The sequence below is a fragment of the Zhongshania sp. R06B22 genome (assembly GCF_040892595.1).
Classification (GTDB): Bacteria; Pseudomonadota; Gammaproteobacteria; order Pseudomonadales; family Spongiibacteraceae; genus Spongiibacter; species Spongiibacter arctica.
On record NZ_JBFRYB010000001.1, the window covers coordinates 1,151,288 to 1,381,973 of the forward strand.

General features: G+C 50.1%; 214 protein-coding genes, 2 tRNA genes and 1 other RNA gene (2 of these 217 cut by a window edge). 124 read left to right on the top strand and 93 right to left on the bottom strand.

Features of this window, described 5'->3' with window-relative positions; genetic code table 11:
- Positions 1-187, top strand: partial view of an FAD-dependent oxidoreductase gene (locus tag AB4875_RS05195; protein ID WP_368374990.1) — the 3' portion only. It extends 1,232 nt beyond the left edge of the window; the window shows 187 of its 1,419 coding nt (coding positions 1,233-1,419); the start codon falls outside the window, past its left edge; the stop codon is at positions 185-187.
- A gap of 92 nt (positions 188-279) precedes the next feature.
- Positions 280-1,347, top strand: a complete 1,068-nt coding sequence (hemE, locus tag AB4875_RS05200) for a uroporphyrinogen decarboxylase (protein ID WP_368374991.1) — start codon at positions 280-282, stop codon at positions 1,345-1,347.
- 109 nt (positions 1,348-1,456) lie between these two features.
- On the opposite strand, the gene AB4875_RS05205 is transcribed toward hemE, so the two are convergent.
- Positions 1,457-2,011, bottom strand: a complete 555-nt coding sequence (locus AB4875_RS05205; protein WP_368374992.1) for an NAD/FAD-utilizing enzyme — start codon at positions 2,009-2,011, stop codon at positions 1,457-1,459.
- Positions 2,012-2,273: 262 nt separating this feature from the next.
- Here AB4875_RS05205 and AB4875_RS05210 point away from each other — a divergent pair, with 262 nt between their 5' ends.
- Positions 2,274-2,828 carry a DUF1415 domain-containing protein gene (locus tag AB4875_RS05210; RefSeq protein WP_368374993.1) on the top strand — a complete coding sequence of 185 codons (555 nt, stop codon included), beginning with the start codon at positions 2,274-2,276 and terminating at the stop codon, positions 2,826-2,828.
- Between the two features lie 26 nt (positions 2,829-2,854).
- On the opposite strand, the gene AB4875_RS05215 is transcribed toward AB4875_RS05210, so the two are convergent.
- On the bottom strand, positions 2,855-3,403 hold the full coding sequence (locus AB4875_RS05215) for a DUF4136 domain-containing protein (protein ID WP_368374994.1): 549 nt from the start codon (positions 3,401-3,403) through the stop codon (positions 2,855-2,857).
- 17 nt (positions 3,404-3,420) lie between these two features.
- Entirely contained in the window at positions 3,421-4,020 is a 600-nt protein-coding gene (locus AB4875_RS05220; RefSeq protein WP_368374995.1) for a DNA-3-methyladenine glycosylase I, read from the bottom strand.
- Positions 4,021-4,120: 100 nt separating this feature from the next.
- Between AB4875_RS05220 and AB4875_RS05225 the strand changes: the two genes are divergently transcribed.
- A complete protein-coding gene (locus tag AB4875_RS05225; RefSeq protein WP_368374996.1) occupies positions 4,121-4,915 on the top strand; it encodes a M48 family metallopeptidase in 795 nt (264 codons plus the stop codon).
- A gap of 69 nt (positions 4,916-4,984) precedes the next feature.
- Here AB4875_RS05225 and cysE read toward each other — a convergent pair whose 3' ends face one another.
- Entirely contained in the window at positions 4,985-5,797 is an 813-nt protein-coding gene (cysE, locus tag AB4875_RS05230) for a serine O-acetyltransferase (protein ID WP_368377047.1), read from the bottom strand.
- A 76-nt stretch (positions 5,798-5,873) separates the two neighbouring features.
- Positions 5,874-6,560 (bottom strand): tRNA (guanine(46)-N(7))-methyltransferase TrmB, encoded by a 687-nt coding sequence (trmB, locus tag AB4875_RS05235; RefSeq protein WP_368374998.1) that lies wholly within the window; start codon positions 6,558-6,560, stop codon positions 5,874-5,876.
- A 78-nt stretch (positions 6,561-6,638) separates the two neighbouring features.
- Between trmB and AB4875_RS05240 the strand changes: the two genes are divergently transcribed.
- Together AB4875_RS05240 and AB4875_RS05245 are read left to right on the top strand one after the other, a co-directional pair.
- Positions 6,639-7,361 carry an acyltransferase gene (locus AB4875_RS05240; RefSeq protein WP_368374999.1) on the top strand — a complete coding sequence of 241 codons (723 nt, stop codon included), beginning with the start codon at positions 6,639-6,641 and terminating at the stop codon, positions 7,359-7,361.
- Positions 7,362-7,482: 121 nt separating this feature from the next.
- On the top strand, positions 7,483-7,878 hold the full coding sequence (locus tag AB4875_RS05245; protein WP_368375000.1) for an MAPEG family protein: 396 nt from the start codon (positions 7,483-7,485) through the stop codon (positions 7,876-7,878).
- A gap of 75 nt (positions 7,879-7,953) precedes the next feature.
- Here the strand turns inward: AB4875_RS05245 and AB4875_RS05250 are convergent, their stop codons facing one another.
- Both AB4875_RS05250 and AB4875_RS05255 read right to left on the bottom strand, forming a co-directional pair.
- The gene (locus tag AB4875_RS05250; protein ID WP_368375001.1) at positions 7,954-8,883 is read right to left on the bottom strand and encodes a hypothetical protein; all 930 of its coding nucleotides are present in this window, start codon (positions 8,881-8,883) and stop codon (positions 7,954-7,956) included.
- A gap of 359 nt (positions 8,884-9,242) precedes the next feature.
- Positions 9,243-11,258 carry an oxidoreductase gene (locus tag AB4875_RS05255; RefSeq protein WP_368375002.1) on the bottom strand — a complete coding sequence of 672 codons (2,016 nt, stop codon included), beginning with the start codon at positions 11,256-11,258 and terminating at the stop codon, positions 9,243-9,245.
- Between the two features lie 147 nt (positions 11,259-11,405).
- Here AB4875_RS05255 and AB4875_RS05260 point away from each other — a divergent pair, with 147 nt between their 5' ends.
- From AB4875_RS05260 to AB4875_RS05275, 4 genes are all read left to right on the top strand, one after another.
- Positions 11,406-12,053, top strand: coding sequence for a TetR/AcrR family transcriptional regulator (locus tag AB4875_RS05260; RefSeq protein WP_368375003.1), 648 nt, complete (start codon positions 11,406-11,408; stop codon positions 12,051-12,053).
- A gap of 146 nt (positions 12,054-12,199) precedes the next feature.
- Positions 12,200-13,150 carry an ABC transporter ATP-binding protein gene (locus AB4875_RS05265; protein ID WP_368375004.1) on the top strand — a complete coding sequence of 317 codons (951 nt, stop codon included), beginning with the start codon at positions 12,200-12,202 and terminating at the stop codon, positions 13,148-13,150.
- Positions 13,147-13,908 carry an ABC transporter permease gene (locus AB4875_RS05270; protein ID WP_368375005.1) on the top strand — a complete coding sequence of 254 codons (762 nt, stop codon included), beginning with the start codon at positions 13,147-13,149 and terminating at the stop codon, positions 13,906-13,908. The genes AB4875_RS05265 and AB4875_RS05270 overlap by 4 nt, the downstream gene beginning before the upstream one ends.
- A 5-nt stretch (positions 13,909-13,913) precedes the next feature.
- On the top strand, positions 13,914-14,513 hold the full coding sequence (locus AB4875_RS05275; RefSeq protein ID WP_368375006.1) for an HAD family hydrolase: 600 nt from the start codon (positions 13,914-13,916) through the stop codon (positions 14,511-14,513).
- Here the strand turns inward: AB4875_RS05275 and AB4875_RS05280 are convergent.
- Entirely contained in the window at positions 14,500-15,501 is a 1,002-nt protein-coding gene (locus AB4875_RS05280) for a zinc-dependent alcohol dehydrogenase family protein (RefSeq protein ID WP_368375007.1), read from the bottom strand. The two genes, AB4875_RS05275 and AB4875_RS05280, sit on opposite strands and share 14 nt — an antisense overlap.
- 191 nt (positions 15,502-15,692) lie before the next feature.
- Between AB4875_RS05280 and AB4875_RS05285 the strand changes: the two genes are divergently transcribed.
- The 4 genes from AB4875_RS05285 (at position 15,693) to AB4875_RS05300 (ending at position 19,006) form a co-directional block, all read left to right on the top strand.
- On the top strand, positions 15,693-16,583 hold the full coding sequence (locus AB4875_RS05285) for an acyl-CoA thioesterase (RefSeq protein ID WP_368375008.1): 891 nt from the start codon (positions 15,693-15,695) through the stop codon (positions 16,581-16,583).
- Positions 16,584-16,684: 101 nt separating this feature from the next.
- Positions 16,685-17,233 carry a 1,6-anhydro-N-acetylmuramyl-L-alanine amidase AmpD gene (gene ampD, locus AB4875_RS05290; protein WP_368375009.1) on the top strand — a complete coding sequence of 183 codons (549 nt, stop codon included), beginning with the start codon at positions 16,685-16,687 and terminating at the stop codon, positions 17,231-17,233.
- A 3-nt stretch (positions 17,234-17,236) separates the two neighbouring features.
- A complete protein-coding gene (gene ampE / locus AB4875_RS05295) occupies positions 17,237-18,091 on the top strand; it encodes a regulatory signaling modulator protein AmpE (protein ID WP_368375010.1) in 855 nt (284 codons plus the stop codon).
- Between the two features lie 36 nt (positions 18,092-18,127).
- The gene (locus tag AB4875_RS05300; protein WP_368375012.1) at positions 18,128-19,006 is read left to right on the top strand and encodes an ROK family protein; all 879 of its coding nucleotides are present in this window, start codon (positions 18,128-18,130) and stop codon (positions 19,004-19,006) included.
- A 92-nt stretch (positions 19,007-19,098) separates the two neighbouring features.
- On the opposite strand, the gene AB4875_RS05305 is transcribed toward AB4875_RS05300, so the two are convergent.
- Positions 19,099-19,653, bottom strand: a complete 555-nt coding sequence (locus AB4875_RS05305) for a cob(I)yrinic acid a,c-diamide adenosyltransferase (protein ID WP_368375013.1) — start codon at positions 19,651-19,653, stop codon at positions 19,099-19,101.
- Between the two features lie 101 nt (positions 19,654-19,754).
- Between AB4875_RS05305 and cobU the strand changes: the two genes are divergently transcribed.
- Genes cobU through cobC form a run of 3 tightly spaced genes read left to right on the top strand, consistent with a single transcriptional unit; the run spans position 19,755 to position 21,953 of the window.
- Entirely contained in the window at positions 19,755-20,276 is a 522-nt protein-coding gene (gene cobU / locus AB4875_RS05310) for a bifunctional adenosylcobinamide kinase/adenosylcobinamide-phosphate guanylyltransferase (RefSeq protein WP_368375014.1), read from the top strand.
- A 3-nt stretch (positions 20,277-20,279) separates the two neighbouring features.
- On the top strand, positions 20,280-21,326 hold the full coding sequence (gene cobT, locus AB4875_RS05315) for a nicotinate-nucleotide--dimethylbenzimidazole phosphoribosyltransferase (protein ID WP_368375015.1): 1,047 nt from the start codon (positions 20,280-20,282) through the stop codon (positions 21,324-21,326).
- A 15-nt stretch (positions 21,327-21,341) separates the two neighbouring features.
- A complete protein-coding gene (cobC, locus tag AB4875_RS05320) occupies positions 21,342-21,953 on the top strand; it encodes an alpha-ribazole phosphatase (protein WP_368375016.1) in 612 nt (203 codons plus the stop codon).
- Between the two features lie 81 nt (positions 21,954-22,034).
- Here cobC and AB4875_RS05325 read toward each other — a convergent pair whose 3' ends face one another.
- Positions 22,035-22,811: an SHOCT domain-containing protein gene (locus tag AB4875_RS05325; protein WP_368375018.1), complete on the bottom strand. Its 777-nt coding sequence runs from the start codon at positions 22,809-22,811 to the stop codon at positions 22,035-22,037.
- A 392-nt stretch (positions 22,812-23,203) separates the two neighbouring features.
- Positions 23,204-23,647, bottom strand: a complete 444-nt coding sequence (locus AB4875_RS05330) for a hypothetical protein (protein ID WP_368375019.1) — start codon at positions 23,645-23,647, stop codon at positions 23,204-23,206.
- A 114-nt stretch (positions 23,648-23,761) separates the two neighbouring features.
- On the opposite strand from AB4875_RS05330, the gene AB4875_RS05335 reads away from it, so the two are divergent.
- Positions 23,762-25,396, top strand: a complete 1,635-nt coding sequence (locus AB4875_RS05335) for an alkaline phosphatase D family protein (protein ID WP_368375020.1) — start codon at positions 23,762-23,764, stop codon at positions 25,394-25,396.
- Between the two features lie 69 nt (positions 25,397-25,465).
- Complete coding sequence (locus tag AB4875_RS05340; protein ID WP_368375021.1) at positions 25,466-27,502, top strand: metallophosphoesterase; 2,037 nt, start codon at positions 25,466-25,468, stop codon at positions 27,500-27,502.
- 114 nt (positions 27,503-27,616) lie between these two features.
- On the opposite strand, the gene holA is transcribed toward AB4875_RS05340, so the two are convergent.
- The 13 genes from holA to miaB all read right to left on the bottom strand — a co-directional run bounded on the left by holA (position 27,617) and on the right by miaB (position 42,582).
- Positions 27,617-28,639 (bottom strand): DNA polymerase III subunit delta, encoded by a 1,023-nt coding sequence (holA, locus tag AB4875_RS05345; RefSeq protein ID WP_368375022.1) that lies wholly within the window; start codon positions 28,637-28,639, stop codon positions 27,617-27,619.
- Positions 28,639-29,157 (bottom strand): LPS-assembly lipoprotein LptE, encoded by a 519-nt coding sequence (locus tag AB4875_RS05350; protein ID WP_368375023.1) that lies wholly within the window; start codon positions 29,155-29,157, stop codon positions 28,639-28,641. Before AB4875_RS05350 ends, holA begins: the two co-directional genes overlap by 1 nt.
- Positions 29,147-31,606: a leucine--tRNA ligase gene (leuS, locus tag AB4875_RS05355; protein WP_368375024.1), complete on the bottom strand. Its 2,460-nt coding sequence runs from the start codon at positions 31,604-31,606 to the stop codon at positions 29,147-29,149. The genes AB4875_RS05350 and leuS overlap by 11 nt, the downstream gene beginning before the upstream one ends.
- Positions 31,607-32,034: 428 nt before the next feature.
- Positions 32,035-32,517 (bottom strand): hypothetical protein, encoded by a 483-nt coding sequence (locus AB4875_RS05360; RefSeq protein ID WP_368375025.1) that lies wholly within the window; start codon positions 32,515-32,517, stop codon positions 32,035-32,037.
- 426 nt (positions 32,518-32,943) lie between these two features.
- On the bottom strand, positions 32,944-33,126 hold the full coding sequence (locus AB4875_RS05365) for a GrpB family protein (RefSeq protein WP_368377048.1): 183 nt from the start codon (positions 33,124-33,126) through the stop codon (positions 32,944-32,946).
- 71 nt (positions 33,127-33,197) lie between these two features.
- Positions 33,198-33,875, bottom strand: coding sequence for a hypothetical protein (locus AB4875_RS05370; protein WP_368375026.1), 678 nt, complete (start codon positions 33,873-33,875; stop codon positions 33,198-33,200).
- A 98-nt stretch (positions 33,876-33,973) separates the two neighbouring features.
- Positions 33,974-35,026 carry a ParA family protein gene (locus AB4875_RS05375; RefSeq protein WP_368375027.1) on the bottom strand — a complete coding sequence of 351 codons (1,053 nt, stop codon included), beginning with the start codon at positions 35,024-35,026 and terminating at the stop codon, positions 33,974-33,976.
- Between the two features lie 446 nt (positions 35,027-35,472).
- Complete coding sequence (lnt, locus tag AB4875_RS05380; RefSeq protein ID WP_368375028.1) at positions 35,473-36,960, bottom strand: apolipoprotein N-acyltransferase; 1,488 nt, start codon at positions 36,958-36,960, stop codon at positions 35,473-35,475.
- An 83-nt stretch (positions 36,961-37,043) separates the two neighbouring features.
- Complete coding sequence (locus AB4875_RS05385; protein ID WP_438273516.1) at positions 37,044-38,690, bottom strand: FMN-binding glutamate synthase family protein; 1,647 nt, start codon at positions 38,688-38,690, stop codon at positions 37,044-37,046.
- A gap of 100 nt (positions 38,691-38,790) precedes the next feature.
- Positions 38,791-39,645, bottom strand: coding sequence for a CorC family transporter (locus AB4875_RS05390; protein WP_368375029.1), 855 nt, complete (start codon positions 39,643-39,645; stop codon positions 38,791-38,793).
- Between the two features lie 17 nt (positions 39,646-39,662).
- Positions 39,663-40,133 (bottom strand): rRNA maturation RNase YbeY, encoded by a 471-nt coding sequence (gene ybeY, locus AB4875_RS05395; RefSeq protein ID WP_368375030.1) that lies wholly within the window; start codon positions 40,131-40,133, stop codon positions 39,663-39,665.
- Positions 40,130-41,116, bottom strand: coding sequence for a PhoH family protein (locus AB4875_RS05400; protein ID WP_368375031.1), 987 nt, complete (start codon positions 41,114-41,116; stop codon positions 40,130-40,132). The genes ybeY and AB4875_RS05400 overlap by 4 nt, the downstream gene beginning before the upstream one ends.
- A 68-nt stretch (positions 41,117-41,184) precedes the next feature.
- A complete protein-coding gene (gene miaB, locus AB4875_RS05405; protein WP_368375032.1) occupies positions 41,185-42,582 on the bottom strand; it encodes a tRNA (N6-isopentenyl adenosine(37)-C2)-methylthiotransferase MiaB in 1,398 nt (465 codons plus the stop codon).
- Positions 42,583-42,756: 174 nt separating this feature from the next.
- On the opposite strand from miaB, the gene AB4875_RS05410 reads away from it, so the two are divergent.
- Positions 42,757-43,101: a DUF1820 family protein gene (locus AB4875_RS05410; RefSeq protein ID WP_368375033.1), complete on the top strand. Its 345-nt coding sequence runs from the start codon at positions 42,757-42,759 to the stop codon at positions 43,099-43,101.
- A 127-nt stretch (positions 43,102-43,228) separates the two neighbouring features.
- On the opposite strand, the gene AB4875_RS05415 is transcribed toward AB4875_RS05410, so the two are convergent.
- The 15 genes from AB4875_RS05415 to AB4875_RS05485 all read right to left on the bottom strand — a co-directional run bounded on the left by AB4875_RS05415 (position 43,229) and on the right by AB4875_RS05485 (position 58,905).
- On the bottom strand, positions 43,229-44,515 hold the full coding sequence (locus AB4875_RS05415; RefSeq protein ID WP_368375034.1) for an aspartate aminotransferase type Ic: 1,287 nt from the start codon (positions 44,513-44,515) through the stop codon (positions 43,229-43,231).
- Between the two features lie 164 nt (positions 44,516-44,679).
- Positions 44,680-46,164: a DUF1631 family protein gene (locus AB4875_RS05420; protein WP_368375035.1), complete on the bottom strand. Its 1,485-nt coding sequence runs from the start codon at positions 46,162-46,164 to the stop codon at positions 44,680-44,682.
- Between the two features lie 150 nt (positions 46,165-46,314).
- A complete protein-coding gene (gene cmoB, locus AB4875_RS05425; RefSeq protein ID WP_368375036.1) occupies positions 46,315-47,286 on the bottom strand; it encodes a tRNA 5-methoxyuridine(34)/uridine 5-oxyacetic acid(34) synthase CmoB in 972 nt (323 codons plus the stop codon).
- The gene (gene cmoA / locus AB4875_RS05430) at positions 47,283-48,005 is read right to left on the bottom strand and encodes a carboxy-S-adenosyl-L-methionine synthase CmoA (protein WP_368375037.1); all 723 of its coding nucleotides are present in this window, start codon (positions 48,003-48,005) and stop codon (positions 47,283-47,285) included. The genes cmoB and cmoA overlap by 4 nt, the downstream gene beginning before the upstream one ends.
- Positions 48,006-48,158: 153 nt before the next feature.
- Positions 48,159-49,889, bottom strand: a complete 1,731-nt coding sequence (locus tag AB4875_RS05435) for a hypothetical protein (RefSeq protein ID WP_368375038.1) — start codon at positions 49,887-49,889, stop codon at positions 48,159-48,161.
- A gap of 262 nt (positions 49,890-50,151) precedes the next feature.
- Positions 50,152-51,393 (bottom strand): DUF3047 domain-containing protein, encoded by a 1,242-nt coding sequence (locus tag AB4875_RS05440; protein WP_368375039.1) that lies wholly within the window; start codon positions 51,391-51,393, stop codon positions 50,152-50,154.
- 531 nt (positions 51,394-51,924) lie between these two features.
- Positions 51,925-52,001, bottom strand: a tRNA-Met gene (locus AB4875_RS05445).
- Between the two features lie 74 nt (positions 52,002-52,075).
- The gene (ychF, locus tag AB4875_RS05450) at positions 52,076-53,167 is read right to left on the bottom strand and encodes a redox-regulated ATPase YchF (protein WP_368375040.1); all 1,092 of its coding nucleotides are present in this window, start codon (positions 53,165-53,167) and stop codon (positions 52,076-52,078) included.
- Between the two features lie 6 nt (positions 53,168-53,173).
- Positions 53,174-53,761, bottom strand: a complete 588-nt coding sequence (gene pth, locus AB4875_RS05455; protein ID WP_368375041.1) for an aminoacyl-tRNA hydrolase — start codon at positions 53,759-53,761, stop codon at positions 53,174-53,176.
- Between the two features lie 39 nt (positions 53,762-53,800).
- Entirely contained in the window at positions 53,801-54,442 is a 642-nt protein-coding gene (locus tag AB4875_RS05460; protein WP_368375042.1) for a 50S ribosomal protein L25/general stress protein Ctc, read from the bottom strand.
- A gap of 87 nt (positions 54,443-54,529) precedes the next feature.
- Positions 54,530-55,462 carry a ribose-phosphate pyrophosphokinase gene (locus tag AB4875_RS05465; protein WP_438273529.1) on the bottom strand — a complete coding sequence of 311 codons (933 nt, stop codon included), beginning with the start codon at positions 55,460-55,462 and terminating at the stop codon, positions 54,530-54,532.
- A 151-nt stretch (positions 55,463-55,613) separates the two neighbouring features.
- Positions 55,614-55,688 (bottom strand) — tRNA-Gln (locus tag AB4875_RS05470).
- A gap of 22 nt (positions 55,689-55,710) precedes the next feature.
- Positions 55,711-56,556 (bottom strand): 4-(cytidine 5'-diphospho)-2-C-methyl-D-erythritol kinase, encoded by an 846-nt coding sequence (gene ispE / locus AB4875_RS05475; protein ID WP_368375044.1) that lies wholly within the window; start codon positions 56,554-56,556, stop codon positions 55,711-55,713.
- Positions 56,556-57,146 (bottom strand): lipoprotein insertase outer membrane protein LolB, encoded by a 591-nt coding sequence (gene lolB, locus AB4875_RS05480; protein WP_368375045.1) that lies wholly within the window; start codon positions 57,144-57,146, stop codon positions 56,556-56,558. Before lolB ends, ispE begins: the two co-directional genes overlap by 1 nt.
- Entirely contained in the window at positions 57,139-58,905 is a 1,767-nt protein-coding gene (locus tag AB4875_RS05485; protein ID WP_368375046.1) for a tetratricopeptide repeat protein, read from the bottom strand. The genes lolB and AB4875_RS05485 overlap by 8 nt, the downstream gene beginning before the upstream one ends.
- Positions 58,906-59,088: 183 nt before the next feature.
- On the opposite strand from AB4875_RS05485, the gene hemA reads away from it, so the two are divergent.
- The 6 genes from hemA to rhlB all read left to right on the top strand — a co-directional run bounded on the left by hemA (position 59,089) and on the right by rhlB (position 65,404).
- Complete coding sequence (gene hemA / locus AB4875_RS05490) at positions 59,089-60,360, top strand: glutamyl-tRNA reductase (protein WP_368375047.1); 1,272 nt, start codon at positions 59,089-59,091, stop codon at positions 60,358-60,360.
- A gap of 30 nt (positions 60,361-60,390) precedes the next feature.
- Positions 60,391-61,473 (top strand): peptide chain release factor 1, encoded by a 1,083-nt coding sequence (prfA, locus tag AB4875_RS05495; protein ID WP_368375048.1) that lies wholly within the window; start codon positions 60,391-60,393, stop codon positions 61,471-61,473.
- Positions 61,473-62,333 (top strand): peptide chain release factor N(5)-glutamine methyltransferase, encoded by an 861-nt coding sequence (prmC, locus tag AB4875_RS05500; RefSeq protein ID WP_438273517.1) that lies wholly within the window; start codon positions 61,473-61,475, stop codon positions 62,331-62,333. Before prfA ends, prmC begins: the two co-directional genes overlap by 1 nt.
- A complete protein-coding gene (locus AB4875_RS05505; RefSeq protein ID WP_368375049.1) occupies positions 62,333-63,082 on the top strand; it encodes a HesA/MoeB/ThiF family protein in 750 nt (249 codons plus the stop codon). The genes prmC and AB4875_RS05505 overlap by 1 nt, the downstream gene beginning before the upstream one ends.
- Positions 63,083-63,192: 110 nt before the next feature.
- Positions 63,193-63,975 carry an HvfX family Cu-binding RiPP maturation protein gene (locus AB4875_RS05510; RefSeq protein WP_368375050.1) on the top strand — a complete coding sequence of 261 codons (783 nt, stop codon included), beginning with the start codon at positions 63,193-63,195 and terminating at the stop codon, positions 63,973-63,975.
- A 43-nt stretch (positions 63,976-64,018) separates the two neighbouring features.
- Positions 64,019-65,404 carry an ATP-dependent RNA helicase RhlB gene (gene rhlB / locus AB4875_RS05515; RefSeq protein WP_368375051.1) on the top strand — a complete coding sequence of 462 codons (1,386 nt, stop codon included), beginning with the start codon at positions 64,019-64,021 and terminating at the stop codon, positions 65,402-65,404.
- Positions 65,405-65,422: 18 nt separating this feature from the next.
- Here rhlB and cysZ read toward each other — a convergent pair whose 3' ends face one another.
- Complete coding sequence (cysZ, locus tag AB4875_RS05520; protein WP_368375052.1) at positions 65,423-66,154, bottom strand: sulfate transporter CysZ; 732 nt, start codon at positions 66,152-66,154, stop codon at positions 65,423-65,425.
- Positions 66,155-66,377: 223 nt separating this feature from the next.
- On the opposite strand from cysZ, the gene AB4875_RS05525 reads away from it, so the two are divergent.
- Positions 66,378-66,743 (top strand): hypothetical protein, encoded by a 366-nt coding sequence (locus tag AB4875_RS05525; RefSeq protein WP_368375053.1) that lies wholly within the window; start codon positions 66,378-66,380, stop codon positions 66,741-66,743.
- A gap of 12 nt (positions 66,744-66,755) precedes the next feature.
- On the opposite strand, the gene AB4875_RS05530 is transcribed toward AB4875_RS05525, so the two are convergent.
- Positions 66,756-66,962 carry a cysteine-rich CWC family protein gene (locus tag AB4875_RS05530; protein WP_368375054.1) on the bottom strand — a complete coding sequence of 69 codons (207 nt, stop codon included), beginning with the start codon at positions 66,960-66,962 and terminating at the stop codon, positions 66,756-66,758.
- Positions 66,963-66,994: 32 nt separating this feature from the next.
- On the opposite strand from AB4875_RS05530, the gene smrA reads away from it, so the two are divergent.
- Positions 66,995-67,573: a DNA endonuclease SmrA gene (gene smrA / locus AB4875_RS05535; RefSeq protein ID WP_368375055.1), complete on the top strand. Its 579-nt coding sequence runs from the start codon at positions 66,995-66,997 to the stop codon at positions 67,571-67,573.
- A gap of 18 nt (positions 67,574-67,591) precedes the next feature.
- On the opposite strand, the gene AB4875_RS05540 is transcribed toward smrA, so the two are convergent.
- From AB4875_RS05540 to gatC, 4 genes are all read right to left on the bottom strand, one after another.
- The gene (locus AB4875_RS05540; RefSeq protein ID WP_368375056.1) at positions 67,592-67,882 is read right to left on the bottom strand and encodes a PA4642 family protein; all 291 of its coding nucleotides are present in this window, start codon (positions 67,880-67,882) and stop codon (positions 67,592-67,594) included.
- Between the two features lie 33 nt (positions 67,883-67,915).
- Positions 67,916-69,364, bottom strand: a complete 1,449-nt coding sequence (gene gatB, locus AB4875_RS05545) for an Asp-tRNA(Asn)/Glu-tRNA(Gln) amidotransferase subunit GatB (protein WP_368375057.1) — start codon at positions 69,362-69,364, stop codon at positions 67,916-67,918.
- Positions 69,365-69,375: 11 nt separating this feature from the next.
- On the bottom strand, positions 69,376-70,830 hold the full coding sequence (gene gatA / locus AB4875_RS05550) for an Asp-tRNA(Asn)/Glu-tRNA(Gln) amidotransferase subunit GatA (RefSeq protein ID WP_368375058.1): 1,455 nt from the start codon (positions 70,828-70,830) through the stop codon (positions 69,376-69,378).
- Positions 70,831-70,909: 79 nt separating this feature from the next.
- Complete coding sequence (gatC, locus tag AB4875_RS05555; RefSeq protein WP_368375059.1) at positions 70,910-71,197, bottom strand: Asp-tRNA(Asn)/Glu-tRNA(Gln) amidotransferase subunit GatC; 288 nt, start codon at positions 71,195-71,197, stop codon at positions 70,910-70,912.
- A gap of 264 nt (positions 71,198-71,461) precedes the next feature.
- On the opposite strand from gatC, the gene AB4875_RS05560 reads away from it, so the two are divergent.
- From AB4875_RS05560 to AB4875_RS05590, 7 genes are read left to right on the top strand one after another with little or no spacing between them, the layout of a single operon-like run.
- Entirely contained in the window at positions 71,462-72,499 is a 1,038-nt protein-coding gene (locus AB4875_RS05560; protein WP_368375060.1) for a rod shape-determining protein, read from the top strand.
- A 33-nt stretch (positions 72,500-72,532) separates the two neighbouring features.
- Entirely contained in the window at positions 72,533-73,366 is an 834-nt protein-coding gene (gene mreC, locus AB4875_RS05565; protein WP_368377051.1) for a rod shape-determining protein MreC, read from the top strand.
- 3 nt (positions 73,367-73,369) lie between these two features.
- Positions 73,370-73,855, top strand: coding sequence for a rod shape-determining protein MreD (gene mreD, locus AB4875_RS05570; protein WP_368375061.1), 486 nt, complete (start codon positions 73,370-73,372; stop codon positions 73,853-73,855).
- A gap of 2 nt (positions 73,856-73,857) precedes the next feature.
- The gene (locus AB4875_RS05575) at positions 73,858-74,448 is read left to right on the top strand and encodes a Maf family protein (protein ID WP_368375062.1); all 591 of its coding nucleotides are present in this window, start codon (positions 73,858-73,860) and stop codon (positions 74,446-74,448) included.
- Positions 74,441-75,904, top strand: a complete 1,464-nt coding sequence (gene rng, locus AB4875_RS05580) for a ribonuclease G (protein ID WP_368375063.1) — start codon at positions 74,441-74,443, stop codon at positions 75,902-75,904. Before AB4875_RS05575 ends, rng begins: the two co-directional genes overlap by 8 nt.
- Before the next feature lie 38 nt (positions 75,905-75,942).
- A complete protein-coding gene (locus AB4875_RS05585) occupies positions 75,943-79,782 on the top strand; it encodes a YhdP family protein (RefSeq protein WP_368375064.1) in 3,840 nt (1,279 codons plus the stop codon).
- 45 nt (positions 79,783-79,827) lie between these two features.
- Positions 79,828-80,649 (top strand): carbon-nitrogen hydrolase family protein, encoded by an 822-nt coding sequence (locus AB4875_RS05590; RefSeq protein WP_368375065.1) that lies wholly within the window; start codon positions 79,828-79,830, stop codon positions 80,647-80,649.
- 9 nt (positions 80,650-80,658) lie between these two features.
- Here AB4875_RS05590 and yjgA read toward each other — a convergent pair whose 3' ends face one another.
- From yjgA to AB4875_RS05650, 12 genes are all read right to left on the bottom strand, one after another.
- Entirely contained in the window at positions 80,659-81,168 is a 510-nt protein-coding gene (gene yjgA / locus AB4875_RS05595; protein WP_368375066.1) for a ribosome biogenesis factor YjgA, read from the bottom strand.
- A 38-nt stretch (positions 81,169-81,206) separates the two neighbouring features.
- Positions 81,207-82,565, bottom strand: coding sequence for a magnesium transporter (gene mgtE, locus AB4875_RS05600; protein WP_368375067.1), 1,359 nt, complete (start codon positions 82,563-82,565; stop codon positions 81,207-81,209).
- A gap of 119 nt (positions 82,566-82,684) precedes the next feature.
- Positions 82,685-82,954 (bottom strand): HPr family phosphocarrier protein, encoded by a 270-nt coding sequence (locus AB4875_RS05605; protein WP_368375068.1) that lies wholly within the window; start codon positions 82,952-82,954, stop codon positions 82,685-82,687.
- A gap of 14 nt (positions 82,955-82,968) precedes the next feature.
- The gene (gene rapZ / locus AB4875_RS05610; RefSeq protein WP_368375069.1) at positions 82,969-83,823 is read right to left on the bottom strand and encodes an RNase adapter RapZ; all 855 of its coding nucleotides are present in this window, start codon (positions 83,821-83,823) and stop codon (positions 82,969-82,971) included.
- 1 nt (position 83,824) lies between these two features.
- Positions 83,825-84,274, bottom strand: a complete 450-nt coding sequence (locus tag AB4875_RS05615) for a PTS sugar transporter subunit IIA (protein WP_368375070.1) — start codon at positions 84,272-84,274, stop codon at positions 83,825-83,827.
- A 38-nt stretch (positions 84,275-84,312) separates the two neighbouring features.
- On the bottom strand, positions 84,313-84,600 hold the full coding sequence (hpf, locus tag AB4875_RS05620) for a ribosome hibernation-promoting factor, HPF/YfiA family (protein WP_103683591.1): 288 nt from the start codon (positions 84,598-84,600) through the stop codon (positions 84,313-84,315).
- A 77-nt stretch (positions 84,601-84,677) separates the two neighbouring features.
- Positions 84,678-86,174 (bottom strand): RNA polymerase factor sigma-54, encoded by a 1,497-nt coding sequence (locus AB4875_RS05625; RefSeq protein ID WP_368375071.1) that lies wholly within the window; start codon positions 86,172-86,174, stop codon positions 84,678-84,680.
- 143 nt (positions 86,175-86,317) lie between these two features.
- The gene (gene lptB, locus AB4875_RS05630) at positions 86,318-87,043 is read right to left on the bottom strand and encodes an LPS export ABC transporter ATP-binding protein (protein ID WP_368375072.1); all 726 of its coding nucleotides are present in this window, start codon (positions 87,041-87,043) and stop codon (positions 86,318-86,320) included.
- Positions 87,044-87,045: 2 nt separating this feature from the next.
- A complete protein-coding gene (gene lptA / locus AB4875_RS05635) occupies positions 87,046-87,639 on the bottom strand; it encodes a lipopolysaccharide transport periplasmic protein LptA (RefSeq protein ID WP_368375073.1) in 594 nt (197 codons plus the stop codon).
- The gene (lptC, locus tag AB4875_RS05640; protein ID WP_368377052.1) at positions 87,626-88,195 is read right to left on the bottom strand and encodes an LPS export ABC transporter periplasmic protein LptC; all 570 of its coding nucleotides are present in this window, start codon (positions 88,193-88,195) and stop codon (positions 87,626-87,628) included. Before lptC ends, lptA begins: the two co-directional genes overlap by 14 nt.
- Positions 88,196-88,197: 2 nt before the next feature.
- Positions 88,198-88,719 carry a 3-deoxy-manno-octulosonate-8-phosphatase KdsC gene (kdsC, locus tag AB4875_RS05645; protein ID WP_368375074.1) on the bottom strand — a complete coding sequence of 174 codons (522 nt, stop codon included), beginning with the start codon at positions 88,717-88,719 and terminating at the stop codon, positions 88,198-88,200.
- A 14-nt stretch (positions 88,720-88,733) separates the two neighbouring features.
- The gene (locus AB4875_RS05650) at positions 88,734-89,660 is read right to left on the bottom strand and encodes a KpsF/GutQ family sugar-phosphate isomerase (protein WP_438273530.1); all 927 of its coding nucleotides are present in this window, start codon (positions 89,658-89,660) and stop codon (positions 88,734-88,736) included.
- Between the two features lie 239 nt (positions 89,661-89,899).
- Between AB4875_RS05650 and AB4875_RS05655 the strand changes: the two genes are divergently transcribed.
- The 6 genes from AB4875_RS05655 (at position 89,900) to hisC (ending at position 95,279) form a co-directional block, all read left to right on the top strand.
- Complete coding sequence (locus tag AB4875_RS05655; RefSeq protein WP_368375076.1) at positions 89,900-90,571, top strand: MlaC/ttg2D family ABC transporter substrate-binding protein; 672 nt, start codon at positions 89,900-89,902, stop codon at positions 90,569-90,571.
- A gap of 61 nt (positions 90,572-90,632) precedes the next feature.
- Positions 90,633-90,920, top strand: a complete 288-nt coding sequence (locus AB4875_RS05660) for a BolA family protein (protein ID WP_368375077.1) — start codon at positions 90,633-90,635, stop codon at positions 90,918-90,920.
- A gap of 27 nt (positions 90,921-90,947) precedes the next feature.
- Entirely contained in the window at positions 90,948-92,213 is a 1,266-nt protein-coding gene (gene murA, locus AB4875_RS05665; RefSeq protein ID WP_368375078.1) for a UDP-N-acetylglucosamine 1-carboxyvinyltransferase, read from the top strand.
- Positions 92,214-92,244: 31 nt separating this feature from the next.
- On the top strand, positions 92,245-92,910 hold the full coding sequence (hisG, locus tag AB4875_RS05670) for an ATP phosphoribosyltransferase (protein WP_368375079.1): 666 nt from the start codon (positions 92,245-92,247) through the stop codon (positions 92,908-92,910).
- The gene (gene hisD / locus AB4875_RS05675) at positions 92,903-94,222 is read left to right on the top strand and encodes a histidinol dehydrogenase (RefSeq protein ID WP_368375080.1); all 1,320 of its coding nucleotides are present in this window, start codon (positions 92,903-92,905) and stop codon (positions 94,220-94,222) included. The genes hisG and hisD overlap by 8 nt, the downstream gene beginning before the upstream one ends.
- Positions 94,215-95,279 (top strand): histidinol-phosphate transaminase, encoded by a 1,065-nt coding sequence (gene hisC, locus AB4875_RS05680; protein ID WP_368375081.1) that lies wholly within the window; start codon positions 94,215-94,217, stop codon positions 95,277-95,279. The genes hisD and hisC overlap by 8 nt, the downstream gene beginning before the upstream one ends.
- An 8-nt stretch (positions 95,280-95,287) precedes the next feature.
- On the opposite strand, the gene AB4875_RS05685 is transcribed toward hisC, so the two are convergent.
- Positions 95,288-96,331 carry a trypsin-like peptidase domain-containing protein gene (locus AB4875_RS05685; RefSeq protein WP_368375082.1) on the bottom strand — a complete coding sequence of 348 codons (1,044 nt, stop codon included), beginning with the start codon at positions 96,329-96,331 and terminating at the stop codon, positions 95,288-95,290.
- A gap of 103 nt (positions 96,332-96,434) precedes the next feature.
- Here AB4875_RS05685 and AB4875_RS05690 point away from each other — a divergent pair, with 103 nt between their 5' ends.
- Positions 96,435-97,196, top strand: a complete 762-nt coding sequence (locus AB4875_RS05690) for a Nif3-like dinuclear metal center hexameric protein (RefSeq protein ID WP_368375083.1) — start codon at positions 96,435-96,437, stop codon at positions 97,194-97,196.
- Between the two features lie 45 nt (positions 97,197-97,241).
- Here the strand turns inward: AB4875_RS05690 and AB4875_RS05695 are convergent, their stop codons facing one another.
- Positions 97,242-97,718 carry a Z-ring associated ZapG family protein gene (locus tag AB4875_RS05695; RefSeq protein ID WP_368375084.1) on the bottom strand — a complete coding sequence of 159 codons (477 nt, stop codon included), beginning with the start codon at positions 97,716-97,718 and terminating at the stop codon, positions 97,242-97,244.
- A gap of 149 nt (positions 97,719-97,867) precedes the next feature.
- Between AB4875_RS05695 and zapE the strand changes: the two genes are divergently transcribed.
- The 7 genes from zapE to AB4875_RS05730 all read left to right on the top strand — a co-directional run bounded on the left by zapE (position 97,868) and on the right by AB4875_RS05730 (position 103,991).
- Positions 97,868-98,977, top strand: coding sequence for a cell division protein ZapE (gene zapE, locus AB4875_RS05700; RefSeq protein ID WP_368375085.1), 1,110 nt, complete (start codon positions 97,868-97,870; stop codon positions 98,975-98,977).
- Positions 98,978-99,084: 107 nt separating this feature from the next.
- Positions 99,085-99,513, top strand: coding sequence for a 50S ribosomal protein L13 (gene rplM / locus AB4875_RS05705; protein ID WP_103683607.1), 429 nt, complete (start codon positions 99,085-99,087; stop codon positions 99,511-99,513).
- A gap of 12 nt (positions 99,514-99,525) precedes the next feature.
- Positions 99,526-99,918 (top strand): 30S ribosomal protein S9, encoded by a 393-nt coding sequence (gene rpsI, locus AB4875_RS05710; RefSeq protein ID WP_368375086.1) that lies wholly within the window; start codon positions 99,526-99,528, stop codon positions 99,916-99,918.
- Between the two features lie 235 nt (positions 99,919-100,153).
- Positions 100,154-100,750: a ubiquinol-cytochrome c reductase iron-sulfur subunit gene (petA, locus tag AB4875_RS05715; protein ID WP_368375087.1), complete on the top strand. Its 597-nt coding sequence runs from the start codon at positions 100,154-100,156 to the stop codon at positions 100,748-100,750.
- Positions 100,750-102,807, top strand: coding sequence for a ubiquinol-cytochrome c reductase (locus tag AB4875_RS05720; protein WP_368375088.1), 2,058 nt, complete (start codon positions 100,750-100,752; stop codon positions 102,805-102,807). The genes petA and AB4875_RS05720 overlap by 1 nt, the downstream gene beginning before the upstream one ends.
- 110 nt (positions 102,808-102,917) lie before the next feature.
- Positions 102,918-103,565 carry a stringent starvation protein SspA gene (gene sspA, locus AB4875_RS05725; RefSeq protein WP_368375089.1) on the top strand — a complete coding sequence of 216 codons (648 nt, stop codon included), beginning with the start codon at positions 102,918-102,920 and terminating at the stop codon, positions 103,563-103,565.
- A gap of 18 nt (positions 103,566-103,583) precedes the next feature.
- Positions 103,584-103,991, top strand: a complete 408-nt coding sequence (locus tag AB4875_RS05730; RefSeq protein ID WP_368375090.1) for a ClpXP protease specificity-enhancing factor — start codon at positions 103,584-103,586, stop codon at positions 103,989-103,991.
- 47 nt (positions 103,992-104,038) lie between these two features.
- Here the strand turns inward: AB4875_RS05730 and AB4875_RS05735 are convergent, their stop codons facing one another.
- Genes AB4875_RS05735 through AB4875_RS05750 form a run of 4 tightly spaced genes read right to left on the bottom strand, consistent with a single transcriptional unit; the run spans position 104,039 to position 107,490 of the window.
- The gene (locus AB4875_RS05735) at positions 104,039-104,611 is read right to left on the bottom strand and encodes a BON domain-containing protein (protein ID WP_368375091.1); all 573 of its coding nucleotides are present in this window, start codon (positions 104,609-104,611) and stop codon (positions 104,039-104,041) included.
- Positions 104,608-105,216 (bottom strand): D-sedoheptulose-7-phosphate isomerase, encoded by a 609-nt coding sequence (locus tag AB4875_RS05740; RefSeq protein WP_368375092.1) that lies wholly within the window; start codon positions 105,214-105,216, stop codon positions 104,608-104,610. Before AB4875_RS05740 ends, AB4875_RS05735 begins: the two co-directional genes overlap by 4 nt.
- The gene (locus tag AB4875_RS05745; protein WP_368375093.1) at positions 105,213-105,587 is read right to left on the bottom strand and encodes a YraN family protein; all 375 of its coding nucleotides are present in this window, start codon (positions 105,585-105,587) and stop codon (positions 105,213-105,215) included. The genes AB4875_RS05740 and AB4875_RS05745 overlap by 4 nt, the downstream gene beginning before the upstream one ends.
- Complete coding sequence (locus AB4875_RS05750; RefSeq protein ID WP_368375094.1) at positions 105,577-107,490, bottom strand: penicillin-binding protein activator; 1,914 nt, start codon at positions 107,488-107,490, stop codon at positions 105,577-105,579. The genes AB4875_RS05745 and AB4875_RS05750 overlap by 11 nt, the downstream gene beginning before the upstream one ends.
- A 53-nt stretch (positions 107,491-107,543) precedes the next feature.
- Here AB4875_RS05750 and rsmI point away from each other — a divergent pair, with 53 nt between their 5' ends.
- The 21 genes from rsmI (at position 107,544) to mutT (ending at position 131,419) form a co-directional block, all read left to right on the top strand.
- Complete coding sequence (rsmI, locus tag AB4875_RS05755) at positions 107,544-108,386, top strand: 16S rRNA (cytidine(1402)-2'-O)-methyltransferase (protein WP_368375095.1); 843 nt, start codon at positions 107,544-107,546, stop codon at positions 108,384-108,386.
- 48 nt (positions 108,387-108,434) lie between these two features.
- Positions 108,435-108,785: RNase P RNA component class A (rnpB, locus tag AB4875_RS05760), an RNA gene on the top strand.
- A 270-nt stretch (positions 108,786-109,055) separates the two neighbouring features.
- Positions 109,056-109,496, top strand: a complete 441-nt coding sequence (gene mraZ, locus AB4875_RS05765; RefSeq protein ID WP_103683616.1) for a division/cell wall cluster transcriptional repressor MraZ — start codon at positions 109,056-109,058, stop codon at positions 109,494-109,496.
- A gap of 14 nt (positions 109,497-109,510) precedes the next feature.
- Entirely contained in the window at positions 109,511-110,452 is a 942-nt protein-coding gene (rsmH, locus tag AB4875_RS05770; RefSeq protein ID WP_368375096.1) for a 16S rRNA (cytosine(1402)-N(4))-methyltransferase RsmH, read from the top strand.
- Positions 110,453-110,461: 9 nt separating this feature from the next.
- The gene (gene ftsL, locus AB4875_RS05775; protein WP_368375097.1) at positions 110,462-110,809 is read left to right on the top strand and encodes a cell division protein FtsL; all 348 of its coding nucleotides are present in this window, start codon (positions 110,462-110,464) and stop codon (positions 110,807-110,809) included.
- Positions 110,793-112,517, top strand: a complete 1,725-nt coding sequence (locus AB4875_RS05780) for a peptidoglycan D,D-transpeptidase FtsI family protein (RefSeq protein ID WP_368375098.1) — start codon at positions 110,793-110,795, stop codon at positions 112,515-112,517. Before ftsL ends, AB4875_RS05780 begins: the two co-directional genes overlap by 17 nt.
- On the top strand, positions 112,517-113,995 hold the full coding sequence (locus AB4875_RS05785; protein ID WP_368375099.1) for a UDP-N-acetylmuramoyl-L-alanyl-D-glutamate--2,6-diaminopimelate ligase: 1,479 nt from the start codon (positions 112,517-112,519) through the stop codon (positions 113,993-113,995). The genes AB4875_RS05780 and AB4875_RS05785 overlap by 1 nt, the downstream gene beginning before the upstream one ends.
- A gap of 8 nt (positions 113,996-114,003) precedes the next feature.
- Positions 114,004-115,356 (top strand): UDP-N-acetylmuramoyl-tripeptide--D-alanyl-D-alanine ligase, encoded by a 1,353-nt coding sequence (locus tag AB4875_RS05790; protein WP_368375100.1) that lies wholly within the window; start codon positions 114,004-114,006, stop codon positions 115,354-115,356.
- On the top strand, positions 115,356-116,438 hold the full coding sequence (gene mraY / locus AB4875_RS05795; RefSeq protein WP_368375101.1) for a phospho-N-acetylmuramoyl-pentapeptide-transferase: 1,083 nt from the start codon (positions 115,356-115,358) through the stop codon (positions 116,436-116,438). Before AB4875_RS05790 ends, mraY begins: the two co-directional genes overlap by 1 nt.
- Positions 116,439-116,462: 24 nt before the next feature.
- On the top strand, positions 116,463-117,818 hold the full coding sequence (murD, locus tag AB4875_RS05800; protein WP_368375102.1) for a UDP-N-acetylmuramoyl-L-alanine--D-glutamate ligase: 1,356 nt from the start codon (positions 116,463-116,465) through the stop codon (positions 117,816-117,818).
- Positions 117,815-118,954, top strand: a complete 1,140-nt coding sequence (gene ftsW / locus AB4875_RS05805) for a putative lipid II flippase FtsW (RefSeq protein ID WP_368375103.1) — start codon at positions 117,815-117,817, stop codon at positions 118,952-118,954. Before murD ends, ftsW begins: the two co-directional genes overlap by 4 nt.
- Entirely contained in the window at positions 118,944-120,029 is a 1,086-nt protein-coding gene (gene murG, locus AB4875_RS05810; protein ID WP_368375104.1) for an undecaprenyldiphospho-muramoylpentapeptide beta-N-acetylglucosaminyltransferase, read from the top strand. The genes ftsW and murG overlap by 11 nt, the downstream gene beginning before the upstream one ends.
- Entirely contained in the window at positions 120,019-121,437 is a 1,419-nt protein-coding gene (gene murC / locus AB4875_RS05815) for a UDP-N-acetylmuramate--L-alanine ligase (protein ID WP_368375105.1), read from the top strand. The genes murG and murC overlap by 11 nt, the downstream gene beginning before the upstream one ends.
- A 9-nt stretch (positions 121,438-121,446) precedes the next feature.
- Complete coding sequence (locus AB4875_RS05820; RefSeq protein ID WP_368375106.1) at positions 121,447-122,394, top strand: D-alanine--D-alanine ligase; 948 nt, start codon at positions 121,447-121,449, stop codon at positions 122,392-122,394.
- Positions 122,394-123,176, top strand: coding sequence for a cell division protein FtsQ/DivIB (locus AB4875_RS05825; protein ID WP_368375107.1), 783 nt, complete (start codon positions 122,394-122,396; stop codon positions 123,174-123,176). The genes AB4875_RS05820 and AB4875_RS05825 overlap by 1 nt, the downstream gene beginning before the upstream one ends.
- A 66-nt stretch (positions 123,177-123,242) precedes the next feature.
- Positions 123,243-124,472, top strand: a complete 1,230-nt coding sequence (ftsA, locus tag AB4875_RS05830) for a cell division protein FtsA (RefSeq protein ID WP_368375108.1) — start codon at positions 123,243-123,245, stop codon at positions 124,470-124,472.
- Between the two features lie 57 nt (positions 124,473-124,529).
- A complete protein-coding gene (gene ftsZ, locus AB4875_RS05835; protein ID WP_368375109.1) occupies positions 124,530-125,687 on the top strand; it encodes a cell division protein FtsZ in 1,158 nt (385 codons plus the stop codon).
- A gap of 110 nt (positions 125,688-125,797) precedes the next feature.
- On the top strand, positions 125,798-126,709 hold the full coding sequence (gene lpxC / locus AB4875_RS05840; protein ID WP_368375110.1) for a UDP-3-O-acyl-N-acetylglucosamine deacetylase: 912 nt from the start codon (positions 125,798-125,800) through the stop codon (positions 126,707-126,709).
- Between the two features lie 337 nt (positions 126,710-127,046).
- Positions 127,047-129,785 carry a preprotein translocase subunit SecA gene (gene secA / locus AB4875_RS05845; protein ID WP_368375111.1) on the top strand — a complete coding sequence of 913 codons (2,739 nt, stop codon included), beginning with the start codon at positions 127,047-127,049 and terminating at the stop codon, positions 129,783-129,785.
- A gap of 13 nt (positions 129,786-129,798) precedes the next feature.
- Positions 129,799-131,019, top strand: coding sequence for a bifunctional glutamate N-acetyltransferase/amino-acid acetyltransferase ArgJ (argJ, locus tag AB4875_RS05850; RefSeq protein ID WP_368375112.1), 1,221 nt, complete (start codon positions 129,799-129,801; stop codon positions 131,017-131,019).
- On the top strand, positions 131,000-131,419 hold the full coding sequence (gene mutT / locus AB4875_RS05855; protein WP_368375113.1) for an 8-oxo-dGTP diphosphatase MutT: 420 nt from the start codon (positions 131,000-131,002) through the stop codon (positions 131,417-131,419). The genes argJ and mutT overlap by 20 nt, the downstream gene beginning before the upstream one ends.
- A 755-nt stretch (positions 131,420-132,174) precedes the next feature.
- On the opposite strand, the gene AB4875_RS05860 is transcribed toward mutT, so the two are convergent.
- The 5 genes from AB4875_RS05860 to pilB all read right to left on the bottom strand — a co-directional run bounded on the left by AB4875_RS05860 (position 132,175) and on the right by pilB (position 136,920).
- The gene (locus AB4875_RS05860) at positions 132,175-132,381 is read right to left on the bottom strand and encodes a DNA gyrase inhibitor YacG (protein ID WP_368375114.1); all 207 of its coding nucleotides are present in this window, start codon (positions 132,379-132,381) and stop codon (positions 132,175-132,177) included.
- Complete coding sequence (gene coaE, locus AB4875_RS05865; RefSeq protein WP_368375115.1) at positions 132,378-132,986, bottom strand: dephospho-CoA kinase; 609 nt, start codon at positions 132,984-132,986, stop codon at positions 132,378-132,380. The genes AB4875_RS05860 and coaE overlap by 4 nt, the downstream gene beginning before the upstream one ends.
- A 40-nt stretch (positions 132,987-133,026) precedes the next feature.
- Positions 133,027-133,914 carry a prepilin peptidase gene (locus tag AB4875_RS05870; protein WP_368375116.1) on the bottom strand — a complete coding sequence of 296 codons (888 nt, stop codon included), beginning with the start codon at positions 133,912-133,914 and terminating at the stop codon, positions 133,027-133,029.
- 70 nt (positions 133,915-133,984) lie between these two features.
- Positions 133,985-135,199 (bottom strand): type II secretion system F family protein, encoded by a 1,215-nt coding sequence (locus AB4875_RS05875; RefSeq protein ID WP_368375117.1) that lies wholly within the window; start codon positions 135,197-135,199, stop codon positions 133,985-133,987.
- A gap of 2 nt (positions 135,200-135,201) precedes the next feature.
- Positions 135,202-136,920, bottom strand: a complete 1,719-nt coding sequence (pilB, locus tag AB4875_RS05880; protein WP_368375118.1) for a type IV-A pilus assembly ATPase PilB — start codon at positions 136,918-136,920, stop codon at positions 135,202-135,204.
- 313 nt (positions 136,921-137,233) lie between these two features.
- Between pilB and AB4875_RS05885 the strand changes: the two genes are divergently transcribed.
- From AB4875_RS05885 to AB4875_RS05935, 11 genes are all read left to right on the top strand, one after another.
- A complete protein-coding gene (locus AB4875_RS05885) occupies positions 137,234-137,638 on the top strand; it encodes a pilin (protein WP_368375119.1) in 405 nt (134 codons plus the stop codon).
- Between the two features lie 77 nt (positions 137,639-137,715).
- Positions 137,716-139,632 carry a hypothetical protein gene (locus AB4875_RS05890; protein ID WP_368375120.1) on the top strand — a complete coding sequence of 639 codons (1,917 nt, stop codon included), beginning with the start codon at positions 137,716-137,718 and terminating at the stop codon, positions 139,630-139,632.
- Between the two features lie 11 nt (positions 139,633-139,643).
- The gene (locus AB4875_RS05895; RefSeq protein WP_368375121.1) at positions 139,644-140,495 is read left to right on the top strand and encodes a glycosyltransferase family 2 protein; all 852 of its coding nucleotides are present in this window, start codon (positions 139,644-139,646) and stop codon (positions 140,493-140,495) included.
- A gap of 73 nt (positions 140,496-140,568) precedes the next feature.
- Positions 140,569-142,290: an ATP-binding cassette domain-containing protein gene (locus AB4875_RS05900; protein WP_368375122.1), complete on the top strand. Its 1,722-nt coding sequence runs from the start codon at positions 140,569-140,571 to the stop codon at positions 142,288-142,290.
- Entirely contained in the window at positions 142,287-143,459 is a 1,173-nt protein-coding gene (locus AB4875_RS05905) for a CDP-glycerol glycerophosphotransferase family protein (RefSeq protein ID WP_368375123.1), read from the top strand. Before AB4875_RS05900 ends, AB4875_RS05905 begins: the two co-directional genes overlap by 4 nt.
- Entirely contained in the window at positions 143,452-143,844 is a 393-nt protein-coding gene (locus tag AB4875_RS05910) for an FAD synthase family protein (RefSeq protein ID WP_368375124.1), read from the top strand. The genes AB4875_RS05905 and AB4875_RS05910 overlap by 8 nt, the downstream gene beginning before the upstream one ends.
- Before the next feature lie 248 nt (positions 143,845-144,092).
- Positions 144,093-145,490, top strand: a complete 1,398-nt coding sequence (locus AB4875_RS05915; RefSeq protein WP_368375125.1) for a glycosyltransferase — start codon at positions 144,093-144,095, stop codon at positions 145,488-145,490.
- Complete coding sequence (locus tag AB4875_RS05920) at positions 145,487-146,308, top strand: sulfotransferase family protein (protein ID WP_368375126.1); 822 nt, start codon at positions 145,487-145,489, stop codon at positions 146,306-146,308. The genes AB4875_RS05915 and AB4875_RS05920 overlap by 4 nt, the downstream gene beginning before the upstream one ends.
- Positions 146,309-146,453: 145 nt before the next feature.
- Positions 146,454-147,650, top strand: a complete 1,197-nt coding sequence (locus AB4875_RS05925) for a glycosyltransferase (protein ID WP_368375127.1) — start codon at positions 146,454-146,456, stop codon at positions 147,648-147,650.
- Positions 147,643-148,668 (top strand): polysaccharide pyruvyl transferase family protein, encoded by a 1,026-nt coding sequence (locus AB4875_RS05930; RefSeq protein ID WP_368375128.1) that lies wholly within the window; start codon positions 147,643-147,645, stop codon positions 148,666-148,668. The genes AB4875_RS05925 and AB4875_RS05930 overlap by 8 nt, the downstream gene beginning before the upstream one ends.
- A gap of 128 nt (positions 148,669-148,796) precedes the next feature.
- Positions 148,797-149,483, top strand: a complete 687-nt coding sequence (locus AB4875_RS05935; RefSeq protein ID WP_368375129.1) for a sulfotransferase family 2 domain-containing protein — start codon at positions 148,797-148,799, stop codon at positions 149,481-149,483.
- Positions 149,484-149,569: 86 nt separating this feature from the next.
- Here the strand turns inward: AB4875_RS05935 and AB4875_RS05940 are convergent, their stop codons facing one another.
- The 10 genes from AB4875_RS05940 to metG form a co-directional block, all read right to left on the bottom strand.
- The gene (locus AB4875_RS05940; RefSeq protein WP_368375130.1) at positions 149,570-150,403 is read right to left on the bottom strand and encodes a glycosyltransferase; all 834 of its coding nucleotides are present in this window, start codon (positions 150,401-150,403) and stop codon (positions 149,570-149,572) included.
- A gap of 232 nt (positions 150,404-150,635) precedes the next feature.
- Positions 150,636-151,673 carry a UDP-N-acetylglucosamine 2-epimerase gene (locus tag AB4875_RS05945; RefSeq protein ID WP_368375131.1) on the bottom strand — a complete coding sequence of 346 codons (1,038 nt, stop codon included), beginning with the start codon at positions 151,671-151,673 and terminating at the stop codon, positions 150,636-150,638.
- A gap of 124 nt (positions 151,674-151,797) precedes the next feature.
- Positions 151,798-153,102 (bottom strand): nucleotide sugar dehydrogenase, encoded by a 1,305-nt coding sequence (locus AB4875_RS05950; protein ID WP_368375132.1) that lies wholly within the window; start codon positions 153,100-153,102, stop codon positions 151,798-151,800.
- Between the two features lie 218 nt (positions 153,103-153,320).
- Positions 153,321-154,034: an electron transport complex subunit E gene (locus AB4875_RS05955; protein ID WP_368375133.1), complete on the bottom strand. Its 714-nt coding sequence runs from the start codon at positions 154,032-154,034 to the stop codon at positions 153,321-153,323.
- Complete coding sequence (gene rsxG / locus AB4875_RS05960; RefSeq protein WP_368375134.1) at positions 154,027-154,725, bottom strand: electron transport complex subunit RsxG; 699 nt, start codon at positions 154,723-154,725, stop codon at positions 154,027-154,029. Before rsxG ends, AB4875_RS05955 begins: the two co-directional genes overlap by 8 nt.
- Entirely contained in the window at positions 154,722-155,771 is a 1,050-nt protein-coding gene (gene rsxD / locus AB4875_RS05965; protein ID WP_368375136.1) for an electron transport complex subunit RsxD, read from the bottom strand. The genes rsxG and rsxD overlap by 4 nt, the downstream gene beginning before the upstream one ends.
- A 27-nt stretch (positions 155,772-155,798) precedes the next feature.
- Entirely contained in the window at positions 155,799-158,162 is a 2,364-nt protein-coding gene (rsxC, locus tag AB4875_RS05970) for an electron transport complex subunit RsxC (RefSeq protein ID WP_368375137.1), read from the bottom strand.
- Entirely contained in the window at positions 158,159-158,767 is a 609-nt protein-coding gene (rsxB, locus tag AB4875_RS05975) for an electron transport complex subunit RsxB (protein WP_368375138.1), read from the bottom strand. Before rsxB ends, rsxC begins: the two co-directional genes overlap by 4 nt.
- A gap of 9 nt (positions 158,768-158,776) precedes the next feature.
- Entirely contained in the window at positions 158,777-159,355 is a 579-nt protein-coding gene (gene rsxA, locus AB4875_RS05980; RefSeq protein WP_159267279.1) for an electron transport complex subunit RsxA, read from the bottom strand.
- 169 nt (positions 159,356-159,524) lie between these two features.
- Positions 159,525-161,555: a methionine--tRNA ligase gene (gene metG, locus AB4875_RS05985; RefSeq protein ID WP_368375139.1), complete on the bottom strand. Its 2,031-nt coding sequence runs from the start codon at positions 161,553-161,555 to the stop codon at positions 159,525-159,527.
- Positions 161,556-161,735: 180 nt separating this feature from the next.
- Between metG and apbC the strand changes: the two genes are divergently transcribed.
- Entirely contained in the window at positions 161,736-162,833 is a 1,098-nt protein-coding gene (gene apbC, locus AB4875_RS05990) for an iron-sulfur cluster carrier protein ApbC (RefSeq protein ID WP_368375140.1), read from the top strand.
- Between the two features lie 56 nt (positions 162,834-162,889).
- On the top strand, positions 162,890-163,456 hold the full coding sequence (gene dcd / locus AB4875_RS05995; RefSeq protein WP_368375141.1) for a dCTP deaminase: 567 nt from the start codon (positions 162,890-162,892) through the stop codon (positions 163,454-163,456).
- A gap of 43 nt (positions 163,457-163,499) precedes the next feature.
- Here the strand turns inward: dcd and AB4875_RS06000 are convergent, their stop codons facing one another.
- From AB4875_RS06000 to purM, 3 genes are read right to left on the bottom strand one after another with little or no spacing between them, the layout of a single operon-like run.
- Positions 163,500-164,327: a DUF3108 domain-containing protein gene (locus AB4875_RS06000; protein WP_368375142.1), complete on the bottom strand. Its 828-nt coding sequence runs from the start codon at positions 164,325-164,327 to the stop codon at positions 163,500-163,502.
- Positions 164,281-164,931, bottom strand: coding sequence for a phosphoribosylglycinamide formyltransferase (purN, locus tag AB4875_RS06005; protein ID WP_368375143.1), 651 nt, complete (start codon positions 164,929-164,931; stop codon positions 164,281-164,283). Before purN ends, AB4875_RS06000 begins: the two co-directional genes overlap by 47 nt.
- A 4-nt stretch (positions 164,932-164,935) precedes the next feature.
- The gene (gene purM / locus AB4875_RS06010; protein ID WP_368375144.1) at positions 164,936-165,985 is read right to left on the bottom strand and encodes a phosphoribosylformylglycinamidine cyclo-ligase; all 1,050 of its coding nucleotides are present in this window, start codon (positions 165,983-165,985) and stop codon (positions 164,936-164,938) included.
- A 151-nt stretch (positions 165,986-166,136) separates the two neighbouring features.
- Here purM and AB4875_RS06015 point away from each other — a divergent pair, with 151 nt between their 5' ends.
- From AB4875_RS06015 to AB4875_RS06040, 6 genes are all read left to right on the top strand, one after another.
- The gene (locus AB4875_RS06015) at positions 166,137-167,219 is read left to right on the top strand and encodes a DUF2066 domain-containing protein (protein ID WP_368375145.1); all 1,083 of its coding nucleotides are present in this window, start codon (positions 166,137-166,139) and stop codon (positions 167,217-167,219) included.
- Positions 167,216-168,304 (top strand): AI-2E family transporter, encoded by a 1,089-nt coding sequence (locus AB4875_RS06020; protein WP_368375146.1) that lies wholly within the window; start codon positions 167,216-167,218, stop codon positions 168,302-168,304. The genes AB4875_RS06015 and AB4875_RS06020 overlap by 4 nt, the downstream gene beginning before the upstream one ends.
- Positions 168,304-168,999: a DnaA regulatory inactivator Hda gene (gene hda / locus AB4875_RS06025; RefSeq protein ID WP_368375147.1), complete on the top strand. Its 696-nt coding sequence runs from the start codon at positions 168,304-168,306 to the stop codon at positions 168,997-168,999. Before AB4875_RS06020 ends, hda begins: the two co-directional genes overlap by 1 nt.
- Positions 169,000-169,257: 258 nt before the next feature.
- A complete protein-coding gene (locus tag AB4875_RS06030) occupies positions 169,258-170,361 on the top strand; it encodes an OmpA family protein (protein ID WP_368375148.1) in 1,104 nt (367 codons plus the stop codon).
- Positions 170,362-170,672: 311 nt separating this feature from the next.
- Positions 170,673-172,856 (top strand): molybdopterin oxidoreductase family protein, encoded by a 2,184-nt coding sequence (locus tag AB4875_RS06035; protein ID WP_368375149.1) that lies wholly within the window; start codon positions 170,673-170,675, stop codon positions 172,854-172,856.
- Positions 172,857-172,971: 115 nt separating this feature from the next.
- Complete coding sequence (locus AB4875_RS06040) at positions 172,972-174,819, top strand: DmsC/YnfH family molybdoenzyme membrane anchor subunit (RefSeq protein ID WP_368375150.1); 1,848 nt, start codon at positions 172,972-172,974, stop codon at positions 174,817-174,819.
- Positions 174,820-174,977: 158 nt separating this feature from the next.
- Here the strand turns inward: AB4875_RS06040 and AB4875_RS06045 are convergent, their stop codons facing one another.
- Positions 174,978-175,688 (bottom strand): DNA-3-methyladenine glycosylase I, encoded by a 711-nt coding sequence (locus tag AB4875_RS06045; protein WP_368375151.1) that lies wholly within the window; start codon positions 175,686-175,688, stop codon positions 174,978-174,980.
- 278 nt (positions 175,689-175,966) lie between these two features.
- On the opposite strand from AB4875_RS06045, the gene AB4875_RS06050 reads away from it, so the two are divergent.
- Together AB4875_RS06050 and AB4875_RS06055 are read left to right on the top strand one after the other, a co-directional pair.
- Complete coding sequence (locus AB4875_RS06050) at positions 175,967-177,679, top strand: FAD-binding protein (RefSeq protein WP_368375152.1); 1,713 nt, start codon at positions 175,967-175,969, stop codon at positions 177,677-177,679.
- A gap of 201 nt (positions 177,680-177,880) precedes the next feature.
- The gene (locus tag AB4875_RS06055) at positions 177,881-180,352 is read left to right on the top strand and encodes an esterase-like activity of phytase family protein (RefSeq protein WP_368375153.1); all 2,472 of its coding nucleotides are present in this window, start codon (positions 177,881-177,883) and stop codon (positions 180,350-180,352) included.
- 77 nt (positions 180,353-180,429) lie between these two features.
- Here AB4875_RS06055 and AB4875_RS06060 read toward each other — a convergent pair whose 3' ends face one another.
- Both AB4875_RS06060 and AB4875_RS06065 read right to left on the bottom strand, forming a co-directional pair.
- The gene (locus AB4875_RS06060; RefSeq protein ID WP_368375154.1) at positions 180,430-182,229 is read right to left on the bottom strand and encodes a CHASE domain-containing protein; all 1,800 of its coding nucleotides are present in this window, start codon (positions 182,227-182,229) and stop codon (positions 180,430-180,432) included.
- Between the two features lie 231 nt (positions 182,230-182,460).
- Positions 182,461-183,948: an FAD-dependent oxidoreductase gene (locus AB4875_RS06065; protein WP_368375155.1), complete on the bottom strand. Its 1,488-nt coding sequence runs from the start codon at positions 183,946-183,948 to the stop codon at positions 182,461-182,463.
- Between the two features lie 361 nt (positions 183,949-184,309).
- On the opposite strand from AB4875_RS06065, the gene fabV reads away from it, so the two are divergent.
- Positions 184,310-185,500, top strand: a complete 1,191-nt coding sequence (gene fabV / locus AB4875_RS06070) for an enoyl-ACP reductase FabV (protein WP_368375156.1) — start codon at positions 184,310-184,312, stop codon at positions 185,498-185,500.
- A 338-nt stretch (positions 185,501-185,838) separates the two neighbouring features.
- Entirely contained in the window at positions 185,839-187,188 is a 1,350-nt protein-coding gene (locus AB4875_RS06075) for an MATE family efflux transporter (protein WP_368375157.1), read from the top strand.
- On the opposite strand, the gene AB4875_RS06080 is transcribed toward AB4875_RS06075, so the two are convergent.
- Positions 187,124-188,470 carry a sterol desaturase family protein gene (locus AB4875_RS06080; protein ID WP_368375158.1) on the bottom strand — a complete coding sequence of 449 codons (1,347 nt, stop codon included), beginning with the start codon at positions 188,468-188,470 and terminating at the stop codon, positions 187,124-187,126. The genes AB4875_RS06075 and AB4875_RS06080 overlap by 65 nt on opposite strands.
- A gap of 95 nt (positions 188,471-188,565) precedes the next feature.
- Here AB4875_RS06080 and AB4875_RS06085 point away from each other — a divergent pair, with 95 nt between their 5' ends.
- Both AB4875_RS06085 and ald read left to right on the top strand, forming a co-directional pair.
- The gene (locus AB4875_RS06085; RefSeq protein ID WP_368375159.1) at positions 188,566-189,513 is read left to right on the top strand and encodes an MBL fold metallo-hydrolase; all 948 of its coding nucleotides are present in this window, start codon (positions 188,566-188,568) and stop codon (positions 189,511-189,513) included.
- 37 nt (positions 189,514-189,550) lie between these two features.
- Positions 189,551-190,666 (top strand): alanine dehydrogenase, encoded by a 1,116-nt coding sequence (gene ald / locus AB4875_RS06090; protein ID WP_368375160.1) that lies wholly within the window; start codon positions 189,551-189,553, stop codon positions 190,664-190,666.
- 63 nt (positions 190,667-190,729) lie between these two features.
- Here ald and AB4875_RS06095 read toward each other — a convergent pair whose 3' ends face one another.
- A complete protein-coding gene (locus AB4875_RS06095) occupies positions 190,730-193,117 on the bottom strand; it encodes an AsmA family protein (protein WP_368375161.1) in 2,388 nt (795 codons plus the stop codon).
- 238 nt (positions 193,118-193,355) lie between these two features.
- Here AB4875_RS06095 and AB4875_RS06100 point away from each other — a divergent pair, with 238 nt between their 5' ends.
- From AB4875_RS06100 to AB4875_RS06140, 9 genes are all read left to right on the top strand, one after another.
- A complete protein-coding gene (locus AB4875_RS06100) occupies positions 193,356-194,237 on the top strand; it encodes a bifunctional transcriptional activator/DNA repair enzyme AdaA (protein WP_368375162.1) in 882 nt (293 codons plus the stop codon).
- 140 nt (positions 194,238-194,377) lie between these two features.
- Complete coding sequence (locus AB4875_RS06105) at positions 194,378-195,982, top strand: FadD3 family acyl-CoA ligase (RefSeq protein WP_368375163.1); 1,605 nt, start codon at positions 194,378-194,380, stop codon at positions 195,980-195,982.
- A gap of 95 nt (positions 195,983-196,077) precedes the next feature.
- Positions 196,078-196,581 (top strand): Lrp/AsnC family transcriptional regulator, encoded by a 504-nt coding sequence (locus AB4875_RS06110; protein WP_368375164.1) that lies wholly within the window; start codon positions 196,078-196,080, stop codon positions 196,579-196,581.
- Positions 196,582-196,621: 40 nt separating this feature from the next.
- The gene (locus tag AB4875_RS06115; protein WP_368375165.1) at positions 196,622-197,092 is read left to right on the top strand and encodes an Lrp/AsnC family transcriptional regulator; all 471 of its coding nucleotides are present in this window, start codon (positions 196,622-196,624) and stop codon (positions 197,090-197,092) included.
- Between the two features lie 48 nt (positions 197,093-197,140).
- Positions 197,141-198,709: an LVIVD repeat-containing protein gene (locus tag AB4875_RS06120; RefSeq protein WP_368375166.1), complete on the top strand. Its 1,569-nt coding sequence runs from the start codon at positions 197,141-197,143 to the stop codon at positions 198,707-198,709.
- 19 nt (positions 198,710-198,728) lie between these two features.
- Positions 198,729-200,237, top strand: a complete 1,509-nt coding sequence (locus tag AB4875_RS06125) for a hypothetical protein (RefSeq protein ID WP_368375167.1) — start codon at positions 198,729-198,731, stop codon at positions 200,235-200,237.
- Positions 200,238-200,615: 378 nt separating this feature from the next.
- A complete protein-coding gene (locus AB4875_RS06130) occupies positions 200,616-201,488 on the top strand; it encodes a hypothetical protein (RefSeq protein WP_368375168.1) in 873 nt (290 codons plus the stop codon).
- 291 nt (positions 201,489-201,779) lie between these two features.
- On the top strand, positions 201,780-202,697 hold the full coding sequence (locus AB4875_RS06135) for a retron St85 family effector protein (protein WP_368375169.1): 918 nt from the start codon (positions 201,780-201,782) through the stop codon (positions 202,695-202,697).
- Complete coding sequence (locus tag AB4875_RS06140) at positions 202,687-203,628, top strand: retron St85 family RNA-directed DNA polymerase (protein WP_368375170.1); 942 nt, start codon at positions 202,687-202,689, stop codon at positions 203,626-203,628. Before AB4875_RS06135 ends, AB4875_RS06140 begins: the two co-directional genes overlap by 11 nt.
- Positions 203,629-203,938: 310 nt before the next feature.
- Here the strand turns inward: AB4875_RS06140 and AB4875_RS06145 are convergent, their stop codons facing one another.
- Positions 203,939-204,109 (bottom strand): hypothetical protein, encoded by a 171-nt coding sequence (locus tag AB4875_RS06145; protein ID WP_368375171.1) that lies wholly within the window; start codon positions 204,107-204,109, stop codon positions 203,939-203,941.
- A gap of 139 nt (positions 204,110-204,248) precedes the next feature.
- Between AB4875_RS06145 and AB4875_RS06150 the strand changes: the two genes are divergently transcribed.
- The 3 genes from AB4875_RS06150 to AB4875_RS06160 all read left to right on the top strand — a co-directional run bounded on the left by AB4875_RS06150 (position 204,249) and on the right by AB4875_RS06160 (position 205,737).
- Complete coding sequence (locus tag AB4875_RS06150; RefSeq protein WP_368375172.1) at positions 204,249-204,764, top strand: RDD family protein; 516 nt, start codon at positions 204,249-204,251, stop codon at positions 204,762-204,764.
- 94 nt (positions 204,765-204,858) lie between these two features.
- Positions 204,859-205,329 carry a hypothetical protein gene (locus AB4875_RS06155; protein ID WP_368375173.1) on the top strand — a complete coding sequence of 157 codons (471 nt, stop codon included), beginning with the start codon at positions 204,859-204,861 and terminating at the stop codon, positions 205,327-205,329.
- 156 nt (positions 205,330-205,485) lie between these two features.
- Complete coding sequence (locus AB4875_RS06160; RefSeq protein WP_438273518.1) at positions 205,486-205,737, top strand: TIGR03643 family protein; 252 nt, start codon at positions 205,486-205,488, stop codon at positions 205,735-205,737.
- 52 nt (positions 205,738-205,789) lie between these two features.
- Here the strand turns inward: AB4875_RS06160 and AB4875_RS06165 are convergent, their stop codons facing one another.
- The 3 genes from AB4875_RS06165 to AB4875_RS06175 form a co-directional block, all read right to left on the bottom strand.
- Complete coding sequence (locus tag AB4875_RS06165; RefSeq protein WP_368375174.1) at positions 205,790-205,957, bottom strand: DUF2256 domain-containing protein; 168 nt, start codon at positions 205,955-205,957, stop codon at positions 205,790-205,792.
- A gap of 183 nt (positions 205,958-206,140) precedes the next feature.
- The gene (locus AB4875_RS06170; protein WP_368375175.1) at positions 206,141-206,767 is read right to left on the bottom strand and encodes an MSMEG_1061 family FMN-dependent PPOX-type flavoprotein; all 627 of its coding nucleotides are present in this window, start codon (positions 206,765-206,767) and stop codon (positions 206,141-206,143) included.
- A gap of 164 nt (positions 206,768-206,931) precedes the next feature.
- Entirely contained in the window at positions 206,932-208,677 is a 1,746-nt protein-coding gene (locus tag AB4875_RS06175; RefSeq protein ID WP_368375176.1) for a potassium/proton antiporter, read from the bottom strand.
- A 429-nt stretch (positions 208,678-209,106) separates the two neighbouring features.
- Between AB4875_RS06175 and AB4875_RS06180 the strand changes: the two genes are divergently transcribed.
- The 13 genes from AB4875_RS06180 (at position 209,107) to AB4875_RS06240 (ending at position 222,586) form a co-directional block, all read left to right on the top strand.
- Entirely contained in the window at positions 209,107-209,982 is an 876-nt protein-coding gene (locus AB4875_RS06180; RefSeq protein ID WP_368375177.1) for a CoA transferase subunit A, read from the top strand.
- Positions 209,983-210,012: 30 nt separating this feature from the next.
- A complete protein-coding gene (locus AB4875_RS06185) occupies positions 210,013-210,816 on the top strand; it encodes a CoA-transferase subunit beta (protein ID WP_368375178.1) in 804 nt (267 codons plus the stop codon).
- 25 nt (positions 210,817-210,841) lie between these two features.
- Positions 210,842-211,915 (top strand): NAD(P)H-dependent flavin oxidoreductase, encoded by a 1,074-nt coding sequence (locus tag AB4875_RS06190; RefSeq protein ID WP_368375179.1) that lies wholly within the window; start codon positions 210,842-210,844, stop codon positions 211,913-211,915.
- A 2-nt stretch (positions 211,916-211,917) separates the two neighbouring features.
- Complete coding sequence (locus AB4875_RS06195; protein ID WP_368375180.1) at positions 211,918-212,670, top strand: enoyl-CoA hydratase family protein; 753 nt, start codon at positions 211,918-211,920, stop codon at positions 212,668-212,670.
- A gap of 17 nt (positions 212,671-212,687) precedes the next feature.
- The gene (locus AB4875_RS06200) at positions 212,688-213,860 is read left to right on the top strand and encodes an acyl-CoA dehydrogenase family protein (protein WP_368375181.1); all 1,173 of its coding nucleotides are present in this window, start codon (positions 212,688-212,690) and stop codon (positions 213,858-213,860) included.
- Positions 213,861-214,302: 442 nt separating this feature from the next.
- Entirely contained in the window at positions 214,303-215,358 is a 1,056-nt protein-coding gene (locus AB4875_RS06205) for an acyl-CoA dehydrogenase family protein (RefSeq protein ID WP_368375182.1), read from the top strand.
- A 40-nt stretch (positions 215,359-215,398) separates the two neighbouring features.
- Positions 215,399-216,547: an acetyl-CoA C-acetyltransferase gene (locus AB4875_RS06210; RefSeq protein ID WP_368375183.1), complete on the top strand. Its 1,149-nt coding sequence runs from the start codon at positions 215,399-215,401 to the stop codon at positions 216,545-216,547.
- Positions 216,548-216,584: 37 nt separating this feature from the next.
- Entirely contained in the window at positions 216,585-217,469 is an 885-nt protein-coding gene (locus AB4875_RS06215; RefSeq protein WP_368375184.1) for an SDR family oxidoreductase, read from the top strand.
- Positions 217,470-217,507: 38 nt separating this feature from the next.
- Positions 217,508-218,047, top strand: a complete 540-nt coding sequence (locus tag AB4875_RS06220; RefSeq protein WP_368375185.1) for a YfaZ family outer membrane protein — start codon at positions 217,508-217,510, stop codon at positions 218,045-218,047.
- Between the two features lie 77 nt (positions 218,048-218,124).
- Complete coding sequence (locus AB4875_RS06225) at positions 218,125-219,288, top strand: acyl-CoA dehydrogenase family protein (RefSeq protein ID WP_368375186.1); 1,164 nt, start codon at positions 218,125-218,127, stop codon at positions 219,286-219,288.
- 19 nt (positions 219,289-219,307) lie between these two features.
- Complete coding sequence (locus tag AB4875_RS06230; protein WP_368375187.1) at positions 219,308-220,507, top strand: acyl-CoA dehydrogenase family protein; 1,200 nt, start codon at positions 219,308-219,310, stop codon at positions 220,505-220,507.
- A 48-nt stretch (positions 220,508-220,555) separates the two neighbouring features.
- Entirely contained in the window at positions 220,556-221,344 is a 789-nt protein-coding gene (locus AB4875_RS06235) for an SDR family oxidoreductase (RefSeq protein WP_368375188.1), read from the top strand.
- 39 nt (positions 221,345-221,383) lie between these two features.
- Positions 221,384-222,586 carry an acetyl-CoA C-acyltransferase gene (locus tag AB4875_RS06240; RefSeq protein ID WP_368375189.1) on the top strand — a complete coding sequence of 401 codons (1,203 nt, stop codon included), beginning with the start codon at positions 221,384-221,386 and terminating at the stop codon, positions 222,584-222,586.
- A 213-nt stretch (positions 222,587-222,799) separates the two neighbouring features.
- Here the strand turns inward: AB4875_RS06240 and AB4875_RS06245 are convergent, their stop codons facing one another.
- Both AB4875_RS06245 and AB4875_RS06250 read right to left on the bottom strand, forming a co-directional pair.
- On the bottom strand, positions 222,800-223,318 hold the full coding sequence (locus AB4875_RS06245; RefSeq protein WP_368375190.1) for a M48 metallopeptidase family protein: 519 nt from the start codon (positions 223,316-223,318) through the stop codon (positions 222,800-222,802).
- Complete coding sequence (locus tag AB4875_RS06250) at positions 223,315-223,746, bottom strand: PACE efflux transporter (RefSeq protein ID WP_368375191.1); 432 nt, start codon at positions 223,744-223,746, stop codon at positions 223,315-223,317. The genes AB4875_RS06245 and AB4875_RS06250 overlap by 4 nt, the downstream gene beginning before the upstream one ends.
- 368 nt (positions 223,747-224,114) lie before the next feature.
- Between AB4875_RS06250 and AB4875_RS06255 the strand changes: the two genes are divergently transcribed.
- Positions 224,115-225,386, top strand: coding sequence for an O-acetylhomoserine aminocarboxypropyltransferase/cysteine synthase family protein (locus tag AB4875_RS06255; protein ID WP_368375192.1), 1,272 nt, complete (start codon positions 224,115-224,117; stop codon positions 225,384-225,386).
- 113 nt (positions 225,387-225,499) lie between these two features.
- On the opposite strand, the gene ybiA is transcribed toward AB4875_RS06255, so the two are convergent.
- Positions 225,500-225,970, bottom strand: coding sequence for a riboflavin biosynthesis intermediates N-glycosidase (gene ybiA, locus AB4875_RS06260; protein WP_368375193.1), 471 nt, complete (start codon positions 225,968-225,970; stop codon positions 225,500-225,502).
- A gap of 335 nt (positions 225,971-226,305) precedes the next feature.
- On the opposite strand from ybiA, the gene AB4875_RS06265 reads away from it, so the two are divergent.
- The 3 genes from AB4875_RS06265 to AB4875_RS06275 form a co-directional block, all read left to right on the top strand.
- Positions 226,306-227,640 carry a DASH family cryptochrome gene (locus tag AB4875_RS06265; protein ID WP_368375194.1) on the top strand — a complete coding sequence of 445 codons (1,335 nt, stop codon included), beginning with the start codon at positions 226,306-226,308 and terminating at the stop codon, positions 227,638-227,640.
- 51 nt (positions 227,641-227,691) lie between these two features.
- The gene (locus tag AB4875_RS06270; RefSeq protein WP_368375195.1) at positions 227,692-229,242 is read left to right on the top strand and encodes a cryptochrome/photolyase family protein; all 1,551 of its coding nucleotides are present in this window, start codon (positions 227,692-227,694) and stop codon (positions 229,240-229,242) included.
- Between the two features lie 165 nt (positions 229,243-229,407).
- On the top strand, positions 229,408-230,686 hold the 5' portion of the coding sequence (locus tag AB4875_RS06275; protein ID WP_368375196.1) for a cytochrome P450. 140 nt of this gene lie beyond the right edge of the window; only the first 1,279 of its 1,419 coding nucleotides appear in the window; the start codon lies at positions 229,408-229,410; the stop codon falls past the right edge of the window.

Sequence of the window (230,686 nt, forward strand, 5' to 3'; positions counted from 1 at the left end):
GGCGAGCGTCGACATTAACGACTGGGGCGGTATTGTGGCACCGGAAGAGCAAGATTATAAATTCCAGACTAGTAACCCCAAGGTCTTTGCCGGCGGTGATATGGTTCGCGGTTCGGACTTAGTAGTGACCGCCGTTTGGGAAGGTCGCCAGGCAGGCGAAGGCATATTGGATTACCTTAAAGTGTAATTGTTAAACACCACAATAAGAGCGGGGTGCGAGGTGTCGTATCAGGTCTTTACTGTGGTGTTTTCCTTATTTGAAAAAGCGTTGAGAGAAAAATGACTGAATTAAAAAATGATACTTTCCTTCGCGCACTTCAGCGTCAACCGGTTGAATACACCCCGGTATGGATGATGCGTCAAGCAGGGCGCTATCTTCCTGAGTACCGTGCAACCCGAGCGATCGCAGGCGACTTTATGTCGCTTTGCAAGAATCCAGAGCTCGCCTGCGAAGTCACAATGCAACCTTTGGCTCGTTATCCACTTGATGCGGCAATTTTATTTTCTGATATTTTAACCATTCCCGATGCCATGGGCCTAGGGCTGTATTTTGAAACGGGAGAAGGTCCACGTTTCAGAAAAACCGTGCGTACTATGGCCGACGTCGATGCCTTGCCGATAGTGGATGGCGAAAATGATCTAACCTACGTTTGCGACGCCGTGAGAACCATTCGACGTGAGTTAAACGGCAGTGTGCCACTTATTGGTTTTTCGGGTAGTCCGTGGACGCTGGCAACGTATATGGTTGAAGGCGGTGGCTCTAAGGACCATGGCCGGAGCAAAGCCTTAGCCTTTGATCAGCCTGAATTAATGCACGCACTGCTAGATAAATTGGCCCAGAGCGTGACGGCCTACTTGAATGACCAGATTCGTGCCGGTGCACAAGCGGTTCAGATTTTCGATACTTGGGGCGGCGCCCTAAGTCATAACGCATACCAAGAGTTTAGTTTGCGTTATATGCAGAGAATTGTTGATGGCTTAATTAAAGAGAATGATGGTCGTGTTGTGCCGGTAATCCTCTTTACTAAAAATGGTGGTCAATGGTTGGAGATGATGGCTGATACGGGTGCCAGTGCCCTAGGCTTAGATTGGACCACGGATATTGCTGCTGCTAAAGCTCGGGTTGGTGATCGTGTTGCATTGCAGGGCAATATGGATCCCTCTATGCTGCGCGCCTCTCCTGCGCGAATTCGCCAAGAAGTAGCCTCAATTCTGGCGCGATTTGGTAGCGGACCCGGACATATTTTTAATCTTGGTCACGGTATTACCCCAGAGGTGGACCCTGCTAATGCAGGCGCATTTATAGAGTGTGTGCGCGAACTATCTGCCCCGTATCATCAGGGCTAATTCAAAAGCGATGGTGTGATTAGCCATGGCGAAAACAAAAAACTCGGTGTTATTAACACCGAGTTTTTTTGTTTTAAGCGAGTTGTTTTATTATTTATACCCGTCTTGGCTATGGCATGACTTCAACAAAATTCCGCCATTTATTTTGTAGTCCGATAAACCACCCTGGTGATCCATTACCCGTACCCGAAAATTCCAACTCGGGGTAGTAAGCGGTTACGCTACTTAGAATATTGTGATCTTTTTCTTCGATATCAATAAGTAATAAATGGCGGCCAGCAGCCAATGCCTGCTCAAAGCGTTTGAAGTCATGATGAGGCTCTTGGATACCAAATAATCCACCTTCCCAGGTGAAGAATCCAAGCATCACAATAGATAGAAATACAAACGGCATCCAGCCAACGCTAGTGGTTGCGCCTGAATAATGACCTACGGCGAGTACCAAGGCTGCGGCAGCCAAGCCAATCAGCGCGCCGCGCTCCATAGCTTGTACAACGTCTTTGCGTAAAACCGCTTCTACATCGTTGAGTTTGCGTTTGTGCACGCCGGAGTCATCGCGGCTGAGAACGTGAATTTGGGGTTTAGAGATACCATTGCTGGCAAGGTCTTGTTCGACGGTGCTGAGTTTGTCTAAATTGTCCGTCAGAAAATAATAGCGTTTCATACTATGCTCCTAACTTTGTCTGGTTTTTATATAGGTTTGTTGTCGCGACAAAAGACAGGCAACTACCTTACTTACGGCTTTACATTACAGCCTCAGGTTACGGTATTAGTGTAGCAGTGTGCGTGACGGCTGCCTTGCTCTCGATGAGCCTGTATTATTGTATTTATTGCTAAGTAACACTGCTGTAATACCTGAATCCTCTAATGAATAGTTCGGAATTAGAGTGCTGAGGGCTTTTTCGCTAACAAAAATGAGCTGTGAAATGATAATTGACAATGATGTAATTGAGCGCGAAGTAAGGCGTTGGTTGACAGAGGCGGTGGTGGGCTTGGGCTTGTGTCCCTTTGCGGCTAAGCCGCTGCAGGAAATGCGGGTAGCTGTTGATGTCAGCCATGCTGGCAATGCCGAAGATCTAATCAATGACTTGCACCAGGCCTTATCCCGCTTGGAAGAAACAGGAGTTAGCAAACTGGAGACCAGCTTGCTAGTAATCCCCAATATGCTGCAGGACTTTTATGACTACAATGATTTCTTAGAGATTGCCGACGCCGTTCTGCAGGAAGGGAGTTGGGAGGGAGAGATTCAAATAGCCAGTTTTCACCCTGACTATCAGTTTGCCGGAACTGAAAAGGCTGACCCCGAAAATTTCACTAATCGTGCTCCCTACCCAATATTTCATTTGCTTCGTGAGGACAGTCTTGAGAAAGCGTTATCGTCTTACCCAGACCCTGAAAGTATCCCTGAGCGCAATATTGCCTTGATGGGTGAGATGGATCCCAATATCCTGCGGGCGCTATTTCCCTATTGTTTTAAATAAGCCGCGGTTTGGCGGCTTAGTAAAGCTCAGGCAGGTGGGAATTCACTCCAGATCGCAGTAACCGCACGTTCTATCGTGTTGGCGTTTACTTTGGGGTCGCGGTCATCTAGCTCAATGACCAGTGAGCCGCGCCACGTTAACTTCTTATCTACGGGATTTAATAAGTCGATGATGATCTGAATATTGCGATTAATTTTGTCTTTACCCAGCGGTACACCCACAGAAGTACTTATGCCAAAGTTACCCCCAAAGCTGCCAAACCCCAGTCCTAGGCGCGGACTTTTATCTATGGTTTCTGCTGCCTCAGCAATGTAGTAGCGCACCAGAAAGTCGGCATTACTCTGAGTGTCGACTAAGGTGTAGAGTCCGGCTTTCAATTGGCGTTGCAGTGATTCTTTTACATTCTCAATAATAAATGGTGATATCACCTTATCTGCGCCGCTGGTGTCTGAAATCGTGTAGCGCTCATAGCGGCTGAAGTCAGCGCGGGGATTGTAGTCAGTGACGACTTTAGTGCTACTGCAGCCAGTCAGCGCAATCAGCAAGAGGGGCGTCAGTAAAGCGAGTAATTTCATGATACTTACCTTTGTTGTCATTTCAGCCAGTGCGTTCGGAAGTCCTTAGCGAGTTTTTTGCAAGCCTGGTGGCGAGGGCAAGTGACTAAATGATCATTTGTAAAACCCAGTGCCTGTAGGTAAGCATAGCAAATAGTGCTGCCGAAAAATTTAAAGCCCCGTTTTTTAAGATCCTTGCTGATTTGATCAGACTCCCTGCTGGTGGCCGGGACCTCTGTCATGGCTTTCCAGTTGTTTTGTATCGGTGCGTCATTGAAATAAGACCACATATAGCGGGCAAAGCTCCCGTATTCTTGCTGAATTGTTAAAAAATGCTGAGCGTTGGTAATGGTGGTGGCTATTTTTAGACGGTTGCGGACGATGCTCGGATCAGCCATAAGGGTGTCAATCATCGCGTCGTCGAAGGCGGCGACGCTCTGGGGATCAAAGTTTGCGAAGGCTTTGCGGTAGCCTTCGCGTTTTTTCAAAATCGTTAGCCAGCTCAGTCCAGCTTGCGCCGACTCCAACACTAAAAATTCAAAGTGAATGCTATCGTCGTCAGAGGGTATACCCCACTCCTCGTTGTGGTATCTCATGTAATCCGGCGTGGCGGTGCACCATGGGCAAGGCTCGTTCACTATATGCGCTCTCTTATTGGAATCTGGCAGGTTACACCGTTGATCGCCACCACGGCTATGCCATAATAGCTGCAAATTGCAGATAAATGCGGGTAAGTTTATGACAATGTTAAAGCCGATATTGGCGATAGTGCTGGCGAGTTTGTTGGCCTCTTGCGCGGAATCGCCTACAGGACGTCGCCAGATGTTGCTATTCTCAGACGGCGAAATGTCGCAAATGGGTGGCACTGCATTTGACGAAATGAAAAAGAAAATGACCATCAATACCAATAGCGCAACTAATCGCTATGTAAGCTGTATCGCTGATGCTATTACCGTCTCACTACCCGCAGAGTGGCGCGGTAGCTGGGAAGTGGTGGTGTTTGAAGAGGCATCGGCCAATGCGTTCGCATTGCCCGGCAAAAAGATCGGCGTGCACACCGGTATATTTCAAGTGGCTAAAAATGCCGATCAGCTAGCCACAGTAATAGGCCATGAGGTTGGTCATGTATTGGCACATCACAGTGCTGAGCGAATGTCGGTGCAGAGTGTGGCGGGAACCGGCACTCAGCTAGTTGGCGTATTACTGGGTGAAGGTGCAGGAAAAGAGACCGTCATGGGCTTGCTTGGTTTAGGCACCCAGTTCGGCGTGGTGCTGCCCTATGGCCGCGCGCAGGAGTCGGAGGCGGATATCGTTGGTTTAGATCTCATGGCCAAGGCGGGATTTAACCCTGCCGCCAGCGTCGACTTGTGGAAAAACATGAGTGCTTTAAGCGATGGCCAGCCCCCAGAGTTTATGTCGACTCACCCTTCGCATTCTTCGCGGATTAAAGATTTACAGAGGCAAATGGTAACGGCAACACCACTTTATGAGAAGGCCAAGGCAAACGGCATTCGGCCGGCTTGTAAACGGTAGTACTGCAAATCTAGAATATAATTTCTGTGCTGCGGTCATCTTGGTTGCAGGGTATTTTGCTGGTCGCAGTTATTCGTCGCAGCAAGCGCGGTGATTCATAGACAGGGCTGGTGCCGCGCAGTCGGGTTTGCCAATGACTTTTGCCGGAACACCAGCAACCATGGTGTGTGCGGGAACATCTCTTAAAACCACACTGCCTGCCATTACCTGCGCGCCTTCCCCAATACGGATATTCCCAAGAATTTTAGCACCAGCACTGAGGAGTACGCCGTCGCCCACTTTCGGGTGGCGATCGCCTTCTTCTTTGCCGGTTCCGCCCAGGGTAACCGATTGCATGATCGACACATTGTTGCCGACCACGGCCGTTTCGCCGATGACAATCCCTGTGGCGTGATCCATTAAAATACCGCGACCGATTTTGGCTGCCGGATGAATATCAACACTGAACTCGCAAGATATCCGGTTTTGAAAAAATAGCGCTAATGAAGTTCTACCTTGGCTCCAGAGCCAGTGGGCAATGCGATAGGACTGCAGCGCGTGAAAACCTTTAAAGTACAAAAAGGGTACCGAAAGGCTAGAGCAGGCAGAATCGCGCTCGAATACCGCGCAAATATCGGCTCTTATCGCCTTGCCTATGCTGGGGTCTGCGGCAAAGGCTTTTTCAATCACTTCCCGCACTAATAAAGCTGAGGCCGCGGGGCTGTTTAAAATATGCGCTAGATGGAAGCTGAGCGCGGTTTCTAAACTGTCGTGATTCAGAATGGTCGCGTGTAGGAAGCTTGCCAGTACCGGCTCGCGCTCGACCTCGCAGGCGGTCTCCTTGCGGATGGTCTGCCAAACAGGATCCGGGTTGATAGCGGTTGTTTTTGCGGGATTGCTCATCGTTAATGCAACGTCGGTAAATGTAGCCATAGTATAACGCTGCCAGCGGGCTAGAGAATAGGGGGTAGATATAGGCTTAAATTTGCCGCTCGGGTGTGCAGTTACATTCCCATAGCGCTTGTCCGGCAAGATGGTATTTGCGTTCAAAGGCGGTGATTGTCTCTGTGGGTAGATAGGCGGTGCTGTCGGCGCTATGGCCGGCAATTTTTAGCGCCGCGGCGAATTCTTCTACATACAACTTCCAATTACTTCGCAGTGTGATTTTGCCGCCAAGCTGCAGTAGTGCTGGAAAAACCGCGGAGCCGTGTACTCGGTATTGTAGTTGAACACTTTTCGGCCAGGGGTTGGGGTAGAGTAAAAAGTGCTTATCCAGTTGCCAATTAGCATCGACGGCTAAGCGCCAAAAATCGTCTACGTCGGCTCGTACCAAGATGTAATTCGCTGGAGTCTCTGCTTGCGTGGACTGATGGCGCTGTAATCGCGCTGCAGATTTGTCTATGCCGATAATCGAAGCATTGGGGAATTGTCGCGCCAGTTCACGGCTACTTTCACCAGTGCCGCAAAAGGAGTCGAGTATGATGTTTTGCGATCGCGGTGCTAACCAATCACAGGCGGCTATGAATGCGTCAACATTATGCTGTGCATAGGGCTTTTGAAAATGATGACGCAGGTGCTTGGTCACCGTCGCTTCTAAGTTCGGGTGAATCGCGCTCTGATTACTGCTTACTTCCCTCGGCGGGGCATTGTCACTGCGTTTTTTCATGAATTGGTAATATGGTATCGATTGCCCTAGGGGGCGCTCCTTGCGACACTAGCGCATCATTAAAATAATGGGAAGCTAATGCGACAGGACAGAAGACCCTACTGGGTGAAAAAAAATTATTTGCGTTTCCGCAGTTGGTATACGCAGCAATTCTTAAAGCCTGCATGCGACTATCTTGGCGATTATCCCACTTTTATGAAGCCTTGGTATATCTCCATTTCAGGACCCAATATCGAAATCGGGCGGTGCGCGACGGTGATCGGTGAGCCCGAGAATCGCGTCAAGATTGGAGTTTGGGGCAAGGATGAAAAAAGTGGCCGCATAAAAATTGGTGACTACGTGTTGATTAGCCCTGGTACACGTATTTCTGCGGCCAATGAAATTCTGATCGGTGACGGCGTGATGATGGCGAATGGCGTCTACATTACTGACAGTGATTGGCATGAGCTTTATGATCGCAGCCGTCGGAGTGAGGCAGTCACTCCGGTGCATATCGCTAATAATGTTTGGCTAGGTGATCGCTGCACAATTTTGAAAGGCGTTACGATTGGTGAGAACAGCGTTGTGGCTGCCTGTGCAGTGGTTAGTAAAGACGTTCCTGCTAATGTAATTGTGGCGGGGAATCCAGCGGTTGTTGTCAAAGAACTTGACCCCGACAGACCGATGAAAACCCGCGCGGATTATTTTTCTAATCCAGCTCAATTAGAGACTTTTTTCGACGGAGTCGACAAAATGGTCTTAAGCAATAATGGCTTTTTAAATTGGTTGCGAACACTGATAATGCCCAACGCTAGAGATTGAAGGCTGCTAACTAAGAATTAAAGGATGTTTTATTCTTAGTTACGACATGTTTCCGTTTGTGCGGCTAGTGAATGGCGGCAAGAATAAATAAAACTAACAACTATGATGTGGGTGAGTGTTAATGAGTATTGCGTTTTGGTGTGTTTTTATCGCGGGCGTTATGCCTGGTTTGACGTCCTTGATTGCTAAGATTGGTAAAACTGAACAAGGTCACTTTGATAATAATAATCCCCGTCAGTGGTTGGGCGGTTTAGATGGCTGGCGCGCGCGATCTGTTGCCGCAATGCAAAATGGCTTCGAGGGTTTCCCGCTGTTTGCGGCAGCAGTAATTATTGCACAATTTGGTGGTGCCGCTCAGGAAAGTGTCAACCTCTTGGCTATGGGCTACATTGGTATTCGGGTCGTCTTTACCATTTGCTATTTAAAAGATTGGGCAACACTGCGCAGTTTGGTATGGTTTGCTGGAATTGGTGTGATTCTAAGTTTGCTGTGCATTACGCCAGCGGTGTCAGCTTAGTACCCTTTTGCGTCGATAACTGACGTTGTAAGTAGTGCCGGCGTGTGTGTGCCGCCGGCATTATTTTTTGGTTTTTTAGTGCTGCGGAGTGTCGAACAATTCTAGAATGGCAGGCCGACCTTCTGAACCAATTAGTACTTTTTCCCCATCTGCAGTAAAGGTTGCAGCCTCTGTCTGACGCATGCGATTTTTGGTAATTGCGAAGGCATTTTTATTAAGTGCCTCTAGCCAGCTTTCAGTTTTTTCGCGCTTAAAATAATAGGTGTTTCGTAAAGTCACAATCAGTGCCATGTCACCCTTGGGGCTAAATTCCATGGCCGTTGGTGAACCGCCACTGATACCACCTTGTCGTTGAGCAGTGTGCTTTTCAATACTGGGAATACTGCGAACTTCACCCATATAGGTCAGGGGTATAGCCTTAGCGGTTATCGCATCAAGGGAAAATCGATACAGGCGAGGGTGGCTGTCGCGTTTGGTTAATATGTATACAAGGCGCTCGGCGGCATCAACCGCAAGGGCTTCGGCATCGTGGGGGCCATCTTCATACACCAGGGAGTAGTGACGGAGGATATTGCTTTGGACTATTGCTTTGCTGACGTTCTCTGGCTCACGGACAAGATAGACATCGGTGAATGGTCGCAGCATCATATTGTCGCCGATATCACCGATGAGTAAATACGCGCCGCTGCTATCCTTGAAACTGCTCATATCCTCCCAGTCAAAGGCGCTACTGCCATTGATGATTAATTGGGTCACAGCGTTGCCCTTATCATCGAATGAGAACAGTCGTCCGCGATCACCGCTGTCATTGTGTGCCCAAAAGTGATTTTTGCGCAGGTAGCTGCTGGCAAGGCCACTCATTTCTGTCAGCAAGGTCTCTTTCGCTGCGAAGCGTTGATGATCTGCTTGCTTGAGGTCTAGTGCCGCTGCTGCGGACGTAAAATAAATCGGCAGAAACAGCATGAGTGTAAATGCGCGGAAAAGATGGCTAGATGAAAGGGGCATGCAGGTCCTTTTTAATTGGAATCCTTAAGCGGCAATTCGACGGTGAGCTTGATAGTAATGCGCTTCGATATCCTTGGAGGCTATTTTAGCGGCTTGGTTCCAGGCAAAGATGATTCGCGTAGTCTTGCTGAAAACAAGGGGTCACGGGTATTGCACGGATAGTAAGAGGTTTTGTGAGCTCAAACTAGAATCTTCGCGTTGAATCCTCAGCATAGTGACTGATTGTGAGTTTTAAGTTGCCGTGGCGCTCGCCCTTGTTGGTTGCGGACTTACATTGCGGATTGATTTTGGAGATGAACGAGAAGACGCGCTGAGCGTGCGCGGGGTGATTAATGTAAGCACCCCGCGCATTGTCGGTTTTAAATATCAGCGGCCAAACGTGTGCCCTGATCGATCGCTCGTTTAGCGTCTAATTCAGTGGCTAAATGGGCGCCACCAATTAGATGGCAGGGAGCGTTTAGCCCTTCAGTAAGCTCCGTTAGTGAATCCTGACCAGCACAAATGATAATGTTATCAACATCTAGTACCCGTTCTTCACTGCCGATGCGAATGTGGAGGCCGGCGTCATCGATTTTTACGTACTCACAGCCCGGCATCATACTAACCCCTTTCTTCTGCAGGCCGGCGCGGTGAATCCAGCCTGTGGTTTTACCTAGGTCGCGGCCAATCTTAGACGCCTTGCGCTGCAGTAAAAACACTTCACGGGGTGACGCTGAGGGTTCAGCTGTTATGCCTTCTATGCCGCCGCGGGCTTGTAAGCTCATGTCGACACCCCATTCACGCATAAAGGTAGGAATGTTGGTGCTGGCGTCACTGCTATGAGTAAGAAACTCAGCCACATCAAAACCAATCCCGCCGGCACCAATAATAGCGACTTTTTTACCCACGGGCTTGCCGTCGCGAATGACGTCGAGATAGCTCATGACTTTTGCATGACCTATGCCTTCAATAGGTGGTGTGCGTGGTTTGATACCGGTGGCCAGTACCACTTCATCGAAACCGCCATCGTTCAAGATTTTTTGACTCACAGTCACGCCGAGTTTGCTTGTCACGCCAGTGACTTCTAAACGGCGAGTAAAATAACGAATCGTTTCCTCAAACTCTTCCTTGCCGGGCACTTTTTTCGCGATATTGAACTGACCACCAATGGTGGCTGCGGCATCAAATATAGTGACATTGTGGCCGCGCTCGGCTGCAGTAGTGGCAAATGCCAAGCCTGCGGGGCCTGCGCCGACCACAGCGATATTTTTACGATGACTGGTCGCCGTGATGATGACTTCGGTTTCGTGACAGGCGCGGGGGTTAACCAAACAGCTGGTTAATTTACCGCTAAAAATATGATCCAAACAGGCTTGATTACAGCCGATGCAGGTGTTGATCTCATCGCTGCGCCCGGCGGCTGCTTTAACAATAAAGTCAGAGTCGGCAAGGAATGGACGAGCCATTGAGACCATGTCGGCATCGCCGCGAGCCAATACTTCCTCGGCAACTTCTGGAGTGTTAATGCGGTTTGAGGTAATTACCGGCACAGACAGGCCAGCGCGGAACTTTGCGGTTACCCAAGTAAAAGCGGCGCGGGGAACCTTGGTGGCGATGGTGGGAACGCGTGCTTCATGCCAGCCGATACCGGTATTTATTAAGGTGGCGCCGGCGACCTCAACGGCCTTCCCCAAGGCCATTACTTCATCGAAGCTGCTGCCACCTTCGACAAGATCCAACATGGATAGGCGGTAAATAATAATGAAGTTTTCGCCAGTGGCTTCCCGTACTCGTCTGACGATTTCTACCGGTAGACGCATGCGATTTTCATAGCTGCCACCCCATTCGTCATCGCGATGATTGGTGCGCTGGGCTAAAAACTGATTAATGAAGTAGCCCTCAGAGCCCATGATTTCGACACCGTCATAGCCGGCCTTTTGAGCTAGAACTGCGGTGCGTATAAAGTCTTGGATTTGTTCTTCTATTTGATCCGTAGAGGCTGCTTCTGGAGTATAGACGTTGATTGGCGCGCGGATGGCTGATGGCGCGATAGGGTTTTCGTTAAAGGCGTAGCGACCGGTGTGCAAGATTTGCAAACAGATTTTGCCATCTGCAGCATGGACGGCGTCGGTGACAATGCGGTGACCGACGCAGTCGTCTTCACTGCGGAGCATTTTGGTGTGCTCGTGGGTTGCCGCGCGTATATTCGGGCCGAAGCCGCCGGTCACAATTAGCGATACACCGCCGCGGGCACGTTCCGAGAAGAAGGCAGCCATGCGTTCAAAGCCATTGTCGACTTCTTCTAGGCCGGTGTGCATAGAGCCCATAATCACGCGGTTCTTCAGTACAGTGAAGCCGAGGTCCAGCGGTTTCAGCATATTTGGGTATTGGCTCATGGTATTGCGCTCCGGTGTATCGTTTGGGCCTAAGTTATTCGGCGATGGTGTGTTTTTTACTGCCGAAAGGGAAACTAGACAGTGTCAAGTTTGTCGAGATTAACGCTCAATATAGACAGTGTCAAGATTGCTTGTTAAATTGTCGCCATGATAAATACCGACAAATCTTCAGTTGAACCCTACCCATTGAGTGATAAGCCCTATCATCACGGGGATTTACGCCGCCAAATTCTTGATGAGGCGGCCCGCTTGCTGAAAGAAGAAGGGGAGGCGGGATTGTCCATGCGTAAATTGGCGCAGAATCTTGGGGTATCCCGCACCGCGCCATACCATCACTTCACCGACAAGCAGGCACTTTTGTGTGGCGTGGCGGAGGAGGGCTTTCGCCGCCTGCGAGAAGTCGTTCGGGCGCAGCCCTATATGGAAGGTGCGCAGATTAGTGAAGCGGCGGTGCGTGAATTTGTTCGACGCTATGTGCAGTTTTCCATTGATAACGCGGAATACTATGAGTTGATGTTCGGGGCGCGTCTATGGAAGTCTCAGCAGCTCACCGATTCGCTTAAGCTTGAGGCGTATGCCGCCTTTAAGATCTATCTGGAACACATACGTATTTGGCAGCAGTCCATCGGTAATACTAATATCGATGCCTTGCGTTTTGCCCAGGTTAGCTGGTCTACGCTGCATGGTATGAGTCGTTTATTGATTGATGGTATTTATCTTGATGCAACGGCCATCAATGTAATGAGTGACGCTGCTGCGAAGATGTTTTGGCAGCAGCTCTGCATGCCAGCGTAGATCGTTATATAATCTGCTCGCCTTGATTCGCCCTTACGAGGGTGCCGCACTACTGCTTGCCAAGGGTCCACACATCGCCGACACTCTTTGGCGATTTATTTTCAATTGCGGCCGCTCGCTTCGGTCGCTGTCAGTAAGGAGTGTTCGTGTCAGCCATTATCAGTGTTCAAAATTTGAACAAAATCTACGAATCTGGATTTCAAGCGCTAAACGACGTTTCTCTTGATATCCGCCGCGGTGAAATATTTGCGCTGCTCGGTCCCAATGGTGCCGGCAAAACAACCATGATTAGCATTATCTGCGGCATTGTGAACCCAAGCTCGGGCCTTGTTACCGCCGATGGTCATGACATCATTGATGATTTTCGAGCCGCGCGCAGCAAAATTGGCCTGGTGCCACAGGAACTCTGCACGGATGGTTTTGAAAGTGTGATATCCACCGTGAACTTTAGTCGCGGGCTGTTTGGTCGTCCGCCAAATAAGGCGTATATCGAGAAAATTCTGCGCCAATTATCCCTTTGGGAAAAACGCGATGCTCGCATTATGACGCTTTCGGGCGGCATGAAGCGCCGGGTGATGATCGCCAAAGCCTTGTCTCATGAGCCCGAAATTTTGTTTCTTGATGAGCCGACTGCGGGCGTCGACGTAGAGTTGCGTCGGGATATGTGGGACATGGTGCGCGACCTTCGCAAGCGCGGCGTCACCATTATCTTAACCACCCATTACATTGAAGAAGCCGAAGAGATGGCAGACCGTATCGGAGTAATCAGTCGTGGCAAGTTAATTCTTGTGGAAGAAAAAGATGCGCTGATGGAGAAACTGGGGCAAAAACAATTGCGACTGCAATTGCAAAAACCGCTGCTTGAATTGCCTGAGGAATTAAAAAGTTACCCCTTATCTCTGACCCATAATGGCTTAGAGCTGATATACCACTTTGATACTACCGGCGATCAAACTGGTATTGCAGATTTATTCCAGCGCTTAAATGAACATGGTATCGACTACAAAGATATACAGTCTAAGCAGCGTTCCTTAGAGGAAATATTTGTGAGTTTAGTCACCGAGCGAGCGACCCCTGCAACGGAGGCCGCAGAATGAATATTAACGCGATAAAAGCGATTTATAAATTTGAGTTAAATCGAACCTGGCGCACTATTATGCAAAGTATTGCGTCACCGGTAATCTCTACCTCACTGTATTTTGTGGTGTTTGGATCGGCGATCGGTTCCCGTATGGTTGAGATTGACGGGGTGAGCTACGCGGCATTTATTATCCCTGGTTTGGTTATGCTCGCACTGCTGACTGAAAGTATTTCCAATGCGTCCTTTGGTATTTATTTTCCTAAATATAACGGCACCATTTATGAAATTTTGTCGGCGCCGATTTCTGCGAAAGAAATCGTATTGGGCTATGTCGGTGCGGCTACAACGAAGTCAGTGATTGTTGGCAGCATTATTTTAATTACCGCAAATTTATTTGTCGATTATCATATTGCGCACCCTTTTTGGATGGTGACTTTCTTAGTGCTTACTGCGGCTACGTTTAGTCTATTTGGCTTTATTATTGGCATTTGGGCAGATGGTTTTGAAAAACTGCAGGTTGTACCGATGCTGATCGTGACGCCGCTTACCTTTCTGGGTGGCAGCTTCTATTCAATTAGTATGTTGCCGCCGCTGTGGCAATCTATCACCTTGGCAAATCCGGTGGTGTATTTGATAAGCGCCTTTCGCTGGAGCTTTTACGGCGTCTCGGATGTCAATGTGGGTGTCAGCGTGGCAATGATTTTATTATTTATGGGGCTATGCTTGCTCGGTATTGCATGGATATTTCGCACTGGCTACCGTCTAAAGAGTTGAGTTCGATGTTGGCAAATGTTTCCGCAGTGTTATTTGATTTGGATGGCACGCTCATTGATTCCGGCTTAGATTTTCAGCTGCTGCGCAAGAACTTGGCGTGTCCAGCAGACGTAGACATACTAAGCTATTTGGCTGATTTGCCGACGCCGCAGCAACGCGCTGAGGTAGAGCAAACCATACATGAATTTGAAATGGCGGGCGCCGCACTATCCACGTGGATGCCGGGCGCTGAAGCGTTGCTCGAGGCATTAGCTAGGGCGGGAATTAGCACTGGTATAGTGACCAGGAACACCCGCGCAGCCTTTGATGTGTGCAGCAAGCGCTTAGCAATACCGCCAATTGACGTCATCACCCGTGAAGATGCCCCTGCCAAGCCTGACCCTACCGGCTTACTGAATTTAGCCGCGAAGTTTTCGGTCTTACCTGGAAATGCCATTTACGTAGGTGATTATGTTTACGATTTACAGGCCGCCAGAGCAGCTGGGATGCGGAGCTGTCTGTATGATCCTGGTGGTGATGCTAGCTTTGCAGATTTGGCGGACATCCGTATCCGTCATTTCGATCAGTTGGCGACGCTGTTAAACGCGGCTATTAATACTCGATAACAATTTTTCCAAAATGCTGCCCTGTTTCTTGGTAGCGAAATGCTGCGCCGAGCTCTTCTAAGCCAAAACTGCGATCGATGACCGGGCGTATACCTGAGGTATTGATCGCTTTTACCATGGCATTCTGCATATCTGCACTGCCTACCGAAATCCCCGTCATCCGCAGTTGCTTGCTAAACATCTTGGGTAGCATTAACTCCGCTGTGAAGCCGCCGAGAACACCGATTAGCGATATATGGCCGCCGACGCGAGCCGCGTTGATGGAACTCGCTAGGGTAGCGTGACCGCCAATATCTAAAACATGGTCGACGCCTCCGTCCGAGAGTTTATTAATAGTCGCTCCCCATTTTGGATCGTTTTTATAGTTGATGACCTTATCTGCGCCCAGCTGGGTGAGTCGCTCAGCTTTGTGGTCTGAAGACGTTGTCGCATAGATATACGCACCTGCTGCTTTGGCGATTTGGAGCGCGAATACTGACACTCCGCCGGAGCCCTCTATCAGCACCGTATCCCCGGCTTGCAGCCGGCCTTCAACAATCAGTGCGCGCCAGGCCGTGAGTGCGGCGCAGGGCAGGGTTGCCGCTTCGGCGTAGCTATAGTTGAGAGGTATTGCGGTTAATGAATCTTGCGATACGCATGATTTCTCGACCGCACAGCCGTTAACCGTATCGCCGGTCACGGCGCGGGTTTTGGCTTTTGTGGCTTGGCCCTCTAGCCAATTTGGGAAAAAAGTCGACATCACTTTATCGCCCACCTGCCATTTGCTGACGCCTTCACCTGTGGCAATAACATCACCGGCGCCGTCAGACATTGGAATTCTGCCATCTTCAACAGCAAGGCTGCCATTGGCGACGAGATAGTCATGGTAGTTTAGTGAGCTGGCCCGCCACCGAACCAATATTTCGCCCCGCCCGGGTGTGGGTTCTAGTGCGTCAGTGACGGTGATAGTGTCCAGTGACACGGGCTTATTGATGGATACGACGCGCATTTGAGTCTCCGGTGCGGCTTGAATATTTAGCGGGCTTGCGGCGAATATGGACGCAATCATAGCAAACTTATTTCTGCGCTGTATTTGCGCCGCAACTGTCCGCTAGCTTTTTTTAGAAAGCGTGCAGCGCAGTACTGTAACTATTTCCGATAGAGCTGTTGTATCCTAGTGTTTGGGATATAGGGGTGGTTATGAGCTTAGTGGAAGACTTTGTCGCACATTTAAAACTTGAACAGATTGGCGACAATGAGTTTGTCGGCTACAGCCCTTATTCAGCGGCAAAGAGTCATGTTTATGGTGGGCAGGTTTTGGGACAGGCCTTATTCGCGGCGAGTTGGGGCCTTGATGATCGCCAATGCCATTCTTTAAGCGCCCAGTTTTTGCGAGCAGGGAGCTTGGATGGAGCGATTCATTTCAAGCTTGAAAAGCTCCGTGATGGCCGTAATTTCAGTGTGCGACGAGTGTCTGCGGTGCAGGCTGGGCGGGAGCTGCTAACACTAGATGCCTCATTTCATGTTGACGCTCAGGGGTTTGATCAGCAGCCGACCATGCCCGAGGTCTTGGGGCCGGAATCGTGTCGCTCAATGACGTCTTACAAGGATAATTTCCAAGCGCTGGGTTTGGATAGGCTTTATGATTTTTTTGTGACCCAGAGTATTTTTGAATTCCGTTGTATAGAGCTGCCCTCTTATTTAGAACTGAGCAATCGTCCGGCGGCGCAGCGGATGTGGTTAAGGGCCGAGCAAGATATACCCAATGATCAAGCCTTGCAGCGCGCAATGTTGGCGTATGTCAGCGACCATAATTTTATTCGCACAGCCTCTTTGCCTTATCGCCAGCAGATCTCTAAGCAGCCATCTCAGATGGCGACCTTGAATCATTCGATGTGGATTCATCGGCCCCTTAATCTTAGCGATTGGCATTTATACGATGTTCACAGTGCGAATTGCTTTGGCGATCGAGCCTTAGTGATCGGTCATATATTTGCCCAAACGGGTGAGCTGGTAGCGACAGTTGTGCAAGAGGGTTTGCTGCGCTTACTTGATGGCGATGAGCACGCGGCGTTTAGTGAGAATACTTAAATAATAACGACAAAGGTTTTATAGATTGATGCGGGCTAGGCCATCTTGTTATTGGCCTGCGGCGCCCAAAAGACTGATACCACTATTCAAGGTAAGGAAATATGTACCTAATAGAGCCCTCGGGCTGGCTGGCCAATGCGATTAAGCATCCGTCGCCAAACTATAATCAGCGCCCAGACTGGGCTGAGATTAGTCTGCTCGTTATTCACAATATCAGCTTGCCTGCGGGCCGATTCGGTGGACCCTATGTCCATCAGCTATTTAGCAATTGCCTAGATTGTGACGCCCATCCTAGCTTCGACGATTTACGAGGCCTTAATGTCTCTGCACATGTATTTATTGATCGAAATGGCACAATCCACCAATTTGTTTCTTTTAATGACCGCGCCTGGCATGCCGGTGTGTCGCAGTTTGACGGTCGGGATAGCTGCAACGATTTCAGTATTGGTATCGAGCTGGAAGGCGCCGATGATATTGTCTATACGCAGGCCCAATACAGAGAGTTAATAGCGGTCACCGAAAGCGTGCAGAGCTACTATCCCGCCATCACCGCAGCACGTATAGTTGGGCATTGCGATATAGCGCCGGGGCGTAAAACCGATCCGGGTTCGGCATTTGATTGGGTCTCTTATAAAAATGCATTGGGATAGATTATGGAATTTTTTGCAATTCTAATTGCTTGGGCGGCGGTGCAATTTTGGGGTAGTGGCGGCGTTATCCAGGAAGATAATTGGTTTATAAGCTACCGAGAGAAAACGACCGGCGTGGCCAATAGTAGCCTGCGATTATTATTACTGGTCGGGCTGCCAGTGTTTGGCGTGTTTATAGTGCTGTGGTGGCTGGCGCCGATATTATTTGGTCTGCCGGTGTTCTTGCTAAGTGTTGCCTTGTTGCTCTATAGCTTGGGACGCGGTGATTTTCAGATATTGCTCAAACTCTATCTTAATAGTTGGCAGCGTGCCGATTTGGAAGGTGCTTATCAGCATGGTCGCGGATTTAGTGCCGAGCTCTGTGAAACCGGCGCTGATAACGCACTGCAACTTCATTTAAGCGTTCGCAAAGCGATGTTTTACCAAGGTTTTGAGCGCTGGTTTGCGGTGGTATTTTGGTTTGTATTAGCGGGCCCTGCGGCCGCCTTGGCCTATCGTTTATTATTCCTGCTCGCCAATGACGATCAACTTAAACAGCAAGATCGCGACCGCGCTGCCGCCGTTTTGGTCTATATGGAATGGTTGCCGGTTCGGCTCTTGGTGCTTGCCTTTGCCGTCATCGGCAATTTCGACAGTTGTATCGCCTCAGTGCGAGAGAATTTTAAAAGCCAGCAGCCTTCAGCTGAGCTTTTAGATACGGTGGGAATGAAGGCGCTACCAGTCTACTTGCCTGAAGGGCAGGTAGACGGTGAGCAATTTATAAAATTGGCGGCGGAGGAATTGTCGGCAGTTCAGCATTTACTGTCTCGCAGCTTGTTAGTGTGGGTGTGTGTGGTGGCAGTGCTACAGTTGATATAATGACCGGTGTATTAATAAAATTAGAGGGAGCTTATTTTGCGGATTGGCGTTGATCTTGGCGGTACAAAAATTGAAGGCGTTTTGCTGGCGGACGGCGGTGAGCAACTTGCAAGGGAACGGGTTGCAACCCCCGGTCATAGCTATGAGGCAGTGGTAGAAGCCATTGCCGCGCTGGTCGAACGCTTGCAGGCAAAAGCCAGTGGTGCAGCGACGGTGGGGCTAGGTGGCCCAGGCGCAATATCTTCAGTAACCGGCTTAATCAAAAATAGTAATACCCTTGCCATTAGCGGTCGAGCGCTGCCCGCCGATGTGGGCGCTAGACTCGGCTGTGAAGTGCGCTTTAGTAACGACGCCAATTGCTTTGCGCTGTCTGAAGCAGTGGATGGAGCGGGCGCAGAATACCCGACCGTGTTTGGCGTTATTATCGGCACCGGCACCGGTGGGGGCGTGGTAATAGATAAAAAAGTACTGGCCGGTGTGAACAGTATTGCCGGCGAGTGGGGGCACAACTTAATGCCCGGTGCGACAGAGGCACGGCGCTGCTATTGCGGGCGGCTAGACTGTATTGAAACCTATTTATGCGGTGGAGGCTTAGCCAAGAGTTATCGGGTGGCCGGTGGTGAAGCGATTATGGCCCCAGAGATAGCCAGCCGCGCCGCGGTGGGTGAGGTCTTAGCCACAACCGTGCTGGACAATTACTGTCGGCAACTGGCGCGGGCACTGTCAGGTGTTATCAATTTGCTCGATCCCGCTGCGATTGTGCTGGGTGGCGGGGTATCGAATATCGATATTATTTATCAAAAAGTCCCGCAGTATTGGATGGAATATGTCTTTAGCGATAATTGCATGACGACCTTGGTGAAAGCAAAATACGGAGATAGCAGCGGTGTGCGGGGCGCGGCATGGCTGTGGTGAATGAGTGCGCGGCTCGATTTGATTAAGCCTGTTCTCTCAAGTCTTGTTTTCACGAGCGGCGCAGGGAAAACAAGACCGTAAAGCAGTTGGGTTTATCGTTTGTCTGCCTGCAGCCACAGCACTTCTTGGCTGCCATTGCGGCGCGCTAGCAGTCTGGCCATAACAAATAAAAAGTCTGACAATCTATTTAAATATTGCCGGCCAGTCGCATTAACCTCATCCGTTTTGTTCAGTGCAACCAGGCAGCGTTCAGCGCGCCGACATACTGATCGGGCGATATGGCACAGAGCTGCGGGTTTATTGCCGCCGGGTAGAATAAAGTTTTTCAAGGGCGGCAAGTCTTCGTTTAAGGCATCTAAACTGCTTTCTAGTTCGCCAATGCGCTCGGCGCTAATCATGGTATAGCCGGGTACGGCAAGTTCGCCACCGAGATCAAATAGATCGTGTTGAATACGCGCCAACAAGGGCATATAGGCATCATCGGAGGGGAGTTCCGCCATTAATAAGCCAAGAAAGGAATTGAGTTCGTCGACTGTGCCGATGCTTTCCATGCGATGATGGTCTTTGTCGATACGCGAGCCATCGCCGAGTCCGGTGGTACCGTCATCGCCGGTGCGAGTATAAATCTTAGATAATCTATGTCCCATATTTCCCTCTGTTGTGGCCCGTCTTGTAGAATAAGCGATTAACTATACGTCAGATCACTTCAGCGTGGCAGTATTGACAGTGATCTATAGGAGGCGTTGCAGTGCTGGAACTGTATCTTGGTGGTGCGCGGTCGGGTAAAAGCGCTTTGGCTGAGCGCCGAATTCGTGAGTCGGCAAGTCATGTGCAGCGAGTTTATATTGCCACCGCGACAGCGGGTGATGAGGAAATGACGGCGCGTATTGCCCATCATCAACGTCAGCGCAGAGATGATGGCTGGCAAACAATAGAGGCGCCAGAAGAGCTGGCAGCTGCCATTCGCAGTCATGCTGGCACAGATATCGCAATATTGGTGGACTGCTTAACGCTTTGGTTGAGCAATTGGCTAATGAAGGATGATTTGTCGCATTGGCACACTGCGCGCGATGCTTTTTACCAGGTGTTGCGCCAGGCCGATGGTCATATTGTATTGGTGAGTAACGAGGTGGGGCAGGGAATTGTGCCGCTGGGATCATTAAGTCGGCAATTTGTCGATGAATCGGGACGCTTGCATCAGGACCTCGCTGCGATGGCAGATAGGGTCGTGCTGGTTACCGCGGGTTTAGAGCAAGTTCTGAAAGGATAGAGTATGTCACATTGGTATGAGGAGTTAGCGCCAGAAGCTGACGAAGAATTTCGCGCTGCGGCGCAGGCGCGGCAGGCAAGTTTAACTAAGCCGCTTGGCTCCCTAGGTCGACTGGAAGATGTTGCCATTCAACTCTCCGCGGTCCAGCGGACACTGCAGCCCCATGTCGATAAAGCCTTGATCGCTGTTTTTGCCGGTGATCATGGTGTGACCACCGAGGATGTATCTGCCTATCCGCAGTCGGTGACCTCGGAGATGGTACGCAATTTTTCCAGCGGCGGTGCGGCGATCAGTATTTTGGCTAAGGCTATGGGCGTCGATTTTAAAGTGATTAACGTTGGCACGGTCTACGCACTGGAAGATCTGCCTAATGTGTTAGATATGCGCGTTGGTGCAGGCACCCAGAATATGTGCGTTACCGAAGCCATGACCTTGGATCAATGCGAGGAAGCCATGGCCGTCGGCCGCGATATTATTGATCAAGCCGGCGATATTGATATCTTTATTGGTGGTGAGATGGGTATCGGTAATAGCACCTCAGCGGCCGCGCTGGCGGTGGCGCATACCCGTTTGTCGGCAACGGCTATGGTGGGACGCGGCACCGGTATTAGCGACCAAATGTTGGCGAAAAAATCAGCGGTAGTGACCCGCGCTATGTCGCGGCATTTACCGCATATGAAAAATGGCATGGAAGTGATGCGTCGCATTGGCGGTTACGAAATTAGTGCCTTGGCCGGCGCCTATATTCGCGCCGCGCAGAAGGGTATAGCGGTATTGGTCGATGGCTATATATGCACAGCGGCGGCGATGTCGGCGGTGCGGATCAATCCCTCAATTCGTCCCTGGTTATTTTTCTCACACTGCTCGGCAGAACCCGGCCATGGCCGCCTGCTGAATAAAATGGAAGCTGAACCGCTGCTGCAGTTGGATATGCGATTAGGGGAGGGCAGCGGCGCGGCCTTGGCCCTGCCAATTATGCAGGCGGCCTGTCGGCTGCAAATAGAAATGGCGAGTTTTGAACAAGCCGGCGTCAGCCGCGGCGATAACTAAAGTAGGAATGCCGCTATGGCCAAGGTAATAACAACCAAAATTGACTTGTTACGTCACGGCGCTTGCGAAGGTGGCGAGATCTTTCGCGGCAGTACCGACGTTGCGCTCAGCGATCTTGGCTGGCAGCAAATGCGCGACAAGGTTGCGACTATGGGCGATGCTGGCTGGCATCATATTGTGAGTTCGCCGCTACAGCGCTGTCAGCGTTTTGCAGACATGCTGGCGGCAGAGCGCAATACACCCTTGGCAGTGCGTGACGATCTGCGAGAAATACACTTTGGCGATTGGGAAGGTTTGGCGCATGACGTTGCGCGTCAACGCTTTCCGCAGGAGTGGTCTGACTTTTGGGCGTCTCCCGCCGATGCTAGCCCGCCAAATGGCGAAGCCATGCCTGACTTTTGTCAGCGCATTACCACCGAGCTCGACGCGATTGCCCAGCAGTACCAAGGTCAATCGGTCTTATTGGTTGCCCATGGCGCCGTTATTCGAGTGATGATTTGCCATTGGCTTGGTATGCCCATGTCTTCAATGACCCGCGTGGGTGTTCCCTATGCTGGTCTTACCCGATTTAATGTCTACCACCAAGAAGGTAAAAAACCTTGGGTGCAGTTGGGCAGTCACTACTAGCGACCTGGTACAACATACAAAGTCGCTGCCGCTATAATTGCGGCAGTGACATAAAGTATTTAGCTAGGGCTCTAAGCGGTCTTAAAGGCGGCTGAGTAATTCGCGTTTTTTGGTATTAAACTCATCTTCGGTTAAGGCGCCGGCATCGCGTAATTGCGCTAATTTTTCTATCAATCCAAGGATGGTCTGAGTGTCTGTTGATGACGACGAATTTGCCCGTGGCGCATTGTTGCTGGAAGTTTGTTCCTGATATGTGGGCGCGGGTTTTTGCGGCGTTCGCGAGGCAAAATTAGTTTGTGGTGCGGGTGCAATACCGGGGCCGGAAATTAACGGCAAACTACTCACGGCTATGGTGCCAAACTGACTGCTAAAAGTGAGTGAGGTATTGCCACCCTGTTGCTGGCTGACGCCGCTAATATTGTTATTGAGCGTGTCGTATACCGACACCTGGCCATTCAACTCAATCGCTAAGCGATTGGGAAAGACCGCATAGCGGATATTGTTCTGTGAGCCACTACTAAAGGGCCTACCCAAATTTCCAGGCCACCAGTTCTGACTGCCGGGTGTGCCGGCGGGGATCACTGGGAACATTTGGTTATTGGCCAGTGCGTTAGCTAATTCACCACACAGGTTATTGACGGTATTCTTTAGTCCGTAGTTGAACATATCGCCTACCATAGTCATTCCACCGCGCATCCATTGGCCGGAACCGCCAAGCTCAGGGCAGTTAAATTGGGCCATGGAGCTGCCACCGTTGTTGACGGCAACCAGCATATGAATCACAGCATCTCGACTTAAGTTGTAGCGGCCTGACAGGTCATTGACGATATTGTTGCCGGCATCGGTTAACTGTTGCATAAGACTCTCACTGCGTTTGACGATAGAGACGTAAAGGCCCTTGGAAAAAACTGAGTAGTTGTCTGGGAGGCTAAGAAAGCGGAATAGACAAACTACAAAGTGACAGTGATATAACTGCCTGACAGTAAAACTAAGCTAGAGTGAGGCACCCTAGTGCAAGTCCGTCGTTCCTGAGCCACCCAGCTTGAGGCATGAAAAAAGCGGGGAAGCGGCTGAGGAATAGTGGCAGGTCAAAACTGAAACTCCAGTTTAACACCGTTTTATCTGAGGCCGCTGAATTTTGTGTCGGGCTTAATGACTATTTATCAACCGCCGGCCGGGCGCTAATCACGGCTATCAAAACTCATAGGCTAGCTTATTTTTACCCTAATGCGAATTGCATAAGGTCGGCTTCATTCTTGGGTGGCTGCACTTCCCGCCGCGGGGAAGACTTCCGGCGGGGACATAGCGCGGCTGCCCGCAATAAACCACTTGCCGTCACGGCGCTCAAATTTATATTCCGCGTAGTGGACTTGGCTTTCTCCTGCAGCAAATTTGCCAAAGCTACTTTTGTATTGCAGGTATGTCACGCTGTAGGGCTCTAATCTGCGCAAGCTCACTACGGTATCGAAATCTTCGGGGAAGCGCAGTCTCACGTGGGCGGTCGCTATGCCGGTTGTTTCTGTGGCCTCGATGGTTTTCACCGCAATATCTTCGACATCAAAAATAGCCGGTGTCGCCAGTGCTTCAAGATTATCGCGCAATAGGTTTTTTACCAAATAATCAGTAAACGGAATGGGCTTACTGCTACAAGCCAATAATAGAACGCAGGTGGAAAAAATAGTGAGCTTCTTCATCTGTCGAGCTTGTCTCCGTAACGACTTTGTAACAGTGCGATTTTTGAAATCTCTTTGTAACACCGCTAGGTTATCATTTTTTTACTTTTTGATGACAGCACGAGAGAGTTTTCCGTGAAGAGACGACATTTTTTACGCGCAGTGACTACGGCTTCCATCGCGGTACCAATACTGACCGCCTGTGGTGGTAGCAGTAATTCTGGTTCCAGTTCGTCACCATCGATTCCGCCGACCTCGGATATCGATGTGTCATTTGTTCACGGCGTGGCGAGTGGTGATCCCTTAGATGATCGCGTGATTCTCTGGACGCGAGTCACCCCAACACAAACGCCCTCGGGCGATATCCCGGTGTTGTGCGAGGTCTCTGAAGATCGTGAGTTTAGCAGCATTGTGCTGTCGGAAATATTCAATACCAGTGCCGAACGGGATTACACGGTTAAGTTTGATGCGGCGGGTTTATTATCAGAGACGCAGTACTGGTATCGCTTTTCAGTTGGCGATACCCAGTCGCCACTAGGGCGGGCATTAACTCTGCCGACCCCAGGGCAGTACGCAGAACGTCTGCGTTATGCGGTATGTTCATGTAGTAGCTATCCCCACGGGTATTTCTCGGTCTACCGCATGATTGCCAATCGCCCCGATCTCGATTTTGTCTTGCACCTCGGCGATTATATTTACGAATATGCTGATGGTGAATACGGCGATAATGCCCAGCGCTTACTCGATCCACCCCATGAGATTTTGGTGCTTGATGACTATCGTCGTCGCTACGCTCACTACCGCAAAGATGTCGATCTTCAAGCGGCGCATGCGCTGCATCCCTTTATTACCATTTGGGATGACCACGAATCCGCAAATGACTCTTATATGGATGGCGCAGAAAATCACAGCGAGGGTGAGGGCGAATGGCCAGCGCGTAAGGCGCAGGCTATACAGGCTTATTTTGAGTGGATGCCTATTCGGCCGCCAACGGCGAGTGAAGACAGTATATATCGCGCTTTTCGCTACGGTGACTTAGCCGATTTTATTATGCTTGATACGCGGCTTGAGGGCCGTGTTAAGCAGCTCGGAAATCCAGTTGATCCCGCCCGAGCCGATGCCCGTGATCTCTTGGGTCAAACCCAAAAAGAATGGTTTAAAAATAAATTAGGTATCGCCCAAGGGCAATGGAAATTTGTTGGTCAGCAGGTGATGTTTGCGCAACTGCAATTACTTGAAATCCAACGTCTGCTGCCGGGCGTCCCGACTAATGATTTCAGTCCGCTGGTAGCCATCAATATGGATCAGTGGGATGGCTATCCGGTAGAGCGTGAAGAAATACTCGATTTTGTCGAGGAAAATAGCATTAATAATCTGGTGGTACTCACCGGAGATATTCACACCAGCTGGGCGAATGAGCTTTATAAAAGCAGTGCGGTAGTCACAGGTGGCGTCTTTGAAGAGCCCTTGGGTGTTGAGTTTGTCGCGCCTAGTATCACCTCTCCCGGCTTTCCCGATGGCGCTGCGGAATTGGTGTCTGCGGTATTGCCGGTGGTGAATCCACATATGAAATATACCGACCTGAAGAATCACGGTTTTATACTGATGGATGTAACTCATCAGCGCGCGCAGGCAGAATTCTACTATGCCAAGAATATTGATTCCGCCGCGGAGTCGGGGGTGGAGTCGGCTAAGGTAAAAACCCTGATGGTAAATAGCGGTAGCAGTCGGCTTATTGAAGATACGCCGGTGTCATATCCTAAAGTCTGATCGTGCTTGTAGAGATTGAAATTACACCAGCCGCAGAATATCAGCACAAAAGAATCCGAGAGAAATGTAATGAGATACCTAGCCAATTTACTACTACTTAGCTTTATGGTTGCCTTGGCCGCCTGTGGTGGTTCGTCTTCTAACAGTCCTTCGCCGGCAGCGGTGGATGACGAGCTTGTTGACCAAACACCGGTAGACGAAACACCCGATGGCATCACTGAACCGGCGGTAAGAATGATCTTGCTCGGTGATAGTGGTAGCGGCAGTGCTGGCGCCTATGCGGTGGGTGAGGCGGTCGCTAAAGTCTGCGCTGTAAAATCGTGCGATATAGTGCTGGGGCTGGGTGATAATATTTATGAATCTGGGGTGAGCTCCGAGCTAGATCCCCAGTTTGAAGAAAAATTTGAACTACCTTTTGCGCCCATCGACTTGCCGTTTTATATGGTGCTGGGCAACCATGATAATAGCGGATTCTTTGGTGGCGATGGCGCGAACAATTCGAATGGTGATTTTCAGGTCGATTACCACTACCGTGATGCGCTGCATCCCGAGCAGCCACGCCAAACATCACGCTGGCATATGCCTGCACGCTACTATCGTTTAATTCAAGGTGGTGATGCGGCGGAGCCGTTGGTCGAATTTTTTGCTGTTGACTCTAATCAAATCGCCGGCGGCTTTCCCGACAGCGATGAAAATTACTCTTACAACAACTATGGTCTGGCGCAAGCCCAGTGGTTAAAGGCGGCAATGGCAAACAGCAAAGCCAAGTGGAAAATTGCCTTTGCACATCACCCCTATCTCTCCAACGGCTCCCACGGCAATGCCGGTAATTATGATGGTATACCGGGGTTTGTGGCGCCAGTATTGGCAGGCAGCCGCTATAAGGCATTTTTAGAAGAGACCGTGTGTGATAAAGCGGACTTCTTCTTTGCCGGCCACGATCATGATCTGCAATGGCTAATGCCAGTGGCGTCCTGCGGCAAAACTAGTTTTATCGTTTCTGGCGCGGCGAGTAAAACCCGCAGTTTGGAGAACCGTGATGACAATGCGGTCTATTACGAAAAAGGCGATAGCTACGGTTTTGTTTGGGTGGAGATTAAGGGCGATAAAATGGTCGCTGAAGTTTATCAAGTCAATCCAGATGATGCGGCCCTAGGTTTGGGTTCATTGACCGCACCGCAGCCTGCATTTCGACGTGAACAAAGCCAGCAAGCTGCCATTGGCTTGCCTGAATCAGATGGCTTTACCAATCCCTTAGCAGGGGAGTCGGGATTTGATGTCGGTGCTCAGGACGGTAATCTTGATCCTGTTCAAGCCCAGTTTGCGGATGGCTTCGCGACCCTTGCTGCTGCGATTCCAGAGGAAAATCTCGCAGGTGTGGTGGCGGCGGTTGGTGAGTCTGGTAATGCGCTGTTGGAAGTGGCGGACTCCCTATTAACTGGCCTGCAGGGTGCGGCAACTGAGCAGAACCCAGAATTGGCTCTAGCCGGCGGTGAGCGTGCGGCGCAAGCGCTGTTGTACGCATTGCAAAGTTTGCAGAGCGCAATACCGGCTACTGGTGATGAAGGCCTACCCGCACCGTTTGATCAGCTCAGTGCCGCGCTGGAGCAGTTTAGCGGCGAGGCGGGTAGCGAAGATGATGCGGCGAGCGCCGACTTGCGAGGTCTGACTGACCCATTGAGTAATTTGGCCGCCAACATCCAAGGTATTGTCGACAGTATCGAAGAGGAAGGCGGCAGTGTGCCGGTGGTAGGTGGCGCCTTGAGTTTGCTGTCAGAATTACTGTTTGACGTGACCCGCGTTATCGACGCAGTGGGCAATGTCAGCACTAGTGAAGTCGGTCAAGTGCTGGTGTCTACCACCGACGATTTGCTGGCTAATTTGCTGCTTAAGGTTATTCCAATAGAGCAATTTGCCCCCGCCGAGATTAGCGATGCCATTGGCCTGGGTCCTAAATTTATCAGCACCGGCTTGCTTGTAGTGGTGCGTGAAGTGACTTATGACCTCGATACCCTAGTGCTGCCACCGTTGCTGCAAGGCCTGAGTGTATTGCCCCTGTCTGCTTTAGATAGTTTATTTGAGGGCTTGGCTGGGATTGGTGGTTAAACTCATATTGTTGACGCCCTTTGCTTTGCTTGCGGGGCGTCGAATTCAAGATTCAGATTCTGAATCCATTCCAGTTTTTTGATGACGGTAAATGCTGACTGAGTTTGCTAAGGATTAAGCGAGCTCGGAGAGTTGCTGGCCGGCTAAGAGTGCGACCAAATTAGCGAATAGCACACTGCCGTTTTCCTTGCTCTGGCCTTTTTGCGCGGCATCTATGCGGGTGGCGAGCTGCAGAAGTTTGCCGAGTTGAACGCTTTTTAAGCGGCGCAGCGCATTTTTGTAGAGTGTTTTGCGTTTGTCCCATACCCGGGCGCCATCTAAAACTCGGTCTACACCGCCGCCCTGTTCCAATTGCTGCGCGCATTGGTAGAGGGTGCGAATTTCTCGGGTGATGGCACCTAACATGGCGATGTCTTCGCCGCCCTCGGCCTGCAGGCTATTTAGCATTTGCAGGGCATTGCCGGCATTGCCTGCCAGTGCGGTATCAATTAGCTTAAATACGTCATAGCGAGCGCTACTGGCGACGGCATTGGCGACAATGTCGGCGGTGATGGTTTTTTCACCGGCTAAAATTTTGAGTTTAGAAATTTCTTGGTCGGCGGCGAGTAGATTACCCTCAACTCGGTCTGCCAAGAGCTGTACTGCGTCGTTATCGGCATTCAGACCAATATTGCGCATGCGCTGCATGATCCAGTTATTCAGATGTTGGCGATCAATCGGCCAGACTTGAATAACGGCGCCAGCGCTGTCCAGCGCTTTCACCCACTTGCTGTTCATGCTGCGGCTGTCGAGCTTGCCACAGCTAACTAATAAGATGTTGCTGCCGTCGGCGCGCTGCAGATATTCCTGTAGTGCCGCCGACGTTTTTTGATCCATTTTGCTGCCGCCAAGGCGGAGTTCAATAAGCTTGCGCTCGCCGAATAATGACATCGACTGGCCGGCGTCTAGCAATTGGCCCCAGTCAAAGCTGCGATCAACATTGAGGACTTCGCGCTCGCTAATACCTTCTTTTCGGCAGTGCTGGCGAATGGTGTCGCAACATTCCTGGGTAATAAGCAGTTCGTCGCCACACACTAAGTAGGCAGTCAGTAACTGCTTGCTGAGTTGTCCGGCGAGTTGTTCTGACCTTATCCGCATTAGCGAGCGTCTTGAATTTGATGTGACCAGAATTCTACTTGCCGAGCGAGGCGAATACTCAGCTGCTCGCGCATCTCGGCGCGAACAATGGTCGATTCGGTTTCTTCACCAAGGGGGTTGTCTGGGTCGTTAACAATCAGGCGACGTTGTTGCAGAGTTTGGGGGCCGCGCAGATTAGTGCCATCGGGGTTTTGCAGTTCGATGCTGGCAGATTCAAATAGCGCGTACTCCGCGTCGCGGGCTTCGCGATCTATGGCAACACTGCGTTTGTCTTCGTCCAGCAGTTTTACAATCACAATTAATTTCGCGTTCTTGCGGTACTTGCTGATCGCGACATCGTTAATCGCAAATTGCCGTTTTAGTGACAGGCTAAGCTCCTGGCTAGGGCGGTCGCTGGCAATATAAATCGGTTGCAACATAGCGTCTATGCTGGTGTCACCGCGTAGTGCAAAACCGCAGCCTGCCAGTATCAGGCAGGCTGCGGCGATGAGCGTTTTTAGTGTCAGCTTAGTTAGCAACGATATTTACCAGTTTTTTAGGAACAAAAATTTCTTTGCGGATGGTTAAATCTGCTAGAAAACGCTGCACGTTTTCCTGCTCCCGCGCCAATTTCTTGATGCTCTCACCGTCGGCATCGGCGGCGACTTCAATGGTCGCTCGCAGTTTGCCATTCACTTGCACGGCCATTTTTATAGTATTGCGTACCAATGCGGCCTCGTCTACTTGTGGCCAAGGCGCATCAATAACCGCATCGCTGTGGCCAAGGTTGAGCCATAGTTGGTGGCTAATATGCGGCACAATCGGCGCCAGTAAAAGCACGGCGGCTTCTATGGCCTCGCGCTCTACTGCGATGCATTGCTCGCTTTGGCCTTGGAAGCGAGACACTTCATTAATTAATTCCATCACCGCCGCAATCGCGGTATTAAAGGTTAGACGGCGACCAAAATCATCGCTTACCTTGGCAATAGTCTCGTGAGTTTTACGGCGCAGGTCTTGCTGCGGTCCAGTTAAACTCTCAGGCGTAAGCGCGGGTGCATTCCCAGCTTCAAGGTGGGTCGCTGCTAATTTCCACAGCCGTTTAAGGAAGCGGTGCGAGCCTTCCACTGCGCTGTCAGACCATTCCAAACTTTGTTCTGGCGGCGCGGCAAACATGATGAACAGGCGAACCGTGTCGGCACCGTATTGCTCAATCAGGAATTGTGGGTCGACAGTATTGCCCTTGGACTTGGACATTTTGCTGCCGTCTTTCAATACCATGCCCTGGCAAAGCAGTTGTTTGAAGGGCTCGTCGGAATCCAGCAGACCTTCATCACGCATTAATTTGTGAAAAAAGCGTGCGTATAAGAGGTGAAGAATGGCGTGTTCAATGCCGCCGACATATTGGTCTACCGGCAGCCAGTAATTGGCGCGATCGGGGTCAAGCATGCCGTCTTCAAAGTCGGGGCAGGTGAAGCGCGCGTAGTACCAGCTAGACTCCATAAAGGTATCGAAGGTATCAGTTTCACGCTCTACCGCGACGCCATCGAGATCGTCCTTACACCATTCTGGGTCGGCTTTAATGGGCGATTGCACACCGTCCATCTCAACGTCTTCTGGGAGTAGGATGGGCAGCTTGTGCGCGGGGACCGCAATTTCACCACCGTTAGGTAGATTGAAAATCGGGATCGGTGCACCCCAGTAACGTTGACGAGAAACACCCCAGTCACGAAGTCGGTAGTTGGTGGTGACCTGGCCTTTGTTTTGCGCGACCAGTTCATCAGAAATCGCTGTAAATGCGTCTTCAAAATTCAAGCCGTCGAAAGCGCCAGAATTGATTAGCACGCCTTTTTCTGTAAAGGCGCCGTCATCAATATTGATGGCTTCGCCATTCTCTGGTGCGATAACTTGATTGATAGCCAGATCATATTTTTTTGCGAACTCATAATCGCGCTGATCGTGAGCGGGCACTGCCATGACGGCGCCGGTGCCGTAATCCATTAAGACGTAATTGGCGATCCACACTTGTACGGATTCGCCGGTGATGGGGTGGCGCGCAGCTAGGCCGGTGAACATGCCTTTCTTTTCCATGACGGCCATGTCCGCCTCGGCGACAGAACTATTGCGGCATTCGTCAATAAATGTGGCTAGCGCAGGATTGTTCTTGGCAATTTCAAGGCTGATAGGATGCTCTGCCGCCAGGCTCACGTAGGTAACGCCCATGAGGGTGTCGGGGCGGGTGGTATAAACCTCAAAGCTGTCCATGCCCGCGATCGGCGCGTCAAGATCAAAGCGCATTTGTACGCCTTGTGAACGGCCAATCCAGTTGCGTTGCATGGTCTTAACTTGCTCGGGCCAGCCGTCTAGCTGGTCTAGATCGTTAAGTAGTTGATCGGCGTAACTGGTGATTTTAATAAACCACTGGGGAATCTCTTTGCGCTGAACCTGGGTGTCGCAGCGCCAGCAGCAGCCATCGATGACCTGCTCGTTCGCTAATACGGTTTCGTCAACCGGACACCAGTTCACCGCGGAGGTCTTTTTGTAGACCATGCCTTTTTCGTAAAGGCGGGTGAAGAACCACTGCTCCCAGCGGTAGTAGTCTGGCTTACAGGTGGCAAACTCGCGATTCCAGTCGTAGGCAAAGCCCAGTTGTTTGAGCTGATCGCGCATATAGGCGATGTTTTCAACGGTCCATTTAGCTGGCGCAGTCTTGTTTTTTACCGCCGCGTTCTCTGCTGGCAAACCAAACGCATCCCAACCCATAGGTTGCAAGACGTTTTTACCCAGCATGCGCTGATAGCGCGATATCACATCTGCAATGCTGTAATTGCGAACATGGCCCATGTGCAGTTTGCCGCTGGGGTAGGGGAACATCGCCAGGCAATAGTATTTTTCGCGGCTGGCGTCTTCGACGGCGGCGAAACTGTTTTGATCCTGCCAAAATTGTTGGGCGCAGGTCTCGATGTCACGGGGGGCGTAATGTTGGTCCATTGGCGGTGTCAGGTCTCTGTACAGCGGGCGAATAAGTTGTGGGCCGGTATTCTAACAGCTAAGAGGTCTATGAATAAGTGTCTATTTTTGCCCTCGCGGCGGGAGCTGTGGGCGTTTGCTTAAAACTACGCTCCGCAAGGGGCGGTATTCTTTAGTATTTCGTCATACTAGGCTGGATCGGGTATCCATGTGAGCGCGGCGAATGTCTTTGGTTTTAGCGGAGTACGCCGCGGTGACAAGTCTGCGGTCTATGGATCCTCAATCGAGTTGAGGATGACAGAATAAAGTGGATCGCAAGCAAGACCACCGTCATACCCGACCCCGATCGGGTATTCATGTGAGCGAAGCGAATGCCGTTGTTTTGATGCTCGCTAATTGAAATGTTTTGGAGATTTACTGTAAGCCTTGGTTTCGCCCTCGCTGGGCGACTAACTTTCTTTTTGCTTGGCCCAAAAATAAAGTAAGCAAAGAAAAAGGGCACCCTGCATCACCGTCGATGGCAAAAAACGCCATCGATTCCCTCCGCGCTTCGCAAGCAACGGCGCGGGCAGCGTGCCCCGGAAAAAACTCGCCTCCGGCTCAAACAGTTTCCCGCTTAATCCGTTGCTTGCTGCAGTGCTCAGCGGTGCTGAAGGGACATTGGCGCGGGTTTCTATAGTTTTGGTAATAACTACATTGTTCGTGACGATGAGTATTCTTGGTGTCTTGTCATACCCGACTCCGATCGGGTATCCATGTGAGCGCAGCGAATGCCGTTGTCTCGATATCTGATCATCGGAATGTTTTTTGCGCCGACTGCAAGCCTTGGTTTCGCCCTCGCTGGGCGACTCACTTTCTTTTTGCTTGCCCAAAAAGAAAGTAAGCAAAGAAAAAAGGCACCCTACATCACCGTCGATGGCAAAAAGCGCCATCGATTCTGTCCGCGCTTCGCAAGTAACGGCGCGGGCAGCGTGCCCCGGAAAAAACTCGCCTCCGGCTCAAACAGTTTCCCGCTTAACCTGTTACTTGCTGCAGTGCTCAGCGGCGCTGAAGGGACATTGGCGTAAGCTGCAAGTTTCTTAGCAAAACTACAAATTTTTCTGATGCCAGAATAAGGCACCGCTCGCAGTCCCGCTTTTGAACTCACCGAGCATCGCAGAAATTCAATGGGATGTTTTTAGCGAGGACTGTCTGAGCCGAAGGCGAGTTCCGCAGCGTTCCCATTGGATTTTTGCGAGGAGAGGGTACCCGAAGGGTGAGTGATAGCGGGCGAATTTCTTGCTTACTTCTTTTTTCGTAAAAAGACAATTCGCTTTTTAATTGATCGCCGCTTTTTGGCGACCCGTAGGGTGAGGCACCTAGTGCCGAATAACTAAGTCGCCCAGGGAGGGCGAAAAAAGGTCAATTAATATATCAATTACTGGTTTAGCTGCAAGGCCATATATTGTCTTGCTGCCAATATGGTGAACCCATAAATTCTTTATAGGCAAACTTGAGACTAACAATTGTTTTTCAATCATAAAATAGATGGGGCCATTCATTTTCACAGTTAACAACTTCAATTCTTCACATTTACTCTGCTCTGCTTCTAGTTAGCAACTGCGCGTACTTGTTAACTTTTGTTTTCGAAATGGTTACTTAGTTCTTCGATTAAGCTGGCACATCCATTGTATTGTTTTTCAAATAGTAGAAGCGCCATAAAAAACGGGACTAGTCCGAATTCTGGCGGTGGTTGTATTTTCTCGACCCCTAAATCTAACCATATATTAGTTTGATCAACTGTCCCGAAAGAGGCGAGGGTGCCATGGTAATTGGGGTGCGCATACTCGCAGAGCAATTTATACATTGTGCCAAAATTGGAAAAATCTTTGCTTACATGTTTAATGCAGGTCAGTACATTGATAGCAGGTAATTTCGCACTTTGGTCTCGTCCACCCGAGACGGCCTTCATTAAAAAATCATCGAGCTGATCAATGTCTTTATTCTCTAGGTATTCCTCCAGCTTTTTTCGAAGCATAAAACATAAAGCACTTGTTTCTAATGCTGACCTCATCAAAATATATGCTGGCACTCTTCGATTTTGGTCATATAGCTCGATCGCAGATACAGAAATAGATGTAATTCGGTGGTACAAAAGCTCTTTTAGCGAGAGCGCTTTGAATGGGATTTTTGATTTCAGCGTCAATCCAGCCGGGTCAACACGAGTTGGCAAAGAGCTTTCAAATCGTCTCAATAACTCTTGTATATCACGTCGTATTGAGTCTTCGTTTATTTCTTTGAGTGATGGCATAGTTAATTAAACGCCTTACACTCGGCCAGACGAAGCCGTAGGTTTTGTTGTCCCAGCCGCAGCGCGGTCGGATTGCCTGGCCTTGTATGTTCCGCTGATTAAAGTTTTGATACTAAAGACTCAATTGTTTCTTTGCATTTATCACGCTGCTCTTTGGCAACCTGTATTTTTTCTCCATACACTTCGTAGGTATGCTGATCCATTTTACTGAGAGGCAAACCTTGGTTTGCGGCTACCACGCCAGCGCTATTGAAGTCCCTTAACTCGACGCTATATGCTGCCTCAAAATCACTCACATTGTTAATTTCAACACTTGAAGTTTCAAATTTGTCAGGATTATTTTTAAACTCAGTGTACATTTTTTGAATTGCTTCATTTGACAGCGCCTTAAATGCATGTGCGGCTCCCTTTTTTTGCGTGAATCTATTACCGAGCAAAAATGAAATCTTAGGTAATTCAAGGTTATGACTTTTTGCCTTAGAGGCAAATGTGTACTTACCATATACGGGATGACTTACAGATGTACCCCAAATAAGATTGAACAACCCTGTTATTGCAAAAATTGAAGAATCGTCTGCGTTTATGGGGACTAGTAATTTATCACCACCCACTATCGCTAATTGGGTGTAAATTGCAAAGCTAGGATTTGTATCAATAAAGTAGGTGCAAGGTCTTTCAGTATTAATTCTCTTTTTAGTCAATTCTCGAATTATAGAGTGAATTTTTATCCACGGATTGTCTGAGGCAGATAATGGGGTGGCCTCCGCCCGCTCAGAAAGTAGTGGTGCGATAAGCTCCAGATTACCATCCCCAGAAATCAGATATAAATTGTCGCTAACATTACCGTTTACATCACTCAATTTAGTGATGAATTTATTTACATCCGCATCCCCGTTAAGGGTTGCCTCTGTAATGTAACCAACAATGCTTTGTGGTTCATACTTCGATATCAACTCCTGGAGTTTCGCTTCACTAGGTTTGCCCCCTCCCATCAACATTGAAGATGAATTTGCCTGTGGGCACATATCCACAACAATTACATCACGATCCAAATTCTTTTCTGCATATACTGATGCCACATGAAAAGTGATAGTACTTTTCCCGACACCTCCTTTATTGTTCCACATTACATAACTTTTATTCACTTCCATTGCTTATCCTCGCTTTTGTGATAATTGGCTCAATCTAACTTGGTAACATAACAGTATCTATGGACTCGCGCCTTTTATCACTCTGCCCCCTTATCAAAGCAGAGACTTTAGTGAGCGTTAAAAAAATTAGGGGAATTCAATGAGATGGCTGCATCACTATTAATGAGCACCGGTCAAACGACGACTAATTCCCTGTATTTCTACCAGATATTCCCTGCTCCTGATCATAGCGCGATTTCAATGAGTTATGTAAGTCGTCAGGGAGATAGTGGGAATGGCGCTACTGTTCACCGCGCCGTAAGACACAGAGATAACAAAATATGAGAATGTATAAGCAGTGAATTTCTGGCGAAATTGGCGTGTTGAGACACGTATATAGCCAATTTTATTAACTGCTTAAGTTGATGATTCGAAATTCAGCGACTCATTGGCACTATTCGCCTTGATCAGGCCGGACTCGACCGGCGTCTAAATCCTGCGCATAGCACCAATCCGATACACAGAAGAATTATCGGCGTTGAGCCGTAACGCGTGAACGGTGTGGTGCCGCTGCGGGCGTGTACTAGGCCTTTTAGGTTGGTGGCGGTGAACGAGGGAATGCGAGTGCGGATATTGCCGCGATGATCGACCAGTGCGGTGATGCCGGTGCTAGTGACACGAATTAGCTCGCGGCCATTTTCCAGCGCGCGCATTTGCGCCATTTGCATATGCTGGTCCGGGCCGATTGAGTGACCGAACCAGGCGTCGTTACTGATGGTGAATAGCAGATCGGAATCGCGTGCGCTGCGGGCAACGAGGTCGGGGTAGGCTACTTCGTAGCAAATTGATGGCGCTAGCTGCCAGCCTTTCACTTGCAGGTGCCCCTGATCTGGGCCGCCACGGGAAAAGCTCGACATTGGCAGGTCAAAGAATTTAATCAGACCACGAATGTAATGGGCCAAGGGCACATACTCGCCAAAAGGAACCAAGCGTTGCTTGTGATATATGCCTTCGCCGCCGCTGATAACCATTACTGAGTTGTACATGTCGTCGTCAGATTTGGTGGGAACGCCAGTGATAAGGGCGCTGTTGTTGGCCGCTGCGCGTTCGGCAATATAATCAAAAAAAGATGTGACGTTGTGATAGAGCGCAGGGATGGCGGCTTCTGGCCAGATCACTAGATCGGAGTCTGCCCACAATTGCTCAGAGGCCAGATCGTAGAGTTCAAGTGTCGCCCAGTACTGTTCGTAGGCCCATTTTCTTTCTTGCGAGATATTGGATTGCACCGCGCCAATACGCAGCGGTGGTTTGGCGTCGGCTGTGGTCCATTCATGTTGCTGCAGAGAATAGCCCAAGCCAAATAAAGCGATGCAGCCGGCCAGAGTGGCATAGCCTTGACGTTTTATTGATGGGCTGGCGGTGATGCAGTGGGCAAGCGCTGCGCCGCTTAATGCCACCCAAAAGCTCAGTCCGTAAACACCGATGATGGGCGACCATCCGGCCATGGCGGTGTGCAGATGTCCATAACCGAGGTAGAGCCAGGGAAAGCCGGTTAATACCCAACCACGCAGCCATTCTGATAATACCCACATGGCGGCAAAGCCCAGGGTCTTGCCCGCAATACCATCGCGAATCCAACGACAGTAGCAGTAGCCGAAGAGCGCGGGTACCAAGCCCAGACCGATACAAAATACAGCGGTCATGGGGATGGCAAGTACCGCGGGGGTTTCGCCGAAATCGTGCATGGCGACATAAACCCAGGACACGCCGGTGGCAAAGCTGGCGCTGCCAAAACACCAGCTAAGCATAAAGCCCTGTTTTGCTGAGGCGGTGTTCATACTGGCGGCGAGGGTGGCCATGGCAATAATGGCTAGCCACCACAAGTCAAAGGGGGCGAGTGAAAGGGTAAGGCTAGCGCCGGCGACTGCAACAAATAGGTAGGGACTGATTTTCACAGGGCGTTGATCCGGCCATTCAAGATTTTATGGAGGCCTAGTGTATCGACGCTCCGGGCTTGGGGCTAGCGCAAAACCATGAATTAGCGCGGCCGTGCATCTTTGCTCGCGGTGATAGGTATTGCCGAATGCGTGTCAGCGCTTTCATTGTTGTGACTATCGTCAGCGGTGCTGGCAATTAGATACTGCGGTTTGGGGGTCTTTTCAGGGAAGCGATCGGTCAGTGGCTCTGGACTGCCTCTGTTGTCGATAAGATAAACATGTTCTCGGGTTAAGGCGCGGGCTTCTTTAACGCCGCAGGAGTGGGCAATAACACCGACTTCGTGCATTAAATTTAGCGCGTAGTTCTTAACTCTAGTGGCCTTATTCTCTGGTACTAAGCCGCGCTGTAATTCGGGGTCGTGGGTAGTGATGCCGGTGGGGCAGGTGTTTTTATTACATTGCAGGGCTTGGATGCAGCCTAGCGCAAACATAAAGCCCCGGGCGCTAACAATAAAATCAGCACCTACGCACAGCGCCCATGCCGCTTCGGCGGGGTTGATCATTTTACCCGAGGCAATAACTTTAATGCGTTTGCGTAAATTGTATTCGTTGAGTTTGTCTACCACCAAGGGCAGGCTGCGGCGAATAGGCAGGCCAACGTAGTCCATTAAACTTTGCGGTGCGGCGCCGGTGCCGCCATCGGCGCTGTCGATGGTGATGAAGTCCGGCGCGTATTTAAGGCCGCGTTTGTGAATGATTTCACCTAGCTCGTCCAGCCATTCAGAGAAACCGATAACCACCTTGAAGCCCACCGGCTTGCCGGTGATATCGCGAATCCTTACCACCATGTCTAAGAGTTCGTCGATATTGTGAATGTCGGGATGGCCGTTGGGGCTGATGGAGTCTTTACCGATTTCGATACCGCGAATTTTTGCGACTTCTGCTGTTACTTTACCGCCGGGCAATATCCCGCCTTTGCCGGGTTTTGCACCTTGGCTGAGTTTGATCTCGATCATTCGCACTTCGGGGTGGGCGCCGATAACTTTTAGTTTCTCGTCGCTGAGATTACCTTCGGCGTCGCGGACGCCGTATTTTGCCGTGCCGATTTGAAACACGATGTCGCAGCCGGATTCTAGGTGGTAGGGCGAGAGTCCGCCCTCGCCGGTGTTGAGCCAAATACCCGCTTCTTTTGCGCCGGCGCTCAGAGCGCGGATGGCGGGCTTGGAAATTGCACCAAAGCTCATGCCCGAAATATTAAAGATCGCTGAGCTAGTATAGGGGTGCTTGGCAAAGCCCTCGCCGATAGTGACGGCATTGGTGGGCGCGGCGTCTTGGCTTAGGGTGGGGAATAAGCAGTTCATGAACAGCACTTCATTAGCTTGGTTCAGTGACCGCGTGGAGCCAAATGCAATGGTGTTGTCGATATTTTTGGCGGCGCGGTATACCCAAGAACGCTGCGAGCGGTTAAAGGGCAGCTCTTCGCGATCCATAGCAAAAAAGTATTGGCGGAAAAATTCGCCAAGGTGTTCGAAGATATAGCGAAAGCGGCCGATAATAGGATAGTTACGGCGTATGGCGTGTTGGGTTTGGGTGATATCACTGATGTAGAGAAAAACTAAGTAGATCGCTCCTAGTCCCAGGACGACTAAAAATAGCAAGGCGCTATATTCTATAAAGGTGCTGGCGATGGTCTTGAGGGTGGTTAGGGTTTGGTCGTCGAACATACTGGCCTCTACGCGGGTAAACATAAGCGATTGCTAGAGTCATTGTAGACGCTAATATAGAGGTAAGTGCAAAAGGGGTAGGAAATTTCCGGCCCCTTTTGTATTCGGGATTCGCGACCTAGAACTATTCTTCTTCCTCGAGCTTGCGCATCCGCAATAGATGAATTTGCCGACTATCGGCGTTCACTACTTTGAATTCGTAATTTTCGAGTCGCGTGACTTCATTGCGGCTGGGAAGATGGCCAAAGGCCTTCAGCAGCAGGCCGCCGATGGTGTCGAACTCATCGTCACTAAAGCGCGCATTGAAGTGGTCGTTAAAATCATCGATTGGTGTGAGCGCCTGCACTACAAAATCGTTTTCAGCAATCTTGCGAATGGGCAGATCGTCGTCTTCGTCGTACTCGTCTTCAATCTCACCGACAATCTGTTCAAGGATGTCTTCAATGGTAATAAGGCCGGCGGCGCCGCCGTATTCATCAATAACAACCGCCATGTGGTGACGCTTTTCGCGGAAGTCCCGCAGCAGCACATTCAGGCGCTTGCTCTCTGGCACCAAGGTGGCGGGGCGTAAAATATCGCGGATGTCGATGTCGGCGCTAGTTTCAAATTTCCATAACAGCGGCAGCAAATCTTTGGATAGCAAAATGCCCAGCACGTTGTCGAGGGTGTCACCGATGACAGGGTAGCGAGAGTGACCGGTGTCGATAATCATAGGGAGGAGTTCGCTGAGCGGCTGGTCAGCTTTCAATACCACCATTTGCGGGCGAGGGACCATGATTTCTCTGGCCTGCATATCACTGATATGCATCGCGCCTTCAACAATACTTATGGCGTCGTCATCAATGACTTCATTCTGTTTGGCAACAGCAAGCAATTCAAATAGATCTTCCCGTGTTTTGGGTTCAGATGAAAAAGCATAGGCTATTTTCTCGATCCAAGATTTGTCACTTGGATCGGTGCTAGATCGATCTTCGCTCATGGTTTTGGGTGCTGTCCTCACAAAATAGGGGTATAGGGGTTGCTGATATTCAGCGTTTTTAGGAGCGCAATTTCTAGCGCTTCCATATCTTCGGCTTCGTCATCTTCAATATGGTCGTAGCCTAAAAGATGGAGTGTACCGTGAATTACCATATGCGCCCAGTGATCTAGGCAGGCTTTGTGCTGATCCGCCGCCTCACGCTCTACCACTTGCTTGCAGATGGCGAGATCGCCAAGCAGTGGGAGTTCGAGTTCTGGGGGGAGATCAGCCGGAAACGATAATACATTGGTTGGGCCGGCTTTTTGCCGATACTGCATATTTAATTCGGCGCTTTCGCTCTCATCGATGAGGCGTATGCTTAGTTCCGCCTCGTCGCGCAGCCCTTGGAGTGCAGTTGTAGCCCAAAGTCTAAAGTCTTGTTCTGTGGGCAGATTTGTCGCATTACAGGCAATTTGCAAATCCAGCTCTAGGGCTATGGCAGTATTCATCGCGGTGCTTCGTTGTCAGCTTCAAAGGCAGCATAGGCTTCAACAATGCGCTGGACTAACGGGTGGCGAACCACATCTTTGGCTGCAAAATGGGTCATGCTAATGCCGTCAATATCACCAAGTACTTTCATGACGTGAGTGAGTCCAGACGGTGTGCCGCGGGGTAAATCTATCTGGGTGGCGTCACCAGTGATTACCGCGGTAGAGCCAAAGCCGATGCGGGTTAAGAACATTTTCATTTGTTCGCGGGTGGTGTTCTGCGCTTCATCCAAAATAATATAGGAGTCGTTCAGGGTTCTACCGCGCATATAGGCCAGCGGGGCGATTTCAATAATATTGCGTTCAATTAATTTGGTGACGGTTTCTACGCCCACCATTTCATAGAGCGCGTCGTAAAGTGGGCGTAGGTAGGGGTCTATTTTCTGCGCCAAGTCACCGGGTAAAAAACCCAGTTTTTCACCCGCTTCCACCGCGGGTCTAACGAGCAAAATACGTTGAACTTGATTCGATATTAATGCCTCTACCGCGCAGGCCACCGCGAGATAGGTTTTGCCTGTGCCGGCGGGGCCAATGCCAAAGTTGATATCACAGCTTTGAATCGCCTTGACGTAGAGCTGCTGATTTTTACCACGGGGTTTGATGCTGGCTTTTTTAGTTTGAATAACCACGGGCACGTCGTCGATGGTCGTGGGGCTGCTGAGTTGTTCTATGCCTGATTCTTGTAGGTGCAGGTGTACCGTTTCAGTATTGAGGGTGCTGCCGTTTTGGCTTTCGTTATAGAGGTGTTTAATTAGCTGCACCGCGTCATCAACGGCATTGGTGTTGCCATTGATTTGGAAGGTGTTGGCGCGTGCGGCAATGCGAACGTTTAAGCGTCTCTCAATCAATTTGAGATTGGTGTCGAGATGGCCACAAAGATCAGCCAGTAGACGGCTATCATTGGGTTCGAGTGTCAGTACGCGTTGTACGTCTTGTGCAGTCAATGGTTCACCGAATGCCGCAGGCGCGGCGATAAAAGAGATATAAAAAGCATAGGCTTAGTAAGTATCACTTAGTTGCACAGCTCGCCGCGCAGTGAGTTGGTATAGGCTTCTAATATATTTACATCCACAAATTGGCCGATGACGGCCCTATCTAAGCAGGGGAAGTTCACTACTCTATTGTTTTCGGTGCGGCCCTGCAATTCACCCGGGTCTTTACGCGATACGCCAGTGACTAAAATCCGCTGCTGGCTGCCGGCCATTTGCCTGCTGATTTGCGCAGCATTTTGCAGGATATGGTGCTGCAAGGTCGCCAGTCTTTCCTTTTTCACATCTTCTGGCGTCTCATCGGGCAATTGCGCTGCCGGCGTGCCGGGTCGCGCGCTGTAGATAAAGCTAAACGAGTGATCGAAACCAATGTCTTTTATAAGCTGCATGGTGGCGTTGAAGTCTTCATCGGTTTCGCCGGGGAAGCCGATGATAAAATCTGATGACAGGCTAATATTGGGACGAATGGTCTTCAGTTTGGCTATTTTCGCGCGGTATTCATCCGCGGTATGGCCGCGTTTCATGGCTGCTAAAATGCGGTCACTGCCGTGCTGGACTGGCAGATGAAGATGATTTACTAATTCCGGCACGGTGGCATAGGCCTGAATAAGTGCCTCGCTAAATTCAACCGGGTGTGAGGTGGTGTAGCGAATGCGATCAATGCCATCGACCTGGGCAACAAAATGCACCAGTTCTGCGAAGTCGATAATATCTCCCTCGTGGTTTTCGCCCCGATAGGCATTTACATTTTGGCCTAGTAAATTTACTTCGCGTACACCTTTGGCGGCTAGCTGCGAAACTTCGGTGATAACGTCTTCAAAGGGCCGGCTGACTTCTTCGCCACGGGTATACGGCACGACGCAGAAGGTGCAGTATTTGGAGCAGCCTTCCATAATGGAGACGAAAGCACTGGGACCATCCACGCTGGGTTCAGGCAGTGAATCGAATTTCTCTATTTCTGGGAAGGTGACGTCGACAATAATCGGGCCGTCGAATTTCTTGGCGTCGAGCATATCTGGCACGCGGTGCAGTGTTTGTGGTCCAAAAATAAGATCGACATAGGGCGCGCGTTTGCCGATATCGCTACCTTCTTGGCTAGCAACACAGCCACCGACACCTATTTTGAGGTTTGGGTTTTTGTCTTTAAGTTTTTTCCAGCGGCCAAGTTGATGGAAGACCTTTTCCTGTGCTTTTTCGCGAATTGAGCAGGTGTTGAGCAAAAGCACGTCAGCCTCATTGGGGTCGTCGGTTCGCTCATAGCCATGGCTAACCCCGAGTAAATCCTGAATGCGGGAAGAATCGTACTCATTCATCTGGCAGCCGTGGGTTTTGATAAACAGCTTTTTAGGCTTGTCAGCGATGCTTGGGGTCGCCGTCACTGGCGCTTTGCTGGCGTTATTTGACGTGAGTTCTTCTGGCATAAGGCGCAAACAGGCTGCTGATAAAATGGGCAGGTATTATAGCTAAAATATCGTCTAAAACCCAGAAGTGCGGTGGATTTAGCAAATTTATGCTATCATCCGCGGCCCGGTTTTCCGGTGTATAACTATCTACATTAGTGCCCCAAAGCAGTACCCAGAGACAATGGAAAGACTATGGCCCAACTACCTATTTATAAAGTCATTTTTCACAACAACAGCAAGGTTTATGAGCTTTACGCGCGCGCAATTTACCAGAGCGACATGTACGGGTTTATAGAAATTGAAGAGTTTGTGTTTGGTGAGCAAAGCCAGATTGTGGTCAATCCAGGTGAAGAAAAATTGAAAAATGAATTTAGTGGCGTAACGCGTAGCTATATTCCTATGCATTCAATTGTTCGAATTGACGAAGTTGAAAAGGAAGGCACCGGCAAAATAGTGGATGCCGAGGGTGGTAGCAATGTGCGGCACTTTCCCAGCGTTCCGGGACGGCCGATTACCCGTACTCCCGATAGTGAATAGTGCTGATACATCGCAGTAATGTGATGTTCCGCAGATATAAAAAAGGGCGCCAATTGGCGCCCTTTTTTTCGCTCGTATTACGGAGCCTAGTGTAAACGCCCGCTGATAGACTTAAGAGATAAAGCCATTACGCCGCGCTTTGGAGGCGCTGTTTTACTGAGGCCAGCTTAACGCAGTTCACGAATACTGCCATGGCGCGGTCAATTTCATCTAGGCTGGGCACGCTGGGAGCAATACGAATATTGCTGTTGGCGGGGTCTTTGCCGTAGGGGAATGTGGCGCCAGCTGGGGTTAGCTTAACGCCGGCCTCGGCGGCTAATTTCACCACCTCTTTCGCCAGACCGGGCAGGGTGTCGAAGGACACAAAATAGCCGCCCTGGGGTTCGGTCCAGCTAGCCATACCAGACTCGCCCAAACCTTCGCGCAGATGTTTAAGCACAATATCAAAACGCGGCTTAAGCACGGCGGCGTGTTTGCTCATATGATTTTTTATGCCGTCGGCGTCTTTTAGCAGTCGAACATGGCGCAATTGGTTGATCTTGTCTGGACCAATTTGTGACATGCCGAGGTGGTGGGTAAATGCCTTTAAATTACCTTTAGACATGCCTGCGAAGGCGACGCCAGCGCCGGCATAAGTGATTTTTGAGGTAGAGCCAAACAAATATACGCTGTCTTCAGTGCTATATTTGCGGCAGCTGGCCATCAGGTTTGCTATTTCGGGAGCATCGTCGCTCAACTGATGAACGGCGTAGGCGTTGTCCCAAAAAACTCGGAAGTTGCTGCTGGCAATCTTGCCTAGTTGAGCAATGCGATCAACTACGCTATCAGAGTATACGGTGCCGGTGGGATTGCTGAAGCGTGGCACACACCAGATGCCTTTGATGGACGGGTCGTTTTTCAGTAATTCTTCGATGGCGTCCATGTCTGGGCCGTCGTCGTTTAAGGCCACGGTAATAAGCTCAATGCCGAGGTGTTCGCAAACACTGAAATGGCGGTCGTAGCCGGGCACCGGCGCGATGAACTTAGTGTTGCCACCTTCGCTAATCCAGCTGGGTGCCAGTTCGCCAAAACCTTGGTATAGGCCAAATTGTGCGGCCATATACATTAGCGTCAGGCTGCTATTGCCGCCGATTAGGGTTTCTTCTGGCGTGACGCCAAGTACTTGAGCAAATAAGCGTTTGCACTCTGGTATGCCATCTAAGCCGCCGTAGTTGCGTAAATCAGTGCCGCTTTCGTTGCTGAGGTCGCTGCCTAGAATTTCGTTGATGCTGTCTGATAGCGAGAGTTGTTCTGCACTGGGCTTGCCGCGAGTGAGGTCAAGATTCAGACCTGAGGCTTTAAACTGCTGATATTCTTGAGTCAGCGTGGTTTCCCATTCGCGCAGCTGTTCGGTAGTTGCTTGGTCTAGTTGCAAAGTCATCACCTTAAATGCGTGATCGCTACGATAAGCGATCAAACTGTAGAAATTGGATCGCGTTAGACCGCGATGGTCAAACATGAGGGCCGGAAATTATACCTAGTTTTGATTGGTATCAACAACAGTCAGCGTCGATTGACACAGGCTATTGCTCAGTGGGACTAGTGATTGACGTCGGGTTTGCTAACCTTAACGCTGCGACCAGATGCGATTAAGCGGAGTTGATGAAGGTCTTCAATTAATGCTTGGGTGGCATGGTAGCCGTAATTGATGCGCTGCAAACCGTCACTTAGTTCAGTTTCTATATCTTTGCTCATTGCTTTCGCGCGGCGAAGCTCTGACCAGTCCGAGTGCGGTTGAATATACCAGAGTATGTCATCGATAAGTTGCAGGCTGCGGCGTAGCGGAGCGCCGTTACTGCCGTGGCGCAGCCAGTGATACAGAATGACCGTTGTCATAGGACCGTAGAGCATATTGTCGATGCTCAGGGGGAGATCAATATGCTGGGTTTTCTCGTCTAGCATGTCGTGCACTTTCCTGCGTAAACGAGTAAGTCGCTTCTGACCAACTTCGGCATTCAAGTTGCGTCTGTCATTGAGTTTGATGCTTTGCAGTAAGTGTTGGCAGCAGGCATCAATTTGCGTGCGAATACTATTGAACTGATTCGCTTCGATATTGTGGTCGTTAAATTTTCTGCTGATCGTTTTTAGTTCGGCTTCAAACTGCTGGCGCTGAATGGGCTGCGCGTCGTCCCACTGGTCGAGAGTGTTGATTATCTGACAACAGACCTGTCTGGCGGGGTGTAGGGGATGCATAAATTCACTGCGATCCCGCAGCGCCAGCGCGCTAATACAAGTTTGCATGGTGTTGAGCGAGGCGAGCACTCCAGAAGATAGCCTGCGCTTAGCAGGTAATTGCTGAAATATATTTGCCACCGCGTCGAGTAGCTCGCTGTCACTGGGTTCTATTGTCGCAGCATTGCTAGTGACACTGCGGCGATGGGAGTGCATTTTGAGTAAACGTTGGAGTCGCGTTTCTGTCAGCGCGCGCTCCTGGGTAGACAGGTTCTTTTCTTTTAGCTGTTGTTTTATATGGCTGATCCACGCTTCCACGTTTTCGGTTTGGGTTTCCACCGGCAGAGATTCGAGTAGCTCGTCATAGAGTTTGCTGAGTTCCTGAATTAACAAGCCCTGGAACATCGTCAGCGCGTGATGGCGATGCGCCGCCTCTAGTTTTAGGGGCGCCAAAATTTGCTGAAACCCCGCCAGTATCGTGATGGGCGCTATTGCGCGGCAAAAATTTCGGAGTTGTGGCTTTTCACTTTCAAAATACGCGTCGGGTAATTTTTCAAGGCGCTGCGCCAATCGATCTAGGGTCGGGTAGCTGCCGGTGTCATAGGCGCGTTTGCTATCAAAGCTACTATTGATGTGCTCGGCAAAAAGCCGAAAGCCTTCGTCTTGACCAAGTTTGACGGCGTGCTGCTGGCTGAGGAGTTCGGATTTTTCGGCCGGGTCTGTTGCCGTTAGAGAACGACGATGGAAGTTGTCTTGGAGGCGGTCAAAGTAGCGGTACAGGTGCTCGCCGAACCACAGTCGAGACTGAGATTTTAAGCGGTCAGCTAGAAGTCCTGTTCCAGTTTGCTGCATGATTCGACCTGTTGTGCCTATTCTTGAAAGTTTTGGCGCGTGCGCACACTTTAAAGTTTCTCAAACATAGCACAAAAGTGTCTTTTTGTGACGTTGATCCGCGGCTAAGCGAGGTCATTAGGGTTATATTTTATCGATTTTGTGAGCTTGTTAGGGTTTTTCTGCAATAAAAGTGGCTCGTCGCGGCGCGGGGTAGCCTTCAATCGTTTGGTTTGGGTCGTCAGGATTGAGAAAATCGGCCAGCGAATGAAATTTCATCCAGTCAGTACTGCGTTGTTCATTCCTTGAGGTTTGGCTAACGTCGATGAGCTTTGGGGATTTAAAACCGGCTTTTTTCAGCCAGGCCTCAAGGGTGGCAGTGCTTGGAATAAACCACACGTTGCCCATTTTACTGTAGCGTCCTTCAGGGACTAACACTTCACCCGCCCGGCCTTCAATGACTAAGGTTTCTAGCACCAGTTGTCCGCCAGGGCGGAGGCTGTCCCGCAGTGCTATTAGGTGATCAAAAGGAGAGCGGCGATGGTAAAGAATGCCCATTGAAAACGTGGTATCGAAGGCCTGTAACTTTTCTGGAAGGTGCTCAATACCCATTGGCAAAACAGCGACGCGCTGGTCTTGAAGGTATTTTTGCAAGGCGAAATACTGCATAACAAATAGTGGTGTCGGGTCTATGCCGACAACTAAGTTTGCACCGGCGCCACGCATACGCCAACAGTGGTAGCCGCTGCCACAGCCAACATCTAAGACTGTGCGTCCCTCAAGTGGAGCTATCGCATCTTTGAGTCGATCCCATTTCCAGTCTGAGCGCCATTCGGTATCTATGTGCACACCAAAGAGTTCGTACGGACCTTTGCGCCATGGGTGTAAACCTTTTAGCGCCTCGTGCAGTTGCTCGCGCTGACTATCACTGACGCTGCCATCAGCGCCCACCCGCGAGGTATTCAGCGCGATGGTATCAGGGCGGAGATCCGGTAACGCCGCAAGCGCCTCTTTCCAGCGGGGTAGATCGCCAAAACGAGATTCGTTGAGGCCGGCGGCTATTTGCTGGGGTAACTCTTTTGACCAATTTGCGAGTTGAGGGTACTCGCTAAGATGGTTTAAAAATACTTGATAGTTGATCATTTGATAGCCACGAGAGAGGCGAAATTAAAACACTGAAACCACACATCAATACTGCTGAATCCTGCTTCGCGCAGTCGTTGTTGGTGTTGCTGCAAAGACTCGGGGACTAACACATCTTCAAGTGCGCTTCGCTTTTGCGCGACCTCTAGCTCGCTATAGCCATTGGCGCGTTTAAATGCGTGGTGAAGCTCGGTGTTGAGTTCCTGTAGGCGCGGATCTAAAAACACAATTTTTTCCGACAGAATTAAAATGCCGCCGGGGCGCATGGCGTCGCTGATTTTTTGAATCAGTGCGGCGCGCTCACTGGCGGGCACAAACTGTAGGGTGAAGTTAAGAACGACTACCGATGCGTTTTCGATTGCTGTGTCTTGAATGTTTTCGCAGCGAAGCGCAATAGATTGCGGTATGTCAGCAATATAGTGTTGGCAGCGCTCGATCATGGCGGACGAGTTATCGACTCCGATAATTTGGCAATCGCGCTCGCCAATTTCCCGCGCCATTGCCAAGGTGCTGGCGCCCAGTGAGCTGCCAAGGTCATAGCAATTACTGCCGCTCTGCGCATATCGACCTGCCATGACTCCGGTCATTGCAATGATGGTTGCATAGCCGGGCACCGACCGCTGAATCATGTCGGGAAATACTTCAACAACGTGTTCGTCAAAGGCGAAGCGCGTGAGGCTAGCTTGGGGTTGGGCGTAGATGGTGTCGTGTTTGGTCATAGGGTTCTAGTGAGCATGTGTATTTGGGGATTTTAGCACATTAGGATCATGGGGAAGTGCCGCCGTAAATAAGGAATTCGTGGCGTTGAAATTGATTGATTTGGGTTGTGTGGCCTAGAAGAGTTCCTAGGCCACAATTTGTGAAATAGAATTTTAGTTCTGTATGATTGCTACGTCGCTTCTCGAAATTATGCCACTTGGAGTGGTGGCGGTAATTCTGAAGACGCCAGTTCCTGCGGCGTTGCTAGGAGAGATGCTGAATTCTACTCTTTGCGGGCCTTGCGCTGAACTTGCTAGAACCGTAAAACTGCTTGGACCATCAATTGTTCCCTGGCTAGTTGAAGCTGAAATCACCGTTCCTGCCGGCGGTATTTGTTTTGGATTACTTGGCGCAGTGGCGGCATTAAATAATGAGTAGACGTCTACTGTTACCTTCGTTAAGCCGCCAGTAATGTTTAGTGGCGGGGTGATAGCTGCTCCTGTGGAATCTAATATATCTATCGAAAGAGTTGACTGAGATAAGACTATGACCACTTGGCTCGATATGATTAAAGTGGACGAGCCGCAATTGTCATTGCATAGCAGACCGTCAAAATCTCCGTTGGCAGTAGATCTTGAGCCGTTTTTGTCAGTGTCGATAAAGGGCTCAATTGCGTTATCGTGTATTCCATTTTCGTTGTCATCTCTGAATGGCTCCGCTAGGTCGATCTGAATCTCGTTCGGAGTTAATAAACTGCCATCGAATTGACCGTTTCCATTTAAATCAATGAAATTTTCTTCCCCGAGTATAGTCGCCAATATTGTAACTCGACCGTCTTGAGGCCGAGGATTTTGGGATGTAAAAGTAACAGAGCAGACTCCATTAGTTGTTTCACAACTGGGATTAATAACGCCTCCCTCTGCTTGAAATGCAATAGACGTTTTATCTGGAACGGGAGTGTTGTAGCGATCGGCTGCTCTTGCGACAATCTGTGTACTAATGCCGTCTCGTTCCCAGCCTTCAATGTTTGGAGTTACTGCTCCTACTGAAAAGCTGTCGGCATCCGCGATTCCAGTCGTAATTACTAAAGAGCTTGAAACTGCCTTACTAATCGTGCCGTTTTGGTTTGCCGTGGCAGTTATGCGAACGGGAACTGGAATGCTACCTGCATTGATCGTCGTGGTTACTATGCCGCTTTCATTTGTAATGCCTTGTGCATTACTTAAAAATATTCCTCCGACGCTTGAGTCTAGCTCAAATGTTACGTCCTGATTGGGAACTGGTCCGCCGGATGTGTTCGTAACTTTGAAGCTAACTACTGACTGTTCGGGAATTGCGCCAGAACTTTTTATACCTATAATATTAGGCTCGGCACTTGTGAAGGTAATTGATCCTAGGGGTGCCGGAGTCGTGTTTATCGTTACTTCCGCGCTAAAGCTAGTGCCGTTCAATGTTGTCTGTGCGGTTACTTCGTCATTGCCAGAACACCCTCTTGCTGTATAAGTCGCGTTTATTGTTCCATTGGTATTTTGTGTCACAACAGGGTTTATTTCAGAAAGCCCTACATCTATGCAGGTTGAGGAAAAGAAGATGTCAGCAGCGTCCGTTACGGGATTATTGTTGTTGTCTCTTATTGCAACAGTGAGCGCCGCGCTTTCACTCGCGTTTAGATCAATTGCGTTCGTCGCAATTGTTCCCGCTGTAAAGGTACCGCCACCATCAAATGATCCGAAACGAATAACTGTTGTATCAACACTTCCGGTATCCGGATTTGTAGTGCCATCATTTGAGGAAGGAGTCTCAGAAGGTGTTAACGATGGTTCGCCGTTGCTACTTCCACCGCCGCAGCCAGCAAATAAAAATACTGTGAACATTAATAGGCAGGTACGAAACAAGACCTTCATAAGTGACTTCCTCTATCTCTTCGGCGGTTCTGGCGGACCGTGGTGGTCGACAGATGTTATATTTTCTCGGCTTAGCAAGTTACTAACTATGAAAGCATATTAGCGTAGTTTGCTGATTTGTGCGGGAAACTTGCAAGGGGGAGGTCAAAAATAGTGTTCGTGGCTCATCTTATGTGCAGTTGTGCGGGCGAACACCTCTATCGATGGCCTACCGGGCCTCTTATCGGCCCTTGCGACGGTTACCTGACGCCCAAAATACGCGTTACTTATGGATGCTTTCTATACCGCTATTACTTTCTAACGCTATCTGACGATAGCGGCAATGGCCTTCACCGCGCTGGAAAGCAGAATTGGCAATTAGCCATACGCCAACGACCTTTTCCGGCAGCGGCCCGCCGATAGCCCTAAGATAGTCAGCCTGAATATTGCGTGATTCACTCAGCCAGTGTCCTAGATCTGCCGAGTCATTGCGCAGTACCCAATGGGTTTCGCGCTTATCCCACCACGGTAAGGGACATTGAAAAATCGTGTCGACATCCAGGGTGCTGCTCCACATATAGGTAAGATCGAGGCCGTTGTCGAATTCTATCGCGATAGACAGATAGTCGTGTGTTGGTTGGATATGCTCGGCCAATTTAGAAGGCAGGGCGTCAACACACCATTGCCAGTTGAAGACCAAATCACTGCTTAGCCGCATATCAAGTGGATATTGCAAGATTCCGCCGTCAGCATGGGTGGTACAACACAAGCCATTGTCATCAGCGTGGTAGATTTCGCTGGCGCCCAGGCGCCAAAGATAGTGCCAGCCCTTCGGCGGCCGAACAGGATTTTTAAAGCGCGCCAGTATTGGGCCGAACAAATCTACGTCCGCCGCAGCCGCGGCAGTCAATGCGTTCTCAATATCGGTATGCCATCGTAAAACCGCAACGCTAAACTGCCCACTAGTAGGTAGTTTAGCGATACTCGCATCAAAGCCGCCCTGCGGATCGCCAAATTCGCCGGGCACGGCGGTAATTAGCTGTAATCTTCCGCCCTGTTCTGCGCTTATCGCAGCGCCGTCCGTTGGCACTTTATTAATGAGTCCTGCGCCACCCCGGTCGACGATTCGATACCACAAGCCAAAACTCGGCCCGATGGCCACATCCAGCGGACGTGAAAGATATAAGCGGCCATCTCCCATTACGGTTACCGACTCGCCTGCTGCCATATCAATGCCGGTATCCAGCCATTCCTGTCTACCGGCGACCAAGGTAAACCAGGTGCAACTACTCAGCTGGCTATCAAGGCGTTCAAGGCTTAGCTCTAAACGCTGGACAAAGGCGGCGGCGATATCATCGGCCTTTGGCGGCTGATTTAGCAGGCTGAGGCGAGAGCGAATAAACTGAATAAAAGTCGGAAGCGGTGATGGTGGGTTTCTCTGCGGCGGCATAGCCAGATCGCGCGGCGTCTGATCGCCAATCAGACCAAGAGATTGATATACGCGCTGCAAGATATTAGCTGGCATTTATTACCCCGATAGAATTTTTAGTTCCAGCATAATTGCTAGTCAGTTTCCCTCAGTCTACAAGTAACTGCTCAGAAGGCGAGGATATTCTGGGATTGATCACTAACAGGCTAGGGCCTGTTAGTGCCCCTTTGGGCGGCTGTCGCCGTCTAAAATGCTGAGCGCATTTTATGATCAATACAGGCTAGGGCCTGTTATTGCCCCTTCGGGCGGCTGTCGCCGTCTAAAATGCTGAGCGCATTTTATCGAACCGCGCGGCGGTTCTCATCCACCCGTCAGGTGCAGATTACTTATCTGGGGGCATAAAAAAACCACCGTTAGGTGGTTTCTTTGAATAATGGTAGCAAGGGGCTGAGTAAGGATTGATCAATAACAGGCTAGGGCCTGTTATTGCCCCTTCGGGCGGCTATCGCCGTCTAAAATGCTGAGCGCATTTTATCGAACCGCGCGGCGGTTCTCATCCACCCGTCAGGCGCTGATTACTTATCTGGATGCATAAAAAAACCACCGTTAGGTGGTTTCTTTGAATAATGGTAGCAAGGGGCGGATTCGAACCGCCGACCCCAACATTATGAGTGTTGTGCTCTAACCAACTGAGCTACCTTGCCACAGTCTCTCTGAGGAGAGAAGGCGCGCATTTTCCAAGGATCGGCGCACCTTGTCAAGCGCCGATCAGTTTGTGTTACACATTGAAGCGGAAATGGACAACATCGCCGTCTTTAACGACGTAGTCTTTGCCTTCTAATCGCCATTTTCCTGCGTCTTTGGTGCCTTGTTCGCCTTTGTATTGAATGAAGTCGTTGTAGGCGATAACTTCTGCGCGAATAAAGCCTTTTTCAAAGTCGGTGTGAATCACGCCGGCAGATTGCGGTGCGGTGGCGCCAACGGGTATGGTCCACGCGCGAACTTCTTTTACACCGGCGGTGAAGTAGGTTTGTAGACCCAAGAGTTGGTAGCCGGCGCGTATAACACGGTCTAGTCCTGGCTCTTCCATGCCGAGGTCTGCGAGGAATTCGGCTTTTTCATCTTCGTCGAGCTCGGCAATTTCGGATTCGAGTTTATTGCAAATAGGTACCACTATGGCGCCGTCTTCGGCGGCGATGGCGCGGACTGTCTCGAGGTGAGGATTATCTTCAAAACCGTCTTCGTTGACGTTGGCGATGTACATTGTCGGTTTGATAGTAAGCAAGTGCAGGGTGTTGACGCGCGCTAGTTCCTCTTTGTCCAGTGCTAGTGAGCGCACGGGTTTGCCCTGGTCTAGGTGGGCGAGCAACTTTTCAAACAGGTTTTTTAGTGTGGTGGCTTCTTTGTCGCCACTTCTGGCGACGCGCGCAACTTTTTGCAGCTGTTTGTCGATGCTTTCCATATCGGCCAGTGCCAGTTCGGTATTGATGATTTCAATATCGGCGGCGGGATCAATTTTATTGGCGACGTGAATAATATTATCGTCTTCAAAGCAGCGCACTACATGGGCGATGGCATCAGTTTCGCGAATATTGGCGAGGAATTTATTGCCTAGGCCTTCGCCTTTTGAAGCGCCGGCTACCAGCCCGGCTATGTCGACGAACTCCATGGTGGCGGGCATGACGCGCTCTGGCTTTACAATTTCTGTCAGCGCGTGCAGGCGCGGATCTGGGACCATGACGATGCCGGAGTTGGGCTCTATGGTGCAGAAGGGGAAGTTGGCCGCGTCAATGCCGGCATTGGTTAGGGCGTTGAAGAGGGTGGATTTGCCGACGTTTGGAAGTCCGACGATGCCGCAGTTAAAGCCCATGTGATATTACCCTTGTTTGTAGCTATGCAGTTGATTCATGGCTTTGGCCCAGTCGCCGCGCACCGCGTCTTCTAAAGTGCGCAGTGCTTCGTCTATGCAGCGATCTATGCTGATTCGCTCATCTGCGGGTGGTTTGCCAAGCACATAATTGGTGACTTGAGAGGCGTGGCCGGGGTGGCCGATACCGACTCTTAGTCTATGAAATTTACTATTGTTACCCAGTTGAGCAACGGTGTCGCGCAGGCCATTGTGGCCACCGTGACCGCCGCCATTTTTATAGCGCGCGGTGCCGGGCGGAATATCCAGTTCGTCGTGGGCGACGAGTATGGCTTCCGGAGTGATTTTGTAGAAATTAGCGAGTGCGGCGATAGCTTGTCCGCTGCGATTCATAAAGGTGCTTGGAATAAGCAGACGCAGGTCGTGACCGTGGTAATGAATTCTGGCGGTGTCGCCAAAGAAGCGAGCTTCGCTATTCAGCGTGCAGCCTTGTTGCCGGGCCAGCTCTGAAACAAACCAGGCGCCCGCATTGTGACGTGTATCTTGATATTGCGGGCCGGGATTCGCCAGCCCTACTATCAGTTTTATCGTTTCCAATGGTGCGCCTGTGACTGTTAGCCCCGAGGGGCTAGCAGTTTACTCTTCGACAGCTGCTGCTGGAGCCGCGTCGTCATCTTCGTCTTCGTCACTGCCGCCACGTGGCGCATGTACAGCGGCGACCGCTTGGTCGTGATCTTCACCTAGTGCCAGTGCGGTGCTTTCTACACCTTCTGGGAGCTTCAGGTCAGAAATGTGCAGGGTGGTGCCGACTTCAACCAGCGCCATGTCCACTTCGATGAACTCAGGTAGATCTTTCGGCAAGCAATGCACTTCTAAGTCAGTTGCGGCGTGAGTGATGTTGCCGCCCTGATTTTTCACGCCAACGCAGCTTTCTTCGTTCAAGAAGTGCAGTGGTACGTGCAGAGTAAGCATGGTGTTGGCGTCAACGCGTAAAAAGTCAGCATGAAGCAGTTTTAGCTTAGCTGGGTGGCGTTGCAAATCTTTCAGTACAACAGATTCTTGCTTGCCATCGATATCCAGAGTGACAACAGAGGTGAAGAAGGCTTCATCTTCCAAGAACCACAAGAAATCTTTGTGCAGAATACTGATCATTTGTGGGGCTTTGTCGCCACCATAAACAATCGCGGGTACTTCACTTTCCAGACGACGTAGGCGGCGGCTCGCACCTTTCCCTACATCTGCGCGTGCTTTGGCGCTGACTGTGTAATCGTTAGACATAATAGTTTCCTTAATAACGCGAAAACCGCCGACTTGCGACCAGTGCGGCGGTAAATGTCGATGGCCTTGCCATTAAACCGCAGTGGTTTAACGAAACAGGGCGCTTATCGACTCTTCATTACTGACCCGTCGAATTGACTCGGCCAATAGATTTGCCAGGGTTAGCTGGCGAATTTTTTTGCAATTGCGTGCATCTTCTGACAAGGGAATAGTGTCGGTGACAACGAGTTCGTCAAGTTCAGAACCATTGATGTTCGCAATGGCGGCGCCAGATAATACAGGATGTGTACAGTAAGCGACAACTTTTGCTGCGCCGTGCTCTTTTAATGCCTCGGCTGCTTTACATAATGTGCCTGCGGTATCGACCATATCGTCAACCAGTAAGCAGGTTTTTCCCCGTACTTCACCGATAATATGCATGACCTGAGCAACACCGGCCTGTGGCCGACGCTTATCAATAATAGCGAGGTCGGCATCATCTAACTGCTTAGCTACAGCGCGGGCTCGAACCACACCGCCAATGTCAGGAGATACCACCATTTGATTGGTGTACTGCTGACGGCTAATGTCATCGAGGAGAACCGGTGAGCCGTAAACGTTATCTACCGGGACGTCGAAAAAGCCCTGAATCTGTTCTGCGTGTAGATCAACGGTCAGTACGCGGTTGATGCCCACGCCGCTCATCATATCGGCAACCACTTTGGCCGAAATAGGTACTCGCTGGGAGCGAACCCTACGGTCTTGACGAGCATAGCCAAAATAGGGAACAACGGCGGTAATACGGCCGGCTGAGGCTCTGCGCATGGCGTCTGCCATGACAATTAGTTCCATCAAGTTGTCATTGGTTGGCGCACAGGTTGGCTGTAAAAGGAAGACGTCAGCGCCGCGAACGTTTTCATTTACTTCTACGTAAATTTCGCCATCGCTGAATTTGCCAACGGTGGCGTCGCCGAGCGGTAGGTGCAAGTGCTCAACAACTTTACGTGCAAGTTCGGGATTGGCATTGCCGGTGAAGACCATCATCTTGGGCACGGTCAGAGTCCTGTTGGGCATGTGTTTTGAAAAGTTAGGTGCTTACTGGCGGCGTTATTAAAAACCGAACAGTCTTCGGATCGTTATTTGCGCGACTGATGTCGAACACCATGCTGTATTTGGCAGCATGGTTTGAAATTGGCTGGGGTGGTAGGACTCGAACCTACGGATGCTGAGATCAAAACCCAGTGCCTTACCACTTGGCGACACCCCAATAAACTTTTTAAGATAACTTTTTACAGTAAGCCCAGTGCGTTATGCAGTGGCGAGGTATTTATGCCTCGGGCAACAAAACCAAAAAGTTCATTTGGACGTTGTGCGCAAACTGCCTGTGCAGTCATCTGATCTTTGAAGCTGGCAAACACGCAAGCGCCTGTTCCGGTCAGCTTCGCGGGAGAGAATTGTTCCAGCCAAATCAAGGCCTTATCAATGTCCGGATAAAGTTTTCGAACCAATGGTTCGCAACTATTTCCGGTACCCCCCTCAAGAAAGGTCGCTATTTTGATCGGTGAGTCATGGCGTGTCAATTGTTCATGAGAAAAAACTTCAACTGTGGCGACATGGCAGTCGGGCTTTAGCACCACATACCATAAGTTTGGAGTTTCTATTGGCGTTAATTTTTCGCCTATTCCCTCCGCCCATGCGGTTCGGCCGCGCACAAATACCGGTACATCGGCGCCCAGTTCAAGGCCGATCTCCGCTAAGGTATTAATGCTGAGACCAAGCTGCCATAGCTGATTCAGGCCTATTAGGGTGCTAGCGGCATCTGAGCTGCCGCCGCCGATGCCGCCGCCCATGGGCAGCCGTTTTTCTAAGGTGATGTCTGCACCGGCGGGAATGTCGACGGCCAAGCACTGAAGTTTTCTGGCGGCGCGCATCACTAAATTATCTTCGCTGTTGACGCCATTAATATCGCTAATGAGGTTAAGTTCGCCATCGGTGCGGTGTTTTAGTGTCAGTGTGTCGCCATAATCGAGGAGTTGAAAGAGTGTTTGCAGTTCATGGTAGCCGTCTTCGCGACGGCCGGTGATATTAAGAAATAGGTTTATTTTAGCCGGGCAGGGCAGAATAAGTGTTTGCATTATGGGGTGCAGAGCTTGGGCTGGTCTTGCCATTCGCTGATGATTAGGGTCAGGCGGGTATTGGCTGATTCGGCTGAAATTCTATTGGGTAGCTGGTGAAACGGCGTTTTGTAGCGATAGCTAATCTGCCAGCCCATTTGCGCCAATTGCTCTATCTGACCATTGGTATTCACCCGACCGTCTAATTTTTCGCTGGGTATGGGGCGGCCTCTTACCCAGAAGCGAAGCGCTTCGACGGGTATCGGCCACTCTGCACGGCTGGCGAGCTCATCAATACTGTCGGCTCTGCTAGTGTCGCCGCCTTGTATAAGGCGGGCTCCAGATTGATCGGCGGATAATTCTATGCCGCCGGCGCCAAGCGGCCCGCTAAGGCGAATACGGACTTGTTCAGTGCTGCACTGCGACCAGTCAATAGTAGCGCTCTCTTGCGTGTCCTTATACCAAAGCCCTATTTTCCCCTGCAATTGCCATGTTTCAGATTCGCTATCCACAGGCGGTTTTGGGGGGGTGGCGCAGGCACTAATAAGCAGCACTAAGAAAATTGCGAGGCCTCGCACTGTAAGCGGTGTTGACATAATTGGTTTACTCATTAAAAAGGCCGAGTCTGCGAAGTGTTTCCATAATGATCGGGCTGTTTGGCGTATCTTTTAGGCCGGCTTCCCACACGACTTTCGCGCGGTCTTTATCGCCACTTAGCCACAGTGCCTCGCCGAGGTGGGCTGCAATCTCATGATCTTGGGTATATTTAAATGCCCGCTCTAATAGCGTTACGGCTTCCTTGATATTACCCTTTAGCAGCATTATCCAGCCGTAGCTGTCAATAATAGCCGGGTCATTAGGTTCTAGTTCCAGTGCGCGCTTCACTAATGCTTCGGCCTCGTCTAGGCGAGTGCTGAGATTGGCGAGGCTATACCCCAGTGCATTCAGCGCGGTGGCATTTTCTGGGTCGCGATCAATAATATACTGTAAATCACTCTCTACGGCGTCGATATTACCTAGTCGCTCGCTGAATAGTGATCGTGCGTAGCGAAGCTCTTCGTCGTTAGTATCGGTTTTTAAGGCGGCAGTGAGTAAGTCATAACCTTGTTGGTAGCGCATTTCTTTGCGTAATATTTCTGCTTCTAATAAATAGACGAAGACGGTCTGTTCAGGGTGGTTAAGTCGCAGTGCGCGTAGGCGTGCTAGGGTCTTGTCGACGTCTTCTATAGCCAGGCTGATGCTCGCAATACGCTGGCTAGACTGGTGAAATTCATCGCTACCGGTAGCCTGTAAATAATGGTCAATTGCGTTTTGCCAGTTTCGGTCCTCCTCATCTAGGCGGCCGAGAATATAGTTGGCGCGGCTGCGAAGTTCAGGGGTGTCGTTAAGGGACTGCAGTTGTGCGGCAACTTCATCAGTATTGCTGAGTTCGCGATTGATCAGCATGAGCTCAAGTAGTAAATCCCGCTCGGAGGGGTTTTGCCTGACTAGCTCTTCGTACTGGGCTTTGGCTTGGAATAGATCGATTTTTACCAAGTGTCTAGCGAGATCGTGTCGCAGACGTTTATGGCGGGGATTTTGATCTACGGCGTAGCGCAGACGGGTAAGTGCTTCGTCGTTGCGGCCCAGTTGGCTTAGGGTGCGGGTTTCAATTAATAGTGCGTGGGGGTTGTCGGGCTCCTCATTCAGCACTTCGCGAATAAGTTTCAGCGCGGCGGCTTCCTGTTTTTGGTATTGCAGGATTAAGGCCTTGGCAATTTTTAGGGTGTTGTCGCCAGGGTGAAGTTTTAGCTGGGTATTTAGTTCTTGGAGAAACTCCAATTGCTCGGTTTCTGGACGCGCAAGCACGGTTGCGGCCAAGGCGGCAAAATTACTGTCGCCACCGAGATCCAGTACTTTCACCATATAAGGCAGTGCGGTAAGCGGGTCTTGGGTTTTAGCTAGCGCTGAGGACAGAATGAAGTAGCCCTCTGCGGCATCAGGCTCCGCGCTCACCCAGCGCTGGGCATAAATGATGGCGATATCGCTGCGGTCAAGGTATTGGGCCAGTTTGGCAGTGGTGATAATGACGCCGAGATCACCGGTTTTTTCTGCTTGGTAGGTGTAATTGTCCAGCGCGGTTTCAAGGTCTTGATTGCGAAGCGCGATTTCGGCAACCAGTAAATCGAAAAAAGCATCTTCAGGAAACGGGCGTGCGATCGCCTCCGAGCTTAGCTTGGAGGCGTTTTCATTGGCTTGCTTCGGTTCTGACTCAGGCATTAGCGCGGCGCAGCCACCCAGGGTAAAGATAGCGAAGCTGAGGAAGAGACTAGTGAAGATCTGGGGCATAGCGAAAATGTCGGTACCGTAATTAAAAGCCAATATTAGCATGGCTCTTTGCTGGTGGTTAGGGTTGCATCATAGGACATTCATCACAGAATTTAATTCGTTGATTGTGCCCTTGGCGCAGATTGTTTAGTGAAAGCTGGTAATAAAATCCACATTTGGCCCCTGTCTTGCTAAAATTCCCTGCTATCTTAGCTTCGCTCCGGAAATGCAGGCACTCGGTATCTAATGAATTTGCTCGTAATTGGCATTAATCACAATTCAGCACCCATCTCGGTTCGCGAGCGGGTGGCATTTGTGCCTGAGCAAATGGAACAAGCCTTGAAAGACGCCTTGGATTGCACCGGGGTGTCGGAGCTGGCTATTCTGTCCACCTGCAACCGTACCGAACTGTACGGGATTGCTGAAGATGATAGTGATGCCGCGGCCACGAGTATGCTGGATTGGCTGTCGGCGTATCACCATATTGATCGTGCTGAACTGAACGCATGTATTTATGATCATCGACGCGACGGCGCTTTGCGGCACATGATGGAAGTCGCTGCGGGTCTGGATTCAATGGTCTTGGGTGAACCGCAGATTTTTGGGCAAATGAAATCTGCCTACGCGCTTGCTGTTGATGCGGGTACCGCAAACGGTATTCTGCACCGCATCTTTGCTCATGTTTTCTCGGTTGCTAAGCGTGTCCGTACCGACACCGGTGTGGGAGAGAACCCAGTGTCAGTGGCATACGCGGCGGTTAATTTAACGCAACATGTGTTTTCGTCACTGAGCAGTTGTACCGCGCTACTAATAGGTGCGGGCGAAACTATTGAGCTAGTGGCGCGTCATCTTCATGACAAAGGGATAAAACGCATTATTATTGCCAACCGCACCCTTGAGCGCGCCCGGGAAGTGGCCCAAAAATTTGGGGCAGAGGCGGTGATGCTGTCTGATATCCCGCAGAGCCTTGTTGGCGCAGATATTGTGGTGGCCTCTACCGCAAGCCAGCTCCCTATTTTGGGCAAGGGCGCTGTAGAGGGCGCACTGAAAAAGCGCAAACATCGGCCAATGGTGATGATTGATATTGCGGTGCCGCGTGATATTGAGCCCCAGGTTGCCGAGTTAGCGGATGTCTATCTTTATACCGTTGATGACTTGCGCGAGATTGTTGAAGAAAACAAACGTGCCAGACAGGGTGAGGCTCGCAAAGCCGGCGATATTATTACCCTCGCCCTCGCCGAGTGGGAGTCACAGTTGCGGGCCTTAGACGCAGTGGGTACGGTGAGAGATTTCCGAGCAAAGGCAGAGCAATTACGCGACACTGAACTTGATCGCGCGCTGCGAAATTTGGCGCGGGGAGACGATGCCGAGCAAGTGCTGGAACAGCTGGCACGTGGCTTAACCAATAAATTGATACATAGCCCGACGACACAAATAAAAGAGGCGGGTGCGAAAGGGCGGACCGATCTTATTCACTGGGCGCGGGAATTATTCCAGCTTAAAGACAGCGATTCCTGAGCACAGCCACCACACCTTAAGTGAGAAACTATGAAGTCCTCTATTGTCATTAAGCTCGACAATTTACTTGATCGTTATGAAGAAATCGGCGCGCTGTTGAGCGATGGTGAAATTATTGCCAATCAAGATCGCTTTCGCGGCCTGTCGCGAGAGTACGCCGAAATTGAACCAGTGGTTGAAGCCTATGGTCGATTTCGTCAGGTTGCTGAAGATCTGGCCGAGGCGACGGCGATGTTGACGGAAGATGACGCTGATATGCGTGAGATGGCTGAAGACGAAGTGGCATCCGCCAAAGCTAAAATGGCAGCGTTAGAAATTGAGTTGGAAACCCTGCTGCTACCCCGTGACCCCAACGATTCCCACAATGTATTTTTAGAAATACGCGCCGGTACCGGCGGTGATGAGGCGGCTATTTTTGCCGGTGATTTGTTTCGCATGTATTCCCGTTATGCGGAGCGCAAGGGCTGGCGAGTAGAGGTATTGAGTGAGCGCCAGGGCGAGCATGGCGGGTTTAAAGAAATTATCAGTCGCGTTGAGGGCAAGGAGGTATACGGTCACCTCAAGTTTGAATCCGGAGCACATCGCGTGCAGCGTGTGCCAGAAACGGAATCACAGGGTCGTATCCACACGTCTGCCTGTACGGTGGCGATCATGGCTGAGCCGGAAGAGGCTGATGAGATAGAAATTAATAAGGGTGATTTGCGCATCGACACCTTTAGGTCTAGTGGCGCGGGTGGTCAACATGTAAACACCACCGATTCGGCCGTCCGTATTGTTCACATTCCCACCGGTATTGTCGTGGAGTGTCAGGACGAGCGCTCCCAGCACAAGAACAAGGCGCGGGCGATGTCCTTGTTAACAGCGAAAGTGAACGATGCGGCCAGTAGTAAATTGCAGCAAGATCAGGCAACAGAGCGCCGTAATCTTGTCGGCAGCGGCGATCGCTCAGAGCGTATTCGCACCTATAATTTCCCCCAGGGGCGAGTGACGGATCATCGAATCAATTTAACCTTGTACAAGCTAGATGAATTTGTGCAGGGCGATGTGGATTGTGTTGTGTCGCCGCTGCGGCAGGAATACCAAGCCGATCTCTTGGCCGCGCTGGCGGAATAATGACGGATCAGTGCGATACGACCGCATTGACGATCGCTGCGGCGATGGCGATGCGACAGCGTTTACTTGGGGCAAGCGATTCGCCTGATTTAGATGTCGCCCTGCTGCTGTGTCATTGTCTTGGAAAACCGCGCAGCTACCTATACACCTGGCCTGAGCGTGAAGTTGAGACGGCTCAGGCTCAGCAATTTCTGAGCTTGTTAGATCGCCGTGTGGCCGGTGAGCCGATAGCGCATATTTTGGGCGAGCGCGATTTTTGGTCGCTGCCCTTAGCTGTGTCGCCGCTTACACTTATTCCTCGCCCAGATACTGAATGCTTAGTAGAGCGGGCGCTGGCCATGCTGACCTCAAGGGCTAAGCCGCAGATATTAGATCTTGGCACGGGAACTGGCGCCATTGCGCTAGCCTTGGCATCGGAGCGGGCAGATGCATTGGTGCTGGCTTCAGACTTTTCTGCCGAGGTGGTTTCTTTGGCAGAGCAAAATCGCATGGCGCTGGGTCTGACAAATGTGCGGCTAGTTTGTTCAAACTGGTTTGCGGCTATTCCCGCCCAGGGCTTTAGTCTCATTGTGAGTAACCCACCTTATATAGATGCTCAAGACCCGCATTTAAGTGAAGGCGATGTTCGCTTTGAACCCGCGTCTGCACTGGTGGCGGCCAATGACGGCATGGCAGATTTGCTCAGTATTATTCGCGAGGCACCGGCGTATTTACTCAGTGGCGGCGAGTTATTGCTGGAGCATGGCTATCAGCAGGGCGAGTTGGTGCGGCAGGCCTTAATTGAACGCGGTTTTGTTGATGTGGCCTCACAGGCCGACTACGGTGGCAATGAGCGAATTAGCTGGGGGACATGGTTGTGATGACTGATGAGCAGTTGCTGCGTTACAGCCGCCATATTTTGCTGTCGGGTTTAGGTATTGACGGCCAGCAAGCTCTATTAAACAGTAAAGTATTGATTGTAGGTATGGGGGGGCTAGGTTGCCCTGCGGCCCTGTATCTTGCGGCTTCGGGGGTGGGCGAATTACATTTGGCCGACGACGACACGGTTGAATTGAGTAATTTGCAGCGCCAAATTGCTCACGCTCAGGCCGATATTGGCCGCTTAAAAGCGGAGTCGGTCGCTGACAGTATTAAAGCCATTAATCCAGAAACTAAGCTCGTGATGCTGGATATGCGTTTATGTGGTGAGGCGCTGACAGAAGCGGTACAGCAGGTCGATGTGGTGGTCGACGCCAGTGATAATTTCACTACGCGTTTCGCTTTAAATGAAGCCTGCGCCCTAGCGCGCCGGCCACTCATTTCTGGAGCGGCGATTCGTGGTGAGGCGCAGTTAAGTGTCTTTGATTTTAGGCGAGATGATTCGCCTTGTTACCGCTGCCTTTATCACGAGGTGGATGACGCCGCATTGAACTGTGCGGAGAGCGGAGTACTTGCTCCCGTCGTCGGCATGATGGGCAGTATGCAGGCGCTGGAAACCCTAAAATGTATCACTGGGCTTGGCGAAACACTGGTTGGCCGGCTGCTGTTGATTGATGGTATGAGTATGGAAGTGCGGCAGCTAAATTTACGCCGTGACCCAGAGTGTCCGGTTTGCCGCCTGCGCGGCTGAAGTTACTGGGGCTGGTGCTGTAAGATGTTTTACTGGGTACTTATCCTGGCGTTATTAAAATAAAATCGCGACATGCAGTAGCACGACAATAACAATAATGAGGCATTCTTATGAGAGCGATTCTCGGGGCATATTATTTTCTACACAACGGTTTTTTTACGCTGCTTGGCAAGCTTGATGGGGTCGCCCCATTTTTAATTCGTCTTTATTTAGCCCCAATCATGCTCGCTGCTGGGCTTTATAAGTTGCAACACTTTGATGCGACGGCGATGTGGTTGGCGCAAGGTTTGAATCTACCCTACCCAGAATTGATGGCATATTTGGTCACGTATACCGAATTGATTGGTGGTTTTTTATTATTGTTTGGCTTAGCGGTGCGCTGGGTAAGTATTCCACTGATGGTGGTTATGGTAGTGGCGGCGACGACGGTGCACTGGGACAATGGCTGGTTTGCCATAGCGCCTAGTAATCCAATTACCAGCACAGCTAAGCCGCTCGCTGATATCGGCGTGCCAATGGCAAGGGCAAGTATAGAAAATAGTATCGGCATTGGTGAGCGTTTGGCGCGGGCCGATGGTCTACTTAATGACTACGGCCACTATGGCTGGTTGACCGAAAAGGGCAATTTTGCCGTGCTGAACAACGGTATTGAGTTTGCCGCAACGTATTTTATAATGCTGTTGAGCCTGTTGTTTAGTGGCGCAGGCCGCTATTTGAGTCTGGATTATTTTATCGATCGAAGTGCGCGGCAGTATCTCAAACCAAAGACGGTGGCGTCCAAGGTGGAGCCAGATATCGAGACTAAAGGGGAGCCGGAGGTGACGCCTGAACCTGAATTAGAAGCACCGGTGAAGCCCTCAGAAAAGCAGGTTGTCACGGTAGCTAATGAATGATGCTAGAATGGCTGATTATTGAGCAATGTAAGAAGACTGTATTTTGTTAAAAAAGTTATTTGGATCAAATAAACCCTCACCGTCGGCGCCCGTTACTGCTAGCGCCACCGATAATTCGCGAGTGGCGGTTAAGTCATCAGCTAAGCCGGATGTTAAAGCCAAGCACGGCGACGGGCATAAGCGTGGAGGACGAGGTCAAAATAACGTCTCGGTAGTAGAAAAAGAAAAGTGGTCATTAAAGCAGTTTGAGGTGGCGCCTGAAGAAGGTAAAACTCGGTTTCACGACCTTGGTCTGGACCTTAGCCTAATGCGCGGTATTGCCGATAGCGGCTTCAAATATTGTTCCCCCATCCAAGCTGAATCGCTACCCCACACCTTGCGCGGCAATGATGTGATCGGTAAGGCGCAAACGGGAACGGGCAAAACCGCAGCATTTCTAATCACCATATTTAATGATCTACTGAGCAATCCGATTACTGAAGAGCGTTTTGCGGGCGAACCACGGGCTTTAATTATTGCCCCTACTCGCGAATTGGTGGTGCAGATTGGTGAAGATGCCCGCGAAATCGGTAAGCACTGCGGCTTAAATGTAGTCACCTTAATAGGTGGTATGGATTACCAAAAGCAGCAAGATAAACTGGCTGGTATGGTTGATATCGTGGTGGCAACACCGGGTCGGCTGCTAGATTTTGAAGGTCGCAAAGACCTGTATTTAGATCAAATCGAAATTCTTGTTATCGACGAAGCTGACCGCATGTTGGACATGGGATTTATTCCGCAGGTCAAACGTATTGTGCGCTCCTGTCCGCAAAAAAGTCATCGCCAAACTCTGCTGTTCAGTGCCACCTTTACCGACGACATCATTCGGCTTACCGAACAGTGGACCGAAGAACCGGTGAATATTGAAATTGAGCCAGAAAGTGTGGCGACGGATACCGTTGATCAAAAAGTGTATTTAGTTGAGTCTCAGGACAAATTCAAACTGCTGCTTAATATTGTTCGTCAAGACAGCGCTAAGAGCGTCATTATCTTTGCGAATCGCCGTGATGAAACTCGGCGACTGTTCGAGAAAATGCAGAAGGCGGGTATTCGCTGCGGTATGTTGTCTGGCGAAATTCCGCAGAATAAGCGCTCGCGTACCCTGCAGCAATTTAAAGACGGTGATATTGAGTGTTTAGTGGCCACCGACGTGGCTGGCCGCGGTATTCATGTTAAGGGTGTCAGTCACGTTATTAATTACGTATTGCCCGAAGATGCTGATGACTACGTGCATCGCATCGGTCGTACCGGGCGAGCTGGCGCGACGGGTACGTCGATTAGTTTTGCCTGTGAAGATGATGCATTTTTGTTGCCGGGTATTGAGGCTGAGCTGGGTATGAAACTACCTTGTGAGCGTCCCCCAGAGCATTTGCTTACCGGCGGGCGCTAGGCCTCGCCAACTCCCTGTCTAGCCTTTATCTTTAAGGCGTTCAACCCACATCAAGGTCCCGCCGCAGACTGCGGCGGGCATAATAAATAGATTCAGTATTGGCACCATGGTGCCGAGCATGACAAGCGCGCCAAAACTTGCGCTTGTGCCACGCTGGCTCGCAATGCGTTTGCGCGCGTCTTTAAAGCTGAGTTTGTGATTGTCCATGGGATAATCGCAGTATTCTATTGCCATCATCCACGCATTTAGTGCAAACCAAAGTACTGGCGCGAGCGGCGAAATCACAAAGCTGGCGATTAGTGTAAGAATCGCAAAACCCAGGTAATAGAGTAGCTTTTGAGCTTCGCGGCCAATACTTTTGGGAAAGCTAGCGATTGCCATGCCAATGGTTTCGCGGCCAGAAACCTCTTCCCCAGTTAGCATTTCCTCGACTTTTTCAGCCAGTAGACCATTGAAAGGGGCGGCGATGATATTGGCCACGGTGCTAAATATATACATTACTATTGCCAGCACCAGAATGACCGCCAGCGGCCACAGAATCCAGCGTAAAAAGTCTAGCCAGCCGGGCAGCCATTCGACCACCTGGTTTATCCAGCCAGACATGGCCTCCAGTGTCAGGGTGGTGAAGGTGCCAAAAATTATAAAATTGATGAGTAATGGAATGGCGACGAATAGGCGTATGCCCGGTTGGCGCATTATTTTAAATCCGCGGAATAAATAGTCTGGACCGCTGAGTGGACGTGCCGTCATGTGTCGTTTACCTGCAAATTGGAATTTTCGTTGAGTTCGCTTTCCCGGTGATATAAAAATCGCTATGCTTTTTACTGGCCGGAGTGCTCAATTACTCGCCGCTCATGATAACGAGCTAAGGCCTTATATTGCTAACGGTATCGTGTTCGCTAGCTTGGTAAAACCCCCGGCGTCTCAAGAATTGATTTGTCGGGTGAGAAAATCTGACAGAGGGGTAAGTACAGTGAGAGCGTTATATGCTGCAGGGCTTGGAATCTTGCTTGGGGTGTCCCTTCAGTTGCAGGCTGACGATATGGCGGACTCCTACAATAAGATGTGCGAGAAAATTAAGTCTTGCGCAATGAAAAATATGGGCCAAGTGGACTTATCTCCGGATATGCGGGCGATGGTCACAGCGAGTCTTGATGGTATGTGCGTATCGCTCCAGCAGCAATTTGATGGCGTGGTATCTAAGCATCCTTTATACAGTTCCGCTGCGGCGTGCTTAAAATCCATGACTGGGCTCAGTTGTGACGAGATTGAGAATATGGAAGACAGCGCTACGCCCGAGTGTGCCCGCTATGAAAAAATGGCAGAGAACTATGAATAGCTTAGCGCATTATTAAAAAGAGCTACCACATTGTTGGCAGAGACAGCGTTTTTCGCAGTCGCCAGTATTGGCCCGATTTTTGGCTTGTTGGTCAATTTTGACAGCCATACACCAGCAGTTTGATGACTCATTGCCGGCAGCAACGGCGCATTGATTGTCTTGTTCGCAAAGCGGGCAGCGCTTGGGGTCGAAATGGGATGCGGGGCTGGTGATAGACATTTTTCATTCCTTTTGCGCTGATGGAGGTGAGTATGAGCGACGATGAATTGTTCGCTGAAGAGATGGCTGGTGTCAAACCGCTTGTCGTCGAGCAGCGGGTCGCCATTAGAAAGGATAGTAGCAGCGAAGTAAATATTGCGGCTCGGCGCGCTGCAGCGACCGCGGCAAGTGAGGCCCGCAATTTTTTATCAAGCTCGGATATTGAGTTATTAGATCCCTACTACGTGTTGGAATTTCGCCGGGAAGGGGTCCAACACGGTGTGTTTCGCCGCTTAAAGCAGGGTAAGTATGCGATTGAGGCGCGTCTGGATTTACATAAGATGACTATTGAGCAAGCGCGCTTGCAGGTGTTTGAGTTTATTCGTGAGGCGATGAAAGCCGACTTACGCACTGTGATGATTGTGCACGGCCGTGGTCATCACAACGGGTCTAAAGGGGCGGTACTCAAATCTTATGTAAACCGTTGGCTGCCGGAAATGGACGAGGTGCAGGGATTTTGCATTGCGCAAATACAGCATGGCGGTGCAGGTGCGGTTTATATAATGTTGCGCAAGAGTGAAAATAAGAAGCAAGAAAACCGCGACCGCTTAGCCCGCGGTCGCAGTTTATAGACTAACTAGAGCTGGAGTTTAAATTGCTCCTTTAGCTTCAAGCGCGGCAACGTGCTCGCCAGAATTACGGTGCTCTTTAGCGTAACTGAGTGCGGTGCGGCCGTTTTTGTCAGTGGCGTTGAGATCGCGGCCGGTTTCCAGGAACATGCCAATAAACAATTCAAAATCTTCGGCGCGCATACTTTGATAGGCCTTTAGTAGTGCGTGGAAGTCGCGGTTGGTGCCGGATTTGGGCTCGGAATCTAGAAACTCACGCACGCGTGATTCAGTCCAAACTTCATCGAGTACCTTTTCTTTGTCTTTCTTCATAACGTCGTGTCTACCCTGTTAGTGTTGGCCTGCTTAGTTGCCAAGTTTTTCGTTCAAAAGTGAATTGATGACACCGGGGTTGGCTTGGCCCTTAGAAGCTTTCATGATTTGACCAACAAAAAAGCCAAGCATTTTTTTGCGTTTGCCCTCATCGGCAGCGCGGAACTGCTCAACTTGGTCGGGGTTGGCGGCAAGTACTTCGTCTACCATGGCGCCTAATGCGCCGCTATCAGAGACTTGCTTCAAGCCTTTGCTGTCAATAATCGCGTCGGCACTATCGCCCTCTTTATTCCACAGTGCGTCAAAGACTTGCTTGGCGATTTTGCCGGAAATGCTATTGTCGCGAATACGTTGAATTAAACCGCCAAGTTGCTCTGCGCTGACGGGACTAGCTTGAATGCTTAGATTGTCGCGATTTAGCGCAGCTGACAATTCACCGTTTACCCAGTTAGCAGCGAGTTTGGCGTCGCCGGCCTTATCGGCAACGGTTTCAAAATAGTCGGCAACCGGGCGCTCTCCGGTTAGTAACGCCGCGTCGTAGGCTGACAGGCCGAACTCACTTTCAAAGCGGTCGCGCTTGGCATCAGGTAGTTCCGGCATAGACGCCTGTAGCTCGTCGATTAAAGACTGTTCAACATGTACCGGCAGTAAGTCAGGGCAGGGGAAGTAGCGGTAGTCGTTGGCTTCTTCTTTGCTCCGCATCGGGCGGGTTTCATTTTTATCGCTGTCGTAGAGGCGGGTTTCTTGCCGGACTTTACCGCCGTCTTCGATAAGTTCAATTTGGCGCAAGACTTCAACTTTGATTGCCCGTTCGACAAAGCGGAAAGAGTTGATATTCTTCAATTCGGCGCGGGTGCCGTACTCGGCTTGGCCCTTGGGGCGAATTGAGACATTGGCGTCACAGCGCATGGAGCCCTGGGACATATCGCCGTCAGAGATGCCGATGTAAGTGACAATAGAATGAATTTTCCGCAGATACGCCACTGCTTCTTCGGCACTGCGCATATCAGGCTCAGAGACAATTTCAATCAACGGAGTGCCGGCGCGGTTAAGATCGATACCCGACATACCGTGATAGTCTTCGTGCAGTGATTTACCAGCATCTTCCTCAAGGTGGGCGTGGTGCACGCGAATATTGCGGGTACTGCCGTCGCTCAAGGTGATTTCTACAACGCCGGCACCGACGATAGGAAAGTCCATCTGGGTGGTTTGATAGCCCTTGGGCGAATCTGGGTAGAAATAGTTTTTGCGGTCAAAAACCGAATCGCGGCAAATATCTGCATTAATAGCTAGACCGAATAGGATGGCCTTGTTTACGGCTTGCTCATTTAGTACCGGCAATGTGCCGGGCATCGCCAGATCAACAGCGTTAGCTTGGGTGTTGGCATCGGCACCGAAAGCGGTGCTTGAGCCAGAGAAAATTTTAGATTTTGTGGTGAGCTGGACGTGAATTTCCAGACCAATTACAACTTCCCATTCCATAGTCGCTTTCCTTATACGCTGCCGGGAGCGGCTTGTTGGTGCCAGTCGCTGCGCTGTTGGTATTGATGCGCAGCGGCGAGCAGGGTGGTTTCGTCAAAGTCGCGACCAATTAGTTGTAGGCCGATGGGTTTGCCTTGGGTAAAACCAACGGGCAGCGATATTGCCGGAAGCCCCGCCAAGTTGACGGCGATAGTGTAGATGTCCTCTAGGTACATAGTGACCGGGTCGCTGACTTTCTCACCGAGGGCAAAGGCTGGGTTCGGAGTGGTGGGGCCGGCAATAATATCGACAGACTTAAAGGCTTCATCAAAGTCTTGTTTGATAAGGCGACGAATTTGTTGCGCTTTGCGGTAGTAGGCATCATAAAAACCTGAGGATAATGCATAGGTGCCAATCAGAATTCGGCGCTTCACTTCTTCCCCAAAACCTTCGGCGCGGGTACGTGTATAAAGGTCGTCCAAGTCTTTTGGGTTCTCGCAGCGATATCCATATCGGACGCCATCAAAACGGGATAGATTAGTCGATGCTTCAGCGGGCGCAATAATATAGTAACAAGGCACCGCTAAGTGGGTATGGGGCAGGCTAATCGATTTTATTTCTGCGCCCATCTTCCGGTATTCATCGAGTGAGGCTTCCACAGCTAATGCTATCTCTGGATCCAGTCCGTCACTGAAATATTCTTTTGGTACGCCGATCTTTAGTCCGCGCAGGTCTTTGCTGAGTCCAGCGCTGTAATCCGGCACGGCTAAATTCATGCTGGTGCTGTCACGGTGATCAAATCCCGCCATCGATTGCAGCAGCAAAGCATTGTCTTCGGCGGTTTTAGCCATTGGCCCACCTTGGTCAAGGCTGGACGCGAACGCGATCATACCGTAGCGAGACACACGGCCGTAGGTGGGTTTTAAGCCTGTGAGGCCGCACAGCGCTGCCGGTTGGCGAATAGAACCGCCGGTGTCGGTGCCAGTGGCCGCGGGGGCAAGTCCTGCGGCAATGGCGGCTGCTGATCCGCCGGACGAGCCGCCGGGTACGCAGTCGGTATTCCAGGGGTTGCGTACCGCACCATAAAAACTGGTTTCATTCGACGAGCCCATGGCGAATTCGTCGAGATTAGTTTTACCCAGCGTTACCACCCCGGCGTGGGCGAGCCGCTCAACAACGGTAGCGTTGTAGGGCGCAATGAAATTATCCAGCATTTTTGAGGCGCAGCTAGTGCGTACGCCCTCAGTACAAAAAATATCTTTATGTGCAATGGGCACGCCACAGAGGGGGCCAGCGTTACCGTTTTGTCTTGCTGCATCAGCTGCGCGAGCCTGCGCAAGGGCTTGCTCGGCGGTCACGGTGATAAAACTGTTGTACTTGCTGTCGTGTTTGGCAATGGTGTCGAGATATTGCTGGGTAATTTCTTCGCTGGAAAATGTTTTTGCTTCCAGTCCGCGAAGAATATCGGCAATCGTATGGTTGGGCATAGTTGGGATTACTCGTTATGTCTGTCGAATTAGGGTGCGGCGGTAAATATGGTGTGTTGTTGTAATAAACAGCAGCGCTCTATTCAATGACTTGAGGTACTAAATACAAACCGTCGGCGGTTTGCGGTGCGATCTTTTGAAAACGCTCGCGCTGATCGGTTTCGCTGACCTCGTCGGCACGCAGACGTTGAACGGCATCATGCGGATTTGCCATTGGAACTACGTGGCTAGTGTCTACGGCTTGCATCGCGTCGACCATATTAAGAATATCGCCAATGCGTTGGCTGAGTTCGGCAGTTTCTGTTTCGGCGATATTGATTCTCGCCAGTCGTGCTAACTTTGTAATGTCGTTCTGGTCTAAGCTCATGCTCTACCTTTTTTGAAGCTAATTTTGTGATAACACCGGCAGATTTCCGCTAGGCAAAAATGACGTCTGCGCTGGAATTGCTATAAGGTTGCCAGTAAACCGTTAAAGTTATCATATTTGCGCCTTGCCCTAAATCCCTGCCGTTGATAGAGTGGCAAAGTTTTTAAATTAGCGCCTCGTGATGTTACTGGGTGGCAATCGCTCCCGGTCCGATTAGCCTGGCCGCCGCCCAAAAAACGGGGCTGTATAAGGTGACAATGAATCATGTTTAAACGAATTCGCGGCCTGTTTTCTAATGATCTCTCTATTGATCTGGGAACAGCAAATACTCTTATTTACGTGCGTGGTCAGGGGATTGTTCTAGATGAACCCTCGGTAGTGGCTATCCGTGTACATAATGGTCAAAAAACAATTGAAGCCGTGGGTATGGAAGCCAAACGTATGCTTGGGCGTACGCCCGGTAATATCACGGCCATTCGCCCTCTAAAAGACGGCGTGATTGCTGATTTTCAGGTTACCGAAAAAATGCTTCAGCATTTTATCAAATTAGTGCATCAGAACAGTTTTATTCGTCCAAGTCCGCGTGTGCTAGTCAGTGTGCCCTGCAAAAGCACGCAGGTAGAGCGCAGAGCTATTCGTGAGTCTGTTCTTAGCGCGGGTGCGCGGGAAGTACGTTTGATTGAAGAGCCAATGGCTGCGGCAATTGGCGCGGGTTTGCGCGTTGATGAAGCGTCGGGCTCGATGGTAGTGGATATCGGCGGTGGTACTACTGAAATCGCTATTATCTCTTTGAATGGCGTGGTGTATTCAGATTCCGTGCGAGTGGGCGGTGACCGTTTTGATGAAGCTATCGTTACTCATGTGCGCCGTACCTATGGCAGCTTGATTGGCGATGCGACGGCCGAGCGTATTAAGAAAGAAATTGGCTGTGCCTACCCCGGTAGTGAACTCCGTGAAATCGATGTGCGTGGCCGGAATTTGGCAGAAGGTATTCCGCGCCGCTTTACTTTAAACAGCGATGAAATTTTAGAAGCGCTGCAAGAGCCGCTGCAAGTTATTATCCAGGGCGTGAAGCGCGCATTGGAGCAATCGCCCCCAGAATTGGCGGCAGATATTGCTGAAACCGGTATTGTGTTGACCGGTGGTGGCGCTCTGTTGCGCGGTATTGATCAGTTAATTGCTGACGAGAGTGCGCTACCAGTAATTATTGCTGAAGACCCTTTAACCTGTGTTGCGCGTGGCGGTGGTAAAGCCCTAGAGATGATGGATCGCCATCATCTTGATATATTGTCTGCTGAGTAATAGTGATTCGCCCTATAGAGGGAGGAAGCAGCAATTAAACCGGTATTTTCCAATGAGTCGTCTGTAGGCGGCCGATTGCTGATTTTCGGTGGTGTTGCCCTGGTGTTGATTTTGATTGGGCAGCGCCTCGATTTTATGGCGCCCTTGCGAACTCAGCTGTCACTTGTTGCGGCCCCTTTTTACTGGGTGGTGGATATTCCGACTCGCATGGTGAACCAATTTAGTGATTCCTGGAGTAGCCGCAGCGAATTAGTGGCAGATAACGAACGCCTGCAATCTGAATCTCTTATTCTCAACGCCAAACTTCAAAAATACATCGAATTGCGCGCTGAGAATGTCCGTCTTCGTGAATTGATGAATTCTGCTGAACTAGTCAATGACACGGTGGTTGTGGCTGAGGTTGTCGCCGTGGCGTCGGATCCCAATCGCCATCAACTCTTGGTCGATAAGGGCAGTCGTGACGGGGCTTTTGTCGGGCAGCCGGTAATTGATTCTAATGGACTACTAGGGCAAATTACCGAGGTGGGCTTATTGCAGAGTCGGGTATTACTCATTACCGATAGTGCTCATGCTCTGCCGGTCCGGGTAAGTCGCAATGGCTTGCGGGCGATTGCTGAAGGCACCGGGCTTATTGATGAGTTGGCATTGACCCACGTGGCCGCCACCACAGATATTCAAGTTGGCGACCTGTTGGTAAGTTCTGGCTTAGGTGGCAGATTCCCCAGCGGTTATCCAGTTGGCGAAGTGATTGAAGTGTCGATTGATCCCGGCAAACCCTTTGCTGAAGTGCGTGCCCGTCCCATGGCTAAGCTAGATCGCAGTCGCAACGTCTTACTGGTTTTCAGTGAGCAGAAGATAGAGGAGTAGCGCATGGACTCGCATGCGCATGGCCTGTGGTTTGTTGTTGTCACCATATTTATTGCATTATTGCTCAGTATTTTCCCCCTTGGTCCAAGTCTCGCGTGGGCTAGGCCGGATTGGCTACTACTTATATTAGTTTACTGGCTGCTGGCGCTGCCGGAGCGGGTTGGTGTGATAGTGTGCTGGCTGTGCGGTATTTTGCTGGATATTTTACAGGGAGCGGTGCTGGGCCAAAATGCCTTTGCCTTCGCGGTTATCGCCTACATTATTCAAGTGTCTTATCAACGTTTACGGATGTTTAGTCTACGTAAGCAGGCCGCCTTTGTGTTGTTACTCGAACTTTTCCATATTTTAGTTAATCAGTGGGCCGAGAATATCAACGGTGTCGCGCACACCCATTGGCTGATATTTCTACCTGCTTTAACTACCGGGCTATTGTGGATGCTTGTGCGACCGCTAGTAGCGTGGTTTCAGCGCGCTTTCACGGTCTTTTAGCGATGGACTCTAGTCCTCCAATTATTCTTGCTTCGGCCTCGCCGCGGCGTGCTGAATTACTTGCTCAAATTGGTGTCCCTTTTCAGGTAGTAGCGGCTGATATTGATGAGACTCCGCGAGAGGGCGAAGCCGCCATTGATTACGTTCAGCGCATGGCTAAAGAAAAAGTGGCGGCGGTAGCCGCGCTATTTTCCGATCGCATTGTGCTGGCTGCAGACACCTCGGTTATTGTTGACGGCGAAATTTGGGGAAAGCCCTTAAGTCGTCAACATGCTAAGGTGATGCTAGCGGGGCTTAGTGACCGCAACCATCAAGTTATGACCGCAGTTGCTGTGCATCATCGCGACCGCCTAGAATTCCAATTGAGTGTCACTGATGTGGCGTTTGCGGCGTTGACAACCGCCGAGATAGGCACTTACGTTGACAGCGGTGATGCTGACGACAAGGCCGGCGCGTATGGTATCCAAGGTGCGGCGGGGTGCTTTGTGAAGCACTTGAGTGGTAGCTATTCTGGTGTGATGGGTTTGCCTTTATATGAAACCGCGGTTTTGCTGAGAAAAACCGGAATGACTTTAGAGCCAGGGAATGAGTGAAGAGATACTAATCAATGTTACACCGGTAGAAACCCGTGTCGCGGTGGTCGAGAACGGCGTGCTCCAAGAAGTGTATATTGAGCGCAGTCGTTCACGTGGCATTGTGGGAAATATCTATCAGGGTAAGGTCGTGCGGGTTTTGCCCGGTATGCAGGCCGCTTTTGTTGATATTGGCTTAGAGCGCACCAGTTTTATTCACGCTTCAGATATTGCCTGTTTAGATACCGATACTGGCGAGCATGCGGATATACGCACTAAAATTCGCGAGGGGCAGCTGCTCACTGTTCAAGCGAGCAAAGACCCTATGGGTACCAAAGGCGCGCGCTTAACGACTCGCTTGTCGGTGTCGTCACGGTATTTGGTCTATATGCCTGGAGCGGCGCATATTGGTGTTTCTCATCGGATTGATGATGAAGAGGAACGGCAGCGCTTGCGTGAGGTGCTGGAAGCGGCGGCGCGTGTCGACGACGAAGATTTACGCGACGGTTATATTTTGCGCACAGCGGCCGAGGGCGCTGGCGAGGATGAGTTGTGCGCCGATGTTCAGTTTTTAAAGCGGCTGTGGGCGGCGGTGGAGCGCCGCATGAAGCGCGACGTAGCACCCAGTGTAATATACGAAGATTTACCGCTGTTTATGCGCACAATGCGCGACCTGGTGCGGCCGGGTCTAGAGAAAATCCGTATCGACTCTCGCGAAAGTTTTCAGCGCGTGGCCCAGTTCGCTGAGGACTATTTACCTGAGATAAGCTCGCAACTTGAATACTATCCTGGTGAGCGGCCGATATTTGATCTCTATGGTGTGGAAGATGAAATTCAGAAAGCGTTGGGACGAAAGGTAGAGCTTAAGTCTGGCGGCTATCTTATCGTTGATCAAACCGAGGCAATGAGTACCATCGATATTAATACTGGTGCTTTTGTTGGTCATCGCAACTTAGAAGAAACTATATTTAAAACCAATCTTGAGGCTACCGCTGCGCTGGCCCGTCAGCTGCGGCTGCGAAATCTTGGCGGTATTATTATTATCGATTTCATTGATATGAAAGATCCAGAGCATCGTCGCCAAGTGCTGCGTGCACTGGAGCGAGCAATGGAAAAAGATTACGCAAAGACCTCGATTACAGGTGTGTCTGAGCTGGGCCTGGTCGAAATGACACGCAAACGTACCCGCGAAAGCCTAGAGCATATCCTCTGTGAAACCTGCCACTACTGTCACGGTAGGGGCTCCTTAAAGTCCCCTGAAACGGTCTGTTATGAGGTGTTCCGGGAGATTTTGCGTGAATCCCGAGCCTACGAAAGTAAGCGTTTGCTGGTACTCGCATCGCAGGAGGTTGTAGACCGCCTGATTGACGAGGAGTCGGCTAACGTGGCAGATTTAGAAGAGTTTATTGGCGCGAGTATTCGTTTTCAGGTGGAGGCCGTTTACACACAGGAGCAATATGATGTCGTGTTGCTCTAATCTCGGTAGCTGGTAATCGTGGGTGGTGACTGATGCTCATGCGAGCAATCCGCCAGCTCTACGCATTCACCTGGGGCGCCGCCTTGGTGCTACTCGTCGTCTTGGCCTTGTATGCAAGTCTCGGCCGCCAATATATTGGCTTGGTCGACCGCTATCAGGAAGATATTTTTCAACGTATTGAAGTCTTCACTGGTATCAGTATGCAGGCGGCCCGTATGCAGGGCAGCTGGGCGGGACTGTCTCCGATTATTGATATCAGTGATTTTAGCCTTGGCCGTGATAGCGCGGTTCACCTTGATCATGCCCGTATAGAAATAGATGTACTGTCTTCACTGCTGACCGGCACACCCAAGATCCGTCAAATTCAGGCCGGCACGCTTAGCGTGGAGCTTGAGGAAAACAGCGAGGGCCGCTGGCATATTCCAGGCTTGGTGAGCGACGAGGGTGCCAGTGGCAATCCCGAGATGCTGATTGATTCTGTCTTGGGTGTTCGAAGTGCGGGTCTGGGTTTGTTCGCGGTGAAGCTGCGCTACCAAAATGGCGAAGTGACACACGTCAGTAGCCGCGATTTTTCACTGCGTAGCGACGATAAATTTCGACGTGTCTACGCACAGCTCAACACTGACAGCGACGGCGATATTCAGTTGTTGCTGGAAGCCTATGGCGATCCGCGCAATATTCAGAAGTTTAGTGCCAGCGCCTATATGGTCATTGATGGCAGTCGCTTGTCGGCAATAGCACCCCTCTTCCAACAGAACGCCCCCTTGTTTGATAGCGAGGTGAGTGGCGAGCTATGGATGAGCTGGCGACGTGGGCAGCGCATTAGTGTAAGTGGTGTGCTCAACGCGCCCGAGCTGGCAGTTGGCGTATTGTGGGGTGTCGACGACGCCTTGCTTGAAGACGTTAATATGCGTTTTGCTGGCAGCCATCGCGATGGCTTCTGGCGCATCAGTTTTAGCGAGTTCGGCGCCCGGTGGCGAGATCATTACCTAAATTTGGCCGGCATATCCGTGCGCCATCCAGAGAATACACTGTGGCGTTTTACGCTGCCACAGCTTGAGATTGGAGCCACCAAAGCACTGCTTACACAGAGCGATATATTGCCCGAGTACTTACAAAACGTGCTGTTGGATTTGGCGCCGGAGGGGCATCTAAATCATATTCAGTTTGATCTCTATACTGCGGACTCGGGTATTGATAGTTTTGTGCTTAGGGCTGAGGCCTCTGAGTTAAGTGTGGCGCCTTGGCAGGGGGCGCCGGGCGCAGACGGCTTGAGCGGATATCTTGAGGTCAGGCCCGGACAAGGTTTATTGATGGTCGATGCTGAAGCGCTGTCCTTGGCCTTTCCCAATTTGTATGATGACGCCTTTCAGTTGAACGATGTTAAGGCCGAGTTGCGATGGAATTATGACGATCAGCGCTTAGGTCTGCACAGTGGTTTAATCAGCGCCGAAACTAACGGCAAGCCGATGTCGGCAATGCTGCGTTTGGATTTGCCCTTGCAGAAGGATGCTAAGCAAGATCCGATGATGACCTTAATGATTGGCGCGCGGGATGTCGACGCCACTCGGCACGGGGTTTATACGCCTAATGTATTTAGCGATGGCCTTCATGCCTGGTTGGCAGACAGTATTCGTGGGGGCTACATTAATAGCGCAGGGTTTATCTATCATGGTTCGCTGCTGGCAGGTGCGGAGCAGGGTCCTTCGGTCCAGTTAGATCTTGATCTTGCTGACATTGAACTTCGGTTTCAAAATGATTGGCCCTCGGTCGAAGCACTGCAAGCATCGGTGCTTATTGACAATGGGGATGTCATCGCCATATCGGATTCAGCAATGATAGATGGGCTGTCGCTGGGCCCCTTGGATGTTGGCATTCAGCCGTCGCCCAGTGGCTATGCGGCGCTAGATGTTGCGACTTCTGCGAATCCCAATTTCACGCAAATAAAGCGTTTATTGATTGATACGCCCTTACATTCTTATATTGGAAACATCTTTGACTCATGGACGGGAGAGGGCGATGCGCGGGTCGATTTTGGACTGCATTTGCCCCTTGTTGATGAGCTTATTCCCAAGATTCGTGTCGAGACCGATATTGATTTTAGTATGCTGGGTTTGCCAGATTATCGCTTGAGCTTGAGTGACGCTAAGGGGCATTTGAGCTATGAGTCTGACAGTGGCTTAAGCAGTGATAATTTGCGGGCGATGGCTTTTTATCGGCCTTTGACGGCATCTATTAGTCAGAGTGGTGGCCGAGTCGACGTTGATATCGCCACTAGCATAGCGACAAGAAATATTGAGCACTGGTTGGGCGTGCCAGCGTTGCAGTTTTTTAGGGGTAGTAGTGATATCGGCATACACATTCAAGCGGGGGGAGAAACGCCGGGCCTGACGGTGACCTCTGATCTGCAAGGGGTAGAGATATCCCTGCCGCAACCTTTTTATAAGCCCGCAGAGTCAAAGCAACAATTGCATATTTCACTGCCCCTCAATGATGACAGTATCATGAGCTTGGCACTGCAAGATCAATTTAATATGGACTTGGGCTTGAATGCGGGCACTGTATTCGGTGTTAATTTGACATTGGGCAGTGGTGATGTCGATGCGCCGGTGTCGCGTCCGTCACTGGGACAATTTAATGTTAGCGGTCGTGTGGATTTTGCCACCTTCGGGCAGTGGCAGCGGATTGCCAATCAATATATGGCGACCGTGCCGGTTAGCGACAGCGCCGGAATGGTCTTGGCAGTTAACGACCTCCATATTGATGATGTCGATATTTTTGATCATCTTTTAAAAAATGTTCGGCTGACACTCACCGAAAATGTTGAACGTTGGCAGTTGCGGGTAGACAGTCAGGAGCTTGTGGGTGAATTTATTTTTCCGCAAAATAATTCATCAATCCTTGCGTCAGTGGTCCTAGATAAATTGGCGCTGCCAGCCTTTGACGACAGCCCAGCAGCGGCGGTGACGGATTTGAATCCCCGGAGTTTAATGAATGTCGACGTTGATATTGCCAATCTTTCGGTCGGCGGTGAGGCGTGGGGCAGTGTTGGCTTTGATTTGCGCACCGATGAATACGGTGCGCATTTTATTGATCTGCGCGGGCAGCTTCGCGGCATTTCACTGGCGCGGGAGGCCGATACTAGTAGTTTGCACTGGTTGCAAGATGCTGCGGGCACTCAGTCATCGCAGCTGCGTGGTAAGTTTGGCGTGCAAGACCTAGGGGCGGTTTTGACGGAGTTCGGCTACTCTAAGGTGATGGAAACAAAGCGCGGTGATTTCGATGTGGATATGCTTTGGCCGGGTTCTCCGGCGCAGTGGGATATTCTGCGTAGCGATGGCAGTTTTAGTTTTAGCTTTGAAGACGGCCGTTTTTTAAAGACCTCTGATGCTGCCAGTGGCGCATTGCGGTTGTTCAGTATCTTTAATATGGCTAACGTCGTGCGGCGGCTGAAGTTTGATTTTCGCGATGTATTTCGCAAGGGTATTTACTTTGATTCGATGCGTGGCGATTTAAATCTTTACGATGGTATTGTGCGTCTGCAGCAGCCCTTAGATATAAAAGGACCGTCTAGCCGGTTTCAGATGACGGGTATTATTGATTTGAATACCGATGTGCCCGCACTTCGCTTGGTGGCAACACTGCCTGTAGGAAGTAATCTACCGTGGGTCGTTGCACTGGTGGGTGGCTTGCCCGCAGCGGCGGGCGCCTATGTGGTAACCAAGGTTTTTGAGGAGCAGGTCGATAGCTTTTCAAGTGCAGTTTATGATATTTCGGGGACTATTCAGCAGCCTGAATTAACGTTTAGAAATATCTTTGATGTCGACAATGGCGGTGTTCAGCAGGCCGAAGACCTTATCAGTGAGTCGCTTGAGTGAAGGTGTGCTCACTGCCGATTACCGCTGTGAGCACTGGAGAAGGCTATGTCTGATTCGCGTTCCACAAGCAAAGTTGCGGCTCTGCAAATGGTGTCAACAATCCACTTGAGTGAGAATTTGCTGCGAGCTGAATCGCTCGTTGCAGAGTCCGCTGCCAGCGGGGCAACATTAGCGGTACTGCCAGAAAATTTTGCTCTATTTGGAAGTAAGAAGATTTTTGAACTGGCGGCTGAGGAAGCGAAAACTGGCGCTTTACAAAGCTTTCTTGCTGGCTTGTCGGTGAAATATGGCATTACCCTGGTGGGAGGCACTATTCCGCTTCCCGCGGAAGATGGTCGGGTGTATGCAACGTCATTTGTCTACGGTGCAGATGGCGCATGCCTTGGGCGCTACCGAAAAATTCATTTATTTGATGCCGATGTAGGCGACGCTCAGGGTAGTTATCGGGAATCCGATAGCTATGCGCCTGGCGATCAGCTGGTGGTCGTGGAGTCTGCGCTGGGACGTATTGGCCTCGCCGTTTGTTATGATTTGCGCTTCCCTGAAATGTTTCGCGGTATGCTCGACTTGAGCATGGATATTATTGTTTTACCCTCTGCATTTACACGCAATACCGGCTGGGCCCATTGGCTACCGTTGTTGCGCGCGCGGGCGATAGAAAATCAATGTCTGGTGGTGGCGGCAAACCAAGGGGGAATCCATGATAGCAAGCGCCAAACATCGGGCGGCTCAGTTATTGTCGACAGCTGGGGTCGAGTATTAGCAGAAGCTGGGCTGGGTGAGGCTTGTGTTATTGCAAGCTACGATCAGACAGAGCAGACGGCGCTGAGGCGACGGATGCCCGTTGCTCAGCACCGCCGCGTATAGATAGCAGTGTCAATCTTTGGCTTGGTGTTCCTGTAGTTCTTTTAAATACTGAAATAGTTTGCGTTTAGCGGCGGGGGGCTTGTTCGCTTTCGCGTCTTTGGCGATTTGTAAGACCAGCGTTCTCAGGCGTTGACGATCGGCGTCGGGAAATTGTTCAACTACTCCATCAATTGCCGGCAAGCCGCCGTCTGCAATCTCATCCCGTAAGGCCTCAAGATTGTGAAACGCTCTGGCGAGTTCGCGCTGACCTTCGTCGCGCCTAGCTAAACCAGCCTCAATCTCTGACAGATCAATGCCGCGCATTAGCTTGCCAATGTATTGTAACTGGCGGCGCAGCCCTTCACGACTGGTTAGGCGTCTCGCGGTGGCGATCGCCTCTGAGAGATGCTCGTCGTGAACTGGAATTTTTGCCAGCTCATTGTTACTAAGTTTTACCAGTTGCTCGCCTAGGTTTTGCAGTGCCTGCATTTCCTTTTTAACGGCGGTTTTACTTGGGCGTTCTAATTCTGATTCGGTCACAGTGCGATCCGTTTAGTTATCTAATAGTGTTTTTTGGTTTAACCATAAAAATAACTGGCAAGACCGAGAAATGATAAAAACCCAATCACGTCAGTGACGGTGGTCAGTACCACGCCGCCCGCCAAGGCGGGATCAATATTCAGTGATTTCATGGCCAGTGGTAATACCGCGCCAGCTAGTGCGGCGGTAATTAAATTGATAATGATTGCTGCACCGATAATGCCGCCCATCAAGGGGTCGTCGAACCACAGGGTAGTGGCCGCAGCCACAACAATAGCCCAAACCACGCCGTTAATAGCGCCGACCGCCATCTCTCGATTTATTAACCAGCGGCGGTTATCTGGGCTAATGTGACCCAGGGCCATACCGCGAATAACTACCGTTAGGGTCTGGGTGCCGGCGACACCACCCATACTAGCCACTATCGGCATCAAAACCGCCAGGGCAACGACTTTTTCGATGGTGCCTTCAAATAAATTAATCACCGCCGAGGCGATAAATGCGGTCAGTAAATTAATACCAAGCCATACAGCGCGTCGCGGTGCAGTGGTTAGAACAGCGGCGAAAGTGTCTTCGTCTTCGTCCAAACCGGCCATGCTCATTAATGAGTGATCAGACTCTTCTCGGATAACATCGACCACGTCATCGATGGTGATACGGCCAAGTAATAAGCTATTTTCATCGACGACGGGTGCGGATACCCAGTCGTGTCGTGCGAAGAGTGTGGCAACTTCGCGCGATGACATCCTTGCTGGAATGGGTTCCACCTCGGTATCCATGATCTCGCGAACCGTGACACTGGGGTCAGATACCAAAAGCTTACGCAGCGACAATACCCCGATGTACTGATCGTTGCGGTTAACGACAAGCAGACTGTCGGTCATTTCTGGCAGCTGTTCGTGGCGGCGCAGATAGCGGAGCGCAACATCAAGAGTGATATTTGGCCGGACGGTGATAGTGTCGGTGTTCATCAAACCACCGGCAGTGTCCTCGTCGTAGGACATCACATGCTCGACTCGAATCCGATCTTGGTGATCCATGGAGTCGAGGACTTCGCGAATTACTCGGTCGGGTAATTGCTGGAGGATATCAGCGATATCATCCGCTTCGAGCCCTTCGGTAATAGTCGCGACTTCTTCCGCGTCCATTTGGCGCAGGAACTGGCTCTGAACTTCATCGTTAAGATGCTGGAGAATGTCGCCTTCATTCTCAATATCGATGAGCTGCCACAACACACTACGAATTTTGTGCGGCGTTGATTCTATTAAATGGGCTGCATCGGCGGAGGGCAAACCGTTTAACATGCGGCGAATTTGCAGGAAGCCGCCAGACCCCAAGGCGTCGTTCAGGGTTTTTAGCTGGCTCTCGGTTTGAAGCTTGTCAGCAGTCTGGGCCATACCTATCCCTAGCCTGAGCCGTTAAGTGGAAGAAAGTCTGAAGCGATTATCCTTTAAAGTGATGCCTGCAACAATCGGCAGCACCGAGCTAGCAGCACAAATAAGTCATATAAGACGTATTATTCTGCCTCGCCGAAACGTTGAGAAATAATATCGAGTACCGCAGATAGGGCTGCCTGTTCATCTTCGCCATCACATCGCACGGTAATCTCGGTACCCTTGTTTGCGGCCAACATCATGACGGCCATAATGCTCTTGCCGTCGACAGACTTGTCTCTGACACCGATTTGAATACTGGAGCCAAAAGCGCCAGCTGTGGCTACTAATTTTGCAGCTGCACGGGCGTGCAGGCCGAGTTTATTGATGATTATTATATTAGATTCGACCATCGTGGTTACTCTGATTACTGGAGTTCGCGATGGCGAACTTGCAGGTCTGGATAGGCAGTGCGTAGAGCCTTGGCAAGGGTTTCAACCATATATACTGAGCGGTGTTGACCGCCGGTACAGCCAATGGCAACAGTGAAGTAGCTACGGTTACTGGCCTCAATCTTCGGCAGCCAGTGTTGTAAATATTGGAGGATGTGGTCGTGCATCAGACGGACATCTTCTTGACTGCTGAGATAATTTTGGACTTCGGCATCTTGCCCAGTGAAGGCGCGCAACTCTTCTCGCCAGTGGGGGTTGGGGAGCATGCGGAGGTCATAAACAAGGTCGGCATCAATCGGTAGGCCGCGTTTAAACCCGAAGGACTTCAGCTGTATCGCCAGTTTGCTTGCATCTACGCCCAAGATGCGATCACGGATAGCTGCCCGCAGCTCATGGACGGTCATGTCGCTGCTGTCGATAGCCAGTGATGCTTCGACTACGATGGGTTCAAGCAGCGCGGTTTCGAGCTTGATCGCGTCCGCCAGCGGTAAGGAGTCTGTGGTTAGTGGGTGCCGCCGCCGTGTTTCACTGAAACGCTTAATCAGCTTGTCGTCGCCAGCGTCTAAAAATACGATACGCAGGCGGGCATGTTTTTTAACCTCGTCGCAGAGTGATTTAAAGCGTGCGAGTTCACCCGGGGAGTTGCGGGCGTCAATACAAACCGCAACCTGCTGATGAACTTTTAGAGGGCTTTGCGACAGCTCTCTAACCAGCTCCGGTAATAGTGATACCGGCAAGTTGTCGATGGCGTAGAAGCCCTCATCCTCTAGTTGGTGAAGGGCCGTACTTTTTCCCGATCCCGAGCGTCCACTAAGAATGATGAGTTCCATATCAGCTTGCTATCGCGCGTTTGAAAAGGGTGTCGCTGTCTTCCGCGCTGCGTAAGCTATTGCGGAAATCGGGATCATTAAATGCTGTGGCTAGTGCGCCAAGAACCTTTAAGTGCTCGTCGTGGGCTTCCGCAGGGACGATAAGCGCAAATATAAGATCAACGGGCGCGTCGTCCACGGCTTCAAAATCAATAGGCTGTTCTAGCTTGAGCAGCATACCTGTGATGCTGGTACAGCGACTGCTGCGGCAGTGCGGAATGGCCACGCCATGGCCAATTCCAGTGCTGCCTAAACGTTCGCGGGCGAGCAATTCATTGAATAACTCGTCAGCGTTAAATTCGGGATTGTCGGCGGTAATACCGGCGGCAATATATTCTAGTAAGCGTTTCTTACTGGTGACGGACGCACTGTATTCAGTGCGTCCGGTAGTGAGTATTGATTCAAGTGTCATGATAGTTACTTGTTTAACTGCGTTTGGAACCGAAGGCCTTAGCGGCCCAGCGATTTCTCTTTGTGTTTAATTAATTGACGATCAAGCTTGTCGGTTAGACTGTCAATTGCCGCGTACATGTCTTCTGATTCACAGGTTGCAAATAAATCTGCGCCGGCAACATGCACCGTCGCCTCGGCCTTTTGAACGAGTTTTTCTACCGTCAGAGTGACGTCAGTATTGGTGATATTGTCAAAGTGTCGCTGCAGTTTTGTCAGCTTATTGTTTACATAATCGCGGAGGGCGGGGGTAACGTCTACGTGATGACCACTTACAGTAATCTGCATAATTTGCTCCTTCATCGCTTAAAAATGCTGGCGCCTCGCGGCGAGTCGCTGCTAGCAGTGATCCTTAGATCACTACATTATACTAGTCGCTTCCGCTCATTTGAGGGCGGAATAACCAGTGATTCTCTGTATTTTGCAATGGTACGCCGCGCAACTTGAATACCCTGTTCGCCAAGCAAGTCTGTTATTTTACTGTCGCTTAAGGGTTTGCGAGGGTTTTCTGCGGCCACCAATTTTTTAATTAAGGCGCGTATCGCCGTGCTTGAGCACTCGCCGCCAGTATCTGTAGATACATGGCTTGAGAAAAAGAATTTTAGTTCAAAAATACCGCGTGGCGTGTGCATGTATTTTTGCGTGGTGACCCGCGAGATGGTGGATTCATGCATACCGACGGCTTCGGCAATGTCGTGCAATACGAGTGGCTTCATTGCCTCTTCGCCATATTCAAGAAAGCCGCGTTGGTATTCGACTATCTTGGTCGCTACTTTCATTAGGGTTTCATTGCGACTAATAAGACTTTTAATGAACCAGCGTGCCTCTTGGAGATTGTCGCGAATATAGTCATTATCACTGCTATTACTGCTTTGGCGAGCCAGTGACGCATATTGGGCATTTATTTGAATTTTGGGCGCAATGTCTGGATTTAGTTCTACTAACCAGCGACCTTCTTTTTTGCTAACAAAAACATCGGGAATAACGTATTCAGTGTCGTCGCTGCCAATCGCGTTACCAGGAGTGGGGTCTAGTGATTGGATAAGTTTTAAAATATCGCGCAACTGCTCTTCTTTGAGACGACAGCGGCGCATAATTTGGTTGTAATCGCGGTTGCCCAGTTGTGCCATATACTGGCTAACTACTAGGCAGGCTTCTTCAGCGTAAGGCGTATTCTGGGGCAGCTGTTTGAGCTGGATTAAAAGGCATTCCTGCAGGTCTCTGCCGCCAACGCCAGGCGGATCAAATTGTTGGATGAGGTGTAAAACAGCGTTCACCTCTTCAATTTCTATCGCATCGCTATTAAAACCTTCTACCAGTTCCTCTGGGCTTACCGTCAGCCGGCCTTTTTCATCGATGGCATCGATAATCGCGGCGGCGATCATTTGGTCAATATCAGATAAGCGGCTCAGATTGAGCTGCCAGCGCAGGTGGTCTTGAAGTGAATCTGAGCTGGAATTTCGATAATCGTTGTTGTAGTCATTGTCTTCGCCCGAGGCGCCGCTGCCCGAGCTACTGCCACTGCCGCTGGTTTGGAATACGTCATCCCATTGGCTGTCGACCGGCAGGTCTTCGGGAATGTCGCTGCGCTCTGCCCATTCAGTATCTGCTTCAGGCAGAGGCGCTTCTATCTCGTTGTCACTGGCTTTTTCAGGTTTTTTGGGTTCGGCGGAAGTCGGTTCGATATTGACTTCTATGTCGCCGTCGTCATCACTGATTTCCAGTAGTGGGTTAGAATCTAGCGCTGATTGAATTTCTTGCTGAAGGTCTAAAGTGGACAGTTGTAATAGACGAATTGCCTGCTGCAGCTGGGGTGTCATTGTCAGGCTTTGGCCGACTTTTAGCTGTAGCGATTGTTTCATAGGCGGTGACTTCTACAACGTGAATTAAGTGGTAATGCGAACGAAATTTCGTTCTACCGGCACGTGATATGCCTCTATGTCAGTGTAGTCGCGACACGGTTTCCCTGCAATACCTGTGCCGATTCATTTATACAGAACAGTACTTACAGCGTAAATTTGTCGCCGAGGTAAATATCACGAACGATCTGGCTATTGAGCACCGCTTCGGCGTTGCCTTCGGCCACAATGCGCCCCTCGCCGACAATATACGCCTTGTCACAAATATCCAGTGTTTCGCGGACATTGTGGTCGGTGATCAATACCCCAATACCCCGAGCTTGCAGGTGCCGAATGATATTTTGAATGTCGTTTACCGAAATAGGGTCTACCCCTGCAAAGGGTTCGTCGAGCAGTATAAAGCTAGGCTCGGTCGCCAGTGCGCGGGCAATCTCCACCCGTCTGCGCTCGCCGCCAGACAGCGCCATTCCTTGAGACTTACGAATGTGGGTGATGTGGAATTCTTGTAGTAGCGCTTCAAGCTTGTCTTTGCGCTGGCTGCGATTGAGATCTCGGCGGGTTTCAAGAATGGCCATAATGTTGTCAGCAACGCTGAGTTTGCGAAAGATCGAGGCTTCCTGGGGTAAATACCCCACCCCGTGTTTGGCGCGCCCCTGAATAGAGAGTTTGGTGAGGTCGCTATCATCGAGTTGAATCGTGCCGCGGTCGGCGTTCACAATGCCAACGATCATGTAGAAACAGGTGGTTTTACCCGCCCCATTTGGTCCCAGTAAGCCGACAATTTCACCGCTGCGAATAGTGAGGGATACGTCTTTTATGATTTCGCGGCCTTTATAGGCCTTGGCGAGATTCTTAGCTTGTAGAACAGGCATGGCTAGTTAGCGTCCTTTGGGGCAGCGGTTGCATTGGCATCTTCTGGCGCTTGCACAATGGCCGCAGGGCTGATGTCTTTTTGTGCGGCTTGGGCGTCGTCAGGCACCGCCTGAGGTTGCAATGTCATTTTGACTCGATTTTCTTTGTCATTGCTGCCGCCATCGGCGATAACCATTTGTTTGCGGCCGCTATACACCACTCTATCCCCCGAGATTTTCGAACCCTGATGGGTGATAGAAGCATTTCTTTGAAGCAATATTTCCTCTTCTTGCAGGCTATATTCGATGCGCTGGGCGGTGGCAATAACGACACCTTCGTCAGCTCGGGGTTGCTGTTCAAAGTAGGCGGGTGTGCCCTCGGCGATGACTTTTTCGACCTTGCGGTCGGATTCAACGATGGTGAGTTTATCGGCGCGAATTTTTAATGAGCCTTGGCTCATATTGACGTTGCCGATGTAAATGCCCTGATTTTTCTCGTATACCGCGCGATCTGAGCTTAGGTTGATCGCCTGTTTACGGTCATCGGGAAGGCTGAGTGAATATTGACTTACACTGAGCAAAAGCGCGGCACCGAGTGCGGCTTTAGTAGGGTTCATAGCGACCTTTTACCTGATTTAGCAGTTCAACGCGCTCATCCTTCAGGCTTGCTTGCATGCCAATTGAGTGTGTTTTGCCATTACGTAATTTGAGAGTAAGTGCCAGCGGCGTACTTACCTCACTGTTTTCGAGATTTATATTCAGTGCTTCGGTGCTTATTTCTGCTTGGCGTATGAGGTCTTTCACCACCACGGTATCGGTGAGGATGAGTTTGTCGCCATCTTGCGAAAGCTGCCCGGATAGCGCGCTCGCAGTCCATGGCCGCTGTTCGGCGATGTTACCGATGTAGAAGGGTTCTTTTAGGCTAACCGAACCATCGGAAATTAAACGCTCTGCACTGCTGGCGCGCCATTGGTAGGCAATGTCGCCATTGGCGCTGTATTTTATTCCGTTTACGTTGCTGAGGTGCGAGTCGGCATCGGCGACGGCTTTAAATTCACCGCTAATACTCAACTTGCCGCTTTCGCTATATTGGGTCAGATAGATCACTGTCCCGGCGAACGCGGTAAAAGCGGAGAGCAGCGAAAGTAGCGTGAAGACGTTAAAGCTTTTCATATTCAAAGATATTGCTCTAAGGCGTCGTTTAGTTTGCCTTGCGCTTTTAAGATCAGTTCGCATATTTCTCTGACTGCGCCGCTGCCACCTGCCGCTTTAGTTTGCCAGTCGGCATGCCGTGCGACGTAGTAGTGACCATTGGCTACGGTGATGCCCAAGCCCGCCTGGCGGATGGCTGATAAATCTGGGAGATCGTCGCCAACATAGGCTATTTCTTCAAAACTGAGTCCGAGATCATTGCGCAGCTCTTCAAGAGCGACAAGTTTGTCTTCGCGGCCCTGATAGATCAAATCAATTTTTAGCTCAGCTGCGCGTCGTTTAAGCAGCTCGGAACTGCGGCCGGTAATAATGGCGGGTTTGATGCCGGCGTCGCGCAGTAGCTTTATGCCCAAACCGTCAAGAATACTAAAGCCTTTGATTTCTTCGCCGCTATTTCCAAAATAAAGACTGCCATCAGTGAGTACGCCGTCGACGTCCATAACCAATAGTTTGATGGATTTTGCTTTCTCGATAACACTTTGCATCAGTTCTGTATTCTCTAAGCAACGCCTGCCTTGAGCAGGTCGTGAGTATGGATGACGCCAACGGGTTTGTGGTCAGCGTCGACTGCTACCAAAACAGTAATTTTATTATCTTCCATGATACGCAGCGCTTCTGCTGCCATGGTTCCCGGGCGAATAGTGCGGCAGTTGCGAGTCATAATGTCATCAATTGGACTGCTATGTATATCTATGCCGCGATCAATGGCGCGGCGCAAGTCGCCATCAGTGAAAATGCCAATGAGTGCTCCCTTAGCATCTACCACCGCCGTCATACCCAGGCCTTTGCTGCTCATTTCTAGCAGTGCTCTGCTTAAGGCGCAGCCTAATTGAACCGAGGGTATCGACTCGCCGGTATGCATAATGGTATCTATTTTTAGCAGTAGGCGCCGGCCCAGCGCGCCGCCAGGGTGAGACATTGCGAAGTCGTTGGCAGTAAACCCGCGGGCTTCTAGTAGAGCGATAGCCAGTGCATCACCCATCACCAAAGTGACGGTGGTGCTTGACGTAGGAGCGAGATTTAGCGGGCAGGCTTCTTCTTTAACGCCCACGTTTAAATGCACGTCGGCAGTGATCGCAAGCTCTGAAGCCGGGTTACCCGTTAGGGCGATAACGGGTACGGCGAGAAGTTTCAGCAAGGGCAGAATAGTAATGAGTTCAGCGGTAGTGCCTGAATTAGATAGGGCGATGACAACGTCGCCTGCGGTGATCATGCCCAAGTCACCGTGGCTGGCTTCGCCGGGGTGAACAAAAAATGCTGGGGTGCCAGTGCTCGCGAGGGTGGCCGCAATTTTATTGCCGATGTGGCCGGACTTGCCCATGCCAGTCACCACCACGCGCCCCTTGCATGACAATAAAATATTGCAGGCGCGCTCAAAGCTTTCGTCTATGCGATCAGCTAAGACACTTACCGCGTCGCGCTCCATGTTGATAACACGTCGCGCGGAACTGATAAAATTTGGATTGTTGGTCACTCAGAGTACCCTGATTATTTGTGCCGGCCGTTAAGCTGGGGCTAAGGTTGTGTATGATAATTTCCAATGTGACAAATTAACAGGTTTAGCTTACGTCCGAATTGGGATTCATTAGCGTAAAATGTAGTCGAAGTTCGCAGTGGCCGTTGTTTTATCGGTAATGATGGACAGATAAAAATTAAGGGGATGGTATGTTCAAAAAAATAGCAATCGCAGTATTCATGGTATTTGGCCTGCTTTCGCAGAGTTTTGCCGCTGACAAGGGTCCCCATGAAGTGGTGGCCAACACCACTAAAGAATTGGTGAAAGTGATTGAGGATGCGCGTAGCTATATCGACAAAGATCCGCAGCGTTTTAATGACGAAGTTCGCCGTATTATGGACGACGTGGTCGATTTTCAGAGTTTTGCCCGCGGCATTATGGGTAAATATGGTAGTCGTGGGTACTATGAAAGCCTAAAAACAGAAGCGGAGCGTGCTCAATTTCGCGAGCGTGTTATTCGCTTTACCAGTAGCTTCAAAGATGGGTTGATTAACACCTACTCAAAAGGCTTGCTGGGCTTTAACGGCAATCGGATTGAAGTGCTGCCGCTGGCAAGCGATGTTGATTTGTCCGGTAGCGTCGGTGTGCGTCAAGACATATATGGTGACCGCGCTAAGCCTTACCAAGTTGTCTATACTTTGCGTCAGGGGTCTGATGGCGACTGGAAATTGCGTAATGTGATTATTGAAGGCTTAAATTTGGGTCGTATATATCAAAATCAATTTAATGCTGCGGTGCAGCAGTATAACGGTGATATCGATCAAGTGATTAATAACTGGACGGTCGCCCCCCAAGAAGTAATGGAAAAGGCCGCTGAGTAATGGTTTGGCGGTTTGCGAGGTTGGGGCCTGCTAGGGTTTCGCCTCGCCATAGTGTCCGCAATTGCGTACAATTCTGCGCTTGAGTAATGCGGTAGCAGGTAACAGCGGGATGGGCATGCAAGTAGAACATATCGAACAGCGTCTTTCGGAACATTTTCCCAATAGTGAATTAGCCGTGAATGGCGACGGCAGCCATTTTGATGTGCGTGTTGTCAGCGAGATTTTTTCTGGCTTGCGCGCTGTAAAACGCCAGCAACTGGTCTATGCAGCTGTTAATGAATGGATTCGGGATGGTTCTTTACACGCCATTAATATTAAAGCCTTGACCCCCGACGAAGCCCAATCTTAAGGCTCACCGGATTTTCCAGGAGATTTCATGGATAAGTTGCTTATATCTGGCGGCGGCCCCTTGGCCGGCGAAATTCGTGTTTCCGGTTCAAAAAATGCGGCGCTGCCAATTTTGGCTGCGACATTGCTGTCTAGTGAACCGGTGATGGTGCGCAATCTGCCGCATTTACACGATATCACCACCATGATTGCGCTGTTGCGCAGTATGGGTACGGAGCTGATTGTCGATGAAAATCTCGGCGTCGAAATCAATGGTTCAACCACCACCAAAACCACCGCGCCTTATGAACTCGTAAGAACGATGCGGGCGTCGATTCTGGTGTTAGGACCTTTACTGGCACATTTTGGTCATGCACGAGTGTCTTTTCCCGGCGGTTGCGCCATAGGAAGTCGTCCCGTTGATCAGCATTTGCGCGGTTTCGAAGCCATGGGCGCTATTATTGACGTTGATGCTGGTTATATTACGGCGCAGGCGCCAGAGGGCGGTTTGCGCGGTGCGCATGTATTATTTGACATGGTTACCGTTGGCGGTACTGAAAACGTACTTATGGCGGCGACGTTGGCGAAAGGGCGGACCGTACTCGAAAACGCGGCAAGAGAGCCAGAAATAGTAGATTTAGCCAATTGTCTTATTGCGATGGGTGCCAAGATTAGCGGCCACGGTAGCGCCACAATTACGATTGATGGTGTTGAGCGCTTAAACGGGTGCACCTACTCGGTGATGGCGGATCGTATCGAGGCGGGAACGTATTTGGTTGCGGCTGCCGCCACTCGTGGCTCTATTCGTCTGCGCGATATTGGTCCGGAAACGCTTGAGGCGGTCTTGGTTAAGCTCGAAGAAGCGGGTGCTAAAATAGAGTCAGGTGACAATTGGATTACCCTCGATATGGAAGGCCGCCGCCCTAAGGCGGTTAATATCAAGACCATGCCTTACCCTGGTTTTCCCACCGACATGCAGGCGCAGTTTACCGCGATGAACGCAGTTGCCAGTGGGGTTTCGCATGTTACCGAAACCATATTTGAAAATCGCTTAATTCAAACCCATGAAATGAATCGAATGGGCGCTAAAATAAGCATTGAGGGTAATACCGCAATGATTACCGGCACTGAGCGTTTGAAGGCTGCGCCGGTCATGGCCAGTGATTTGCGGGCCTCAGCCAGTCTCGTTATTGCGGGTCTGGTGGCAGATGGCGACACCCTAGTTGACCGCATTTATCACATTGATCGCGGTTATGAGTGTATCGAAGAGAAATTTCACGCACTCGGCGCAACCATTCGCCGCGTCGCCAATTAGATATTGTTAGTTCAGTACCTGGAGTTTACACGTGGATCAGCCGGTCACTATTGCGCTCACTAAAGGGCGTATCTTAAAGGAAACTCTGCCTTTGTTGGCTGAGGCGGGCATTGTGCCGGCTGAAGATATAAGTAGCAGCCGTAAGCTTATTTTTGAGACCAATCATTCGCATATTCGCTTGATCGTGATTCGCGGTACCGACGTACCCACTTATGTGAAGTTGGGGTCTGCTGATATAGGGGTGGCTGGCAAAGATATGTTGTTAGAGGTTGGCGCTGCCGATATGTATGAGCCGCTCGACCTTAATATAGCGCGCTGCAGGTTAATGACGGCTGGTCGTGTTGGTGAGGGTTTGCCCCACGGTCGTGTTCGCGTTGCCACTAAATTTGTCAATGTGGCTCGCCGCCATTTTGCCGAGCGTGGTATTCAAGTAGAGCTGATTAAGCTCTATGGCGCGATGGAGTTGGCACCGCTGATGAATTTGGCAGATTTGATCGTCGACATCGTCGATACCGGAAATACTCTGCGCGCCAACGGTATGGAGCCGCGGGATATGATTGCCGATGTCAGCTCGCGATTGGTGGTCAACAAGGCTGCCATGAAGCGCAAACACCGGAGCATTCAAGATATTATTGCGAATTTAACTGCAGCTGTTGAGGCGCGTCAGCGCGCGGAGGAGGTTGTCAGCAATGGCTGATACTCTGATTAAAAGGATGAGCACCGCCGATGCTGACTTTGATGTGGCATTGACGAAATTGTTGGATTGGGAGTCTGCATCGAACCCCACGGTGGGCGACGTAGTGGCTGGTGTGCTTGCTAAAGTGCGCGCCGAGGGCGACGCAGCGGTACTCGAATTTACTCAGCGATTTGATGCATGGCAACCTGAGAACGCGGCCGCACTGGAAATCCCAAGTAGTCGCATTCAGGCTGCGCTCGATAATATTGATGCCGACGTGCGTACGGCGCTGGAAACTGCAGCGGAGCGGATACGCGCTTATCACCTGCATCAGCGTCAAGAGTCGTGGTCCTATCGCGAAGCGGATGGCACGCTATTAGGTCAGCAAATTACTGCCTTGGAGCGCGTCGGTTTGTACGTGCCGGGTGGAAAAGCAACTTACCCGTCGTCAGTGCTGATGAATGCGATTCCAGCTAAAGTGGCTGGTGTCGATGAATTGATTATGGTGTCGCCAACGCCCAAGGGTTTTGTGAACGAAATGGTGTTGGCTGCAGCCGCGATAGCGGGTGTTGATCGTATATTTACCATTGGCGGTGCACAGGCGATCGCCGCGCTGGCACACGGCACAGAGTCTATTCCTAAGGTTGATAAAATAGTTGGCCCCGGCAATATATTTGTAGCTACTGCTAAGCGCCAAGTATTTGGTAGCGTGGGTTTGGACATGATTGCGGGGCCCTCAGAAATCCTGGTGATCTGCGATGGCAAAACGGATCCTGATTGGATCGCCATGGATCTGTTTTCACAAGCGGAGCATGACGAGGACGCACAGTCGATTTTATTAAGTCCTGACGCGGAGTTTTTAGATCGCGTAGAGGCCAGCATTTTGCGCTTGTTACCGGACCTTGAACGGGCGGATATTGTCCGCCGGTCTTTGAGTGGGCGCGGTGCGCTGGTGTTGGTCAAAGATATCGACGAAGCCCTTGCGCTAAGTAATCGCATTGCGCCAGAGCATCTGGAATTGTCGGTTGATAACGCAGAGCAGTTGCTACCTAAAATACGCCACGCTGGCGCGATTTTTATGGGTCGTTATACGCCCGAGGCTCTGGGAGATTACTGCGCTGGGCCCAATCACGTGCTACCAACTTCCGGTACTGCGCGGTTTTCATCGCCCTTAGGTGTCTATGACTTTCAAAAGCGCTCTTCTTTGATAGGGTGCTCAGCCACAGGTGCCTCCGAGCTGGCTAAAGTAGCGTCAGTACTGGCGCGGGGCGAGTCCTTAACCGCACACGCACGCAGTGCCGAATATCGCTTATTGGGTGAGGATGATGAGTAGATACTGGAGTCCCTTTGTTAAAGATTTGGTGCCCTATGTACCGGGTGAGCAACCTAAGCTAAGTCAATTAACCAAACTGAATACCAACGAAAACCCTTATGGGCCGTCGCCCAAAGTTTTAGAGGTCATCAAGGCGGAGGCGACTGATGCCTTGCGTCTTTATCCAGACCCTAATAGCGATGTGCTGAGACATGCGATTGCCGATTATCATGACGTCTCTATAGATCAGGTTTTTGTTGGCAATGGTTCTGATGAGGTTCTGGCACATATCTTTCACGGCCTATTTCAACACAATAAGCCGCTGCTGTTTCCTGATATTACCTATAGTTTTTACCCGGTTTATTGCGGCCTTTATCAGATTCCCTTTGAGGCTATTCCCTTAGACGAATCCTTCCAGATACGGATTGAAGAGTATCGCGGCATAAACGGCGGCATTATTTTCCCAAACCCGAATGCGCCGACAGGGTGTTTCTTGGGGTTGCCCGAAATTGAACGACTGTTGACGGTAAATAATGAGACCGTGGTTGTGATTGATGAAGCTTATGTTGATTTTGGTGGCGAGTCTGCGATTTCACTGGTTGATCGCTATCCGAATTTACTTGTGACCCAGACACTCTCTAAGTCGCGATCTTTGGCGGGTTTGCGGGTGGGGTTTGCCGTTGGTCATCCAGAGTTGATCGAGGCCTTGGTGAGAATTAAAAATAGCTTTAATTCATACCCGCTAGATCGTCTGGCTCAGCTAGGTGCTGCGGCATCATTTGCCGATCAAGGCTATTTTGAGCAGACTTGCCATGCGGTGATTACTGAGCGCAACGCGATGGTGACTCGGCTAGCGGCGCTAGATTTTCAAGTGTTGCCGTCGGCGGCGAACTTTGTATTTTGTCGGCATCGTAATCGTGATGCGTCGGAATTAGCGGCGAGTCTGCGAGAGGACGGCATAATAGTGCGGCATTTTAGTATGCCTAGAATAGATCAATACTTGCGTATTACTGTCGGCAGACCAGAAGACAGTGAGGTTCTATTTACTTCTTTGCAGCGGATTCTCGCCACAACTTAGTGGGTGGTTTAGCTATTCGGTCGCATTGCTACTTCGGTTTCTATGGTCATGGGTTCTTCGCCGCGTAGCAGGTTAATCTTGACCCTTTCGCCGGGGCGCGTGTAGGTAATAAGTTTCATCCCAGCGTGGCCATCACCCACTTGCTCACCATTAATATTGATTAAAATGTCACCGATTTTTAAACCGGCTTTTTCCGCTGGGCCACTGGATGCTAGGGCGGTGATGATGACGCCATTTGTGCCAACGCCAACGGGTTGTACTTCTATTCCCAGCCAGCCGCGCAGTGGGCGTCCATAACTGATTAGGTCGCTCATGGTCCGCAGGGCAAGATCGGTCGGTATGGCTAGGCCAATGCCGGTAGAGCCGCCACTCTGAGTGTAAATGGCGGTATTGATACCAAGCAGGCGGCCTTTGGTGTCGATTAATGCGCCCCCTGAGTTACCGGGATTGATGGCAGCATCGGTTTGAATAAAATTTTCAAACTGACTTAAGCCGAGGCCATAGCGGCCGGTGGCGCTAACAATACCCTGGGTGACTGTTTGACCAAAACCGTAGGGATTGCCGATGGCAAGGACAATATTGCCGACGCGAATTTTTCCTGGGTCGCCAATGGTAATGCTGGTTAGGTTATCTAAATCTATTTTTAATACCGCGAGATCGGTATCGGCATCACTGCCAATCACGCTGGCTAAGGCTTGCCGGCCGTCATGTAATAATACAAGTATTTCATCGGCGCCTTTGATAACGTGGTAATTGGTGAGTAAGTAGCCAGCATCGCTGACAATAACGCCCGATCCTAAACTGCGTTCAAGTTGTTGTTTCACGCGGCCATTGCGGCTAAAAAAATGCTTAAAAAGAGGGTCGTCTGCGAGGGGGTGGCGCTGCTCGACAACCTTGGTAGTGTAGATGTTGGCGACGGCGGGGGCGGCGTGTTCAACAGCGTAGACATAGTCATTGTCGCGCTGCCCCGGCAGATAGGCCAAGATGCAGAGGCCCAGTAAAATACCGCATACGGTGGGCCAGATTAGGGCTTTCGGGCTATACCGTGTCAAGTGCCGGTCCTCGTTGGATATGGTTTGGGCGCGCTGGTTGCTAGCTTTGCTGGCTTACTAGCCTAGCACGAAAAGTGATTTTTCAGAATTAATGTGAGGGTTTATGACGGTTTCTCTTCAGGCGTTGGTCGCTGCTGCTGATGACATATTAGAGCCATCTTATTTTAGCGATTATTGTCCGAATGGCCTGCAGGTCGCTGGTAATGTAGATGTTGCGCGCATTGTATCTGGGGTGACGGCATCCCAGGCCTTAATCGAAGCTGCGATTGCCGAAAAGGCCGACGCTATTATCGTTCATCATGGCTATTTTTGGCGTGGTGAGGACCCCTGTATTGTCGGTATGAAGCGAAATAGGCTGGCTTCATTGCTGGCGAATAATATCAGTCTGATTGCCTACCATCTGCCTCTGGACGCGCACCCTGTACTGGGCAATAACGCGCAATTGGCAAAGCGTTTAGGTATTGTCGTGGATGGCGGCCTAGATCCAAATAATCCGCGCTCAGTGGGTAATGTGGGTAGCTTGGCTCGGGCAATGAGTGCCACCGAGTTTGCCGATCATGTCGAGGCGGTGCTTGGGCGAAGGCCGCTATTGGAGCTTGGCCACAAGCGTACCATCAAGCGGATCGCATGGTGCACAGGTGGCGCGCAGTCATATATAGATAAGGCTGCAGCGGCCGGCGTGGACGCCTACTTGAGCGGTGAGGTTTCTGAGCCGACGATATTAGCTGCGCGTGAATTGGGCATTCACTATATTGCTGCTGGCCATCACGCCACTGAGCGCTATGGCGTGCAGGCTTTGGCGGAAACACTGGCTGAGAAATTTGGCCTCAACCATCGCTTTATAGATATTGATAATCCGGCCTGAAGATGTTGCCGGCCGGACATCTTTACTTAATGGGGCAGCAAAGGCTTAGACGTGGGGAGAAACTGGGGATTCAATGTGATCCTGGCGTTTCTTTTCTGCGTCCATACCAAACTCTTCATGAAGCGCGCCTTTTTTACCGGGTTGGCGTGGAGCGTAATCCAGTGGCGGTGCGGCCGGCGCTAGCTTACTGGGCTTATTGTCCAGCACGGGTCGTCCTTCTGGAATGGCTTGTAACGGGCTGATGCCGGTGCTGTGCAGAGTTTGAGCGCCATCAACGATGTGGTTGTGAACGCTGCGATAGCTTTCGGCGAGCTCATTGAGTAGTTCGCCGGTACGGTCGAAATGACTGCTGACTTGCTGCTGGTAATCTTGTTGCTGGCGCTGCATGTCATTGAACTGTTTTTCTAGCGCGACGCGGCTTTGCTGCTCTGGTTTCATCCGGCCAAGCACGAAATAGCCTATTGCGGCGCCGGTGAGAAGGCAGATAATAGCGACGGCGATCAGTGTATTAATATCTTGCACAGAGGTTCCTCCGATGAGTCGACGTGTTTGTCACTCGTTCACCGCAGTATAACCGCAAGCAGGCTGGTGTTCAGTATTCCCGGATAAAAAATTGCCAATTTGGCTGCGGGTCGGTACAGTTGCGCCCGTCTTGAAAGAGGCTAAAAGGAATGTCTACACCGATACAGCGCTATCAGCACGATCTTACGCAGGCCGATTTTTCTTATGATCCGGCTCAGGAATATGCTGTTCAGTGCTTGCAACGTTTATACGACGATTTGCTTGCTCAGCCCTCGCAGGCTAGTAGTGGTTTTTTTGCGCGAGTGGGTTTAAGGCTTGCAGGTCGTAATGAGGTTGCGCCAGCTATTCGCGGTTTGTACTTTTGGGGTGGTGTGGGCCGGGGTAAGACCTATCTCATGGATACATTTTTCGACACCCTGCCTTTTGATAACAAAATGCGCGCGCACTTTCATAGGTTTATGCAGCGTGTGCATCGCGAGTTAAAGTCGTTGTCGGGTGAAAAAAATCCCCTGGTTATTGTGGCCGATCGCATCGCCGATGAGGCTAGAGTTATTTGTTTTGATGAATTCTTTGTGTCGGACATTACCGATGCGATGATTTTGGCAGGTTTGTTCGACAGGCTGTTTGCTCGGGGAGTGGTGTTGGTGGCAACATCTAACATTATCCCCGACGGCTTGTATAAAAACGGCCTGCAGCGCGCCCGGTTTTTACCCGCGATAGCCTTGATTAAGGAGCGCGTGGATGTGGTTAATGTCGATGGCGGTGTTGACTACCGATTGCGCGCGCTTGAGCAGGCTGAGCTTTATTATCATCCGCTGGGCGAATCTGCAGATCAGAGCTTAGCGCTTAGCTTTAAGCGTTTGGCTCCTGAGGCCGCGTCTGCCGACCAGTTGCTTGATGTTGAGGGTCGCCAGATTCGGGCGCTGTTTGTCGCAGATGATGTGGCTTGGTTTGATTTTACAGAGTTGTGCGACGGGCCGCGGAGTCAGTACGACTACATTGAGCTGGCGAGGGTGTTCCATGCGGTCCTCATTAGTAATGTTCCGCAGATGGGTGCTGGTCTCGAAGATCAGGCGCGGCGCTTTATTAATTTGATAGATGAGTTTTACGACCGCAACGTGAAGCTGGTATTATCAGCTGCTGTGCCGCTAGAGAAGCTGTATACGGGGGGGCGTTTGGATTTTGAATTTCAGCGTACCCAGAGCCGCTTGCTTGAAATGCAATCCGAGGATTATCTCGCTTGTGAGCATCGGCCTTAGGTCATCGGTAATTATGACTTATAAAAGCAAGATTCCACTTGAAAAACCTTCGGCGCTTATGTAGTATTCGCGCTCTTTGTTCGGTACGGGCCCTATAGGCGAGAAACATGAAAACCTTAAGTGCAAAACCCAGTGACGTAATACATGACTGGTATGTGGTAGACGCCGCCGACAAAACATTGGGTCGTTTAGCCAGTGAAATTGCGCATAGACTGCGCGGTAAGCATAAAGCTGAATATACGCCTCATGTTGACACTGGCGACTATATCGTTGTTGTTAATGCGGAGAAAATCCGTGTTACTGGCAACAAAGCAACTGGCAAGATCTATCATCACCACACTGGTTATCCAGGTGGATTGAAGTCTATTAGCTTCGAAAAATTGATTGATAAAGCCCCTGAGCGTGTGATCCAAGGTGCGGTAAAGGGCATGTTGCCCAAAAATCCGCTGGGTCGTGCAATGTTTAAAAAATTGAAAGTCTACGCTGGCACTGAGCATCCCCATACCGCTCAGCAACCAGTTGAACTGAATATCTAACGGAAGCGCAATATGTCAGCCAGCCAGTATTACGGCACAGGTCGCCGTAAAACCTCCTCAGCTCGTGTGTTCCTTAAAGCAGGCACAGGTGCTATTTCAGTTAATGCGCGTACTCTTGATCAGTACTTTGGTCGCGAAGTTGCACGTATGATCGTTCGTCAGCCGCTTGAGCTGGTCGAAATGGCTGAAAAGTTTGATGTGACTGTAACGGTTAGCGGCGGTGGTAGTTTTGGCCAAGCTGGCGCGATTCGTCACGGTATTACTCGCGCTTTAATGGAATACGACGAAGGCTTGCGCAGTGGTTTGCGTAAAGCTGGCTACGTTACTCGCGATGCTCGCGAAGTTGAACGTAAGAAAGTCGGTCTACGTAAAGCTCGTAAGAAGCCGCAATTCTCCAAGCGTTAACCGCGACGGCCATTTGGCCTGTGGAGATTGCCGTTACGGCACTCGGAAAACGCTCACGAGCTATTATGTGGGCGTTTTTTTTTGCTTGAGTAAAGGCCCCATATGGGCCTTGAAGTGCGTTAGTGTTGTCAGTTAGGGTCAAGTTCATTACTATTTGGCCCATTTGAAATTTTGGACTTGCCACTGCGCGCGCGCGGGGCCAGTTCAAGTTGTCGTATATTATGGGGGAATCGTCATGAGTAATGACGGCATAAATACAGGGCGTCGACGTTTTCTGACGGCTGCAACATCAGTTGTGGGCGCAGCGGGCGCTGTCGGTATAGCGACACCATTTGTGGGTTCTTGGAATCCTAGCGCTAAGGCTAGGGCCGCAGGCGCGCCAGTAAAAGCTGATATCGGCAAATTAGAGCCTGGTCAGATGGTCATTGTTGAGTGGCGTGGTAAGCCGGTTTATGTGGTGCGTCGTACAGAAGAGCAGCTTGCTGGTTTGGCTGAGCTTGACCAGTACCTTAAAGATCCCGATTCTGCAGGATCTGATCAGCCCGCGTATGTCGATACCGCAAGTCGCGCAATTCGGCCAGAATATTTTGTGATGGTTGGCCTGTGTACGCATTTGGGTTGTGCTCCTAAGCATATCCCTGAGGTCGGTGTTCCCGATTTAGGCGGTAAAGCTTGGCTTGGCGGGTTCTTTTGCCCTTGCCATGGTTCACGTTTTGATTTGGCGGGGCGTGTTTACCAAGGCTCGCCTGCGTCTACAAACCTTGTTGTTCCTCCGTATTCTTATGAGGGTGACAGTGTGCTTGTTATCGGTATCGATCAGGGGGCTGCGTAATGGTCAAAATGTTAGTGGGTTTGCGTGATTGGGTTGATGCCCGCCTGCCTATTATGCGCGCGTGGGATACCCATATGGGTAAATACTATGCGCCAAAAAACTTCAATTTCTGGTATTTCTTTGGTGTGCTTTCACTGGTTGTGTTAGTGAACCAGTTGTTAACCGGTGTCTGGTTGACCATGAGTTTTACCCCCAGCTCGGAAGAAGCTTTCCGTTCTGTTGAATACATCATGCGTGATGTTGAGTACGGCTGGATTATTCGTTATATGCACTCCACTGGCGCTTCAGCGTTCTTTGTTGTTGTGTATTTGCATATGTTCCGTGGATTGCTATATGGCTCCTATAAAAAGCCCCGTGAATTAATTTGGGTTTTTGGGATGTTCATTTTCCTTGCGCTGATGGCTGAAGCCTTTGTGGGTTATGTGCTTCCGTGGGGTCAAATGTCCTACTGGGGCGCGCAGGTTATTATTTCGCTGTTTGGCGCTATCCCCGTTGTCGGGGAAGATATCGTTCAGTGGATTCGCGGTGACTTTCTGATTTCTGGTGTTACCCTGAATCGCTTCTTCGCACTGCATGTTGTAGCGCTGCCGATTGTGTTGATCGCCTTGGTGGTATTGCATTTACTTGCTCTGCACGAAGTGGGTTCTAACAACCCCGACGGTGTTGATATTAAGAAGCACAAGGATGCCAACGGTATTCCTTTGGATGGCGTTGCCTTCCACCCGTATTACACGGTTCATGATTTAACGGCGATTGCAGTGTTTTTGTTTGTATTCTGCGCCATCCTTTTCTTCGGCCCAGAGATGGGCGGTTATTTCATAGAGCATGCTAACTTTGAAATTGCCGATGGTTTGAAGACACCTGCTCATATTGCGCCGGTATGGTATTTCACGCCGTTCTATTCGGTACTGCGAGCTGTACCAGATAAGTTGCTTGGTTTTATCGCCTTCGGTTCATCGGTTGCGATTCTGTTCTTGCTGCCGTGGTTGGATCGCAGCCCAGTTAAGTCGATTCGCTACAAAGGTAATGTGAGCAAGGTCGCTATCTTAATCTTTGTTGCCTCCTTCTTGATTTTGGGTGTGCTAGGCGTGAAAGCACCTACCGAGGCGCGGACATTGTTGGCGCGTATTTGCTCAGTCATTTATTTTGCTTTCTTCATCTTGATGCCTTTCTGGACTAAGTGGGAGGCGACTAAGCCGGAGCCAAGCCGCACGACTGATGGTGGTATGGGTTTCTGGAAGAGCATGCTGGTCTTGTTGGCAGTGCTAGTGTTGACCATATTGCCTTTGAAGGCGGCTGGCGCTGAATCAGCCTTCAATTGCGGCACTATGGAATGTGATCAGATCGATACGGATGTTAGCGATCTGCCGTCGCTGCAAAGTGGCGCTGCAACCTATATGAATTACTGTATGGGTTGCCACTCGCTTGAGTATGGTCGCTATCAGCGTACCGCAGAGGATCTCGGCATCCCGCTCGATTTGTTTGAGTCAAATTTAAAGTTTGATGCTGATGCTAAAATTGGGTCATTGATGACCAACTCTATTGCGGCTGCCGATGCAAAAAAGTGGTTTGGTGCGGCGCCGCCTGATTTAACTCTGGTTGCTCGGGTCCGCGGTACAGATTGGCTTTACACCTATCTTCGCACATTTCACTCAGACCCTTCACGTCCTTGGGGCGTGAACAATAAAGTCTTTAAAGATGTGGGTATGCCTCATGTTTTGGCTGAGTTGCAGGGTATGCCTGAATGCGCGCCGGGCCCAGTTCACGCCGACAATGGCGGCATATTGCGTGACCCATTAACGGGTGAAGACGTGTTGTTCGGAGAAGACGGTAGAGCCTTGAATCCCTGTGGTTCTTTTACCTATTCGACAGCTGGGACCTTGAGTCCCGCTGAGTATGATAAAGTAATCTATGATTTGGTTAATTTCCTAGATTACGTTGGTGAGCCTTCGCAGCTGAAAAGCAAGCGTATCGGTGGATTTGTATTACTGTTTATTGCCCTGTTCTTTATCTTCACGTATCTCTTGAATCGTGAATATTGGAAGGATGTGCATTAAAAGTTTTCTACCTGCTTTTATAAATTAGTAAAAGCCTGTAAAAGTTGACGGGCGGCTCTGTTGAGAGCTGCCCGTTTGTTGTTTTAGTTTATTAATTTGAGGTGAGATCAATGGGCGTTGTAGCCAAGCGTTCTACCATGACGTTCTTTTCTGATGCAGCAAGTCATTACTGCCACCGGGTGAGAATTGTATTGGCCGAAAAAGGCGTCACTGTTGATATCGTCGATGTGAAGCCGGATAACCTGCCGGAAGAGGTCGCCGAATTAAACCCCTATAACTCCTTGCCAACGCTGGTCGATCGCGATTTGGCCTTGTATGAATCCAAGGTCATGATGGAATATCTTGATGAGCGGTTTCCGCACCCACCGTTGCTGCCGGTTTACCCGGTTGCCCGTGGTGAAAGTCGTCAATATATCTACCGGATTGAGCGTGACTGGTGTCGTTTAGTTGATGAGTTGCTAGCGGGAACAAATCAGAAAAATGCTGACAAAGCGCGGAAAGAATTGCGTGATAGCTTGTTGACTGTGGCGCCGATTTTCTCAGAAAAGCCATACTTCATGAGCGAGGAGTTCACCTTGGTCGATTGCTGTTTAGCGCCTATCTTGTGGCGTTTGCCGGAATTGGGCGTGGTTATTCCGCAAACTCGTCAGTCAAAGCCCCTATTTGACTATATGGACCGTCTTTTTGAGCGTCCTGCGTTCCAGGAAAGTCTGACCGAGAAAGAACGCGAACATCGTAGTGAGGCGTCAGTAGCCTAAGCCGCTGGTTGAAACTGTATGGCAATGACCTCTAGTCGTCCCTATATGATCAGGGCAATCTACGAATGGGTGGTGGAGAATAACTGCACACCCTACATCTTGGTGGATGCTATGCGTGAAGGTGTTTTTGTGCCTCAGCAGTATGTGCAAGATGGTCAGATTGTTTTGAATATAGCTCCATCTGCGGTAATGGGACTGAATGTTGGCAATGACATTGTGAGTTTTAATGGCCGCTTTGGTGGTATTTCTCAAGAGGTCAGTGCGCCGATTGGTGCAGTGCTGGGCGTTTACGCAAAAGAGAATGGCCAAGGCATGCTGTTTGATGCCGAAGATCCGACGCCGCCGTCAGACCCTAGGCCATCGGCTACATTGAGTAAGCTGCCGTCTAAGTCTAAGTCTAAGCCTAGCCTCAAGGTAGTTAAGTAAATTGCCTCGAGGCTTGCTAGCTGATCTTGCGGCAGGCTTACTAAGTCCTAGTAGTATTCAAATACCCTGACGACCTTTTGTACACCGCTGGTTTCACTGACTATTGTGGCGGCGGTGTCAGATTCTGCCTTAGATACCAAGCCCATCAAATACACGATTCCGTTTTCAGTAACCACTTTGATTCTCGACGCATCCAGCTGCTCGTTAAGGGATAGGCGACTTTTTACTTTCGTGCTTATCCATGCGTCGTTGCTGCGGGCTAGCATGCTGACATCCGCGCCTGTTGCCAATTCGTTATGGACTTTGCGAACCTTCTTGACGTCTGTCGCGACCTCACCTGCAAGCTGTCGTAAGCGGTCGTTGGGCGTGCTGCCGGTGAGCAGAACGATGCCATTGTGGCTGGTTGCGCTGATACGCGATGACTTGAGCGCGGGGTCGGTTTGATTGATGTTAACGAGGACCTTGGTTTCAATAATTTCGTCATCAACATAACTGCCTAGGCTGCGGCTTCCTGGGTCGTTAGCGATAGGCTCATCGGTGGTTGCAGTGATAATTTGAGTACAAGCGCTTACTGCGATGGTAAGCGCTGCAGTGAGGCCGAGTCGTATAAGGATGTTCATGCGTGAGGTGTTCCAAATAGTTGAGTATCTATCAATTCGCAAATGCTGTGTACTGCGACGAGCTGCATCTCAATCGCGCGGGCGCGGTCATCCACTGGAAAGGTAAGCTCTATGTCGTCGGGCAACAACAATGCGCTGGCATCGCCGCCTTTCATATTACTTAGTGAAATAACGCGCATATTACGCTCATGTGCCGCTTGTATGGCCCTAAGCGTTGCAGCTGCGCCGCCGCCATTATAGCAAAGCACCAGGCAGTCTCCCGCTTGGCCTAAAGCACGTATTTGATTGGCATAAATGTCGTGGTAGCTTGAATCTGCGGCGATCGCGGTGGCAGCGTCTGAGCTAAGTACCATTGCCGGTAGGGCGGGCCTTTCGTGTTGAAAGCTGTTGAGTAAATTGGTCGCTAAATGGTGGGCGATAAGCCCGCTATTGCCTTCGCCGCAGCAAATGATTTTATGCTCTTGCAACATGCTAGCCACTAGGCACTCACTCGCTTGGGCAATGCCTTCGCCGAGGGCCTCCATGGTGTACATGCAGCTCTCTATATGGCGGTGAAATAGATCTACAACTTGCTCGGAATAGTCCACGGTAATTTTGTTTTTCACTCCTGAAAAGCGTTTGTTAGCCAATTAAAGCGAAATTTACCGCTTTCGTCCTTACCTACTTCAATGACATCAAAGCGGCAGGGTAGTTCAGCGTATTCACCTCGGCTAAGGAAATGACGCGCAGTACGGATTATGCGCTGTTGTTTTTTGTTGTTCACAGTTTCCGCCGGGCTACCGAATGCGGTGTTGTGTCGATAGCGCACTTCTACAAAGATTAAGTGGCTATCCGACAGTGCAATAATATCAATTTCTCCGAAGCGACTTCGGTAGTTTTGGTGAAGAATTTTTAGTTTATGATCTTTTAACAGCCGGCGCGCGCCGCGCTCAGCCTGAGCGCCGGCCTGCGCACTTTGCAGCCGTTTAAAAATCATTTTCCGTGTCTTGCGTCGCTGCCCGCACTGGGTTGACTACGGCGATCCCATCCTGAATCTCCGCCAATGCAAGCTCGCGCTCTATTTGACCGAGTTCGTTGAGAGTGAGCGTTCCGGTTTCACCGAAGACTTGTCCGCTCGCCCCATTTCTTAATTGCTTTAGACGTAAGTGTAGTCTGAAGCTGTCTACGCCCAGCGCGTACATTCGCTGGTACGCTGGGCTTGATGGTATGCCGTCCCTGATATCTTTGCGGATTGCAGATTTGTCGTCAAAGATCCAAGGTATATCTATAAAGCGGACGCCGTTAATGTCCTGATCTTTCTTGGGTGAGTCGCCGCCTGGGTAGATGTGTGATGTTGCGTAAACTGGAATGTCGCCGGCGTAGTGGTAGGCAAGTAGCGGCTTTATTGCTCGGCCTTCGTTTGGCCGCGCAAGTAGGAAAATAAAATCGATATCCGAGCGCCGATAAGGTTCGTAGTCGGGTCTTATGCCAATAATCTGCTGTAAGCGCTGCAAGCGGCGCTGGCTTCTATCTATTTGTAAGGTGTTTTTGATCTGCTGAGAATAATTGTTCTTGCTGGCATTGAAGGTTTGGGTCGCGACAATTTTGCCGTTTAAATCTTGCCAGCGTTGTGAAAATGCCGCGGCGACCTTTTGGCCCCAAGAGCCTTCCGGGGTAAGAATAAGTGCGCGCTTATAGCCTTTGCTCATAGCAATGTTGGCTATTTGTTCTGCCTCGTCTTCCGGGTTGAGTCCAAATTGGTATAGACCGTTGGGAAAGCGATCGCCATCAATCCGGTTTAGCGCAAGCGTCGGCACGTTCATTGAAATAGGGTGGCTTGCGACTAGTGCGCTCAGGTTTTCCTTTCTGAGGGGGCCGATAACCAGCTTGTTACCGCTGTCTAATACTTCTTGATACAAAGTGTTGATGTCGGCGGCGTTGCTGTCGTACTGGTTGATTCTGGGGACGCTACCGCCCTGATTAAGAGTCTCATAGTATGCTGCGAAAAAACCGTCGCGGATGGCCTTGCCATAGGCGGCCAGGCGACCCGTCACGGGGAGAATGAGGGCGACTTGATCGGGGCGCTCGACAATTAAATCATTGAGTCTGTCCAGTCCGCCGGGGAGTGCATTGCGGGCGGGGTGTCCGGGCCAGTTACGCAGCCAAGCGTCTCGTTGGCGCACCTGCGCGTCAATATTGTTTTGGTTGTCTTTGGCGATAGAGGCGAGTTCAAGCCAGCCGATATAGTCCCTATTGCTAGTGCTGTTGATATTGTCGACAAGTACGGCTGTTGGAATTTGCATCAGAGATGCCCAGATGGATTCTCGATTCGCACTGTGCTGGCCTGGGTTGAGTAATGGATCAATAAAGATGCGTTCGCGGGCGGCGGACAGATGGTCGCCCTCGATCTCATACAGCGACGCCCTAAGCTGGCTATACTGTATCTGCCTGTAGACTGGGCTTTCTATTGCCGCGTTTTCTATCAGGGGATCAGAGAGCTCCACCAGTGCCTGGCCAAACTCAGCGTGACCACGAGCGACCCGCGCGCGGATAATTGCCAAACGAAGAGCTTGGTCTGCGCTAAGCTCTGGTGCGATCAGTTCACCTACCACGTCGTCAGCGCGGGCCAGCTCACTTTCTCGCAATAAGACCTCGGCGGCCCTTAATAGCAGTTCAGCAGATTCTTCGCCCTCCATTGTTTTAGCGTCGACAAGCCACTGTTCCACGGTCGCCGCGGAAACTGTTGCGGGATTGAAATCGCGACTTGGCGCCGCAGGGCGAGCTTTAACGCTAAATCTATCACCGCTATTTCCGGTGGGTTTTGATGGCGTTACGGGTGCGGAACTGCAGCTCGCCAGTAAGGTGGCGATGAGTATAAGTATAAAAGTGCTTGTCTTCATTGATTCGCCGTTGTTAGTCTGCGCGGTCATGGAAATTTGAGTGAGATTAGCCTGTGGATAATACCCCGACCCTCTACGTTGTTGCCACGCCGATAGGTAATTTATCGGATATGGTACCCCGAGCCATAGAGGTCCTACAAACAGTAGCGCTCATAGCGGCAGAAGATACCCGTCATAGTCGAACTTTATTGAATCATTTTGATATACGCACGCCACTTTGCGCATATCACGATCATAGTAATAGCTCAGAGCTTGAGCGCCTACTCGCGCACTTGCGTGAAGGTAAGAGTTTAGCGTTGATATCTGACGCTGGCACGCCTTTGGTGTCAGATCCGGGCTATCGTCTGGTTGATTTAGCCTTGAGGGAGGGAATTAAAGTGGTGCCCATACCGGGTGCCTGTGCGGTCATTGCTGCGCTTAGCGTTGCTGGGCTGCCATCTGATCGCTTTATGTTCGAGGGGTTTTTACCCGCTAAGCAGCACGCCCGCTTAGGGGTGTTAATGGCCTTGCAGCGTGAGCGCCGAACCATGATCTTCTACGAGGCTCCGCATCGTGTGCGCGACAGCATAGCGGACATAAGCGCGGCAATGGGTGCAGAGCGGGTTGTGGTCTTGGCGCGTGAGATTACCAAACTATTTGAAACCGTAAAGCGTTTGCCGGCTTCAGAGTTGCATGAATGGGTGGGAGCAGACAGTAATCAGCAGCGTGGTGAGTGTGTGTTGCTAATAGAGGGCTTTAAGGGGGACGAGGGTATTCCGACCGAGGCCATTGAGGTGCTTAATATTCTGCGCGCAGACTTACCGCTGAAGCAGGCTGCGGCACTTTGCGCAAAAATCAGCGGCCTGAAAAAGAACCAGCTCTATCAATATGGCTTAGATTTCCCCTTAGCGGATTAGCCTTAATTAGCGCTTGCTAAACACCAGACTACTGGTTATTCTTACAGTTGAGTCGGCCAGACGATCGCTCTTCAGTTTACTGTTGGGAGGAAAGTCCGGGCTCCGCAGGGCAAGGCGCCAGGTAACTCCTGGGAGGTGCGAGCCTACGGAAAGTGCAACAGAAAATAAACCGCCTACGTAGCGCAAGCTGCCGGTAAGGTTGAAATGGTGCGGTAAGAGCGCACCGCGCGACTGGCAACAGTTCGTGGCATGGTAAACCCCGCCTGGAGCAAGGCCAAATAGGAATCCTTTGCTGTGGCCCACAGTGGATTCGGGTAGGCTGCTAGAGGCTTGCGGTGACGCAGGTCCCAGATGAATGGTCGTCCAAGACAGAACCCGGCTTATCGGCCGACTCAATTTTATCCCACTCCACGCTAAAATATACTCATACTTAATGTTCTACGTTAAGTTGAGTCTTCATGCCTTTGTTTTACCAAAATTAGCTCCAAATCCTCCGCTCGTTTTCTCCGAATTTGCGCGTAAGTTACTGACACATTTACGAAAATTCCCTGCTATTTCCTACGTCTACAGCTTGACACCCATGCTTGCAAGTTCCTATAGTGTGCTCCAGTGGGTAAAAGTGGTTTTTAGTGGTTTTTTGCGGTTAAGAAGCGGAGCTTGGTGGGAATTATGTTCCTCGGTAGTCACACAATTACAATGGATAGCAAGGGGCGTTTGGCGATACCAGCCAAGATTCGCGACGCCTTGATGTCTGCTTGTGACGGTCGCTTAGTGATTACTGCGCATACCGAAGAGCGCTGCTTGCTGGTGTACCCAGAGCCTCAGTGGCTAGATTTACTGCCTAAAATTGAAGCACTCCCGAATATTCACCGCAAAGCGCGGCTCGCACAGCGCTTATTGCTCGGCTATGCAACGCCGCTGGAAATGGATGGCAATGGCCGTGTGTTGTTGTCCCAGCCATTGCGGGACTATGCCGATCTGGATAAGAAGTTATTGCTGGTTGGTCAAGGCAAAAAACTAGAACTGTGGAGCGAGTCTGGCTGGTTTGAATGGCTGGGCGCCGCGGGAGAGGGTGATATGCCAGAAGAAATGTTATCCCTTTCTCTTTAGTGAGAGTGAGCCAAGTGGAACAACATTTAACAGTATTGCTCAATGAGGCCGTCAGCGCGTTAGTGACAGATACTAGCGGTCGCTATGTTGATGGCACGTTTGGGCGCGGCGGTCACAGCCGCTTAATTTTATCGCGTTTGGCGCCAGATGGCAGTTTATTGGGGATAGATAAAGATGCTCAAGCGATTGCCGAGGGCAATGAACTTGCGGCTAGCGATTCACGTTTCCGTATTGCGCGGGGCTCCTTTGCAGATATTTCAAGTTTAGCGCAGCAAGCAGATGTAGCTGGGCCATTTTCCGGCGTCCTACTGGATTTGGGCGTGTCCTCTCCACAGTTAGATCAGGCCGAGCGCGGCTTTAGTTTTATGCGTGATGGTGATCTTGATATGCGTATGGATACTGGTAGCGGTATGAGTGCAGCTGAGTGGATTGCAACCGCGGGCGAGGAAGAAATGATCAAGGTCCTGAGGGACTACGGTGAAGAGCGGTTTGCCAAGCGTATTGTGAGAGCCATTATTGCCGCGCGCGAAGAGACGCCGATTACTCGCACGCTGCAGCTGGCAAAAATTGTCACTGAAGCAAATCCGGCCTGGGAAAAGCATAAGCACCCAGCCACCCGGAGTTTTCAGGCAATAAGAATTTTTATAAACAATGAGCTAACCGATCTCGAGCGCCTACTTGGTAATGTGGTAGATCAGTTAGAGGTGGGTGGCCGCTTGGTGGTGATTAGTTTTCACTCGCTGGAGGACCGAATGGTGAAGCGTTTTATTCGGCGACAGTCAGAGGGCGACGACGTGCCCGCCTATATACCCGTTACCGAGAGTCAGCGTAACCGCCGTTTAAAAATTATCGGCAAAGCCATCAAAGCATCGGAACAAGAAGTCGAGTCGAACCCGCGTTCTCGCAGTGCGGTAATGCGAGTGGCAGAGAAGTTGGCATACGAAAAATGTGCATAGGGGTGATATATGCTGGGCAAAAAACAGCGCAGCACTAATAAAAAGACCTACCAAATTGAAGAAGAGAGACAGGCTCCCCTCGGCGGAGTAGCCGTTCCTCTGCTCATTTTGTTAGTGCTGATCTCCTGTGTAGCGGTGGTTCAGAGTTCGCATAAAAGTCGGAAATTATTCGGTCAGCTGCAAGATCTGCGACGTGAGGCAATGCTGTTTGAAGAGGACTGGGGTCGGTTGTTGCTTGAGCAAAGCACCTGGGCGTCGCCAGATCGTGTGCAAGATATGGCTGTGCGGAAATTAAAAATGCAAGCGCCGAAAGCGCGGGAAGTAAAAATGGTTGGGGGCTATGGGAAAGCAGGTTAAAGCACCTATTTCACCGTGGCGTTTCCGCATAGTAGTGGGAGCGCTATTTGTGCTCGCCCTGCTTTTGGTGTGGCGGACACTGACATTGCAAGTATTAGATGTTGATCGTGGCTATGAGTTTTTACAGGGTCAGGGTAACGCTCGCACCAATCGCACCGAAGTTATACCTGCGCACCGAGGCATGATTTCTGACCGCAATGGTGAACCACTCGCGGTAAGTACACCTGTTGCCTCTATTTGGGCGAATCCGCAGGAATTAAAAAATGCCAAGGGCGAGTGGTCGCGCCTCGCCGTAAGTCTAGATATGAAAGCCGCAGATTTGTCACGACGCATGGAAAGGTATAGCGGCAGTCAGTTTATGTATCTGCGTCGTCATATGTCGCCTGCCGCAGCTAAACAAATTATTCAAATGAAAGTCCCCGGTGTTTATTTGCAGCGTGAGTACCGCCGCTTTTATCCCGCCGGTGAAGTGACCTCGCACATCCTCGGTTTTACCGATATTGATGACCGTGGTCAGGAGGGCTTAGAGCTTGCGTATGATGAATGGCTCAATGGCACGCCGGGTCGCAAACAAGTTCTGAAAGACTTATATGGCAATATTATTAGGGAGATAGACGCCGGCGAGGCGGCTAGTCCGGGCAAAGATGTCCAGCTCAGTATAGATTTGCGCTTGCAGTATCTCGCTTATCGAGAGCTCAAAGAAGCCATCACCAAAACCGGCGCTAAGGCCGGTTCGGTCGTTATTATCGATAGTGAAAATGGCGAAGTATTGGCGATGGTGAATCAGCCCTCGTTTAACCCTAATAATCGACGCCAGCTAATTCCCGATTCTATGCGTAATCGCGCTGTTATCGATATGTTTGAGCCGGGTTCAACGGTCAAACCCTTGACGATTGTTGCTGCTTTGGAGAGCGGTAAATATCAGCCCGATACGGTTATAAATACCAACCCAGGCTATATAAAAGTTGGTCGAAAATTACTTGAAGACCACCGCAATTACGGTGCGATTACCGTTGCTGAAGTATTAAAAAAATCTAGCCAGGTGGGTACTACAAAGATTGCACTATCCTTGGATGAGCATGATGTATGGGGTGTTTTTAATCGCTTCGGTCTTGGCCGTTCAACGGGCTCAGGCTTCCCGGGCGAAAGTAACGGTATGTTGCCCAATAGACCTAATTGGCGGCCAATAGAGCGCGCAACATTTGCGTTTGGTTATGGCTTAACGGTCACTAATCTACAGCTTGCACAAGCTTACTCGGTGTTTGCAAATCGCGGGAAGTTTCAGCAAGCGTCCTTACTAAAGCGCAGCGACAAACCGGTTATGCAGCAAGTGATTTCCGCCAAGATTGCGCGTCAGGTCGTCGATATGCTGGAAGAGGTGACCTCCTTGGGTGGCACGGCTACCCGCGCCCAAGTTGACGCCTATCGTATTGCGGGTAAAACGGGCACCTCCCATAAAGCCGAAGCTGGTGGCTACTCAGAAGATCGTTATTTTGCCGTATTTGCTGGCGTTGCGCCTGCAAGTAATCCGCGCATTGTGGCGGTGGTCACTATCGATGAGCCGCACGGTGATTACTTTGGTGGCCTGGTTGCTGCACCGGTATTTTCAAAGGTCGTTTCAGACGCATTGCGGTTATTAAATATAGCGCCGGATAATCTCGAGCCGGCTGCCCCTAAACCTAAAGTTAAGGGAGATGCGGCAGCGTGATGGCAGAGCAACAGGACTATACAGTACCGAGATTACTCGGCGATTTACTAAATGACTTGGCGCCCGAAGTTGCCGCGGTGCCGGTGACGGGTTTGGCCTTGAATAGTCGGGAAGTAAAGGCTGGCGATGTATTCCTTGCCGTTAAGGGTCACCTTGTCGATGGCCGAGATTATATTAATTCCGCTATTGAGGCCGGTGCCGTCGCGGTGATCGCTGATGCGCCATTCGACGCCGCGCAATGGTCACTGCCGGTTATTGTTGTCGATAATTTAACTACAAATTTGAGTGATATTGCTGGTCGTTTTTACGGTCATCCATCATCGCAACTTAAGCTAATAGGTATAACCGGAACCAATGGTAAAACCAGTTGCGCGTGGATGATTGCGCAATTATTAGAGGCGATTGGTAAGCCCTGCGGATTAATTGGCACATTGGGCAGTGGCCGATTTGGCCGCTTGAATAGTGGCAATAACACCACCCCTGATGCGATTTCTGTACAGGCACTTTTAGCCGACTGGCGAGATGGTGGTGCAAGCTGGGCTGCCATGGAAGTGTCATCACATGGCTTGGCCCAGCATCGTGCCGCTGCATTGCAGTTTACTGCAGCCGTGTTCACGAATCTAAGCCAAGACCACCTCGACTACCATGGCTCTATGGAAGCTTATGGCGAAGAAAAAGCTCGTTTGCTCAACTGGACGGATCTGCAGCTGGCGGTAATAAATCGCGATGATGAATTTGGTCGTCAGCTGCTGGCAAGATCAAGCGCTAAGCAGGTCATTGATTTCAGTGTTTTCGATAGCCGGGCAAAAGTTTATGCCGAAGATGTGAGTTGCGATATCAATGGTATTAGCGCGAGGCTGCGAAGCGTGTGGGGAGATCTGACGATTAGCTCCTCGTTATTAGGCGGCTTTAATTTGTCCAACTTATTAGCCGCAAGCGCAGTATTACTTGGCCTAGGTGTGCCGGCTGAAAAAATAGAAGCGGCCTTGCCGTCGCTACAACCTGTGCCTGGTCGTATGGAGTGCTTGCGTGCAGCAGACGATGTGATTGCGGTGATCGATTACGCGCATACGCCTGATGCATTGCAAAAGGTCTTGGAAACCTTGCGAGCGGCTATTAGCGGCAAAGTTATTTGTGTGATGGGCTGCGGTGGCGACCGAGATAAATCTAAGCGGCCGCTAATGGGAGCGATTGCAGAAAAGTTCGCCGATCAAGTTTGGGTGACAAGCGATAATCCAAGATCAGAGCTGGCTGCACAAATCATTTCAGATATCTGCGCGGGAATGGGTAGCCAGCCCTCGATAGAAATAGAGCGTGATGTCGCGATTAATAGTGCAATTCGATCTGCAAATCCTGGTGACGTTGTATTAGTTGCGGGCAAAGGTCACGAGGACTATCAGGAAATTGGCGGTCGTAGGCTGCCCTTCAGTGATGTGCAGTGCGCTCGCCTCGCTTTGGCTGCGAGGGTGGCCTTGTGATTGCGGCAATGACATTGCAGAAGCTTGCCGATATCAGCTCGGGAACATTACATGGCGAGGATGTCTCATTCATTGGTGTTTCTACCGATACGCGCAGCATTAAAGACGGCGATTTATTTGTTGCACTTGCCGGTGAGAATTTTAATGGCAATCAGTTTGTCGATGTAGCTAAACGAAGTGGCGCTATTGCCGCATTAGTGACTGAAGCTAGCGATATTCTTCCCAATGTCTTGGTCGCAGATAGTCGGCGCGCGCTGGGATTACTGGCGAGAGAAAATCGTCGGAAATTCTCAGGCTCACTAGTCGCGGTTACAGGAAGTAGCGGCAAGACCAGTACTAAGGAAATGTTGGCAAATATTTTCGCTCGGAGCGGCGCAGTATTCGCAACGCAGGGAAATTTAAATAATGAAATTGGTGTGCCATTGAGTTTGCTCGCCATCGAAGAACAACATCGTTTTGCAGTGATTGAAATGGGCGCTGGGAAACAGGGCGATATTGCTTACTTATGTGAATTTGCTGAACCAGACATTGCGATATTAACCAATGCGCAGCAAGCGCATATTGCAGGGTTTGGATCACTGGAAGTTGTGGCGAAGACCAAGGGTGAAATATTTCGTGGTTTGCCCAGACATGGCCTTGCCGTCATAAATGCTGATGATGCGTATTGCGAGTTTTGGCGTGAGAGTGCCAAAGCTGTAAAGCAACTCCTATTCAGCCTTGTGCGTGAGGATGTTGATGTGTTTGCTCGAGATATTGATTTAAGTGTGCCTGGCAAAGTTCAATTTGAATTGGTGAGCTTTAATGGCAGCGCAAAAGTGTGTATGCCCCTGTCGGGTAAGCATATGGTTGCTAACGCCCTCGCTGCTGCGGCAGCGTCATTGTCTGCCGGTGTGAGTTTGGACGATGTGGTTGCGGGACTTGAGTCAATGCGTAGCGTAAGCGGACGATTGCTAAGACGAGATATTGGCGGTGTTGCCGTTATTGATGACAGTTATAACGCTAACCCTGGATCAGTGCGCGCAGCCATTGATGTGTTGGCGAGTAGCGCCGGTAGAAAACTATTTGTTATGGGGCACATGGCAGAGCTTGGGCCAGAGTCAGATATGCGCCACCGCGAGATTGCCGCTTATGCCCGTGAAAATAGAATTGATACTGTGTTTTTCGTGGGCGAGTTTGCGCCGCTAATGGCCAGTGAGTTTGGGCAACATAGCTTTGCCTTTTCTAGCAAAGCTGATCTGATTTCGATGCTAAATAATTTTGTGAAAGTAGGGGATACCGTATTGGTTAAGGGTTCGCGCAGCGCCGCGATGGAAGAAGTGGTAGACGGGCTCTCTGCAAAACTGACGGGGAGTAATACCTAATGCTGCTATTTCTTTCGGAGTATCTCAGTCAGCATATCAGCGGTTTCGCGGTATTCCAGTACCTGAGTTTTCGCGGCATTTTAGGTGTGTTAACCGCACTTGCCATTTCCTTGCTTATCGGTCCTGTGATGATTCGTAAGTTAAATTATTACCAGATTGGTCAAGCGGTTCGCGACGACGGTCCAAAATCGCATTTGAGTAAGTCGGGTACGCCAACAATGGGTGGCGCGCTTATTTTAGTGGCAATTTTTACCAGCACACTATTGTGGTCAGATCTACGTAATCCCTTTGTATGGACGGTGCTTGCGGTCACCGCAGTATTTGGTGCAGTGGGTTGGGTAGATGACTACCGGAAGGTGATTGAGCGCAATCCTCGCGGACTGCCGGCGCGCTGGAAATTCTTTTGGCAAAGTGTCGCGGGCTTGGGTGCGGCCATATTCCTTTATATGACGGCGGATAGTCCGGTTAATACCGAATTGTTTTTTCCCTTCTTTAAAAACTTTAGCTGGCAGATGGGCGCATTTTTTATTGTGCTGACGTATTTCGTGATTGTTGGGTCGAGTAATGCCGTCAATTTAACCGATGGCTTAGACGGCCTCGCGATACTGCCTACGGTAATGGTGGGTGCCGCATTGGGCATCATCGCCTACCTTACCGGTAACGTGAAATTTGCAGAATATCTGCATATTCCCTATGTGGCCGGAGCGGGTGAACTTATTGTTGTTTGCGGCGCATTAGCCGGCGCAGGTTTGGGCTTTTTATGGTTTAACACTTACCCCGCCCAAGTGTTCATGGGTGATGTGGGTGCCCTCGCACTCGGGGCAACGCTAGGGACAGTCGCGGTAATAACGCGGCACGAGATAGTGTTTTTTATTATGGGTGGCATTTTCGTTCTTGAGACGGTGTCGGTCATTTTGCAAGTAGCTTCTTTTAAGTTAACGGGTCGGCGTATTTTTAGAATGGCGCCCATCCATCATCATTTTGAATTAAAAGGCTGGCCAGAGCCCCGCGTGATTGTGCGGTTCTGGATTATCACCGTCATGCTGGTGTTATTTGGTTTGGCGACCTTAAAACTACGATGAAATTATTACGGGGTTGATGCGGGAATGAGTTTGATTGCATCCGACAATGGACGAGTTGTTATTGGTTTGGGAAAAACCGGGCTTTCTGTCGCCCGCTATTTCTCTAACCAAGGCATGTCGTTTGCGGTTGCAGATAGTCGCCAAATACCCCCTGGTTTAGAGCAGTTTCGCCGCGAGTTTCCGCATATTAAACTCAGCTTGGGCGCCTTTAATACTGAGCAGTTTTTGTCTGCCACTGAGTTAGTAGTCAGCCCCGGTATTTCTCTGGCGGAGCCGGCCATTGCGGCAGCTAAAGCGCAAGGCGTTGTTATATCGGGTGATATCGAATGGTTCTGTCGAGAGGCTAAAGCGCCGATAGTCGCTATTACTGGCTCGAATGGCAAGAGTACTGTGACCACCTTAGTGGGCGAGATGGCGGCTTATCAGGGGCGCCGGGTAGCAGTGGGCGGTAATTTAGGTACCCCAGCCTTAGATTTGTTAAGCGATGATGTTGATCTGTATGTGGTTGAGTTGTCGTCTTTTCAGTTAGAACGTTGTGATTCGGTGGGCGCTGAAGTCGCGACTGTATTGAATCTGAGTGAAGATCATCTGGATCGTCATGGCAGCTTACTTAAGTACCACCAGGCCAAACATCAGATCTTCAAAGAGTGCAGGCAAGTCGTTATCAATCGCGACGATGCCTTGAGCACACCACTGGTACCTGACGGTGTTGTTCGGTGGAGTTTCGGTCTTGGTCGTTCTGATTTTCGTACTTTCGGCATTGTTGAGCAGGATGGCGAGCAGTATTTGGCCTTGGCGCGCGAGGCTTTACTGCCAGTGGCGGCGATGAAAATTGCCGGCTCACATAATATTAGCAATGCCCTAGCTGCCCTGGCGTTGGGTAGCGCAGTTGGTTTAGCGATGCCGGCAATGTTAACAGCTTTGTGCGATTTTAAAGGCCTAGCGCACCGCTGTGAATTTGTTGTTGAGCACCAAGGTGTTCGATATTACAACGACTCTAAAGGTACCAATGTGGGTGCAGCGGTATCTGCACTGCGCGGTTTAGCGAGCGCCGGTAAGGTCGTACTCATTGCCGGTGGCGTGGGCAAAGGTGCAGATTTCACACCATTAATAAATACCCTTGCAGAGTCGGCACGCGCCGCGGTATTCATTGGTGAGATGGCGCCAACACTGACTGAAATGCTGGGTGAGCGAATCCCAGCAACGACCAGTGACAGTATGTCCTCTGCAGTAAAAGCGGCATCTACGTATGCACTGCCGGGGGATATTGTATTGCTATCGCCGGCCTGCGCTAGCTTTGATATGTTTAGCGATTATGAGCATCGCGGTCGCCAGTTCAGCGAAGCTGTAATGTCTTTAGCGGGGGGTGCTTTAGCATGACCTACCTACGAGATAGCTTTGCTGAGATACAAAAATTTGATCGCCATTTGCAGCTGATTTTAGCCGCATTATTAGTAGTCGGGTTTGTCGCCATGACCTCGGCCTCGGTCGAGCATGCGGCGAGTCGCTACGACGATGCGTTTTATTTTGCCAAACGCTATTTATTCCATTTTAGTTTGGCCTCGGTTGCTAGCATTGTGATGTACCTCACCCCGATTGATGTGTGGGAGCGCAGTGGTTGGTTGTTGCTGTTACTGGGCTTTGTGGTGCTTACCTTGGTACTCATTCCGGGTGTTGGCCGTGAGGTGAATGGCAGTCGGCGGTGGATCGCGCTCGGTCCATTGACTCTGCAAGCTTCTGAATTTGTAAAGCTGTGTGTCATTTTCTATCTCGCCGGGTACTTGGTGCGTCGCAATGATGAGGTCCGTCAAAGTTGGTCGGGCTTTGTCAAACCAATGGCCCTACTATTTGCGGTGACATTATTGCTCATGCTTGAGCCCGATTTTGGCGCAACAGTAGTGACTGCGGGCACTGCCTTTGTGATGATATTTCTTGGCGGCGTCAAGCTTGGTCAGTTTTTATTGGTGATTCTAAGCTGCGTTGCCGGCGCGGTCGCCATGGTTATTTTTGAGCCCTATCGAATGAAGCGCTTAACAGCGTTCACCGATCCCTGGGCCGACCAGTTCAATACTGGATACCAGTTAACTCAGTCGCTGATCGCCTTTGGGCGTGGTCAGGTTAGTGGCGTTGGCTTGGGTAACAGTGTACAGAAATTATTTTATTTACCCGAAGCCCATACCGACTTTGTCTTTGCGATCTTCGCTGAGGAATTTGGTTTTCTGGGCAGCATGCTAATACTCGGCCTGTTTGTCGCTTTGATTGGGCGAATATTATTTATTGGCCGCTATGCAGAGTCCATGGGCAAGCAGTTTCACGCTTACGTCGCATACGGTATTGCCGTCATGATCAGTGGTCAGGCATTTATCAATATGGGTGTAAATGCCGGCCTATTGCCAACCAAGGGTTTGACCTTGCCGTTTATGAGTTATGGCGGCAGTAGTTTAATTGTGTGTATGGCCATGGTCGCATTGGTGGCAAGAATCGAACTGGAATGTCGGAGGCAAGATGGCCGCTGAACGAACGGTATTGATGATGGCCGGCGGTACTGGCGGACACGTTTTTCCGGCGCTGGCTGTGGCTAATGCGCTGGCGGAGCGGGGTGTAGCTGTTCATTGGCTAGGTACGGCTGCGGGTATCGAGGCCCGCTTAGTACCTGCTGCCGGCTTGCCTCTGCACTGCTTGGATATGTCGGGAGTGCGTGGCAAAAATCCGGTTTTTCGGTTGCTGGCAATTTTCAAAGCTGGATTGGCCGTGCTTCATAGCATGCGCCTCATACTCAAATTAAAACCTTTCTGCGTGGTGGGTATGGGCGGATATGCGTCTGGCCCCGGTGGTTTGGCAGCTAAATTACTGGGCGTGCCAGTGGTGATTCAAGAACAGAATGCTGTGGCGGGAACAACCAATCGCCTGTTGGCAAAAGTGGCAAGGCTGTGTCTTACCGGCTATCCCATTGCGCTGGGTGGTGACAAAAATCGCTATATAGGCAACCCGGTGCGGCGTGAAATTTCGGCCCTCGACGCGCCTGCCGCGCGCTGGGCTGAGCGCACTGATGAGTTACGCGTATTGGTGCTGGGCGGCAGTCTCGGCGCAAAGCCAATCAATGATGTGGTGATTGCGGCGTGGCAGAAATTCCCAGTAGCCGATCGGCCTTTGTTATGGCATCAAACTGGACGCGACCATGAGTCTGCGGTGCAAGCGGCATACTCCGAAGCGGGCGTAAATGTATTGGCGGAAGCTTTTATAGACGATATGGCGGCGGCATATAGCTGGGCGGATATTGTTATATGTCGTGCCGGTGCACTGACTGTAGCTGAGTTGGCTGCAGCTGGCGTGCCTGCAATATTAATACCGCTACCACATGCGATTGATGATCATCAGCGCGCGAACGCTAAATGGTTTGTGGATGGCGGTGCTGGTGAAATTATCGATCAAAAAGAATTTACAGCGCCAGCCTTGGTTGCTTGGTTGCAAAGCTCAAAAGCACAGCGGGAGACATTATTGGGCTATGCGGAAGCGGCGAGACGGCTCGCAAAAATAGATGCCGCCGATGTGGCCGCAGATTACTGCATGGAGTTTGCTCATGAGTCCTAAGCATCCCTTTGTAGTCCCCGAAATGCGTCGTGTAAAACGCATTCATTTTGTGGGTATTGGTGGTGCCGGCATGTGTGGTATTGCGGAGGTGCTATTAAATCTTGGCTACGTTATTTCTGGCTCAGATCTAAAGGCGTCGACAAGTACCGCGCGGCTGCAACAGTTGGGCGCCCGAGTTGCGTTTGGTCACCGCGGCGAAAATATTGGTGACTCCGATGTAGTGGTGGTGTCCAGTGCCATTAATGATGCCAATCCTGAAATTATTGCCGCAAGACAAGGTCGCGTGCCGATAGTGCGTCGGGCCGAAATGCTGGCTGAGTTAATGCGTTATCGTCATGGGATCGCGGTTGCGGGTACCCATGGTAAAACCACCACAACTAGTTTGATTACGTCGATTTTTGCCGAAGCCGGTTTAGATCCTACGTTTGTTATTGGCGGACTAGTAAACAGTGCCGGCACCAATGCCGCGCTGGGAGAAAGTCGCTATTTAGTTGCAGAGGCAGATGAAAGCGATGCCTCATTTTTACATTTACAGCCGATGGTGTCGGTTGTAACAAATATTGAAGCCGATCACATGGCCACATATGACGGCGATTTTAACAAATTGAAACGGACGTTTATCGAGTTTCTCCACAATCTGCCGTTCTACGGTATTGCGGTGGTGTGTATTGATGATGACGTGGTGCGCGAGCTAATGCCTGATATTGGTCGGCCTACCCTGACCTACGGTTTTAGCGACGACGCCGATTTTCGTATTCATTCATTAGAGAAGCGGGGCATGCAAAGTCGCTTTTCTGTTAGTCGTCGCGATGGCAGCGAGTTGGCTCTGTGTATTCATCAACCCGGTGTTCACAATGTGTTAAACGCTACCGCAGCGGTTGCGGTAGCCACCGATGAAGGCTTGTCGGACAGCGCGATTTGCGCCGGTATTACTAATTTCCAAGGTGTGGGTCGTCGTTTCCAGCGTTATGGCGAGCTTGCAGTGGACGGTGGCCAATTCATGTTGGTGGATGATTATGGCCATCACCCAACTGAGGTGGCAGCGACGATCTCGGCCGCGCGACAGGCGTGGCCAGACCGCCGTCTAGTGATGCTGTATCAGCCCCATCGCTATAGTAGAACCAAAGATTTGTACGAGGATTTTGTGCGGGTGTTATCGACCGTAGATAGTTTGCTGTTGCTCGACGTCTACCCTGCTGGGGAAGCGCCAATTGCGGGTGCTGACAGTCGCAGTTTGTGTCGCAGTATTCGTTTGCAGGGCGCGTTTGAGCCGGTATTTGTGGAGAGTACGGACGCCGCGTTCGAGCTCCTAAAAACACGACTTCGTCCTGGTGATGTACTACTTACTCAGGGCGCAGGAAATATAGGCGCCTTGGCGCAGCAATTGTCAGTTCAGGATTGGGTGTAGGCACTACTAATGAGCGATATGACGGTAGCAAGTATTAATCAGGCCATTGGCGGCAAATTGGCCGTGTTGTTTGGTGGGCGCTCTGCTGAACGCGAGGTTTCATTAAAAAGTGGCGCGGCAGTAGCGGCTGCGTTTACCAGCCAAGGTGTTGCTGTTGAGACTATTGATGTAGCTGATGATGGCTGGATGCAGTATTTGCAGGCGGAGTTCAGCAATGTGTTTATCGCCTTGCACGGTCCCGGTGGAGAAGACGGCACAGTGCAGGGCGCGCTTGATTGTTTAGGCGTGAAATATACCGGCAGTGGCGTGATGGCTTCGGCATTGGCGATGGATAAGTTCCGCTGCAAATTGTTGTGGTTGGGGATGGGGCTGTCTACCCCTAAATTTATTGAATTGACGGCGGCCAGCGATTGGGCGGCGATCATTGCAGACCTTGGGGCGGTGATTGTTAAGCCGGCCTGTGAAGGTTCTAGTATTGGTATGTCGCGGGCAGCGACAGCAGAAGAGTTGCACAGCGCATGGCAAGATGCGCAAGCCTACGGCCGGGTATTTGCTGAGCAGTGGGTGGTAGGCAGTGAATATACTGTCGCGATCTTAAATGGGGTGGCGCTGCCGGCGATCAAGCTCGAAACCGACGCCGCATTTTATGATTTTAATGCCAAGTATGTATCGGATGAGACTCGCTACCTGTGCCCTTGCGGTTTAAGTACACCGGAAGAATTGGAGCTGAGCGAGCTGGCATTGGCGGCGTTTAATAGCTTGGGTTGCGAGGGCTGGGGACGTGTCGATGTGATGCGCGACAGCGATGGCCGCTTTTATCTACTGGAAGTGAATACCGTGCCGGGTATGACGGATCACAGCTTAGTGCCGATGGCGGCCAAGCAAGCAGGCTTAAATTTTGAGCAGCTGGTGCTGGCAATATTGGCGGGCAGTATCGGTGAAGGTACAGCCGGCTAATGAAGCGGGTAAGCGCCAAGCATAACCGCTTTAAGCGTAGTAAACCGGAGCGCAGTGAGCGCCAGCCGGTATCGCGGGAATGGGGGCGTATTTTTAATCGTCTTCTGTTGGTGGCTGCGGTGATGGGCTTTGTATATGGAGTGGAGCGGCTGGGTAGCCAGTTGGAATCTATTCCCGTTGACAGGGTGGTGTTTGCTGGAGATTTTCGCCACGTCAGCCGTGAGGTTCTGGTTGATAGAGTTACTAGCCACTTGGCAGTAGGTTATATCGGTTTGGATCTGGAGAGTATCCAGAGCGAACTGGAGCAGGAGCCTTGGGTATATCGCGCGATTGTGGAGCGGGTTTGGCCTAGGGAGTTAAAAATTACGATTGTTGAGGAAACGCCAATAGCGGTATGGGGTAACGGCGGTTTACTTAATCATCGCGGTAAGATTTTTTTGCCAGCGAAAGAGTTACGTAGCGATGCAAGCTTACCCTTGCTGACGGGCCCAGACGGCGGCGCGATTGAAATTATGCGCCAGTATCGTTTGATGAGTCAGCTACTGGGTGATGAGAACTTGGTTTTGCAGCGCTTGCAAATGAATGACCGCGGTGGGTGGATCGCTACCTTAAATGGCGGCGCGGTGCTGGTACTTGGACGGCAGGAGCCGCTGGAGAAACTGCGTCGCTTTATGTGGGTTTACAAGCAGCAATTGGCGGCAGACTTTGAGCAGGTAAGGCGGGTAGACACACGCTATATAAATGGTTTGGCAGTGTCGTGGCATCAGTTGGAAGGTAGTTAAAGACAATGGCTAAAGTAAGTGCGTTGCCGGTGCGGAACGGATCGCTAAATAGGGAGAAGCAAAGCAATGGCTAGTTCACATGCAAGCCGGATGATCGTCGGTCTGGATATTGGCACCTCGAAAGTGGTGGCTATCGTTGGATCGATGAACGAAGACGGCAAGCTGGAAATTGTCGGCATTGGTTCGCATCCGTCGCGAGGTTTGAAGAAGGGCGTAGTGGTTAATATTGAATCCACTGTGCATTCCATTCAACGCGCGATCGAAGAAGCGGAGCTGATGGCGGGATGCGAGATCCACAGCGTTTACGTGGGTATTGCCGGCAACCATATTCGCAGTTTGAATTCTCACGGCATTGTGGCGATTCGCGATCGCGAGGTATTCCAACTCGACCTTGATCGAGTTATCGATGCTGCGCAGGCCGTTGCGATTCCCGCTGATCAAAAAGTGCTGCATATCTTGCCCCAAGAATTTGTCATCGACGAGCAAGAGGGCATTAAGGAACCGCTTGGCATGTCCGGTGTGCGGCTTGAGGCCAAGGTGCATTTGGTTACTTGCGCAGTGAACGCCGTCCAGAACATCGAGAAATGTATTCGGCGCTGCGGCTTGGAAGTTGAAGACGTGATTCTGGAGCAATTGGCGTCAAGCTATGCGGTGTTGACCGAAGACGAAAAAGAGCTTGGCGTGTGTTTGGTGGATATCGGTGGTGGCACCACCGATATCGCCATTTTTACCGATGGGGCGATTCGTCATACCGGTGTTATTCCGATTGCTGGTGACCAGGTTACCAATGACATTGCCATGGCTTTGCGGACGCCAACCCAATACGCAGAAGAAATAAAGATTAAATATGCTTGTGCGCTGACTCAGTTAGCCGGAGAGGGCGAGATGATTAAAGTGCCCAGCGTGGGCGATCGCGCCCCGCGGGAGCTTTCTAGGCAAGCCTTGGCAGAAGTGGTTGAACCGCGCTATGACGAGTTATTTACCTTAATACAGGCAGAGCTCCGTCGTAGTGGCTACGAAGACTTATGTGCCGCCGGTATTGTTCTAACCGGTGGTACGTCAAAAATGGAAGGGGTTGTTGAGCTGGCTGAGGAGATCTTCCATATGCCAGTTCGTATCGGTGTTCCGCAGGATGCACGTGGATTAACCGATATTGTTCGCAATCCCATTTACGCTACGGGGGTGGGTTTGCTGCATTACGGCATTAAACATCAGGCGGAGCACGGTGGTCGCGGTCGCGTCCGCAGCGGTGGTTTCTTGGCGAATCTGAAACAGTGGATTCAAAATAATTTTTAACGAAGTGACAGGCGGTCGCGTTGGCAGCGCGATTGAATATGTAAAAGGGAGAAAACCATGTTTGAACTAGTAGATAACGTTCCTCAAAACGCAGTAATTAAAGTAGTGGGTGTTGGTGGCGGCGGCGGTAACGCTGTTAAGCACATGATTGCGTCAAACGTAGATGGGGTAGATTTTATCTGCGCCAACACCGATGCGCAGGCTTTAACCAATGTGTCCTCTAAAACCGTGTTGCAGTTGGGCACGACCATCACCAAGGGTTTAGGTGCGGGTGCAAACCCTGAAATCGGCCGTCAGTCGGCGATGGAAGATCGCGACCGTATTGCCGAAGCGCTGCAAGGTGCTGATATGGTGTTCATCACCGCGGGGATGGGTGGCGGCACAGGTACTGGCGCAGCGCCCGTTGTTGCGCAGGTGGCAAAAGAGCTGGGAATCTTGACCGTAGCGGTTGTTACTAAGCCATTTCCTTTTGAAGGCAAGAAACGGATGGCTGTCGCGCTGGAAGGCATGAAGGAACTGCGTCAGCACGTGGATTCGTTGATTACCATTCCGAACGAAAAGTTGCTGCCAGTTTTGGGTAAAAACACCAGTTTGCTCGATGCCTTTAAAGCGGCAAACGATGTATTGTTGGGTGCTGTTCAAGGCATTGCAGACCTTATTATTCGCCCAGGTATGATCAACGTCGATTTCGCCGATGTGCGCACTGTGATGTCTGAGATGGGTATGGCGATGATGGGTAGCGGCACCGCCACTGGCGAAAATCGTGCTCGTGAGGCTGCTGAAGCTGCAATTCGTAGTCCTTTGCTCGAAGATGTTAACTTGCAAGGGGCTCGCGGAATTTTGGTTAATATTACCGCAGGTCTAGATCTATCCCTAGGCGAGTTCAACGATGTCGGGGATACTATCGAGGAATTCGCTTCCGAGAACGCAACAGTCGTTGTCGGAACGGTAATTGATCCCGATATGGTTGATGAATTGCGGGTGACAGTGGTCGCAACCGGTCTTGACGGACTTGGACAAGAAACACCACTAAAAGTAGTTGAGTCTAGACCTGTAGAGGCGCGCTCAACCGACTATCGTACCCTTGATCGACCAACAGTAATGCGCAACAACCAACAAGCGGCGGTTGCGCGAGATGTGGCTCCGGCGCCAATGGCAGATAAAGACATGGAATACTTGGATATTCCTGCGTTTCTGCGGCGTCAAGCCGATTAACTAGCAGAAGCCGGTGCAGCACAGGGCGAGGTGTTAGCGATTTGTCGCTAGCACATGATAAGGTCGTCCCTGTATATGTAGTCATCCGGTCCACAGAGTGAGTGTGATACATGATTAAGCAACGTACCTTACGCAATACTATCCGTGCCACTGGAATAGGCTTGCATACAGGTGAAAAGGTCTACCTGACATTGAAGCCGGCACCGGTTGATTCTGGTGTTATCTTTCGTCGTACCGACTTAAATCCAGTTGTTGAAATCCACGCTCGTGCTGAAAATGTGGGTGATACCACGCTGTCGACCACGCTGATGAACGGCGACGTGCGAGTATCTACGGTTGAACATTTGCTGTCGGCAATGGCGGGTCTGGGTATTGATAATGCCTACGTCGAAGTCAGCTCCTCGGAAGTGCCTATAATGGATGGCAGTGCTGGGCCATTTGTATTCCTCATTCAATCTGCCGGGATTGAGGAGCAAAATGCGCCTAAGAAATTTATCCGTATAAAGCGTCCGGTGACGGTAAAAGATGGTGATAAAGTCGCGAGTTTCCTCCCTTTTGACGGCTTTAAAGTTTCTTTTACCATTGACTTCGACCACCCGGTTTTTAAAGACCGGACTGGTCATGCAGAGCTAGATTTTTCAAGTACCTCGTTTGTTAAAGAAGTCAGCCGCGCGAGAACCTTTGGATTTATGCACGAAATTGAATATTTGCGCTCCAAAGGCTTGGCGCAGGGCGGCAGTGTTGATAACGCGATCGTGGTTGATGAATACCGTATTCTTAACGAAGACGGGCTTCGTTACGAAGATGAGTTTGTTAAGCATAAAGTGTTGGATGCGATTGGCGATCTGTATTTATTGGGTACCAGTTTGATCGGTGAGTTTAGGGCCCATAAGTCAGGACATGGCCTTAATAACGCGTCTCTTCGCGCTCTTATTAAGGATACCGATGCTTGGGAGTGGGTAACGTTTGAAGACCCTGCTGACGCACCGATTAACTACATGGCGCCAGCCGCTGTAGCCTAGTGTATATCTCTGCCATGCTTGATCTCGCGTCAGCCTAAGCATGGTAATATTCTCTCATCTATGCGATATTGCGCCTCGGTGCAAGGGTATATTTATTTCCTACCTGCGGGTAATCAGTGCGAACTTTGGCGTAAATTCAAAAGAATATTACGTTAAAGCGGTCGTCATATTTTAATTCGGACAATGTAACTTGGTGCGGTTTTCGTGCGCTGTATAAATTCGATTCACTGCTTGGAATTCATTATCATCTCCAAGTAGAGTCACAATTAGAATTTTTGCAATGCACCAGAGCCATCAATGATAGGGACACGATCCCGGGAATAGTAACGAATTCATCATGATAACAGCAGTAGTAAGAAAAGTTTTTGGTAGTAAAAACGACCGCGAGCTTAAGCGGATGCGTAAAATGGTGGCCAAGGTCAACGCCCTTGAAGAGGGCTTGAGTGCACTAGATGACGCGGCGCTGGCGGCTAAGACCGGTGAGTTTAGGGAGCGCATAAGCGGCGGTGAAACCCTCGATCAGATACTGAGTGAAGCGTTTGCGGTGTGCCGTGAGGCTAGCCGTAGAGTGATGGGCATGCGCCACTTTGATGTGCAGCTTATCGGCGGCATCAGCTTACATGAAGGCACTATTGCGGAAATGCGCACGGGTGAAGGTAAAACGCTAGTGGCGACGCTTGCGGTTTATCTGAACGCTTTAGAAGGCAATGGTGTGTTTGTGGTCACAGTTAATGACTACCTGGCGCAGCGCGATGCCAATTGGATGCGACCACTCTATGAATTTCTAGGACTGACGGTCGGCGTTATCCGCTCCGGTCAGGAGTCGGAACAAAAGCGCGCGGCCTACGAGTCAGATATTACCTACGGTACTAATAACGAATTTGGTTTTGATTACCTGCGCGACAATATGGCGTTTGCGATCAGTGACCGCTTCCAGCGCAGCCTGAATTTTGCCATTATCGATGAAGTCGATTCTATCCTGATCGATGAGGCGCGGACGCCTCTGATTATTTCAGGTCCCGCTGAAGATAGCTCTAAGCTTTACAAGCAGATTAATCTCTTTATTCCCTCTTTAAAATTAGCTGAAGTGGATGAGGCCGGTAAGCCTACCGACGAAGGCCACTACACTATTGACGAAAAAATGCGTCAAGTTGAGTTGACAGAACACGGCCATCAGCTCGCTGAAGATATGCTGACCCAGGCTAAATTATTGGATGAAGGCGACAGCCTTTACTCTGCAGGTAATCTGAATTTACTACATCACGTCAATTCGGCCTTGCGCGCTCATGTTTTATTCCACAACAACGTGGAATACATTGTTCAGAACGATCAAGTTGTGCTGATTGATGAGCATACTGGTCGAACTATGGCCGGTCGTCGTTTGTCAGAAGGTTTACATCAGGCGATAGAAGCCAAAGAAGGTGTAACGGTTCAGGCCGAGAGCCAAACACTGGCATCAACCACGTTCCAGAATTATTTTCGTCAGTTCGAAAAACTAGCCGGTATGACGGGTACCGCCGATACTGAAGCATTCGAATTTCGCCAGATTTATGGCTTGGACGTGGTGGTTATCCCCACCAATAAACCAAGTGCGCGCAGAGACTCAAATGACTTGGTTTATTTGACCAAGGAAGAGAAATACGACGCGATTGTTGAAGATGTGAAAGGTGTCGTTGAAACCGGTGCGCCGATTTTGGTTGGTACTGCCTCAATCGAAACCTCTGAAGAAATGTCTCAGCGCTTTAAAGCGGCAGGTATTCAGCACAAGGTTCTCAACGCTAAATACCATGAGCAAGAAGCGGAAATTATCGCCCAAGCGGGTAGTCCGGGCGTTGTGACTATTGCAACTAATATGGCGGGCCGTGGTACGGATATCGTACTCGGTGGCAACGTCGATGTTGAGATTGCCAAGCTTGAAAATCCTTCTGACGCGATGATTAATGAGCTTCGCGAAGCTTGGAAAATCCGCCACGAGAAAGTGATGCAGGCTGGTGGGCTATTGATAATTGGTACTGAGCGCCATGAGTCACGTCGCATCGATAACCAGTTGCGTGGCCGAGCTGGTCGCCAAGGTGATCCCGGTGCTTCACGTTTTTATCTGTCTCTTGAAGATAGCTTGATGCGTATATTTGCCTCAGATCGTGTGCGTGGGATCATGCAGGCGCTGGGTTTAGAAAAGGGCGAGGCCATCGAGCACCGCATGGTATCGAATGCTATTGAAAAAGCGCAGCGCAAAGTTGAAGGTCGTAACTTTGATATGCGTAAGCAGCTGCTCGAATACGATGATGTCGCCAACGATCAGCGTCAGATCATCTATCAGCAGCGCAACGAGCTATTAGAAGTCGACGATATTAGCGATATGCTCAAAGCCATCCGAGCGGATGTGGTGAGCGATGTTGTTAACGAATACATACCACCGCAAACCTTGGAAGAGCAGTGGGATGTGAGCGGTCTTGTACGTCGTCTTGAAACTGAGTTTGAAGTCGTATTACCTATTCAGCAGTGGTTGGATGAAGACCGTTCTGTGAATGAGTCAGTTATTCACGAGCGCGTTTATAGCGCCGTTGATGAAGCCTATGAGGCCAAGTGTGCTTTGGTCGGCGCCGATATGCGTAAAATAGAGCGGCATATATTCCTGCAGGTATTGGATACGCTATGGAAAGAACATTTGGCAACCATGGATCACCTGCGCCACGGTATTCATTTGCGCGCTTTTGCGCAGAAGAATCCCAAGCAAGAATACAAGCGTGAAGCCTTCCAATTATTCCAAGATATGCTGGTATCGCTTAAGCATGATGTGGTTCGGTTCTTAGCGCATTTGCGTTTGCAGCAAGATGAAAGTGCTGAGGCCTTAGAGCAGCGACGTCGTGAAGAACAAGCCAAGCGGGCAATGGAGTTTCAACACGCAGAATCCAGCGGCTTAAGTTTTGATGACGAAGATGAAGCAGAACAACAGGCGCCGGTTACCGCCCAGCCTGAAACCTTTGTCCGCGAAACGCCTAAAGTGGGGCGTAACGAAGCTTGCCCTTGTGGCTCAGGTAAAAAATACAAGCAATGTCATGGTAAGTTAGACTAAGGAAGATACAAGCATGGCAGTAGGTTCGGGTGATTTAGGCACGCTACATATTGTTGACGGTGTGCGGATTGGCACAGCTAGTGCTGGTATTAAAAAGCCCGGACGTATTGATACCGTGGTGTTCGAGCTAACAGAAGGCAGTGCTGTTGCCGGTGTATTTACCCTCAACGCTTTTTGCGCTGCTCCGGTTACGCTCTCTAAAAAACACCTCGCCGCAGCGTCACCGCGTTATTTACTCATTAATACCGGTAATGCCAATGCGGGTACCGGTGCTATTGGCTTGGCCGATGCCGTGGCTTCATGTGTCGCACTTGCCACTGAAGTAAGTGTCACGCCCGAACAAGTGCTCCCGTTCTCCACTGGAGTTATTGGCGAGAAATTGCCAGTCGACAAATTAATTGCTGCACTACCCGCTTCGATAAAGTCTCTGTCAGCTGATGGCTGGGAGCGTGCAGCGAACGGTATTATGACTACCGATACTCGCCCGAAAGCGACCTCAAGACAGATTCAAATTGATGGTCGCACCATTACGGTTACTGGCATTTCTAAAGGCGCGGGCATGATCAAGCCCAATATGGCCACCATGTTGGGCTATGTCGCCACTGACGCTGCGATTGCACCAGATATGCTGCAGGGTATGTTAGATATTGCTGCCGACGCCTCGTTTAACCGCATTACTATCGATGGCGATACCTCAACCAATGATTCCTGTATTTTAGTTGCTACAGGGCGCGCTGGCGGGGATTTGTTGTCCGTGTCAGAAGGGCCGATTTTTGAAGCTTTGCAAGCCGTCTTTAATGAGGTCTTTCTAGAGCTGGCTCATGCGATTGTTCGGGACGGCGAGGGCGCCACCAAGTTTGTTGCTGTTGAAGTAGCGGGTGCTAAGGACGTTTCCGAAGCGCTTAAAGTTGCCTATGCGGTTGCTGAGTCACCCTTGGTGAAAACCGCGCTGTTCGCCAGTGACCCAAACTGGGGGCGTATACTGGCGGCTATTGGTCGTGCCGGTGTTGATGCTTTAGACGTATCTACGTTAACCGTTCACCTCGGTGATGTGCTGATTACTGAAAATGGTGGTCGCGCCGCTTCCTATACCGAAGCGGCAGGCGCCGCGGTAATGAAGCAGTCGGAAATAACTATTAGCATCAATCTCAATCGTGGTCAGCACAGTGAAACGGTGTGGACGACAGATTTTTCCTACGACTACGTTAAAATTAATGCCGAATACCGTAGCTAGTAAACGAGTTCATGTAGCGGTTGGCGTTATCTACAATCCCCAAGGCGAGATACTGATTGCCCGTCGCCACGACGACGCACATCAAGGTGGCTTATGGGAGTTCCCCGGTGGCAAGGTCGAAACCGGTGAGACGGTGTGTGACGCTTTGGCCCGCGAGCTGCACGAAGAGCTCGGCATTGTGGTTCACACGGCTAGCTGCACTCAATTGCTTGAAATACGTCACGACTACACTGACAAAGTGGTGTTACTTGATGTATGGAAAGTTCTGAAATTTGATGGTGAGGCTCTTGGTAAAGAGGGCCAGCCCCTGAAGTGGGTACAGCCGCAAGCCCTCCCTGAATATGACTTCCCCGCCGCTAACGTCGCAATTGTAGATGCAATATTAAAATTAGCTGATTGAGTATTTTTCTTGGCCGTCCTTGGCACGAACAGGTAGGGCGTGTTTTGGTTCACACCTCATATCCGACGCTGATTAAATGTTTTTCATTCCTGCGTCATACCCGACTCCAATAGGGCATCAATACAAACCCCCGTCATACCCGACCCCGATCGGGTATCCAAGTGAGCCTAGCAAATGTCTTTATATTAATTGGTGTGGCGCGGTTCAGAGCTCGAGGTCTGTGGATCCTCAATCGAGTTGAGGATGACAAACGTAGACCCGACCCCGATCGGGTATCCATGTGAGCGTAGCGAATGCCTTTATATTAGTTGGTGTGGCACGATTCGGAGCCCGAGGACTGTGGATCCTCAATCAAGTTGAGGATGACAAACGTAGTAATCCGTCATACCCGACCCCTATCGGGTATCGATATGAGCCAAGCGAATGCCTTTGATCTATTTGGTCTTGAGTAATTCAGAGCCTGAGGACTCTGGATCCTCAATCAAGTTAAGGATGACGGTTTGAGCCGTGATGACGAAGGATGGAAGAGTATTTATTCAAATCCTAGTCATTTATGGGTCAGGTCGAGTATCCATACCAACCACCGTCATACCCGACTCCGATCGGGTATCCATATGAGCGGAGCGAATGCCTTTGCTCACAGCGTACTCATAAGAACAAGCGCCGCCGAGAAACTAGTGTGGCCAAAAGAGAATGTTGTGAACGTGGGGTGTTTTTAGATAATTTTATATCAAGCTAAAGTCGCGCGAGGATCTCTAATAATTACCGTCTAAATCTTCGCTAAACACGTCCTCCAATGGTTGTCCGGGAATGGCGTGATCTTCGTTTGCCCATGCTACTAAATCATTATTCTTGCACCGCGCTGAGCAAAATGGTCGAAAGGTGTTTCGGCTGTCCCAAATAAGTTCTGTTCCGCAATTGGGGCAGGCGACGACGGGGGGCTTTTTGGCGATATTGCTCATTTGTACGTTCCTGCTAATGCTAAAAATTGCTGGTGTAGTCGGCTTACCTGCAGGTCGAGGTCGGCAAAGCCAGTGGTATTGTCGATGACATCTGTAGCGGCGGCCAACCTAGTCTCACGGCTTGCTTGGCTTGCCATAATACGCTCAACCTGGGCCTGTTCATTGTTGTCTCGCTCAATTGTTCGCGCTAATTGCAATGACTCTGGCACATCGACAACCACTAAGCGTTGGCATAGCGCTTCTTGCTTGGCTTCTACCAATAGCGGTGAAACATAAAGTGCGTAGGTGCTTTGTATCGCGCCCAGCTGATCGATTGTTTGCTTGGCAATCAGCGGATGAAGCAGGGATTCTAGCCAAGCCTTAGCGTTTGTATCGGCAAAAATAGTTTGCCGCAGAGCCGCTCGGTCGAGCTGGCCATCGGTTTGAATGACGCCCTTGCCAAAATGCGCGGCAATGCTTGCCAGCGCCTCAGTACCTGGTTCTACCACTTCTCGTGAAATAACATCAGCGTCAACAATGCCAATACCTAGTTTCGCGAAGCGATCAGAGACAGCGGTTTTACCACTGCCAATACCGCCCGTTAAGCCCACAATAAAACTACTCATTTGTCGTTTCAATCATCTTTGTATTTCAGTTTGGCAATGGCTAGCGAAAGCCTGCAAAGCCAAGGTAGGTGTCGATAATAGTGTCCCCCCAGAATACAGCAATCCAGCCTGCACCCGCTAGGTAGGGACCAAATGGCATTGGGGTTGATGTTGAGTTCCGCCTCGCGGCTAAAATAAGCCCACCACAGACGGCGCCCACGACTGAGGATAGCAAAATAATCAGCGGTACATACTGCCATCCTAACCATGCCCCAAGGGCCGCTAGTAATTTAAAGTCGCCATAGCCCATGCCTTCCTTGCCGGTGACAATCTTAAATAGCCAGAATACGCTCCATAAAATCATATAGCCCGCCATCGCTCCCCACAGGGCGTCGGTGATCGGAATATGGCCGAAAATACTGTGATAAAGAAGGCCTATCCAAAGTAAAGGTAGGGTAATTTGATCTGGCAGCAATTGATGGTCGATATCGATAACGGTCAGAATCAGTAGCATCCAGCTAAATAAGACAATCGCGAAAGCATAGGGCGTAACCCCAAATACCAATAATGGAAAAATACTTATGAGCGCGGTAATGACTTCTATTACTGGGTAGCGCGGGCTGATTTTGATATCGCAACTGGCACAGCGCCCACGTAACAGCAGGTAGCTAATAACGGGAATATTTTGCCATATCTTTATCGGCGCCTGGCAAGATGGGCAGTGGGAGTTGGGTATCGCTAGGTTGAAGGCCGCGGGCTCTGGACCTTGCGGATCTGCAGAGGTGTCGTCGCTTAGTAAGTACTCACATTCTTGTCGCCAGCTGGCTTCCATCATTTTGGGAAGGCGATATATAACGACATTGAAAAAACTGCCGATAAGCAACCCCAAGATACCTGTTAATCCGATGACAAGCGTAGGAATGCCTGCAAGGGTGTCAAACAACGTCATAAAAACACTCAGCAATGGGAGGCCTAATCGAGAGCCAGGATTTTAATGTGTGATCCGCTTGTGGCTTGTTTTACATTGCAGAGCCGAGCATAAAGATTGGCAAATACATAGCAATCATTAGGCCGCCAACAAGGACGCCAAGAACCGACATTATTAATGGTTCAAGTAAGGCGGTAAGCGTATCTACTGCATTGTCTACCGCTTCTTCGTAATGGGTGGCGACCTTATCTAGCATCTCATCCAGTGAGCCTGATTCCTCACCGATAGACACCATCTGCAGTAACATATTTGGAAAAATATTAGTGAAGCGGATCGAAGAGTACAGGGTCTGACCGGTAGTTACATCGTCTCTTATTTGAATGATGGCCTTACGATATACGGCGTTGCCGGCGGCACCTGATACAGAGTTCAGCGCGTCTACCAAAGGGACGCCGGCACCAAAAGTTGTAGCTAGCGTTCTAGAGAAACGTGCAATTACCGAGTTAAAGATGATGTCGCCAATAATGGGGATTTTCAAGGTGATTTTATCGACCCAATCTGAAAAAGGCTGAGATTTCTCGCGGGCTTTTTTGAATGCGAAACCAGCGACAACAGTAAGGCCTAATACAATAAACCAGTTTCTTTGTGTCCATTCAGAGAGCGCGACCACCATCTTAGTAAATGCAGGCAGGTCAGAGCCAAAGCTTTCAAATGTCACGGCAAAGGTGGGTACTACCTTGATTAACAGAATAGCCGTTACGATAACGGCCACCACCATAACCGCGATGGGATACGTTAATGCTTTCTTGATTTTTGCTTTCAGTGCCTCTGTTTTTTCTTTATAGGTTGCAACGCGGTCAAGCATAACCTCGAGGGTACCGGACTGCTCACCCGATGCGATTAAACTACAGAATAGATCGTCAAAATATTTGGGATGCTTGGCACACGCTGCTGCAAAGCCGCCACCTGAGGCGACTTCATTTTTTATATCCACGACGAGTTCTTGCATAGTCTCGTTTTCAACACCCTCTGCTACGATGTCAAAACTTTGCACTAGCGGAACACCCGCTTTGAGCATGGTGGCCATTTGCCGAGTGAAAATGGCAATATCTGCGGGCTTAATCGCCTTTTTACTACTGAACAGTGGCTTTGGCTTACGTTTCACATTTTTAGCGGCAATACCCTGCTTACGAAGGTGCGCTTTTACCAGCGCACTCGATGCTGCGCTGAGCTCTCCGCGGGTTTTACGGCCTTGCTTATCTACGCCTTGCCAAACAAAAACCTGTGTTTTGGATGTTGTAGCCATTGTTAATCCTTGGTCACTCGGTTTACTTCCTCAAGACTAGTCACGCCTTGAGCACATTTCTTTAGTGCGGATTGTCGTAGATTCGGAAAGCCTTCTTTCTGCGCTTGAGCGGCAATTTCTAAGGAATTACCATTTTCCATAATCATACGAGAAATATCAGGGGTGATTCGAACCACTTCGTAAATACCCACGCGGCCTTTATAGCCCTTGTTGCAGCGCTCACAGCCTACTGGGTGCATGATCGTGGCGGTTTCAAGTAGTTCTTCACTAAAGCCCTCTTCAATAAGAGTGTGCTTAGGCACATCCAGTGGTACGGCGCACTCTTTACACAGGCGCCTTGCCAGACGTTGGGCGATAATCAGGCTTACCGAAGTTGCTACGTTAAAGGCGGGAACACCCATGTTCAATAGGCGGGTCAGGGTTTCTGAGGCGCTATTAGTGTGTAACGTTGATAACACTAAGTGACCTGTTTGCGCGGCTTTAACGGCAATTTCGGCGGTTTCGAGATCCCGGATCTCACCAACCATAATAATGTCAGGGTCTTGACGAAGGAATGAGCGCAAAGCTTCCGGAAAGCCAAGTCCGACTTTTGCATTAACGTGGACTTGATTGATGCCCTCAAGGTTAATCTCTACAGGATCTTCCGCAGTGGAGATGTTGAGTTCGGGTGTGTTCAGGATATTCAGACCGGTATATAGCGATACGGTTTTACCGGAACCTGTTGGACCCGTGACCAAGATCATCCCTTGGGGCTGATCCAGGGCCTTCATATACATCTCTTTTTGCGCTGGCTCATAGCCTAGAGCATCAATCCCCATTTGCGCTGAGCTGGGGTCCAATATCCGCAGAACGACTTTTTCTCCCCACAGCGTGGGCAGCGTGTTTACTCGGAAGTCTATGGCCCTAGATTTGGACAGCTTCATCTTAATGCGGCCATCCTGGGGGACGCGCCTCTCAGAGATATCCATCTGTGACATTACTTTGAGGCGGGCAGCGAGGCGGTATCCCAAAGACGCTGGTGGCCGCGCTACTTCCTCTAAGATGCCATCGGTACGAAAGCGTACCCGATAAATTTTTTCATACGGCTCAAAGTGAATGTCAGACGCGCCAGCGCGTATTGCATCTAGTAGTACTTTGTTAACAAACTTCACTACAGGCGCTTCATCAACACCTTTGAGATCTACGTCGCTACCGCCATCTTCGTCGACGGCCTCAATATCTAGGTTTTCAAGACTGACGTCGTCCATGTCACCTAGGCTATCGGCAAGTGACTCCTCTTGGGCGGAAAGATATTTATCGATAGCGGCATTAAGTGCGGCTTCTTCGACAATAATGGGTTCGGTGGTTAAGCCGGTATGAAACTTGATTTGGTCAAGAGCGTGAATATTCGTCGGGTCCGACATGCCAATAAATAGGCGTTTTCCGCGCTTCCAAAGAGGCAGGGTCCTGTGCAGCTTAATCAGTTTGTTATCAATAATCTTCTGCGGAGACAACTCAGTCGTATAAGACCGCAGATCGATAAACGGAATGCCAAACTCATCGGCAGCAACTTCCGCAATGCGAACGCCGTCTGCGAGCTGTTTGCTGACTAAATAAGATACTAGGCTCTTTTTGTCTTTCTGTGCGGTCTCTTGCGCTTTACGAACGGTATCCTCATCAAGAATCTCGTCATAAACTAGTCTTCTGGCAAGGCCGTTCAAAGGCGTTACGGGGCTGTTCATAGCGTCGCATTATCGTTAAAAATGTAATTAAAACAGTATAGTGCTTAAACAATGATTACGCACTACCACAAGTGTTTAGGTCTCGCTTGGGTGACAATATATGCGACTAGTGACACTATTTGTCACCTCTGTTGCTGGCTTATAAGGACTAATACCTAGATGTATATGGTGTTTGACAGGGCCAATTCGGCTGCAGCAGCGCCTTGGTGATGTTTTTAACAAATATAATGGAATGGCATAATACTTGTATGTAGATACCCAGTGATGAGTTTTTATCACCCCCAAGAAATGATTAAATTTGCCGGAGTTCATTATGAAAAGAACACAACAAGGTTTTACTCTGATCGAACTGATGATCGTTATCGCGATCATCGGTATTTTGGCTGCGGTAGCATTGCCTGCCTACCAAGATTATACCAACAAAGCTAAAGCTTCTGAGGCAGTATTGGCTGCGAGTGGCGCGCGTACCTGTGTAACTGAAATTGTTCAGTCTGCTGGCGCAACTAATCTAGACTCTTGTGCTGATAGCTTTACCGCTACAACTTATGCTGCCTCTATGACTGTTGGTGCTACAAGCGGCGTAGTTGTTATTACTGGTCAAGGTCTTAGTGAAGATTTCTCTGTTCGTTTGACTCCGACTCTTTCTGGTAACAACGTGTCAGCGTGGACTTGCAGCGGCTCTCCTACCAAGTGGATGCCTGGTTCTTGCCGCGGCTAATATGCTGTTGAACACCTAAGAAGTTAAATGCCCCGGCATGAATAATGTCGGGGTTTTTTTATTAAAAGAAGCTTGTTTTGAAAATTAATCCCCTACTTCTACTATTTCCTCTAGGCGTTGCCGTTTGGTTTATCTATAGCCAGGGATTGTCGGGTGCCTTTTATTATGATGATCAAGGGAATCTATTCGGGCTAGAAAATATTGTCGATGCCACCTCTTTTTGGCAGTTTGTGAGTTCTGGGGAGGCGGGACCTCTGAAACGCCCGGTATCACTATTAACATTTGCTTTGCAGTCGAAACATTGGCCACAGCCCTATTGGTTTTTAGTCGTTAATGTGCTGATTCATATCGCCAATGCGCTATTGTTATTTTTCATCTCAAATCTAATTCTCGCTCAATCTTTATCAAAAAAGGCGCTATTGCAAGGCAGTTGGATATCACTAGCTGCGGTGGCTTTATGGGCGCTGCTACCTCTTAACGTATCGACGACATTGATTACTATCCAACGCATGACCAGCTTGTCGGCGACGCTAGGTTTGGCTGGAATTTTGGCCTATATACTTCTATATCAGGTTTACCGAACACGTAGTGTTTTAGCTGCTTTCATGCTTCAGTTTGGGGTGCTTGGTTTTTTCGTCGGTATTGCTGTATTCGCTAAAGAGTCGGCTGCCCTAGTTATTGTTTTTGTATTGGTGTTGGAAGTGACGGTATTGCGCTCGCGGAGTATGGCGCTACCCGGATATAAATCTAGGGTATTGGCCTTATCGTCAGCTCTCACACTTTTACTTTTGTATTTGTCACCCTTAAATTTAGATTGGTTTACCTACAGCGAATATCGGGGCTTTAGTCGCCTTCAGCGAGTGGCGACTGAATGGGTGATCTTGTGGGATTATTTGAGATCTGCATTTATACCTATTCCTTCGCAATTTAGTCCCTTTCATGACGACGTGAGAGTCATAGATAGCGCTTTGCAATTAAGTTTGGCGGGCATTGGCTGGCTGCTTACTATTTTGCTGTTCTTCTTAATCAGATCAAAGTCTATTTGGCCCCTATTTGCCGTGCTTTGGTTTTTGACCGGTCATCTATTGGAGTCAAGCTCTGTTTCCTTAGAGCTGATGTTTGAACATCGCAACTATTTGGCTATATTCGGGCCATGCTTAGCTATCGTGGCAATGAGTAAAGACCTGCCTGTTCGCTTCCAAAGTTCCTACAGGCTCTCGCTAGGTCTTTATGTCAGTTATATTGCGTTTATTTGCTATATGACAACATCCTTGTGGGGACAGCCACGACTTGCCGCCGAAATGTGGTCAATGGCTAACCCCTCGTCTTCAAGGGCGGCCTTACATTTGGCTAATTTGGATGATGAGCAGCATGACTTAGGTGTTAATAGTCAAAATCATATTGGCCGTAAAAACTACAAAATCAGTGCTCTCGATAGAACCATTTCGGCTTGCGAAACATGCACTGCCGTCAAAGTTCAAGCTTTGTTGTTGGCGTGTAATATAAGAAGTAGTCAAGAACTTCGGGCTCGCTTCAATAATGCCTTAGACAGCGCCGATAAGGGCCGCGCAATGCGACCTCTTGTTGATGCCATGTTCCCTTTGATTGCATTGACGGCTAATGATCAATGCTCCGAATTGACTCTCAAGGATGCACAGGCGTTAATTAAACAAATCGAAATTAACCCTCTAGCTCGTGACCCGCACTACGCTTCACGTTTAGCCTACCAATCCGCCGAAGCTGCTTATCGACTGCAGAATATCGAGTTGGCAAGTACCGAATTGCTGCGGGCAGAAAATAAAGATCCCTCAGCTATTCCCGTGCTTGAGTTTCAAGTTCATATAGCTCTTGAGCGTCAGGCGTTTGGGCAAGCTCTAGATGCTGTGGCGCGGCGAAGAGTATATGCTGGCAAAGGGCTGTTTTTAAGCAATAGCTATTTAAACGACATTGAGAGTGAAATAAAAAAACTTAGGCAAGAAGAGCTGAATAAATAAAGAGTAATAATATGTGTAAATTTACGGTGATACTGCCGGCTAAAAACGAAGCAGAGACAGTTTCAGGCGTCGTAAAGAAAATCGTCGGTATATACCCGAATGCTGAAGTGATCGTGGTCAACGATGGCTCAAGCGATGATACTGCGGTTTTAGCTAGTGCGGCCGGCGCCACCGTTATTAGTCACCCATATTCAAAAGGTAACGGCGCATCCATTAAAACCGGCGCGCGTGCAGCAACGAGCGATATCATTGTCTTTATGGACGCAGACGGCCAGCATGATCCTGCTGATATTGAGGGCTTGGTGGCAGAAATTGAGTGCGGATATGATTTGGTTGTCGGTGCGCGACAAGTGGGTTCGCAAGCAAGTTTTGGCCGCGGACTTGCAAATGGCTTCTATAATAAATTAGCAACTTATATGACCGGACATCGAGTGGAAGACTTAACTTCCGGGTTTCGGGCCGTGCGAGCGAATAAATTCAAAGAATTTCTGTACCTCTTACCTAACGGCTTTTCCTACCCAACTACCAGTACAATGGCATTTTTCCGCGCCGGGTATTCGGTGAAGTATCTGCCAATCCATGCTGCCCAGAGAGAGGGTAAAAGTCATATAAAGCCCTTGAAAGATGGGGTGCGATTTTTGTTAATAATTTTCAAAGTTGGTACCTTGTATTCGCCGTTAAAGCTATTTACACCAGCAGCAGCCATGTTTTTTATGTTTGGCTTTGTTTGGTATGGTTATACCTTCTATACAATGACTCGTTTTACTAATATGAGTGCCCTGTTGTTCACTAGTGGATTTATACTTTTCATGATGGGCTTAATATCGGAGCAGATAACCTCTTTAATGTATAAAAATTCATAATTTTAATTTGATGTCATTTTTATTTTAATGGCGTGTTTCCAGTTTTTCTTACTTCTTTTGGCAAGGTCTTACTATGTTTTCCGCTATTAAGGCTGCATTTGCGCTATTAACGCCGAAACAAAAGCGCGAGTATTGGCTTGTCGCCGTAATGCTCAGTTTTACCTCTATTGCGGACTTGGTCGGGATTGCAGCTGTTATTCCCGCCATTTCAGCGCTGATTGATTTTCAGGGCGCGGTCGAAAAAGGCTACCTTAGAAAGCTGTTTTTACTATTGGGCGAACCAGAGAAAGGAGCATTTTTAGCTACTGTAACCATCGGCGCCATCGGGTTTATATGGGGTGCTGCGATTCTAACCACCCTTGGAATTTTCGGGCGACAACGCTTTATTCGCAGGTTAAGTGCTGATATTTCTGCTCGATCGTTCAATTACTATATGAGTCAATCAATTGAGCCTTTTTACAATCGGCCTGGCTCAGAGTTTTTGCGCAATGTTAATGGCATAAGTGAGAGGGTGGCGACTGGCATTATAGATTCAAGTTTTGTGATTATTTCTCGCGTAGCTCAACTGCTTGTTATTGCTGCATTGCTGATGGTGTTTAATGTTCGAGTCACAATAGCTATATTTTTAATTATCGGAATAGCCTATTTTATAGTGTACTCATTAATTAAAAGAAAACTGAAGAGAATGAGTAGTGAGAACTTTGAATCTCAGAAGCGGCTGAACCAAATGATTATTGGTAGCTACGCGGATTATCGAAATATTCTCATAGACGGGCGACTTATATCCTATATTAGGCATTTTAAAGATATCAAATCGCGGGTTTCTAAGAAAACTGCAGATATAGAGATTCTTGGTACTGTACCGCGAAATTTCATAGAAATTCTTGGTATGACCTTATTGCTTTTGGCGGCTTATTATTTAGGCCAGTCTGCAGAAAATAGCCAGCAGCTTTTAACTACGATCTCTCTTTTTGCGATTGCAGCTTATAAGATACTTCCGTCATCACAGCAGATCTATCATGCCATTAGTAAAATTACTGGAGCTGCAGTCGTTTTTGAACGAGTGAGGAGTGACTGGAAATCTTTGTTCGTTGAAGCGCCAATTACTACTTCAATCCACACCACTTGCGCTTACCGGAAATTGGAGCTGCAAAATTTACAGTACGCCCATCGTGGAGATGAATGGGTATTTCACAAGCTCTCTGCGTCCCTTGAATTAAAAGGTGTGGTCCGAATAACGGGGCCGTCTGGTGCGGGTAAAACGACGCTGATTGAATTACTAGCTGGCTTGCGAAAGCCGCAGGCGGGTGTTATCAGTGTTGATGATAAGAATTTGCGCGATATTCCTCAGTCACAGTGGTGGGCCTCTATTGCTTATGTTAATCAAAACGGCTATTTGCTGGAAGGTACAGTTCTTGAGAATGTTGTTGCCTCACCGGAGGCGGTAGATATATCGTTATATAATCGAATTCGGTTAATTTGTGATTTGGATTCTCTGCCTGAGGATAGTGTGACCGAGGGGGCTACAAACCTATCTGGCGGTCAAAAATGCCGCGTGCTTATTGCAAGAGCTTTGTATAAAAAGTCGCAATTATTATTTCTAGATGAGACTCTGTCGCCGCTGGATGTTGAATCGGCCAAAGCCATACTTGCAGGTATTCAGGATGAGTTCCCGGACTGCTGCATTTTTGTTATTAGCCATAGGAGTGAGGAGCTGGGTGATAAATATCAAGAGCTGTCTCTGATGCAAGAATGTGCGTCGAAAGTCCTAGTAACTGGCGCTGACGAGAAATGAAAATCGATAAAAGCAATCCATTACATTGGTTTTGCTTGGTGCTTTTCAGTATCAACATTGTGCTGGCAGTATTGATCAGAAAGTTTGTGTCAAGTAACGGTAATGTACTGCTCTATGGTCATAAGTTGAATGGCAATTTGGCCGCGATATATCGCGAGAGCAAGCGCTACCGGGAGCTAAACCTAAGCTACCTAACCATGGACTACTTTTATTACCGAAAGCTTAGGCGCGAAGGGGTATCTGTAGTTTGGGCTGGCAGCCCGCTAGCATTAAAGTTGTTGATAACTGCCAGAGTGCTGATCAGCGATCATGGTCTCCATTCACTGGTATTATTGCTCGATCATTCCAGCTTAAAATTCATTGATGTTTGGCACGGCATACCCTTCAAAGGTTTTGACGAATCCGACTTTAGGGTGCAGCATCGATATGACGAAGTCTGGGTAACGTCGAATTTTATAGCTGACATGTATGAGAATAAATTTGGCTTCGAGCGAGACAAGCTAAAACCGATAGGCTATGCCCGCACGGATATACTGATAAATACAAAGGAAGTAGACAAAAACGCACTGATGCGCGCCTACAATATTCCTGCCAGTAACCGAAAGGTGGTTTTGTACGCTGCCACTTGGAAGCAGGATGACAGCTCACGGAGCCAATATCCCTTTAATATGGGAGAAACGGAGTTTTTGACTGAGCTTAGCCATCTAGCAGAAACTCATAACTGCATCTTTCTCATTCGGGCGCATCTTAACGCCACAGCCACAAGTATGGAGAAAATCGATAATGTTTTCTCTGTTCCTGCCGCTTGTTACCCCGACACGGAGCGCCTACTTCTATTGTGTGACCTTCTTATATACGATTGGTCGTCGATAGCGTTTGATTATCTTTTGCTCGGCAAGGCCGCAATATATCTGGACGTGTCGCCCCCCTTTAAAAAGGGGTTTAGTCTTGATGGTAGTTACCGATATGGTGACAGAGCAAGTGATTTTAATGAATTGAGGAGAGGAGTCGCTAAAAATATTGGCAGCGGTGCAGAAAGTATTGCATTAACGCGGGGCTGCCGCGAGCGGATCTTAGGACTTGTTTATGAGAGCTTTGCCGATGGCGCAGCGAGTGCAAGGGCCTGTGATAATCTAGTTGAAAATTATATACGGCATAATCATGAGTAGGGTAGTGATTACATTCGGCACCTTTGATGTTTTTCATCTCGGGCATTTACGAATACTTCAGCGAGCACGAGAGCTTGGTACTAGGCTGGTGGTGGGTGTTTCCACGGATGCGCTAAGCTATAGTAAAAAGGGTCGGCTACCTATTTATTCTGAGTCTGAAAGAATGGAAATAATATCGTCCGTAAAGTATGTCGATGATGTGTTTTCAGAAGAGAGTTTGGATAAGAAATCCGAATATATCCGTGTCCATAATGCTCAATTACTTGTTATGGGGGATGACTGGTATGGGAAATTTGATGAGATAAAACATTTGTGCGAAGTGGTATATCTTGCGCGAACGCCATCAATTTCTACTACCGCGATTATTGAGAAAATGAAGAATTAAAGCGGCAATAAAAAATCTTTGTTATCGATCTTTGTAATTGGTGCTGCATTTAAATTTAGAGTTCCGAAAGGCCCTTGGCTAAGTTTATTATAAACCTGCACTGGAATTTTATATTGTTGATTTTTTGTGACGGTGCTTAATAGCATCAAAGCTATAAACATATAGGATTGACAATATTTTTACGAGCGCGGTGAATGATCCAGAGAGCACTCCGGTGCTCAGTATAGTGGTAGGGACGGGATGAGTAGATGAATAAATCCGATGCTGGGAGTGAGTTTCCTCCTGGTGAGCAGCACTGGCCGCATGATCTTACTTCGCGGGTCGGCCGCCCTTGGGATATGCGACCTGTCCTTAAGTTGCGCGCCGCTGCTAAGGGCCGGCTGCGAGTGTTATACATCGGTTTTTCTGACGCGCAGGGCGGGGCGGCGATAGCGTCGTCGCGGCTGATATCGCGGTTCGACCGGGATGGCGACGTTGCTTCCCTCGAAGTCGTTGCGCTGCAGACGGCGAACGCGCCATGGACTGTGTCACTTGGGCGGGCACTTTGCAGCTGGCGCCCGCTAAGAACGCTGATAGCGATGCGTAATGTTCTAGCGAGTGATCCTTACGCCTGGCTTCCGTTTGAACGTGCTTTCCTGAAACGTACGATCGCTATCTGGCAGCCCGACCTCATTCATATGCATAATCTCCACGGCGGTAGGGGCACAATCCCCTTGGCCATACTGCCTGAAATGGCGGCTAAGGCGCCGATAATTTGGACTTTACACGACATGTGGGGGATGACGGGGCACTGCGCTTATTCTCTCGCATGCGAGGGCTGGCGCCGTGGCTGCGGCAGTTGCCCGGACCTGTCGCTTTACCCTCAGCTATTGCGAGATAGAACTGAGCAGATCGCTGAGAATAAACGCGAGATATTTACTTCAGCTATCCCAGTGTTGGTTTCACCTTCACGCTGGCTTGGCAAGATCGCTAGCGAGGCATTGGTGACCAAGGGGCTTGAGCTTAGGGTTATCGCCAACGGGCTCGACCTAGCACTGTTTTCGCCCGCGGGCCGCGATGCGGCTAGGCGAGAGCTTGGTATTGCGCCGGATACTCAGGTATTGATGTTCGCCGCGCAGTCACTTTCAGACGAGACTCGTAAGGGCGCAAGAGAATTGCGGATTGCGCTCGACCGAGTTCAGGCAGATCGCCTTGGCGCTCCGCTTGAGATTATTCTGATGGGCGGCGCGGGCGATGATCTGTTGGCAGGAATTCCTGGTCTTGTGTTTCATCGCGCAGGTTTTATCTCCGATGCGACAGAGGCTGCCAGACTTTATGCCGCGGCGGACCTGTTTCTCTGTCCTTCGCTGCAGGACAATTTACCCAATACCCTGATTGAGGCGGCTGCTTGTGGCACCGCCGCGGTTTCATTTGATATCGGCGGTTGTGGCGAAATTATCGAGGACGGCCTAAGTGGCGCCCTTGTAGCCGCCGGCGATGCCGGCGCACTCGGCGACGCAATATCTCGCCTCGTCGACGATCCTGATTGCCTAGCGGCGATGGGGCGAGCTGCGCGTGCTCGAGCCGAGGCGCTTTACGGCGATAGGCGAATGGCAGACGATTATCTCGCTCTTTATCGCGAGCTAGTCGAGCGGAGGAGTGCATGAATCAGCGTAGCTTTTCTCTCGACCTTGTCGCGCTAAGGCTAGGTGATCTTGTTCGGCGCCTAGTTGGTCTTGTCGCGCCGCGCCGTGTAGTGACATTGCATCACCTCGCTTGCTCAGGGGGCACGATTATGACCAAGTGTCTTGCCACTATGCCCGGAGCGCTGGTGCTTAGCGAGATCCATCCCGAGCGTGCAGCCCAACCTGCATTCCATGCGCTTAGCCAGTTACAAAGGGGTTATGGTGATCTACTGAAGCCGAGATATCAGCGCTTAATCCGCGGCCATTTCCGCCGTGAGATTGTGCTCGCTCACGGCACCGCCAGATCGTTAGGTCGCCAGCTCATTGTGCGCGATCATACCCATGTCGATTTCGCCTGGCGCAGAGCAAGGCGGTCGGCGCTTTTCGATACCCTCCTTGGTGAGTTTCGCGTGACGCCGATAGTTACGGTGCGCGATCCTCGCGAGGTCTGGCTGTCACTTCGCCGCGAGGGCTGGTTCGATGGTACGCCTGACGATCTATGTCAGGCGCAATTGGCACTGCTCGATGCATTCCCTGGAGCGCCGGTATTCCGCTACGAGGATTTCACCAGCGATCCACTAGGCGTTATGCGCGCGATATGTGATGCTGCTAGTGTCCCCTACGTCGAGGGTTTTGAAGAGCGTTTGAGCGCCGTCACCCACCTTACCGGCGATAGCGGGCGCAAGGGCGAGACCATTGAAGCTCGCCAACCCAAATTGCTGTCCGAGGGGGATCGACTTGCATTCGAGAGTTCCGCGGCGTTTAACACGCTTGTCGAACGCCAAGGGCTTATATTGTGATGTTGCTTAAACTGTTGTTGTTTGCGCTATCTAGCTGCCGGGCTCGCGGTAATTCTTCGGCCCGCAAATATGTCCGCCGCTCTGCACGTCCCGCGTGCGTTAAGGTGAGTGGACGTGGGGCGCTGTGTTTACGGTGCATAGAGGTATGGTGAAGGTCGTTATCATTGATCCCATCTTTCGAGGGAGTAGGCTGTTTTATACGCAGATGGTCTCAACCTTGGGCGACGAGATCACTATTCTTACCCGAACGGATGCCCGCACTGAGGCCTCGGATGAGGCTTTTGCCGGTATGGAAATTGAACTGCGTGAAGTCGTTACGACCGCCAAGGACAGCTGGTATTATCATCTCGATGAGACGCAGCTCAGCGAGCTTGAAGAGGGCTTGCGTGCGGTACTCGACAGAGGCGCTCCCGATCTGTTGTTTATGGCCGGTCTCGACGAATTGGCGGTCGGTATTGCTGGCATCCTCCGTCGATTGGCGCCCTCGCTCTCGGGCAGCAGTGTGTTTGGTGTCCACTACACACCATCAGTTGCCGCGCGTCAGAAGATCGGCCCAATTACTATCCCGGTTTCTTTACGTCGATTTCTCCCCGCGGGCAGATTCTCTCGCTTGGTTCGGGAGTTCGTGGCGCTCCGAGCGGTTTTACCGAGTTTGCGGCTTGGTCTGCTTGATGAGCGAATATCCACTAAGGTTCGGCCGCCTGAGCTGTTCATGCTCCTTCCTGATCCGCCGCCTCCGTCACCTGAGCCTAGTGAGAGCTTACTAGACCTTGCGCGTTCTGAGGGTGGCAGCCCGACCCTGCTGCTCGTCGGCAGGCAAAGTCAGCGCAAGGGTTTTGAGGATATTCGAGGTCTGATCGAAACCCGCCCTGAATGTTTGCCTGCGGGCACTAAGATAGTTCTTTGCGGGCGGCTTGAGAAGGATACGGAACAGCATCGAAGTTTCATCGAGGCGTCGACTCCGCTGATCTTACACGCTGATCGCTATCTCAGTGATACTGAGATTCGCGCGCGCTATGAGACCGCCGACTACGTCCTACTACCCTATACCACGGCTTTTCAGGGTTCCAGCGGCGTGCTAGCATCAGCCGCCGCCGCGGGCACACCGGTGATCGTTTCTGATCACGGCTTAATTGCGCACCGGGTTAGGGAAAGTGGGCTGGGCTTCACTTATCCATCTGGCAATATCGCTGCGCTAGCCGATATTTTTAAGCAGCTTCCGGCAACCCACTCGCAGGAATACGGGGAAATTCGGCAGCGATGCCTCAACTTTGCCGAGCGAAATTCGATAACGAGGTTTTGCGACAGACTGCAAATGACTATCGAGAGTGACTATGAGTGATACCAAACCCGACGCGAGAGGCGTCGCGCCGCACCAACCGCTGGTAACGATTTTCGATACGGCGGCCTCATCGCGCAATCTTGGTGATCAAATCATAATGGACGCGGTGCGGAGTCAATTGCGCCTGACTGCGCCTGAGGCGTTCTGCGTTACCGTGCCTACCCACGATTTTGTCGGGGAAGAGGGGCGCAAGCTGATCGAGGCTAGCGACGCATCAGTACTTGGTGGTACTAATTTGCTGTCTTCAGAGGTCAATAAATACAATCAGTGGAAGGTCTCTTGGCGTGACACCCGCTGGCTAAGGAACGTCATTATGCTGGGTACCGGCTGGTGGCAGTATCAACGTAGCCCGAATATATTCAGCAAATACTTCTTGGGACAAGTTCTGCATCGCCAGCGTCTCCATTCTGTTCGGGACGAATATACTGCTCGTCAGCTCGAGTGCGCCGGAATAGTCAATGTGCGCAATACTAGTTGCGTAACCTTATGGGAGTTCGACGCCGCCAAGCAAGCTGCAATCCCCTGTCACCGTTCAGGCTCGGTCGTTACCACGCTAACCGATTATAAGCCGGCGCCTGATAAGGACATCCCTTTTCTCCAGCTGCTCAAACGCAGTTACGAAAAGGTTTACCTCTGGCCCCAGGGTTCTCGTGATTACAATTATTTTCATAGCCTTGCTGTTGGCGGAATCGAAGTCATTGATCCTCATCTTACGGCGTATGATGAATTGCTCGCTTCTAGCGTAGACCTTGATTACGTCGGTACCAGGCTTCACGCTGGAATTCGTGCTATGAAATATGGCCGGAGGAGTATCATCCTCGGTGTTGATAATCGCGCGCAGGAGATAAGCCGAGACACCGGTCTTAAGGTATATTCACGCGACGAAGGGCTTGGTGGGCTGGAACGGTTGATCTCCGATGAGGTCGAAACTCGTCTCAATTTACCGTCGGCGGCGATCGAAGAATGGCGGGAAGCTTTTCGTGCCGAACTCTCCTTGGCGCCTATTCGGCCTCGGTGATCGCGCGCGGACTGGATGTGAGCGATGTCGGCTACAGCTGCGGCGTTTATGTAAAGTTCATGGGCGGAAGCTGCCATTAAAGGCCTATCTATTGTCTGTCAATAATGAGGCTAAGTTTCGGGAGTATCATGATAATTTCTCATAAATATAAATTTATCTTCATAAAAACCGCAAAGACAGCTGGAACAAGTATCGAAGTATTTTTGTCCAAAAATTGTGGGGGCGATGATGTGGTGACTCCCATATGGCCTCACATCGATTCGCATTGCGCTAGGAATTATCGTGGTGTATGGAATCCGATTCCGGAAATTATTCACAATCGGGCGCGCGATATTAGAGCTACTTTTGATGATTTAAGGGATAGGAAAAAATACTACAATCACATCTCTGCTTTGTCAGTACGGCAGCGGATTCCAAGAAAGATATGGGATTCATATTTCAAATTTTGCGTGGAAAGAAATCCCTGGGATAAGACCCTGTCGCATTATTATATGGAAAACGATCGCAGCGGCGGATGTACTTCATTCGATGAATATATTCAGCGAGCTAAGTTCTGTATCAATCTGCCCAGCTATACCGACGCGGACGGTAGGCTGTTGGTCGATAAAGTAGTGAAATATGAGTCTCTCGCGGATGAATTGGGAATCATATTCGGAGAAGTAGGAATTCCATTTAATGGTTCACTCGGCGTGAGTGCCAAGTCAGATCATCGAAAAGATCGAAGGCCCTACCAAGAGGTATACACAATAGCGCAAAGGGCTATTATTGAAAAAGTGTTTTCCAAAGAAATACAGATGCATGGCTATGTGTTCTGAATTCTGCGTATCAAAAATAAGCTTCCTCTTGATCAATTCCTTAGTGTATGTCTCGATGGAGAGGGAATCTTATTCATACCATGCAGCTACTTTTTAAAAATTCTTGCTGCGCTTATTTTGAGATGAAAGTATCTATTTGCTAAATACTCCTGGTTTATAAATAAAGAGAGAAGTTTTTTTGTGTATGCGGCTAAATATGCGAGTATTACGATCTGATGATTTGTGGCTACGCCATTATTGGCTCTAACCATAGCGCGTTCTTTTAGACGCAATAGATTAGTATCTATTCTTGATGAAATTCCGCCAGAATACATCCTCACCATTGGCCTGGAGGTAAGGCATAAAATTAGCTCTGGGTTTACTTTGATGATTTTAAGCATTAGATCGAAATCACCGCTCACTATAAATTTGGAATCAAATTCCAATTCTTTTAATACCGCGGCGCGATGAAATATACCTTGGTGATGAAAGGGGTTTGAATAACGTATCTTTTTTAAGAAAGAGTCCTTGTTTATCGTTGCGACTAGTGTTTCTTCACCATAAACATACATCACGGGAATAGAAATTAATGGGTAATCGTCTGTCTTAAATGCTTCTCTTAAATTATTAAAGTCGAATCCTTCTATAAAAGCGTCGTCTGCACCCATGAAATAAATCCATTGGCCGTGACAATGTTTCATGGCCTGATTCCATGCGTCGTAAATTCCTGAATCTTTTTGATGGTGGTATTTCAACGATAGCAGCAGCTCATATTTTTCGAATACTTCTTTAACAGATTTATCGCTACTGCAATCTTTTATGATAATTTCATATTCGTATTTTTCGAGTCCAGTGAGCACTTTCTGCGCACTGTCGAGACAGGCATCGAGGTCTACAGCACAATCTAAGGTTGCTATGACAATTGATAGTATCGGATTCAAATTATTCAGCCCGCCTCGATGTCAAAAAACTCGCGGCCTCTATGAGAGAGCGCCCATTGGGAGTTGCCGCGTAATGCGGGCGCTTTTCCCGAAACTAAGTTTACATAAGTGCCGGTGGTTGGCAAACACTAACTATCTTTGATGCTGCTGAGTTTATAGCGTTCCGGTGGATTAAACGGCTATTAATTGTTGCCAAGATTTATCTAAGCTCGCTGATCTGGCTTCAGTTAATTTAGATCTTAGCTAAAGCCTTCTGCAGTTCCGAGACGATAAGCTCGCTTGGATAAAGTTGTGAGGACAATGGCGCTTCTGCAAGATCTTTGTAGTTGTCGCAAAACGCAGATACGGTGTCAGGATTATATTCGCTGATAACGCAGTTGCGTCCAATACCTTCCCGTCGCTCGGTGGCTTTTCTCAATAACAGGGTTGGCTTTCCTAGATAAGCGCATTCCTCCTGGTTGCTACCGCCGTCACTAATCACAAATTCGCTGTATTTTATTAGCTTGATAAATTTGAAGTAATCATAGCGTTGCCGGAGCTCGATGTTCTCTATTTTTTCAAGCCTAGTGTAAAGATTGAATTTTCTGAGCTTTTTTTCTGTGGGCTTGTGGAGAATAAACAAGATTTTGATATTTTGCCTCGCTACCAGCGCGATAAGATCTACTATGCGAGTTAGGGCTTGTTCTGTTTGGATATTTTCAAAGCGGTGAATTGAAACAAGCAAATATCGTTCTGCTGGGATGCTCACATCGCTCGTTTCGATGTTCTTTTCAGCTAAGCGCAAAGAATCCAGTAGGGTGTTTGCTTGGGTGTTTTTTTTATAACCTCGGTACTTGGCAATATTCTTCATGGCATATTCGTCGGGACAAAAATAGTAGTCACTCAAGTTGAATACTAGTACACGGGTTATCTCTTCAGGAAACGGATGAAACCAATTATGTGACCTGAGTCCAGATTCAATATGAGCAATTTTCAGCCTAGAAATTTTCCCCATTAGCGCGCCTAGCAGAGTCGAAAATGTGTCGCCATGTACAAGCACGATACCATTGCGATCATCGCCGAAAATTTTGCGCCTACTGAAGACTGTTTTGAATAGTATTTTAACAAACCAGATGGCCATACTTGTGATGGAGGTAATGTCTTTGTCTTGATACAGAGTGTAGTCTGGTTCCTTTAATTGAAAATTTTCCAGAATCGAGCCCATAGTGTCACGGTGTTGGCCAGTTGAGATAAATCTGTAGGGAATTTTTTTGGTATTCAGCTCCACCATGATGGGCGCCATTTTAATGAGCTGCGCTTTGGTGCCAAGGATAATGTGGATCACTGCTGTTCTCGCATCGCGAATTGATTACTCATTTCTGGTTTGCCGATTAAAATTTATTTGCCGAAAGACCCTAGGCGGAGATGACGGTGGCGTTGGGCTCAAGACGATTTCGGGTGTCGATTATTAGTTTGGCATTTTCCGCTATTAGTGCATAGTTGAAGCTATCGTGGTCTGTCACTAGAATAACGCAGTCGTATTCACTGATTGTTTTTTTGTTTACTAGCACTGAGTCCATTTCGTGCTGGTGGTCGCGCTTAGCTGGAAACGTCGCTAAGTAGGGGTCGGAGTAGTCCACAATCGCGCCCTTGGTCTTTAGCTTTGCAATAATTTCAAACGCCGGCGCTTCCCGTGAATCACTTACATTCTTCTTGTAAGCCAAGCCCAAAATCAAAATCTTGCTGCCTTTAACGGCTTTACCGTGTTCATTGAGCGCATCCGCCGTTTTTTGTACTACCCATTCAGGCATGGCGCGGTTTACTTCGCCGGCGAGCTCTATAAAACGAGTATGGATGCCGTACTCCCGGGCTTTCCACGTTAAATAGAACGGGTCGATGGGTATGCAGTGTCCACCTAGGCCGGGGCCCGGTGTGAACTTGGTGAAGCCAAAGGGTTTGGTGGCGGCGGCATCGATGACTTCGTGGATGTTGATGCCCATTTTGTCGGCGACGATTTTCATTTCATTGACTAAGCCAATGTTCACAGCACGATAGATATTCTCTAGTAGCTTCGTCATTTCAGCGGTTTTAGTAGAGCTAACTCGCACTACGGTGTCGATGATAGCTTCATAGAGTTCCACCCCAACATTCAGGCATGCAGGGGTTTCGCCGCCGCAGACTTTCGGTATTGTTTTGGTTGAGTAGCTGGTATTACCCGGGTCTTCGCGCTCTGGTGAATAGACAAGAAAGTAATCTTCGCCGATAACGAATCCCTTGGACTCGATTAGGGGGCGCACTAGCTCTTCGGTTGTGCCGGGGTAAGTGGTGCTTTCTAGCGATAGTATTTGCTGAGTTTTTAGATGTGGTAATAACTGCGAGACGGTGTTTGTCACATAGCTTAAGTCTGGCTCGCGATACTTATTTAGCGGTGTTGGCACACAGATGATTATGGCATCTAGTTGTGTTGCCTGCGAATAGTCTGTTGTTGCTGAAAAGGTGCTTTCGACAGCAGTTTTAATTCTGTGAGCGTCGATATGCTTGAGGTAGGTTTGGCCTGCTGACAGGATTTTCGGTTTTGCTGGATCGCTGTCGAAGCCTATGACTGTAAACCCGGCCTCCGCAAAACATAGTGCAAGTGGCAGGCCCACATAGCCTAATCCGAAGACGCCGATGACAGCCTCTTTCTTTTGGATGCGCTCTAGTAGGCTTGAGGTGGTCATAAAAAATCCGGGAAAAGCGTTTCGCGACAGTTGCTTGGGTAAAGTCTATTGAGCAACCTACTAGGCCTTAATCTACACTGCGAGCGATGATTCACGCTAGTTTTTATCGTGATTTTGCGAGTTATTAGTTTTTTGAATGCAAAGAATCCTGCAATCTCGCGATTTACAGGATTCTATTATTAGTGATTGCTGCAATGTTGGGGTGATGTTACGGAATATCAGCTGATATTCCCGGTCACTCTTACACGTCGGCTAGTTGGTGCGACTTTTTCTGTTTTTGCGGCCTCGCGGTTTTTAATGCCGGTATCGATGATGTTTTTAAGGGCGATAATCATGCCGGTAAAAATAAAGGCGCCAGGCGGCAAGATGGCGACGAGTACGGCTGTATAGTCATCGACGAGAACGATCTTCCAGCTTTTTGCACCCTCTCCGAACAGTAAGTCCATATTGGCGAAGATGGCGCCGGTGCCGATAACTTCACGAATCGCGCCCAGTAGCATGAGTATTACCGCGAAGCCGACGCCCATGATGAAACCGTCATACATGGCTGGAAGCACTTTGTTTTTGCAGGCAAAGGCATCTGCGCGACCGAGGATGACGCAGTTGGTGGTGATGAGCGGCAGGAATATGCCGAGTATTTGAAATAGCTCATAGGCGAAGGCCTGCATAAGCAATTCTATGCACGTTACTGCCGCCGCGATAATCATAACAAAGGCGGGCAGGCGAATAGCATCTGAGGCAAAGCTGCGAATCATGGACACGCAGGTATTAGACACGGTGAGCACTAACATGGTGGCTATACCCATGCCCAAGGCATTGATGACGGAGCCAGTCACTGCGAGCAAGGGGCATAGGCCCAGTAGCTGAACGATGGCGGGGTTGTTTTTCCACAGCCCGTTTAGAGAGATTTCGCGGTAGCTGATATCACTCATTGTTCAATTCCCGGTTCTGATTGAGTTCATTGATTTGCGCGGGCTTACTAGTGGCTAGCGAGTCGCTGTCATTTATGCCGCTGATCATGGTGATGTTGGCAGCGTAGTATTGTAGTGCTTTATGAACCGCTTTTGTAACGGCTCTTGGGGTGATAGTTGCGCCGGTGAACTGGTCAAAAACCCCTTTATCTTTTTTAACCGCCCACTTAGATTCTTCTGGATTGCTTAGACTTTTGCCGATAAAGCCGTCTACCCATTGGCTTTTCTTGTAATCCACCTGATCGCCGAGTCCCGGTGTTTCGCGGTGCGAGAGCACGCGTACGCCAGAAATGCTGCCATCAAGGTTGATACCGACAATCATATCAATATCTCCGGTGTAAGCGTCACGGGCGGTAGCGGGTAACACAGCGCCCACAAACTCACCTTTCATAGTGGCGCGGTAGAACTTTTTGGCTTCCCGCAATCCTAGCAAGTCGCTGTCATCTAGTTTGATGGCGTCGTCTAGTAGCGAGTTGTCGTGACGGGACTCGGGAAACACTTCTAGGAGCGCACGCTCCTCAGAATGACGAATATTTTCTTGAATTAGGCCTCGAGTAGAGAGATAGGTGCCGGCTATAACACCAGTTGTGACGATGGCGAAGAGGCCTAGCAGCATGCCATTTTTAGTGATGGATTTGCCGAGGATATTCATGACTTTCCTCCTTGCTGATCCTTCAATTTATGGCCATAGGTTCTAGGTTGGGTGTAGTGATCGATAAAGGGCGCGGCGAAGTTCATGAGTAGAACCGAAAAGGCGACGGCGTCGGGGTAGTTGCCCCAAGCTCGAATGATATAGATCAAAACGCCAATCAATGCGCCGTAGATTACTCGGCCACGGTTTGATACTGCCGACGTGACGGGGTCGGTTACAATAAAAAAGGCGCCGAACATGGTTGCGCCACTGAACAGGTGGAATAGCGGTGAACCGCCAGAAGCGGAGCTGCCCCCATCATAAAATATGGCTGACATAATAGTCAGCGATGCCAGCATGCTTATCGGTCCGTGCCAGGTGAAGACCCGGCGGTACAGCAGATACATACCGCCGAGTAGAAAGCCGATACTTGCCCATTCCCAGCCGATACCGGCGAACTGACCGAATTGCGGTGATTCTTCCCAAAGGTCGGCAATGAGTAGGGAATTATTCTGTTTCAGTATGTCTAGTGGCGTCGCCATTGTGACGGCGTCGATGGCGTCTTTGCCAAACCCGAAGCAATAGCGCAGGGCGTCTATGGGGCCTAATAGATCGCCGGCAAAGCTACCTTTGGGCGCCAGCCATGTGGTCATCTGTACCGGAAATGAGATCAGCAACATGACATACGCGGCCATGGCGGGGTTGAAGGGGTTATAGCCCATGCCGCCATAGAGTTGCTTGCATATAAGAATCGCGAAGCCGGTACCGATCATAATGAGCCAGAACGGTGAGCCCGGGGGCAGTGAAATACCGAGTAAAAATGCTGTGACTAGGGCGCTATAATCATTGAGATAAAAAGCGATGGGGCGCTTGCGTACTTTTAAGGCTAAGGCTTCAAATGCCAGCGCAGTAATACTTGCCCACAGAACATTAACGAGGGTGCCAAAGCCGAAAAACCAGGTGAGCGAAAATAGACCTGGAATGGTTGCCAGCAGCACCAGTCGCATGACTCTTGCCGTGCTCATAGGCCCGTGAGTGTGTGGTGAACTGACCTTTAAAAATCCCATAGTGTTATGCGTGCTCGTTATTCAGGTTTAGCTCAGCGTTTGCTGAGCGGCGGCCAATTTATCTTCTAGCTTTGCTAGAGAGTCGGCCAGTATGTTCGCCTTGTCATCGCCGTCGGCGCGTGCGGCATCGAGTTTTTCTCTGGTGCGAGCAATGCGGTTTTCCAATGACTCAATATTCTGTTTGGTTTTGTCGGCGTCGCTCATATTGGCTTGGGCTTCTCGCGCAGCCTTGGCGCGCTCAATAGCCGCTTGCACTGGATATTCGCTACTTACAGCGGCGACGGGCGCGGCTTGATGATCCTTTAGCTCTTTCTTTGCGGCATCTAGCTTGGCTTGGGTTTTTTCAAGTCCAGTGGCGAAAGCTGCAGTATTTGCGTCATTCTGTTCCTGCGCCAATGCCAGTTTTTGCTGTGCGGCCGCAAGCCGTTTCTCTGTGCTGGTCACGGTATTCTGTAAGCGCGTGGTTTTATCCGCATCGCTTTCGTCTGCGCTATTGCCGGCACGTTTTGCGAGTGCTCTGGCAATAGCCGCTTGGGCTGGATCTGCATTATCAGTCGCGAGTGTCGCTTCGGTTTTTGTCGCCGTTAAACTCGCTTGATGTTCCGTGAGTTCTTGTTGAATTGACGCGATTTTTTCTTCTGTTTTGCTCACTGCGGTTGCGAAGGCTTCGGCCTTGTCGTTTTCTTGCTCCCGCGCCTGGGCGAGTTTCTCTTTGGCTGCTGCGAGACGTTTCTCTGCACTAGCTAATAATTTTTGTAGGCGGTCCGTTTTTTGTTCCGCACTTTCCTCCTCAGCGTTGCCGTCACGTTTCGCCTGCGCCCGGGCGATGGCTGCTTGGGCGGGATCAGCGGCTTCAGATTGGCTTTGTTTCGCTTTGCTGCGCTCAATGGCTGCCTGAATAAGGTCTGTCTTACTGTCGCCTGCGGGAGCATTGGCAGCGGCCGCTGCCTTGGCTTTGGCGGCCTCCATGCGAGCGGCTCGCCGCGCGTCTTTCTCTGCTTCTTCTTGTTCAAGTCTGGCGGTGCGAGCTTCAAAGCGCTCTTTAGATCGATCAGATTTAATTTTATCTTGCTGGGCTTGGCGAATTTCTGCTTTCGAGGCGCGGTAATACTGCACCAGAGGAATATTACTGGGACAGGCAAATGAGCAGGCGCCGCACTCTATGCAGTCGAATAGCTGATGGTCTTCGAGCTTGTCATGCTCTTGGGCCCGTGAGAACCAGTACATTTGCTGTGGCAGCAATGACACCGGGCAAGCTTCGGCACACATGCCGCAGCGAATACAGGCTTGGGCCGGCGGCGGTGGCGGCAGCTCAGCCACGGTTGGCGCCAAGACACAGTTGCTGGTTTTTACAATGGGCACCGCAGTGTCCTGCAGGGTGTAGCCCATCATTGGGCCGCCCATAATTAGGCGTATGCAGTTTTCTTGTTTGAACTGGCTTTTGTTCAAGAGATATTGGACCGGTGTGCCCAGCAAAACCTCGTAATTTTGTGGCTGCCCGCAGGCCTCGCCCGTTACGGTGGTGATCCGTGAAATCAGCGGCTCACCAAATTGAATGGCGCGGTAAATCGCGGTGGCTGTACCGATGTTTTGGCACACTACTCCGATGTCGGCAGGTAGACCGCCGGCGGGAACTTCCTTGCCGGTTAAAATTTGTATGAGTTGTTTTTCGCCACCCGAAGGATATTTAGTCGGGAACGCCACGATCTCAATACCCGTGCCCTCGGCGGCTTTTTTCAGCGCAGCAATACCCTCGGGTTTATTGTCTTCCACACCGATTAGGGTTTCTTTAGTGGGCTTGATGATATGGCGCAGTATTTCGGCGCCGGCGATAATCTCTGCGGCGCGTTCGCGCATAAGAATATCGTCAGCGGTGATATAGGGCTCGCACTCTGTGCCGTTTAGAATCAGTGTTGCTATCGGCTTGTCGTCGCGGGTACTGAGCTTAACGGCGGAGGGGAAACCAGCGCCGCCCATGCCGGCAATCCCGGCTTGGCGAATGCGGTCGACTAACTCGAGCTTGCTGAGGCTGGTGTAATCTTCTGCGCCGGCATGTTCTATCCACTCATCTGCACCGTCGGTATCGATGACGATACATGTTGCGCTCATACCCGATGGATGCGGGATAACGCGCGCTTCAATGGCTGCGATGACCCCCGATGTGGGCGCGTGAACGGGCGCGCTGACAAAGCCTTTGGCTTCGGCAATCATTTGGCCTTTAAGCACGTGATCGCCAACCTTAACGATAGGGCTGGCGGGCGCGCCAATGTGTTGAGCCAAGGGTAAAATAAGTTGCGGCGGAATACCTGCACTGGCGATGGGGTTGTGCAGGGATTGGACTTTGTTTTCAGCGGGGTGAATGCCGCCGGGTATATCCCATATTTTTCTCATGCGGCAGCTCCGCTTTGGTCGGATGCAATACGGTCTGAGGCAATGAGGTCTTCGATGGGCTTGGGTTTATCCCAGTGCCAGGTTTGCAGGCTGGTCTGAATCGGAATCATGTCGATACAGTCTACCGGGCAAGGTTCTACGCATAGATCGCAGCCGGTGCACTCGCTGGCGATGACGGTGTGCATATGTTTTGCAGAACCGAGAATGGCGTCTACTGGGCAGGCCTGAATACACTTGGTGCAGCCAATACATTCCGCTTCGCGAATAAACGCAACTGAGGGCACGGCCTCTTCTGCGGCATCTAAGGGTTTGGCTTCCACGCCCAATAAGTCCGCTAAAGCGGCAATGGTTGCTTCTCCGCCCGGGGGGCATTTGTTGATATCGTCACCGTCGGCAATGGCTTGTGCATAGGGCCGGCAACCGGGGTAACCGCACTGACCGCATTGGGTTTGGGGCAGCATAGATTCGATTTGATCGGCGATAGGATCGCCTTCGGTTTTGAATTTTACGGCGGCAAATCCCAGCAGTGCGCCGAAAACTAAGGCAAGTCCGACCAGTGCCAGTAAAGATGCAAAAAAAGGATTTTGGGCAATCAGTTCGATCATTATTACAGCCTATACCAATCCAGCGAAGCCCATAAAGGCGAGTGACATGAGGCCGGCGGTAATCATGCCCACGGCGGGCCCCTTAAACGGCTCTGGAACATCGGCAGCGGTAATGCGTTCGCGCATAGCGGCAAACAGCACTAATACCATCGAGAAGCCCGCGGCGGCGCCAAACCCATATAGAGTAGATTCTACGAAGCTATGGTCTTTATTGATGTTCAACAGTGCAACGCCTAATACGGCGCAGTTGGTAGTGATCAGCGGTAAAAACACCCCAAGGACTTTGTAGAGCATGGGGCTGGTTTTGCGCACCACCATTTCGGTGAATTGCACGACAACGGCGATCACTAAAATAAAGGTGATGGTACGCAGGTATTCTAAGCCCAGCGGTATAAGCAGCCACTCGTAGGTCAGCCAGCTACAAATAGAGGCAAGCGTAAGTACAAAGGTGGTTGCACTGGACATACCGATGGCGGTTTCGAGTTTATTAGACACACCCATGAATGGGCACAGGCCTAAAAACTGCACCAGTACGAAGTTGTTAACCAGAATGGCGCTGATCAACAATAAGGAATAGTCTGCTAACAAAATTTTAGCCCCACTTGTGTATCGGTCATGCGAATTCTATTCTGGCTTGGCAATACGAGTATTGCGGGCCAGATCGGCATTATCGGGCGATCTTAGTTTATTTCGATCAAGCGTTCAATTTAAAACGCGTTAATGCTAGGGGCCACCGTTCAACGATAGCCCACTGGTTTTACTGGATTTTCATGCCTGCTTTGGCACCACTGTCGGGACTGAGTAACCAAATATCCTGATCGCCAGGGCCGGCGGCAAGCACCATGCCCTCAGACATGCCAAAGCGCATTTTACGCGCTTCAAGGTTGGCAACCATTACCGTTAGTTTGCCTACCAACTGCTCGGCATTATAAGCCGTTTTAATACCGGCAAAGACCTGACGTGTGCCAAACTCCCCCAAACTTAAGGTTAATTTCAGTAATTTGTCAGCGCCTTCTACCGCCTCTGCAGCCACAATTTCAGCCACTCGCAGATCAATCTTAGCAAAATCTGGGTAGGCAATTGTGTCAGCTATACCCGTGTCTTTGTCTTTAGCCGCCTTTTTAGATTTGGCAGCGGTCTGAGGCGGTGGCGAATTGTCGCTGCTTTCTTCGACCATGGCGCTGACCTTGTCGGCATCAACCCGGCTCATCATCGGTTTAAAAGGCTCAATGGCATGGTTGTGCAGGGGCGTAAAGTCGCCCTGCCACGTCAGCGAGCAATTTAAAAATTGCTCTGCCTGTTTGGCGAGTTCAGGCAATACCGGTGCCAGATAAGTGGTCAACACGCGGAAGATATCAATACACTGGGAAGCAATCTCTGCAGCGACGACTATGGTGTCGTCGGATTTGGCCAGCTTCCATGGTTCACAGGAATCAAAGTATTCATTGGTGGCATCTGCCAGCGCCATGATCTCGCGCACGGCTTTGCTGTATTCACGTTGCTCATAGAGTTGCGCAATAGTGGCGCTGGCAGCAGTGACCCGCTGCCATAGGTCTGGATTGTGCTGGGTGTTACTGAGCTTACCGGCGTTGCCTTTTTGAACAAACTTGGCGCTGCGGCTGGCGATATTTACTAATTTGCCGACTAGATCGGAATTCACTCTATTAGTGAAGTCTTCCAGATTGAGGTCGATGTCGTCCACTGCGCCAGATAGCTTGGCGGCAAAGTAATAGCGCAAGTACTCGGCGGGCAAGTATTTAAGGTAGGTTTCGGCCTTAATAAAGGTGCCGCGAGACTTGGACATTTTTTTGCCATTGACGGTTAAAAAGCCGTGGGCATAGATTGCGGTAGGTTGACGGAAGCCGGCTGAGTCGAGCATGGCGGGCCAGAACAGGCCGTGAAAATTAATAATGTCTTTGCCGATAAAGTGGTAAAGCTCGGCCTCGGAGTCGAGTCCCCAGTAGTCATTAAAGTCGCGACCGTTCTTCTCGCACCAGTTTGCACAGCTGGCCATATAGCCGATAGGCGCGTCCAACCACACATAGAAATATTTGCCCGGTGCATCGGGAATCTCAAAGCCGAAATAGGGCGCATCGCGGGAGATGTCCCAGCTTTGTAGGCCGGCGTCTAGCCATTCACGTAATTTGTTGGCGATTTGTGGCTGTAGCGCCTCGCTGTTAGTCCAGTCGCGCAATAGGTTTTCAAAGTCGCCGAGTTTAAAGAAAAAATGCTGTGAGGTTTTTTCTACGGGGGTGGCACCAGAGATTGCCGAGCGCGGGTTTAGTAAATCTGCCGGGGTGTAAGTGGCGCCGCAGGCTTCGCAGTTATCGCCGTACTGGTCTTCGGCTTTGCACTTGGGGCAGCTGCCTTTTATATAGCGATCGGCCAGAAATAGATTTTTTTCTGGATCGAATAATTGGGTGACGTCACGGCGCTCAATGTGGCCATTGGCGTCTAGGCGCCGGTAAATTTCTTCTGAGTAGTGCTGGCACTCTGGCGAATGGGTCGAGTGATAATTATCAAAGTGAATAAGGAAACCGGCCAGATCGCGTTCGTGTTCTGCTTTAACGCGGGCTATTTGCTCTTCTGGGGTGATGCCAAGTTTCTCGGCGGTGAGCATAATAGCAGTGCCGTGGGCATCGTCTGCGCATAAATAGATGCAATCGTTGCCGCGTAATTTCTGGTAACGCACCCAAATGTCGGTCTGGATCGACTCCAGTAAATGACCGAGATGCAGCGGGCCGTTGGCGTAGGGCAGGGCACTGGTGACCAGAATCTTGCGCGACATGGGTTTCCTTGTTTGAGCGTTAAGGGCTGCGACTGTCTGTAGCGCGGCCTAGATGGATTCAGAGGCGCAATACTATAGCGTTTTTGGCTCTCCGGCGCATCTGTCTCGGCGTTGTTCGATGTGGGTGTGGCGGGTATACTCGCCCGCTAATTAAATATTCATCACACGCAGGGAAACAATATGACCGTAGCGCTGGAATCCAGAGTTCGCGAACAACTGATGGCGACAATACTGCCGGGTTTGTCTTCGCCGCTGGCGGAGCTTGCGGATATTATCTCTTTGACTATTGGCGACGGTCGGGTCGACGCGGTTATTCAGCTGGGTTTTCCCGCTAAGAGCGCACAGCAGCAATACCAACATCATCTTGATGCAGAGCTGAAAAAATTGGATGGTGTAGACGCTTCCGCAGTGCAGGTCACGTGGAAAGTAGCGCCTTATGCGGCGCAGCAAAATATTAAGAGTATGGAGAATATCCGCAATATTATTGCGGTAGCTTCCGGTAAAGGCGGGGTGGGCAAGTCCACAACGTCGGTTAATTTAGCCTTGGCTTTGGCTGCTGAAGGCGCCCGAGTTGGCTTGCTAGATGCCGATATTTACGGCCCCAGCGTGCAAATGATGTTGGGTGTCCCCGAGGGGCAGCGTCCAAAGCAGTATGGAACGCATTATTTATTGCCGATAGAAGCGTATGGCGTGCAGTCAATGTCGATGGGCTATCTGATTACGGCTGACACTCCAATGGTATGGCGCGGCCCAATGGCGACGGGTGCCTTGCAGCAGTTATTGAACCAGACCTATTGGCAGGATCTCGATTATTTGATTATTGATATGCCGCCGGGCACGGGCGATATTCAGCTAACACTGTCGCAAAAAGTGCCGGTGTCTGGGGCGGTCATTGTGACGACGCCGCAGGATATTGCGTTACTTGATGCCCAGAAGGGCATTGAAATGTTCCGTAAAGTGTCGGTACCGGTACTGGGTGTCATTGAAAATATGGCGGTGCACATTTGCGGTGAGTGTGGTCATCAAGAACATGTATTTGGCGAGGGTGGCGGTGATCGTATTGCAACGACCTATGGCGTGCCATTGCTGGGCGCCTTGCCATTGTCGATGCAAATTCGCAAACAAGCAGATTGTGGCAAGCCCGTTTTAGCAGCAGATCCCGATGGTGATGCCGCCATGCTATATCGGCAGGTCGCGATTGGTATGACTGCCGAGTTGGCGAAGCGCCAGCGTGTGCAGACTAACGCTTTCCCAAATATTTCGATTAGTGACGATTAATTGTCGTCATTGTGTCTTTGTAAATTTGATATGAATAAGCAGCAAGAGGGAAGGTAATGAGTATTAAGGCCGATAAGTGGATTCGTCGTATGGCTGAGAATGAGGGCATGATTGATCCCTTTGAGCCAGGGCAGGTGCGTACCCGTGACGATGCTAAAATTATTTCCTATGGCACGTCCAGCTATGGTTATGATGTTCGCTGTTCAAATGAATTTAAGGTCTTTACCAATATCTATTCTGCGACGGTGGACCCCAAGGCGTTTGACGAGAAAAGCTTTGTTGATATCACCGCCGATTACTGCATTATTCCGCCAAACTCTTTCGCCCTAGCGCGCACTGTTGAATACTTTCGTATTCCGCGCAGCGTATTAACAATGTGCTTGGGAAAATCAACTTATGCGCGCTGCGGCATTATTGTTAATGTCACGCCGCTGGAGCCTGAGTGGGAAGGTCATGTGACCTTGGAGTTTTCAAATACCACCACCTTGCCCGCTAAGATATACGCAAATGAAGGCGTGGCGCAGATGCTGTTCTTTGAGTCAGATGAGGTTTGCGAAGTTAGCTATAAAGATCGGGGCGGTAAGTATCAGGGCCAGACTGGCGTGACTCTGCCAAAAACCTAGCTTGCTGCTTACAGCCCTTACTGCAACAAGAAAAATCGAGGTTTTATTTGCTTAGACCCTTAACGGTAGCGCCGTTAAGGGTAGCGTTAAGTAGCTCCAGAGAATAAACCTCGTCATCCTCTCGCTGTTCCAATCTCACAATTAGGTAGTTCCAATCTTTTGCCAACCAAACCGTGGTCTCACTGCTGCTGCCGGGTCGCGAGCGCAGTAATTTTACGGTCTGCAATTTGCCGGCGGGGCTGTCGATAGTTTCTTCGCCCAGTTTTTTAATAGTATAGGTTTTGTGCTTGCCGCGATTCACCACGGTTTGGCTTATTTCGCCGCCGAGGCGATCATACATCAAGGCTTCGCGCATCTTAAGTTGCGCGCCGAGCTGGTCAAAGGTGTCCTCACTGATTTTAGAAGACCAGGGTTTGCGATATTTCTTGTCGCTGGCTGACTGTGTGCTCCAGTTGAAATCAATGCTTTGGTCTTGTCGGCTACTCATATTGTTTGAGTACTCGTAATGCAGGGGTCGCAGGCCGTCTTTGCTGTCTTCAATGACACTCTCTTCACTCACCCTTATAAACACCAGTTTTGCATGTTGTGAGAGCAGCCAGTTATTACCTTTTTTGCTTAGGCTTCGTGTTGCGGTTGTGGTGAGGCTATTGCTGCTGATTTTATACTCAGCTTGGTAGGGTAGAATTTTCTCTTCTTTTATATTGGTAGCTAATATGGGCGCAACGGGAGTTAGCATCTCAGGGCTGGTATCTGGACTAGCACTAATGCCTCCACCGCTTGCTAATGCTAGGCTCGGTATAGCGTAAAATAGAAACGCGAGCAGCCTAATTTTGCTGAAAAAGCACGCCGCTTTCGGGTAGATTCTTATCATCGAGTACCGCCTTTGAATTCTGCAAACTCAAGCGTCCTTCAGCAAACCACTTTGCCGCTAAAGGATAGATTGTATGTTCCTTGGACAATACGCGTTCGGCAAGTGTTGCAGCATCATCGCCATCAAATATTGGTATTTTTGCCTGAATGATTGGCGGGCCGCCATCTAACTCTTCGGTGACGAAGTGTACTGTTGCGCCGGCTTCGGTATCGCCAGCGTCTAGTGCGCGTTGATGGGTGTGCAGGCCGGGATATTTTGGCAGCAACGATGGGTGGATATTTATGAGTCGGCCTAAATAGTGCCGTACAAAGCCGGGGGTGAGAATGCGCATGAACCCGGCAAGGATCACTAGATCGGCGCCGAACTCGTCAATTTTATTTTTTAGTGCGCAGTCAAAGTCTTCGCGACTAGCGAACTCTTTGTGATTGATGCAGGCGGTTGCGATGCCGGCCTGTTGAGCGCGAATAAGACCAAAGGCATCGGTCTTATTGCTGATAACGGCGCTTACTTCGGTATTTGGCAATGCCTTGCTTTCGCAGGCATCAATAAATGCCTGCAAATTGGAGCCGCTGCCAGATAACAGGATCACTAGCTTGTAAGGCATGGAGCTAGATGCCTTCAATGATGACTTTAGGCTCGTCTTCCCCTGCAGCTTCAATGCTGCCAATCTGCATGGCGGTTTCGCCCTGCTGATTCAGCATATCAATAACACGCTCAGCGTCGTCTGCGGCAACTGCCAAAACCATACCGATACCGCAGTTAAACGTGCGGTACATTTCGCGCGCTTCTACGTTGCCTTGCTCTTGCAGCCAATTGAAGATTGCGGGGCGCTCCCAGCTATTGCCGTCGATAACGGCCTTGGTGTTGCGAGGCAATACCCGGGGAATATTTTCTAGCAAGCCACCGCCGGTAATATGGGCGAGAGCATTCACGCGATATTGTTTAATGACGCGGAGAATGGGTTTGATATAAATTCTCGTGGGTGCAAGCAGGGTTTCTCCCAGCGTGCTGTCACCGAATGCTTGGTCGAGTTTGGCGCCGCTGTGTTCAATGATTTTACGAACCAGCGAGTAGCCATTGGAGTGCGGGCCAGAAGAGGTGACGCCAATTAATTTGTCACCGATACGTACCGAGCTACCATCAATGATATTGGCTTTTTCTACTATACCTACACAGAAGCCGGCAAGATCATAGTCGTCGCCTTCATACATACCGGGCATTTCAGCAGTTTCACCGCCAACCAATGCGCAGCCGGCTTGTTCGCAGCCGTTGCCAATACCGCTAACCACACTGGCCGCAATGTCGATGTTCAAGGCGCCGGTAGCGTAGTAGTCGAGAAAAAACAGGGGCTCTGCACCAGTGACAAGCAGGTCATTGACGCACATGGCGACAAGGTCGATGCCGATGGTGTCGTGAATGCCGACTTCCATCGCGAGCTTGAGTTTGGTGCCAACGCCATCGGTACCAGATACCAGCACGGGTTCTTTGTAACCGGTAGGAATTTGGCATAGCGCGCCGAAGCCACCAAGACCACTCATGACCTCTGGTCGGCGAGTGCGTTTGGCAACTTCTTTGATGCGTTCTACAAGTGCGTCACCGGCGTCAATGTCTACGCCGGCGTCTTTGTAACTTAAGCTTGGCTTACTGGTGTCAGTCATAATCGTTGGCTGTCCTCTAAGAGGGCGCTATTCTAGCTTGATTGACAGTTAAATTCAGCAGCAAAAAGGTGACTTTTTGCCACTAGTCACGACGATCACATGACGGCTTGCTACAATAGCCAGTCGCAGCAGGGAAAAGGACGTATTTAAAGTGATACAAATTATTCGGGTGCTGGTGTCGGCCTTAACAATATTGCTCGCCTTGTCCACGCAGGTCGCAGCGGCGGTCGTCGGGAATTTATATGATGACCAGCTCTTGGTGGCGTCTCAGTCTCGCGCCGCATTGACGGAGGGAGCGGCTACTGCCTTAGAGCGGGTCTTTATTCGTGTATCGGGTAAGCGTCAGGTGCGTGACAATCCTGTGGTGGCGGCGGCGCTTGCTAAGCCAGAACCGTTCATGACTCAGTATCGCTATCAGCGCAGTAAAAATGCTGAGGGTATTGATGAGCTGGAATTAAAACTCAGCTTTTCTCCTCGGCAGGTGAATGCCACGCTGCAATCAGCGGGCTTGCCAATATGGTCGGCAAACCGGCCAGCGGTTTTGGTGTGGTTAATTGCCGACACCATAGATGGCCGACAATTTATTGGTGCTGATGCGGGTAATGAACTGCTATCGGCACTGGAGGCAGAGGCCCAGCGGCGCGGCGTAGTCGTGCAGATGCCTTTGTTCGACCTAGCGGATTCCGCAAACTTGAGTGCCGCAGAGTTGTGGGAAATGTCAGTGGATGATGTTCGTGAAGCGTCTGCTCGCTATTCCACGCCCTTTATCTTAATGGGGCGGATGTCGCAATTTTCTACCGGACAGTGGATAGGAAGCTGGGCTGTGCTCCAGGGTAGCGAATCACTGCGCTTAGATAGTGAGGGCATGACCGAGGCCGAGGTGCTAGCCCCTCCCATCGATTATCTGGCGGACATGCAGGCGGCAACCTATTCAGTGGCAGCCGGCGCCGGCAGCAGTGCCAACACCATGATTCATGTTTCAGGTATTAAAGATTTCGCCAGCTATGCGAGCCTCGTGACTTATTTAGAGGGATTGGCGGTCATTCAGCACGCCAACACCGTTTGGCTTGATCAAGATCAGCTGATCTTAGAGTTAGTTCTTAACGATGATATGGAAAAAGTGCGACGCTTTTTAAGCCTAGATGGCCGTTTGCTGGAGTCCACTGCAGATGCGCAAAGTGTATTGCCGAGACCTGTGCGCGGTTATTATCAATGGGCGGGGCAGCGGCTGTGATTGGACTATCCAAGCCACTCTGGGGCCTAATCGCCGCTGTCGCATTTGTGTTGCTGCTACATTTACTGGCGCCAATTTTGATGCCGTTCTTGCTTGCTGGGGTGTTGGCCTATATCGGCGACCCGCTGGCTGACCGACTTGAAGCCCGCGGAATGGGGCGAACAATGGCGGTAGTCACGGTATTTTTCGTACTTAGTCTGTTTGCGGGCATAGTCATGCTAGTCACGCTGCCCTTGTTGATCGCGCAGATTCAATTATTGATCGAGCGTATATACGATGGTGTAGCCTGGTTGCAACAAACGGGGTTGCCGGCTCTGCGTCATCACCTCGACTTGCCCGAACAAAAAAAACCAATGGATGCTGCGCGCGATGCCTTGAGCAAACATTGGGGCAGTGCCGGAGGTATCTTTTTCTATTTATGGGGCAAGGTGAGTGGCTCCAGTATGGCCTTACTAGCATGGACCGCTAATATGGTCTTGGTGCCGGTAGTGACCTTTTACCTATTGCGAGATTGGGATGTGCTGATGGCAGCCATCAGGAATTTGCTGCCGCGTTCGATGGAAGCTCGTACCGTTGTGATTGCTCAGCAGTGCGATGAGATTCTAGGTGCATTTGCGCGCGGCCAGCTATTGGTTATGTTGGCTTTGGCCGTGACCTATACCTTGGGTCTCTGGGTAGTCGGACTTGAGCTTGCGCTAGTGCTTGGGGTGGTCGCCGGGCTGGCGAGCATCGTGCCTTATTTGGGCGTTATTATTGGGATTTCGGCGGCGGGTTTGGCAGCCTTCTTTCAGTTTGATAGCTTGTGGCCAATGGTGGGCGTCGCCGTTGTATTTGGTATTGGTCAGGCGCTTGAATCAATGGTGCTGACGCCGATGTTAGTTGGCGACAAAATCGGCCTGCACCCAGTCGTTGTTATTTTTGCGATCTTGGCGGGTGGTCAGCTTTTTGGCTTCGTCGGTATTTTATTGGCCTTACCCGTGGCCGCTGTCATAAAAGTCATGATCAATCATCTCCACGATTACTATAAGCAGAGCGAGCTTTATGAAAGTAAGCGCGGCCCGGTAGAGCTGGAAGTCGACGAATAATGGCAAGTCCGCAGCTACCCTTGGCCCTAAAGCTTGATACCGAGGCCACCTTCGATAATTTTTATACCCCCGAACGCCATCGGCTGTTGCTCAATCAGCTTAAACAGCAAGCGAGTGGCAGTGGCGAGAAGTTGATATATCTCTGCGGTAGCGGGGGCCGAAGTCATCTATTGCAGGCCTGTTGTCATCTGGCTGAAGCGGCGGGACGATACGCGCGCTATATTCCATTGGCGGAGCTCATTGATTTTGATCCTGAAGCATTATTAGAGGGGGCGGAATATTTAGATCTGCTGTGTTTTGATGATTTTCAGCTCATTGCAGGACGTGGTAACTGGGAGCGAGCTATTTTTAATTGCTATAACAAGATGCTGGCAACAGATGCCTGCTTATTAGTGTCGTCATCGGTCGCGCATTCGCAATTGGCGCTCGAATTACCTGATTTGCAGTCGCGCCTGCAGAGTTTAAGTAGTTATAGGCTGTCGGAATTGGATGAGTCGGAGCGGATGGCTGCATTGCAATTCAAGGCTAAAATGCGTGGGATACTCGTATCAGATGCGGTTGCTGAGTTTATTTATACCCGCTGTCAGCGGGATGCCAAGAGCTTGTTTGATTTACTGAATGTCTTGGACCACTTGAGTTTAATTGAACAGCGAAAGCTAACAATTCCGTTTATAAAGGAGGCAATGGATTGGTGAATTTAACTTAGACTATTGTTAATAGGTGTAAATCCGGCTATTTTTAGCCAGTGACAGGTAAGTTACTTGAATTTAGCGCCTCTTAGCAGCTGATATTACTGCTAAAACATTTTTTCAAATTGGTCAGCAAAATTACGGATAGCTTGGTAAAATTACACAAAATCAGACGTGCAAGCAGTGTCGTGCGTGTTATTCTGGTGGCATGACGTGCTTTCACGGCATGGTTAAAGGAATTTTAAAAATATTTGGGGGAGAGTTATGCGTAAAGTCCTATTAAGTGCTGCTATTGCTGCAGCGATTTGTCCTACATTGGCATCTGCTGCTGAAGAAGGTAAATGGTATTTAAACCCTGCCATTGGCGCCATGACTTACGATGATAGTCGTAACCTTGACGACGCCGTAGCGTATATTTTTGGTGCTGAGCGCAGATTCAATAAAGACTGGGGTCTTGAAATCCGTGGTTTTTGGAGTGAGCCCCACGATCACCGTCTTGGCGGTATCGACCAAGACGTGATGGGTACTACCCTCGACGTTTTGCGTTATTTTAGCAACGACTCAAGAGTGACACCTTATGTTGCTGGTGGTCTTGGTGTCGTTGAGTCTGATTTCGATAACGGTCGCTATGACGCGCACACCCAGATAATGGCTGGTGGCGGTCTACGTTACGCGATCGACAGTGTTTGGTCGGTACGTACAGATGCACGTTATGTGTATGGCACAGACAATGAAACTGGCGATGGCATCTTGTCTATCGGTTTAAGCTATGCCTTCGGTGGCACCTCTGCACCTGCACCTGCTCCTGCCCCCGTTGTTAGCGATTCAGACGGCGACGGTGTTGAAGACGGTGTTGATCAGTGCCCAGGTACACCAGCAGGCGTAGCAGTAGACGCCAAAGGTTGTGCCTTGGACAAAGACGGTGACGGCGTTCCTAACTACCGTGACAAGTGCCCAAATACTCCAGCGGGTCGTAAAGTCGACAAGTTTGGTTGTAAGTTTGTGCTCAAGAGCTCAGAAAGCGTTAAGTTAGAAATTAACTTCGCGAATAATTCTGACGCTATTCCTGTCGCTTACGCAACTGAGTTGAAAAAGGTTGCTGACTTCATGAATAAGTTCGGTGGCATAAGCACTGTTGTTGAAGGTCACGCTGATAGCAATGGCGCCGCAACTTACAACAAGCAGCTTTCTCAGCGTCGTGCTGATGCGGTTCGGAATGCCTTGATCCGTGATTACGGTATTGCTGGAAATCGCTTAAGCGCAGTAGGCTATGGCGAAGAGCGTCCAATAGCTGACAACAAGACATCAGCTGGTCGCAGTGCTAACCGTCGCGTTATCGCGGTTATGCAGGCAGAAGTTGTTGAGTAAACTTTGATTCACATGTGAGTCATTAGAAAGGGGCCTTCGGGCCCCTTTTTTTGTTCCTGTCTATTTGTCCTTTACCACTGTATCTCACGATCTTTTTCTCCTTCCTCGCTAAGCTGTCGCTGGATCATAACGCCAGTTTTTTCGCTTATTTCGCCTCTAAATGCCCACCATGCCTAAGTGGCATGGTTCTTGTAGCTCACAGGTCATGGAAGCCATAAACAGGTGTATTTTCACCATTATGGTGCGCTTATTAATAGCTCATCGTCAGGTGTCTGCTCTAATTTGGTGCTATGGGGCGGAGGGGGAATTAAATGATATTTGGCCGGAAAAATCGTAAGCCAATCACGATAGTAGATAAAAAAGTTGTGGACTGGAAATACGCGGTCTGCGGTTATTGCTCAACGGGCTGTTCCATAGAGGTCGGTATGAACGCGGTAGGTAAGCCTGTCGCGAGTAGGGGTAAGGGCAATGCTCCGGTCAATCAAGGTAAGTTATGTATAAAGGGCATTTTTGAACATGAATTAAGTGGTACTGCGGGCCGCGGTACAGAACCTCTAATGCGGCAAAAAATATATGACGATTTTCAGCCTAGCAGCTGGGACGCTGCGCTAGATAAAACGGCTGCAGAGTTTACCCGTATACAAGAAAAATATGGTCGTGACAGCATTGCGGTGGTGTCTACAGGGCAGTTATTAACTGAAGAGTTTTATACTTTGGGTAAGTTGGTGCGCGGTGTGATTGGCACTAATAACTACGACGGCAATACCACCTTGTGTATGGCATCTGCAGTGTCAGGGTATAAGCGCTCATTCGGCGCTGATGGCCCCCCTGGCTGCTACGACGATTTTGAAGACACCCACTGCCTTATGGCGTTTGGGTCGAATCTGCCAGAGCAACATCCCATCATTTATTGGCGTCTCAAAGAGGCCTTGGAAAAGCGCAAGTTCCCTGTAATTGTGATTGATCCACGGGTAACGATGTTTGCCCAGTTTGCCGATATACATCTCCCTATCACCCCAGGAACAGACTTAGTCTTACTGAACGCACTCGCTCATGTGATTTTGGCTGAAGGCCTGCAGGACGAGGCGTATATCGAAGCGCACTGTAACGGCTTTGAGGAATTAAAGGCCACCGTCGCTAAGTATGATCCGGTGACCGCCTCGCGTATTTGTGGCATTGACGCCGATATGATTAAAAATGTCGCGCGGATCTACGCCAAGGCGCCATCGGCGATGAGTATTTGGACCATGGGGATTAACCAGAGTACCCACGGCACCGACGGTGTTTGCGGTATTAATAATCTTAATTTAATTACCGGCAATATCGGTATTCCCGGCGGCACCAGCATGTCTATCACTGGTCAGGCGAATGCCATGGGTACTCGTGAATGGTCTTCCTGTTCCGGGCTACCTGGCTATCGCATGCTAGAGAAGCAAGAGCATCGAGATGAGGTGGCAAAGTTTTGGGGGGTAGATGCCGACTTCTTCCCCGCCAAGCGCGGGCTCCAGCAAACTGATATTTTCCCTGCTATTGAGTCCGGCGAGATTAAGGCCTTATGGATTGTGGCAACCAATCCATTGACCTCTATGCCCAATCAGCCACGCATCAAAAAGGCCCTAGAAAAACTCGAATTTATGGTGGTGCAAGACGGTTATAAAGACTGTGAAACCGTTAACTTTGCGCACGTTTATTTGCCTGGCGCGCTGTGGGGAGAAAAAGAGGGCGTGCAGACAAATACCGAGCGCCGGGTAAATTTAGTTCGCAAATTTGTTGAGCCACCGGGACAAGCTAAGCCTGATCACTGGGTCTTTACCGAACTGGCAAAGCGTTTTGAGCGCGGCCGGGCGATGACATTCCCCGAAACCACCTCAGACATATTCGACGAAATGAAGCTCCTGTCTAAGGGGGATAAGCGCAACTTAGATATTTCCGGCATGAGCCATGACTTGATTGAGGCACAGCGCGGAATTCAGTGGCCAATGCGCGAGGGAGAGAAAACCGGTAGTCCGCGACTTTACAGCGATGGGCTGTATCCCACTCCCAGTGGCAAGGCTAATTTGTTGGCGATGGATTATATCGAAGACAATGAAGTACCCGATGACAGCTACCCGTTCTGGCTAAATAGCGGACGGGTGGTTGAGCATTTTCACACCCGTACCAAGACCGGAAAAATTGGTAATTTAAATAAATTCAGTCCTACCCCGTATATGGAAATGAATCCAGATTCGGCGCGGGAGCAAGGTGTAAAACACCAAAGTTATGTGCGCTTAGTGTCCAAACGCGGCGACGCCGTTGTGATGGTCCAGCTTACTCAGCGGGTACCCCACAATATGGTGTTTATCCCCATGCACTATCACGACTGCGTCAACCGTCTGTCGCTGGGTTTACTCGACCCTTATTCGCGGCAGCCGGCCTTCAAGCAATGTGCGGTGCGCATTGAGAAAATAGATCAGAAGGAAGCCGGTCGCTTGAATGTGGAGCGTCGCGCGTATTGATTTGGGGCTGCGTTACTGGGGTCAGCTCAGTGGCGGCGGTAGGGAATAAGAGCGAAATAAGTCATAAAGAGCTAGCTTAGCTGATTGCTAGGCTACCCGATTAAGGGCAGTTATTATGTGGAAAGTAAGGGACGATGAACCGGCATACGCCTTTCTCAAAGAGTCGACCGCGCCGGAGGTAAACTATTACGAGGCACCAATAGACTTAATCGCTCGTACTGGCGGCGCACTGCCAGTCGATAGAGAAATGTTTATAAACGAAGAGCCTGGCGTGGGTGCAAACCCCAACCGTAATAAACAGCACGCGTTTCATTTTACCGCCGACAATTGCATTGGCTGTCATGCCTGCGAAGCGGCATGCAGCGAAAAGAACGACAACCCGGCGCACATCAGTTTTCGTTCCGTGGGTTATGTTGAGGGTGGCACATACCCAGATTTTAAGCGTATGAATATTTCAATGGCCTGCAACCACTGTGATGATCCGGTGTGTTTGAAAGGCTGCCCAACGGCCGCCTATACCAAACACGCTGAGTATGGGGCGGTTCTACAAGACCCAGATACCTGCTTTGGCTGCGGCTATTGCACCTGGGTTTGTCCTTATAATGCGCCCCAGCTAGACCCCATCAAGGGGCAGGTCTCTAAGTGCAATATGTGCGTCGACCGTCTAGAGGTGAATCTCAAGCCCGCCTGTGTGTCTGCCTGCTTGGGTAATGCACTGGATTTTGGGGTGGTTGATGATCTGCCTGACAATCGCGAGCAGGGTAAGACCAGTATTCCCGGCTTCCCGGACCCAGAAATCACTCAGCCTAATATTCGTTTCCAGCAGATTAAAAACATGCCGGATGAAGTAACACGTACCGACGGCATGTCAGTTAAATATCACAAGGGTGACGACGGTCAATACCGACCTGTGGTTGATCAGAAAAAAGGTGTTGAGAAAAAGTGGAGTCTAGCAAAGCTGAGTTCACGGGAAAATCCTTTGGTGATCTTCACCTTGGTTAGCCAAATCTCGCTAGGCGCATTTTTTATTGCGTTCTTGGGCGCCCAATTCGGTATTCAGAGTTTCTTGGCGTTACGTGACTCTGTCATGTATATCCCCCTCATGGCGATTACCGTCGGCTTGGCGGGTCTGGGCATGTTGGTGTCGGCAACACACTTGGGTAAGCCTTGGCGGTTTTACCGGGGGTTTAATAACCTTCGACACTCGCCGGTATGCCGAGAAGGCTTAGGTATGCTGCTTTATATGGTGTTTGCAGGCTTACATTTATTGCTGATGTTGCCAGCGAATGACATCTTTATAAGTGTGTTCGGTGATTGGGGACGCTTCGATGCCTTTGCGTCGGTATCCGCTTATTTGGCGCTGATCGCAGGCTCGGTCGGCCTTTACTATATGTATCGCTGCTACCGAATTCGCGCGCGGCCGTTCTGGGATCACTGGCAGACGGCGACGTCATTTTTAGGAACAGCCATAACGCTGGGAAGTATATTACTTGGGCTAGTGGGTATACCGACTCTCATGGTGCTTGGTGGTGATATTAATCAGCTATTTATTATTGTGCTTGGCGGAATTGTCATCGGCAGTGTGATGGAAGGGCTGGGATTATGGCGTCACGCGATTGCTATGGACACTGCGAATAATGAAGGCAGCGTGTCGCATTACATTCAGTGCACGGTGTTTGGAAAGAGCTATGTATTGCGAAACTGCCTGATCGCCGCGAATACCAGTGCAGCGCTATTGCTGTTATCGCTGGCGCCGAGCGCAATTAACTTGGGGCTGGCGCTATTGGTCTGTCTGTCAGTATTGCTAACAGCGCTGATTGGCCGCACGCTCTTTTATGTTCTCGTTATTCCTACCACCATGCCAGGAGCGTTTTTCTGGAAGAATAAAGATTTTGAAGAACACGCCCGTGATATTGGTTTGGCGAATATGCCGCAAGTCGGGGTGGTTGCACACGATCACTGATAGCGATCATATAGGAGTGTCGGGTTCATTGTTTGAGAGAGCATATGTGATTTAAGCGTAATCGCGTCTCGCTATAGTCGTGCCCTAAGCCTGCACCCCACTTAATGGGGTGCAATGGTGTTCAGCTTGACTCAGCGGCTCTATGTTGCAGCGACGGCTTAAGCTGGTCCAATCGATAAAGCCAAAATCATACTGAGTTCTGACAACGAGCGGCCACTTTCGCTGCGCATTTCATTGAAGGCGGCTTGTACCGCGGCTAGATCGCGCTTACTAGTGATCGTTGTTTTATCGACAATACCCTCGGCGCACAATGCTGTGCAGACATCGCGGCTGAGTATAAAAGTGTCTTTTCCCATAAACCGTAAAAAGTATTGCCCTGAGTTACCGCCCAGACGGTTGCCGTGTTTCTTGAGGTATGTCCATAATCCAACAATATCGTCCTCTGGCCAATCGGCTAAAAAGCGACCGAAACTGCCGAATTCACGCTGTACATCCAGAATGAATAGGGCGTTCTCCTGCACCGATTTCACTTTGGTTAAATTGCGCACTATGCGCGTATCAGTCGCCATATCTTCTATCTGTTCTGGTGATCTCGATGCCACCCAAATGGGAAGGAAATTATTGAATACGGTCTCAAAACCCTCCCACTTTAGGCTAATTATTCGCCACACAAAGCCGGCTCTAAATACGCAGGCTGTCATCTCTGCTAAGTAGCGGTCATCTTTAATCGCGATCAGTGCAGCTTTGTCTAAATTTGTTGGTAATCTTTCTTCAATGGCCATTATTGAGGCGTGTTGAATAATCGCTCGTTCTAGAAAGCGCTGGTAAAGCGATGGTGCGAGGGAAGTCTTGGCTTTAGAGCGGGTCATAGTCACTGGCCGTAATTAAGGTAAGGGTTGAGTTAAATGCCTAGATTATATCGCTGGGTCACGTCTTGAAGGTATAACATCGGCGTATATTGAATGTTGTCCTGCCCTAGCCAGCTCCATCCATTGTATATAGCTAATACAGACGGATGATAGGGCTGGCAATGCCGGCGGTTTATGATAGCCGGCTATTGAAGGGTTTTTTACGATAATTGATGACCTTTGGTTTTTGCCGCGGATCGAGCCTATCAAGGCCAAATAAGTTAGTGGGAATAAAAATAATGACAGTAGCAAAGTGGGATCATAGCGTTGATGTACTCGTCGTTGGTAGTGGTAACGGGGCTTTAACTGCCGCGCTGAGCTGCTACGAAATGGGCGTGAGTGATGTTCTCATCGTCGAGAAATCAGCCAAGATTGGCGGCACCAGTGCAACCTCTGGTGGCGGTGTATGGATACCCAATAACCGCTACGCCAAGGCAGCCGGGGCGAAAGATAGCTTTGCAGACGCTAAACAGTATTTGCTCAGCACCACGCCTGCGGGGGCGGTCTCTGAAGATATGGTTGATGCCTATCTGATCAACGGTCCCAAAATGATCGATTTTCTTCATGAGCGCAGCGATGTGCGCTATGAAACCCTAGAACACTACCCAGATTACTACACCGATATTGAAGGTTCGCGAACCGGTCATCGCTCAATGGAGCCAGAGCGATTTGACTCGTCTCTGCTAGGTGATGACGTCCAACGCCTGCGGCCAAGTCATCATATGATGCGGATGTTCAGCAAAATTTATTTTACCCAGGTCGAGGCCGCCCTATTGGTCTTGCAGGGACCGGGTTGGATAAAGCTAACAATGAAATTGGTCGCGCAATGGGCCTTTGACCTGGGGTGGTGGTTTCGTGGCAATGGTCTCAGCCGCCAAATATGTACCGGCGCGGCGGGCGTAGCCAGACTTTGGTATTCGCTTAAAAAGCGCAATGTGCCGATGTGGGCAAGCTCGCCCATGCAGGAGCTTATTACAGAGGACGGCCGCGTAGTGGGGGCCGTTGTCAGCCGCAATGGTAAATCCATGCGGATACAAGCTCGTAAAGGCGTCGTTTTGGCGGCAGGCGGGTTCGAGCGCAACCAGCAAATGCGTGAGCAATATTTGCCGGCGCCAACCAGCACTGACTGGAGCGGCGGGGTAGAGGGCAACACTGGCGATGCTATTCAGCAGGGCTTGGCCTTGGGTGCCGCTACGCGCTTGATGGATGGCGCTTGGTGGTGCACCACGGTATCTGTTCCCGGTGAGCCGGCGCCACGTTTAAGTATTATGGAAAAGTCTTATCCCGGTTCCTGTATTGTCAATTTACGCGGCGAGCGTTTTGCCAATGAGTCACAAAACTATATGGCCTTCCAAAAGGATCTGTATAAGCAGCATAGCGATGACGCGCCGTGCTCGCCCATGTATCAAATATTCGATGCACGCTTTCGCCGAGACTATATTGTTGGGCCGCTGATGACTGCGTCCCTAAAGCCGGACTGGACTATCCCCAAAGAATGGTTCGAAACCAAATTAGTGGGTAAAGCGGCCACCGTCCGCGAGCTGGCAGAACAGCTAGGTATCGACGCCGACAACCTAGAGACCACCGTTGCTAAAATGAACGGCTATGCTAAAACCGGTAAGGACGAAGATTTTCACCGCGGCGATTCTGCCTACGACCGTTACTACGGCGACCCGCGTTTTGAGCCTAACCCCTGCTTGGGAGCCATCGACGAGGCACCTTATTATGCCATGCGCCTAGAGGCCGGCGATTTTGGTACTCAGGGCGGATTGGCGACCAATCCCAATGCGCAAGTGCTGAAGGAAGATGGTAGCGCAATAGACGGCTTGTATGCTGTTGGTAATTGCAGTGCCGCAGTCTTGCCGACATACCCCGGACCGGGTGCGACCTTGGGGCCAGCAATGACCTTTGCATATCAGGCCGCTAAACACATTAGCGGATATCAAGACTAAGTAGATTTGAAATGTGAAACCAGTCCTTGCTAAGGCCCCTCCTCGGCAAGGACTGGTTTTTTATTGTGTATTTTTAATGTCATCAATAAACCTCTCTGTCATATAAGTTCCATTTTACTGCCATATAACTGTCAGTGTTTTGTCGCAATCCCTCTGTACTCTCAAGCGATTAATATTTCGCGTTTTATACTTGGAGGAAGGATGCAAATCAAAAAGACAGCCTTAGCTTGGGGCATCGCTATAGCGACTCCCTTGTTTCTTGTTGCTTGTGGCGGCGATGACGGCCGCGACGGTTTAGATGGTCAGTTAGGCAGTGCCGGTGCCAATGGCGCAGACGGTAGCGATGGTCTGAACAGTTTGATTCGTCAAACCAGCTTGCAGGCGGGTAACGCGCAGTGTTTCAGCGGTGGAGTCATGGTTGAATCAGGCCGCGATACTAATGCGGATGATGTTCTGGCGGACGGCGAAGTAACGGACACGTCTTATATCTGCGCACCAACCTTATTAAACGAAGCGAAAAACTTTAACCGTATTGCGGCATTCCCAGTTTGCTTTCAAGATGATGCCAACTGCGATTCCGACGATGAAACCTCAGCAGAAATTGTCGCTGCCAGCACCGACGGTATGACCTTGATTTACACCGACAGTCCCGCCAATCGCATTGGCTTTGTCGACATTGCCGATCCATCCAAACCATCGGTACTAGGCGTTTTAGGCTTGTCTGGTGAGCCCACGGCGGTTGCGGTGAAAGATGAATTCGCGTTGGTTGGGGTGAATACCTCTGCAGACTTCATTAATGTGTCAGGCACGTTAGACGTAATTAACATCGCGAGCCGCAGCGCAGTGCGCAGTATTGATGTTGGCGGTCAGCCAGATTCGGTTGCCGTGAGCCCAGATGGCAGCTACGCGGTTGTCGTCATTGAAAACGAACGCGACGAAGACCTTGGCAACGGCGCACCACCGCAATTACCCGCTGGTAATATTGTGATTGTAAATTTAAGCGGCGAGCCATCAACGTGGACAACACAAACGGTTGCCATTACCGGTTTGGCTGATTTATACCCAAGCGATCCAGAGCCTGAGTTTGTCGACATCAATAGCGACAATATTGCGCTAGTTTCACTGCAGGAAAACAACCACATTGTTTTAGTTAATTTAGTGGATGGCAGCATCGTAAATCACTTCAGCGCGGGTACGGTTGATCTCACGGGCATAGACGCTAATGAAGACGATATCATTTCCCAGAACCAATCATTAGATGCGGTCTTGCGTGAACCAGATGGCGTTAGCTGGTTGTCTACTGAATACTTTGTGACTGCTAACGAAGGTGATCTAGACGGCGGTAGCCGCAGCTTCAGCGTATTTAACACCGCCGGTGACGTGGTCTATGAAGCTGGCAACAGTTTAGATCAATTAACGGCACGCTATGGTCACTACCCCGAGGGTCGCTCTGAAAACAAAGGCAATGAGCCAGAGAATGCTGAGTTTGGCGTATTTGGAAGCGAGCGCTATTTGTTTGTAAACTCCGAGCGCGCAAGTGTGGTGTTTGTCTATGACGTTGCAGATTTCACCAAGCCAATGCTTAAGCAAGTACTCCCTGCTGGTGTTGCGCCGGAGGGTGCCTTGGCAATTCCATCTCGCAATCTCTTAGTGGTTGCCAGTGAGAAGGACAGTCGCGAAGATGTTATTCGCTCAACGCTGAATATCTACTACTACGGTAGTGCGCCCGCTGCTTACCCAACCGTGATTTCTGCAGATCGACTGGATGGCTCGCCTATCTCTTGGGGCGCTATATCTGGGCTGTCAGCAGACCCAGTTAATAGCAATCTGGTATACGCGGTGGATGACAGTTTTTACCAGAAGAACCGCATCTTCACTCTTGATGTGAGTCAGGAGCCCGCAGTGATTACCAAAGAAACCCACATCACTGACGGCAACGATATTTTGGCCGCACTGCCAGCTGGTGTGCTACCCGCGAGTGCGATCAATGCCGATAAGACCGTAAATATTGATCCAGAAGGTGTGGCTAAACTTGCTGATGGCAGTGTTTGGATAGCGTCGGAAGGCTCAGGCAACGCGGTTGATGGTCCGGTGAAAAGCATGAATCTGCTGATTAAAACTAATGCGGCAGGGCTTGTGCAGCAGGCGGTGACATTGCCACCCGCAGTGAATGCACTGCAGCGTAAAAACGGCTTTGAAGGTGTTAGCGAGTACCAGGGTAAATTGTATGTTGCCTTCCAGCGTGCCTGGGAAGGTGAAGCCAATGTGCGTATTGGTATTTATGATATTGGCTCAGCTAGCTGGTCGTTCTTATTCTATCCCCTTGATGCCGTAGAATCGCAAAATGGTGGCTGGGTTGGCTTATCCGAAATCACCTCAATTGGTGGCGGTGAGTTTTTAGTTATCGAGCGTGACAACCAAGGTGGACCAGATGCGGTAATCAAACGTTTGTATAAGTTTGATACCACTGGCTTAGCCGATGGCGCCATCGTAGGCAAGTCCCTGGTGCGTGATGTCATGCCAGATATGTTGGCGACCGGCGGTCTTGTTACTGAGAAGATAGAAGGTATTGCGCTGATGAAAAATGGCGACGTACTGATGGTGAACGATAATGACGGTGTTGATGATAGCAATGGTGAAACCCAGTTATTGAACCTGGGCGACATCCTCTAAATTTTCAAGCCGGTTAGTAAAAGCCCGCGCTTGCGCGGGTTTTTTTGTCGGCGATTCCCGTGTAGCCAAATCTAAGATTACTTTTTTGGCGATTTCGCTAAGGTAAAAAAGAACGTGCTGCCTTCGTTAATCTTTGAACTTACCCAAATCTTACCGCCATGAAGCGCGACGACTTTTTTACATTTTGAGAGACCAATGCCGCTGCCCGGGTAGTCGTCTTGTGAATGTAGTCGCTTAAAGATTAGAAAGACGTGCTCAAATTGTTTTGGATCTATGCCAATGCCGTTATCCGTGATTGAAAAAAGCCAATGATCATCTTCTTCTTTAGATGAAATTGTAATACACGGTGTCGTTTCTCGGTTTTTAAACTTAATAGCGTTGCTAATTAGGTTTAAAAAAAGCATACGTAACTCTGTTGGGAACGCAAGAATGACTGGTAGTGTGGCGCGGACTATTTTTACATTATTTTCTTTGATGACTACGCTTAAGTCGCTGAGGACGTCATCCAGTAAATCATTGCAGTCAACCGACATAAGTTCCGGCTCGCGACCAATTCGACTATATGACATTAGTCCCAGTACAAGGCATTGCATGCGTTCGGCGGCTTCGCTGATGTATTTTATCGAAGCGATAACATGGGGTTTATCTGGGTTGCTCCCAAGCTCATCTTTTAGTAGCTCCGTAAAGCTTGTCAGTGTTCGAAGTGGCTCCTGGAGGTCATGCGAAGCCGCGAATGCAAACTGTTCGAGTTCCGTGTTACTTTCTTTTAAGCGCTCTATATTTCGTTCTAATTCTAGAGATTTAGCTTGATACCCTTCGGTCATGTAGTTGGCTAGCTTCGTGGCGCGGCGGTTCGCATTACTTAAAATTATAAAAAGAAAAAATAGCATGGCATCGATAATAATACCGCAGACCAGTATAAATGTGGGTTGGTTATTACTTGTCTCATTTCTAAAGGCAGAGCTACTTCTGATAGTGATTAACCAACTCCTGCCGTAGACCTCTAGTGGAAAGGCTTGCTGAAATTGTGGTCCTTTTTCATAGCGCTTATCATTTTTGTGGTTTTCGTCATAGAGTAAGAAGCCGTCATCACTAATGGTGATCCCAACGTGTCGACGAGCTTTTTCAAGTGTGCCTTGCATTAGTTTATATACAATAAAGGGGGCGTATACCATGCCAGCGAATTGTTGTTGGCGTTTTTTTATTGCTAAGTCGCCATCTTCATATATGAGCTCAGAGTCGCTGTCATTCGTCGAATTGTAAAACGGTACGTAGAACAAAAATCCTGGCGTGCGCTCTTCGGATTGCACCAAATAAATAGGGGCAGTAATTTGTGCCTGACCACTATCTCGGGCTTTAAGCGCGGCCTTTAGACGATTACTTTCATGTGCGACATCTAAGCCGACGGCGTTAAGATTGTCGGCCATGGGCTCTATATATGTGATGGGGAAACGGTAGACGTTTTGATGTGCTGGATGAATGCGATAGTCGGGACGATCTTGTTGTTGTCTTCGTAGATAGTCTGGTAGTGCCGTATCGGGTACATTGAAAATAACACCAATACCATTTATACCTTTATATTTTTCCGGCAAGTGTAGTGCGCTGGAAAAACTTTGCCACTGCGAAAAATTAATTGTGTCTTCATGGGATTTAATAGTCGCAACACCTGACCATAAGGCATCTTCGTATTTTTGCAGGCGCTCAATTATTAATGTAATGACCTGTTCGGCTTCGCGATGGAATCGGTTTTCATTTTTTTCTTGGATTTGAATCTTTGAGTATTGCCAAACAGCAATGGTCATTAACAGGGATAGCGCAACAATTAACCAGTGAGCCCAATGTAGATTTCCCATAGTGAATGGTTTTTGTTGCTCCATCCGGTTGGTGGTCTTCTGGGCGTCCGAATGTGTCATATGCTATGCCGAATACATCGTGTTTCGATTGCTGAAAGTATGAACAATTGAGCTTTATTAATGCTGTAAGTGTTGCCTCCATAGGCTGGGGTGGCTATGGATAATTATACCTATGAGGGCTTGTATGGTGCGGGGAATGGTTGCGGTGCTTGCGGCCCAAGCCCGCGCATATTGCGGGCTTGGGCATCATACAGTTTAAGCCTCTGCTGCGGCTTTACCAGCCAGCCTACCAAAGTAAGTTACATCTCCCACCGACATGCCACTGGCGTAGCCCGCCGCGGTGCGCGGCAGACCGGCGGTTGTGCGCCCCGCTGCATATAGGCCACGTATAACCTTGCCCTCTGGGCTTAGCACCTCGCCTGTGGGCCGCGTGTCTAGGCCGCCTAAGGTAAAGAAGGGATAAAACGGTCCGCGACCGAGGGTGCAGTCCAGCGCAACATAGGGCGGTTTAATGGGCCTTAACCACGCTTCATGCTTATGGAAATACGGGTCCTTGCCATTTTCGGCGTGCTTATTATAGTTTGTGACGGTCTGTTCTAAGCTGGACTCCGGCAGAGCTAATTCCTGCTCTAATTCCTCAATACTATCGCCGGTGCCTGCAACCGTTGCCCCCAGATAACTCATTTTTTCGTAGTCGCCGTAACCTTCAACATCGGTAATAAAATAAACCCGAGAAGAATTTTTGTGAGCCATAAGGGCGTTGTAGCCAACACGGCCGTGGTAGCAGTCTTCATTGATGAAACGCTGTGCCTTGTCGTTTACGAGGATGCCGTAGGTCAGTGATGCCGGCGGATAATAAGGTAGGCTAACAAAACACTCGTGCATATTGGTGGTGCCCGCGCCAACACCCATGCCCATTAGAATGCCGCTGCCATTGTCGCCGGGATTGCCAATGGGAATTAAGCCGCAGTCAAAAGTCGGCGCGTATTTTCTTACCATTTCTTCATTCATGCAGAAGCCGCCAGCGCACAAAATAACGCCTTTGCGGGCCCGCACAGTTTTTTCCTGTTGATCAATTCTTACCACGACGCCTTCAACATCGCCGCTATCATTGGTAATGAGGGTAAGTGCGCGGCTGTCATAATGAATATCGACTCCACGTGCCACTACCGCCTCGGTGAGGATTTTCATTAGTAGGGGGCCGCCGTTATCACCCTCTATCTCAAGGTTGTGGCCGCGGGGTACGGGGGTGGCATGCTCGGTAAAGGGGTAGGCTTTTTCGTTGCCGGTGAACAATAGGCAGTCGTCGGTGAGCGCCATGATTGCGCGCTCTTTTAGCTCACTCATTTTGAATGGCACGCCATGCCCAGTCAGCCAGTTGTAGTGCGCAATGCTGTTTTCACAGTAGTGGCGAATTTTTTCCTCGTCAGCCTGATTGCCAAAACAGGCTTTCAGGTAGTTGATCATATTCTCGGTATCATCATGGTAGCCGCAGGCTTGTTGTACTGGCGTTCCGCCATTGCCGCCCATATAAATTTCAGCGCTTGATAGCGCCGTAGAGCCACCGCTGGCGCTTGCCACCTCAAAAATGCAGACCTTGCTGCCGGCGTCAGCTGCTTCGATGGCCGCAGACGCACCCGCGCCGCCAAAGCCGATAATGGCGATATCGGTCTCGATGTCCCACTGAGTGATGTCTTTACTATTGCGAGGCGCAGTGGCGATGGTTTTTTCGGTTTGACTCATGGTGGATCCTATTATTAGGTCTTATTAAAGCGGCAGTCAGGCAACTCTTTTCAAACGCTGAGCGGTGATTAATTTAGCAAGCCGCGTCGGGTATATAAAATTAATAAGAGTTGTTGAGACGATATTGCATCGTTTTAAGTCTTGTTATGCGTAATCTTATTTTAATTTATTTACGCATAGCATCCGTTAAACGGATTATGCCGTCTTAGCGGGGTCTGTTTTCCGGTGACTCTGGCCCTAGCAGGCGCTCACTGGGCGGCCCCCGCAATGTTGACGGTGAGTATTAGTGCCTGCAGGCAAGGCTGGTTATAATGCCCGCCATGAAGAAATACTCTTACTTAATTTGGAGCAGAGATTCCCTATGATCATCAAGCCTCGTGTGCGCGGATTTATGTGTGTCACAACCCACCCCGTTGGCTGTGAGGCCAATGTCAGTCAGCAGATTGACTACGTAAAAGCCCAAGGCGCTATCCCCAACGGTCCCAAGCGGGTATTGGTAATTGGTGCCTCCACGGGTTATGGATTGGCGTCGCGCATTACCGCTGCGTTTGGTGCGGGTGCGTCTACGCTGGGTATTTTCTTTGAAAAAGAAGGCACCGACAGAAAGCCAGCAACCGCCGGTTGGTATAATTCTGCGGCATTTCATAAATTCGCAGAAGCAGACGGTATTTATGCAAAAAGCATTAATGGCGATGCCTTCTCAGATGCGATTAAAGATAAGACCATTGCGGAGATCAAAGCAGACCTAGGCCAGATAGATTTAGTGGTTTACAGCTTGGCCTCTCCCCGTCGTCAGCATCCTAAAACCGGTGAAGTGTTTAACTCAACGCTCAAGCCCATCGGTAAAGATGTGACTCAGCGCGGCGTTAATACTGACAAAGAGACCATCGAGAACTTCACCCTAGTCGCGGCCAATGAAGACGAAATCAATAACACGGTCGCGGTCATGGGTGGTGAAGACTGGCAGATGTGGATAGATGCGCTCGATGATGCCGGCGTGCTAGCCGATGGCGCTAAAACCACTGCCTACACCTATTTGGGCGATAAGCTAACCTGGGATATTTATTGGCACGGCACTATTGGCGCGGCCAAAAAAGATCTCGACAAGCGCGTGATCAATATCCGCGAAAAACTTGCCCGCAGCGGCGGTGATGCTCGAGTTTCGGTGCTGAAAGCGGTTGTGACTCAGGCCAGCTCGGCGATTCCTGTTATGCCGCTGTATTTGGCTTTGTTGTTCCAAGCCATGAAAGCCGACGGCAGCCACGAAGGTTGTATTGAACAGGTCTATGGCTTGTTCAAAAACAGCCTCTACGGTGATGCGCCTATCAAGGATGATGAGGGTCGTTTACGTGCCGATGGTCTTGAAATGCGCCCCGAAATTCAAGCTGCGGTTGCTCAAATGTGGGATGAAGTAACGACTGAGAACCTGCTAGAAACCACCGATTTCGCTGGTTATAAGCGCGAGTTTCTGCGTTTATTCGGCTTTGAGATTGATGGTGTAGATTACGAGGCAGATGTCGATACTATCGTTGAAATCAAAAATATGGCTTAAGCCATTTGATTTCATAGGGTTTTACATACCCCCTCTAAAAAGGAAGCCTAGGCTTCCTTTTTTTACGCCTGAATCTAGGCCATTACACTCGCGAAGGATGCTTTTCTGGCGAAGAAAACCTCATCCGCTGAGTGAGCTTATAAATCGAAATAGTGATTGCCTAGAAGCCGCTTAAGTGCCCAATGAGCACTTGGCTAGGGTTTATCCAAGCGCCGGTGCTAGTGGCCAGCGCTGCCCGTGGCAATGGAGCAGGGCAGCAATCGTGCAAAGGCCTGTAATCATTTGCGAGACCCGTCCCGCTGCGCTAGAGTGTGGCGGTTTTTCACGTCGGTAAATCCATGTCTGTTACAGCCCGCCAAGAACTGCGAACTCAACTAAAATTGGCACTGCCAATTTTTGGCGGTCAGCTCGCGCAATCGGCAAATGGCTTTGTCGATACTGTCATGTCTGGCCGTGTCTCTGCGCTCGACTTGGCGGCGGTGGCTGTGGGCGCCAGTATTTGGGTGCCGGTGTTTCTGTTTATGACCGGTATGTTGATGAGCGCAACCTCGGTATTGGCCCGCCATGTTGGCGCCAATCAGTTAGAGCGTATTAATCCCCTGGTGCATCAGGTCATGGTGGTTGCCTTGGGGATCGGCATACTGTCTGTGGTGGTGCTTTGTAATACCGCGCCGCTGCTGATCTGGATGGATGTCGATCCCGAGATAAGACCCATGGTGGTCGATTATCTCTTTGGCTTGAGCTGGGGCATGCCGGCAATCGCTATCGTATTAGCCTTGCGCAGTTATACCGAAGCACTCAGCCACACCCGCCCCGTCCTTATTATTAGCGTGATCGGGCTGTTGGCGAATATTCCCATCAACTATGTGCTTATTTACGGCAAGCTCGGCATTCCGGCAATGGGTGGCGTGGGCTGCGGTTGGGCGACGGCTATCGTAATGTGGATTATGGCGATATTAATGCTGCTGTATGTGCACCGTCATCGTGTTTATCGCAATGCGCGGCTAAGCCTGCGTCCCCTTCACTGGGAGCCCAAAACAGTACTTTACTTATTGAAGCTTGGCTTTCCTGTCGGTCTCACTATTTTTTTCGAAGTGAGCGTATTTTGTATTATCGCCTTACTGATCAGCCAGTCCGGCGCTGTTATTGTTGCCGGTCATCAGCTCGCGCTAAATTTCACCTCGCTGGTCTTTATGTTGCCCTTGAGTTTTGCCTTGGCAGCTACCACCCGTGTTGGTCATGCTCGCGGGCGCCAAGACGAGGCGGGGCTTCGTATTGCCATTGCTACGGCCTTTAAAATCACCCTGGCAATCGGGGCGCTGACCGTCACCATGCTGGTGGCAGGCAGACATTGGATTCCGCTGATATACACCGACAATGCCGAAATCATCGCCTTGGCCAGTTATTTATTATTGTTTGCGGCTTTGTATCAAGTGTCCGATGCGATTCAGGTTACTGCAAATGGGGTCTTGCGTGGGTTTGAGGACACTAGCGTTCCTATGCTGCTAACACTATTTGCTTACTGGGGGGTTGGTTTGCCAATAGGCTATACCTTGGCGACCACTGACATACTTGTGGCGCCAATGGGCCCCAGTGGTTTTTGGCTGGGGCTGTTTGCGGGTCTTAGCTCCGCGGCGCTGTTGCTGACTTGGCGCCTGCGTTGGCGATTACTTCAGCCCCGCTACTAAAAGAATAGCCGTGGCTTGCCGCCGCTGGGGGGGTGGCCTGCTTATGGGTGGTGCGCTGTTCTTTCACCGCAAAGTCAGTGCTGACCGGCGGCGAGTAGTCCGACGACGCAGTGATAATTCGCCATTTTTCGCGCCAGCTTGGATTACTCAATAGCTCACTGCACACTTGGGCTACACCAGCTAAAGTGAGACGCAGCGGGTTTAAATGCAGTTCGGGTTGACCGCTCAAGCCAGCTCTTGGTGTCTTAGGGCTAAGCGAGCAATAGGTGCCAAAAATAATATCCCAAATAAACAGTGGTCCACCGCCGATATTCACTAAATTGACCGCGCCACTGCGGCCGCAATGCTCTGGCTCAGAAGAGTGGTGCATATAGTGGTAGACCCCGCCGCCAGAAATAAAACTCGCTAGTCGTATTAGGCGGTTGCGCGAAGCCATGCGGTATAGCGCGGTTTGGTGACCGAATATCTCAGGAATTAAAATTAGGCAATTATAGACAATGACTGCGGTGTAGAGCGGCTCGCTGCTAAACAGTTTAGTGCAGGCAGCAAACACTAGATTGTAGGGCAGTACCACAAATATAAACAAAGGCAGCGCGGTGAACACGGCCATCGTGGTGGACTGAATCAGCGCTGGGGTCATGTGATGCGGGCGATGAAACATCAACCACAAAAAGCGCTGGGTGTGGCCTAGGCGGTGAAACCAGTAGTGAAAAAAGCCGCTAATCACGGCGATAATAAGCACCGCAAGTGGCGCGGGCGCGTTCACCAGCGTGGGCACGTAATCCATCACGAGCTGGTGGGCAATTCTTACATTGTGATCCACCCAGTGCCAACCAATGGCAAAATCTAAACCGGATAAAAAGAACAAACCACCCAATGCTAAAAGCATCAGTGGTATCGCGAAGGTACTGAGCATATTGGTCAGAAAAAAGACCACAATCCATTTAATGGGATAGGGTTCACCCTCTTCCCGTTCGAACAGGAAATAGCCGCCGAGCATAGCAGCGAGTCTAAATAATATCGTGAAGCTCAGCAGGGCCATAAGCGCAAGCCACAGGCCGGGGTTGTTAGCATTTAGGTCGTTGAGGCTATTGAGTAGGGGCTGAAAGCTGACCTGATCGCCAAGGCCGGGGCCGAGATAGGGACCCAAGTGCAAAAGCTGTAAAAAGCCGATGCTATAGCTAATAGTAAATATGACCACCAAGGCACTGGCAAATATTCTATAGCGCTCGCTGATGTCGGGCACTTCTGAGTTAAAGGCAAGCTGCAAAAGCTTTTTCATCGGTATTGTCCGCGTGTCAGTACGTTATACACCGTTACTATCTTGGTGAAGAAATCCACTGACACACTATACCATATTTGAGTAGTAGTGGAATAATGTTGTCAATTTTGCGAACTGCCGCAACATTGCGATCAGTTGCGATGCCGCTTGCTTCTGCAGGCCTTCACTTTTACTCTGCAATTTACTGTATTTACGAGATTTGGTCTATGTTGCTTGCCGGTGTCTTAGAAACGCTTTTGCCGGGCGTACATCGTATTGTTGCCCCCAACCCCAGTGTGTTGACTGGGCCGGGCACCAATACCTATTTACTGGGAAACACACAAATAACCGTTCTTGATCCCGGCCCAGATATACCCGAGCACATTGCGGCAATTGAGGCCGGCATTGCGCAGTTAGGCGGTGAGCTGGTGCGTATCGTCACTACTCACACCCACCCCGACCATTCGCCGGCTACAGCCGCCTTACAGGCGCGGTATGCCGTGCCGGTCATTGGGGCGGTAATCGAAGACGACGGCCATCAAGACACCAGCTTTGCGCCAACTAGCTCCCTTGCCCACGATGATTGTTTTGATGTGGACGGCAGCGTGCTGCGGGCAATACATACCCCCGGTCATGTCGGTAATCACTTTTGTTTTTTGCATGAAGCCAGCGGCACGGTATTTACCGGCGATCATATAATGCAGGGGTCGACCGTGGTGATCATTCCGCCGGCGGGCGATATGGCGGACTACATCGCCTCGCTGCGCTTATTACTGGATTACCCACTAAGCTACCTAGCGCCGGGACATGGCACTTTAATTGACGCCCCGGTGAAGGAAGTAGAGCACTTAATTGCCCATCGCCAGTCTAGAGAAGACAAGGTGCGAGCGGCTTTGATACAAGTGAAGAAAGGCGATCTCGACGACTTGGTGGCGGTTGCCTACCAAGATGTCGACGCCGCCATCCATCCCATAGCCAAGTTGTCTCTTTGGGCGCATCTGCTTAAATTAGAGAAGGAATCCCTCGCCCAGCAGCACAATGGTCAGTGGGAGCTAGTGGCTTAGCGCATAATGGTTTTTTAAACTGCGGGGAAGTGTATCTATGCGTATCGGCGTTCCCATAGAAATTAAAGCGCAGGAGTATCGCGTTGGCTTAATCCCCTCCGCAGTAGCCGAGCTAGTGGCCGCCGGCCACACCGTATTTATTGAAAGCGGCGCCGGGCTGGGGTCTGGCTATAGTGATGATGACTATTTAGCCGTTGGCGCCCAGCTCTCCACGTCCATGGCGTCTTTATACACAGACGCGCAGCTCATTGTAAAAGTGAAAGAGCCACAATCAAGGGAAGTGTCCTTGCTGGGGCCTGCGCATCGCCTGTTTTGTTATTTACACCTTGCCCCCGATCCACAATTAACCACTGATTTAATCGCCAGTGGCGCCACCTGTATTGCCTATGAAACCATCACCGACGAACAGGGCCGGCTGCCCCTATTAAAACCCATGAGTGAAATCGCCGGACGCCTAAGCGTGCAGGCGGGGGCGCATTGCTTAGAAAAAGCTCAGGGTGGATCAGGGGTGCTGCTGGGCAGCGTGTCTGGCTTGGAGCCTGGGCATGTGTTGATATTTGGCGGCGGCGTTGTCGGCAGCAATGCGGCGGATGTCGCCTTGGGCATGGGGGCAAAGGTAACGATGATTGAGCCTTTTGCGGACAGGCGAGCGGCGCTGCGGGAGCAATTCAAATCTGCGCGGTTTGCAGCTCGGGATAATAAAGACTTGGATTTACGCGGTTTATTAGCTGATGTCGATATGGTCGTTGGCGCTGCCTTGGTGCCCGGTGCGGCGGCACCTAAATTACTTCGCGCCCAGGATTTATCGGCCTTGGCGCCGGGCTCGGTATTAGTTGACGTGGCGGTGGATCAAGGCGGATGTTTTGAGACCACAAAGCCAACCACCCATAGCCAGCCCACTTATATTCAAGAAGGCATCGTTCATTATTGCGTGGCTAATATTCCCAGTGCGGTCGCTAGAACCGCGAGTCAGGCCTTAAGTCAGGCGACCCTGCCATTCGTGCATTTATTGGCAAAAGATAATTTAAAAAATGAGTGCATGAATAATGCAAACTTAGCGGCCGGCATAAGTGTCGCCAAGGGTTTTTTAAGCTGCGCCGCCGTTGCCGGCGCGCAGCAGCGAGAGTTTAGTCCTTGGCAGCAAGTTTTATAGCGGCTTAGTGATTAGCGGCAGCAAGCACCTGCGCTCGCTGCCGAAGGGCTAGGGCAGTACTATCTACTTTTTAAAGAACTGATTAAATATCTGCTTCGCAGCCTCGCCTTTTTCGCCACCCATTTTCTTGTCGATAAACTCTTTGGCCTTTTCATCAACCTTATCTTTGGCTTTTTCTTTAGCGATGTCTTCAATAACCCTAAAGTCCGGCAGGCAGCTAGTGGCGCCCACTTTGTCGAAAGCCGCTCTGCAGCGAATGGGTATATCTCGGTTTAATAATTTGGTGTTATTAATTTTACAGGCCATCGCATCTTGGTCTGCTTGCGCCAAGCGGCTATTAATGACCACGTCAAAAGTATCATCATTCAAATTAATCTTGCCGTTGCCGCTCAATGCCAGTTTGCTAACCCCGGAATTTAATTTCTCGATACGGGCAATGCCATCCTTAATAACTATTTTAGTAACCGTGTCGCTTAGGTCGCTATACAGTGGCCATGCGGTGGGGTCGAAGGTCTCCTGCTGGAATCTAGCAACCAACTGACAAAATGCCTTTTCAATATTCATATTGCTAAGGCGCAATTTTTGCGCGCTAAGATCAATATTGCCGTCTAGATGCTTTTTCAAGCTTGCGACGCTATTGCCGTTGGTACTTAAATTAAAGCTCACATCGCTTATCCCAGATAGCTCTTCAATCGCAGCAGCGTCTTTCAATACTTTGCCCAGGGGCAGCTGCGTGCTATTGCCGCGAATAAGCATTCTGGCTTCTTTGGGCCGCGTGTCGAGCTGGGCATCCACCTTGAAGGGGCTGTCGTAAACCATGCCGCTAAGTGGGCTGACAGAGCTTACGCCACCTTTCGCGATGAGCTGCAGCAGAATATTTTTAAAGGGCAATTTGTTTGCTGTTAAGTCGCCGATCTGTAATTTAGCATCTACGTCCAGGGCGTTGAGCATCTCTCTGGGCAGCGGTATTTCTGTATCGGCTGACGCGGTAGCAGCGGGCTCAGTTTTAGTTTTTGTAGCAGCTTTGTTGTCTACCGGTGGCGCGGGTGGAAGATAGTGATCGACATTAATTTTGTCGATATTCAAGGCAAGCTTAACGGCTTGGCCTTTATCGAGATTAACGCTGGCATTACCTTTAATAGTGCTTTGGTCTAGGGTGCTTTGCAGCTCAGAAATCACAATACGTTTGTCATTGCCTGTTACTGACACCATCGCGCCAACTTTACTCAGTGCGCTGGGCTCCGCCATCACCGGCAGTTCAATGCCCAGCGAATCTGCGATTTTCTTGAGATTTGTTGTCGCCAAATTCAGTTTGGCTTGGTAGTCCAGCGGACTGAGCGTTGCGCTAAAATTCCCTGTTAAGTTTAGCGCTTCGCCGCCAAGGCTGGTCTTAAAGTCCAAATCCCGCGCTTTAATAACATTGAGTTTTTCGTCAATACTTAAAGCCGTCGATAAACTTAAGCTACTGGCAATGGGCTTTTGGCTGGCGCTGCCATAGCTTAGCTCACCGTTAATGGTCACCACGCTGGCCTCGCCACCGGGTTTAATACCGCCGTCAAAGGTGAGCGAGCTGATTTCTATATTAGTGCCGTCTTTGGCCGCATACGCTAGGCTGGTATCAGAAATCCTTAGTGCGGGTACTGACCAAACTAGAGCGTCGGCGATATCCACTTCGGCGTCTACTTGTACCTTAGTTTTTAGCGATGCGGTGGCGAGTTCATTTTTGTGATCAATACTTAGCGCCAGTGTGCCGTCGCCGATAATGAACTGGTTTATAGCCTCATTGATGGTGATATTGGAATTGAATTTGACGCTGCCGCTGAGTGATTGGCTGGGGTCTTTAAACACGACCTCGGTGTCTAAATTTAGCGGAAAGGCGGTATTGTTGAGCTGGATGTTTTCGCCGCTCAGGGATAGGCCTTTTAATTCAATATATTGGCCGGTTTTCTTGTCGCTATAAGTGATTTGGCTATCGCTTAAATTCAACTTGGCAATGGCAAGTTGCAGGGCTTCGCCGCTCTCTGCTGTTTGCTCTGGCTGTTTGGCAGTGCTGTCAGTCTGCTTGCCAATCTTGCTCCAGTTGCCGACGCCGTTTTCATCGACCAGCAAAGATGCCTTCACGCCGCCGAGACTAATGCCCTGCACGATAATATCTTTGTTCAATAAAGGCATTAGCGCCACCGACAATTGGGCGCTATCAAAACTCATTAATTCGGCTTCATCAGGGGTGGCCACACTGGCGCCATTGATGACAATTTGAATATTGGGGAAGATCTGCCAAGACAGGTCGCCATCTAAGCGCAGGATTAGACCTTGCTCCGCCGCCAGCTTTTCAATGTCGTCTTTAAATATATTGGGATCTATCCAAAACGCGAGCGATACGCCGGCGAGTATGACAACAAGAACCACGCTGACAATCGTGATGGCAAAATATTTAATGACACGGCCCATTGGCTTCTCCACGTAAAAAATGGCATTCCATTAGCGGCGGCACTGCAAGGCGTGCAGTTTCGCGCTTGGTCTTTTATAGCATAGTAGTTTGACAGGTTTAGGGAACTTAGTTCGACTTTATGCGAAAACCCAGTCTGAATTGGGTCTGGGAGAAAGATAGCAGAGCAAGAATCGGGTGGTATTGATTGTTGCCAGGCCGCACAATTCTAGCCATTGAAATATCGAAGCTTGGAAGGCTATGAGTACAGTGATCGCACAGCAGCAAAACTACCAGCGCATCGCCCAGGCTATTCGCTATTTAAGTGCGAAGCAGCAAAAGCAGCCAAGCTTGGCCGAGCTAGCCGCTCATGTGGGAGTGAGTGAATTCCATTTGCAGCGTATTTTTACCGAATGGGTGGGGCTGTCACCCAAGCAATTTCTGCAGTTTCTCACCAAAGAGAACGCCAAGCGTTTACTGCGCAGCAATTCAGTGATGGAGGCAGCCCTTGCCTGCGGTTTGAGCGGTAGCAGCCGCCTGCACGACTTAATGATTAAGACTGAGCGCGTCACGCCCGGTGAATATCGCCGCATGGGTGCGGGCTTGCAGATTCGTTACGGCAGTTGCCCATCGCTATTTGGCTACTGCTTTATTGCGGTAAATCATCGCGGCCTGTGTAAATTGGCCTTCTTTGATGATGCTGATGACGAGGCCAGCTTACTTCTTGAGCTACAGCAGGAGTGGGCCGCAGCGGAGCTGATACGTGATGACAGTCGGGCGACGGCGCTCTACGAACAAGTCTTTGGGGCAGTGTCTAAATCCCCGAGTTCATCGCAAGGCCTATTTCAAGCCCCATCTCACTCTGTGGTGGTGTTGCTCAAAGGCAGTGAGTTCCAAATGCAGGTTTGGCAGGCCTTGATGGCCATTCCCCTCGGCGAAGTGTGTTCCTATCAGCAGTTGGCGGAGTCCATGGGCATGCCGTCTTCGGCGCGGGCAGTGGCCTCAGCAATAGCCCGCAACAATATTGCCTATCTCATTCCCTGCCACCGAGTTATTCGTGGCACTGGCGAATTTAGTGAGTACCGCTGGGGCGCTGACCGCAAAAGAGCAATGCTCCTACATGAGCATTCTATGGGTAGCTAAGGGCTTATTTTTTCGTTACGCGTAATTATTAATGCAGATTACTACGCATTTCGCTTGTTGTGTTGCCTGCGAACTTCTAAACTTAGGTCCATCAATAAACGCTGCTATTAATAAATGTGCCCACTAGGATTGCCCGTCTTATGTTATTGGAACCGTCTGCTTTATTCCCCGATATGCCCCTGACTTTGCCGCGTCTGATTGGCTGGGCAGCCCAGCAATTTGGTGCCAAGGCGGCTATTCGCGAAATGGGCCGTGATATTTCCTATGCCCAGTTAAACGATTTGCGTCGGCAGGCCGCCAAGGCCTTCTGCGCCATTGACGTCAAGCACGGTGACCGGGTTTCTATATGGGCGCCAAACATGGCGGAGTGGATTGTTGCGGCGGCAGGCCTGCAATCCCTTGGTGCCATTCTGGTGCCCTTAAATACCCGCTTACAAGAAAATGAAGCGGCAGATATTTTGCGCCGAGCAGGCGTTAAGGTCTTGCTGACCACCGCTGAATTTGAAGCCGCCGCGCCCTTAGTTGATAAAGACTTACCCAACTTGATACACCGGATTCTACTACCGTCGGCAGACCTAGCGGCAGCCGATGAAGCGCGAAGCTGGCAGAGTTTTCTCAGTCACGGCGATCTGGTCGATGACGCCAAGTTTATTGCCACCGAGCGGGCAGTTAATCCTCACGATAGCGCTGATATGTTGTTTACATCTGGCACCACAGGCAAAGCCAAAGGCGTGCTGTGTAGCCACGAACAGAATATTCGTGTCTTTCAAAGCTGGAGCGCCACAGTGGGGCTGCGCAGCGACGACAATTATTTAATTATTAATCCCTTCTTTCACTCCTTTGGATACAAGGCGGGTTGGCTGGCGGCAATTATCTGCGGCGCGACCATTTTGCCAATGGCGAAATTCGACAAACAGTCAGTGATGGAAACCATTGAGCGCGAAAAAGTCACCATGCTGCCGGGCGCGCCGTCTTTATATGAAATGCTATTGTCCGATGACAGCCGCCACAACTACGATCTTTCCAGTCTGCGCCTTGGCGTCACCGGCGCCGCGTCCGTGCCGGTTCAGCTGGTGCGAGATATGCGCGACAAACTCGGTTTTGAAACCGTGGTTACCGCCTATGGCCTGACCGAATCCTGCGGCGTGGTGAGTATTTGCCGTCCCGATGACGAGGCCGAAATTATCGCCTCTACCTCTGGCCGCGCCATTGATGGTGTGGAGTTAAAATGTGCCGACGCCAAGACTGGCGTTGAAGTTGAACTTGGCACCGAGGGCGAGGTGTGGGTGCGCGGTTACAATGTCATGCAGGGCTATTTTGATATGCCCGAAGCCACTGCAGAGGCCATCACCGCCGACGGTTGGTTAAAAACCGGCGACATCGGTGTAATGGATGCAGCGGGTTATCTTAAAATTACCGACCGTTTAAAAGATATGTACATCATGAACGGCGAAAATGTCTATCCCGCCGAAATTGAAAAAGTCCTCTACGGATTGGCGGGGGTGGCTCAGGTCGCGGTTATTGGTGTGCCCAAAGCGCCTCAAGGCGAAGTGGGCATGGCCTTTGTTGTCAGCAAGGCTGGCAGCAATATTGATGAAGCCGCAGTGCGAGACTTCTGTGCCAATCAACTAGCGGCCTACAAAGTCCCGTTTTATGTGACATTTCTTGATGCCTTGCCGCTCAACGCCTCAGGCAAAGTACTGAAAACCGAGCTTAAAGCCACGGCCTTAAAAACAGTTTCTTAAAAACACTGGGAGCGTTAGCTAATAAGCGCCTCTCATTAAAATTTATTGGTGACGCCGCCTAGGCGACCCGTCTAGACGACATAGTCGGAGCATGCATGACAGATTATAGCGATGGTGATCATCTCCGCCCGGCACCGTCACAACATATGGATGAGGTAGACCATCGCATCGTGGCGCATTTGCGTCGTGATGGCCGTATGCCTTTCAAGGCCCTAGCAACCGAGCTGGGGCTAACCGAAGCCACCGTGCGCGCGCGGGTGCGTCGTCTAGAAGAGGGCGATAGCCTGCGGGTAGTGGCAGTCACAGATTATGAAGCCGTTGGTTACACCATGATGGTAGCGGTGGGTATTCAGGTTGAGGGTCGGCCTGCAGATGTGGTTGCAGAAGATTTGGCAAAGTTCGATGAAGTGTTTTCGGTGTGTCAGGTGGTAGGCACCCTAGATATTGAAACCCTCTCGGTCGCTCGCGACCAAGAGCATTTGTCTGAATTATTAGCGCGCCTAGGCAGTGTGCCGGGGGTGAGAAAGTTAGAGCCATCCATCGCCCTAGACGTCTTAAAAAATCAGCCGAACTGGGTGCCTTTTGGCCACGATGCATAAGCCATCAAAATAGCGTAACGAGTGTATAGGGAATACCGCAGTGGCAAAAAAACAGCTAGATGACCAAGACCGCAATATCTTAGAGGGCTTGGCCAAAGACGCCCGCATTAGTAATCGCAAAATTGCCGCTGACTTGGGCATCACCGAAGGCACGGTGCGCAGTCGCATTAAACGCATGGAAAGCGAAGGTCAGGTTCGTATTACTGCCATGACCAATATCGCGCGTTTACGCAATCCAACCCTCGCCTATATATGGGTAGAAGTTGAGCGCAGCGCCCAGTGCGATGACGTTGCCCAGCAGCTTGCGGCGGTGCCAGAGATTGGCTTTGTCGGCAAAATGCTAGGCCGCTACGATATTCTCGCCATCACCTTAGTACAAGACAATGCCGAGTTGGCGCGCTTTCTTCACAGCAAAATTACCGGCTTGGCAGGGGTGCGCCGTACCGAGTGTTCACTGGGTGTCAATTTTGTGAAGCACGACTACCGCATGAGTCGTATTGTTGATGCCTAACTGCTACCTTTAAAAAAATATAATAATTAGCCTGCAAAGAGACTAGCTATGAGCCCATTAGAATTGCGCGGCGTCGCCAAAATCATCGTTTTGGCGATCAGTGTTTTGCTTGTGTCCAGCTGCGGTGGTAGCAATGGATCTAGCAGCAGAAACAATACTGAAGTTGCTTCGCCCAATGGCGATCTATTAGAGACCGGCTTGCAAGGGCAGGTGCCCTTGGCAGATCAATTGAGTGGTCGCGCCGCGCAGGGCTATCGCAAAGGTCTGCGTCTGGTGGGTGAAAACACCATCTTAGATCGCGGCGCTAATTTCTCCATGGCGTGGCTTGATGACTGCGCTTATGTCACCACCACCTCGCCGGGACAAATTTTTGGGCCGGCCTCGTCGCCCTATATCGACCCCCAGTTCAGCGCCCTCAATGGCATGGCGGTCATAGACGCTTCCGACCCTAAGAACCCAAAGTTAATCGATATTTTACAAAGCCCGGCCATGATCGCCCCGCATGAATCCATACAAGCCAACCAAGCGCGGCGCATCATTGTGGCCACCCGCGGTGGCGGCACCGCATTAGACGTTTACGACGCCACAGATTGCCGCAAGCCGGTATTAACGGCGTCGGTAAATATTGGTCTCGGTATCACGTTGCCGCCGCTTCCAGATCTACCCGGTGGCATTGGCAGCATTGATCAGGGTTTGGCGTTTATGGGCCACGCCATGTGTATCACCAATGATGGTTTAACGGCCTACGCCACCAGTTCGGCGCAGAGCAATGCCGTTATTGATTTGACCGACTTAGAAGACCCCAAATTAATTCAGCTTTATTCGCCGGCCTCCCACGACTGTGGTTTAAATCCCGAGGGAACTCGCCTATATCAAGCTAATTTTGGTTTTGTCTCGCTGGGTTTGGGGCTGCCCAATGGGCCTGCAGTGGGTCAAAACGGCTTGATGATTTTAGATGTCAGCGGCTTTCAAGATCGCAGCACGCCGCCATCACCCCTGCTTTTTGGCACCCAGCCACCGTTGGTTGGATTTCTAGGGTGGACCAATATTCTCGATGGCGAGGCGCCAACGGCGGGGTCCCATACCGCGCGGTGGTTTAAAAATGGCGGCCGCACCTATGTTTATTCCAGCGACGAATGGCCAACGGCGGGAGTCTGTCCCTGGGCGCATAGCCGAATTATTGATATTACCGACGAGACCAATCCTGTAAAAGTGTCGGATATTATTCTCGATGTGAATAAATTAGAAAACTGTTTAGAAACTGAAATCGACATCGCCAATTACTCTGCTCACTACGTCGGCTTCGACGACGTCAATAACGCCACAACGCTATTTATGAGCTACTACACCGGCGGCTTGCGGGTGTGGGATATTCGCGATCCCGCCAATCCCTTCGAGATCGCTTACTGGCATCCTGCGCCAAACCCAAATACCCCCACGGTGTTTTTGTCGGAGGGCTTCGGCAGCTCTGGCGACCGCTGGGACGCAGTGGCCACTTACATTCGCTATCGTCCAGAAACCGGCCATATATGGTTGGCAGCTTACAGTGCGGGTTTTCAAATTTTAGAATTTACCGACAGTGCAGGGCCATCAGCGCCTAAACCCACCGGGCCTTAAAGGCGAATCAGAGTCGCTCATGGGGTTTAAGCGCGCTATAAAAAAGCCGGCTAGCAAAGCGTATTTACCCTGGCTGCTGGGCATGGCTTTAGCCGCCTTTGCACTGCCGGTCTGGTCGCATTCCTTTGGCACGCTTTATACCTTGCCGGTGCCTTTCTGGTTATATGCATGGGGTTGCTCTGCGGCCTTGCTGCTATCTTTTTTACTGGTCGCTTGGTTCGCGCAGCAGCCTAGCCCTAGTCAGAGCGCATCGTCTCCTGCGCAAAGTCATCACGGCAAGCGTCTCTTGGTATTGCCTGCTGTCCTAATCTCAGTATTGCGAGTCCTCAGTATAAGCGCGCTTCTGCTGTGTATTGCCACCGGCTTGTGGGGCACCGCCAATGCCTATCTAAATTTCAATATGACCTTTTTCTGGATCATATTTGTCTTAGGTTTTGCGTATTTCAGTGCCTTAGTGGGTGATCTATATCCCCTTATAAATCCCTGGCATATGCTGGTGCGCGGCGTGGCGCGGGTTCTTAAAATTGATTTCTCGGGGCGCATTAGCTACCCGCAAGCCCTTGGCTATTGGCCGGCCCTATTGCTGTATATGGCGTTTATCTGGCTTGAACTGTTTGGCGGCGGTGGCCCTAAAGAACTTTCCTACGCCCTAATAGCCTACGGCGTCTTCAATGTCTTGGCGGCGTGGTTGCTGGGCAGTGAGGCGTGGTTTAAACAGGGCGAATTTTTTGGGGTGTTATTCGCGCTGATATCCAAAATGGCAGCCGTCTCAATTCAGCCCCGTGGCGAACACGGTCAATATTCTCATTTGGTATTGCGGCCGCCGTTCTCAGGCCTGCAGCGCGGCCGAGCTTCTTCTTTGAGTGAGTTGTTGTTTGTGCTCTTTCTGCTGTCATCAACGGCATTTGATGGCCTGCACCAGACCAATATATGGGCAAGCTTTTTTTGGCAAGATATCGCCGGACTATACCGCGAATACACCAGCCAAAATATTGTGCAGGCCTACCCGGTATTAAAAACCATGCACGCCGCGTTTGAAGCCAGCACGCTGTTTTTGTCGCCACTATTTTATCTTGCCGTATTCTTTATCTTTTTAGCGCTGGTGCGACGGCTAACAAAATTCCAAGGCACGCTGCAAACCTTGGCCCTGCAGTTTAGTTATTCACTGCTGCCCATCGCCTTGGTCTACCACATTACCCATTACTACACGCTAATCAGTAGTCAGGGAGTGATGATCTTTAGGCTGGTTTCAGATCCCTTTGGGCTGGGCTGGAATCTGTTTAACACCGCGCATTGGCGGCCCAATTCTGTCACCCCTAATATGGACTGGGTTTGGCATACCCAAGTGGGGCTAATCCTTTTTGGTCATGTGGTGAGCGTGTATTTAGCGCATAAAGAGGCGCAAGCGCTGTTTAGCCGGCGCCGACAGGCGACCCTGAGCCAATTGCCGATGCTAGTGTTAATGATCATCTTTACCTGCTTTGGTTTGTGGATATTGGCGCAGCCGGTTACGGCGACGCGATTGTAGAAAGCGTTTACGTTTATTGATTCACCGAAAAGTTCGCGAAGAGTTGTAATCATATATTGGCTAAAAACCTTAGATATAGACTGTGTTCCCGTCCATTCAAACGGAGTGAGTGGCAGCTTCATTATCACTAATCCCTTGCCGACTTGCTTAATTCATTGCTATTTAGATATATAGGCATATGATCAGGTGAAAGGAAGTTCGCTAGAAGTAAAAGGATTTTAATTTCGTTTTCCGGTGTTCGCTAAATGCGATGCAGCCGCCTCATTAAATCCCCTTATTTTTTTAATTCATGCTGAAGCCCATATTTTTGATATTGGGATCAAAGTGATATATGGCCTGAGCGTTTGAATAAACTGCTGGGCAATCAAAGGATAGATTATGAGCTCCAATTCGCTGATCGTCTCGAATTATTGCGCCTGTTTTATTGATCTTTTGGGTCAAAAGGATGCACTCAAAGGACAGTCTGTAATGCCGGAATTGATCGACGATCAGAAAAAGGCGGAGTTCCAAAGTATGGTCATGAAATCTGTTGGAGCTATTACGCGACTCCAGCAACATGCGGAATTTTTTAGAAGGGCATCGGATGAGACGGAGAGCATAAGGGGCGAGCTTGCTCCGGCGGACCAGCTTCTCTATGACGAAATGTCGGTTTTAAAAGCTAAACAACAGCGCTGGTCAGACGGTTTAGTTTTTTACCAATCTTTGAATACCAAGACGTCTAAGTGCCCAATGAACGCTGTGCTAGATATATTCATGCTCGCAGGCAGCCTGTGTATGCTTGGTCTTGTTGATAAGCAGCCGATTAGGGGCGCAGTAGAAACCTCGTGGGGCGTAGAACTTCATGAGAGTGAGCTTTATGGAGCTGTTGTAGCGAATAGTTATGTTCTGGAGAGCTCCGTGGCGCAGTATCCCAGAATTGTGATTGGTGAACATACTATGAGCTATTTAAGAGCTCACCTTGAGCACACCCCTGATCCCGCTGATAAATTAGACATCTACAACCGGAATTTAGCAGTGAAGTGTTTGAACATGACCGCTATCGATCAAGATGGCTACAATATACTCAATTATCTGGGCGCAGAGTTCAAAAGTAGCGTTTTTCGTGAAGAGAGCAAAAGTCTTTATGATGATGCTTATGTATACATCTGTGATCAGTATGAGCTTCACAAGGAAAATAAAAACAGTACGCTCGCATTACGTTACTCATGGCTCAAAGGATATTTTCATCAACACCGAGATATTCATGTCTAACCATGCCAGGCACAGCGACGCCTTTTTCGTTCCGGCTTCGCCTCCACTACAAAACCGCGCATGCTGGCGGCGTTATAAATATCACGCCGTTGTACCACTTCTTGCAATAGAGATGGTGTGGAATTAGTATACAAGGATTGCCTAGCGATTATGGGGGAGACCCCATCGGAATGTGAGTCACATTCTGCCTTAATTTTTTAGCTTTCTGGCGTTACTTCCAAAATCGGAAGACGCTAGTCAGCGTCTTCCGATTTTGGAAGTAACGCATGCTCTAAGTAGGCAATAAATTTAATGCTAAATGAGATAAAGACGAAAAAATTAATTCATAAAAGAGTTGATGCTCTTCAGAGAGCAATAAACAATTCGCGTGTTTACCTCCCTTCAGATATATCGAAGTTTATTTTCCTTTGTGGTGCCAATAAGAACTCTAAAGAAATATCTGAAAGAAGAAAGGCTTTAATAGAGTTTTCTAAGGTTAACTTGCCTCATACCCATTTTTTTCTGGCTGAAAGAATGTTTTCTAATCTCAAAGATGAGGGTCACAAAGGGAATATTTTGGATGTCGAAAATCTCATATCCGATTTTTCTGATTATATATTAATAATTCTTGAAAGTCCTAGCGCGTTTACAGAGCTTGGAGCTTTCTCTCACGATAAATTAAGAGAAAAGCTTGTTGTAATAAACGATTTGGCATTCAAAAAAGAAGAATCATTTATTAATCTTGGTCCAATTAAAGCGATAGAAGAGAAATCGGGTAAAGAAAGAGTTGTGTATTACAAAATGAGCGATGATGGGGTTTATAACCGAGATGCCATAGGTGACACATTCCATCAGATATATGAGTTATTTAAAGAGCCAATCAAATCTACTGGTAAGGCGGTAGATCTCATTAGTTTAAACCCTTCAAAAAAGTTTGATAAACAATCGGCAATGTTTATCCATGATCTTATTTATCTTTCAGGGCCTATACTACACAAAGAGATAATTGAGCTTTTAAAGCTCCTTTTTGGAAAAGATAACTACAACAAAGTTACTCACCTATTGGCAATATTATCCTCATTTGAATCGATAGAGAGGAATGCGAAAGGACTTTACAGAAGTAAGCTAAACGAAACCTACTATGATTTTAGGTTTGATATATCAAAATACATATCAACCTTTAGAAATTATACGTTGAAGGAATATCCAGAGAGGCTATATGCATATTAAAGAAGCTATAGCTGCTGATCTATCAATACCCGATAGCCTAATTGAAGAAGCTATTAGCGTAGCACGAGCGCATGTAAAAATATTCCATATAAAGAAAAGGTCAGGTGGCACAAGAGAAATTTTCCATCCATCAAAAAAATTAAAAACTATCCAGTATTGGTTGATTTACAGTGTTTTTAGCCACATGTCTGTGCATGAAGCGTCGATGGCTTACCGAGATGGCATATCGATACTTCATAATGCGAGAAAGCACCGTTCTAGTAGGTTTTTCCTAAAGATGGACCTCAAGGATTTCTTCCCAAGTATATCCTATAATGACTTCATTCCGATTCTGAGGCGGTGGCACGATCAGACCAAGCCCGAATGGGTATTAGATAAAGATGCCGAGAATTTAATAAAAACTGTGTGTTTTTATAAAAATGATTGTCTCGCGATTGGATATCCCAGCTCACCTATAATTAGTAATATTGTTATGAGTGATTTCGATTTTAAGGTTTCAGCTCTAATAGCTGACGAAAAATATGGAAAGGTTATCTACACAAGATACGCAGATGATCTTGTGTTATCCACTGACAAGAAGGGAGCATGTTCTCATCTCAAAGTAGAATTGGGTGAATTAATTAAGAGTACGATGTCCCCAAAAATTACCGTTAACGATGATAAAACAAAGTTGGGTAGTAGTACTGGAGGGTCAGCTTCAGTAACAGGGTTGAAAGTGTGTGCTAATGGTCATATTACAATTTACAAAAAGCAAAAAGATCACATTAGACTGCTTCTAAGTCTATACAGTAAGGGAGCCCTTAATCCGGAAGAAGAAAAGTCTTTGGTAGGGCATCTCAGCTATTGTCATTATGTTGCTCCAGAATTCTATACTAAGGTGTCTAAAAAATACTTTAAAGAAATTTATGATTTACGCGCAAAAGATTTATAACAATTAAAGGCATTCGGGCGCAGCTAAGTTGCGCTGGGTGTTGAGGCTATAGGAAAATATATCGAATTCCACTCCTTATTTTTGCCCATTCCCTTATTGCCAATACCGGTCCACATTTGCGAACGTCTTAGCCTTGCCCCCTAAAACACCACCCAAACTGGATTCTGCTGGTCGCTCAATCCGCCTAAATACGGGCGTTCAACAAACTATCCTGCTCATTTTTTAAGGGATCGGTTTCTACCTCCGCATGCAGTGTAAAGGGCAAGCTGCGGTGCAGACCGGCTTTGCCGAGATGGATTGCCGCTTCTTGCTAACGTTTTATCGGCGCAATGCTGCGGCCACTGACGATGGCTTTTTCAATGTTATAGGCTTGTAGTGCGGTCAGTTCCATTGGTGAGTACTTTCCGAGTAATTGTTGTCCACATATCCATAGCAATGATGCATCGCATATTGGCTGTGACGTGGTATTGCGTGCTGCCACGGTTCTTGGGCCATGAGCGACTTTATGGTTAATGGCCTGGCAATAAAAGAGTCGCCTTACTGAATACACATTTGCACTGTATGGCGATTAACTTTAGCTTTGCGGTCGCAGGCAGGAAATATCTAATTTTGGAGTCATTATGGAAAACGCCCCACAGGAATCAGAGCAGCCGCTTGAGTACGCCGGATTTTGGATTCGGGTATTTGCATCAATCATCGATACCTTCCTCTTTGGTCTGTTAATACTGCCTATTCTTGCCCTGACCATGGGCGATGCGCAGTGGTCGTCTGTTGAGGGCGAGGGCATGCATATGTCCACCATGTCTTTCCAGACCATGCAGGTGCCGGGTGGTATGAATATGGTGTTGAACTATATTTTACCGGCCATTGTGGTGCTGCTGTTTTGGGCCTACAAATCTGCGACCCCCGGCAAGTTAATACTCAAGCTGCGCATTGTAGATGCCAAAACCGGCGAGAAACCCTCAACGGCGCAGTGGCTGCTACGTTATCTTGGCTACTACCTGTCAGGGGTGGTGTTTATGTTGGGCTTTATTTGGGTTGGCTTTGACCGCCGCAAGCAGGGCTGGCACGACAAGATTGCAAGAACAGTGGTGATTAGTGATAAAGATAAAGAACCGGTGCGCTTTGGTGATTGATATTGGCTTGGCCAAATCCCAGCATTTTATTATTCCGCTAGCAGCTATACTCCTGGTGTTACATTCCGTAGTTCAAAAATAAAGGAATAGCTTTATGAAGAGCCATACTCGAAAACTTGCCCTTGTTACGGTGGCGCTGTTTCTTGCTGCTGGCGTTTCCTTCGCCGATAAGCCTGACTCGCCGGGTAATAGCGGTAAGAACAAAGCCAAGCATCACCAAGAGCAGGGTGCTAAAGAAAAACACGGTGAGTCTTCGCAGCGCTACTTCAGCGATGACCGCTATTCCCGGATTAAAAGCTACTATTCACAGCATCGTGAGACGGGTCACTGCCCTCCAGGCTTGGCTAAAAAGAATAATGGTTGTCAGGCGCCGGGCCAGGCTAAGAAATGGCAAAAAGGCCAGTCACTGCCCTCTGATGTTGTTTATTACGATTTACCTGGCGCACTTCTGCATGAACTTGGCCGAACTCCTGAGGGCCAAAAGATGGTTCGGGTGGGTACAGACGTACTGTTGGTTAGTATCGCCACGGGCGTGGTCATTGATGTATTAGAAGATCTCTTCTGAGTGTTAGCTAAGCAGTAGATCTAAGTTTGGGCGCGCGCTGCAGGCGTCGCCCAACAACTCCCCGTTTCAGACTCCTATAATCTTATCTAAGCTCGATTCTTAATCTAAGCCCGCGCTCGCGACGTAATAGCTGCTTTAGGTTTTAAGGTCTGAGCTATGGAGCTGTCGAAAGCAGACGAATCACGTGTCATCGAGATGGCCTGGGAAGATAGAACTCCCTTTGAGGCTATCGAAGTTGAATATGGCTTAAACGAGCAGCAAGTGATTATGTTTATGAGGCGAAGCCTGAAAATATCTAGCTTTAAGCTTTGGCGTAAACGAATGCATGGCCGTCAAACAAAGCATGGCAGTCTTCGAGACCCGGCGGTTTCAAGAGGGTATTGCTCAACTCAGTATAAGCATCGCTAGCGTTAAAAAAGCGCTGATTTCTTCATTCGCCGATTGGCACAGTTGCAATGCCTCAGTCGGGCTGATTGTCTATTTGAGTGCTCGCGCCCGAGCGGCGGCATTTTTGGGAGCAATAGAGCACTTCATCCCATACTTTGGCCCATTTCTTTCGCCACACAAACGGCCGAGCGCAGCTCACACAAATCTTCGTCGGCAAGTTGGATTTTTTGACCATTTTCATTTGCAAAAATCTCGGCGACTGCCGACCTCATGCTCGGATTTTAACCAGGCCCGATAGCTGCCTGCTTTGAGGGTGTTGCCCGGTAATCGTTTCACTGGCTTTTCGCGCAATCTATAAAGCTACTCAATATTGGCAAAGGACGCGCGATACGACACTGCCACTGTTTTCACGGCGTCTTTGGGCTTACAAATTAAATTTGTAGTCGGCTTTCACGGCCTGCTCAACAACCATCTCGGTAGCCTTCGCGGCGATCTTGCCCCCCTTGGTACTGTTACCAGCAATCTCCTTACCAAAGGATAGCTTAAAGGGTTCTGGCCAGGCTTCAGAATCCCAAGCCTTGCTGCGCTTAAAGGCTTTTGCACAATGGAAAAAGCACTCCTTGATTGTGACCTGAATTAGCAGCAGTGCCGGTTTGCCATTCGCCTTGAGCTGCTGGCTCAGGGTGTCGTCTGTGAACAGCTCGGCACTGCCGTTTACCCTGAGGGTTTCTTCCGTGCCGGGGATGAGAAAGATCAATCCAATTTGGCCGGTTTGCAAAATATTGCTATGGCCGTGCAGTAATTTATTGCCGGGTCTGTCGGGGATAATCAAAGTGTGTTGATCGACGATGCTTATCAAGCCCGGCGCATCACCTTTTGGTGAAACAGTGGCGCCACCCTGGCTTCCATAACTAGCAATAAAGAATAAGGGCGAGCGATTGATAAAATCTTGTGCGCGGTCACTCAAGTGGTCGTAAATTTTTTGTTGAGTCATCGCATGGGGCTTGCCCAGCAAGGCTCGAAGTTCTTCTTCGCTTGTTATTTTTTTCATTGTCATTCGCCAAAATGATGTTGGCCGACCACATAAAAAGGACGGACCGTTAACTTTGTAGAATGAACTATACGACTTTTTGCAAAGCTTTAGGAAGGTCTTGAGCTAGCCATAGCCCCAAAATTACGGCGCTTGCGCACTAAGGGCAGGCGGGGGGCTGGGGTTTATATACCGTCGTCGGCTGAATCCTGCTTGAGTTTAAGGCCCACTAATGAGATTTCCCCATTCTTGGTTTCCTTAACCGTAAGTTTAATTTTGGGGAAGGTCAGGGCGTCCCCAACGACGGGCCGACCATTAAACTTTTGGGTGATGTGCTCGCCTACGGTGAGGTGTTTTATATCGTCTGGAACATCAAAGCCATAGAGAACGGCAAGATCGCCCAATGCACTGTTGGCGCGAATCGAAAAGTCACCAAAGTAGCGTGACGATAGTTCTGACGGCAGCCGTGAAATAGACGGTGAAAATATCTCGGCCAATTTCTCAGCAATGCCGGTGGTGGCAATAATAACGACTTGATCGCTCTCTTCTAGGGTCTTGTCCTCATTTGAGCTGAGGGGTATTTCGTCGCGGATAAGCGCCACTAAGTGCGCGCTGTCAGGTAAGGCCAGCGTGGCAAGGGATTTTCCTATGACGCTGCTGCCGGCTACCACCTGATAGACCACCAGGTCTTTATGGGGGTTGCTGGGTAAGTGGGTACTTCTAAACCCCGCTAGTTTTAGCGCCACTGGCAAGTCTACTTTTAACCAACGGGCCATCGGCGCGATGGTCCAGCCTTGGATAACCAGCGAGGTGAGAACCACGAAAAACACCAGCTCAAAGAATATGTGGGCGTTCTCTAAGCCCGCTAGCGAGGGGAATAGCGCGAGAATGATAGGCACTGCGCCACGCAGACCGCACCAGCTTACGAAGACTTGATCTCGCCAGGGAAACCGAAACGGGATTAGGGCTAATGCAACCGCGATGGGTCTTGCGATGAAGATCAATACACCGGCGACAATGAGTGCGGGAATGATGATTGGCGGTAGCAGGCTGGGCGTGACCAATAGCCCCAGCATTAAAAACATACCAATCTGACTCAGCCAGGCGATGCCGTCGTGAAAGCGTCGAATGTCGTTCATATACAAAAACGATGTGGTGCCGGTCATGACCCCGGCGATGTAGACCGCGAGAAAGCCGCTGCCACCAATAAAGCTGGTGCCGCCAAACAGGGTGAGGGCGGCGGCAAAGACCATTAGCGGATACAGCGAGACGGGCAGGGTTACTTTTTTGAGGGCGGCGGGAATAATATAGCCGCCGAGCAGACCCAAAATCAGACCTAGGCCCATTTGCTGGATTAGCTCTGCGAACAGTAGCCAGCCCCCCAAGCCTTTGGGGCTGCTGAGTGCTTCAACCAGTGTAATGGTGAGGAAGATAGCCATGGGGTCGTTGGACCCAGATTCTATTTCTAGGGTGGCACCGGTACGATCTTTTAAGTTCAGGCCCGCATTTTTAATTAGACCAAAAACCGCTGCGGCGTCGGTAGAGCCTACGATAGCCCCAATCAGTAAACCTTCTTGCCATGGTAAATCCAGAACGTAACTCGCTGCTGCGCCGGTGATTCCGGCTGTGATGATTACACCCACGGTCGCTAAAGATAGGGCCGGGCGCAAACTCTGGCGAAAGGTCTCCATGCGGGCGCCAAGGCCGCCATCAAATATGATAATGGCGAGTGCTAGGTTGCCAATGAGGAAGGCGGTGTTGATATCGTTAAATTGAATGCCGCCGATGCCGTCCTCGCCCGCTAGCATGCCGAGTAGCAGAAAGATCAGTAACAGGGGTGCGCCTAGGCGGCGGGACACGATGCTGGCAAACACTGCAAAGAGAAACAGGACGGCACCGATAAAAACAAATTGGTATGTTTGCTCAATCATCTTTGTGCCAAGTGCTCGTTCGTGGGGTTGAATATGAATTTGGATGTCAGTGCGGATATGGCAAGCGAATACGTGATGCTGCGTAATCTAAGACTATGCTGAGGAGTATATCCCATTAGCGACGTTTTCAGCATTTTCTAGCTACTGCCCCAGCTATCTTAGCGAGCCTAAGTGCATTCCCGCAAAAAACCTCAGAAGCCCCTTAATACTGCCGGTTTAGACAAAGTGGCGGCGAGCCCTAGGCCTGCGTGTCTATTGGGGAGAATATCCTAATCCAAACGGCTTAATGCGTAGTGCTTGGTGACGATAATTAATGTTTTGCATAATATATTGGTGTTATATTTACGTATATCGTAATTCCGGTGTGTTGGCGACGACCTTTTGGGCAGCCCGCGCACCGCTCTAGTTGTGAAAACCCAAGGAGCGCTCGTGAACAAGCAAATGAGTTTGCAGGAGATTGTCGGTCAGTTAAGTGACGGCATGACAATTGGTATTGGTGGTTGGGGGCCGCGTCGTAAGCCGATGGCGCTGATCCGCGCGATTCTTCAGTCTGATTTAAAGGATTTGACCATTGTTGCCTATGGCGGCGCGGATGTGGGCATGCTGTGCGCTGCTGGCAAGGTTCGAAAGTTGGTGTTTGCCTTTGTGTCGCTAGACTTTATTCCGCTGGAGCCTTATTTCCGTGCAGCCCGCCAGAGTGGCTCGCTAGAGGTGATGGAAATTGATGAAGGCATGATGCTGCTGGGCTTGCGCGCTGCAGCTTGGGGTTGCCCGTTTATTCCCACCAAGATCGGTTTGGGTACTGACCTGATCAAGTTAAACCCCGATCTTAAAGTGATAGACAGTCCCTATGACGAGAAAGAGTGGGTGGCGATGCCGGCCCTAAAACTCGACGCGGCGCTGGTACATGTTGATCGCGCCGATGTGCGCGGTGTATGCCAAATCAAAGCCCCAGATCATCACATGGATGACTGGTTTGTGCGTGCGGCAGCCAAAACCTATGTGACCTGTGAAGAGATTGTTGAGGCGTCTGCGTTTGCAGATCCGCTTGAGGCTCGTTCGGTCTTTTGGGAGCGCAACTTTACTACTGGCGTCGCCTTGGTACCGGGTGGTGCACATCCTTCATCGTGCAGCCCTAATTACGGTTTTGATATTCCGCATTTCCAGGAATACAACGCCTCAGCCAAGGAGGGTGGTTTTGCCGCCTACTTTGACAAATATATCAAAGACAGCAGCGAAGAAGAGTATCAGGCCAAGGTTGGCGGTCTGGATGCGATTCGTAAATTGCCACAGCCCGTTTATTAATCGTCTAACAGGTAATTAGGAGAATTGATTATGAGTACACCTGCAAGCGATTATAGTTTGGCAGAATTAATGATTTGCGCGAATGCCGCAGCCTACGAACACGACGGCGAAGTACTGGTGACTGGTATTGGCGTGCTGCAGCGGCTCGCTGCTAGCTTGGCGATGCTTACCACCAATCCCGGCATTATGATGACTGATTCAGAGGCGTGGATTTTGTCGACGCCAAACCCGATTGGTAAGCGTCCCGCCGACTTTGTGCAAATGAACGAAAACTGGATGGGCTTTAGCCGTATTTTCGATAACGTCTGGAGTGGACGCCGCCATCTTACCGGTGGACCTACCCAGATTGACCGTTTCGGTCAGGCCAATATTTCTGCGCTGGGCGGCGACTACAACAAGCCCAAAGTACAAATGTTGGGCATGCGGGGCTTCCCCGGCAATTCAATCTGCCATGCTAATAGCTATATGGTGCCTATGCATAGCAGCCGTGTGTTTATCGAGGCTGAATGCGATGTGGTATGCACCATCGGTTTCAACCCCGAGCGTCTGCCTAAGGGCTATACCTTCGACGAAATTGATCTGCGCTGTATCTACACCAATTTGGGTGTGTTTGATTTTAATGGCCCAAATCACCAAATGCAGATTGTAAGCCTGCACCCCGGCGTGACCGTGGATGAAGTGGTATCTAATACCGGCTTCGAGGTGCATGTGCCTGATTCGATTGCGACAACCGCAGCGCCGACTGAAGAGCAACTGACTATTATTCGTCAGATGGATCCACATAATTTGCGCAGCAAACAGTTAAAAGATAACCCACCGGGCGTGCGTGCTTAATCCGGAACAAGGCGAAAAACACACTATGTCTAATCTGCTAGAGACACGTATTACGCGCTTATTGGGTTGCCGCTATCCGGTGATCCAAACGGCCATGGGCTGGGTGGCTGATCCCACTTTGGTTGCCGGCACCGGTAATGCGGGTGGCTTCGGTTTTTTGGCGGGGGCAACCATTCCCCCAGCGGAGATGGAAGCCGATATTCTCAAGGTGAAGTCGCTGACTGACGCCAACTTCGGCGTCAATTTTCATATGTATCAGCCCAATGCCGCTGAGATTGTCGATCTAGTGATTAAGCACAAGGTGAAGGCGGTCAGTTATTCGCGTTCGCCTGGCAAAGACATGGTCTCTAAATTAAAAGATGCCGGTGTGGTGTGTATGCCAACTATCGGGCTGCCCAAGCACGCGATTAAAGCCGTGGAAATGGGCGCCGATGCAGTCACCGTGCAAGGCGGCGAGGGCGGTGGTCACACTGGCTCGGTGCCAACGACCTTATTGTTGCCACAGGTGGTCGATGCGGTAGGCGCGCAGGTGCCGGTATTGGGCGCAGGTGGTTTTAAAGATGGGCGCGGCTTGATTGCGGCCATGGCCTTTGGCGCTGATGGCATTGCCATGGGTACGCGCTTTTTGCTGACCAAAGAAAGTCCGGTGCCAGAAGCCACCAAGCAGCGTTATTTAGATTGTAAAAATCCCGGTGAAATAATTGTCACCCGAGCGCTGGATGGTATTCAGCAGCGCATGATTTTAAATCGCTTTTTAGGTGAGCTAGAGCGGGCTGGCGGTTTGAAGAAATTGTTAATTGCACTGCGCAATGGTCTCGCCTTTCGCAAATTTACCGGCGCCAGTATTTTCGGTTTGCTGCAGTCGGCCTTGGCCATGAGTAAAGACGGCGAGCTGACTCCGGCACAGGCGATTATGTCGGCGAACGCACCGATGATTATTCAAAAAGCGATGGTAGATGGTCGCCCTGATGATGGCGTATTGCCCTCGGGTCAGGTTGCCGGTGTTATCGATACCTTATTAAGTTGTGAAGAATTAATTAGCGGTCTGGTTGCCGAGGCCGAAGCCCAATTACAGCGTTTACAAGCGCAGGGGAAATAATAATGACTCAGCCATTTTCCACCCGAATTGATAGCGGCATTGCCGAAATGATTTTTAACCATCCGCCAGTGAATGCGTTTAATAGCGCCGGTTGGATAGCGATTGCCGCTGAGCTAAATGCCCTGGGTGAAAACCCCGACGTGCGCGCCATTATTATCGCCGCAGAAGGCCGTGGTTTTTGTGCCGGTGTTGATATTAAAGAGCTTGCCGCCAACAGCGCGATGATCACCCGAGTAAACAAAGGTAATTACGATACCTTTAAAGCGATTCATCGCAATCCCAAGCCGGTAATTGTAGCCGTGCACGGTTTTGTATTGGGCGGCGGTATTGGTATTAGCGGCGCGGCAGATGTCTTGGTGGCGTCGGAGTGTGCGACCTTCGCAGTGCCTGAAGTAGACCGCGGTGCAATGGGCGGCGGCGCGCATTTGCAGCGCATGTTCCCGGTTCAAAAAGTGCGCTATATGTATTTCACTGGCGAGCCCATCGATGCTCAAGAAGCCTACCGTCTTGGCGCTGTAGAGAAAGTGGTGCCCCGCGATCAGCTATTAGATACCGCCCGTGATATCGCACGCAAAATTGCCATCAAATCTCCGCGTATGGTGCAGCTTGCCAAAGAAGCGCTTAACGGCATTGAAGACGGCAACCTAGAAGACAAATATCGCTGGGAGCAGGGCTTTACTCAAGAGGCCTATGCCGATCCTGATTCGCAAGAAGCCAAGACTGCTTTTGTTGAAAAACGCGACGCCAAATTTTAAAAAATTCGGAAGACATCATGCAACTGGAATACACCGAACAACAAAACGCCTTCCGCGCCGAAGTGCGCAGCTGGCTACAGGCCAATGTGCCTGCTGAGCCGCTGCAGTCATTCGATACCGAAAAGGGTTTTCAGCAGCATCGCGAGTGGGAAGCCAAACTCTACGAAGGCCGCTGGGGCATGATTACCTGGCCTGAAGAAATGGGCGGTCGCGGTGCAGACTTGCTGCAATGGCTGATTTTTGAAGAAGAATATTATGCGGCGCGCGCGCCACTGCGGGTAAACCAAAACGGCATATTCTTGCTTGGTCCCACGCTGATGGAGTACGGCAGCGACGAGCAGAAGAAACGCTTTTTAAACGGTATGGCCACAGGCAAAGATATTTGGTGTCAGGGCTGGTCCGAGCCAAATGCCGGTTCAGATATGGCGGCTATTCGCTCAACGGCAACACTGAGTGAAGACGGTAGCCACTACGTAATCAACGGCCAGAAAACCTGGTCTACCCGCGCGGTGTGGGCTGACTGGTGCTTCGGTATGTTCCGCACCGATCCTGACTCACAGCGTCACAAGGGGCTGACTTTTATCTTAGTGCCACTGGAGTCAGAAGGCATTACCGTTCGCCCGATTCCCCAGTTAGATGGCTTGCCCGGTTTTGCCGAAATCTTTTTCGACAACGTTAAAGTGCCTGTCGACTGCCGCTTAGGTGGCGAAGGCGAAGGCTGGGGCGTGGCTATGGCCACTGCCGGATTTGAACGCGGCTTAATGCTGCGCTCACCGGCGCGTTTCCAAGAAACTGCTAAACGTCTTGTTAATTTGTATAAAGCCAATCAAGAAAGCGCAGACCAAGATCCCGCCGTGCGCGACGCGGTATTACGGGCCTATTTAGATGCTGAGGCCTATGCGCTCACCACCTATCAAACAGCCTGTCGTTTAATACAGGGCGGCAAGATTGGCGCAGAGGCATCGACCAATAAAATATTTTGGTCTGAACTCGATCAGCAGATGCATGGCTTGGGTTTGAAAATTTTAGGAGCGCGAGCAGAGCTATTAGCTCATGCCCCAGATGCCGGCGAAGTAGGTACTTGGCTAGATGGTTGGTTGTTCTCGCAGTCCGGACCGATTTACGCCGGAACGAATGAGATACAGCGCAACATCATTGCCGAGCGGCTTTTAGGCATGCCGCGCAAATGATCTTTAAGCGCAGCGATCTTTTTTGCACGCTGGCTGCGTTTAAAAAGTGCTCGGTTGGTCACGTATTAAATATACGCTCCTGCCCTGCGCGCATTTTTGCCTTGCCAGCGCACAAAAATCTGTGCTGCTGTAATGAGCTGAAATAATTTTTATTTATATGTGAGCAACTCGGAGAAAAGTGCATTCGCTTCGCTCACATGGATACCCGATCAAGTCGGGTATGACGAGGGTGGAGGGTAAGGAGTGGGGAGCGGTGGATTGCAGTCTCCACCAACCGTCATCCCCGCGTACAAGGTGAATTGCGGAGCAAGAGAAGGCAGCCTGGGCTGGGCGGGGAGCCATGTGCCGTTGGCTGGTTTAGTAAGGCCTAAGAATTGATATTAAACACAAGTAAGCAGAAAAATTTTAGCGGCGAGTAAACAAGAGCCCAAAAGGTGAACGGATGGATTTTACATTTAGCGAAGATCAATTGTTGTTTCAAGAATCAGTGCGAGATTTTCTGATTAATGAAGTCACGCCGGCAACCATTCGCGCTGCATGGCAGACCGAGTCTGGACGCAGCGATGCTTTATGGCAGCAGTTCGTTGAGATGGGCTTGACCGGTATTACGGTGCCCGAGGCCTTTGGTGGCTTGGGTATGAATGAATTGGATTTTGTTCTGCTGGCGCAAGAGGCCGGCTACGTTGCTCTGGCTGAGCCGCTGGTGCACAGCGCCTTGGTCGCGGTGCCAGTCATCGCTAATTGTGGCAATGCAGAATTTGCAGCCCAGTGGCTTCCAAAAATTGCGGCGGGGGAAGCCAAGGCGGTTGTTGGTTTAGAGATAAATGGCTTGGTTGAAGATGCTCATATCGCCGATGTTTTGATCCTTGAGAAAGACGGCGCGGTGTATGCCCTTGAATCGAATGCGGTAGAGCTGCGCCACAACGAGTCCATCGATCTTGGCCGCAAGTTATTTGCAGTTGAGTTTAATACTGACGCGGCGCTCAAGTTGGCCGATGGCCAGCAGGCGAGAGACTTGATCGAGTTCGCTTTAAATCGCGGTGCTTTGGCAGCAGCGGCTCAGGCCTTGGGTGTGAGCCAAAGGATGATTGATCTGTCTGTGCAATACACCTCAGATCGCAAACAGTTTGGGGTGGCGATTGGCAGTTTTCAGGCGGTTAAACACCATATGGCCAATATTGCCTACAAACTGGAATACGCGAAAACCCCGGTTTATCGCGCCGCCTACGCTTTGGCGAATGGCCTGAAGACGGCGTCACACAACGTAAGCCACGCTAAAGTTGTGGCCTGCGAAGTCGCTGACTTTGCCGCAAAAAATAGTATTCAGGTGCATGGCGCAATGGGTTACACCTGGGAAGTGGATCTACATATTTTTATGAAGCGTGCTTGGGCACTAAATAACAATTACGGCACTGCGGGCTTTCACAAGCAGCGCGTAGCAGAATTTGTATTCTCAGATAACGCCCAACTAGGCGCCGGCAATACTTTTGCGGCTTAATTTTTTATATAAAACGTAATACGAAGACAGAGAGAAGACCATGGCAGAAGCATATATCGTAGACGCAATTCGCAGTCCTACCGGTCGTCGCAAAGGCGGTCTTGCCCATGTACACGGCGCCGACCTAGGCGCGCATGTATTGAATGCTATCGTTGAGCGCAACGGCATTCCAGACAATGAATACGATGATGTTATTTTCGGCTGTGTTGATACGGTTGGTCCCTTGGCCGGCGATATTGCTCGCAGCGCTTGGTTGGCAGCTGGATTGTCACAGGAAGTGCCCGGCACCACTATTGACCGTCAATGTGGTTCTTCGCAGCAGGCGGTGCATTTTGCGGCCCAGGCAATTATGTCGGGTTGTATGGATGTGGTTGTTGCCGGCGGCGTGCAAACCATGACCCAGATTCCTATTTCATCGGCCATGACTTTAGCTGCGCCCTTGGGATTCACCGACCCGTTCTCTGGTTCAACGGGATGGGTTGAGCGTTACGGCGCTGCGCCACCGACGCAGTTTAACTCGGCACAGATGATTGCTGATAAGTGGAATTTGTCCCGCAAAGACTTGGAATTATTTTCCTATGAGTCGCATCAGCGTGCCTTGAAAGCAATCGCCGAGGGTCGTTTCGATCGCGAAATTATTCCCTTTGGCGGTGTGACCATGGACGAGACGCCGCGCAATTCTAGTTTAGAGAAAATGGCAGAATTAAATTATTTATTCGGCTGCGACAAAGTGACGGCGGCGGTATCTAGCCAAACCTGCGACGCATCTAGCGCGGTATTGGTGGTCAGTGAAGCAGCCTTAAAACGCTATGATTTAACGCCACGGGCACGCATTCATCACATGAGTGTGCGGGCCGATGATCCTATCTGGATGCTAACGGCACCGATATCTGCAACTGAGTACGCCTTGAAGAAAGCGGGTATGTCTTTGCAGGATATCGACCTAGTTGAAATCAATGAGGCTTTTGCGTCAGTGGTATTGGCTTGGTTGCATGAGACCGGCTACGACCACGCTAAAACTAATGTGAACGGCGGCGCGATTGCGCTAGGCCATCCACTGGGCGCAACCGGTACCAAGTTGATGACCACCTTGCTACATGAGCTAGAGCGCACTGGCGGCCGCTATGGCTTGCAAACCATGTGTGAAGGCGGCGGTCAGGCGAACGTGACTATTTTAGAGCGGCTGTAATTAGCTACCGAAAATAAGAAATTTAAGGATGTGAAAAATGGGAATTTGTAATAACAGAGTGGTGATTATCACCGGTGCGGGTGGCGGCCTAGGGGCGGCACATGCAAAAGTATTTGCTGCTGAGGGTGCCTCGGTTGTGGTTAACGATATTAATGAAGCTGCCGCTCAAAAAGTGGTAGATGACATTACGGCCGCAGGCGGTAAGGCGGTGGTGAACACCTCTGATATTACCAACTACGATGACAGTTTGAACGCAGTGAAACAGGCTATCGATACCTTTGGTGACCTGCATATTGTTTTAAACAATGCCGGCGTTAACCGTGACCGGATGTTTGCGTCAATGACGGAAGTGGAATGGGACACCATTATGGCCGTGCATTTAAAAGGTCATTTCTGCATTACATCGCACGCGGTTCACTACTGGCGCGGCAAGTCAAAAGAAGGCAAGGCCGTTGATGCTCGCATTATTAATACTACCTCGGGTGCGGGTTTGCAGGGCTCAATTGGGCAGTCAAATTACGCAGCCGCCAAAGCAGGTATTGCAGCGCTAACTTTGAATCAAGGTGCGGAGCTAGCTCGCTACGGTATTACCGCCAACGCGGTAGCGCCTGCTGCGCGCACCAATATGACAACGGCGGTGGAAGCAATGGCCACCCGTATGGCTAAACCCGATGACGGCAGCTTTGATTTTTGGGCGCCCGAGAATGTGTCATCACTGTTGGCGTGGTTGGGCAGTTCGGAATCTGCACACGTTAACGGCTGTGTGTTTGAAGCCGAAGGCGGCAAAATTTCTCTTGCCGATGGTTGGCGCAAGGGACCTGAAGTTGATAAAGGTGCGCGCTGGGAGCCTGCTGAGGTAGGCGAAGCAGTAAAAACCTTGATGGCAGAGGCAGTTCCGGCTCAGAAAGTGTATGGTAGCTGATTTTATCCTTTGACGTTTACATCAGGAGAATCACGACCATGAAAGCCCCTATTATTGCAGCGACCGTGTTAGCTATTGCAAGCAGTTCGGCATTTGCCGGCGGTGTTGCCTTTCGTTTCGGCGACGATAGTTTCGGTGTGTCGCTCGCGGGTGATTTGAGTGCTGAGAGCAGTGCTCAATTCGATTGGCTACACCATGAAGATGATGGCGATATGGTCGCCTTCGGTGTGTTTGCTAACGGCCAGCGTGGCTCTTTGAGCGGACGGGTTGGTGCTAAGGCGATTGGTCTTGAAGCTGACGACGCCGATGTTAGCGGCGGTGCGCTCGCCTTTGGTGGCGACATAAGCTTGCCGCTGAATGAGATTGTGCGTCTGCGTGGCGGAGCGTATTACGCGCCAGAAACCACGGGCTTTGGTGATATTGAAGGTTACCAAGAATGGTCAGTGAGCGCAGAGTTCACTGTTTTTCAAAACTCAGCCATTCAGATTGGCTACGGTGATATTGAATTTGACGTTGAAAAACGCGGCGAATTTGAGTTTGAAGACGGCCTCTTCGTACGTTTACAGCTACGTCTATAAGGCGCTGCTGGTGAGTAAGGCCTTAGGCCTTACTCACCGCGTAAATGCGAAGATCGCTGTCAGGTTTCGGAGACAGTATGGAATTCGCATTTACACAAGAACAGGAAATGATCCGCGATACCGCGGCAGCTTTTCTTAAAGACGCTTCTACCAGTGCTGCCATTCGCGCCGCAATGGAGAGCGATCTAGGTTATTCCCCAGAACTTTGGCAACGCATCTGCGCTGAAATGTATTGGCAGGCCCTGCATATTCCCGAGGAATATGGCGGTATGGGCTTAGGCTATGTTGAGCTGGTCGCTGTGCTGGAACAGATGGGTCGCTATCTGCTGTGCTCGCCTTATCTTGCCACTGTTGGCATGGCGACTAACGCGCTATTGATTGCCGCTAGCGATAGTCAGAAGGCAGCCATCCTTCCGCAACTCATCGAAGGCAAGACCGCCACCGTCGCCTTTAATGGTGGCCGCAGTGTTTGGGACGCTAGTGCAGTCACGGCGACTTATCGTCGCGAAAGCAATGAATTTACCCTCAATGGCGATTACCGCTATGTGCTTGATGGTCACAGCGCAGATTATCTAATTCTGGCTGCGCGCGAAGAGGGTAGTCGCGGCGATGAGGGTCTGAGTTTATTTGTCTGTGCTGGCGATAGCGCCGGTATTCAGCGTTCGCGATTAGCGACCATGGATCAAAGCCGACGTCAGGCGACTATTCAACTTAAGGATTTGCGTTTACCAGAAAGCAGCGTGATGGGTGAGCTTGGCACAGGCGCAAAGCCCTTGGCGAAAATTCTGGATTTAGCCACTATTGCCTTGGCGGCGGAACAAGCCGGCGGTATGCAGCAGATACTGGATATTACTGTGGACTACACCAAAAGTCGCAGTCAGTTTGGGCGCACGATTGCCGGATTTCAGGCCATTAAACACAAGGCTGCTGACATGATGTTGCGCAACGAAGTTGCTCGCTCCGCCGTTTATTACGCTGCCTGTGTCGCTGATGATGCGCTCTGCGCGGGGCCGCTGGCGAGTGAGTTAGCAGAGGCCGCAAGTATCGCTAAATCTTATTGCTCAGAAGGGTATTTCAAAAATACCGGCGAAGCTTTGCAGATGCACGGCGGCGTGGGTTTTACCTGGGAATACGATGTGCATTTGTATTTCAAACGAGCCAAAGCCAGCGAGCATTTCTTGGGTAGCAGTAGTTATCACCGCGAGCGCGTTGCGGTGATGTTGCTAGATACTGCATGTTGAGAATAAGAGTAAGTCGATTATGAAATTACAATTTAGTCCTCAAGATGAAGCCTTTCGCAGCGAGATTGCCGGCTGGCTTGCCGACAATTTAGTAGGCGAATTTGCACAGCTTAAGTTTCGCGGTGGCCCCGGCGACGAGCATATGTTTCCGGAAGAGCGCAAACGCTGGGAACGCAAATTAGCCGAAGGCGGCTGGACCTGCGTAGGTTGGCCACAAGAGTATGGCGGCCGCGGTTTGCCGATTGAACAGCAAGTTATTTTCTTTGAAGAATATGCTCGCGCCGGTGCACCGGGTCGTATGGGCCATATTGGTGAAGGTTTAACAGGCCCTACCTTGATTGCCTTTGGTAGCGAAGAGCAAAAAAAGAAGTACTTACCCGGTGTTTTGGCGGGCACGGAATTTTGGTGTCAGGGTTATTCTGAACCTAGCGCCGGCTCTGATCTAGCGAACGTGAAAACCAAGGCGCGCTTCGATGAGGCCAGCGGTAAATGGATTGTGAATGGCCAGAAAGTCTGGACCTCGCTGGCCCACGAATCTGAATATTGCTTTGTGATTGCCCGTACCGATCCGGATTCGAAAGCCCACAAGGGCCTGGGTTTTTTCTTAATAAAAATGGATCAGCCCGGCGTTACCGTAAGACCTATTGAACAGATCACCGGCACCTCAGAATTTAATGAGGTTTTCTTTGACGATGCCGAGTGTGATGCCAGTGACATTGTCGGCCTGCCCGGTGAAGGTTGGAAAGTGGCGATGGGTTTGCTGGGTTACGAGCGTGGCGTGTCTACCCTTGGCCAGCAGATGGCATTTCAAAATGAGTTTAATGAAGTTGTTGCGCTGGCCAAAGAAAATGGCGCCGCGCAAGATCCCGTTATTCGCCAGCGACTCGCTGACGCTCACATTGGTTTAAAAATTATGCGCTACAACAGTATGCGCATGCTGTCGGGCAATAGTGGAGACGGCAGTCTTCAAAAAGAAGCGCTGATTTACAAGTTATATTGGGCAACATGGCACCGTGATTTAGGTGAGTTGGCCATGGATATTTTGGGTGCAGAGGCCGATATTTTATTGGATGCGCCCTATGAATTGAATCGCTTGCAGTCGCTATTTTTGTTTACCCGTTCAGATACCATTTACGGTGGCACCAACCAAATTCAGCGCAATATAATTGCCGAGCGCGGCTTGGGTATGCCCAAGGAACTGCGTCCGCCACAAAACTAATGAAACAGAATTTACTGCGTAAATACGCAAAATAATCTCGGAGAAATTATGAGTATCAAGATTCCAGAATATGTACAGGGCCACGGCTTACTAAAGGGTAAGTCGGTGCTGATTACCGCCGCTGCGGGCGCAGGTATTGGTTTCTCTGCGGCGCAACGCGCTGTTGAAGAAGGCTGTCGCAGTATTATGATCAGCGATATTCATGAGGGCCGCTTGAACGCCTCAGTTGAGAAACTGAAGAGTGAAACCGGCTGCGAGCAGGTGTACGGCAAGGTCTGTAATGTTGCTATTGAAGAGGACGTGCAGGCGCTGATTAATGCCGCTGAAGAGTTGCTCGGTGGTGTTGATGTATTAATTAATAACGCCGGTTTGGGCACGACAAAATTATTGATAGAGATGGAAGATCCGGAGTGGAATAAAGTCATCGACGTCACTCTGAATGGCACCATGCGAATGACGCGTTACATGATGAGAGTTATGAAAGAGCGTGGCCATGGTGTGATTGTTAACAATGCCTCTGTGCTGGGCTGGCGCGCTCAAAAAGAACAGGCGCATTACGCGGCTGCCAAGGCGGGTGTGATGGCGCTAACCCGCTGTGCCGCTTTAGAAGCTGCAGATTTTGGGGTGCGCATTAACGCGGTGGCGCCGTCCTTAGCGGTACATGCGATGTTGAAAAAATCAGCGCCAGAAGCTTTGCTAGCCGAACTTGAAAGCCGTGAAGCCTACGGACGCGGTGCAGAAGTGTGGGAAGTTGCAAATATTATGATGTTCCTCGCATCGGACTACTCCAGCTATATGACCGGCGAGATTGTGAGCTGCTCATCGCAGCGCGCCTAATCTGAAATACAAAATAACTAATTTTAAAAGGACACCATCATGAAAGAAGCTGTAATCGTTTCAACCGCCCGTACCGGTATGGGTAAATCATTTCGCGGAGCCTTAAACAATACTGAAGCACCCGCTATGGGCGGACACGTGGTTCGCGCCGCAGTGGAGCGCGCCGGGATTGATCCCGGCTCAGTCGATGATGTGATTTTTGGCGCAGCGGCGCAGCAGGGTACGCAGGCCTATAACCTTGGGCGCTTGTGTGCGGTTGCTGGTGGCCTGCCCAATAGCGTGCCGGGCATGGCGATTGAACGTCAGTGTTCCTCTGGCCTTATGTCTATTGCCTGGGCTGCAAAGTCGATTATGTGCGACGAAATTGATATCGCCGTAGCCGGTGGTCTGGAGTCGATCTCGCTAGTGCAAACCAAACACAAAAATAGCCATCGCAGTGTTTCGCAAACCGTATTGGATATCGACCCCACCGCGTATATTCCAATGCTGGAAACCGCTGAGATTGTCAGTGATCGCTACGGCATTAGCCGCGAAGCGCAGGATGTGTATTCACTGCAAAGTCAGCAGCGCGTCGCCGCCGCTCAGCAGGCAGGTTTGTTTGCCGATGAAATTGTGCCTTTTGCCACCAGCATGTCGGTGTTCAATAAAGAAACCAAAGAAACCAGTTTTAAAGATGTACTGTTGAATAGCGATGAATGTAATCGTCCAACAACGACCTTAGAAAGTCTGTCATCACTTGACCCCGTGTTTAAAGATGGCCAGTGGGTGAAGCAGGGCCGTTTCATTACTGCCGGTAATGCCTCGCAACTGTCTGACGGTGCCTCAGCCTGCGTGGTAATGGATCGCAAGCTAGCCGAACAAAAAGGTTTGTCGCCTTTAGGGCTTTATCGCGGTATGGCAGTGGCCGGTTGCAAGGCTGACGAAATGGGCATTGGCCCAGTGTTCGCTATTCCTAAATTACTGAAACGCGCGGGTCTCAAAGTAGACGATATCGGCCTGTGGGAATTGAATGAAGCCTTTGCCTGTCAGGTTATTTACTGTCGTGATCAACTCGGTATTGATAACGAAAAATTGAACGTCAATGGCGGCGCGATTTCAATCGGTCATCCCTTTGGCATGAGTGGCGCACGCATGGTTGGTCACGCCTTGCTAGAAGGCAAACGCCGTGGTGTGAAGTACGTGGTGGTTACTATGTGCATCGGCGGCGGTATGGGCGCAGCAGCCTTATTTGAAGTAGCTTAGTCATTTATTATTAAAAATATAAAAGCCCCCCACTGAATTAGTCAGTGAGGGGCTTTTTTTCGTTATTTAAATCATGCTCTAGACATGTCGGTGATACAGATCTTCATTTCAGTTTGCATTTAGTACGGTTTGTGGCAAAAACCATTTTGTTGGAAGCTTGGGTGGAAATTAAGCTGGGCTGAGTGAAGCCTACTTTGCTTCGGTGGTAGGTGCCTAAGACAGGTCGGGGAGTTCTCTGAGGGTCAGGTACACCCGCAAATCAAATTCGCGTTGATGGTAGTCCGGCAGCATATAGCAACACAGCTTATAAAACGCCTTGTTGTGATCGCTCTCTTTTAAATGCGCGAGTTCGTGTACCACAATCATTTCTAAAAATTCGGGCGCCGCATCCTTAAATAGCGAGGCGACGCGGATTTCCTTCTTTGCCTTGAGCTTGCCGCCTTGTACCCGCGATATGGCAGTGTGTAAGCCGAGCGCGCGGTGGGTCAGATCCAGGCGATTATCAAATAGCACCTTGTTAATTTGTGGTGCAGTGCGAAGGTTTTCCTGCTTTAAGGTGTTTACATAGCCGTATAGCGCTTTATCACTTTGAATGCTGTGTTGGCCGCCGTAACGTTTTGCTAAATACTCACCTAAGCGCTGTTCTTTAATCAGGCTACGGATTTGATTTTGCAGGTGTTCTGGATAGCCCTGCAGGTATTTTAATTTAAGGGTATCGGAGGGACTGTTCACGCGCTGCGGTCCTGTGCTGAGATCGGAAGTCCAAAGATCTTATCGAAGGCCCAGGTGAAGATAATAGCGTAGACGAAGAACGTGGCGAGCAGCCCAATCTCGGCAAGCAGTGCCTGCAGCAATGTGATGTCCAACCAGTAGGCGGTGAGTGGCACTAATACAAGCACCAGCCCGCCTTCAAAGCCTGCGCCGTGCACTAGACGCCGACGCCAAGATCGACCCTTGGCGATTTGGTTTTTTTCCCAGCGTTCAAAAAGTGCGTTAAAAATGTAATTCCATACCAATGCGATAGTGGCCATAAGAACAGAGAGCGGTAAGGTCGTCGAAACTTCAGCGTCAAATGCGACGCTGAGTATTGGTGTGACCATGGCAACAGCGCCTATTTCATAGAGAATGGCTTGGCAGACACGGCGGTTGGTAGGGCTCATGGAAATACTTCACAGGCGGCAGATGGTGGTGAGAGAACGCTCACCGTCGCTATGGTAACCGATTTGAGTGTTAACTGCGGATTGCGCCCTAAACTGATGGCAGGGCGCGCTACTTGACAGATCATGGGTATACCGGAAAAATGCCTAGTCGGCTGTTCACGGAGTAAACACCGGCTTGCTGATATAGCGGCTTATACGACACAGTTTTTGAAGCCAAGACAGTATAAAAGCGATTTACATAAGAACACTAGCCTTAGCCTGGTGAATAAAAATCTCAGTAGTGACTAAGCCTCATGGCGCTTGGTTTTTTGCTTAGCGACGGCCTCAATCCTCCTTAATAATGTCTATTATTTAATTAAAGGAATGCTATGAAACTAGAATCAATTGCGCTGCATGAAGGCTATAAATCGGAAGCAACCACAAAAGCCGCAGCGGTTCCGATTTACCAGACAAGCTCTTATACCTTTGATAATACCCAGCACGGCGCAGATTTATTTGACCTTAAGGTGCCGGGCAATATTTACAGCCGCATAATGAATCCAACCAACGATGTATTGGAAAAGCGTATCGCCGCAATGGAGGGTGGTGTTGGTGCGCTATGTGTCGCCTCTGGCATGGCCGCCATTACCTATGCCATTCAATGTATCTGTGAGGTTGGCGATAATATTGTCAGTACAAGCCAGTTGTATGGCGGAACCTATAATTTCTTTGCGCATTCGCTACCGAGGCAAGGTATTGAGGCTAGAATGATCTCGGCCGACGACTACGAAGGTTTTGAAAAAGCGATTGACGATAAGACTAAGGCGGTATTTTGTGAGTCTATCGGCAACCCCGCGGGCAATGTTGTCGATATTGTTCGCTTGGCGGAAATTGCCCACAAGCACGGCGTGCCATTAATTGTTGATAACACCGTGGCAACACCGTATCTCTGCCGTCCATTTGAGCTGGGCGCCGATATTGTTGTGCACTCGCTCACCAAATACATTGGTGGCCACGGCACTACTATTGGCGGTGTGATAGTCGATTCAGGTAAGTTTGATTGGGTTGCTAACAAGGAGCGTTTTGCTATTTTGAATGAGCCTGACCCTTCCTATCATGGCGTTGTTTACACCGAGGCGCTGGGGCCAGCAGCCTATATAGGCCGTTGCCGCGTAGTACCGCTGCGAAATACCGGCGCCGCTCTGTCGCCAATGAATGCGTTTCAGCTGTTGCAGGGACTCGAAACTCTCGGCTTGCGTATGGATCGCCATTGCGAGAATGCTGAAAAGCTGGCGCTCTATCTTCAGAATCATGAGAAGGTTGAATGGGTAAACTATGCTGCCTTGCCGGATAGCCCTTACTTTGCGACTTGTCAGAAAATCACTAATTCTCGGGCTTCAGGTATTTTAAGCTTTGGGCTTACTGGTGGTATTGAGGCCTGCACACGATTTATTGATTCTCTGGAAATGATTTTACGGCTGGTAAATATCGGTGATGCAAAATCGCTAGCCTGTCATCCCGCGTCTACCACTCATCGTCAGTTAAATCCTGAAGAGCTGGCTTCTGCCGGCGTGAGTGCAGATTTAATTAGAATCTCTGTGGGTATTGAGCATATCGACGATATTATTGCCGATGTCAGCCAAGCCTTAGAAAAAGCCTAGTAAGGCAGTCATCGTGGCCCCATAAACTGCTGGTTTTGGGGTCACGGTGTTATACGCTTGAGCTTAGGGAAGCACTTTGACAGTGCCTTGCCACGCGGTCTTCTTGGAAAAGCTTATTCTTTATTCATTTCTTCGCGTAGTTTATTTCTAACCCCCATCAGCATTTTGCCGAAGGTGTTGTCTCCGCGCATGTCGCGGCCGCTGCCCCAAAAGTAGTCATATTGGCTGACGTCCTTAATTTCCCTTTGGCCTGAGTTCAATAGCATTTGAGCGGCTTCTGGGTGGGTGCGGCATTTGATGTAGGTGCCGCGCGTCATATACGTCACACTGACTTTATGCCAGCCCTTACGCTTTTTATGCGCTTTGCTTTTGCCTAACTTTGAAGCCTCTGCTGGGTGAGGTGCTTGACGAATTTTTTCACGATACTCGGCGTCGTCAAATTTCATTGCCTGATAGTAGTGTTCTACCGACGGCCATTCGAAATCATCCAGTACAAAGGCGTGTTTAGAATAGGAGGCTAGCGGGTTATTGGGATCATCCCTTGTGAGGGTTAGGAGCTTTTTCTCTTTTTCATCAAACAGCATAAGACTTTTCCGGCTAAACCCGAGGAAGAGCAAATAGTATATAGAATTCCTCATAGAGGTAGCCACTTTATCACTGCTCGCCTAATTAGGCGTAGATAGATGTAAACAGGAGCGGACCGACCCCGATGTAACGCCGACTGCGTAATAAGTCCGGATGAGTATTGTGGTCTAAGCTGTGGTGATAAATGTGGAGCAGGGTAGGCAGGGAATTAATCTGCGGTGCTAAAAATCCAAACCTTTTCCCATGACCTATAAAGACCTACACGTTCACGGGGTAAGCAAGGTGTCGTCGGCGCTTGTATTAAAACCCAGTACAAAAAGGACTGAAGATCGGGATGAAAAAACTGGGGCTGTACTGGTTTGGCAACGATTTGCGGCTGCATGATCTTGCGCCGCTGCGGGCGCTGGCGGGTCGTGTTGACCGCCTGCTGTGCGTGGCCTGTGTAGACCCAGCGCTGTTGCGCAGCTCGCCGCATATCTTGGGTGATGCGCCCATATCTAGTCAGCGGCAGCGCTTTTTAGAAGAGAGCCTAGGCCAGCTCGACCGTGCGCTTAATAAGCTCGGGCAGCGCCTACTAGTCTGCTATAGCTCGCCAACTAAAGGCATCGGTGACCTTTTGGCAAACTATCCGGTAGATGAGGTTTATCGCAGCCGCCATCCCGGAAGTTATGAGCGTAGTCAGTGGCAAACCCTAAAACGGTGCTTTCCGGCCACTCAGTTTCAGGAAATGGATAGTCATACCTTGTTTGGCTTGGATGCGCTGCCTTTTGCGCCATCTGCACTGCCGCCGACGTTTTCGCAATTTAGAAAAGCAGTCGCCGAGCTGCGAGTTCCCAGCCCCTTGCCGGCGATCACTGAATTGCCGCCGCCCCCTGCGGACTTGCCGCCACACAGTCAGTATCCGGTGGCCAATAGTTATCAGGAATGTAGCTTTAATGGTGGCGAGGCTGCCGGGCTTGAGCACGCTAGGTCCTACTTCGGAAGCCACTGGCCGGGTAACTACAAGCTGCTTCGCAATGACTTAAATCGCTGGTATCACTCCACTAAATTCTCGCCGTGGCTTGCCTTGGGTTGTGTGTCTGGCCGTGAAATTGTTGCCCAGTTGCGGGACTATGAGACGCGCTGTGGCGCCAATGACTCCACCGAATGGATTTATGTGGAATTGCTGTGGCGGGAATATTTTCAGTGGTATGCCCATCAGCATGGTAACAATCTATTTCGCTTTCAAGGCATTAAACAACACAAACCGCTGACCAGTTTTTATCCCGAGCGATTCCGCGCCTGGACCCAAGGCAAAACACCGTGGCCGTTGGTGAATGCCTGTATGCACCAGCTCAATGAGACTGGCTATATGAGTAATCGTTGCCGCCAGATTGTGGCCAGTTGCTTTGTTCATGAGTTACAGCTGGATTGGCGATACGGCGCGGCGTATTTTGAACAGCAGCTAATTGATTATGATATGGCCAGCAATTGGGGCAATTGGCAATACCTGGCGGGGGTGGGTGCTGATCCCCGCGGACACCGTCACTTTGATCTCGAGAAACAAGCCCGCCAGTTTGACCCTGGCGGTGAATTTATTGAGCGCTGGCGAGGGCGTGAGTCAGTAGCGGCAATGGATAGCCAAGACATGGTTGGCTGGCCCTGTGGCGGGGAGTCTGAATCACAATGAGCGATGCGGTCCAAAATCAAGCAAGGCTAAATTCAAAGATGGGGGTGGACCTTGAATGCTGCTAATACGGTCAGGCTGATTCTCGGTGATCAGCTTAATGCCAGCCACAGTTGGTTCAAGCAAGTGGATGACGAGGTGCTTTACGTGATTGCGGAGTTGCGTCAGGAGACCGACTACTGCCTTCATCACGTGCAGAAAATCTGCGCTTTTTTTGCCAGCATGGCCGCCTTTGCCGAGGCTCTGCAAAGCGCCGGACATCGCGTGCATTACCTCACCTTGGATGACAGCGCAGCCTATCGTGATTTGCCTGCGCTGATTGAATCTACATTGCAGGACTGCAAGGCTAAGGTATTTCAGTATCAGCGCGCAGACGAGTATCGCCTGCTAATGCAGTTGCAGGCGCTGGCGCCGAAAAATGTGACGGTCGAGGAATGGGATAGCGAACATTTTTTACTAGCCTTTGACGAAATACCCCGTCAGTTCACTGCGGGCAAGCATCGCCGCTTGGAAAATTTCTATCGTTTAATGCGCCAGCGGCATCACATTTTGATGGACGGTGATGAGCCATGCGGAGGGCGCTGGAATTTTGATAGTGAAAACCGTAAGCGTCTCACGCCCAGCGATATCGCTGAGCTGCCAGAGCCTCTGGTCTTTGCCAACGACGTTACTGAGATATTGCAGCGCCTTGATCGCCATGGTGTTCGCTACATTGGTCGCGCAGACGCGCAGCTTTTGTGGCCCGTCAGTAGGCGGCAGGCGCTGCAAATGCTGGATTATTTTTGCGGCTATTTACTACCCCGTTTTGGTCGGTTTCAGGATGCCATGACCGCGGAGGGAAGCCAGCGCTGGAGCCTATATCATTCGCGTCTATCCTTTGCTATCAACGCGAAAATCCTCCATCCGCGCCAGGTCATCGATGCTGCGCTGCAGGCTTTTGAGGCCAGTGAGGGCGCGATTGATCTGGCCCAAATAGAAGGGTTTATTCGTCAGATTCTGGGTTGGCGAGAATTTGTTCGGGGTGTGTACTGGGCTAATATGCCGAGCTATGCGGAGTTGAATAGTTTAGGTGCTGAGCGGCCACTACCTGATTATTTTTGGACTGGCGAAACTAAGATGCGCTGTCTGTCGCAGGCTATTAGTCAGTCGCTGGATTACGCCTACGCCCATCATATTCAGCGCCTGATGGTGACCGGTAATTTTTGTCTTCTTACCGGCATCGACCCCAAGGAAGTGGATGGCTGGTACTTGGGTATATATGTGGATGCGCTGGAGTGGGTGGAGATGCCAAACACGCGGGGCATGAGTCAATATGCTGATGGCGGCTTGGTGGGAACTAAAGCCTACGCGGCAGGCGGCAATTACATTCGCAAAATGAGTGATTACTGCGGCGACTGCCACTACCGAGTACAAGATAAAATCGGTGACACCGCGTGCCCGCTTAACAGCTTATATTGGCACTTTATGCTTGCTCATCGCCAAAGCTTCAGCAAGAACCCGCGCCAGAGTATGATTTATAAAACCTGGGATAAAATGCCCGAAGAAACGCGGCAGGCTACATTAGAACGCGCCCAGTGGTGTCTCGATAATATCGAAGAGCTATAACTTAATTCCAAGGCCACTAATGTTTTGTAGCGAGTCATCATTGCTGGCTGCTTCGCAGTCACAGCAGGTTTTCACGTTTTATTAATATGGCTTAGCTGGCTTGAGTTTACGATGTAAACCCCAACGTGCTAGCATCATTTCACCAATAATTCAGAGCATATTCATATGCCAGATTTTCTCTACCATAGCCGCCGCCTGTTGCTTTCTTACTCCATTGAAGGGCTGCTACGCTTTATGTATTGGCGCAAAAAACGTCGCCGCAGTGGTGCTCAGATTAGTGCTGGCACTTCACTCGCTGAGCCTATTCCAGAGCATCCGCAAAGCCCAGAAGATTTTAGACCGCTTGAGAATACGTGTTTTCAAAATCCCTACCGTTTTTACGCCATGCTCCGCGAGCAGTACCCAGTTTATCGTTTGCAGAACGGCATTTACTGTTTATCTCGTTATAGTGATATTACCGATGTTTGCCGTAACACCGAGTTATTTTCATCTACTCATCAGGGCGCCATTGTTGGCTTGAAGCCACATCAGAGTGTGGTCGAAGAGGGCCGCAAACAAGACCGTTTAGCGGCTTTGGGTTTAACACCCTGTGATGTATTGGCCGTGGCGGATCAGCCCCAGCACAGTAACGATCGCAAGGTGGGGCATAAAGGCTTGAATTCTCGTTTTGTTAAAAGCCTTGAGTCTGAAATCGAAACCCAGTGTCGTCTGCTGATGGACAAGTTTGTAGACAGCGGTGAAGTGGAGTTTATGCAGCAAGTCGGGTGGCGCCTGCCAATGCAGATCATTATCAAGCTACTGGGTTTTCCCGCCGAAGATTACGACAAAATTAAATACTGGTGTATGCACACAATTTCTACCCAAAGCGGGGTTGCCAGCTCGGTGGAGGTTGCCAAAAGTCGCGCTGAGATTCTGGTGTTTATTCGCTACTGTTGGCAGCAATTGGCGATTGCCAAGAATCACCCCCGTGATGATCTCTGCGGCGTTTTCGTTAGTGCGGCCTTAGACCCCAGTAACCCAATGACAGACCAGCAGGCGGTGAGTAGTATTTTTCAGCTGCTTGTTGCGGGTAGTGACTCCTCTGCCACCAGTATGGGTAATGCCCTAAAACTGCTTATTGAAAATCCTGAAGTTGAACAGGAAATAAGGGCAGATATGAGTAAGCTAGATAACTTTGTTGAGGAGGTGTTTAGGCTTGAAGCTGCGTTTCAGGGACATTTTCGTTGGACTAAAACCGACACGGTATTACACGATGTTGAATTGCCAGCGGGCAGTCGTATATTTCTCATGTGGGCGGCCGCTAACCGCGACGAATCGGTGTTCGAAAATCCTGATAAGGTTGATCTAAATCGCGCCAACGGTAAGCGACACCTTACCTTTGGTCACGGTATTCACGCGTGTATAGGCCGAGAACTGGCGCGTAGCGAGATTCGGATTGTGCTGC

Bases quoted from the DNA above. Each gene is read 5' to 3' on its own strand.
- ald (WP_368375160.1), top strand. From the start codon at position 189,551: ATGCGTATCGGCGTTCCCATAGAAATTAAAGCGCAGGAGTATCGCGTT.
- AB4875_RS05790 (WP_368375100.1), top strand. From the start codon at position 114,004: ATGACATTGCAGAAGCTTGCCGATATCAGCTCGGGAACATTACATGGC.
- mutT (WP_368375113.1), top strand. From the start codon at position 131,000: ATGCCGAATACCGTAGCTAGTAAACGAGTTCATGTAGCGGTTGGCGTT.
- AB4875_RS05920 (WP_368375126.1), top strand. From the start codon at position 145,487: ATGAATCAGCGTAGCTTTTCTCTCGACCTTGTCGCGCTAAGGCTAGGT.
- AB4875_RS05465 (WP_438273529.1), bottom strand. From the start codon at position 55,462: ATGGTCTTCACCGGCAATGCCAATCCCGAACTTGCACGTAAAGTTGTT.
- AB4875_RS05205 (WP_368374992.1), bottom strand. From the start codon at position 2,011: ATGAAACGCTATTATTTTCTGACGGACAATTTAGACAAACTCAGCACC.
- lptA (WP_368375073.1), bottom strand. From the start codon at position 87,639: ATGAACCCTACTAAAGCCGCACTCGGTGCCGCGCTTTTGCTCAGTGTA.
- AB4875_RS05370 (WP_368375026.1), bottom strand. From the start codon at position 33,875: ATGCCATCACTCAAAGAAATAAACGAAGACTCAATACGACGTGATATA.
- hisD (WP_368375080.1), top strand. From the start codon at position 92,903: ATGGCTGATACTCTGATTAAAAGGATGAGCACCGCCGATGCTGACTTT.
- cysE (WP_368377047.1), bottom strand. From the start codon at position 5,797: ATGAGCAATCCCGCAAAAACAACCGCTATCAACCCGGATCCTGTTTGG.
- AB4875_RS06100 (WP_368375162.1), top strand. From the start codon at position 193,356: ATGAGTACAGTGATCGCACAGCAGCAAAACTACCAGCGCATCGCCCAG.
- AB4875_RS06160 (WP_438273518.1), top strand. From the start codon at position 205,486: ATGGAGCTGTCGAAAGCAGACGAATCACGTGTCATCGAGATGGCCTGG.
- leuS (WP_368375024.1), bottom strand. From the start codon at position 31,606: ATGGACCAACATTACGCCCCCCGTGACATCGAGACCTGCGCCCAACAA.
- AB4875_RS05745 (WP_368375093.1), bottom strand. From the start codon at position 105,587: ATGATTTTTAAACGGCTGCAAAGTGCGCAGGCCGGCGCTCAGGCTGAG.
- AB4875_RS05915 (WP_368375125.1), top strand. From the start codon at position 144,093: ATGAATAAATCCGATGCTGGGAGTGAGTTTCCTCCTGGTGAGCAGCAC.
- AB4875_RS06045 (WP_368375151.1), bottom strand. From the start codon at position 175,688: ATGACCCGCTCTAAAGCCAAGACTTCCCTCGCACCATCGCTTTACCAG.
- hda (WP_368375147.1), top strand. From the start codon at position 168,304: ATGGCAAGTCCGCAGCTACCCTTGGCCCTAAAGCTTGATACCGAGGCC.
- murG (WP_368375104.1), top strand. From the start codon at position 118,944: ATGGCCGCTGAACGAACGGTATTGATGATGGCCGGCGGTACTGGCGGA.
- dcd (WP_368375141.1), top strand. From the start codon at position 162,890: ATGAGTATTAAGGCCGATAAGTGGATTCGTCGTATGGCTGAGAATGAG.
- hemE (WP_368374991.1), top strand. From the start codon at position 280: ATGACTGAATTAAAAAATGATACTTTCCTTCGCGCACTTCAGCGTCAA.
- AB4875_RS06210 (WP_368375183.1), top strand. From the start codon at position 215,399: ATGGCAGAAGCATATATCGTAGACGCAATTCGCAGTCCTACCGGTCGT.
- AB4875_RS05275 (WP_368375006.1), top strand. From the start codon at position 13,914: ATGTTGGCAAATGTTTCCGCAGTGTTATTTGATTTGGATGGCACGCTC.
- AB4875_RS06185 (WP_368375178.1), top strand. From the start codon at position 210,013: ATGAGTACACCTGCAAGCGATTATAGTTTGGCAGAATTAATGATTTGC.
- AB4875_RS05225 (WP_368374996.1), top strand. From the start codon at position 4,121: ATGACAATGTTAAAGCCGATATTGGCGATAGTGCTGGCGAGTTTGTTG.
- AB4875_RS05240 (WP_368374999.1), top strand. From the start codon at position 6,639: ATGCGACAGGACAGAAGACCCTACTGGGTGAAAAAAAATTATTTGCGT.
- AB4875_RS06200 (WP_368375181.1), top strand. From the start codon at position 212,688: ATGCAACTGGAATACACCGAACAACAAAACGCCTTCCGCGCCGAAGTG.
- prfA (WP_368375048.1), top strand. From the start codon at position 60,391: ATGAAGTCCTCTATTGTCATTAAGCTCGACAATTTACTTGATCGTTAT.
- AB4875_RS05750 (WP_368375094.1), bottom strand. From the start codon at position 107,490: ATGAAGACAAGCACTTTTATACTTATACTCATCGCCACCTTACTGGCG.
- AB4875_RS05720 (WP_368375088.1), top strand. From the start codon at position 100,750: ATGGTCAAAATGTTAGTGGGTTTGCGTGATTGGGTTGATGCCCGCCTG.
- AB4875_RS06190 (WP_368375179.1), top strand. From the start codon at position 210,842: ATGTCTAATCTGCTAGAGACACGTATTACGCGCTTATTGGGTTGCCGC.
- AB4875_RS05420 (WP_368375035.1), bottom strand. From the start codon at position 46,164: ATGCAGCAAACTGGAACAGGACTTCTAGCTGACCGCTTAAAATCTCAG.
- AB4875_RS05785 (WP_368375099.1), top strand. From the start codon at position 112,517: ATGGCAGAGCAACAGGACTATACAGTACCGAGATTACTCGGCGATTTA.
- AB4875_RS05530 (WP_368375054.1), bottom strand. From the start codon at position 66,962: ATGTCTATCACCAGCCCCGCATCCCATTTCGACCCCAAGCGCTGCCCG.
- AB4875_RS05325 (WP_368375018.1), bottom strand. From the start codon at position 22,811: ATGCAACAGTTAACCGATGCCGGCAACAATATCGTCAATGACCTGTCA.
- rapZ (WP_368375069.1), bottom strand. From the start codon at position 83,823: ATGGAACTCATCATTCTTAGTGGACGCTCGGGATCGGGAAAAAGTACG.
- AB4875_RS05390 (WP_368375029.1), bottom strand. From the start codon at position 39,645: ATGAGCGAAGATCGATCTAGCACCGATCCAAGTGACAAATCTTGGATC.
- lptC (WP_368377052.1), bottom strand. From the start codon at position 88,195: ATGAAAAGCTTTAACGTCTTCACGCTACTTTCGCTGCTCTCCGCTTTT.
- AB4875_RS05250 (WP_368375001.1), bottom strand. From the start codon at position 8,883: ATGCCCCTTTCATCTAGCCATCTTTTCCGCGCATTTACACTCATGCTG.
- AB4875_RS05860 (WP_368375114.1), bottom strand. From the start codon at position 132,381: ATGAGCAATATCGCCAAAAAGCCCCCCGTCGTCGCCTGCCCCAATTGC.
- AB4875_RS06050 (WP_368375152.1), top strand. From the start codon at position 175,967: ATGACAGTAGCAAAGTGGGATCATAGCGTTGATGTACTCGTCGTTGGT.
- hpf (WP_103683591.1), bottom strand. From the start codon at position 84,600: ATGCAGATTACTGTAAGTGGTCATCACGTAGACGTTACCCCCGCCCTC.
- AB4875_RS05305 (WP_368375013.1), bottom strand. From the start codon at position 19,653: ATGGGACATAGATTATCTAAGATTTATACTCGCACCGGCGATGACGGT.
- AB4875_RS06065 (WP_368375155.1), bottom strand. From the start codon at position 183,948: ATGAGTCAAACCGAAAAAACCATCGCCACTGCGCCTCGCAATAGTAAA.
- AB4875_RS05510 (WP_368375050.1), top strand. From the start codon at position 63,193: ATGAGAGCGATTCTCGGGGCATATTATTTTCTACACAACGGTTTTTTT.
- AB4875_RS05330 (WP_368375019.1), bottom strand. From the start codon at position 23,647: ATGAAGAAGCTCACTATTTTTTCCACCTGCGTTCTATTATTGGCTTGT.
- argJ (WP_368375112.1), top strand. From the start codon at position 129,799: ATGGCAGTAGGTTCGGGTGATTTAGGCACGCTACATATTGTTGACGGT.
- rsxB (WP_368375138.1), bottom strand. From the start codon at position 158,767: ATGATCGAACTGATTGCCCAAAATCCTTTTTTTGCATCTTTACTGGCA.
- AB4875_RS05900 (WP_368375122.1), top strand. From the start codon at position 140,569: ATGTTTTCCGCTATTAAGGCTGCATTTGCGCTATTAACGCCGAAACAA.
- AB4875_RS05955 (WP_368375133.1), bottom strand. From the start codon at position 154,034: ATGAGTGATATCAGCTACCGCGAAATCTCTCTAAACGGGCTGTGGAAA.
- smrA (WP_368375055.1), top strand. From the start codon at position 66,995: ATGAGCGACGATGAATTGTTCGCTGAAGAGATGGCTGGTGTCAAACCG.
- gatC (WP_368375059.1), bottom strand. From the start codon at position 71,197: ATGAGCTTAGACCAGAACGACATTACAAAGTTAGCACGACTGGCGAGA.
- AB4875_RS06105 (WP_368375163.1), top strand. From the start codon at position 194,378: ATGTTATTGGAACCGTCTGCTTTATTCCCCGATATGCCCCTGACTTTG.
- murA (WP_368375078.1), top strand. From the start codon at position 90,948: ATGGATAAGTTGCTTATATCTGGCGGCGGCCCCTTGGCCGGCGAAATT.
- AB4875_RS05910 (WP_368375124.1), top strand. From the start codon at position 143,452: ATGAGTAGGGTAGTGATTACATTCGGCACCTTTGATGTTTTTCATCTC.
- AB4875_RS06195 (WP_368375180.1), top strand. From the start codon at position 211,918: ATGACTCAGCCATTTTCCACCCGAATTGATAGCGGCATTGCCGAAATG.
- AB4875_RS06220 (WP_368375185.1), top strand. From the start codon at position 217,508: ATGAAAGCCCCTATTATTGCAGCGACCGTGTTAGCTATTGCAAGCAGT.
- AB4875_RS05285 (WP_368375008.1), top strand. From the start codon at position 15,693: ATGAGCTTAGTGGAAGACTTTGTCGCACATTTAAAACTTGAACAGATT.
- AB4875_RS05735 (WP_368375091.1), bottom strand. From the start codon at position 104,611: ATGAACATCCTTATACGACTCGGCCTCACTGCAGCGCTTACCATCGCA.
- fabV (WP_368375156.1), top strand. From the start codon at position 184,310: ATGATCATCAAGCCTCGTGTGCGCGGATTTATGTGTGTCACAACCCAC.
- murC (WP_368375105.1), top strand. From the start codon at position 120,019: ATGAGTCCTAAGCATCCCTTTGTAGTCCCCGAAATGCGTCGTGTAAAA.
- AB4875_RS05650 (WP_438273530.1), bottom strand. From the start codon at position 89,660: ATGGAGCGCGACGCGGTAAGTGTCTTAGCTGATCGCATAGACGAAAGC.
- AB4875_RS05575 (WP_368375062.1), top strand. From the start codon at position 73,858: ATGGACTCTAGTCCTCCAATTATTCTTGCTTCGGCCTCGCCGCGGCGT.
- AB4875_RS05875 (WP_368375117.1), bottom strand. From the start codon at position 135,199: ATGGCTACAACATCCAAAACACAGGTTTTTGTTTGGCAAGGCGTAGAT.
- ybiA (WP_368375193.1), bottom strand. From the start codon at position 225,970: ATGCTGTTTGATGAAAAAGAGAAAAAGCTCCTAACCCTCACAAGGGAT.
- AB4875_RS05945 (WP_368375131.1), bottom strand. From the start codon at position 151,673: ATGGTGGAGCTGAATACCAAAAAAATTCCCTACAGATTTATCTCAACT.
- AB4875_RS06240 (WP_368375189.1), top strand. From the start codon at position 221,384: ATGAAAGAAGCTGTAATCGTTTCAACCGCCCGTACCGGTATGGGTAAA.
- AB4875_RS06130 (WP_368375168.1), top strand. From the start codon at position 200,616: ATGAGCTCCAATTCGCTGATCGTCTCGAATTATTGCGCCTGTTTTATT.
- AB4875_RS05780 (WP_368375098.1), top strand. From the start codon at position 110,793: ATGGGAAAGCAGGTTAAAGCACCTATTTCACCGTGGCGTTTCCGCATA.
- rplM (WP_103683607.1), top strand. From the start codon at position 99,085: ATGAAAACCTTAAGTGCAAAACCCAGTGACGTAATACATGACTGGTAT.
- rsxC (WP_368375137.1), bottom strand. From the start codon at position 158,162: ATGAGAAAAATATGGGATATACCCGGCGGCATTCACCCCGCTGAAAAC.
- AB4875_RS06085 (WP_368375159.1), top strand. From the start codon at position 188,566: ATGTTGTCAATTTTGCGAACTGCCGCAACATTGCGATCAGTTGCGATG.
- rsxG (WP_368375134.1), bottom strand. From the start codon at position 154,725: ATGAATATCCTCGGCAAATCCATCACTAAAAATGGCATGCTGCTAGGC.
- AB4875_RS05930 (WP_368375128.1), top strand. From the start codon at position 147,643: ATGAGTGATACCAAACCCGACGCGAGAGGCGTCGCGCCGCACCAACCG.
- AB4875_RS05655 (WP_368375076.1), top strand. From the start codon at position 89,900: ATGTTCAAAAAAATAGCAATCGCAGTATTCATGGTATTTGGCCTGCTT.
- AB4875_RS05590 (WP_368375065.1), top strand. From the start codon at position 79,828: ATGTCTGATTCGCGTTCCACAAGCAAAGTTGCGGCTCTGCAAATGGTG.
- AB4875_RS05825 (WP_368375107.1), top strand. From the start codon at position 122,394: ATGAAGCGGGTAAGCGCCAAGCATAACCGCTTTAAGCGTAGTAAACCG.
- AB4875_RS06225 (WP_368375186.1), top strand. From the start codon at position 218,125: ATGGAATTCGCATTTACACAAGAACAGGAAATGATCCGCGATACCGCG.
- holA (WP_368375022.1), bottom strand. From the start codon at position 28,639: ATGCGGATAAGGTCAGAACAACTCGCCGGACAACTCAGCAAGCAGTTA.
- AB4875_RS05690 (WP_368375083.1), top strand. From the start codon at position 96,435: ATGACGGTTTCTCTTCAGGCGTTGGTCGCTGCTGCTGATGACATATTA.
- AB4875_RS05950 (WP_368375132.1), bottom strand. From the start codon at position 153,102: ATGACCACCTCAAGCCTACTAGAGCGCATCCAAAAGAAAGAGGCTGTC.
- rpsI (WP_368375086.1), top strand. From the start codon at position 99,526: ATGTCAGCCAGCCAGTATTACGGCACAGGTCGCCGTAAAACCTCCTCA.
- hemA (WP_368375047.1), top strand. From the start codon at position 59,089: ATGAATTTGCTCGTAATTGGCATTAATCACAATTCAGCACCCATCTCG.
- kdsC (WP_368375074.1), bottom strand. From the start codon at position 88,719: ATGCAAAGTGTTATCGAGAAAGCAAAATCCATCAAACTATTGGTTATG.
- purN (WP_368375143.1), bottom strand. From the start codon at position 164,931: ATGCCTTACAAGCTAGTGATCCTGTTATCTGGCAGCGGCTCCAATTTG.
- cobT (WP_368375015.1), top strand. From the start codon at position 20,280: ATGTCACATTGGTATGAGGAGTTAGCGCCAGAAGCTGACGAAGAATTT.
- rsxD (WP_368375136.1), bottom strand. From the start codon at position 155,771: ATGGGATTTTTAAAGGTCAGTTCACCACACACTCACGGGCCTATGAGC.
- ampD (WP_368375009.1), top strand. From the start codon at position 16,685: ATGTACCTAATAGAGCCCTCGGGCTGGCTGGCCAATGCGATTAAGCAT.
- AB4875_RS05210 (WP_368374993.1), top strand. From the start codon at position 2,274: ATGATAATTGACAATGATGTAATTGAGCGCGAAGTAAGGCGTTGGTTG.
- AB4875_RS05885 (WP_368375119.1), top strand. From the start codon at position 137,234: ATGAAAAGAACACAACAAGGTTTTACTCTGATCGAACTGATGATCGTT.
- AB4875_RS06265 (WP_368375194.1), top strand. From the start codon at position 226,306: ATGAAAAAACTGGGGCTGTACTGGTTTGGCAACGATTTGCGGCTGCAT.
- lptB (WP_368375072.1), bottom strand. From the start codon at position 87,043: ATGCCTGTTCTACAAGCTAAGAATCTCGCCAAGGCCTATAAAGGCCGC.
- metG (WP_368375139.1), bottom strand. From the start codon at position 161,555: ATGTCGCGCAAGATTCTGGTCACCAGTGCCCTGCCCTACGCCAACGGC.
- ftsW (WP_368375103.1), top strand. From the start codon at position 117,815: ATGACCTACCTACGAGATAGCTTTGCTGAGATACAAAAATTTGATCGC.
- AB4875_RS05360 (WP_368375025.1), bottom strand. From the start codon at position 32,517: ATGGCGCTTTTTGCCATCGACGGTGATGTAGGGTGCCTTTTTTCTTTG.
- mgtE (WP_368375067.1), bottom strand. From the start codon at position 82,565: ATGGCCCAGACTGCTGACAAGCTTCAAACCGAGAGCCAGCTAAAAACC.
- rng (WP_368375063.1), top strand. From the start codon at position 74,441: ATGAGTGAAGAGATACTAATCAATGTTACACCGGTAGAAACCCGTGTC.
- AB4875_RS06175 (WP_368375176.1), bottom strand. From the start codon at position 208,677: ATGATTGAGCAAACATACCAATTTGTTTTTATCGGTGCCGTCCTGTTT.
- AB4875_RS05925 (WP_368375127.1), top strand. From the start codon at position 146,454: ATGGTGAAGGTCGTTATCATTGATCCCATCTTTCGAGGGAGTAGGCTG.
- miaB (WP_368375032.1), bottom strand. From the start codon at position 42,582: ATGCCAGAAGAACTCACGTCAAATAACGCCAGCAAAGCGCCAGTGACG.
- mraZ (WP_103683616.1), top strand. From the start codon at position 109,056: ATGTTCCTCGGTAGTCACACAATTACAATGGATAGCAAGGGGCGTTTG.
- AB4875_RS05435 (WP_368375038.1), bottom strand. From the start codon at position 49,889: ATGAAGGTCTTGTTTCGTACCTGCCTATTAATGTTCACAGTATTTTTA.
- AB4875_RS05905 (WP_368375123.1), top strand. From the start codon at position 142,287: ATGAAAATCGATAAAAGCAATCCATTACATTGGTTTTGCTTGGTGCTT.
- ftsZ (WP_368375109.1), top strand. From the start codon at position 124,530: ATGTTTGAACTAGTAGATAACGTTCCTCAAAACGCAGTAATTAAAGTA.
- AB4875_RS05895 (WP_368375121.1), top strand. From the start codon at position 139,644: ATGTGTAAATTTACGGTGATACTGCCGGCTAAAAACGAAGCAGAGACA.
- pilB (WP_368375118.1), bottom strand. From the start codon at position 136,920: ATGAACAGCCCCGTAACGCCTTTGAACGGCCTTGCCAGAAGACTAGTT.
- purM (WP_368375144.1), bottom strand. From the start codon at position 165,985: ATGACTGACACCAGTAAGCCAAGCTTAAGTTACAAAGACGCCGGCGTA.
- AB4875_RS06000 (WP_368375142.1), bottom strand. From the start codon at position 164,327: ATGATAAGAATCTACCCGAAAGCGGCGTGCTTTTTCAGCAAAATTAGG.
- AB4875_RS06250 (WP_368375191.1), bottom strand. From the start codon at position 223,746: ATGAGCCCTACCAACCGCCGTGTCTGCCAAGCCATTCTCTATGAAATA.
- cobC (WP_368375016.1), top strand. From the start codon at position 21,342: ATGGCCAAGGTAATAACAACCAAAATTGACTTGTTACGTCACGGCGCT.
- AB4875_RS06125 (WP_368375167.1), top strand. From the start codon at position 198,729: ATGGGGTTTAAGCGCGCTATAAAAAAGCCGGCTAGCAAAGCGTATTTA.
- AB4875_RS05340 (WP_368375021.1), top strand. From the start codon at position 25,466: ATGAGATACCTAGCCAATTTACTACTACTTAGCTTTATGGTTGCCTTG.
- AB4875_RS05730 (WP_368375090.1), top strand. From the start codon at position 103,584: ATGGCAATGACCTCTAGTCGTCCCTATATGATCAGGGCAATCTACGAA.
- AB4875_RS05460 (WP_368375042.1), bottom strand. From the start codon at position 54,442: ATGTCTAACGATTACACAGTCAGCGCCAAAGCACGCGCAGATGTAGGG.
- AB4875_RS05440 (WP_368375039.1), bottom strand. From the start codon at position 51,393: ATGCCAGCTAATATCTTGCAGCGCGTATATCAATCTCTTGGTCTGATT.
- AB4875_RS06150 (WP_368375172.1), top strand. From the start codon at position 204,249: ATGGAAAACGCCCCACAGGAATCAGAGCAGCCGCTTGAGTACGCCGGA.
- AB4875_RS06155 (WP_368375173.1), top strand. From the start codon at position 204,859: ATGAAGAGCCATACTCGAAAACTTGCCCTTGTTACGGTGGCGCTGTTT.
- AB4875_RS06080 (WP_368375158.1), bottom strand. From the start codon at position 188,470: ATGAAAAAGCTTTTGCAGCTTGCCTTTAACTCAGAAGTGCCCGACATC.
- apbC (WP_368375140.1), top strand. From the start codon at position 161,736: ATGACCGTAGCGCTGGAATCCAGAGTTCGCGAACAACTGATGGCGACA.
- AB4875_RS05820 (WP_368375106.1), top strand. From the start codon at position 121,447: ATGAGCGATATGACGGTAGCAAGTATTAATCAGGCCATTGGCGGCAAA.
- gatB (WP_368375057.1), bottom strand. From the start codon at position 69,364: ATGGAATGGGAAGTTGTAATTGGTCTGGAAATTCACGTCCAGCTCACC.
- AB4875_RS05605 (WP_368375068.1), bottom strand. From the start codon at position 82,954: ATGGTCGAATCTAATATAATAATCATCAATAAACTCGGCCTGCACGCC.
- prmC (WP_438273517.1), top strand. From the start codon at position 61,473: ATGACGGATCAGTGCGATACGACCGCATTGACGATCGCTGCGGCGATG.
- AB4875_RS06095 (WP_368375161.1), bottom strand. From the start codon at position 193,117: ATGGGCCGTGTCATTAAATATTTTGCCATCACGATTGTCAGCGTGGTT.
- AB4875_RS05365 (WP_368377048.1), bottom strand. From the start codon at position 33,126: ATGAATGGCCCCATCTATTTTATGATTGAAAAACAATTGTTAGTCTCA.
- gatA (WP_368375058.1), bottom strand. From the start codon at position 70,830: ATGCCCAACCATACGATTGCCGATATTCTTCGCGGACTGGAAGCAAAA.
- AB4875_RS06140 (WP_368375170.1), top strand. From the start codon at position 202,687: ATGCATATTAAAGAAGCTATAGCTGCTGATCTATCAATACCCGATAGC.
- AB4875_RS05935 (WP_368375129.1), top strand. From the start codon at position 148,797: ATGATAATTTCTCATAAATATAAATTTATCTTCATAAAAACCGCAAAG.
- ftsL (WP_368375097.1), top strand. From the start codon at position 110,462: ATGCTGGGCAAAAAACAGCGCAGCACTAATAAAAAGACCTACCAAATT.
- AB4875_RS06030 (WP_368375148.1), top strand. From the start codon at position 169,258: ATGCGTAAAGTCCTATTAAGTGCTGCTATTGCTGCAGCGATTTGTCCT.
- AB4875_RS06040 (WP_368375150.1), top strand. From the start codon at position 172,972: ATGTGGAAAGTAAGGGACGATGAACCGGCATACGCCTTTCTCAAAGAG.
- cysZ (WP_368375052.1), bottom strand. From the start codon at position 66,154: ATGACGGCACGTCCACTCAGCGGTCCAGACTATTTATTCCGCGGATTT.
- AB4875_RS05270 (WP_368375005.1), top strand. From the start codon at position 13,147: ATGAATATTAACGCGATAAAAGCGATTTATAAATTTGAGTTAAATCGA.
- AB4875_RS06235 (WP_368375188.1), top strand. From the start codon at position 220,556: ATGAGTATCAAGATTCCAGAATATGTACAGGGCCACGGCTTACTAAAG.
- AB4875_RS06205 (WP_368375182.1), top strand. From the start codon at position 214,303: ATGGATTTTACATTTAGCGAAGATCAATTGTTGTTTCAAGAATCAGTG.
- zapE (WP_368375085.1), top strand. From the start codon at position 97,868: ATGTCTACACCGATACAGCGCTATCAGCACGATCTTACGCAGGCCGAT.
- secA (WP_368375111.1), top strand. From the start codon at position 127,047: ATGATAACAGCAGTAGTAAGAAAAGTTTTTGGTAGTAAAAACGACCGC.
- sspA (WP_368375089.1), top strand. From the start codon at position 102,918: ATGGGCGTTGTAGCCAAGCGTTCTACCATGACGTTCTTTTCTGATGCA.
- AB4875_RS05560 (WP_368375060.1), top strand. From the start codon at position 71,462: ATGTTTAAACGAATTCGCGGCCTGTTTTCTAATGATCTCTCTATTGAT.
- AB4875_RS05870 (WP_368375116.1), bottom strand. From the start codon at position 133,914: ATGACGTTGTTTGACACCCTTGCAGGCATTCCTACGCTTGTCATCGGA.
- AB4875_RS05375 (WP_368375027.1), bottom strand. From the start codon at position 35,026: ATGGAAGTGAATAAAAGTTATGTAATGTGGAACAATAAAGGAGGTGTC.
- ispE (WP_368375044.1), bottom strand. From the start codon at position 56,556: ATGCAAACACTTATTCTGCCCTGCCCGGCTAAAATAAACCTATTTCTT.
- AB4875_RS05585 (WP_368375064.1), top strand. From the start codon at position 75,943: ATGCGAGCAATCCGCCAGCTCTACGCATTCACCTGGGGCGCCGCCTTG.
- AB4875_RS05215 (WP_368374994.1), bottom strand. From the start codon at position 3,403: ATGAAATTACTCGCTTTACTGACGCCCCTCTTGCTGATTGCGCTGACT.
- AB4875_RS06170 (WP_368375175.1), bottom strand. From the start codon at position 206,767: ATGAAAAAAATAACAAGCGAAGAAGAACTTCGAGCCTTGCTGGGCAAG.
- AB4875_RS05485 (WP_368375046.1), bottom strand. From the start codon at position 58,905: ATGCTAATATTGGCTTTTAATTACGGTACCGACATTTTCGCTATGCCC.
- mreD (WP_368375061.1), top strand. From the start codon at position 73,370: ATGGACTCGCATGCGCATGGCCTGTGGTTTGTTGTTGTCACCATATTT.
- ychF (WP_368375040.1), bottom strand. From the start codon at position 53,167: ATGGGCTTTAACTGCGGCATCGTCGGACTTCCAAACGTCGGCAAATCC.
- cmoB (WP_368375036.1), bottom strand. From the start codon at position 47,286: ATGATCAACTATCAAGTATTTTTAAACCATCTTAGCGAGTACCCTCAA.
- AB4875_RS05410 (WP_368375033.1), top strand. From the start codon at position 42,757: ATGGCCCAACTACCTATTTATAAAGTCATTTTTCACAACAACAGCAAG.
- AB4875_RS05280 (WP_368375007.1), bottom strand. From the start codon at position 15,501: ATGCGCGTCGTATCCATCAATAAGCCCGTGTCACTGGACACTATCACC.
- mraY (WP_368375101.1), top strand. From the start codon at position 115,356: ATGCTGCTATTTCTTTCGGAGTATCTCAGTCAGCATATCAGCGGTTTC.
- AB4875_RS05540 (WP_368375056.1), bottom strand. From the start codon at position 67,882: ATGAAGAAAGACAAAGAAAAGGTACTCGATGAAGTTTGGACTGAATCA.
- lpxC (WP_368375110.1), top strand. From the start codon at position 125,798: ATGATTAAGCAACGTACCTTACGCAATACTATCCGTGCCACTGGAATA.
- AB4875_RS05255 (WP_368375002.1), bottom strand. From the start codon at position 11,258: ATGAGCCAATACCCAAATATGCTGAAACCGCTGGACCTCGGCTTCACT.
- AB4875_RS06215 (WP_368375184.1), top strand. From the start codon at position 216,585: ATGGGAATTTGTAATAACAGAGTGGTGATTATCACCGGTGCGGGTGGC.
- ampE (WP_368375010.1), top strand. From the start codon at position 17,237: ATGGAATTTTTTGCAATTCTAATTGCTTGGGCGGCGGTGCAATTTTGG.
- AB4875_RS06135 (WP_368375169.1), top strand. From the start codon at position 201,780: ATGCTAAATGAGATAAAGACGAAAAAATTAATTCATAAAAGAGTTGAT.
- cmoA (WP_368375037.1), bottom strand. From the start codon at position 48,005: ATGACCAAACACGACACCATCTACGCCCAACCCCAAGCTAGCCTCACG.
- AB4875_RS06110 (WP_368375164.1), top strand. From the start codon at position 196,078: ATGACAGATTATAGCGATGGTGATCATCTCCGCCCGGCACCGTCACAA.
- AB4875_RS05505 (WP_368375049.1), top strand. From the start codon at position 62,333: ATGACTGATGAGCAGTTGCTGCGTTACAGCCGCCATATTTTGCTGTCG.
- murD (WP_368375102.1), top strand. From the start codon at position 116,463: ATGAGTTTGATTGCATCCGACAATGGACGAGTTGTTATTGGTTTGGGA.
- lolB (WP_368375045.1), bottom strand. From the start codon at position 57,146: ATGAGTAAACCAATTATGTCAACACCGCTTACAGTGCGAGGCCTCGCA.
- AB4875_RS06075 (WP_368375157.1), top strand. From the start codon at position 185,839: ATGTCTGTTACAGCCCGCCAAGAACTGCGAACTCAACTAAAATTGGCA.
- AB4875_RS06255 (WP_368375192.1), top strand. From the start codon at position 224,115: ATGAAACTAGAATCAATTGCGCTGCATGAAGGCTATAAATCGGAAGCA.
- hisC (WP_368375081.1), top strand. From the start codon at position 94,215: ATGAGTAGATACTGGAGTCCCTTTGTTAAAGATTTGGTGCCCTATGTA.
- AB4875_RS05625 (WP_368375071.1), bottom strand. From the start codon at position 86,174: ATGAAACAATCGCTACAGCTAAAAGTCGGCCAAAGCCTGACAATGACA.
- AB4875_RS06165 (WP_368375174.1), bottom strand. From the start codon at position 205,957: ATGAAAATGGTCAAAAAATCCAACTTGCCGACGAAGATTTGTGTGAGC.
- AB4875_RS05385 (WP_438273516.1), bottom strand. From the start codon at position 38,690: ATGTTTACCCGCGTAGAGGCCAGTATGTTCGACGACCAAACCCTAACC.
- AB4875_RS06060 (WP_368375154.1), bottom strand. From the start codon at position 182,229: ATGGAGCAACAAAAACCATTCACTATGGGAAATCTACATTGGGCTCAC.
- AB4875_RS06035 (WP_368375149.1), top strand. From the start codon at position 170,673: ATGATATTTGGCCGGAAAAATCGTAAGCCAATCACGATAGTAGATAAA.
- AB4875_RS06230 (WP_368375187.1), top strand. From the start codon at position 219,308: ATGAAATTACAATTTAGTCCTCAAGATGAAGCCTTTCGCAGCGAGATT.
- petA (WP_368375087.1), top strand. From the start codon at position 100,154: ATGAGTAATGACGGCATAAATACAGGGCGTCGACGTTTTCTGACGGCT.
- AB4875_RS06120 (WP_368375166.1), top strand. From the start codon at position 197,141: ATGAGCCCATTAGAATTGCGCGGCGTCGCCAAAATCATCGTTTTGGCG.
- ybeY (WP_368375030.1), bottom strand. From the start codon at position 40,133: ATGAATACTGCCATAGCCCTAGAGCTGGATTTGCAAATTGCCTGTAAT.
- AB4875_RS05260 (WP_368375003.1), top strand. From the start codon at position 11,406: ATGATAAATACCGACAAATCTTCAGTTGAACCCTACCCATTGAGTGAT.
- ftsA (WP_368375108.1), top strand. From the start codon at position 123,243: ATGGCTAGTTCACATGCAAGCCGGATGATCGTCGGTCTGGATATTGGC.
- AB4875_RS05615 (WP_368375070.1), bottom strand. From the start codon at position 84,274: ATGACACTTGAATCAATACTCACTACCGGACGCACTGAATACAGTGCG.
- trmB (WP_368374998.1), bottom strand. From the start codon at position 6,560: ATGAAAAAACGCAGTGACAATGCCCCGCCGAGGGAAGTAAGCAGTAAT.
- AB4875_RS06055 (WP_368375153.1), top strand. From the start codon at position 177,881: ATGCAAATCAAAAAGACAGCCTTAGCTTGGGGCATCGCTATAGCGACT.
- coaE (WP_368375115.1), bottom strand. From the start codon at position 132,986: ATGAGTAGTTTTATTGTGGGCTTAACGGGCGGTATTGGCAGTGGTAAA.
- AB4875_RS05245 (WP_368375000.1), top strand. From the start codon at position 7,483: ATGAGTATTGCGTTTTGGTGTGTTTTTATCGCGGGCGTTATGCCTGGT.